This window comes from Aquirufa sp. ROCK2-A2, assembly GCF_054558485.1.
Window position 1 is genome coordinate 1 of the sequence record NZ_JBPXKA010000003.1, and the last position, 230686, is coordinate 230686.

Annotated in this window: 205 protein-coding genes, 5 tRNA genes and 1 other RNA gene (1 of these 211 cut by a window edge); 117 read left to right on the forward strand and 94 right to left on the reverse strand. The window is 33.5% G+C overall.

Features of this window, described 5'->3' with window-relative positions:
* Positions 1-174: 174 nt before the first annotated feature.
* Positions 175-1245, reverse strand: a complete 1071-nt coding sequence (locus V7S76_RS05485; protein ID WP_459509055.1) for a M42 family metallopeptidase — start codon at positions 1243-1245, stop codon at positions 175-177.
* Positions 1246-1424: 179 nt separating this feature from the next.
* On the opposite strand from V7S76_RS05485, the gene pfkA reads away from it, so the two are divergent.
* Complete coding sequence (gene pfkA / locus V7S76_RS05490) at positions 1425-2399, forward strand: 6-phosphofructokinase (protein WP_459509056.1); 975 nt, start codon at positions 1425-1427, stop codon at positions 2397-2399.
* Here pfkA and V7S76_RS05495 read toward each other — a convergent pair whose 3' ends face one another.
* Complete coding sequence (locus V7S76_RS05495) at positions 2400-3116, reverse strand: YdcF family protein (protein WP_459509057.1); 717 nt, start codon at positions 3114-3116, stop codon at positions 2400-2402.
* A 103-nt stretch (positions 3117-3219) separates the two neighbouring features.
* On the opposite strand from V7S76_RS05495, the gene V7S76_RS05500 reads away from it, so the two are divergent.
* Positions 3220-4668: a DUF4369 domain-containing protein gene (locus tag V7S76_RS05500; RefSeq protein ID WP_459509058.1), complete on the forward strand. Its 1449-nt coding sequence runs from the start codon at positions 3220-3222 to the stop codon at positions 4666-4668.
* Here the strand turns inward: V7S76_RS05500 and V7S76_RS05505 are convergent.
* A complete protein-coding gene (locus tag V7S76_RS05505) occupies positions 4658-5542 on the reverse strand; it encodes a DUF58 domain-containing protein (protein WP_459509059.1) in 885 nt (294 codons plus the stop codon). The two genes, V7S76_RS05500 and V7S76_RS05505, sit on opposite strands and share 11 nt — an antisense overlap.
* Positions 5508-6089, reverse strand: coding sequence for a septal ring lytic transglycosylase RlpA family protein (locus tag V7S76_RS05510; protein WP_459509060.1), 582 nt, complete (start codon positions 6087-6089; stop codon positions 5508-5510). Before V7S76_RS05510 ends, V7S76_RS05505 begins: the two co-directional genes overlap by 35 nt.
* 174 nt (positions 6090-6263) lie before the next feature.
* On the opposite strand from V7S76_RS05510, the gene V7S76_RS05515 reads away from it, so the two are divergent.
* Together V7S76_RS05515 and ychF are read left to right on the forward strand one after the other, a co-directional pair.
* Positions 6264-6584, forward strand: coding sequence for a DUF3276 family protein (locus V7S76_RS05515; RefSeq protein WP_459509061.1), 321 nt, complete (start codon positions 6264-6266; stop codon positions 6582-6584).
* A gap of 93 nt (positions 6585-6677) precedes the next feature.
* On the forward strand, positions 6678-7781 hold the full coding sequence (gene ychF / locus V7S76_RS05520) for a redox-regulated ATPase YchF (protein ID WP_459509062.1): 1104 nt from the start codon (positions 6678-6680) through the stop codon (positions 7779-7781).
* Here ychF and V7S76_RS05525 read toward each other — a convergent pair whose 3' ends face one another.
* Genes V7S76_RS05525 through V7S76_RS05535 form a run of 3 tightly spaced genes read right to left on the reverse strand, consistent with a single transcriptional unit; the run spans position 7782 to position 12521 of the window.
* On the reverse strand, positions 7782-9029 hold the full coding sequence (locus V7S76_RS05525; RefSeq protein ID WP_459509063.1) for a type IX secretion system plug protein: 1248 nt from the start codon (positions 9027-9029) through the stop codon (positions 7782-7784).
* Entirely contained in the window at positions 9030-10916 is a 1887-nt protein-coding gene (locus tag V7S76_RS05530) for an ABC-F family ATP-binding cassette domain-containing protein (protein ID WP_459509064.1), read from the reverse strand.
* 42 nt (positions 10917-10958) lie between these two features.
* Positions 10959-12521, reverse strand: a complete 1563-nt coding sequence (locus tag V7S76_RS05535; RefSeq protein ID WP_459509065.1) for an FMN-binding glutamate synthase family protein — start codon at positions 12519-12521, stop codon at positions 10959-10961.
* Positions 12522-12637: 116 nt separating this feature from the next.
* On the opposite strand from V7S76_RS05535, the gene V7S76_RS05540 reads away from it, so the two are divergent.
* From V7S76_RS05540 to V7S76_RS05560, 5 genes are read left to right on the forward strand one after another with little or no spacing between them, the layout of a single operon-like run.
* The gene (locus V7S76_RS05540; RefSeq protein WP_459509066.1) at positions 12638-13714 is read left to right on the forward strand and encodes an Ldh family oxidoreductase; all 1077 of its coding nucleotides are present in this window, start codon (positions 12638-12640) and stop codon (positions 13712-13714) included.
* 2 nt (positions 13715-13716) lie between these two features.
* Positions 13717-14751 (forward strand): endolytic transglycosylase MltG, encoded by a 1035-nt coding sequence (gene mltG, locus V7S76_RS05545; RefSeq protein WP_459509067.1) that lies wholly within the window; start codon positions 13717-13719, stop codon positions 14749-14751.
* 2 nt (positions 14752-14753) lie between these two features.
* On the forward strand, positions 14754-15161 hold the full coding sequence (locus V7S76_RS05550; RefSeq protein WP_459509068.1) for an acyl-CoA thioesterase: 408 nt from the start codon (positions 14754-14756) through the stop codon (positions 15159-15161).
* A complete protein-coding gene (locus V7S76_RS05555; RefSeq protein ID WP_459509069.1) occupies positions 15158-16096 on the forward strand; it encodes a YihY/virulence factor BrkB family protein in 939 nt (312 codons plus the stop codon). Before V7S76_RS05550 ends, V7S76_RS05555 begins: the two co-directional genes overlap by 4 nt.
* Positions 16097-16108: 12 nt before the next feature.
* Positions 16109-16735, forward strand: coding sequence for an L-threonylcarbamoyladenylate synthase (locus V7S76_RS05560; protein ID WP_459509070.1), 627 nt, complete (start codon positions 16109-16111; stop codon positions 16733-16735).
* Here V7S76_RS05560 and V7S76_RS05565 read toward each other — a convergent pair.
* Entirely contained in the window at positions 16732-17601 is an 870-nt protein-coding gene (locus V7S76_RS05565; protein WP_459509071.1) for a lysophospholipid acyltransferase family protein, read from the reverse strand. The genes V7S76_RS05560 and V7S76_RS05565 overlap by 4 nt on opposite strands.
* Before the next feature lie 40 nt (positions 17602-17641).
* Here V7S76_RS05565 and V7S76_RS05570 point away from each other — a divergent pair, with 40 nt between their 5' ends.
* The 11 genes from V7S76_RS05570 (at position 17642) to V7S76_RS05620 (ending at position 28888) form a co-directional block, all read left to right on the forward strand.
* The gene (locus V7S76_RS05570; RefSeq protein WP_459509072.1) at positions 17642-18292 is read left to right on the forward strand and encodes a WbqC family protein; all 651 of its coding nucleotides are present in this window, start codon (positions 17642-17644) and stop codon (positions 18290-18292) included.
* 36 nt (positions 18293-18328) lie between these two features.
* Positions 18329-20875, forward strand: a complete 2547-nt coding sequence (locus V7S76_RS05575) for an ATP-dependent Clp protease ATP-binding subunit (protein ID WP_459509073.1) — start codon at positions 18329-18331, stop codon at positions 20873-20875.
* Positions 20876-20895: 20 nt separating this feature from the next.
* Complete coding sequence (fabG, locus tag V7S76_RS05580) at positions 20896-21642, forward strand: 3-oxoacyl-[acyl-carrier-protein] reductase (RefSeq protein WP_459509074.1); 747 nt, start codon at positions 20896-20898, stop codon at positions 21640-21642.
* Between the two features lie 164 nt (positions 21643-21806).
* Positions 21807-23405: a hypothetical protein gene (locus tag V7S76_RS05585; protein WP_459509075.1), complete on the forward strand. Its 1599-nt coding sequence runs from the start codon at positions 21807-21809 to the stop codon at positions 23403-23405.
* Positions 23402-24679, forward strand: a complete 1278-nt coding sequence (locus tag V7S76_RS05590) for a DUF4403 family protein (protein ID WP_459509076.1) — start codon at positions 23402-23404, stop codon at positions 24677-24679. The genes V7S76_RS05585 and V7S76_RS05590 overlap by 4 nt, the downstream gene beginning before the upstream one ends.
* Before the next feature lie 18 nt (positions 24680-24697).
* An RNA gene (gene rnpB, locus V7S76_RS05595) (RNase P RNA component class A) lies at positions 24698-25050 on the forward strand.
* A 90-nt stretch (positions 25051-25140) separates the two neighbouring features.
* Complete coding sequence (locus V7S76_RS05600) at positions 25141-25791, forward strand: 30S ribosomal protein S16 (protein WP_459509078.1); 651 nt, start codon at positions 25141-25143, stop codon at positions 25789-25791.
* Positions 25792-25856: 65 nt separating this feature from the next.
* Complete coding sequence (gene rimM, locus V7S76_RS05605) at positions 25857-26390, forward strand: ribosome maturation factor RimM (RefSeq protein WP_459509079.1); 534 nt, start codon at positions 25857-25859, stop codon at positions 26388-26390.
* Positions 26380-27054, forward strand: coding sequence for a tRNA (guanosine(37)-N1)-methyltransferase TrmD (gene trmD / locus V7S76_RS05610; RefSeq protein ID WP_459509080.1), 675 nt, complete (start codon positions 26380-26382; stop codon positions 27052-27054). The genes rimM and trmD overlap by 11 nt, the downstream gene beginning before the upstream one ends.
* A 2-nt stretch (positions 27055-27056) precedes the next feature.
* On the forward strand, positions 27057-27977 hold the full coding sequence (locus V7S76_RS05615) for a DMT family transporter (RefSeq protein ID WP_459509081.1): 921 nt from the start codon (positions 27057-27059) through the stop codon (positions 27975-27977).
* Positions 27974-28888: an alpha/beta hydrolase gene (locus V7S76_RS05620; RefSeq protein ID WP_459509082.1), complete on the forward strand. Its 915-nt coding sequence runs from the start codon at positions 27974-27976 to the stop codon at positions 28886-28888. Before V7S76_RS05615 ends, V7S76_RS05620 begins: the two co-directional genes overlap by 4 nt.
* Here the strand turns inward: V7S76_RS05620 and V7S76_RS05625 are convergent.
* Positions 28878-30278 (reverse strand): APC family permease, encoded by a 1401-nt coding sequence (locus V7S76_RS05625; RefSeq protein WP_459509083.1) that lies wholly within the window; start codon positions 30276-30278, stop codon positions 28878-28880. The two genes, V7S76_RS05620 and V7S76_RS05625, sit on opposite strands and share 11 nt — an antisense overlap.
* 265 nt (positions 30279-30543) lie before the next feature.
* Here V7S76_RS05625 and V7S76_RS05630 point away from each other — a divergent pair, with 265 nt between their 5' ends.
* The 8 genes from V7S76_RS05630 to V7S76_RS05665 all read left to right on the forward strand — a co-directional run bounded on the left by V7S76_RS05630 (position 30544) and on the right by V7S76_RS05665 (position 40901).
* Positions 30544-31113 carry an RNA polymerase sigma factor gene (locus V7S76_RS05630; RefSeq protein ID WP_459509084.1) on the forward strand — a complete coding sequence of 190 codons (570 nt, stop codon included), beginning with the start codon at positions 30544-30546 and terminating at the stop codon, positions 31111-31113.
* 274 nt (positions 31114-31387) lie between these two features.
* Positions 31388-34426: a SusC/RagA family TonB-linked outer membrane protein gene (locus V7S76_RS05635; protein WP_459509085.1), complete on the forward strand. Its 3039-nt coding sequence runs from the start codon at positions 31388-31390 to the stop codon at positions 34424-34426.
* A gap of 11 nt (positions 34427-34437) precedes the next feature.
* Complete coding sequence (locus V7S76_RS05640; protein WP_459509086.1) at positions 34438-36105, forward strand: RagB/SusD family nutrient uptake outer membrane protein; 1668 nt, start codon at positions 34438-34440, stop codon at positions 36103-36105.
* Positions 36106-36179: 74 nt separating this feature from the next.
* The gene (locus V7S76_RS05645) at positions 36180-37226 is read left to right on the forward strand and encodes a DUF6807 domain-containing protein (RefSeq protein ID WP_459509087.1); all 1047 of its coding nucleotides are present in this window, start codon (positions 36180-36182) and stop codon (positions 37224-37226) included.
* Between the two features lie 75 nt (positions 37227-37301).
* Positions 37302-38723: an MBL fold metallo-hydrolase RNA specificity domain-containing protein gene (locus tag V7S76_RS05650; RefSeq protein WP_459509088.1), complete on the forward strand. Its 1422-nt coding sequence runs from the start codon at positions 37302-37304 to the stop codon at positions 38721-38723.
* A 31-nt stretch (positions 38724-38754) separates the two neighbouring features.
* Positions 38755-39711 carry an acetyl-CoA carboxylase carboxyltransferase subunit alpha gene (locus V7S76_RS05655; RefSeq protein ID WP_459509089.1) on the forward strand — a complete coding sequence of 319 codons (957 nt, stop codon included), beginning with the start codon at positions 38755-38757 and terminating at the stop codon, positions 39709-39711.
* Positions 39712-40347, forward strand: coding sequence for an HAD family hydrolase (locus tag V7S76_RS05660; protein ID WP_459509090.1), 636 nt, complete (start codon positions 39712-39714; stop codon positions 40345-40347).
* A complete protein-coding gene (locus V7S76_RS05665) occupies positions 40341-40901 on the forward strand; it encodes a 1-acyl-sn-glycerol-3-phosphate acyltransferase (protein WP_459509091.1) in 561 nt (186 codons plus the stop codon). The genes V7S76_RS05660 and V7S76_RS05665 overlap by 7 nt, the downstream gene beginning before the upstream one ends.
* Here the strand turns inward: V7S76_RS05665 and lpxB are convergent.
* Entirely contained in the window at positions 40889-41983 is a 1095-nt protein-coding gene (gene lpxB / locus V7S76_RS05670) for a lipid-A-disaccharide synthase (protein WP_459509092.1), read from the reverse strand. The two genes, V7S76_RS05665 and lpxB, sit on opposite strands and share 13 nt — an antisense overlap.
* Positions 41984-41988: 5 nt before the next feature.
* Complete coding sequence (locus V7S76_RS05675) at positions 41989-42408, reverse strand: 6-pyruvoyl trahydropterin synthase family protein (RefSeq protein ID WP_459509093.1); 420 nt, start codon at positions 42406-42408, stop codon at positions 41989-41991.
* A gap of 121 nt (positions 42409-42529) precedes the next feature.
* On the opposite strand from V7S76_RS05675, the gene rfaD reads away from it, so the two are divergent.
* Entirely contained in the window at positions 42530-43495 is a 966-nt protein-coding gene (rfaD, locus tag V7S76_RS05680; protein ID WP_459509094.1) for an ADP-glyceromanno-heptose 6-epimerase, read from the forward strand.
* On the opposite strand, the gene V7S76_RS05685 is transcribed toward rfaD, so the two are convergent.
* From V7S76_RS05685 to V7S76_RS05700, 4 genes are read right to left on the reverse strand one after another with little or no spacing between them, the layout of a single operon-like run.
* Positions 43476-44456, reverse strand: a complete 981-nt coding sequence (locus tag V7S76_RS05685) for a glycosyltransferase family 2 protein (RefSeq protein WP_459509095.1) — start codon at positions 44454-44456, stop codon at positions 43476-43478. The two genes, rfaD and V7S76_RS05685, sit on opposite strands and share 20 nt — an antisense overlap.
* A gap of 5 nt (positions 44457-44461) precedes the next feature.
* Positions 44462-45751 carry a glutamate-1-semialdehyde 2,1-aminomutase gene (gene hemL / locus V7S76_RS05690; protein ID WP_459509096.1) on the reverse strand — a complete coding sequence of 430 codons (1290 nt, stop codon included), beginning with the start codon at positions 45749-45751 and terminating at the stop codon, positions 44462-44464.
* A gap of 8 nt (positions 45752-45759) precedes the next feature.
* Positions 45760-47580: a membrane protein insertase YidC gene (yidC, locus tag V7S76_RS05695; RefSeq protein ID WP_459509097.1), complete on the reverse strand. Its 1821-nt coding sequence runs from the start codon at positions 47578-47580 to the stop codon at positions 45760-45762.
* Between the two features lie 11 nt (positions 47581-47591).
* On the reverse strand, positions 47592-49241 hold the full coding sequence (locus tag V7S76_RS05700) for a CTP synthase (RefSeq protein WP_459509098.1): 1650 nt from the start codon (positions 49239-49241) through the stop codon (positions 47592-47594).
* 99 nt (positions 49242-49340) lie between these two features.
* Between V7S76_RS05700 and V7S76_RS05705 the strand changes: the two genes are divergently transcribed.
* The 4 genes from V7S76_RS05705 to nspC are packed head-to-tail and all read left to right on the forward strand — an operon-like array spanning position 49341 to position 55615.
* Entirely contained in the window at positions 49341-52682 is a 3342-nt protein-coding gene (locus V7S76_RS05705; RefSeq protein ID WP_459509099.1) for a UvrD-helicase domain-containing protein, read from the forward strand.
* On the forward strand, positions 52675-53208 hold the full coding sequence (locus V7S76_RS05710) for a C40 family peptidase (protein WP_459509100.1): 534 nt from the start codon (positions 52675-52677) through the stop codon (positions 53206-53208). Before V7S76_RS05705 ends, V7S76_RS05710 begins: the two co-directional genes overlap by 8 nt.
* A gap of 57 nt (positions 53209-53265) precedes the next feature.
* Entirely contained in the window at positions 53266-54480 is a 1215-nt protein-coding gene (locus V7S76_RS05715; protein ID WP_459509101.1) for a saccharopine dehydrogenase family protein, read from the forward strand.
* Between the two features lies 1 nt (position 54481).
* The gene (gene nspC, locus V7S76_RS05720; RefSeq protein WP_459509102.1) at positions 54482-55615 is read left to right on the forward strand and encodes a carboxynorspermidine decarboxylase; all 1134 of its coding nucleotides are present in this window, start codon (positions 54482-54484) and stop codon (positions 55613-55615) included.
* 30 nt (positions 55616-55645) lie between these two features.
* Here the strand turns inward: nspC and V7S76_RS05725 are convergent.
* The 12 genes from V7S76_RS05725 to V7S76_RS05780 form a co-directional block, all read right to left on the reverse strand.
* Positions 55646-55719, reverse strand: a tRNA-Ala gene (locus tag V7S76_RS05725).
* On the reverse strand, positions 55719-56243 hold the full coding sequence (locus tag V7S76_RS05730) for a hypothetical protein (RefSeq protein WP_459509103.1): 525 nt from the start codon (positions 56241-56243) through the stop codon (positions 55719-55721). Before V7S76_RS05730 ends, V7S76_RS05725 begins: the two co-directional genes overlap by 1 nt.
* 4 nt (positions 56244-56247) lie before the next feature.
* On the reverse strand, positions 56248-57297 hold the full coding sequence (gene hisC / locus V7S76_RS05735) for a histidinol-phosphate transaminase (protein WP_459509104.1): 1050 nt from the start codon (positions 57295-57297) through the stop codon (positions 56248-56250).
* A 5-nt stretch (positions 57298-57302) separates the two neighbouring features.
* Positions 57303-58562 (reverse strand): histidinol dehydrogenase, encoded by a 1260-nt coding sequence (hisD, locus tag V7S76_RS05740; RefSeq protein ID WP_459509432.1) that lies wholly within the window; start codon positions 58560-58562, stop codon positions 57303-57305.
* Between the two features lie 4 nt (positions 58563-58566).
* A complete protein-coding gene (gene hisG / locus V7S76_RS05745; RefSeq protein ID WP_459509105.1) occupies positions 58567-59430 on the reverse strand; it encodes an ATP phosphoribosyltransferase in 864 nt (287 codons plus the stop codon).
* Between the two features lie 57 nt (positions 59431-59487).
* A complete protein-coding gene (locus tag V7S76_RS05750; protein WP_459509106.1) occupies positions 59488-61098 on the reverse strand; it encodes a 2-oxo acid dehydrogenase subunit E2 in 1611 nt (536 codons plus the stop codon).
* Positions 61099-61171: 73 nt separating this feature from the next.
* On the reverse strand, positions 61172-62959 hold the full coding sequence (gene lepA / locus V7S76_RS05755; RefSeq protein ID WP_459509107.1) for a translation elongation factor 4: 1788 nt from the start codon (positions 62957-62959) through the stop codon (positions 61172-61174).
* A 16-nt stretch (positions 62960-62975) separates the two neighbouring features.
* On the reverse strand, positions 62976-64193 hold the full coding sequence (locus V7S76_RS05760; protein ID WP_459509108.1) for a DUF819 family protein: 1218 nt from the start codon (positions 64191-64193) through the stop codon (positions 62976-62978).
* Positions 64194-64195: 2 nt separating this feature from the next.
* Positions 64196-65485, reverse strand: coding sequence for an aminopeptidase P family protein (locus V7S76_RS05765; RefSeq protein ID WP_459509109.1), 1290 nt, complete (start codon positions 65483-65485; stop codon positions 64196-64198).
* Positions 65486-65492: 7 nt separating this feature from the next.
* Positions 65493-66257: a class I SAM-dependent methyltransferase gene (locus V7S76_RS05770; RefSeq protein WP_459509111.1), complete on the reverse strand. Its 765-nt coding sequence runs from the start codon at positions 66255-66257 to the stop codon at positions 65493-65495.
* 62 nt (positions 66258-66319) lie between these two features.
* Positions 66320-67078 carry a 3-keto-disaccharide hydrolase gene (locus V7S76_RS05775; RefSeq protein ID WP_459509112.1) on the reverse strand — a complete coding sequence of 253 codons (759 nt, stop codon included), beginning with the start codon at positions 67076-67078 and terminating at the stop codon, positions 66320-66322.
* A gap of 91 nt (positions 67079-67169) precedes the next feature.
* Complete coding sequence (locus V7S76_RS05780) at positions 67170-67313, reverse strand: hypothetical protein (RefSeq protein WP_459488960.1); 144 nt, start codon at positions 67311-67313, stop codon at positions 67170-67172.
* Between the two features lie 89 nt (positions 67314-67402).
* Between V7S76_RS05780 and hisS the strand changes: the two genes are divergently transcribed.
* Positions 67403-68761 carry a histidine--tRNA ligase gene (gene hisS, locus V7S76_RS05785; RefSeq protein ID WP_459509113.1) on the forward strand — a complete coding sequence of 453 codons (1359 nt, stop codon included), beginning with the start codon at positions 67403-67405 and terminating at the stop codon, positions 68759-68761.
* A 2-nt stretch (positions 68762-68763) separates the two neighbouring features.
* Here hisS and pgi read toward each other — a convergent pair whose 3' ends face one another.
* The 3 genes from pgi to V7S76_RS05800 are packed head-to-tail and all read right to left on the reverse strand — an operon-like array spanning position 68764 to position 71839.
* A complete protein-coding gene (gene pgi / locus V7S76_RS05790) occupies positions 68764-70410 on the reverse strand; it encodes a glucose-6-phosphate isomerase (RefSeq protein ID WP_459509114.1) in 1647 nt (548 codons plus the stop codon).
* A gap of 4 nt (positions 70411-70414) precedes the next feature.
* Positions 70415-71179: a glycoside hydrolase family 25 protein gene (locus tag V7S76_RS05795; protein WP_459509115.1), complete on the reverse strand. Its 765-nt coding sequence runs from the start codon at positions 71177-71179 to the stop codon at positions 70415-70417.
* Between the two features lie 24 nt (positions 71180-71203).
* Positions 71204-71839: a peroxiredoxin gene (locus V7S76_RS05800; RefSeq protein WP_459509116.1), complete on the reverse strand. Its 636-nt coding sequence runs from the start codon at positions 71837-71839 to the stop codon at positions 71204-71206.
* A 443-nt stretch (positions 71840-72282) separates the two neighbouring features.
* Between V7S76_RS05800 and V7S76_RS05805 the strand changes: the two genes are divergently transcribed.
* A complete protein-coding gene (locus V7S76_RS05805; RefSeq protein ID WP_459509117.1) occupies positions 72283-72747 on the forward strand; it encodes an Lrp/AsnC ligand binding domain-containing protein in 465 nt (154 codons plus the stop codon).
* Positions 72748-72834: 87 nt separating this feature from the next.
* A complete protein-coding gene (gene sufB, locus V7S76_RS05810; protein WP_459509118.1) occupies positions 72835-74283 on the forward strand; it encodes a Fe-S cluster assembly protein SufB in 1449 nt (482 codons plus the stop codon).
* Here the strand turns inward: sufB and V7S76_RS05815 are convergent, their stop codons facing one another.
* Positions 74284-75156, reverse strand: a complete 873-nt coding sequence (locus V7S76_RS05815) for a 1-aminocyclopropane-1-carboxylate deaminase/D-cysteine desulfhydrase (protein ID WP_459509119.1) — start codon at positions 75154-75156, stop codon at positions 74284-74286. It abuts the gene before it with no gap.
* Between V7S76_RS05815 and V7S76_RS05820 the strand changes: the two genes are divergently transcribed.
* Both V7S76_RS05820 and V7S76_RS05825 read left to right on the forward strand, forming a co-directional pair.
* Positions 75149-76171 (forward strand): RluA family pseudouridine synthase, encoded by a 1023-nt coding sequence (locus V7S76_RS05820; RefSeq protein ID WP_459509120.1) that lies wholly within the window; start codon positions 75149-75151, stop codon positions 76169-76171. The two genes, V7S76_RS05815 and V7S76_RS05820, sit on opposite strands and share 8 nt — an antisense overlap.
* Before the next feature lies 1 nt (position 76172).
* Positions 76173-76625 carry an N-acetyltransferase family protein gene (locus V7S76_RS05825; RefSeq protein ID WP_459509121.1) on the forward strand — a complete coding sequence of 151 codons (453 nt, stop codon included), beginning with the start codon at positions 76173-76175 and terminating at the stop codon, positions 76623-76625.
* On the opposite strand, the gene V7S76_RS05830 is transcribed toward V7S76_RS05825, so the two are convergent.
* The 12 genes from V7S76_RS05830 to V7S76_RS05885 form a co-directional block, all read right to left on the reverse strand.
* Positions 76620-77624: a GntR family transcriptional regulator gene (locus V7S76_RS05830; RefSeq protein WP_459509122.1), complete on the reverse strand. Its 1005-nt coding sequence runs from the start codon at positions 77622-77624 to the stop codon at positions 76620-76622. The genes V7S76_RS05825 and V7S76_RS05830 overlap by 6 nt on opposite strands.
* A gap of 10 nt (positions 77625-77634) precedes the next feature.
* Positions 77635-78951 (reverse strand): sugar porter family MFS transporter, encoded by a 1317-nt coding sequence (locus V7S76_RS05835; RefSeq protein WP_459509433.1) that lies wholly within the window; start codon positions 78949-78951, stop codon positions 77635-77637.
* 28 nt (positions 78952-78979) lie between these two features.
* Entirely contained in the window at positions 78980-80131 is a 1152-nt protein-coding gene (locus V7S76_RS05840) for an MFS transporter (RefSeq protein WP_459509123.1), read from the reverse strand.
* 2 nt (positions 80132-80133) lie between these two features.
* Positions 80134-80658, reverse strand: coding sequence for a 5' nucleotidase, NT5C type (locus V7S76_RS05845; RefSeq protein ID WP_459509124.1), 525 nt, complete (start codon positions 80656-80658; stop codon positions 80134-80136).
* A 62-nt stretch (positions 80659-80720) separates the two neighbouring features.
* Complete coding sequence (groL, locus tag V7S76_RS05850; RefSeq protein WP_459509125.1) at positions 80721-82352, reverse strand: chaperonin GroEL; 1632 nt, start codon at positions 82350-82352, stop codon at positions 80721-80723.
* Positions 82353-82394: 42 nt separating this feature from the next.
* Positions 82395-82673 (reverse strand): co-chaperone GroES, encoded by a 279-nt coding sequence (locus V7S76_RS05855; RefSeq protein WP_459509126.1) that lies wholly within the window; start codon positions 82671-82673, stop codon positions 82395-82397.
* Between the two features lie 116 nt (positions 82674-82789).
* Positions 82790-83128: a preprotein translocase subunit SecG gene (gene secG, locus V7S76_RS05860; protein ID WP_459509127.1), complete on the reverse strand. Its 339-nt coding sequence runs from the start codon at positions 83126-83128 to the stop codon at positions 82790-82792.
* A gap of 5 nt (positions 83129-83133) precedes the next feature.
* Complete coding sequence (locus V7S76_RS05865; RefSeq protein WP_459509128.1) at positions 83134-83682, reverse strand: hypothetical protein; 549 nt, start codon at positions 83680-83682, stop codon at positions 83134-83136.
* A 1-nt stretch (position 83683) separates the two neighbouring features.
* On the reverse strand, positions 83684-84193 hold the full coding sequence (gene lptE / locus V7S76_RS05870) for an LPS assembly lipoprotein LptE (RefSeq protein ID WP_459509129.1): 510 nt from the start codon (positions 84191-84193) through the stop codon (positions 83684-83686).
* On the reverse strand, positions 84171-85478 hold the full coding sequence (locus tag V7S76_RS05875) for a sigma 54-interacting transcriptional regulator (RefSeq protein WP_459509130.1): 1308 nt from the start codon (positions 85476-85478) through the stop codon (positions 84171-84173). The genes lptE and V7S76_RS05875 overlap by 23 nt, the downstream gene beginning before the upstream one ends.
* A 2-nt stretch (positions 85479-85480) precedes the next feature.
* Complete coding sequence (gene miaB / locus V7S76_RS05880; protein WP_459509131.1) at positions 85481-86902, reverse strand: tRNA (N6-isopentenyl adenosine(37)-C2)-methylthiotransferase MiaB; 1422 nt, start codon at positions 86900-86902, stop codon at positions 85481-85483.
* A 55-nt stretch (positions 86903-86957) separates the two neighbouring features.
* Positions 86958-87611 carry an ABC transporter ATP-binding protein gene (locus V7S76_RS05885; RefSeq protein WP_459509132.1) on the reverse strand — a complete coding sequence of 218 codons (654 nt, stop codon included), beginning with the start codon at positions 87609-87611 and terminating at the stop codon, positions 86958-86960.
* 97 nt (positions 87612-87708) lie between these two features.
* Here V7S76_RS05885 and sucC point away from each other — a divergent pair, with 97 nt between their 5' ends.
* Genes sucC through V7S76_RS05910 form a run of 5 tightly spaced genes read left to right on the forward strand, consistent with a single transcriptional unit; the run spans position 87709 to position 91804 of the window.
* Positions 87709-88899 carry an ADP-forming succinate--CoA ligase subunit beta gene (gene sucC / locus V7S76_RS05890; RefSeq protein WP_459509133.1) on the forward strand — a complete coding sequence of 397 codons (1191 nt, stop codon included), beginning with the start codon at positions 87709-87711 and terminating at the stop codon, positions 88897-88899.
* A gap of 5 nt (positions 88900-88904) precedes the next feature.
* The gene (locus tag V7S76_RS05895) at positions 88905-89522 is read left to right on the forward strand and encodes a fumarylacetoacetate hydrolase family protein (RefSeq protein ID WP_459509134.1); all 618 of its coding nucleotides are present in this window, start codon (positions 88905-88907) and stop codon (positions 89520-89522) included.
* A 2-nt stretch (positions 89523-89524) separates the two neighbouring features.
* Positions 89525-89971: a thioredoxin-dependent thiol peroxidase gene (bcp, locus tag V7S76_RS05900; RefSeq protein ID WP_459509135.1), complete on the forward strand. Its 447-nt coding sequence runs from the start codon at positions 89525-89527 to the stop codon at positions 89969-89971.
* A gap of 8 nt (positions 89972-89979) precedes the next feature.
* Complete coding sequence (locus V7S76_RS05905; protein WP_459509136.1) at positions 89980-90837, forward strand: transketolase; 858 nt, start codon at positions 89980-89982, stop codon at positions 90835-90837.
* Between the two features lie 10 nt (positions 90838-90847).
* Complete coding sequence (locus V7S76_RS05910) at positions 90848-91804, forward strand: transketolase family protein (RefSeq protein ID WP_459509137.1); 957 nt, start codon at positions 90848-90850, stop codon at positions 91802-91804.
* Here V7S76_RS05910 and V7S76_RS05915 read toward each other — a convergent pair whose 3' ends face one another.
* On the reverse strand, positions 91805-93736 hold the full coding sequence (locus V7S76_RS05915) for a BamA/TamA family outer membrane protein (RefSeq protein ID WP_459509138.1): 1932 nt from the start codon (positions 93734-93736) through the stop codon (positions 91805-91807). It abuts the gene before it with no gap.
* Positions 93737-94096: 360 nt separating this feature from the next.
* Here V7S76_RS05915 and V7S76_RS05920 point away from each other — a divergent pair, with 360 nt between their 5' ends.
* Positions 94097-94840, forward strand: a complete 744-nt coding sequence (locus tag V7S76_RS05920; protein WP_459509139.1) for a TrmH family RNA methyltransferase — start codon at positions 94097-94099, stop codon at positions 94838-94840.
* On the opposite strand, the gene V7S76_RS05925 is transcribed toward V7S76_RS05920, so the two are convergent.
* Both V7S76_RS05925 and V7S76_RS05930 read right to left on the reverse strand, forming a co-directional pair.
* Positions 94837-95577, reverse strand: a complete 741-nt coding sequence (locus V7S76_RS05925; RefSeq protein ID WP_459509140.1) for a queuosine precursor transporter — start codon at positions 95575-95577, stop codon at positions 94837-94839. The two genes, V7S76_RS05920 and V7S76_RS05925, sit on opposite strands and share 4 nt — an antisense overlap.
* Complete coding sequence (locus V7S76_RS05930; RefSeq protein WP_459509141.1) at positions 95574-96785, reverse strand: pyridoxal phosphate-dependent aminotransferase; 1212 nt, start codon at positions 96783-96785, stop codon at positions 95574-95576. The genes V7S76_RS05925 and V7S76_RS05930 overlap by 4 nt, the downstream gene beginning before the upstream one ends.
* A gap of 67 nt (positions 96786-96852) precedes the next feature.
* Between V7S76_RS05930 and V7S76_RS05935 the strand changes: the two genes are divergently transcribed.
* The 11 genes from V7S76_RS05935 (at position 96853) to V7S76_RS05985 (ending at position 108597) form a co-directional block, all read left to right on the forward strand.
* Complete coding sequence (locus V7S76_RS05935) at positions 96853-97536, forward strand: hypothetical protein (RefSeq protein WP_459509142.1); 684 nt, start codon at positions 96853-96855, stop codon at positions 97534-97536.
* A 311-nt stretch (positions 97537-97847) separates the two neighbouring features.
* The gene (locus V7S76_RS05940) at positions 97848-98066 is read left to right on the forward strand and encodes a hypothetical protein (protein ID WP_459509143.1); all 219 of its coding nucleotides are present in this window, start codon (positions 97848-97850) and stop codon (positions 98064-98066) included.
* On the forward strand, positions 98053-99000 hold the full coding sequence (locus V7S76_RS05945) for a phosphoribosylaminoimidazolesuccinocarboxamide synthase (protein ID WP_459509144.1): 948 nt from the start codon (positions 98053-98055) through the stop codon (positions 98998-99000). The genes V7S76_RS05940 and V7S76_RS05945 overlap by 14 nt, the downstream gene beginning before the upstream one ends.
* Positions 98987-99424: an STAS domain-containing protein gene (locus V7S76_RS05950; RefSeq protein WP_459509145.1), complete on the forward strand. Its 438-nt coding sequence runs from the start codon at positions 98987-98989 to the stop codon at positions 99422-99424. The genes V7S76_RS05945 and V7S76_RS05950 overlap by 14 nt, the downstream gene beginning before the upstream one ends.
* A 206-nt stretch (positions 99425-99630) precedes the next feature.
* Complete coding sequence (gltB, locus tag V7S76_RS05955; protein ID WP_459509146.1) at positions 99631-104199, forward strand: glutamate synthase large subunit; 4569 nt, start codon at positions 99631-99633, stop codon at positions 104197-104199.
* A 7-nt stretch (positions 104200-104206) separates the two neighbouring features.
* Positions 104207-105700, forward strand: a complete 1494-nt coding sequence (locus V7S76_RS05960) for a glutamate synthase subunit beta (protein WP_459509147.1) — start codon at positions 104207-104209, stop codon at positions 105698-105700.
* Between the two features lie 67 nt (positions 105701-105767).
* Positions 105768-105854: transfer RNA gene (locus V7S76_RS05965), tRNA-Ser, on the forward strand.
* A gap of 10 nt (positions 105855-105864) precedes the next feature.
* A tRNA-Pro gene (locus V7S76_RS05970) sits at positions 105865-105938 on the forward strand.
* A gap of 60 nt (positions 105939-105998) precedes the next feature.
* Positions 105999-106072, forward strand: a tRNA-Arg gene (locus V7S76_RS05975).
* A 76-nt stretch (positions 106073-106148) separates the two neighbouring features.
* Positions 106149-107438, forward strand: coding sequence for a hypothetical protein (locus V7S76_RS05980; protein ID WP_459509148.1), 1290 nt, complete (start codon positions 106149-106151; stop codon positions 107436-107438).
* A gap of 22 nt (positions 107439-107460) precedes the next feature.
* Positions 107461-108597: a glycosyltransferase gene (locus tag V7S76_RS05985; RefSeq protein ID WP_459509149.1), complete on the forward strand. Its 1137-nt coding sequence runs from the start codon at positions 107461-107463 to the stop codon at positions 108595-108597.
* Here V7S76_RS05985 and V7S76_RS05990 read toward each other — a convergent pair.
* Entirely contained in the window at positions 108579-109925 is a 1347-nt protein-coding gene (locus tag V7S76_RS05990; protein ID WP_459509150.1) for a hypothetical protein, read from the reverse strand. The two genes, V7S76_RS05985 and V7S76_RS05990, sit on opposite strands and share 19 nt — an antisense overlap.
* A 175-nt stretch (positions 109926-110100) precedes the next feature.
* On the opposite strand from V7S76_RS05990, the gene V7S76_RS05995 reads away from it, so the two are divergent.
* The 3 genes from V7S76_RS05995 to pheA are packed head-to-tail and all read left to right on the forward strand — an operon-like array spanning position 110101 to position 112936.
* Entirely contained in the window at positions 110101-110652 is a 552-nt protein-coding gene (locus V7S76_RS05995) for a WcaF family extracellular polysaccharide biosynthesis acetyltransferase (protein WP_459509151.1), read from the forward strand.
* 3 nt (positions 110653-110655) lie between these two features.
* Positions 110656-111840, forward strand: coding sequence for a glycosyltransferase family 4 protein (locus tag V7S76_RS06000; protein WP_459509152.1), 1185 nt, complete (start codon positions 110656-110658; stop codon positions 111838-111840).
* Positions 111841-111853: 13 nt separating this feature from the next.
* Positions 111854-112936, forward strand: coding sequence for a prephenate dehydratase (gene pheA / locus V7S76_RS06005; RefSeq protein ID WP_459509153.1), 1083 nt, complete (start codon positions 111854-111856; stop codon positions 112934-112936).
* On the opposite strand, the gene V7S76_RS06010 is transcribed toward pheA, so the two are convergent.
* From V7S76_RS06010 to V7S76_RS06045, 8 genes are read right to left on the reverse strand one after another with little or no spacing between them, the layout of a single operon-like run.
* A complete protein-coding gene (locus V7S76_RS06010; protein WP_459509154.1) occupies positions 112910-113851 on the reverse strand; it encodes a bifunctional riboflavin kinase/FAD synthetase in 942 nt (313 codons plus the stop codon). The genes pheA and V7S76_RS06010 overlap by 27 nt on opposite strands.
* On the reverse strand, positions 113835-114524 hold the full coding sequence (gene truB, locus V7S76_RS06015) for a tRNA pseudouridine(55) synthase TruB (protein WP_459509155.1): 690 nt from the start codon (positions 114522-114524) through the stop codon (positions 113835-113837). The genes V7S76_RS06010 and truB overlap by 17 nt, the downstream gene beginning before the upstream one ends.
* On the reverse strand, positions 114515-115327 hold the full coding sequence (locus tag V7S76_RS06020) for an undecaprenyl-diphosphate phosphatase (RefSeq protein WP_459509156.1): 813 nt from the start codon (positions 115325-115327) through the stop codon (positions 114515-114517). Before V7S76_RS06020 ends, truB begins: the two co-directional genes overlap by 10 nt.
* The gene (locus tag V7S76_RS06025) at positions 115317-115523 is read right to left on the reverse strand and encodes a DUF3098 domain-containing protein (protein WP_459509157.1); all 207 of its coding nucleotides are present in this window, start codon (positions 115521-115523) and stop codon (positions 115317-115319) included. Before V7S76_RS06025 ends, V7S76_RS06020 begins: the two co-directional genes overlap by 11 nt.
* A gap of 1 nt (position 115524) precedes the next feature.
* Positions 115525-116412, reverse strand: coding sequence for a cell division protein FtsX (locus V7S76_RS06030; RefSeq protein ID WP_459509158.1), 888 nt, complete (start codon positions 116410-116412; stop codon positions 115525-115527).
* 4 nt (positions 116413-116416) lie between these two features.
* A complete protein-coding gene (locus V7S76_RS06035; protein ID WP_459509159.1) occupies positions 116417-117010 on the reverse strand; it encodes a bifunctional nuclease family protein in 594 nt (197 codons plus the stop codon).
* A 31-nt stretch (positions 117011-117041) separates the two neighbouring features.
* The gene (locus V7S76_RS06040; RefSeq protein ID WP_459509160.1) at positions 117042-117992 is read right to left on the reverse strand and encodes an electron transfer flavoprotein subunit alpha/FixB family protein; all 951 of its coding nucleotides are present in this window, start codon (positions 117990-117992) and stop codon (positions 117042-117044) included.
* Positions 117993-117998: 6 nt separating this feature from the next.
* A complete protein-coding gene (locus tag V7S76_RS06045) occupies positions 117999-118736 on the reverse strand; it encodes an electron transfer flavoprotein subunit beta/FixA family protein (protein ID WP_459509161.1) in 738 nt (245 codons plus the stop codon).
* Between the two features lie 47 nt (positions 118737-118783).
* On the opposite strand from V7S76_RS06045, the gene V7S76_RS06050 reads away from it, so the two are divergent.
* Positions 118784-119092, forward strand: a complete 309-nt coding sequence (locus V7S76_RS06050) for a tetratricopeptide repeat protein (RefSeq protein ID WP_459509162.1) — start codon at positions 118784-118786, stop codon at positions 119090-119092.
* On the opposite strand, the gene V7S76_RS06055 is transcribed toward V7S76_RS06050, so the two are convergent.
* On the reverse strand, positions 119089-120969 hold the full coding sequence (locus V7S76_RS06055) for a DNA topoisomerase IV subunit B (protein ID WP_459509163.1): 1881 nt from the start codon (positions 120967-120969) through the stop codon (positions 119089-119091). The genes V7S76_RS06050 and V7S76_RS06055 overlap by 4 nt on opposite strands.
* Positions 120970-121077: 108 nt before the next feature.
* On the opposite strand from V7S76_RS06055, the gene V7S76_RS06060 reads away from it, so the two are divergent.
* Genes V7S76_RS06060 through V7S76_RS06085 form a run of 6 tightly spaced genes read left to right on the forward strand, consistent with a single transcriptional unit; the run spans position 121078 to position 129831 of the window.
* A complete protein-coding gene (locus V7S76_RS06060; protein ID WP_459509164.1) occupies positions 121078-123645 on the forward strand; it encodes a polysaccharide biosynthesis/export family protein in 2568 nt (855 codons plus the stop codon).
* A gap of 3 nt (positions 123646-123648) precedes the next feature.
* Positions 123649-124710: a hypothetical protein gene (locus V7S76_RS06065; protein WP_459509165.1), complete on the forward strand. Its 1062-nt coding sequence runs from the start codon at positions 123649-123651 to the stop codon at positions 124708-124710.
* A 9-nt stretch (positions 124711-124719) separates the two neighbouring features.
* Positions 124720-125523 (forward strand): ABC transporter permease, encoded by an 804-nt coding sequence (locus V7S76_RS06070; protein WP_459509166.1) that lies wholly within the window; start codon positions 124720-124722, stop codon positions 125521-125523.
* Between the two features lie 6 nt (positions 125524-125529).
* On the forward strand, positions 125530-126750 hold the full coding sequence (locus V7S76_RS06075) for an ABC transporter ATP-binding protein (RefSeq protein ID WP_459509167.1): 1221 nt from the start codon (positions 125530-125532) through the stop codon (positions 126748-126750).
* A complete protein-coding gene (locus tag V7S76_RS06080) occupies positions 126750-127814 on the forward strand; it encodes a DegT/DnrJ/EryC1/StrS family aminotransferase (RefSeq protein WP_459509168.1) in 1065 nt (354 codons plus the stop codon). Before V7S76_RS06075 ends, V7S76_RS06080 begins: the two co-directional genes overlap by 1 nt.
* A 1-nt stretch (position 127815) precedes the next feature.
* Positions 127816-129831: a glycosyltransferase family 39 protein gene (locus tag V7S76_RS06085; RefSeq protein ID WP_459509169.1), complete on the forward strand. Its 2016-nt coding sequence runs from the start codon at positions 127816-127818 to the stop codon at positions 129829-129831.
* On the opposite strand, the gene V7S76_RS06090 is transcribed toward V7S76_RS06085, so the two are convergent.
* Positions 129832-131100 carry an asparagine synthetase B gene (locus V7S76_RS06090; protein WP_459509170.1) on the reverse strand — a complete coding sequence of 423 codons (1269 nt, stop codon included), beginning with the start codon at positions 131098-131100 and terminating at the stop codon, positions 129832-129834.
* Between the two features lie 65 nt (positions 131101-131165).
* Here V7S76_RS06090 and V7S76_RS06095 point away from each other — a divergent pair, with 65 nt between their 5' ends.
* A complete protein-coding gene (locus V7S76_RS06095; protein ID WP_459509171.1) occupies positions 131166-132404 on the forward strand; it encodes an ABC transporter permease in 1239 nt (412 codons plus the stop codon).
* Between the two features lie 71 nt (positions 132405-132475).
* A tRNA-Leu gene (locus tag V7S76_RS06100) sits at positions 132476-132559 on the forward strand.
* Between the two features lie 34 nt (positions 132560-132593).
* Here V7S76_RS06100 and V7S76_RS06105 read toward each other — a convergent pair.
* On the reverse strand, positions 132594-134069 hold the full coding sequence (locus tag V7S76_RS06105; protein ID WP_459509172.1) for a xylulokinase: 1476 nt from the start codon (positions 134067-134069) through the stop codon (positions 132594-132596).
* 15 nt (positions 134070-134084) lie between these two features.
* On the opposite strand from V7S76_RS06105, the gene V7S76_RS06110 reads away from it, so the two are divergent.
* The gene (locus V7S76_RS06110) at positions 134085-134846 is read left to right on the forward strand and encodes an ATP-binding cassette domain-containing protein (protein ID WP_459509173.1); all 762 of its coding nucleotides are present in this window, start codon (positions 134085-134087) and stop codon (positions 134844-134846) included.
* Here V7S76_RS06110 and V7S76_RS06115 read toward each other — a convergent pair.
* The gene (locus tag V7S76_RS06115; protein WP_459509174.1) at positions 134821-135594 is read right to left on the reverse strand and encodes a TatD family hydrolase; all 774 of its coding nucleotides are present in this window, start codon (positions 135592-135594) and stop codon (positions 134821-134823) included. The two genes, V7S76_RS06110 and V7S76_RS06115, sit on opposite strands and share 26 nt — an antisense overlap.
* Positions 135591-136223 (reverse strand): polysaccharide deacetylase family protein, encoded by a 633-nt coding sequence (locus V7S76_RS06120; protein ID WP_459509175.1) that lies wholly within the window; start codon positions 136221-136223, stop codon positions 135591-135593. The genes V7S76_RS06115 and V7S76_RS06120 overlap by 4 nt, the downstream gene beginning before the upstream one ends.
* 17 nt (positions 136224-136240) lie before the next feature.
* On the opposite strand from V7S76_RS06120, the gene ruvC reads away from it, so the two are divergent.
* Positions 136241-136813, forward strand: coding sequence for a crossover junction endodeoxyribonuclease RuvC (gene ruvC / locus V7S76_RS06125; protein ID WP_459509177.1), 573 nt, complete (start codon positions 136241-136243; stop codon positions 136811-136813).
* Here ruvC and V7S76_RS06130 read toward each other — a convergent pair.
* Positions 136806-138764, reverse strand: coding sequence for a thioredoxin domain-containing protein (locus tag V7S76_RS06130; RefSeq protein WP_459509178.1), 1959 nt, complete (start codon positions 138762-138764; stop codon positions 136806-136808). The genes ruvC and V7S76_RS06130 overlap by 8 nt on opposite strands.
* Before the next feature lie 41 nt (positions 138765-138805).
* Between V7S76_RS06130 and V7S76_RS06135 the strand changes: the two genes are divergently transcribed.
* Genes V7S76_RS06135 through V7S76_RS06150 form a run of 4 tightly spaced genes read left to right on the forward strand, consistent with a single transcriptional unit; the run spans position 138806 to position 145011 of the window.
* A complete protein-coding gene (locus V7S76_RS06135) occupies positions 138806-140380 on the forward strand; it encodes an NAD(P)/FAD-dependent oxidoreductase (protein WP_459509179.1) in 1575 nt (524 codons plus the stop codon).
* On the forward strand, positions 140377-140952 hold the full coding sequence (locus tag V7S76_RS06140; RefSeq protein WP_459509180.1) for an NUDIX hydrolase: 576 nt from the start codon (positions 140377-140379) through the stop codon (positions 140950-140952). Before V7S76_RS06135 ends, V7S76_RS06140 begins: the two co-directional genes overlap by 4 nt.
* A gap of 19 nt (positions 140953-140971) precedes the next feature.
* Entirely contained in the window at positions 140972-143698 is a 2727-nt protein-coding gene (locus V7S76_RS06145; RefSeq protein WP_459509181.1) for a DNA gyrase/topoisomerase IV subunit A, read from the forward strand.
* Positions 143698-145011: an MFS transporter gene (locus V7S76_RS06150; protein ID WP_459509182.1), complete on the forward strand. Its 1314-nt coding sequence runs from the start codon at positions 143698-143700 to the stop codon at positions 145009-145011. The genes V7S76_RS06145 and V7S76_RS06150 overlap by 1 nt, the downstream gene beginning before the upstream one ends.
* Here V7S76_RS06150 and V7S76_RS06155 read toward each other — a convergent pair.
* Positions 144998-145918, reverse strand: a complete 921-nt coding sequence (locus tag V7S76_RS06155; RefSeq protein ID WP_459509183.1) for a LysR substrate-binding domain-containing protein — start codon at positions 145916-145918, stop codon at positions 144998-145000. The two genes, V7S76_RS06150 and V7S76_RS06155, sit on opposite strands and share 14 nt — an antisense overlap.
* A gap of 103 nt (positions 145919-146021) precedes the next feature.
* Between V7S76_RS06155 and V7S76_RS06160 the strand changes: the two genes are divergently transcribed.
* A complete protein-coding gene (locus V7S76_RS06160; RefSeq protein ID WP_459509184.1) occupies positions 146022-146570 on the forward strand; it encodes a peroxiredoxin in 549 nt (182 codons plus the stop codon).
* A 47-nt stretch (positions 146571-146617) separates the two neighbouring features.
* On the forward strand, positions 146618-147190 hold the full coding sequence (locus V7S76_RS06165) for a carboxymuconolactone decarboxylase family protein (protein WP_459509185.1): 573 nt from the start codon (positions 146618-146620) through the stop codon (positions 147188-147190).
* Position 147191: 1 nt separating this feature from the next.
* On the opposite strand, the gene V7S76_RS06170 is transcribed toward V7S76_RS06165, so the two are convergent.
* The 5 genes from V7S76_RS06170 to rpe are packed head-to-tail and all read right to left on the reverse strand — an operon-like array spanning position 147192 to position 153141.
* Positions 147192-148583 (reverse strand): protoporphyrinogen/coproporphyrinogen oxidase, encoded by a 1392-nt coding sequence (locus tag V7S76_RS06170; RefSeq protein ID WP_459509186.1) that lies wholly within the window; start codon positions 148581-148583, stop codon positions 147192-147194.
* Positions 148573-149328 (reverse strand): glycosyltransferase family 2 protein, encoded by a 756-nt coding sequence (locus tag V7S76_RS06175; protein WP_459509187.1) that lies wholly within the window; start codon positions 149326-149328, stop codon positions 148573-148575. Before V7S76_RS06175 ends, V7S76_RS06170 begins: the two co-directional genes overlap by 11 nt.
* A gap of 1 nt (position 149329) precedes the next feature.
* Positions 149330-150442: an acyltransferase family protein gene (locus V7S76_RS06180; protein WP_459509188.1), complete on the reverse strand. Its 1113-nt coding sequence runs from the start codon at positions 150440-150442 to the stop codon at positions 149330-149332.
* On the reverse strand, positions 150442-152469 hold the full coding sequence (locus V7S76_RS06185) for an OmpA family protein (protein WP_459509189.1): 2028 nt from the start codon (positions 152467-152469) through the stop codon (positions 150442-150444). The genes V7S76_RS06180 and V7S76_RS06185 overlap by 1 nt, the downstream gene beginning before the upstream one ends.
* Before the next feature lie 9 nt (positions 152470-152478).
* A complete protein-coding gene (gene rpe, locus V7S76_RS06190; protein ID WP_459509190.1) occupies positions 152479-153141 on the reverse strand; it encodes a ribulose-phosphate 3-epimerase in 663 nt (220 codons plus the stop codon).
* Positions 153142-153220: 79 nt separating this feature from the next.
* On the opposite strand from rpe, the gene ligA reads away from it, so the two are divergent.
* Genes ligA through V7S76_RS06210 form a run of 4 tightly spaced genes read left to right on the forward strand, consistent with a single transcriptional unit; the run spans position 153221 to position 156861 of the window.
* Positions 153221-155236 carry an NAD-dependent DNA ligase LigA gene (gene ligA, locus V7S76_RS06195; protein WP_459509191.1) on the forward strand — a complete coding sequence of 672 codons (2016 nt, stop codon included), beginning with the start codon at positions 153221-153223 and terminating at the stop codon, positions 155234-155236.
* A complete protein-coding gene (dapA, locus tag V7S76_RS06200; RefSeq protein WP_459509192.1) occupies positions 155226-156125 on the forward strand; it encodes a 4-hydroxy-tetrahydrodipicolinate synthase in 900 nt (299 codons plus the stop codon). The genes ligA and dapA overlap by 11 nt, the downstream gene beginning before the upstream one ends.
* Before the next feature lie 3 nt (positions 156126-156128).
* Positions 156129-156431, forward strand: coding sequence for a Dabb family protein (locus V7S76_RS06205; protein WP_459509193.1), 303 nt, complete (start codon positions 156129-156131; stop codon positions 156429-156431).
* Positions 156412-156861 (forward strand): hypothetical protein, encoded by a 450-nt coding sequence (locus tag V7S76_RS06210; RefSeq protein WP_459509194.1) that lies wholly within the window; start codon positions 156412-156414, stop codon positions 156859-156861. The genes V7S76_RS06205 and V7S76_RS06210 overlap by 20 nt, the downstream gene beginning before the upstream one ends.
* Here V7S76_RS06210 and V7S76_RS06215 read toward each other — a convergent pair.
* Together V7S76_RS06215 and V7S76_RS06220 are read right to left on the reverse strand one after the other, a co-directional pair.
* Positions 156827-158257, reverse strand: coding sequence for an alpha-L-fucosidase (locus V7S76_RS06215; RefSeq protein WP_459509195.1), 1431 nt, complete (start codon positions 158255-158257; stop codon positions 156827-156829). The genes V7S76_RS06210 and V7S76_RS06215 overlap by 35 nt on opposite strands.
* An 11-nt stretch (positions 158258-158268) precedes the next feature.
* On the reverse strand, positions 158269-160755 hold the full coding sequence (locus V7S76_RS06220; protein ID WP_459509196.1) for a M14 family zinc carboxypeptidase: 2487 nt from the start codon (positions 160753-160755) through the stop codon (positions 158269-158271).
* A 91-nt stretch (positions 160756-160846) separates the two neighbouring features.
* Here V7S76_RS06220 and fucP point away from each other — a divergent pair, with 91 nt between their 5' ends.
* From fucP to V7S76_RS06280, 12 genes are all read left to right on the forward strand, one after another.
* Complete coding sequence (gene fucP / locus V7S76_RS06225) at positions 160847-162199, forward strand: L-fucose:H+ symporter permease (protein ID WP_459509197.1); 1353 nt, start codon at positions 160847-160849, stop codon at positions 162197-162199.
* The gene (locus V7S76_RS06230; RefSeq protein WP_459509198.1) at positions 162196-162528 is read left to right on the forward strand and encodes an L-rhamnose mutarotase; all 333 of its coding nucleotides are present in this window, start codon (positions 162196-162198) and stop codon (positions 162526-162528) included. The genes fucP and V7S76_RS06230 overlap by 4 nt, the downstream gene beginning before the upstream one ends.
* 5 nt (positions 162529-162533) lie before the next feature.
* Positions 162534-164189: a UxaA family hydrolase gene (locus V7S76_RS06235; protein WP_459509199.1), complete on the forward strand. Its 1656-nt coding sequence runs from the start codon at positions 162534-162536 to the stop codon at positions 164187-164189.
* A gap of 270 nt (positions 164190-164459) precedes the next feature.
* Entirely contained in the window at positions 164460-165224 is a 765-nt protein-coding gene (locus V7S76_RS06240; protein WP_459509200.1) for an SDR family NAD(P)-dependent oxidoreductase, read from the forward strand.
* 13 nt (positions 165225-165237) lie between these two features.
* Positions 165238-165912 carry an SGNH/GDSL hydrolase family protein gene (locus V7S76_RS06245; protein ID WP_459509201.1) on the forward strand — a complete coding sequence of 225 codons (675 nt, stop codon included), beginning with the start codon at positions 165238-165240 and terminating at the stop codon, positions 165910-165912.
* Positions 165913-165914: 2 nt separating this feature from the next.
* Complete coding sequence (locus V7S76_RS06250; RefSeq protein WP_459509202.1) at positions 165915-166763, forward strand: fumarylacetoacetate hydrolase family protein; 849 nt, start codon at positions 165915-165917, stop codon at positions 166761-166763.
* A 272-nt stretch (positions 166764-167035) separates the two neighbouring features.
* Positions 167036-167860: an amidohydrolase family protein gene (locus tag V7S76_RS06255; RefSeq protein WP_459509203.1), complete on the forward strand. Its 825-nt coding sequence runs from the start codon at positions 167036-167038 to the stop codon at positions 167858-167860.
* Between the two features lie 6 nt (positions 167861-167866).
* On the forward strand, positions 167867-168649 hold the full coding sequence (locus V7S76_RS06260; RefSeq protein WP_459509204.1) for an L-fucose dehydrogenase: 783 nt from the start codon (positions 167867-167869) through the stop codon (positions 168647-168649).
* Complete coding sequence (locus V7S76_RS06265; RefSeq protein WP_459509205.1) at positions 168649-169737, forward strand: D-TA family PLP-dependent enzyme; 1089 nt, start codon at positions 168649-168651, stop codon at positions 169735-169737. The genes V7S76_RS06260 and V7S76_RS06265 overlap by 1 nt, the downstream gene beginning before the upstream one ends.
* Positions 169738-170618: 881 nt before the next feature.
* Positions 170619-170957, forward strand: coding sequence for a helix-turn-helix domain-containing protein (locus V7S76_RS06270; RefSeq protein WP_459509206.1), 339 nt, complete (start codon positions 170619-170621; stop codon positions 170955-170957).
* On the forward strand, positions 170947-171687 hold the full coding sequence (locus tag V7S76_RS06275) for an ImmA/IrrE family metallo-endopeptidase (protein ID WP_459509207.1): 741 nt from the start codon (positions 170947-170949) through the stop codon (positions 171685-171687). The genes V7S76_RS06270 and V7S76_RS06275 overlap by 11 nt, the downstream gene beginning before the upstream one ends.
* Complete coding sequence (locus tag V7S76_RS06280) at positions 171674-172207, forward strand: hypothetical protein (RefSeq protein ID WP_459509208.1); 534 nt, start codon at positions 171674-171676, stop codon at positions 172205-172207. The genes V7S76_RS06275 and V7S76_RS06280 overlap by 14 nt, the downstream gene beginning before the upstream one ends.
* Positions 172208-172918: 711 nt before the next feature.
* Here V7S76_RS06280 and V7S76_RS06285 read toward each other — a convergent pair.
* From V7S76_RS06285 to V7S76_RS06295, 3 genes are read right to left on the reverse strand one after another with little or no spacing between them, the layout of a single operon-like run.
* Positions 172919-173446 carry a hypothetical protein gene (locus tag V7S76_RS06285; protein ID WP_459509209.1) on the reverse strand — a complete coding sequence of 176 codons (528 nt, stop codon included), beginning with the start codon at positions 173444-173446 and terminating at the stop codon, positions 172919-172921.
* A 20-nt stretch (positions 173447-173466) separates the two neighbouring features.
* The gene (gene yidD, locus V7S76_RS06290; protein ID WP_459509210.1) at positions 173467-174621 is read right to left on the reverse strand and encodes a membrane protein insertion efficiency factor YidD; all 1155 of its coding nucleotides are present in this window, start codon (positions 174619-174621) and stop codon (positions 173467-173469) included.
* A 1-nt stretch (position 174622) separates the two neighbouring features.
* Positions 174623-174937: a hypothetical protein gene (locus V7S76_RS06295; RefSeq protein WP_459509211.1), complete on the reverse strand. Its 315-nt coding sequence runs from the start codon at positions 174935-174937 to the stop codon at positions 174623-174625.
* A 747-nt stretch (positions 174938-175684) separates the two neighbouring features.
* Here V7S76_RS06295 and V7S76_RS06300 point away from each other — a divergent pair.
* The 15 genes from V7S76_RS06300 (at position 175685) to brxL (ending at position 194422) form a co-directional block, all read left to right on the forward strand.
* Positions 175685-176539 carry a helix-turn-helix transcriptional regulator gene (locus V7S76_RS06300; protein ID WP_459509212.1) on the forward strand — a complete coding sequence of 285 codons (855 nt, stop codon included), beginning with the start codon at positions 175685-175687 and terminating at the stop codon, positions 176537-176539.
* A 10-nt stretch (positions 176540-176549) separates the two neighbouring features.
* A complete protein-coding gene (locus V7S76_RS06305) occupies positions 176550-177359 on the forward strand; it encodes a hypothetical protein (protein WP_459509213.1) in 810 nt (269 codons plus the stop codon).
* A 46-nt stretch (positions 177360-177405) separates the two neighbouring features.
* Positions 177406-178074, forward strand: a complete 669-nt coding sequence (locus V7S76_RS06310; RefSeq protein ID WP_459509214.1) for a hypothetical protein — start codon at positions 177406-177408, stop codon at positions 178072-178074.
* A 98-nt stretch (positions 178075-178172) separates the two neighbouring features.
* Entirely contained in the window at positions 178173-178745 is a 573-nt protein-coding gene (locus V7S76_RS06315; RefSeq protein WP_459509215.1) for a fibrobacter succinogenes major paralogous domain-containing protein, read from the forward strand.
* Positions 178746-178764: 19 nt separating this feature from the next.
* Entirely contained in the window at positions 178765-179220 is a 456-nt protein-coding gene (locus tag V7S76_RS06320) for a hypothetical protein (RefSeq protein WP_459509216.1), read from the forward strand.
* Positions 179221-179230: 10 nt separating this feature from the next.
* Positions 179231-179800: a hypothetical protein gene (locus V7S76_RS06325; protein WP_459509217.1), complete on the forward strand. Its 570-nt coding sequence runs from the start codon at positions 179231-179233 to the stop codon at positions 179798-179800.
* Positions 179797-180219 carry a hypothetical protein gene (locus V7S76_RS06330; RefSeq protein ID WP_459509218.1) on the forward strand — a complete coding sequence of 141 codons (423 nt, stop codon included), beginning with the start codon at positions 179797-179799 and terminating at the stop codon, positions 180217-180219. Before V7S76_RS06325 ends, V7S76_RS06330 begins: the two co-directional genes overlap by 4 nt.
* Positions 180220-180261: 42 nt before the next feature.
* A complete protein-coding gene (locus tag V7S76_RS06335) occupies positions 180262-180780 on the forward strand; it encodes a hypothetical protein (RefSeq protein WP_459509219.1) in 519 nt (172 codons plus the stop codon).
* A gap of 7 nt (positions 180781-180787) precedes the next feature.
* Entirely contained in the window at positions 180788-181390 is a 603-nt protein-coding gene (locus V7S76_RS06340) for a hypothetical protein (RefSeq protein WP_459509220.1), read from the forward strand.
* A gap of 222 nt (positions 181391-181612) precedes the next feature.
* On the forward strand, positions 181613-182209 hold the full coding sequence (locus V7S76_RS06345; RefSeq protein WP_459509221.1) for a BrxA family protein: 597 nt from the start codon (positions 181613-181615) through the stop codon (positions 182207-182209).
* Between the two features lie 4 nt (positions 182210-182213).
* A complete protein-coding gene (locus V7S76_RS06350; protein ID WP_459509222.1) occupies positions 182214-182801 on the forward strand; it encodes a BREX protein BrxB domain-containing protein in 588 nt (195 codons plus the stop codon).
* A gap of 2 nt (positions 182802-182803) precedes the next feature.
* Positions 182804-186310 (forward strand): BREX system P-loop protein BrxC, encoded by a 3507-nt coding sequence (gene brxC / locus V7S76_RS06355; protein WP_459509223.1) that lies wholly within the window; start codon positions 182804-182806, stop codon positions 186308-186310.
* Positions 186311-189871 (forward strand): BREX-1 system adenine-specific DNA-methyltransferase PglX, encoded by a 3561-nt coding sequence (gene pglX, locus V7S76_RS06360; protein WP_459509224.1) that lies wholly within the window; start codon positions 186311-186313, stop codon positions 189869-189871. It begins immediately after the preceding gene.
* 1 nt (position 189872) lies between these two features.
* On the forward strand, positions 189873-192413 hold the full coding sequence (gene pglZ / locus V7S76_RS06365; protein WP_459509225.1) for a BREX-1 system phosphatase PglZ type A: 2541 nt from the start codon (positions 189873-189875) through the stop codon (positions 192411-192413).
* Entirely contained in the window at positions 192413-194422 is a 2010-nt protein-coding gene (gene brxL / locus V7S76_RS06370) for a BREX system Lon protease-like protein BrxL (protein ID WP_459509226.1), read from the forward strand. The genes pglZ and brxL overlap by 1 nt, the downstream gene beginning before the upstream one ends.
* Before the next feature lie 111 nt (positions 194423-194533).
* Here the strand turns inward: brxL and V7S76_RS06375 are convergent, their stop codons facing one another.
* The gene (locus V7S76_RS06375; RefSeq protein ID WP_459509227.1) at positions 194534-195028 is read right to left on the reverse strand and encodes a hypothetical protein; all 495 of its coding nucleotides are present in this window, start codon (positions 195026-195028) and stop codon (positions 194534-194536) included.
* Positions 195029-195342: 314 nt separating this feature from the next.
* Between V7S76_RS06375 and V7S76_RS06380 the strand changes: the two genes are divergently transcribed.
* The 4 genes from V7S76_RS06380 to V7S76_RS06395 all read left to right on the forward strand — a co-directional run bounded on the left by V7S76_RS06380 (position 195343) and on the right by V7S76_RS06395 (position 198840).
* The gene (locus V7S76_RS06380; RefSeq protein WP_459509228.1) at positions 195343-196260 is read left to right on the forward strand and encodes a PDDEXK nuclease domain-containing protein; all 918 of its coding nucleotides are present in this window, start codon (positions 195343-195345) and stop codon (positions 196258-196260) included.
* Positions 196261-196645: 385 nt separating this feature from the next.
* Positions 196646-197059, forward strand: a complete 414-nt coding sequence (locus V7S76_RS06385; protein WP_459509229.1) for an antitoxin Xre/MbcA/ParS toxin-binding domain-containing protein — start codon at positions 196646-196648, stop codon at positions 197057-197059.
* 5 nt (positions 197060-197064) lie between these two features.
* Positions 197065-197511: an RES family NAD+ phosphorylase gene (locus V7S76_RS06390; RefSeq protein WP_459509230.1), complete on the forward strand. Its 447-nt coding sequence runs from the start codon at positions 197065-197067 to the stop codon at positions 197509-197511.
* A 270-nt stretch (positions 197512-197781) separates the two neighbouring features.
* Entirely contained in the window at positions 197782-198840 is a 1059-nt protein-coding gene (locus V7S76_RS06395) for a PDDEXK nuclease domain-containing protein (RefSeq protein WP_459509231.1), read from the forward strand.
* Between the two features lie 144 nt (positions 198841-198984).
* Here V7S76_RS06395 and V7S76_RS06400 read toward each other — a convergent pair whose 3' ends face one another.
* From V7S76_RS06400 to V7S76_RS06435, 8 genes are read right to left on the reverse strand one after another with little or no spacing between them, the layout of a single operon-like run.
* Complete coding sequence (locus V7S76_RS06400) at positions 198985-200052, reverse strand: dipeptidase (RefSeq protein WP_459509232.1); 1068 nt, start codon at positions 200050-200052, stop codon at positions 198985-198987.
* An 11-nt stretch (positions 200053-200063) separates the two neighbouring features.
* Positions 200064-200813: an SDR family NAD(P)-dependent oxidoreductase gene (locus tag V7S76_RS06405; RefSeq protein ID WP_459509233.1), complete on the reverse strand. Its 750-nt coding sequence runs from the start codon at positions 200811-200813 to the stop codon at positions 200064-200066.
* An 11-nt stretch (positions 200814-200824) separates the two neighbouring features.
* Positions 200825-202531 (reverse strand): IlvD/Edd family dehydratase, encoded by a 1707-nt coding sequence (locus tag V7S76_RS06410; protein WP_459509234.1) that lies wholly within the window; start codon positions 202529-202531, stop codon positions 200825-200827.
* A 7-nt stretch (positions 202532-202538) separates the two neighbouring features.
* Positions 202539-203168, reverse strand: a complete 630-nt coding sequence (locus V7S76_RS06415) for a hypothetical protein (protein WP_459509235.1) — start codon at positions 203166-203168, stop codon at positions 202539-202541.
* Positions 203155-204303, reverse strand: a complete 1149-nt coding sequence (locus tag V7S76_RS06420) for a MalY/PatB family protein (RefSeq protein ID WP_459509236.1) — start codon at positions 204301-204303, stop codon at positions 203155-203157. Before V7S76_RS06420 ends, V7S76_RS06415 begins: the two co-directional genes overlap by 14 nt.
* Positions 204290-205099, reverse strand: coding sequence for an N-acetylmuramoyl-L-alanine amidase-like domain-containing protein (locus V7S76_RS06425; RefSeq protein ID WP_459509237.1), 810 nt, complete (start codon positions 205097-205099; stop codon positions 204290-204292). Before V7S76_RS06425 ends, V7S76_RS06420 begins: the two co-directional genes overlap by 14 nt.
* A complete protein-coding gene (locus V7S76_RS06430; protein ID WP_459509238.1) occupies positions 205096-206430 on the reverse strand; it encodes an MFS transporter in 1335 nt (444 codons plus the stop codon). The genes V7S76_RS06425 and V7S76_RS06430 overlap by 4 nt, the downstream gene beginning before the upstream one ends.
* The gene (locus V7S76_RS06435; protein ID WP_459509239.1) at positions 206427-208142 is read right to left on the reverse strand and encodes an alpha-amylase family glycosyl hydrolase; all 1716 of its coding nucleotides are present in this window, start codon (positions 208140-208142) and stop codon (positions 206427-206429) included. Before V7S76_RS06435 ends, V7S76_RS06430 begins: the two co-directional genes overlap by 4 nt.
* Before the next feature lie 184 nt (positions 208143-208326).
* On the opposite strand from V7S76_RS06435, the gene pgmB reads away from it, so the two are divergent.
* A complete protein-coding gene (gene pgmB / locus V7S76_RS06440) occupies positions 208327-208974 on the forward strand; it encodes a beta-phosphoglucomutase (protein ID WP_459509240.1) in 648 nt (215 codons plus the stop codon).
* An 85-nt stretch (positions 208975-209059) separates the two neighbouring features.
* Positions 209060-211363, forward strand: a complete 2304-nt coding sequence (locus V7S76_RS06445) for a family 65 glycosyl hydrolase domain-containing protein (RefSeq protein WP_459509241.1) — start codon at positions 209060-209062, stop codon at positions 211361-211363.
* Positions 211364-211677: 314 nt separating this feature from the next.
* Here V7S76_RS06445 and V7S76_RS06450 read toward each other — a convergent pair whose 3' ends face one another.
* Positions 211678-212676, reverse strand: a complete 999-nt coding sequence (locus tag V7S76_RS06450) for a fatty acid desaturase (protein ID WP_459509242.1) — start codon at positions 212674-212676, stop codon at positions 211678-211680.
* Positions 212677-212835: 159 nt separating this feature from the next.
* Here V7S76_RS06450 and dnaK point away from each other — a divergent pair, with 159 nt between their 5' ends.
* Positions 212836-214728, forward strand: a complete 1893-nt coding sequence (dnaK, locus tag V7S76_RS06455; RefSeq protein WP_459509243.1) for a molecular chaperone DnaK — start codon at positions 212836-212838, stop codon at positions 214726-214728.
* A gap of 61 nt (positions 214729-214789) precedes the next feature.
* Here dnaK and V7S76_RS06460 read toward each other — a convergent pair whose 3' ends face one another.
* The 12 genes from V7S76_RS06460 to V7S76_RS06515 all read right to left on the reverse strand — a co-directional run bounded on the left by V7S76_RS06460 (position 214790) and on the right by V7S76_RS06515 (position 228293).
* The gene (locus V7S76_RS06460) at positions 214790-215548 is read right to left on the reverse strand and encodes a DUF3050 domain-containing protein (protein ID WP_459509244.1); all 759 of its coding nucleotides are present in this window, start codon (positions 215546-215548) and stop codon (positions 214790-214792) included.
* Position 215549: 1 nt separating this feature from the next.
* Positions 215550-216560, reverse strand: coding sequence for an XdhC family protein (locus tag V7S76_RS06465; protein WP_459509245.1), 1011 nt, complete (start codon positions 216558-216560; stop codon positions 215550-215552).
* Between the two features lie 3 nt (positions 216561-216563).
* Complete coding sequence (locus V7S76_RS06470; RefSeq protein ID WP_459509246.1) at positions 216564-217694, reverse strand: cysteine desulfurase family protein; 1131 nt, start codon at positions 217692-217694, stop codon at positions 216564-216566.
* A 74-nt stretch (positions 217695-217768) separates the two neighbouring features.
* Positions 217769-218113, reverse strand: coding sequence for a 50S ribosomal protein L20 (gene rplT, locus V7S76_RS06475; protein WP_459509247.1), 345 nt, complete (start codon positions 218111-218113; stop codon positions 217769-217771).
* An 84-nt stretch (positions 218114-218197) separates the two neighbouring features.
* Positions 218198-218392, reverse strand: coding sequence for a 50S ribosomal protein L35 (gene rpmI / locus V7S76_RS06480; RefSeq protein ID WP_459488848.1), 195 nt, complete (start codon positions 218390-218392; stop codon positions 218198-218200).
* Between the two features lie 85 nt (positions 218393-218477).
* Complete coding sequence (gene infC / locus V7S76_RS06485; RefSeq protein WP_459509248.1) at positions 218478-219038, reverse strand: translation initiation factor IF-3; 561 nt, start codon at positions 219036-219038, stop codon at positions 218478-218480.
* Between the two features lie 93 nt (positions 219039-219131).
* Positions 219132-221081, reverse strand: a complete 1950-nt coding sequence (gene thrS / locus V7S76_RS06490) for a threonine--tRNA ligase (RefSeq protein ID WP_459509249.1) — start codon at positions 221079-221081, stop codon at positions 219132-219134.
* Between the two features lie 56 nt (positions 221082-221137).
* A complete protein-coding gene (locus V7S76_RS06495) occupies positions 221138-222220 on the reverse strand; it encodes a tetratricopeptide repeat protein (protein WP_459509250.1) in 1083 nt (360 codons plus the stop codon).
* On the reverse strand, positions 222220-224931 hold the full coding sequence (locus V7S76_RS06500; RefSeq protein ID WP_459509251.1) for a hypothetical protein: 2712 nt from the start codon (positions 224929-224931) through the stop codon (positions 222220-222222). Before V7S76_RS06500 ends, V7S76_RS06495 begins: the two co-directional genes overlap by 1 nt.
* A gap of 92 nt (positions 224932-225023) precedes the next feature.
* Positions 225024-226448, reverse strand: coding sequence for an aldehyde dehydrogenase family protein (locus tag V7S76_RS06505; protein WP_459509252.1), 1425 nt, complete (start codon positions 226446-226448; stop codon positions 225024-225026).
* An 8-nt stretch (positions 226449-226456) separates the two neighbouring features.
* Positions 226457-227224, reverse strand: coding sequence for a hypothetical protein (locus V7S76_RS06510; RefSeq protein ID WP_459509253.1), 768 nt, complete (start codon positions 227222-227224; stop codon positions 226457-226459).
* A complete protein-coding gene (locus tag V7S76_RS06515; RefSeq protein WP_459509254.1) occupies positions 227211-228293 on the reverse strand; it encodes an AMP-binding protein in 1083 nt (360 codons plus the stop codon). The genes V7S76_RS06510 and V7S76_RS06515 overlap by 14 nt, the downstream gene beginning before the upstream one ends.
* 88 nt (positions 228294-228381) lie before the next feature.
* Here V7S76_RS06515 and V7S76_RS06520 point away from each other — a divergent pair, with 88 nt between their 5' ends.
* The 4 genes in view from V7S76_RS06520 to V7S76_RS06535 are tightly spaced (at most 11 nt apart) and all read left to right on the forward strand, a layout consistent with a single transcriptional unit that may run on beyond the window.
* Complete coding sequence (locus V7S76_RS06520; RefSeq protein WP_459509255.1) at positions 228382-228828, forward strand: DUF2452 domain-containing protein; 447 nt, start codon at positions 228382-228384, stop codon at positions 228826-228828.
* Between the two features lie 11 nt (positions 228829-228839).
* Positions 228840-229664: a 1,4-dihydroxy-2-naphthoyl-CoA synthase gene (menB, locus tag V7S76_RS06525; protein ID WP_459509256.1), complete on the forward strand. Its 825-nt coding sequence runs from the start codon at positions 228840-228842 to the stop codon at positions 229662-229664.
* A 5-nt stretch (positions 229665-229669) separates the two neighbouring features.
* Complete coding sequence (locus tag V7S76_RS06530; RefSeq protein WP_459509257.1) at positions 229670-230074, forward strand: EVE domain-containing protein; 405 nt, start codon at positions 229670-229672, stop codon at positions 230072-230074.
* 10 nt (positions 230075-230084) lie between these two features.
* Positions 230085-230686 carry the beginning of a hypothetical protein gene (locus V7S76_RS06535; RefSeq protein WP_459509258.1) on the forward strand. 1015 nt of this gene lie beyond the right edge of the window, so the window shows 602 of its 1617 coding nt (coding positions 1-602); the start codon lies at positions 230085-230087; the stop codon falls past the right edge of the window.

The following is a 230686-nucleotide window of genomic DNA, read 5'->3' on the forward strand; positions in this document are numbered from 1 at the left end:
AAGAAAGCATCTGTTAATGAATCTTGTGTTTTCAATTCCATCTCATTAATGTTTAAATGTAAAAAAAAAATAGTGAAGGCCGAAACCAACACTATTTTTCACTTACACACTTTTTGAGATGGTGCCATTAAAATAGATGAAAAATCCCCAAGGTGTTTTCCTTGGGGATTTTTGCTAGTTAAAGTATCTCCAATCTTCGTTTCCCTTAATTCTTAACAAACACTCATAGATTAAATCTATAACCCCTTCCATATCCGATTTAGCTATGGTTTCAACAGTTGTGTGCATGTATTTCAAAGGCAAGGAAATAAGTGCTGATGCGACACCCTCTGTGGCATAAGCGAAAGAATCGGTGTCTGTTCCTGTCGATCGTGAAACCGCTTGTCTTTGGAATTCAATACTTTTTTCTTTGGCTACATCAATGATGAAATCTCTCACATTATTTTGAACAGCGGGGCCATAACAAATGACAGGACCTTTACCACAGGACATATCGCCTTGTGTTTTTTTGTTATACATAGGAGATTGCGTATCATGTGTCACATCTGTGATGATAGCTAAATCAGGTTTTAATCTACGTACAATCATTTCTGCTCCTCGTAAACCGATTTCTTCTTGAACTGCATTGACAACATACAACGTATAAGGCAATTCTATTTTGTTTTCCTTTAATCTTCTGGCAACCTCTGCAATCATATAACCTCCAATTCGGTTATCCAATGCTCTACCCACTAAGTATTTATTGTTTAATTCGGTTAATCCATCTTCAAAGGTCACCACTGTACCTACATGGATTCCCATTTCTTCAATTTCTTTTTTGTTGGATGCACCACAATCGATGAAAATATCTGAAATGGTTGGGGCTTTATCTTTGGTTGTATCTCTAACATGTATAGCTGGCCAACCAAAAATACCTTTGATAACTTTGTCTTTTGTATGAATATTTGCCCGCATAGAAGGAGCAATTAAGGCGTCAGAACCGCCATTTCTTCTTAAAAATAGGTATCCATTTTCATCGATGTAATTAACAAACCAAGATATTTCATCTGCATGTGCTTCAATGACTACTTTATATTTTTGACCTGGATTAATGACTGCCACAGCTGTACCGTAAACGTCAATAATTTTTTCGTCTAAATAAGGTTTTAAATAATCCAACCAAATTTGTTGTCCCGAGGATTCAAAACCTGTAGGTGAAGCATTGTTTAAATATTTGTATAAAAATTCGTTTGCCTTATCCGCCATATTTTTTTGATTTAATTTTAAATGCAAGTTAATAAGGTGGCATTGAATAATCTTTTTATTATCAAAAAAATAAATTAAAGTTTTTTGCTTCAATTTTCGACTAATTTTATGGAATAATACGATTAAGGTCGTATTTTTGAAGGCTTTTAAAAGCATGTGCTTAACAAATTGATATTTTGATGAAGAAAATAGCTGTATTTACATCAGGTGGTGATGCTCCAGGAATGAACTCATGTATTCGTGCAATTGTCAGAGGTGCATCCTATCACGGAATTGAGGTTTACGGAATTGTAAGAGGATATAATGGAATGATTAAGGGTGATATTATACCACTTAATTCACAATCAGTAAGTAATATTATTCAAAGAGGAGGTACAATCCTTAAATCGGCAAGATCCAAAGAATTTACCACAACGGAAGGTCGCGCTAAGGCTTATAAACAATTACAAGAGAGAGGAATTGAAGGCCTAATCGCCATTGGAGGAAATGGTACCTTTACAGGTGCTGAGATTTTTTACAATGAATATAAGATTCCAACTGTTGGAGCTCCTGGTACTATTGATAATGATTTATTTGGTACAGATTATACGATAGGTTTTGATACTGCTGTCAACACGGCTTTAGATGCCATTGATAAAATTAGAGACACTGCTGATTCGCATGATCGTGTATTCTTTATTGAGGTGATGGGAAGAGATTCAGGTTATATCGCCATTCAATGCGGTATTGCTGGTGGGGCTGAAGCAGTCATGATTCCTGAAAATTTAACTCCAGTTAGTGAAATTGTTAATATTTTAGAAAAAGGAATTGCCAAGGCAAAATCATCTTCGATTGTTGTAGTAGCGGAAGGAGATGAAGAAGGAAATGCACAGAAAGTAGCCCAAAAAATTAAAGGCTTAATGTCTACTGAAATGGATATTCGTGTAACAACCTTAGGTCACATTCAAAGAGGTGGAATTCCTACTGCTTATGACAGAATATTGGCCAGTAGACTTGGTTTAGGAGCTTTAGAGGGATTATTAAGAGGAGAGAAGAATGTAATGGCAGGTGTCGTTAATAACCAATTGGTTTACACACCGTTTCATGATACCATAACCAAGAAAAAACCTGTTTCGGAAGATTTAATCCGTATGGTTGAGATTCTATCTAGCTAATTAGCAATACCCCAAGATCTTATAAATATAAAAACCTGATATCTCTCTGATAATTTTAGAGCATAGATACAGGTTTTTTTCTTCTGGTATGATTTGATGAAGTAAACCTATGGAGCCAATCTTTCCAATGGGATCAACTGGATAGATGATAAATTTAAATCCTTGTTTTTCGAAACACGCTTTGGATCTTCTGCTATGATAAGCGGACGTAATCACAATCATAGAATCCGTTTTGAGATAATTACGTAAAAGTGTTCGGCAATTTTTAGCATTCTCAAAAGTATTTCTTGCTTTTGTTTCAATGAAAATGTCTTTTGCGGGTATTCCCATTTGAATCATAAATCGTTTAGATTTTTTGCTTTCTTCCGCAAAATCGTTGGTTAGGTGTTTTATACCTGTATTTCCTCCAGTAATGATGATTTTTTTGATAATACCTTTTTTATATAGTCGAAAAGTCTGTAATAATCGATCCGAAGATTCTGCAAAAACCATGTCATTGTTGATACTGCCTGTATTTTTAATGATTCCACCTCCTAAAATGATTCCCCAAGTGTAATGATTTTTGGGTAATGTTGGTGGTTGTTTTAACTCCCAACTTTGGTATAATATATTTATAATTAATCCGTTAGTAAATAATAATATGATGCTTAAACTTACAATGACAGCATTTCTCGATTTCCGTTTATCTTTTTGTAGGATTGCATAAATTAATGCCACAATTATCCAACAAATTGGTAAAAGAAGGAAATCAATTATTTTAGATAGCGAGAAAAACATTGTAATTTTAAATTTCGTTCGAAAACAAAAATATGCCTTTAATATGAGATTAGTTTTATTCAGTGTATTTATTTTAATTGCTACATTGACCACATTTGGACAAGCAAAAAAGTCATCTAATAAATTGGATGAGTATCAAATTTCAGGGACAATCAAAGGAATAGGGAAATCAGAAGTTTTATTGGCTTACTATTTTGGCGCTAATCAACAAGTGATTAGGGATACGGTAGTGGCTGATGAATCCGGTCATTTCGTATTTAAAGGTAAAGAGGACTTGCCAGAAGGATTGTATTTAATTTCTTTTTTGAAAAATAAGTATTTGGATTTTATCGTAGGAGAGAAGCAATTTTCATTTGAAACAGATACAACTGACATGATTGGTCATATGAAAATTACCAATTCAATAAATAATCAGCAGTTTTATTATTTTCAAAAAGAAATGTCTGATCGGATTGCCGCTTTGAAAAAGATGGATCCAAGTAAACTTTCTTCTTCTGAAGGTACTGCTCTTAGAAACTCTATCAAAGAATTTCAGGATCAATGGATTGATAAAAATAAGACGCTTTTAACAGCAAAGTTTATTAAAGCAACCGTAGATCCCGATATTCCTAAATATACGAAATCGTTGAAAACGGCCAAGGATACAGCTGATTTTAGAGCCTATCAATACAATTATTTCAAGGGCCATTTTTTTGATAATATTGATTTAAACGATGATCGTTTTTTAAGATCTCCTTTTTTACAAAAGAAAATTGAAAAGTACTTTGAAGATTTAGTCGTTCAAGAATCAGATTCGATCGTCAAAGAAGCAGATCATTTATTAACCAAAATTAAAGCAACGGACGTTCGAAGGTATGTTGTCTATAAAATTGCAAGTACCTATGAAAATAGTAATATCATTGGTACAGATGGCGCGTTTGTCTATTTAGCAGAAAAATATTACATCGGTGAGCCAACCTTATGGGATACATCTACTGTAAGAAGAATGAAAGAACGTATTAAAATTATCAAGCCTTTGGTGAATGGAAAACGTTTTCCTGAAATGTATTTGACCAATCCTGAAGGTAAAGAAATAAACACAACGAATTTAACAGGTAATTATAATATCGTTTTTATTTATGATCCAGAATGCAGCCATTGCAAAGAAGAAACGCCCAAATTAGTGGCATTGAATGATTATTTTAAATCAAAAAACATTCAAGTACATGCCGTATCCATGGAAAGAGATAAAAGCAAATGGTTGAAATTTATTTCAGAATTTAAAATTTCAGGATATTTAAACGGTATTGATATACACAAAAATCCACAAACAGGAAAAGAAGAATATTACACGGATTTTAGAAATACTTATGATGTGTATTCTACACCGATGGTTTACATACTTGATAAGTCAAAAAGAATTATTGGGAAGAGAATCCCGGTTGAAAAAATAAAAGAATTCTTGGAGTTCTACGAAAACAAACAAAAACAATTAGCTACCCTTAAAAAATAGTTCGAATATTTTCCAAAAGTGAGTTGTTGATGTTAATCCGACTCACTTTTGCGCCTTTTTCCATCAATGGAAGTAATATCTCATTTTCTTTGTAGCTATTCCATTCGCTCAAATAATTGTTCCATTTAATAGCATTGCTGACGGTAGTGGTATTGTTTTCAATATCAATGAATTCAATTTCTTCATTTTGTAAATCAGTAGATGGCAATTCCGTTTCGTCAAACATATGAAGCAAGTGAATCTTACTTTTCATCGATTGAAGTTCTGATAAATGCTGATAAAAAGAAGCAAATTCAGTTTTATCAAAAAATAAATCGCTGATAAAATACACATCACTTTTTCTTTTCAAACTAGGTATCAAACTTTCTATCAGAGGAATATAATTCGTCGTAATTTGAGATTTACTTTGTGTATAAAATAGTTCTAATTTATAAAATATATCTTTTAAGTGGGCTAGGGTAGAAGCCAACTGCGTTTGTACCTCTAAATGATCATTGATGATAATGATGGAAAAGGAATCTTTTTGTCGGTATAAAAGCTGACACATTACCGCTATAATTTCCAAAGCCCTTTTAAGTTTCGAATTGGCATCATTGGGATAATTCATGGACGATGATGCATCTAAGATGAAATACACTTTCATCGATGCCTCATTGTAAAATAATTTGGTGAATAGTTTGTCTGTTTTGCTGTATATTTTCCAATCTATTTGTCGACTATTTTCGCCATTTTGAAATGCTCGATATTCCTTGAAATCGGAGGAGAATCCTTTGTGTTTACTGGAATGCTTCCCCTGTAATAGACTGTCAACGACCTGATTAGCTGTTAATTCAAAAATATTATAATTTTCTTTTAGTATTTTTTCTTTTAACATTTTTCTTTTTTCGACTTGATTTTTTCTTGCCTTTTTTAAGGTACTTTCTGTTTTTGATTTTTCGTTTTAAGCGATATTTCTTTTTGTATTTTAACCTCGTTTTTTGATAGAATTTTTTGCTAAACTTAGGTGTGGTTTCCATTTCCAAATGTTGGTAAGGAATCAACATTTGTTCATTTTCAAATCCAATAATTTTCAATTTAACTTTACTCAATCCTACTTTTCGAATATTCAACTTTTTTGCACCAGCTTCTGTTAAATCGATTATTCTACCAGGTCGATAGGGGCCTCTATCATTAATGCGGACAATGATTGAATGTTTATTGTAAATATTAGTGACTTCCACCAATGTATTAAATGGTAAAACACGATGTGCCGCAGTAAATTCTTTCTTTTTTAAAAGTTCTTGGTTGGCCGTTTTTTTGTTGTAAAATGAATTGGAATAAAAGGATGCTATTCCATAACTTTCATCACCTAAATCTTGACTAAGACTCGTAAAGCTCAATAGAATCAAAAAGGCAAAAATAAGGTTTTTAATGGAATGCATTTAGAGTAAAATTAATTAGCTTCTAAAGTTCAAATAATATTATTAGAATTAAAAATTTTGAATAGATAATCCTATTTTAGATAAAAAAGTTTATGTAAAATTTAAGTATTTTTTTTGAGTGATTAAGATTATATAGTAGCTTTACGAAATTAATAACTTTAAATTTTAGTAAAAGTGGAAGATAGAGAAAGAGAAGAATTGTTTTCAAAACGAATCAGAGCTGGAAAACGCACTTATTTTTTTGATGTAAAATCAACCCGTTCCCAAGATTATTACATAACAATTACTGAAAGTCGTCGTCATCAAAAAGAAGATGGTTTTGTGTACGAAAAACACAAAATGTTTTTATACAAAGAGGACTTTGATAAATTCATGGAAGGATTGAAGGAAGCTGTAGACCACGTTAAAACGGAATTAATGCCAGATGTAGATTTTACTCAATTCAATCGTGATGACGAAGAATTTGGAAGTAGTTCAGATCTTAAATGGGAATAAAATCATAAATATTTGTGAAAAGCCTCTGTAAATACAGAGGCTTTTTCTTTTTATACGTACTTTTGTATTTAATTAAAATCATACTTATTAATAATGGGATTAACTTGTGGAATTGTGGGTTTACCAAATGTCGGTAAATCAACATTATTTAGTGCTATTTCTTCGAACAAAGCTGAGGCTGCCAATTATCCTTTCTGTACCATTGAACCCAATGTAGGAATTGTAACTGTTCCAGATGAGCGATTAAACATTTTGGCAGAATTCGTAAAGCCTCAAAGAATATTACCTACTGTTATTGAATTTACAGATATTGCAGGATTAGTCAAAGGTGCTTCACAAGGTGCAGGATTGGGTAATAAGTTTTTGGCCAACATTCGTGAAGTAGATGCCATTATACACGTGGTAAGATGTTTTGAAGATGAAAATATAATTCACGTAGAAGGTCGTGTAAATCCAATATCAGATAAAGAAATCATCGATATGGAATTACAATTGAAGGATTTAGAATCTGTTGATAAAAAAATATCGAAATTAGAAAGAGCCGCAAAAGCAGGTGATGCAAAAGCTAAGCAAGAATTAGCTGCATTGTTAATATTCAAATCTACTTTGGAGGAAGGAAAGTCGGCCAGAACAGTCGTAATGGATGCTGACTTGAGAGAAGCTGCTATCGGTGAATTATGTTTATTGACTGACAAGCCGGTTATTTATGTTGCTAATGTAGATGAAGGTTCTTTGGCAAATGGAGGGAATCAATTTGTCGATCAATTAAAAGAGAATGTGAAGATTGAAAATGCTGAAGTAGTGGTTGTTTGTGCAGCATTGGAAGCTCAAATTTCTGAAATTGAGGACCTTGATGAGCGAATGATGTTCTTAGAAGAGTACGGTTTGAAAGAATCCGGCTTAAGCAAATTAATCAGAAGCTCCTATTATTTATTGAACTTAATTACCTATTTCACTGCGGGTGTACAAGAAGTACGTGCTTGGACAATTCAAAAGGGATGGAAAGCTCCCCAAGCAGCAGGTGTTATTCATACCGATTTTGAAAGAGGATTTATACGAGCGGAAGTAATCAAATTTGCTGATTATCAGAATTATAAAAGCGAATTAGCTTGTAAAGAAGCTGGAAAAATGAATGTAGAAGGCAAGGATTATATGGTACACGACGGTGATATTATGCACTTTAGATTTAACGTTTAATTAAGGATAAATAATCCTTTGGAATCCAATCAACGAGTCAAAACGTTGACCAGGTTTTCTGAAATAGACCAAAATATCATACTGATTTTCAGTTTGTGAATAGTTTCCTTCTAGAGAATTATTTTGTAAATTATTGCTTAAATATTGGTAATTATAGATGCCTTGTTTAAGCAATAGTTTTTTATAATAAATACCCTTTGCCTCATCATACTCCATTAATTGATCCTGCCTTTTTTCAAATAATCGATCAGCTATTTGAATATAGATTTCTTCATCTTCCCATTTTCTAGATTTAAAAATGAATTGACACCATACATAATCTGCTAGTAGAATATTTTCCGGATTCTCATAGTTTTCCAAAACGATACCCCCATTCATATCCATTTTCTGAGTATAGGAATAATTCCCTTGTGGAGTTTCTGGATGTGTCGTAATTAGGGAATAAGATTCAAAAGCTTGAATATTCGACACAAAACTCAATTTTTGCTGAGTACTTCTGATATCCACCATTCTATATTCATTACCACCTGGAATGATGTTTTCATTGTCGAAAAATAAATAAGTTAATTTTCGCTCATATCCATTCACTTGAGGCTTTGGTAAATGAGTCAGTAAATTGGTTGTATTCGAATTCTTTCTAAGAACTATGGATAGATTATCTTCATCGGATAGAAGTAATTGATCTGGATAGGAGAGTGTAAGTTCAATGGATTGATGACTTAAACGGTATTCATTTCTTTTAGCAAAGGAAATTTTGGCTGCAATTTGTAATTCAGTTTGATAGACTGAAAATCGTTTTGTAAGTACGGTGTCTTTCTTATTTCTATTGACATATACCTGAGCGATGAAATTTCCGGATATTCGAGTTTGCGGTAAAGCAATTTGATAATGAATATAGGGTATTTTAGTACCCATGGAATTTTGACTTTCTCTCAAGGGAATATCGTTAAAATCCGATAAATACTCAATATCAGAAAGATTGGATGGTGTCCAATCAGCTTGACAATGAATAATTCTCAACGAATAATTCGTGTATTTTAATGAAAGATCATCAAAGGATAAAAAATAGTTATCTTGATTATTAAAATCAATCAATGGATTTTCAGCAATTATCTCTTTGGATTGATTTTTGGAAATAATAGCGGTTTTGATGTAATCTTTGTGAATACTATTATTTACTTGACCAAAGATGTTAATACTTGTCAAAATCCATAAACAAATAGTAATAATCTTTGGTCTTAAATCCATTTATTCAATTAAAGATTCCCATTCTAGTGTAATTGTATCTAATTCACCCTGAATAAGTTTTAGTTGCTGTTCCAATTTCTTCAAATCCTCGAACTGATTATTTTGTGCTTTTTCAGCCATTTCATTTTCAATTCCTTCTTTTTTACTTTCCAATTCAAAAATTTGAAGCTCAATTTTCTCAATTTGTTTTTGATGATTGATTGGCTTAGGCTCCGTTTTTTCCACGAAAGGCTTCACTTTTTCAGGTGTACTAAGTTTTTGACTTTCTTGAGGTTTTTGCGCTTGATTACCTTTTCTACTTTCTTGCCAAACTTCATATTCATCAAAAGAGCCATGGTATTCTTTAATTTCATAATCTTCGATGTACCAAATTTTATTAGCAATGTTAGAAACAAAATAACGATCATGGGAAACGACTACATACGTACCTTCATATTGCTGCAATGCTTGTATCAAAATATTGACAGATTGCATATCCAAGTGATTCGTAGGCTCATCAAGCAATAAAAAGTTGGCTTGCGAAATCAGAACTTTGGCTAAAGCTACCCTTGATTTTTCTCCCCCAGATAATACTTTGATTTTTTTGAAAACCTCTTCTCCGGAAAATAGAAAACAACCTAAAATACTTCTCAACTCCATTTCTGTTTTTGCAGTACCTGTAGCTTTTAATTCTTCTAATAAAGTATTCTCAACTTGTAAACTTTCTAATTGATGTTGAGCAAAAAAGGATTCGATAACATTATGCCCTGTTCTTCTTTCTCCTTCTATATTCTCAGTTCCTGAAATGATTCTCAACAAAGTTGATTTACCTTTTCCATTGGCACCAATTAATGCGATTTTATCTCCTCTATTGATCGTTGCTGAGGTGTTTTTTAATATTATTTTTTCGCCAAAAGCTTTCGAAATATGTTCCAAAAATAAAATGAATCGTCCAGGTTGAGTACCAAAGTTAAATTTGAAATTCACCTTCGCCTTTTCATCGATTACCTCATCCACAACATCCAATCGATCTAAAGCTTTTACCCTAGATTGTACTTGTCTCGCCTTAGATGCTTTGGCTTTAAAACGTTCAATAAATCTTTCTGTTTGTCGAATCTGTGCTTGCTGATTTTCATAAGCACCTTTTTGAATTTCATTTCTTAAAGCCTTTTCCTCAACGTAAAAAGAATAATTGCCAGGGTAAAGTGTTATTCTTTGATTGGATACTTCAGCAATATTATTGATGGTCCGATCTAAAAAATAACGATCATGGGAAACAACAACGATGGATCCTTCATAATCGTGAATGTATTTTTCCACCCATTCAATGGAGGGTAAATCCAAGTGGTTGGTTGGCTCATCCAATAATAATAAGGCAGGTTTCTGAAGAAGTAATTTAGCTAACATTACACGCATTCTCCAACCTCCAGAAAATAACCGAAGTGGTCTATTTAAATCCTCGGTAGTAAAACCTAAACCTTCTAATATCTCCTCCGTTCTCGATTGAATAGTATATCCGTCTAAACGCTCAAATTCTTCTTGGTATTTAGATAATTCATCAATATCCTTGTCTTCATAATTGGTTTCCATTTTATGAAGCACTTTATCGATTTGCTTTTGAAGTTCTAATTGCTTTTCAAATGCTTGCATAGCCACATGCAAAATGCTTTCATCGGTTTGATAGGATAATAAATCTTGATTTAAAAAACCTATTGTACATTCGCCTGATTTTGAAATGGTCCCGCCATCTGGACTGTACTCACCAGAAATTAATCTTAAAAGGGTTGATTTCCCTGTTCCATTAGCACCAACTAAACCAATTTTAGTCTTAGGCTTGATATGTAAATTGGCATTTTCGTAAAGTGCTCGACTTCCGAAGTAAAAATTTAAATTTGATATAGAAAGCATTTTGCAAAGATAATCTATAATTCAAAAAATCTCAATTTAAATTCATATTAAACGATTTCTTGCACCTGATCCTCCTAAATGTGGACATTCAATCAGTTCATTCATACTTTTGAAATTTATCGGACTTTTATGATATCCTAAAGATTTAGACAATGTAATTGTTCGATTATTGTCGCCCATGGAAAATTCTATATCTTCCATGGTTAGTTGGCAAGGATGTTCATATCCCACCGCATGTGTTATTTCTGCGATTTCTTTTACCAAAGTATAATGATATTTAAAATAACGTTCACTTTTTAAGGTCACATCAATTCCAGACTGTAACCATTTGTTAGAAGTGGCTATACCAGTAGGGCAGTGGTTGGTGTGGCATTTTTGTGCCTGTATACAACCTATTGACATCATAGCTTCTCTAGCGATGTTAATACTATCAGCACCCATCGCAAAAGCCATTAAAGCTTTTTCTGGAAATCCCAGTTTACCCGATGCGATAAAAAATAGTTTATCGCTTAATTCATATCGTTGAAAAATCTGATACACTTTGGCAAATGCAAATGTAAAAGGCATAGAAACATGGTCGGCAAAGGCATGTGGTGCAGCTCCTGTTCCACCTTCTCCTCCATCAATTGTGATAAAATCAGGACCCATGCCCGTTTTAGCCATGTAGGCGGCTAATTCTTCCCATTGTTCTAATTTACCGATGGCCGACTTTATTCCTGTAGGTAATCCAGTGGAGGTAGCAATTTTTTCAATAAATTGAACAAGTTCAGGAATAGTTTCAAATTCCGAATGAAAAGCTGGAGATATAGCATCCTTACCCAGCGGTATATTTCGAATTGCAGCAATTTCCTTATTGATTTTTGAAGCTGGTAACATACCTCCTTTTCCTGGCTTTGCGCCTTGCGACAATTTAACTTCTATGGCACGCAAGGTAGGATTTTGTTCAACTTTTTCCATTAATTTTTGCATGGAAAATTGGCCTTCTAAATCTCGCACGCCAAAATATGCAGTCCCAATATTCAAAACTATATCGGAACCATTTTGATGATAAGGTGATAAAGAACCTTCGCCGGTATTGTGATAGCAACCTGCCAAATAAGCCCCTTTATTTAAGGATTCGATTGCTTTGGCTGACAATGAACCGAAACTCATGCCAGAAATATTAACAATCGAATAAGGTCTAAAAGGTCTTTTTCTTTTATGGTATTCACCAATAATTTTGGCAGCAGGAAGTGCACCTTGATTTTGGTAAAAAGGATGATCCTTAGGTGGTTTAAATCCCATCATCGCGTTTTTTATAAAAATATAGGCTGGTGAATTAAAATCCTGGTCTGTCCCAAAGCCTTGAAGATTATTTTCGCTTTTGGATGATGCATAAATCCACGACCTTTCTTGTCTATTAAATGGTAATTCTTCGCGGTTATTTGCAACGATGTATTGTCTGAGTTCCGGCCCAATTTGTTCTAACCAATACCTGAAATGACCTATTAAGGGAAAATTGTGTGTAATGGTGTGCCTTTTTTGAATAAATACATCTCGAATAATAATTAGAACAATGATTAAAATGATCCAAAACCAAATCGATTGTATAAATAAGTAAGCCATGAGTGATTAAATTTTTATTTGAAGATGAAATAATCTCTATAACGATATTGCTTTAAATATGTTATAAATTTTATTCCTAAATCTAATGATTATCTTTGTAGTTCATTAAGTTAATTATGGTTAATTATTTAAAACTACAATCATTTGTTTGCTCTGTTTTTGAATCCATCGGCTGTAATTCGTCGGATGCTGAATTAGCCACCGATGTTTTGGTTTCAGCAGATTTAAGGGGAATAGATTCTCATGGAGTAGCTAGATTAGCGGGTTATGTTCGTTTGTATGATCATGGAAGGTTAAATCCGAATCCTAAAATAAAGATTTTGCATGAATCACCTTCAACAGCTTTAGTTGATGGCGATAAAGGTCTAGGATTGGTTGTCGCACCATTTGCGATGAATATAGCTAAAGAAAAAGCGGAAATAGCTGGAACTGGTTGGGTGGCAGTACAAAATTCCAATCATTTTGGTATTGCAGGCTATCATGCGATGAAGGCTTTGGATAAAAACATGATTGGTTGGGCCATGACCCATGCGGCTCCATTGGTGACACCCACTTTTTCAAAAGAAAAATTATTAGGAACCAACCCCATTGCATTAGCCATTCCAGCCTTGCATGAACCATCCTTTGTAGCGGATTTTGCTTCAACGGCAGTGGCATATGGAAAATTAGAAATATTACAAAGAAAGGGTTTGGATACACCAATAGGGTGGGTACAGGATAAAAATGGAGAACCTAGTCAAGATGCCTTTGCAATCAAAAATGGCGGGGCATTGCTTCCATTGGGTGGAGATAGAGAGCATGGATCTCATAAAGGTTATGCTTTGGGTGCCATTGTAGATATTCTATCTGGTGTTCTTTCTGGTGCAAATTTTGGTCCTTGGGTGCCACCATTTGCCACAGCTGGTTTTATGAATGCAACCGAATCTGTCGGAAATGGAACTGGCCATTTTTTAGGAGCAATGCGCATCGATGCATTTCGTCCAGCAGAGGATTTTCAAAGAGATATGGATAAATGGATCAATCGATTTAGAAATGCCGATGCTTTGGATGGACAAAAAGTCATAATTCCAGGAGATCCTGAAAGAGAATTGGAAATTATTCGAAAAAATGAAGGTATTCCTTTAATTGAGCCTGTCATTAATGATTTAAAATCATTGGCAGAAAGGTTTCATTTACCATTTGATATTAATTAATCATGATACAAAATAGACGTTTTAAAATATTCATATTGGTTTTTTCATTGGTTACTGCCATGTTTTCTTACTACGCCTGGCAAGTTTTCAAAACTCCTAACTTCAATGTAAAAGAAGGTGAACAGTTTGAATTATTGATTCCTGAAAATGCCAGTTTTAGCACAGTCTTAGATACCATCAAAAAACATGACTTAGTGCGAGACCAATTAAGTTTTCGTTTTTTGGCTAAAATTTTGAAATATCAGGAGAAAGTCAAAGCGGGTAGATACTTGATTTATCCCACTTCCGGAAACTGGGAGGTATTAAGAAAATTACGTAATGGGCGCCAAGATGCCATAAAAATTGTTATTAATAATTGGCGTCTAAAGGAAGATATAGCCGGTAAATTGAGTAAATCATTGCCATTTGATTCCGTTTATATCTATCGAATGCTTGATTCTAACGAATTTGTCAGTCAATTTTCGTTTAAGAAAGAAACTATCCCTGGTATATTTTTGCCTAATACATATGAAGTATTTTGGACGTCTTCTTTTGCTGATTTTATGAAAAAAATGAATAAGCAATATGTAAAATTTTGGACAGAAGATAGAAAAGCAAAAGCAGCTAAATTGAATTTGGAACCAATTCAAGTAGTCATATTATCTTCAATCGTTGAAGGAGAAAGTAAAAAATCAGACGAACAATCTAGAATTGCTGGAGTTTATTGGAATCGTTTACAAGTTAATATGCCTTTACAAGCTGATCCAACCATTGTTTTTGCTTGGAAAGATTTTACAATCAAACGCGTAACAGGCAAGTATACCATCATCGATAGCCCTTACAATACTTATCGTTTGAGTGGATTACCACCAGGGCCTATTTCCATTCCATCGACAAGCGTCATCGATAAAGTATTGAATTTAGAAAAACATGATTATATGTATTTCTGTGCCAAAGAAGATTTTTCAGGTTATCATTCCTTTGCTGTGACATATCCTGAACATTTGAAAAATGCTGCGAATTATCAAGCCGCTTTGAATAAATTGAATATCAAATAAGTATGTACACCTATTCAGTCACCTACCGAGTTTGTTATGCAGATACCGATCAAATGGGATATATGTATTACGGGAATTATGCTCGTTTGTATGAAATAGCAAGAGTTGAAACCTTACGTAATTTAGGTGTCAGTTATAAAAGTCTGGAAGATATCGGAATAGGATTACCCGTTTATGAAAATTATTCTAAATTCCATGCTCCAGCGTTATATGATGATTTATTAAGAATAGATTGTATTATTACTGAATTACCTTCGGCTAGAATCATTTTTAATTATAAAATCTATAATCAACATGAAGAGTTAATCAATGAAGGTAAAACAACATTGGTTTTTATGAAAATGGCTGAAAAGAAAATCATGAAAGTCCCTGCAGAAATTTTATCTGCTCTGAAAGCCGCGTTTCAATGAAAAGAAAACGAATTATAAAGGAATTGCACTTGTTTTGGAATGAACTAGAGGAACATTATGTTTTAGCTAGAATTTTACGCATTCTTTACAAAAAAATCTTTCTATTTGATATTGACGTAAGAGCTGCGGCTGTAGCGTACAACTTTACTTTAGCCGTATTTCCAACCATCATTTTCTTGTTTTCTCTTTTAGCCTATATTCCAATTGAGAATTTCGACATCAAAATGATCAATTTCTTAAAAGTCAACGTTCCAAAGAATCTACAAAAAGATCTCACCGAATTGTTACTTGAGATCATTCACAAAAAAAGGGGAGGTCTGCTTTCTTTTGGTTTTATTTTCGCCTTATATGCCAGTACAAGTGGAATAATGGCCTTGATTCGTTCATTTAATTTAACCTACAAAACCAATGAAAATAGAGGTTATATCAAGGAAAGGTTAATAGCAGTTGCTTTAAATATCTTATTGACTTTCGTCTTAATCATTGCATTTAGTGTATTTATTGTAGGGAATTTGGTCGTTTCTTATTTACAACAAAAGGGATTGCTAAATTATGATTTTACCTTTTATCTGATCAAAACCCTGACCTATTTAAGTACATTTTCAGTGTTCTTTTTTACTATTTCCATTATCTATTATTATGCACCTGCCATTCATAAAAGATGGAAATTTATTAATATAGGATCTATTACGGCCTCTATTTTGACTATACTTGTGTCTAACTTATTTTCCTATTATTTAGTCAATTTCGCAAATTACAATAAGGTTTATGGATCAATTGGCTCATTAATAGCCTTGATGGCTTGGTTATATTTCATTGCATTGATTTTGTTGGTAGGTTTTGAAATAAATGCAACAATTGATCAAGTAAAAACTGAGGATGAAAAAGACGAAGTAGAAGAAGATTTTTTTCAAATAAAAAATCAAATACAATAATCAAATACAATAATGGCAGCCAGATTACTGAAACTATATGATAAAAATAATTCATCTGCTTCCATTCAAGAGATTGTTCAGGTACTAAACAAAAATGGAGTTATTATCTATCGAACAGATACCATGTATGCGCTTGGTTGTTCAATTAACTCTACTCAGGCAATCAATCGAATTTGTGAAATCAAAGGTGTAAAGGTTGAAAAAAATCGCTTTTCGTTTATATGTCATGATTTGAGCGGTATTTCTAATTATGCTAAAGTAAGTGATTTGGCATTTAAAACCTTAAAGAAATATTTACCAGGCCCTTACACATTTATTTTACCTTCAAGTTCAAAAGTACCTTCCATTTTAGTTCAAGGAAAAAAAACAGTTGGAGTAAGGATTCCTGATTATAATCCTATTTTAGAAATTGTAAAAGAATTGGGGCATCCACTTTTAACTACTTCTTTACCTGTCGAGAATTTAGAAATTGAATATTACACAGACCCAAGTTTAATTTTTGATCAATACGAACTTCAAGTCGATTTGATCTTGGATGGTGGATACGGTGGTGCAATACCGTCAAGTATCATTCAGATATCAGATGACGAATTTGAAATTATTCGCGAAGGTGCTGGTGATTGTTCGGATTTTCTTTAATTCCAACGAATATTTGTTATTTCTGGTTTAGTATGTTTCCAGCGTTTATGTGACCAAAGATATTGGTCTGGATAGGTTTTAATGGCTTTTTCTAAATGATTGGAAAATTCTTCAATAATAGCTCCATTTTCTAAATCTGTGTAGGGAGTATTAGCAATGGTTGAATAGGTCATTTGATAGTACCCTCGTTTTGTTCGAATTAATTCGCAAAAAACAACTGGATAATTGTATTCCCTAGCAAACCTTTCCATGCCTGTAAAAAAGGCCGTTTCTTGATTCATAAAGGATGTCCAATAAGCTGATTCAGGTTTTTGTGGTGCTTGATCTGCTGCTAAACAAATGGTTCGCGGTATGTCTTTTCGTTCTTTTGTTAAGACAACTGATTCTCTTTTTTCCAATAAAACAACATTCCCAAAACGAGATCTGACATTTTTTGTAAATTCATTAAAAGATGGATTGTTTAATTTTTGGTAGACAATATCATTCGTGTTTCTTGTTAAGGCCAAACGATGAATAGCCCATTCCCAATTACCTTGATGTCCTGCGACTAGAACTACAGGAATATTTTGATTCAAAAAATCTTGAATAACCTCCGGATTTACAATATTGACCCGTTTCAATATTTCCTTTTCAGAAATACTAGATCCTTTAAAGAATTCCACCAATAAATCAGCCATATAACCATAAAATAGAAAATTTAAGTGGTTAATTTCTTTTTGACTTAATGTTGGAAAGGAATTTTTAAGATTTAATTGGATTACTTTTTTTCGATAGGATATGACATAATAAAAAAGGTATTGTACAAAAGTTGAAAACCCATAAAGTATAAATAATGGCAACTTTCCAATTAGTTGATAAAATCTCATTGCTTAAAATCTGATTAAAATTTCTAGTAATCCTTTAGTTTTGCAAATATCCTATTTATTTTTGGGAATGCACATTGAATTACATTATTTACCCTCGATTGAATATTTTGCTTTGATTCATTCAAGTTCATCGATTGATTTTGAGCTAGAAGAAAATTTTACTAAACAAACTTATCGAAATCGTACGCATATTTTAGGGGCTAATGGGATAGAGGTACTAACTGTACCCATTGAACACGTAAGCGGGCAAAAACAAATTATCAAGGATGTTAAAATTGATTATTCCCAAGATTGGATGCGACGACATATCGGAGGAATCAATGCTGCTTATGGAAAAGCTCCTTATTTCGAGTACTTTGAACCTTTAATTTTACATGTTTTTGCGAAAAAAAATAAATTTTTAGTAGATTTAAATATTGATTTCTTAAACCTAGTGATGAAAATAACAGGTAAGGCCTTGAACTTTTCATTTACACATTCGTTTAAAGACTCAGTATCAGATTCATATTATAACCTTATTAACTCCAAAATAGATTGGAAGCAAAGAGGTTTGTATGCTGAATATCCTTACAGACAATGTTTTGGAGATAATTTTGTTCCAAATTTGTCCGTATTGGATTTAGTAATGAATCATGGTAGGGAATCAAATGAAATTTTAATAAAAAGTTTGAATCAATTGAACATAAAGTAAAATTGTTGTGTTTTGAGACTAAATTAATAAAAAGATATGGAGGCGAAGTTTTCAAATAAAGTAAAAGATGTCATATCATTAGCTAGAGAAGAAGCTTTGAGATTGGGGCATGATTATATTGGAACAGAACATTTAATGTTGGGCATGATTCGTGATGGGGAAGGGCCTGGAATTAATTTATTAGTTCGTTCGGGTGTATCTTTAGACCAATTAAGACAAAGCATTGAGCATTCAACTTCTTCTACAAGCAAATCTAGTTTTGATCGGGATAGTTTATTAAATATTCCTTTGACTAAGCAAGCTGAAAAGGTTTTAAGATTAACCTATTTGGAAGCCAAATATTTCAAAACCAATTTAGTAGAAACAGATCACTTATTAATGGCTATTCTTCGTGATGAAGATAATGTAGCGACCCAAATTTTAGAAAAATACCAAGTTTACTACGATCTTATCAAAGAGATGGTAGAATTTCAAGCAGGTAACGGTCAAGATATTAGTCCAAAATCTTCTTCCGATACTGATGATAATGAGGATGATAATCGATTGTATTCTGCTGGTTCATCTGCCAACAATCCTTCAGGTTCTACTTCCAATGTCAAAGGGACTGAAAAAAGTAAAACACCTGTTTTAGACAATTTCGGTAGAGATTTAACTAAAATAGCAGAAAATGGTAAGTTAGACGCTATTGTAGGGAGAGAAAAAGAAATAGAAAGAGTTGCTCAAATTTTATCCAGACGTAAAAAGAATAATCCAATTTTGATTGGAGAACCGGGCGTTGGTAAAACAGCTATAGCAGAAGGATTGGCATTGCGTATTGTTCAAAAGAAGGTTTCTCGTGTATTGTTTGGGAAAAGAGTTGTGACCTTGGACATCGCATCCCTTGTAGCAGGTACTAAATACCGTGGTCAATTTGAAGAGCGAATGAAAGCTGTGATGAATGAATTGGAAAAATCTACAGACGTCATTTTATTTATTGATGAATTACATACTATCGTAGGGGCAGGTGGTGCATCTGGATCATTGGATGCTTCAAATATGTTCAAACCAGCTTTAGCTAGAGGAGATATTCAAGTTATTGGAGCTACCACATTAGATGAGTATCGCCAATATATTGAAAAAGACGGTGCTTTAGCTAGACGTTTTCAAACAGTTATGGTCGACGCAACAACAGTTGAAGAAACCATTGAAATATTAAATAATATCAAGGATAAGTACGAAGAACATCATCATGTGAATTATACTTCAGAATCTATCATTGCTGCTGTTAAATTATCGGATCGTTATATTTCTGACCGTTTTTTACCTGATAAAGCTATTGATGTAATGGATGAAGTAGGTGCTCGTGTTCATATTTCAAACATCAATGTTCCCGAGGATATTGTTGCCTTAGAAGGACAAATTGAAATCGTTAAGAAAGAAAAAAATCAAGTAGTTAAATCTCAAAAATACGAAGAAGCTGCTCAATTAAGAGATCGTGAAAAGCGTTTAATTGAAGAATTGGAACGAGCTAAAAACATTTGGGAAGAAGAGTCTAAAAAGCAAAAGTTTACAGTTAACGAAGAAAATGTCGCCGAGGTCATCGCGCAAATGACGGGTATTCCTGTAAATCGTGTGGCAGCCAAAGAAGGTGAGAAACTTTTGTTGATGGAACAAGAATTACAGAAAAGTGTCATTGGTCAAAATGATGCGATTAAAAAATTGGTTAAAGCCATTCAAAGAACGCGTGTTGGTCTGAAGGATCCACAAAAACCTATTGGTTCATTTATATTCCTTGGACCCACGGGTGTTGGAAAAACCGAAATGGCAAAAGTTCTAGCGACGTATTTATTTGATAAAGAAGATGCTTTGGTCAGAATCGATATGAGTGAATACATGGAGAAATTTAGCGTTTCTCGTTTGGTTGGAGCTCCTCCAGGATATGTTGGGTATGAAGAAGGTGGTCAATTGACAGAAAAAGTTCGAAGAAAACCTTATTCTGTTGTTTTATTAGATGAAATTGAAAAGGCCCATCCAGATGTTTTCAACTTGTTATTGCAAGTTTTAGATGATGGTATATTAACGGATGGCTTAGGAAGAAGGGTTGATTTTCGAAATACGATCATTATCATGACTTCGAACATTGGAGCCAGAGATCTGAAAGATTTTGGATCTGGAATTGGATTTTCGACAAAATCGAAAACAGACAATTTAGATGATCATGCCAAAACAACTATTCAAAATGCTTTAAAAAAGGCTTTTGCGCCTGAATTTATTAATAGATTGGATGATATTATTGTCTTTAATTCATTAGAAAGAGCTGATTTACACAAGATCATTGATTTAATGTTGATTAAGTTAAAATCACGTTTAACCAATTTAGGATACCATGTGGAACTAACTGAAAAAGCGAAAGATTTTATCGCCGATAAGGGTTATGATCCTCAATATGGTGCAAGACCTTTAAATAGAGCCATTCAAAAATATTTGGAAGATGCTTTGGCTGAAGAGATTTTGAGAGGTCCATTGCAAGAACATGAAATGATTGAAGCAGATTTCGCTGAGGGAGCGGAAGATTTATCCATCATTCGGAAAGTAGTAAATTAGTATAATCATAATATATAAACATGAATTTAGTTCAAAATCAAGTTGTTTTAGTTACTGGTGCCTCTCGTGGGATAGGTAGAGCTATTGTAACTTCTTTTGCGAAGGCCGGAGCCAACGTAGCTTTCACTTATTTATCCTCAGTTGAAAAAGGTCAAGCCTTAGAAAAGGAATTATCAGAATATGGAATTATAGCTAAAGGATATCGTTCAGATGCCTCCAAGTATGTGGAGTCGGAAGATTTAGTGAATGCTGTTTTGGCAGATTTTGGCAAAATTGATGTATTAATTAACAACGCCGGAATTACACGAGATGGTTTATTGATGAGAATGAGTGAGGAGCAATGGGATGAGGTCATTGAGGTGAATCTAAAGTCGGTTTTTAATTTAACCAAGGCTTGTTTGAAACCAATGATGAAAGCGAAATCAGGTTCCATTATTAATTTAACTTCGATCGTAGGAATTAAAGGAAATGCAGGTCAAGCTAATTATTCAGCTTCAAAAGCAGGTATCATTGGATTCACCAAATCAGTGGCTTTGGAATTAGGATCAAGAAATATTCGTTGTAATGCTGTTGCTCCAGGATTTATTGAAACAGAAATGACAGGCGAATTAAATGCTGCGACCGTGGATGAATGGAAAAAAGCAATTCCTTTAAAAAGGGGCGGTGAAGCGGATGAAGTAGCCAATGTTTGTTTATTTTTAGGATCAGCTTTATCTTCTTATGTAACAGGACAAGTTATTCAAGTAGATGGAGGCTTATTAACCTAATGCAATTCATTTCTTTCGTTTTTACAGAAAAAACCTCAATGATCGTCTTGCTTTCATTGGGGTTTCTTTTTATCCTTTTTACAGGATTTTATTTTCTAGTTTTAAAGAAAGTAAAGCCTAATATCTACAACTTCAAATGGATAGGCAAAATCGTATCAAATTCTTTGAAATTCATTCTATTCATTTGCTTTCTTTTAGCGATTTTTGATGTAAAATATGAGCAAGTTAATCCATTAGAAAAAAAGAAAGTAGTTCTGTTAATCGTGGATAATTCAACTTCTATGAAAACTGGTCAAGGCAATGAGGTTTTACAAAGTCTTAAGCACATCCTTTTCATCATAAAATTGAAACATCCTGAGGAAGAACTAAAAGTAATATCTCATACAACTCAACCCTTGGTTATTGATGATGTATCCTTTAAAGAGACTAATTCGAGTTTTCAGGCATTAGGATCCAAAATTGTACATTGGGGTTCCAAATTTGAAATAAGTGCTATTTATACTTTTTCAGATTTCCAAATAAGTCAGTTTGAAGAGGTATTTCAATTACCCTATATATTTAATCTGATTCCATGGGGTAAAATTACAAAATCGGAAAAATTCAGTATTTCAATTCCAAAACAACGTGTTATATCTGTATATAATGAAGAACTTTTATTTCCCATAAGCGTTTTTGGAGATTTGATTTCTAAGGATAAATCGTTAAACCTGGAGTTTTGGGTGGATAATCGTTTAAAGTTTAACAAGACTTTCACATTGAGTAAAGATTATTCTTTACAAGAATCCAGTTTTACCTTAAAAAATTCTCAAATAGGTAAGCACAAAATTGATGTAAAATTATATTCGGATCGTCTATTAGATCAGAAAACCATTGAATGGATGGTTGTGAAGGAACGAGCAAAAATCTTAGGACTTTCTGACTACCCACATCCTGATATGGGTGTAATTAATCGTGTGGCTAAAAATTTACACTTAAAAATAGATTGGGAATTTAATCGTTCTAAATCCGAAAATCTTAACATTTTGATTTTTGGAAACCCAATGGTTGAATTACCTCTTTTGAATAAAAAGCATCTATTAATTATTAATTCAGATTTAAAATTCCCTAAATCAGCTCGAAAGAACTTTAAATTGAAATTATGGGATTCTCAAATGGCAGAAGGAACACGAGCAAATTTGCGTAAAACCTTAGATTCAACGGTACAATCTTGGTTGTATCAAGTATTTTTACAAAATGATGAAAATCGAAATGTCTATTATTTGAAAAATACAAAAGTGAAACAAAATGAACCATTGCATTTAATTTGTGAGGTTTCGGATAGTTTAAAATTACCCAGTGTTGAATTCAATTTGACTAATATTAAGTATCCATTTAAAAAATATAGTTATCGCTTTTCTCCTCATTTTGGTATCAATGATTTTGTTATTCCTACAATAGAGCCTGGAAATTATAAGTATCATGTGAAAGATGATCAGGCTGAAAAGAAAGAAATCATAGGAGACTTAGTAGTAGAATTTGCTTCGCCAGAATCTGTTCAAGGCCGAAATAGTTCGATAATACAGTATTTGAAACAATTGAACAATATCAAAATTGTTGAACTAAAGGATCTGCAAAGTCTTGAATTAGAAGCACCGAAGGAACAAGTTTTATCTAAATCAATTCCCCAAGTAAATTCAATACATGAGAATAAATGGTTTTGGTTTTGGATAATTATGTTAATTTTTGTGGAATGGTTGGTAAGGAAAAAAACTGGTTTATTATGAAGTATCTGATAGTTTTTATAGTTGTTTTGATGATGATCGTTTCTTGCCGGAAGCCTGAGGTTTCATATAAATCAATGGCTCAATACCAAGCAAGATTGGATAAAAATAAGTCAAGTGTAGCTAAAGTAAACGTATTAATCAGCTATGATACATTATTTAAATGGTTGAAAACGGGGGAGGGACAAGTGTTATTTGATTCGAAAAATGAAAATTCAAACCTACCACTTCAAATTACGCAAGCAGGTAAAATCACCATACATCCAATTTCAAAAGATCAAATTGAAATCACACTTCCTGTTTCATGGATAGCAGAACCCAATTTATCTGGTTTTTCGGCAGGTAAAGTGACAGGTAAAATGCATTTGAAAATAAAAACAAAACTGGATATTTCAGATTTCAAGAAATTAAAATGCAATCAGCTAGATTTTGAATATGATTGGATGGAAAGACCATCTGTAAAAGTGATGGGATTTGGAGTTAATGTCACTGGTTTAATCGATCAATTAATAAAAAATCAGAAAAGTAGTATCCTTACTAGCTTATCCAATTATACCAATAGAATATTGCAATTCAATTATTGGGAATATAGATTAAAAAAAGAACTGAAGCCTATCGTTTTTCAAGATTTTGTATTTCACCATTATCAGACAAAAATTGATTTAGATAGGATTGCTTTTCAGTCCGAGGGGATTTCTGGTTTATTAAAAATTCAATCAAAAGTTGAATTATTGGATAAATATAATGTTCGCGCTTACGATGAAAACGCCAATTTTGAATTCGGACGTATTTCGAATGATTCGACTTCCAAGCTATCATTTAACGTTAATTTGAGTTATACTTATTTAGAGAACATTTTCACAGAGAGTTTGAGGTCAGAATTAAAACAAAACAATGTTAAATTAACATTTTTGAAGGCAGATAGTTCCCATATATCATTTGAATTAAAATCGTTTAAAGGTGTTCAATCAAGATTAACCTTGGATTTAATACCTGTCATTTATTCAGATGAACAAATAGGAATAAAAGTGAATGATTTAACTTTCAACCATTTACCCTTTTCGAGTTCCCTTTTTAAAAGGACTGCCCAGAAAAGAATCACAAATCAATTGAATGCTTATCGGTTTAATTTAAATGAACGAATTAAGGAGTTATTTGCCAATAATGAGTTGATACAATCGAAAAATGACCAATTGATTTTAGAAGATATTCAATGGAATGGACAAGCTGTGAATTTAAGGGGTTTTATTCAGGGTGAACATACTTTGAAAAAATAAATGTAGTTTTGTGGCGAGAAAATAAATCGTCTTATCGCTTTTTAAAGAGGAAAGTCCGAACAACATAGAGCATCGTGCTTCCTAACGGGAAGGAGGTTCGAAAGAATCGACAGAAAGTGCCACAGAAAATTACCGCCTTCGGGTAAGGGTGAAAAGGTGGGGTAAGAGCCCACCGCAAATTTGGCGACAAATTTGGCATAGGTAAACCTCACGAGTTGCAAGATCAAATAGGCTGACTGTCGTAAGACAAAAGGGTTGCTCGCCCGATGTCAGTGGGTAGATTGCTAGAAATTTGTAGTGATGCAAATTCAAGATAAATGATAAGAGGGTGTTTACACCTACAGAATTCGGCTTATAGATTTATTTTCTCATTTTTTTGTTTGCAATTTTACATCAATAATCGTATTTTTGCAGACATTTTTTAAACTCGAAGGACGAGATCCTTCATAAACCCATTTCAAATGGCTGTTAAAATCAGATTAGCGCGTCGTGGACGCAAGAAATTAGCAATTTTCGATGTAGTAGTATCAGACGCACGTGCTCCACGTGATGGTCGTTTTATTGAGAAAATTGGAACTTATAATCCAAATACCAATCCTGCTTCAATTGTTTTAAACGAAGTAAATGCATTGAAATGGGTTATGAATGGTGCTCAACCTACGGATACGGCAAAAGCAATTTTGTCTTATAAAGGTATTTTGTACAAAAAACACCTTCAAGTGGGTGTGATTAAAGGTGCTATCACGCAAGAACAAGCTGATGCTAAGTTTGAAGCTTGGAAAGCAGAGAAAGAAGTTAAGATTCAAACTAAGTCAACTGGCTTACAAAAATCGAAAGATGATTCTAGAGCTGCTGTATTAGCTGCTGAAGCAAAAGTTTCTGCTGCAAGAGCTGAAGCAATTGCTGCTAAAAACAAAGTAGAAGATGAGGCAATCGTTGCAAGTGTAGTTGATGCAATCAATGAAGCTGAAGAAGAAGCAACTGGCGTAGAGGTTGAAGAAACCACTGAGGAAGTTGTAGAAGCTCCTGCTGCTGAAGAAGCAACTCCAGAAGCTCCTGCTGCTGAAGAAGCAACTCCAGAAGCTCCTGCCGAAGAATCAGCTGCTGAATAATTTTTATTTTTATTGAAAATCATACAAATTTGTTAACCAGATTTGTATGATTTTTTTTTGTATATATGGCAAAGCAAGAATATTTTGAATTAGGTACACTTTCAAAACCTCACGGGATTAAAGGTGCTTTTCATGTTTACCTAGATGTAGATGATCCATACGAGTATGAAGGCCTAAGCTCAGTATTTGTACAAATAGGAAATGATTTAGTGCCCTATTTTATCGTTGATATCCAAGTTAAATCGAATTTAAATTTAATCTCTTTGGAAGGAATCGATACTATAGATGCCGCAAAAGATTTAGTTGGATCCAAGCTTTTTTTACCTCTTAGTTTTTTGCCAAAATTAAAAGACGACCAATACTATTATCATGAAGTAGTCGGTTATCAAGTAGTAGATCTAAATTTAGGTAATCTGGGAATCGTAAAGGAAATATATTCAACTGGAGCTCAAGATGTCATTGTGATGACTTATAAATTGAAAGAGGTTTTAATTCCTTTAACGGATGAGATAGTTCCTAAAGTTGATAAAAAGAATCAGATTGTTCAAACCAATTTGCCCGATGGTTTACTTGAAGTATATTTAGAAGATGAGAATTGATATAATTTCTGTTGTACCAGCATTGATGAATAGTTTTTTTGAACATTCCATCTGTAAAAGAGCTGCCAATGCAGGTTTAGTAGAAATCCATTTACATGATTTACATGATTTTTCTTCCAAAAAATTCAGACAAGTAGATGATTATCCTTTTGGAGGAGGAGCAGGTATGGTGATTGCCGTGGAACCTTTGCACAATTGTATTCAATCGCTGACCAAAGAACGTACCTATGATGAAATCATTTATTTTACTCCTGATGGTAAAGTATTGAACCAAGGCTTATCCAATCAATTAAGTTTAAGAAATAATTTGATATTTATTTGTGGTCATTACAAAGGGATCGATGAACGGATTAGAGAAAAATATGTTACGTTAGAAATTTCCATTGGCGATTATGTCCTATCAGGTGGAGAATTAGCTGCTGCTGTATGTGCAGATTCAATCATACGACTTATTCCTGGAGCGATAGGGGATGAAAGCTCCGCTTTAACAGATTCATTTCAAGATGGACTACTAGCGCCACCTGTTTATACTAGGCCAGCGAGTTACGATGGAATGGATGTACCTGAAATCTTACTATCAGGACATGAAAAAAAAATTGATGCATGGCGTTATGAGCAATCAGTTTTAAGAACCAAACAAAGAAGACCTGATTTATTAGACTAAAGATGAAAGCTAACCAAACAATCACCATTAGAATTCTTATTTCTTTAGGATTGTTGTATTTGGTTTGGAGTTCTACCTTTTTGAGTGTTCGAATTTTATTGGGTTATTTACCACCATTGTTTATCACATTTAGTCGTAACATAGTTGCGGGTTCCCTTTTATTTATTTGGTCTATTTTCGGAAAGCATTGGAGGAAAATGACTTCCAAAGACTTAAGGACTCATCTATTAGCCGGAGTTTTATTGATTTTTTTTGGAAATGGATTTATGTCACTTGCTGGCACCATCGTACCCAGTGGTTTTTCTTCTGTTTTCATGGCATTAGGACCTTTATTGTTGGTCATGTTTTTTTGGATGGCTGGCAAAAAGCCTTCTAAGAAAAAATTAATAGGTACTCTGATGGGTATGATCGGCATATTAATCTTAGCATCACAGAAATCGTTGGCTATACCTGGTCAAGAAATGGAATTTTGGAAGGGGATTGGATTTCTTAGTATCGCCGTTGTTGGTTGGAATCTAGGTGTTTTTTCTATACAACACAATGGTGCGAATACCTATCACTTTACCCAAGTTTGTTCCATTCAAATGATTACTGGAGCGATTTTCGCTTTCACTGCCAGTTATTTTCTTGAGGATCATTCTGCCATCATTTTCTCAAATTTACCCGTAAAAGTTTACGCGGTCTTTTTTTATTTAGCTTTAATTGGTAGTATGATGGGCTTTTCCATCTTTGGATATTTATCAAAGGTGTGTGATGCTACTCTGGTTGCGACTTATACATATGTCAATCCTGTATTAGCCTTAATTTTGGGTAATATTATTTTAGAGGAAAAATTGCATAATATTTTACTATTAGCCAGTTTTTTCATACTATTGGCAGTTGTTTTAATTACAACGGATAATACAAAACAATCTAAACTATGAAAAATCATTCAATTTTATTGACCATTTTATTTATGTCAATATGTTCTACTATTATGGCTCAAGAATTTTTACCTCTCTACGCAAAATCTATTCCTAATTACATCGAAACACCGAATGAACAAACTGGCCAGATTACTTCTGGTATTTTACGTATTTCAAAAGTCAGTAAACCTACCTATGCTTTTTATTCTTCCAATGTAGGAAGTAATCCAAATAAACCTGTAGTTGTTATCTGTCCAGGTGGAGGATATAGTATTTTGGCAGCCTCGCATGAAGGTTCGGATATTGCTAAAAAACTGAATGAATTGGGTATTCACGCTTTGGTTTTGTATTACCGCATTCCGAATTCAGCCAACCAAATAGATAAAAAAATAGCTCCTTTACAAGATGCACAGCAAGCTATTCGATTGGTAAGAAAGAATGCTATTCAATGGGGAGTAGATACTACCAAAGTAGGAATCATGGGTTTTTCAGCTGGGGGTCACTTAGCTTCTACGGCGGCAACCCATTTTAATAAAGATTACACAGGATTCAATGATGGCGTTAACCTAAGACCTGATTTTCAAATTTTATTGTACCCTGTTATTTCATTTAGAGATTTCACTCATTCAGGAAGTAAGAATAATTTGATAGGGCCTAACACTTCAGAGGAATTGCTTAATTTATTTTCAAATGAAGAACAAATTACAAACAAAACACCTCAAGCATTTATTGTTCATGCAGCAGATGACAAAGCCGTCCCATTAAAGAACTCACTTATTTATGCTGAAAATTTGGTTAAAAACAATGTAAAAGTAGATTTACATGTTTTTGCCAATGGTGGGCATGGTTTTGGTTTGAATAATAAAACAACCAAAGATGACTGGTTTGAAAGTTTATCGATTTGGTTTAAAAGTCAGGCTATACTTTAAGAGCATTATTTTTCATCCAATAGTAAATGGGTATTCCTATTAAAACAATGGCCAAACCAATGAGGGAAGACACTGGCTTTACGATCAATAAATTAAGTGCAATAAAACTTAGCAGGATTAGATAAATACTAAATAGAATTTTGTTATTCAATGTTAAGGTATTTTGCGATATTTTATTTTTAAATAAAGCCATTACGGTAAGGAAATAAAATAACAAAATCGCAAAGACAGTGAAATCCAATAATGCGCTGTAGGATCCTGTAAAGCAAAGCAGGATAGCCCAAATTCCTTGAATCAATAATGAATTGGCTGGTACACCTGCCTTATTAACGATGGCCGCTTTGGAAAAAAACAATTTGTCTAAGGCCATTGCTTCAAATAATCGTCCGCCGGCTAGTATAATTCCATTGTTACAACCAAACGTTGAAATCATGATTAATACGGCCATTACTATTCCTCCAATTCCGCCTATCATACTTTCCAAAGCTGCAGAACCCAAGCGATCTTGACTTGCGAACATAATGCCTTTATCATAAGCATTTAAACCATTCATATTTCCTTGGAGTGGGAGAATACCTAAGTAAGAAATATTGGTTAAAACATACAATAAGCAAACCAAAGCAGAACCCCATACTAAACCTCTTGCGATGGTTTTCTGCGGATCTTGAAAGTCTGTTGATGCGAAGGTCACATTGTTCCAAGCAGATGATGAAAAAAGAGGTCCGATCAAAGCAGCACCGAAGATGCTTATGAAAGTTAATGTATCGATGGATTCAAAACTGTTTGTGACTGAGTTAAAAGTAGTAGGAGCTTTGAAAAAATTCCCAAAATGAATCCATCCATTTGTTAAACCTGCATAAATACCAATAATAATTAATAATAGGATAGCAACTATTTTCGTGATAGTAAAAATATTTTGTACCAACGAAGCGAATTGAATTCCTTTTAGATTGATTAAGGTTAATCCCAAAATTAATCCTGCCGCTAAAATTTGTTGGGTATTAATCCAATTTCCAATCAATGGTGCTTCATTAATCATTTGAGGAAACAAAAGTCCTGTATATTTTGCGAACGCTACTGCTACTGCCGCTATGGTTCCGGTTTGTATGACAAGAAAAGTGGACCAACCAAATAAGAAACCAATCATGGGAGAATAGGCTTCTTTTAAATAGATGTATTGTCCACCTGTCTTAGGGAATATGGTTGATAATTTTCCATAGGCATAGGCACCTGTTATGGTTAAAAAACTAGTAAGTAGCCAAGTTGCTAACCACCAAAATCCACTATTGATTGAACGTCCAACTTCACTACTTACTAAAAATATTCCTGAGCCAATCATGGATCCCATAACCAACATGGTGGCATCCAAGGTGTTTAATTTTTTATTCATAAAGATTCATTTCTTGAAATTAGACAATTTTTCAATTTGTTGATTTTTAGTATAAACATTTAAAGATTACCTTATTTTTTAAGCATTTAATACTCTCTTTCAAAAAAATAAAAATTGTAAACGTTTCCGTAAACGTTTGCAGAAATAAATCTAAGAATTTCTTTGAATTTTAATATTATATGTTTCTATATTAGAAAGGTTATTTAATCATTATTTTGAAATGATATGTGACTAAAAACGAATAATACAATTTAGGTTAATACGTATGAAAAAGACATTTAATGAAATTTTGGCTTGGGAGAAATTTAGGGGAGGAGACGAAAAAGCATTTTCTGAGATTTATCAAAATTTTGTACAACCCCTTTATTCATATTCTTTGGGAGTTACGAGTGATAAAGAGTTGATCAAAGATTGCTTGCATGATTTATTTGTCGAATTATGGAAAAATCATTCCAATTTAGGACCCACTACGAGCGTTAAGTTTTATTTAATGGCATCGATCAAACGAAAATTGATTCGTCAGATGGAAGGTCAATTAAGATCGTTGAATCATTATTCCAATTATAGTATCGAAAACGTTGAAAATTTTCAAAGTCAAGAATATACGATGATTCGCTTTGAGGATGAATCTACTACTCAATTTTTATTAAAAAATAGCCTAAGTAAATTAAGTAAAAGACAAAAAGAGGCGATTTTGTTGAAATATTATCAAAATATGGATACTGAACAAATAAGCGAATCCATGAAAATCAACAATCAATCGGTCTACAATTTAATATTTGGAGCTTTAAGAATTTTGAAATCTAATTTATCAAAAGAGGCCCTTGTTGTTTAATGGTATTTTATTGTGAAAAATTTGAGTATAAAAGGAATCTGTACTGCTTTATAGGTTAATATAAAGTTTAGCACAAGATTAATGTTTGGAAATAAAGCTTTTAGCAATGGTAAATCATCTAAAAAGGATGTTTCCAAATGGATAGAAAAATTTTCTTTTAAGTACTGGTGTAAAAAGGAAATTGAAAATAACCAGTTATCCCATTTTGAAAGCGAGGAATTATGGGAAAAAATAAAAAATTCTTTGCAATCATTTAACTAATTATTAACACCCTATGAAAAAACAATTACTTTCAAAGGTTCTATCAAGTATATTTTTTATACTTATAGGCTTTCAGATTTTTGCTCAGGACCGTATGGTTACGGGACGAGTGACAGCCTCAGACGATGGGTCAGGAATTCCAGGTGCGACAGTTTCTGTTAAAGGAACTTCGAAAGGTACGTCCTCTGATGCAAACGGAAATTATAAAATTTCTGTTAGTTCAAATGCAGTTTTAGTTTTCTCATCTGTTGGTTACAACAACCAAGAAGTTACAGTTGGGTCAAAAACTCAAATTAACATTTCTTTGGCAGCCGATACCAAAGATTTAACTGAGGTTATCGTAGTAGGTTATGGTACTCAGAAAAAGAGTCAAACTACCGGTGCAATTTCATCAGTAACATCCAAAATGATTACTGAAATGCCAATTACCAACTTAGGTCAAGCGATGCAAGGTCGTGTAGCTGGGGTGGATGTGGCTCAATCAGGAAGTAAGCCGGGTACTGTTCCTAAGGTTTTGATTCGTGGACGTCGTTCATTTAATGCTGGAAATGATCCTTTATATGTAGTGGATGGTATTCCTTTATCAGGTGGTTATGAAGATATGAATCCGAATGATGTGGCATCTATGGAAATCCTAAAAGATGCAACCGCTACAGCTATCTATGGTGCTCGTGGTGCGAATGGTGTGGTTTTAATCACAACAAAGCGTGGTGCAAAAGATGGTAAAACAGTTATTTCTTACGATACATATGTAGGTTCTACTCAAACTTTAGATAAAATCAACTTATTTACAGGAGCAGAATATGCTGAAATGAAACGTGAATCTCGTCGTTCATTACCTAATGGTGGTACATATAGAGATGCCAATGGAAATCCCGTTCCAACTGGCGTGATTGATGCATATGCCGATTCTAAATTATTTACTGCTGTTGAATTAGAAGGTATTAAATTGAATAGAACAACCGACTATCAAGATATGATGGTTAAAAAAGGTATTCAACAAAATCATGCTTTGGGTATTCAAGGAGGAAATGACAAAACTCAATTCTCTATAAATGCTGGTTATTTCCAAGATAAAGGAATTATTGAAGGATTAGATTTTACTCGTTATTCCTTGCGTGCAAGCATTGATCATCAAGTAAATAAGAGATTGAAAATTGGAGCATCTACCTATTTTATGAATGCAATAACCAATGGTGCTAATTTAAATCCTTATGGTTATTTATTATCTCAAAACCCATTGGCAAGATCACATGATGATAGTGGTAATTTAATTTTCCAACAAACAGATGATGCATTATTAACCAACCCATTGAATGAAATTGTTCCTGGTGCAAAAATTGATGAAACAAAAAAATATCGTATTTTCAACAGTATTTATGCAGAATATCAAATCGCAGATGGATTGAAATATCGTGTTAATTTTGGACCAGATTTCACTATTTCTCGTAATGGACGTTTCAATGGTGCTTTAACCAATGATATCAAAGGGGGAAATCCAACAGCATCAACAGATAATCGTTTTGGTTTCAACTTTACGTTGGAAAATATTTTGACTTATAATAAGCAATTTAAAGACCATAATTTAGGTGTAACATTGTTACAATCTATGCAGCGTGATAACTTTGAACAATATACACAAAGTGTTTTAGGTGTTCCGGTGGAAACTCAAGCTTTTTATAACGTAGGTAATGCATCTTCTATTCAAGGAGTGGGTTCGAATTTAATTCAATGGACGATTGCTTCTTACATGGCACGTGTGAATTATGATTACAAAGGTAAGTACCTAATTACAGCAACGATGCGTCGTGATGGTTCATCTCGTTTCGGTGAAAACTCTAAATGGGGTAATTTTCCAGGGGTTGCTTTAGGATGGAATTTACACCAAGAGAATTTCATGAAAGATTTAACTTGGTTAGATGAGTTAAAATTACGTGCTTCCTTTGCTCAAGTTGGTAACCAAGGACTTTCACCTTATCAAACACAAGGTTTAGAAAGTAGAACTTCTTATGCTTGGAACACCAATGCAGCTTACGGATATCGTCCAAATACTTTGGGAAATGCAGATTTGAAATGGGAAACTTCTACATCTCAAAACTTAGGTGCTGACTTTTCTATCTTTAGAGGTAGAATTGCTGGATCGATCGAGTATTACCAAACAAATACAACTGATCTATTATTATCTGATCAATTACCAACTTCTACAGGTTTTGCAGCAGTTACACGTAACGTAGGTGAAACTCAAAATAAAGGGGTGGAAATTTCCTTGTCAACTGTAAACGTTGATTCTGAGAGTGGATTTAAATGGTCAACTGATTTCACTTTCTATAAAAATACAGAAGCAATTTTGTCTCTTTACAATGGAGCTAAAGATGACGTAGGAAACAAATGGTTTATTGGTCAACCATTATCAGCCTATTTTGATTATAAATATGCTGGTATATGGCAAGCATCTGAAGCTGCACAAGCAAAAGCACTTGGTTTTTCAGTAGGACAAATTAAAGTGGCTGATACCAATGTAGATGGTAAAATTTCAGCTGATGATCGTGTTTTGTTAGGTTCAGATGTTCCATCTTGGACAGGTGGTATCACCAATCGTTTCTCATACAAAGGATTTGATTTGTCTTTCTTTATCTTTACTCGTCAAGGACAACAAATTGTTTCTAGATTCCACCAAAATTCGAATTACTTACAAGGACGTTATAACCAAATCAAAGTAGATTATTATACACCTAATAATCCAAATGCATATTATCCTCGTCCAAACTTTAACCAAGAGTTCCCAGCCTATAATACTGCCATTATGTATTTTGATGGATCGTTTATCAAAGTTCGTAACATCAACATTGGTTATACGTTCCCAGGAAAGACAGCTGCAAAGTTAGGTTTGTCTTCTTTACGTGTTTATGCTAGTATCCAACAACCATTTATTTTCTCCGACTATCGTTCTAAGCAAAATGGTGTGGATCCTGAAACATCTAATGGTAATGTGGATAATAACGTAACGCCAGCAACAAGTGTTAGCACTTTTGGTTTAAATATTAAATTTTAATCCCTAGAATAATGAAAAGTTTATATATCAAAAATTCATTCAAAACATTAGGTCTTGCCTCAGCTTTATTGTTGGGTACTGCTTCTTGTAGCGACCTGCTAAAAGAAACGGTAATATCTAATATTAGTAATGATTATATCGCCACGACTCCAGGATTTGTGGCTGCGACTAACGCCGCTTATACTCCATTGCGTTCATTTTATGCTACGGAAAGAGGATTGACAATGTCTGAATATGGTACTGATATTTACAGTGCAGGAGCAGACGGTTCCTATAAAGGATTCCATTTTTACGATTCTCAATTGACATCTTCTGTGGATATTTTACAACAATTGTGGGATGAAACGTATAAAGGTATCAATACAATCAATGCTGTAATTGATCGTGCACCAAAAGTAACTGGAATTTCTGATGCTGTTAAAACTCAAAGAGTAGGAGAGATGAAGTATTTACGTGCTCATTACTACTTTATTTTGGTGCAACAGTTCGGTCCTTTAGATTTACGTTTGAAGGAAACGACTGGTCCAACTAAAACAGCAACCCGTGCTGCTGAGAAGGATGTATATGCTCAAATCGTAAAAGATTTATTAGAAGCTATTCCTGCCTTAGAAAATAAAAAGGCATCTTCTGATTATGGCCGTGCGACAAAAGCTGCTGCTGAAAATTTATTAGCAAAAGTATATTTGACTCGTGCATCCTCTAAATTTTCTGAGGCATCTGATTATTCAAATGCAGCAACACTTTGTAATAATGTAATTTCCAATTACGGATTTAAATTATTACCTGATTTTGCATCGGTATTTGATCAAGGAAACCAAATCAATGATGAGGTTATTTTTGCAGTTCAATACACAAATGATCCATTAACCAATGGATTTGTAGATAATCAAGGTAATAAATTACACTTGTATTTTGGGATGCAATATGATACACAACCTGGTATGCAACGTGATGTTAATAATGGCCGTCCTTTCAAACGTCTTAGACCAACACTTTATCTATTGAATACTGTTTTTGCAGATCGTGTGAATGATACTCGTTATAAAAAATCATTTAAAGATACATGGTTATCGAATAAGCCGGGTACGTACAATACTAGCTTTGATGGTTCTAAAAATACAGTTACTTATAAGGCAGGAGATACAACTATTTTTATCCCTGGTTATGAAATGCCATTGGCAGAAAGAGCTGCAAAGAAGTATCAGGTATTGGTACCTAGTTTATACAACCTTGCTTTATTTCCTACCTTGCAAAAATTCTTCGATCCACTTCGTCCGGATATGACTTATGAAAACGGATCTAGAGATTATTTTGTTCATCGTTTAGCAGATACTTATTTGATGTTAGCGGAAGCTCAATTCAAATTAGGTAAGCAAGCAGAAGCGGTAGCAGCTATCAATATGGTACGTGTACGTGCTGCTGCTAAAGGAAAGGAAGAAAACATGAAAGTGACGGAAGTAGACATGAATCTAATCATGGAAGAACGTGCTCGTGAGTTAGCAGGCGAACAAACCCGCTGGATGGACCTTAAGCGTTGGGGAAATTTATTGGAAAGAGTTAAACAATATAACACTGAAGCAGGTGCAAACATCGCTGAAAGACATTTAGTTCGTCCATTACCGCAAAAACAAGTAGATTTATCTGAGAATGGTGGTTTCCCACAAAACTCAGGATATTAATATTAAATTGATTTCTGTAATTTGTAAAATTCCGAGGGAGCTTTTCTTCGGAATTTTACTTTAAACCCATTTATATGAAAAAGATTCTTAGTATTATGTTGTTAACAAGTTCAGTGGCCTTTTCACAATATCAAAAGGTGGACTTGAAAAAAGTGGATGGAGAAAAGAAAATAGAAGTAATGGTAGGGGGTAAATATTTCACCTCTTATTATGCACCTGGAGAAGCTACATTAAAAAAGGCTTCATTATTTCCTATCAATTCTGCCCGAGGAACTACCATAACCAGAGGTTATCCCATTGCTCCTCGTGCTGGAGAAAGAGTAGATCACCCTCATCATGTGGGCATGTGGTTAAATTATGAAGATGTCAACGGTTTTGATTATTGGAATAATTCAAATAATATCGTTTCTTCCTTGCAAAATCATAAAATGGGTACCATCGTACATGAAAAGGTTCTAAGCATGAAAAGTGGTTCTAAATCAGGTGAATTGGTTGTATCAGCTAGTTGGATTGATAATGATGGCAAAGGTAGTAAGGTATTAGATGAAAAAACTAACTATGTTTTCTCAGGAATTTCGGACTTGAGAACAATTGATCGTATCACTACTCTAACAGCTATTGCAGATAATGTCTTATTTAAGGATGTAAAAGATGGAATGTTTGCTATTCGTGTAGCACGACAATTAGAAATACCATCCAATAAGCCAGATGTTTTTACGGATGCTCATGGAATTGAAACCAAAGTTCCAGTCATGGACAATACGGGTGTCACTGGAAATTATTTGAGTAGTGAAGGAATAAGCGGTGAAGCGGTTTGGAGCACAAGAGCTAAATGGATGAATTTGACAGGTGTAATGGATAATCATCCGATCAATATCGCCATTTTAGATCATCCATCTAATGTTAGCTATCCAAGTTATTGGCATGCAAGAGGGTATGGTTTATTTGCTGTGAATCCTCTAGGCGCTAAGGTATTTAGTAATGGAAAAGATGAGCGAAATTTAACTTTGAAAAAAGGGGAATCGGTTACATTTAGATATAGAACCATCATCGCGGATCGTAATTTAACAAAAGAAGAGTTAGATTCTTATCAATCTGAATTTTCTAAGAATGTCAAATAATTCGTAATTAAGGAAATATCTTGTATTTTTGTATACTTAAAGGGGGCTCGATTGAGCCCCTAATTATTTGCTTATATGAAATTACATTTTTTAGGTGCCGCCCGTCAAGTTACTGGAAGTATGTTTTTATTGGAACTTGATGAGTACAAAGTATTAATCGATTGTGGTACGGATATGGAGAGGGATATTGATTATTCTGAACCTATCGAAAATAAGTCATTTTTCCCATTTGATGCTTCCTTAATCAATCTTGTTGTTTTAACACATGCTCATATTGATCATTCAGGAAATATTCCAATGTTATATAGAGAAGGGTTTGAAGGGCAAGTCTTATGTACATCTCCAACAGCGGAGTTAGCAGAATTATTATTAATTGATTCTGCCCACTTGCATCTAAGAAGATTAAAAGCGGCACAAGGCGAAAGCAAGAAAAAACACAAACAAATGGATCGCTTATTGAAAAAGGGGAATCTTTATTTGGAAAAAGATGTTGAGAATGCAGTTAGTAATTTTGTCACCTTAGCATTTAATAGAAAATTCACCATAATTCCTGGGTTAGAACTTACATTTTACCCGGCAGGTCACTTGTTGGGTGCAGCTCATGTGTATTTTTCTGTTACGGAAAACGGTGAAACCAAAACGATTTGTTTCAGTGGTGATGTTGGTCGAAAGAATTATCCTTTGCACATCGATCCACAGCCAGTTCCCAATTGTGATTATTTGATTTGCGAAACTACCTATGGTAATCGTATTCACGAAGATAAAGAAGAACCAATCGATGCTTTGGCACGAATCATTCATGAAACTTGTATAGAAAAACCTGGTCGATTAATCATTCCTGCCTTTTCAGTTGGACGAACGCAAGCGGTTTTGTACACCTTGAATAAATTAATCGAAGAACGAAACTTTCCTGCTATTCGAGTATTTACAGATAGCCCTATGGGTAAAAGTTCAACAAAAATTTATTCTAAATTTTTGTCTTATTTAAATCCAGAGGCACGAGAATTTCAAAAAGAATACGATGATTTATTTGATTTTGAGAATCTAAAGTTTTTGCAATCGGATAAAGAAAGTAGAGCCATCAAAAATTATCATGAACCTTGTATTATCATATCTTCATCTGGTATGATTTCGGGTGGAAGGGTAGAGCAACATATAGCCGATAATATTAGTAATTCTTATTGCACCATTTTGTTAATTGGATATGCTGCTGAAGGTACTTTAGGTAGAGAATTATTAGCCGGTAATAATCTTATTCGCGTTCGAGATCGCGAATATCGTGTCAATGCAACCATTCGAAAAATAGATGTTTTTTCTGGCCATGCAGATAAAAATGGATTATTGGACTTTGTTAAACAGCAAAATCCTAAATCATTAAAAAAGATTTTTTTATCCCATGGAGAAGAAGAAAGTATGTTGGAATTTAGTGAATCTCTATACGATCTTGGTTACAACGAGGTAATTTTACCTACAAAAAATGAATCTTTTGTACTTTAATTTTATTTTTGCAAAGTAAATATCGAACTATATGAAAACATTATTAGAATTTGAAAAGCCAATAGCGGAATTAGAGGACAAGTTGATTGAAATGCGAAAATTGGCCATTGAAAATAATGTGGATGTAACTGAAGCTGTTAAATCATTGACAGAAAAAATTATTGAATTGAAACAGGAAACCTTTTCTAATTTAACTCGCTGGCAGCGTGTTCAATTATCTAGACACCCAGATCGTCCTTATACCTTTGATTACATCGAAAAAATATGTACCGAATTTATTGAAATTCATGGTGACAGATCTGTAGCTGATGACAAAGCAATGGTAGGTGGTTTTGGTAACATAGATGATGAATTTTCAGTTATGTTTATTGGACAACAAAAAGGTAGAAATACCAAACAAAGACAATATCGTAATTTTGGTATGCCAAATCCCGAAGGTTATCGCAAAGCGCTACGATTAATGAAAATGGCAGAAAAATTCAATAAACCTGTCATTTGCTTCATTGATACTCCAGGTGCATTTCCTGGCTTAGAAGCAGAAGAGAGAGGGCAGGGGGAAGCTATTGCTCGAAACATTCGGGATATGTTTATGTTGAAAGTTCCTGTTATTTGTATCATTATTGGAGAAGGTGCATCTGGTGGAGCCTTAGGAATTGCAGTAGGCGATAAGGTTTTGATGATGGAGAATACTTGGTATTCTGTCATTTCTCCTGAATCATGTTCTTCTATTTTATGGAGAAGTTGGAATTACAAAGAACAAGCTGCAGAAGCTTTAAAATTGACGGCCAATGATATGTTGAAAAATGGTTTGATTGATGGAATTGTTCCTGAACCATTGGGTGGCGCACATTTAGATGCGGATCAAGCGGCAGCTATCATTAAAGAAGTTGTTAAAAAAGAATTGGCGGACCTTGTTAAAATGGATCCTCAAACGAGAATTTTAAATAGAATTGAGAAGTTTGGTAACATGGGAGTAGTAGTCGAATAAATGAAAGCATCTAAATCTTTATTGTTTGATTTAGGTAATGTCTTATTACCCATCGATTTAGATAAAACATATCAAGCTTTTGCTGAATTATCTGTCAAGTACCACAAGGAAGAAATTAAGCAATTCATTACCCAAAAGTCGCTTTGGCAATCCTACGAATCAGGATTGCAAACCTCTTCCGAATTTAGAAAGTTTTTAATATCTGAGTTAGCATTGTCATGCGATGATCATCAATTTGACGCTGCATTTAATGCGTTGCTGTTAGATTTCCATGAAGGAGTTTATGATTGGTTGAAAAAATTAAAGTCCAAATTCTCCATTTACTTATTAAGTAATACAAGCGAAATTCATGCTGAAATCTTTACTCAAATACCATTAGGCCCCAATAAGGAATCCTTGTTTGGTTTATTCGATAAAGTATTTTTTTCGTATGAAATAGGTTTGGTTAAACCAGATGAAAAGATTTACCACTATGTATTAAATGAGATAAATATTCTTCCATCTGAATTATTATTTTTTGATGATAATGAGTCTAATATATTAGCTGCAATCCAAATAGGAATAGATGCAGTTCATATAAAAGAGCCATTAAATTCAATCAATGAAATAAATCAAAAACTGGCTAGCTTATGCTAATGTTTAATCCTGTATTTAATTTTATTTTCAAAATTACTGGTTGGAAATTACAAGGTAATATCCCTCTTGATCTACAAAAAAGCATTGTAATTGTATGTCCACATGCAAGTTGGGTAGATTTTCCCGTTGGATTAGGGGCAAGATCGTTGCTTCGGAAAAAAATATACTTTTGGGGAAAACAAGAATTATTTAACGGGGCATTTGGATGGTTATTTAAAAAATTAGGGGGCTATCCAGTTGATCGTTCCAAAAATACCAATTTGGTTTCCGCTATTGTGGATATTTACCATACTAAGTCCAGTTTTCATGCTGTTTTAGCACCAGAAGGAACTAGAAAAGATGTTCAAGAATTGAAAACAGGTTTTTATTACATAGCCGTTCAGGCTAAAGTTCCCATCATTATGGTAGGATTCGACTATGTCAATAAACTTATTGTGGTCAATGATGCTTTTTATCCCTGTGGAGATTTTGAAATAGATAAAAAAGTAATCGCAAGCTATTTTCAATCAATACCCGGCGTACAAAAATCTTGGATAAAAAATTATTTACAGTAATTACGAGCAAATTCACACATCAGTTCTGCCGCTTTCTGAGAGGCAGTATTGTCGCCAATGATTTGGTGTAAGTTAGAATAATGAATTAACTGATTGGTTCTAGTCGTTGAATCGGGGATTAAGGCGTCTAATTGATTTTTAATAGCAACAGAATTAAAGTCTGATTGAATTAATTCAGGGACAGCTGCTTTATCTAAAATAATATTAACCAATGAAATGTATTTTATTTTAATCAATAATTTAGCCAAGGTATAAAATAACCAATCCGTTTTATAAACTACCACTTGCGGAATTGAAAGTAAGGCTGTTTCTAGTGTCGCTGTGCCAGAGGTAACCACTGCACAACGCGAAAAATTCAGCACGTCATAGGTTTGATGATAGATAACCTTGAATCCATGATACAATGATTCATATTCATTAAGCCCCGCAACTACAAATTTCAAGTTTGGATTCTGATCTTGCAATGCTTTAAAAATGGGCATTGCAACATTTACTTCCTGTTTTCTACTTCCAGGAAGTAAAGCAATATAATTGGGATCTAAATCATTATCCAAAACAAAACCCCCATTGGGAACAAATTGTCGAATGGAATCATTTAATGGATTACCTACATAATGAGTTGATATTCCTGCATCTTGAAATAATTTCTCCTCAAATGGAAATATGACATATAATTCGTCGATCCATTTTTTGATCGTTTTTATTCGGCTTTTATTCCATGCCCAAACTTTTGGAGCAATATAGAATTGAGTGTGGAATCCATTTTCTTTAGCAATTTTAGCCGCTTTTAAATTAAAGCCACCATAATCAATAAAAATGATTGTATCCGGCTGAAACTCTTGAATATTTTGTGTGAATAAATGAAATAATCCTTTTAACCGCTTGATATTACGTAGCACACCAATAATACCCATAATGGATAATTCAGAATGATGAATAAGAATTTCAGCTCCTTCATCTTTCATTCCATCGCCTCCCCAAGCCTTTATGATAGCATTAGAATCAATTTTCTTAATCTGTTTGATTAAATTGCTTCCATGCAAATCGCCTGATTTTTCTCCAGCAAGAATGAAATATTTCATATTGATTATTCTCCGAAGTATTCGACTGAATTTTTATTGGTTTCAATTAAATGAATCTTGTGTAATATAGCCGTTTTTGAACTTTCTTGAATTCTAGGTGCTAAAATGTTCCAAAACTCCATGACAAGTATTTCACAACTAGCTAACTTACCTAGCATAAAGTCAACATCCAAATTCAAATTTTTGTGATCAACTTTTTCTATTATTTCTTTCTTGATTAAATCACCCAATTCTTTTAAATCATAAACAAATCCAGTGTCAGGATCGGGTACACCTTTTACAGTTACAATTAATTCGAAATTATGTCCATGCCAATTTTTATTTGCACAAGGGCCAAAAACCTGTTCGTTTTTTTCTTCAGACCAATTGGGATTATACAGTCGATGCGCTGCATTAAAATGTTCCTTTCGGATTACGTAAACCATTGTTTTCAGTTTAAAAGTGAAGGAATCTCTGGGAAAACATTAGCAGAGTTTCTATAATTTCACAAAGTTAGGTAAACCTATTGGTATTCTCATTAAATTTGTAACCTTAATCGAAAGAATCATGATAATTGTAACAGGCGCTGCTGGATTTATTGGAAGTTGTTTAATCCAAAAATTAAATGAACTGAATTTTAATTACATAATTGCTGTGGATGATTTCTCAAATGAAGCAAAGAATAAGAATTTGGTTGGTAAAAAGATGAAGGAGCAAGTTGCACGTGATTCGTTTTTTGATTGGTTAGATATTAATTATAGAGAGGTTGAATTTTTCTTTCACATAGGAGCAAGGACAGACACGACCGAATTTGATAAATCGATTTTTGATGATTTAAATGTTAATTATTCCAAAAAGGTTTGGGAAAAGTGTATTCAATATCAGATTCCATTGGTTTATGCATCGTCTGCTGCTACTTATGGTTTAGGTGAGTTGGGGTATGATGACAATGAAGCTACAATCCCCCAATTAAAACCTTTAAATCCATATGGCGACTCGAAAAATGATTTTGACATCTGGGCATTGGAACAAAAAGATAAGCCCTTCTTTTGGGCAGGATTAAAGTTCTTTAATGTATATGGTCCCAATGAATACCATAAAGGTAGAATGGCATCCGTAATTATTCATGCCTTTCGTCAAATTAAGGAAAAAGGCAGCATTAATTTATTCCGTTCTCACAATCCCAATTATTTAGATGGAGAACAATTGAGAGATTTTATTTATGTGAAAGACCTTATTGATGTTTGCATATTTTTGATGGAACACCGCAAGAATTCAGGAATCTATAATTTAGGTACAGGAAAAGCTCGATCATTCAATGATTTAGCCAAATCAACTTTTCATGCTTTGAATAAACCTGTTCAAATTGGATATATTGATACACCTTTAGACATTAGAGATAAATACCAGTATTATACACAAGCCAACATGGCTAAATTAAGATCAATAGGTTATACGAAAGAATTTTATACGTTGGAAGAAGGAGTGAAAGATTATGTACAAAATTATCTTGCTAAGGATTTGTATTGGTAAGTTTCTGTATACCTTCTTCTAGAAATCCCTTTCCATAGGCCAATAATTGAATATTGGCTGCAATTATACCCAAAAATGCTACAATGATATTTTTGGTTTGATATAATCCGTCTAAAAATAAGAGAATCCAATAAATCAATAATAATGAACTTAGGTACAGGCCTAAATTAACATCTATTATATTGATAAAAATGGTGTTCCAAAAGAAAAGAAAATAGGCAAGAGGAAAAAAGTGGACTATTTTTAGTTCAGAGGGGTAAAAACGGCTAATATTGATTCTAGCGCGGCCAAAAAAATGCAATTGTTTATAAAATTGACCGAAAGAAGTTCTTCTTTTATGATAAATAAAAGCTTCTGGCAATAATCCGGATTTAAATCCATTTGCGATACAACGAATACTAAATTCGATATCTTCACCCATTCGGGTTATCACAAAACCCTTGGTTTTTTCCCAAACAGATCTAGATAAACCCATATTAAAACTTCTTGGATGAAATTGTCCTCCTAAATTTTTGCTTTTGCCCCTAATTCCTCCAGTAGTAAAAAAACTAGTCATACTGAAACTAATAGCCTTTTGGATATAGGTGAAGGAAGGATGGTCTTTGTCAGGACCTCCAAACAGGTCCAAATGATCACGTTGTATACCAACATTAACAGAATGAAGATAATTAGATTCAATTAATGCATCTGAATCCAATACAATGAAAAAATCACCTTTTGCCAGTTTAAATGCATCATTTCTAGCAAAACCTTGTCCAGCATTTTCTTTTACGTAATATTGAATGGTTAAAAATGGAGTATATTTTTCAACGATTAATTTTGAATCAATAGTTGATCCATCTTCCACGATAACAACTTCAAAATTTGTATAATTTTGCTTGGCTAAGCATTCCAACAATTCATCTAATTCGTTAGGGCGATTATATACAGGAATAACGACGCTAAAGAAAAGATTCTTCATGAGGTCTAATTATGAATTGATTTCAATGCTACTCGACTAGCTTCTAATATTTGATCCAAGTGAATATCTTCTAAGGCAGTGGATAAGAACCAAGATTCATATTGGGAGGGAGGTAAATAAATTCCTTGCTTCAACATGGAATGGAAATATTTTCCAAATTTTGATGTATCTGAACTTTTGGCATCATCAAAATTTTGAACCTTCTTATCTGTAAAGAACAAAGTAAACATCGAACCAATTTGATTAATGGTAAAGTTTAAATTGAATTCTTTCAATTGCTTTTCCATTTCAATTTTAAGATAAGCTCCTTTTTTTTCTAATTCAGAATAAATTTGGGGATTTTCTGTGATCAGGTTTAACATGGCCAAACCAGCGGATGTTGCTAAAGGATTACCTGACAAGGTTCCAGCCTGATAAACTGGTCCGTTGGGAGCAATCATATTCATTATCTCTTCTCTCCCTCCATAAGCCCCCACAGGTAGTCCACCTCCAATAATTTTACCTAAGGTGGTAAGATCCGGTTGAACATTTGTTAGCCCTTGATATCCAGCAGGTGAAAGACGAAAACCTGTCATTACCTCATCAAAAATTAAAAGACTGTTGAATTTGCGACATAAATTCTGAATAGTTTCTAAATAGCCATCATTGGGTAAGACCAATCCCATATTACCTACAACAGGTTCAATGATCACCGCTGCAATTTGATTAGGGTTAGCTTCAAATAATCGTATTAAAGATTCTACATTATTGTAAATCGCGGTTAAGGTATCATTGGCAGTTGCTTTTGTTACACCTGGACTATCAGGAGTACCTAAAGTAGCCACACCAGAACCTGCAGCAATTAAAAACGAATCACCATGCCCATGATAACAACCTTCAAACTTAATGATTTTATCTTTTTTGGTATAAGCCCTAGCTAAACGAATAGCAGCCATGGTAGCCTCAGTTCCTGAATTAACGAGTCGAACCTTTTCAATAGAGGGTACCATTGAAATGATTTTTTCAGCAATTAATATTTCATTAAATGTAGGTGCTCCAAAAGAAAAACCATTTGGAATAGCTTCCTTTAAAGCATTTTCAATGATTGGATGTGCGTGCCCGAACAACATTGGACCCCAAGAACCTATCAAATCTAGATAGGTATTTCCATCTACATCATGTAAGTATGGACCTTTGGCAGATTTGATAAATACGGGAGAACCTCCAACGGATTTAAAAGCTCTAACAGGGGAATTTACTCCACCAGGAATGACCTTTTTAGCTCTTTCAAAATAGGAATTACTTAAATGACTCATGGAATGAATTATTTTTTCTTTTTATTCGAAGAATTAGCTGCATTTTTCTGATTCTCTTCCATGGCCTTCATCTGCGTTTGAAGATATTGAGAGAACTTGGATTTTTTAGCACCACCACCAGCAGCAATTTTCTTTCGATTGTCATCTAAAATCAATTTGATTTTGTCTTCATCTACAAATTTTCTAATTGCCAATTGTTGTCCGATAGTTACCAAATTGGAAATAAAATAATAGAAACTTAATCCAGCAGGGAAGGAGTTCATTACGAACATGAAAATCACAGGAGTGATATAAGCCATTTTTTTCATGTCAATAGGTTGACCTGGCTGGTCGGGTGTTATTTGATTATTATAATAACCATAAGCTAATTGAGAAACGGTCATTAATAAACAAAAAAGACTGACATGTGAACCATAAAAAGGAATCGTAAATGGCAGATTGATGAACGAATCATAGGTTGACAAATCGTTTGACCATAAAAAAGATTCTTGTCGTAGATTGATTAAATTAGGGAATAACAAGAATACGGCCATTAAAATGGGCATGGTAGCGAGAACAGGAATACATCCACTCAAAGGATTGACACCCACTTCACTGTAAAGTTTCATTGTCTCTTGTTGAACTTTCGCAGCATCATCACCTATTTTCTCTTTGATGGCCGCTATTTCAGGAGCTAAAATTCTCGTTTTAGCCATAGAAACATAAGACTTATAAGTAAGAGGTAATAAGGCAGATTTAATGATTAAAACTAATACAATAATCAATAAACCATAGTTGGAGAATAAACTCTCTAAAAAATCGAAAAGAGGAACATAAATATACTTTGTCAATGGTAAAAGGAAATCATAACTTAACTTAACATTTTTACCAAAGGCAGGCGCTACATGCTTAACGATGGAATAATCGTTAGGACCGAAATAGAATTTAAAATTAGCAACGCCTTGAATCAAATTTTGGTTGGGTAAAACCAATTGAGCATCCAATGTTTTGATGTTTACCGTATCATTCAGGTTAGGCGTACTAGTTAAATTTGCTTTTGAAATAGAAAAACCTTGAGGTATTAAACCACTCACAAAATATTTCTTTTTGAAACTAACCCAAGCTAATTTATTGGATAGATTTTCATTTTCAATGGAACTAGGATTCTCAGTTAAATTATCAAATTCTTCATCTTCTTGAATTAAATAATTAATTGTCGCTTTTCTTTCCTCTGCAATATCCTTCTCACTTTGAGTAATATTTTCTTTCCAATGTATGGTATATTCAGTGCCCGCCAATTTACCAGCCAATGATTTAGCATCCAAAGAATAAGTTAATTCGTAACCTGAATTACTAAGCGTATAAAATTGTTTGATGATTTCTCCACTTGGCAAAACGCTTTCAAAAGAAATTTGATTGGATTTAACACCTTGTGATGTATAATTTAATTCCCCTAACTTAACTTTTCGTTGAAGGGTAGGTATTTCAACTTCAAATGCATCTTTCTTCGAATCAAATAAAAATAAGCCTTGTTTAACCTTATTCGAATAATTTTGGTAACTGAAATAATTCTTTAATTGAACGGATACAATTTTACCACCTTTATTGGAAAAAATAATTTTAATATCATTGTTTTCAAGTGTGTATTGTTCCTCTTTAAAATTAAGTTGACTTGAATCGGCTGCAACTATATTGCTTGCTTGATTTGCAATTACTTTCGTTTTGCTAGTTTGTTCTACTTTTGCTTTAACATTTTCTTTTACCACAGGATCTTGAGAACCAAAAAAATATTGGTACCCTAAAAGCATTCCCATTATTAATACTATTCCTGTTACCGAATTCTTATCCATAAGAAGTATTATTATTTATTATTTTTTAAAATTGGCACTGCATGTTGATACGCAGCCTTAACAAATTGCACAAATAAAGGTGAAGGTGATTCTACCGTTGATTTATATTCTGGGTGGAATTGTACACCAATAAAAAATGGATGATTATTTAATTCAATGATCTCAATTAACTCCGAATCTGGATTAATTCCTGATAAGGTCATTCCAGCATTTTTATAATCGTTCAAATAATTATTATTGAATTCATAACGATGTCTATGTCTTTCCTGAATGGATGTTTTCCCATAAATTTTATGAGCTAAAGTACCTTTTTCAATTTTACAAGGATAAGCACCCAATCGCATTGTACCACCTTTTTCAGAAATAGCCTTTTGAGATTCCATAATATCAATGACGGGATGACTTGTTTCAGGATTCATTTCAAAGGAATGGGCATCTTCTAATCCAATTACATTTCTTGCAAATTCAATCACTGCGCATTGCATACCTAAACAAATTCCCAAAAATGGAATATTATTTTCTCTAGCGTATTTAACAGCATTAATTTTCCCTTGAATACCACGTTCTCCAAAACCTGGAGCAACTAAAATACCATCCAAACCTGAAAGTAATTCTTCAATATTTTGATCTTCAGCTGTTTCAGATGATATCCATTTGACATTAACTTTTATCTCATTTGCTACACCAGCGTGGATAAATGCTTCAGCAATCGATTTATAGGAATCTTTTAATTCAACATATTTTCCAATTAAACCCACTGTGATTTCAAATTTGGGATTTTTAAGTCGGGTTAAAAAGTTTTTCCAATTCGTCAAATTAGAATCCTTATCGTTATAAATATCTAATTTATATAAAACTCTACTATCCAAACGCTCTTCTTTCATTAAAAGAGGAACATCATAAATCGTTTCCGCATCTCTTGCTTCAATAACGTCTTGTTCAGTAACATTGCAAAAAAGGCCGATTTTACGACGCATTTCTTGAGGAAGAGGGTGCTCTGTGCGACAAACTAAAATATCCGGCTGAATTCCTGATTCTGATAAAGTTTTAACCGAATGTTGCGTAGGCTTGGTTTTTAATTCTCCTGCTGAAGCTAAATATGGAATTAATGTTAGGTGAATAAATAGAGTATTTTTTTCCCCTAAATCCCATTTCAATTGTCTAGCTGCTTCAATAAAAGGCAATGATTCAATATCACCCACACAACCACCAATTTCAGTAATAACAATATCAAACTTTCCGGTATCACCCAATAACAAAATATTACGTTTGATTTCATCCGTGATATGGGGTACAACTTGAACCGTTTTACCCAAATAATCACCTTTTCTTTCTTTCGTAATCACATTGTGGTAAATTCTTCCTGTTGTAATATTATTAGCCTGACTCGTTGGAGAATTTAAAAATCGCTCATAGTGACCAAGGTCTAAATCAGTTTCTGCACCATCATTGGTTACATAACATTCACCATGTTCATAAGGATTCAGAGTTCCTGGATCTATATTGATATAAGGGTCAAATTTTTGAATGGTACACGTCAAGCCACGTGCTTGAAGCAACTTGGCAAGTGATGAGGCGATGATACCTTTTCCTAGTGAACTTGTTACTCCTCCCGTAACAAAAATGTATTTGGCTTTTTTGGTCGTCCCTTTAGCAGACATCGAATTTTAGTTATTTGATTACGGGAAACAAAGATACGAATAAAAGCCATATCGAATTAATCCTATTTTTATTTTATCTTGCATTCTTATTAGAATTTCATGAATTCCAAAGCCCTCAAACTATTTTCTGCTTCAGCAGGATCTGGTAAAACCTACCGTCTGACATTAGAATATATTAAATTAGCTCTCCTCGAACTTGAGCCAAAAGGGTATTTTAGACGTATTTTAGCTGTTACCTTCACCATTAAGGCGGCGGAAGAGATGCGAACCAGAATTATTTATTTCTTAACAGGTATTTCATCTGGCCCTAATTTTAACACTTTTAATGAATCTGAAAAAAATGATTTTCTGCAAATTATTTCCAAAATAAAAGCAGAATTAGAAATAGAAGGTGTTGTTTTGACACAAAATGATATCATTTTAAGGGCACAAATAACTTTACAACAGATTCTTCAAGATTATGGATTGTTTTCTGTGATGACCATTGATTCATTTGTACAAAGACTCAGTTCAAGTTTTGTTGATGAATTAGATCTTCCAAATCAATTTGACGTCATTATTGATACAAAAATGTTGATCAATCAATTAATTGATCGCATTTTAGATAAAGTAAATGAAAACGGTGATGCTCAATTACGAGAATTAATATTATCCTTCGCTCAAAATGAAGTCGAAGAGGGTAAAAATTGGAATCAATTACGAAAATCATTACAAGACTTTTTTAGGATATGTTTTAGTGAGAGTTTCTTTCATGTAGAAAAGGATATCACAAAATTTTCGATATTCGATTTTAATCAAATCGAATCAAAGGTGGGTCAGACCTTGAAAGATCATTTAACCACACTTCTCAAACTTGCTGAAGAATTCAATCAAGAGATAAATAAAAGTCTTTTACCTGTTAATGTATTCACATACGGAGAACGTGGACCAGTTGCCTATTTTAAAAAATTTGTATTGGATCCCAAAATTGAATCAAACAAATTTGCCAATCTATTGAAAGCTTGTGAGAATAATAGCTGGGCTGGAGCTAAGGTAGATTCTTTGACAAAATCACAAATAGATTCCATTTCCAATTCTCTCAGTTCTATTGGACAACAATTTGTAGAAACTTACCAACAAGTTTCTTACCAACACCAATTGTTTGCTTTAATTAAAAAGGATTTGAAAAAAATGGCATTATTAAGTAGTGTCCAAAATGAGTTAAAAGAATATCAAAATGAAAATTCAAGTATTTCTATTTCTGAATTTTCTCGAAAAATATATGAAGTAATATCAAATGATCCTGTTCCATTTATTTATGAAAAATTAGGGGACCGATATTTTCATATTTTAATTGATGAATTTCAAGATACCTCTATTTTACAATGGCAAAATTTTATGCCTTTGATTGAAAATGCTGTTTCTATTCATAAAAAAAATCTTCTCGTTGGAGATGCAAAACAATCCATTTATAAATTCAGAAGTGGAGAGGTAGGCCTAATTGCTAGTTTGTCATCTCAAAACAAAGATTTAGTTTCGCATAAATTATCCAATAACGAACTAGATCAAGAACGATTTAGCTACTTGATTAACCAAACAGAAACCAATAACCTAGAAAGCAATTATCGTAGTTCGAAGGAAATTGTAGATTTTAATAATCAATTCTATTCTTGGATTTCTAACCAAGAAGAATTTATTGCTTGCAGTGACCTTCTAAAACCCGTTTATGGTCAAAATTTAATTCAAAAACCGGAAATACCTGAAGAAAAATTACCCGGTCAGGTGGATTTTCTTGTTTTAGAAAAGAACCTTTCAAGCATCGAAAATGCTCAAATAGAGTCAGATTGGATGCTTCAACAAGTATTGAATTTGATTCGCTTAAATGTTGAACAGAAAAATTTTCAATTTAAGGACATTGCTATTTTAACTCGAAAAAATAAAGATGCCAATTATTTAGCCTTGCAATTGAAAGAAAGAAATATTCCCGTTATTTCAGCAGATTCTTTGCTAGTTCACTATTCACCTATTGTGACATTTTTAATTTCTTTTTTAAAATTAATTAACCAACCCAATTCTGAATTGATTTTTCATGAACTGATGTTCATCAATGCTGACATTAACCAAATTTCTTTAAAATTTGAGCTATTGGAAGAGTTTAAGAAAGATTCCAATGTTAGTTATTTGCAAAAAGCTTTTCAATTTATTCAACAAGGTCAAACTGACCTTTCAAATATTGATTTTTCTTCCAATTCAATAGTTAATATTAGTTATGCTTTAATTGGAAAATTTAATCTTTTTCATAAATCAGAATCTCAAGATTATTTATTAAAATACTTAGATATCGTTAATGAATTTGCTTTAATGAAATCAGATACAATATCCGATTTCCTAGAGTTCTATGAAGAAAATAAATCCAACCTTAGTATTGCTAGTCCTGATGATCAAAATGCGATAACCATTTCAAGTATCCATAAATCGAAAGGTTTGGAATACCCCGTGGTAATTTTACCTTTTGCTTCTTGGACTCATCAAGCAAGTCAGGAAGAAATATGGTTTGATATTACTCAAGAAGGCCAGTTTGATGAATTATTCATCGAAGAAAAAGGACCATTAAATAAGTTTTACCTTAAAATTAGGAATAAGTTTTTTGAAGAATCGGAATATTTAACTAGTCAGAAGAAAATTGAGTTAAATGCGATTTTCTTGGACTCGCTAAATATGCTTTATGTGGCAACTACGCGACCTAAACAACAATTACATATTTTAGTGACAAAAGTTTCCGAAGAAATCACTACCACAACAAAGACATTTTATAAGAATTCAATAGGTAAAATATTAGTTGATTTTATTGAACAAAATGCCAATAAAAAGGAAGTCGATCAACATTTTCTAACAGATTATAATGAATATACTTCCTACTATTTGATGAATAAGGAGGTTAAAAAAGCCAACCATTTTACTCGAAAATCAAGCGCCCATCTAAAACTAATTTCATTGGAACCTAGATTAGAGAAAAAGCCTGGCTTAAGAATTAGTTCTACTAAAAATGAATTATTCTCCAAAGCAGCAAATAAACGTAAGAAAGGTGAATTGGCGCATTTAATTTTATCCAAAGTAGACTCCATGGAAACTATAGCAATTCCGACTTCCAATGATTTTATGGAATTTGAAAACACCATTATTTCTGCTTTAAAAAACCCGGAAATCAATAAATATTTTCAAAAGGGCGAATTATTATTTGCAGAGCAAGATATTCTTTGTCCTAATGGTGAAATTATTCGTCCAGATAGAGTGGTGAGATTCGATGAAGAGACCATTATTATTGACTTTAAAACGGGCAAGAAAAGCGATAATCATCATGTACAAGTCAAAAAATACGTTAGCGCTCTTCAATCGATGGGCTATGAAAATTCATTAGGTATTATCATCTACTTAGAAAGTCAGGAAATCGTCTATGTTTAGAAGTTATCTACCAAAAATCATCTTTTTAATTGGAGTGCTTTGTTTATTTAATTCCTGTCAGCTTTGGCAAAATGTTAAATATTCTTTGGGTTTACATGCCAAATTAGAAGATTCTTTTTATTCCTTGGATGAAGTCAATCAAATTGTCAAAAATGCGTTAAAATACACAGGGACACCTTATCGGGTTGGTGGAAGTGATCAAAAAGGGATGGACTGTTCTGGTTTATTATTTAGAATTTATCAAAATTCCAATTTTCTTATTCCTAGAATCGCTAATGAACAAGCAAACTATGGATTAACAATTCCAATCAATCAAGCACAAAAAGGAGATTGGATATTTTTTGCGACAGGATCTAATACAATCATTAATCATGCAGGTATTGTAAGTTCGTCAAAAGAAGGACTAAATATTCAATTTATACATGCTAGCACTTCGAAAGGTGTGAGAGAAGATAACATTATGAATAAATATTGGTTTAATAAGGTAATTAAAGTGATACGGCCCTATAAAAATAATTCAAAATAAGGTTGTGATATTGTTTAATACTTGTCGTATTTTTGCATTCGTTTTTTAAAATTAGATATGGGAAAAAAAATAATTATCATTGGAGCAGGTGGTGTAGGTAATGTTGTTGCAAAAAAATGCGCAATGAATCCTGAATTCTTTTCAGAAATCATATTAGCATCTAGAACATTATCAAAATGTGATGCTATCGCAAATGAAGCTAAGTCCATTGGCTTACCTACTGTTATACAAACTCGGAAAGTAGATGCAGACAATGTTCCAGAATTGGTTCAATTATTTAATACAGAAAAGCCATTTTTGGTGATAAATGTAGCTTTGCCTTACCAAGATTTAACCATCATGGATGCTTGTTTAGAATCAGGTGTTCATTATTTAGACACGGCAAATTACGAACCAAAGGATGTTGCTAAGTTTGAATATTCATGGCAATGGGCGTATCAAGAAAAATTCAAAAAAGCTGGTTTAATGGCTTTATTGGGTTGTGGATTTGACCCAGGAGTAACAGGGGTTTATACGGCATTTGCAAATAAGCATTATTTCGATGAAATGCATTATTTGGATATTATCGATTGTAATGCAGGAGATCATGGAAAAGCATTCGCTACTAACTTTAATCCTGAAATTAATATTCGTGAAATTACCCAAAAAGGAAAATATTGGGAAAATGGGGAGTGGATTGAAATTGAACCTATGTCCATTCATAAACCAATCAATTACCCAAATATCGGACCAAAAGAGTCCTATGTTTTATACCACGAAGAATTAGAATCCTTAACAAAAAACTTCCCAACTTTAAAAAGAGCTCGTTTTTGGATGACATTTGGTCAGGCTTATTTGACTCATTTAGAGGTTTTACAAAATGTTGGGATGACCTCCATTCAGCCTATTAAATTCAATGGCATGGACATTGTTCCTTTGGAATTTTTAAAAGCTGTATTGCCTGAGCCTGGTACTTTAGGTGAAAATTATTCTGGACAAACTTCTATTGGTTGTCAAATTAAAGGAATCAAAGATGGGGAAGAAGTAACTTATTACGTTTATAACAATTGTCACCACGCTGAATGCTATAAAGAAGTTCAAGCTCAAGGTGTTAGTTATACAACAGGTGTGCCAGCTATGATTGGAGCATCTTTGATGATTACAGGAGAATGGTTTCAATCAGGCGTTTACAATGTTGAAGAATTTAATCCAGATCCATTTATGGATTTATTAAATATTCATGGACTACCTTGGAATGAAGAAATCAATGGGGAATTACCTCATGAATATTAATATGGCAACGATATACTCTGAGATTCCTTCGCCATGTTATGTTTTAGAAGAATCATTATTAATCAAAAATCTTGAATTATTAAAATACGTTCAAGAGCAAGCTGGGATTGAAATTATTTGTGCTTTAAAAGGATTTTCTTTTTATCATGAATTTCCATTGGTAAAAAACTATTTGGCAGGTGCAACAGCTTCTTCTTTGAATGAAGCAAGATTGGCTTTTGAAGAAATGGGTGTAAAAGCTCATATTTATGCGCCCGCCTATTTAGAATCCGAATGGAGTGAACTTTGCACCTATGCAGGGCATATCACTTTCAATTCATTGAATCAATTTCATCAATTTAAAGATCGTGCATTAGAATCAGGTATTTCATGTGGTTTACGTATAAACCCCGAATATGCCGAGGTAGAAACAGATATGTATAATCCTTGCATCGCTGGTTCTCGACTAGGTATTCGTAGATCTGAATTAAAAGAATTACCGGAAGGTATTGAAGGTTTACACTCGCATACATTATGTGAAAATGATTCTTTTGTATTAGAACGAACTTTGGCAGTCATTGATGAAAAATTTGGTGATCTGTTACCCAAACTAAAATGGTTAAATTTAGGAGGTGGACATTTAATTACTCGAGCAGATTATGATGTTAATCACCTCATCGGATTATTAAAGAATTTTCGTTTTAAATACCCCAATTTACAAATCATTTTAGAACCAGGTTCAGCGGTAGGTTGGCAAACGGGTTTTTTAAAATCGACCGTTTTAGATATCGTTCATTCAGCAGGAATTGATGTAGCCATTTTAGATGTATCATTTGCAGCTCATATGCCTGATACCTTAGAAATGCCTTACAAACCAAGAATTAGGAATGCTGGAATGGAACCTGAAAAAGGAAGTTTTAATTATCGTTTTGGTGGGATGACTTGTTTAGCAGGAGATTATTACGGTGATTATTCTTTCAAAAAACCATTAATTATTGGCGATGAAATCATTTTTGAGGATATGATTCATTATACAATGGTCAAAACAACTACTTTTAATGGTGTTAATTTACCATCAATTGGTAAATTGGATGTAGATAATCACTTCCATTTATACAAGAAGTTTGGTTACGAATCTTTTAAAGATCGATTATAACAAAAAAGCACCCATCGGGTGCTTTTTTTGTGGAGAAGATGGGGCTCGAACCCACGACCTCTTGCATGCCATGCAAGCGCTCTAGCCAACTGAGCTACATCCCCTAAAAATTAACTCTTACACCAATTCCACCTTGTAAATGAAAAAAGAAGGGATTAGGAGCAATTTCTTCATAAAAACCGATTTCTCCAAAAAAAGATAAATTAGGAGCATCAATTGGGAAAAATTCAATACCTCCAATGGCAGCACCTCCAAAGGCTTTTTGATTACTTTCTGCTATTTTACTATTTTTTGGATAAAAATCTCTTGAGGTATACTGAGGTCCAAAACCATAATAGGTTTGGATGTTGGGATTGATAATCGTTGGATGATGCCATAGATAAAGAGCGTTGATGGAATAACCAATATTTTGAAACGTTCCATCTTTGTAATTTCGATCCGTCCCCCAAATACCACCATATGTCCCTATGTTGACCTCTATGGCATTTACCCCATTTGGTAGATATTTACGCACCATAAAACCACCTGGTTCTCCAATTCTAAATCCTGATCCCCAGTCTTTTAATTGACTGAAGGCCAAACTACTTAAACTCACGAATAAAAATGTTAAAAAAACCTTTTTAAGCATAATACTAGTTATAAAATTCAATTATTTTATCAAGTAATGTTTTGTTTTCATCTGGTAAGCCAATCGTTATTCGAATAGAATCCTGACATAATTCAACTTTTGACCTATTTCTAGTGATGATTTTTTGATTTATCAAATAATCAAACAAATGGTCAGCATTTTCAAATTTAACTAAAATAAAATTGGAATGTGAAGGAACAATATTTTTCACAAAATTAAATTTAGCAAGACTTGAAATTAATTCATTTTTAGAAGAAATAATACTTTCTACCGATTTACTTAAAAATTTATCGTTATTTAAAGCTTCAAGAACAATTGCTTGTGTAGCCCCTCCAATATTATAGGGTGGTTTAATTTTATTCAGTATTTGAATAATTTTCATATTTGCAAATGCCATTCCTAAGCGTAATGAGGCTAAACCATATGCTTTAGATAAGGTTTGTAAAACAATTAATTGAGGATATTTTGCTAATTCAGAAATAAAACTTGGTTCATCTGAAAAATCTATATATGCCTCATCCACAATAACAAAGCCATGGTTGAATTTATCTAAAATGGTATAAATATCATTTCGATTAATTTTATTGCCTGTTGGATTGTTAGGAGAACAGATAAATACCAATTTTGTATGATTATTAATATTCCTCAAAATATTCTCTGTATCTAATTGATAATCAGCAGTAAGTGGAACTTTTAAAATGGAAATATTATTGATGGAGGCAGAAACCTCATACATACCATAGGTGGGGGGACAAATAATAACATTATGTACATGACTTGAACAAGTCATTCTGATTAATAAGTCAATTGCCTCATCAGAACCATTTCCTAAAAAAATCTGATTTAACTCACATTTTTTTATTTTAGCCAATTTCTCTTTAATCTCAATTTGCAAGGGATCGGGATATCTATTCCAATTCTCTTTTGTTGCTGATCCAATTGGATTTTCATTAGCATCCAAAAATATACCTTCACTACCTTTAAATTCATCCCTAGCAGATGAATAAGGTTTTAAATTGAAAATGTGAGGTAGTATGATTGACTGATAATCCATAATATTTATTGTAAACGTATTAAAACTGCATTAGCATGTGCATCCAACGATTCTGCTTTTGCCATTTCGACAATACTAGAACTTAAATTCTCTAATCCCTCTCTTGTAATGCTTTGTAAAGTAATTTTTTTGATGAAACTATCTAAATTGACACCTGAATATGCCTTGGCAAAACCATTAGTAGGTAATGTATGATTGGTTCCTGAGGAATAATCACCAGCAGCTTCTGGAGTATAATTACCTAAAAATATAGATCCTGCATTGATAATATGATCACTAAATTCTTCAGCATTTTCACAGGCCAATATTAAGTGCTCAGCACCATATTCATTCAATAAATCAATCGCCTCTTCTCGATTATTTACCAAAATAGATTTTGAATTCAAAAGAGATTTATTTGCAAATTCTTTACGATCCAGTTGTATTAACTGTTTTTCAAGTTCCTTATTAGTTGAATTTAAGGTTTCTTCATTATTTGAAACCAAAAAAACCTGTGAATCTATTCCGTGTTCAGCCTGAGAAAGTAAATCAGAAGCAATATAAGCAGGTATAGCGTATTCATCAGCATAAATGGCAACTTCCGATGGTCCTGCCGGCATATCTATAGCAACGCCCTTACTGTTAGCAAACATTTTAGCAGCTGTAACATATTGATTGCCTGGACCAAATATTTTGTAAACTGCAGGAATAGATTCAGTTCCTAATGCCATAGCTGCAATTGCTTGAGCTCCACCAACTTTACAAATTTGTGTAACACCGCACAATTTCGCTGCAAAAAAGATTGCAGGATGTTGGGCTGGAGTACAAAGTATTATTTGCTTACAACCCGCTATTTTAGCTGGAATGGCAAGCATTAAAATTGTTGAAAATAGGGGAGCAGTACCACCTGGAATATAAATTCCTACTTTTTCAATAGGCGTAGCTTTTTGCCAACAAGTTACTCCTGGACTTGTCTCTATTCTTTTTTCTTCTAATATTTGAGATGTATGAAATTTGGAAATATTAGCATATGCTTTTTCAATAGCTAATTGTAATTCTGTAGAAACACCTTTTGCTAATTCATCAATTTCTCTTTTACTATAGATAATTGAATCAATTGTTCTATTATCAAATTTTAGCGTTAAATCTCTAAGTCCTTCATCTTTTCTATTCTCAACTATCTCAAAAATTTCTTCAATTAAATGATCTAATGATTTAGACTCTAATTGAGGCCTTTTGCAAATAGTTGAATATGAATCTTTAGGAGGAAATTTTATTAGACTCAGCATATTATAAAATCATTTTTTCAATAGGTAATACCAAAATACCTTCAGCACCCGCATTTCTTAATAAATCAATGATTTCCCAAAAATCATTTTCGGTAATCACAGAATGCATAGAAACCCAACCTTTTTCCGCTAAAGGTAAAATAGAAGGGGATTTTATACCTGGTAATAAGGATATAATTGTTGAAACATTCTCCTCTTTGGTATTTAAAACAACATATTTGGCATTTTGTCCTCTTTGTACAGAGTCGATTCTGAACAATAATTTTGCTAAAATTGCTTGCTTCTCTTTTGATAATTTTTGGTTGGAAATTAAGGCTGCTTGACTTTGATAAACTTCTGCCACTTCCTTCAATCCGTTGCTCAATAGGGTACCACCGGTAGAAACAATATCGCAAATTCCTTCCGCTAGACCAATACTTGGTGCAATTTCAACTGAACCAGAAATTTCATGCGTCTCAGCTTTTACTCCATGAGATAATAAAAATTCGTTGGTAAGATTTGGATAAGAAGTAGCTATGCTTTTTCCTTGGAAATATTCCAATCCCGTATAAACTTCATTTCTTGGGATAGCTAAAGATAAACGGCATTTTGAAAAACCTAATTCTTTAACAATATCGACGTTTTTCTTATTTTCCATCAACACGTTTAGGCCTATAACACCTAAATCAGCTACTCCATCTTCTACATATCCTGGAATATCATCATCTCTTAAAAAAAGAAATTCAATTGGAAAATTACTCGAAACGGTTCTTAATTTAGAACTTCCAGATTCAAATTTTATGCCACACTCCTTAAATAGTTTTAAAGAGTCATCACTTAATCTACCTGATTTTTGAACAGCAATTCTGATATTTTCTGTACTCATAATTCTTAAAATAAAAATCAAGCCTCGAAATTACTTCCGAGGCTTGCTGAAAAAATGTTAGATAAACATTTTTAGAGGATCCTCTAAATATTGTTTCAATGTCTGAAGAAATGCTGCCCCAGTTGCTCCATCTACCACACGATGATCGCAAGTTAAGGTTAACTTCATAATATTGGTGGCATAAAATTGGCCATTTTTTACGCCAACCGTTTCTTTAATACCACCAACAGCTAAAATACATGATTCTGGGGAGTTAATAATTGAAGTAAATTGATCAATACCAAACATACCTAAATTACTAACCGTAAACGTATTTCCTTCCCAATCCTTAGGTTGCAATTGCTTTGACTTTGCTTTTCCACCTAAGTCTTTCGCTTCTGCTGAAATTTGAGCAATCGATTTTTCATTAGCAAATCGAATTACTGGGACTAATAATCCATCTTCCACAGCCACCGCCATACCAATGTGAACATGTTTATTTACCCGTATGCGATCTTCCATCCAATAGGAATTAACTTTTGGATGTTTGGCCAATGACAAAGCAGTTGCTTTTATCACCATATCATTGAATGATATTTTTACAGGTAAAGCTTCAACCAATGTTTTTCTTGCCTCTATAGCTTTATCCATGTTAATTTCCATGGTTAAATAAAACTCAGGAGCACTAAATTTAGACTCAGATAATCTACGTGCAATTGTCTTGCGCATTTGACTATTTGGAATGTCCTCGAAACTTTCTGTACCTGAAACAAAATTTCCAGTAGCTCCACCACCAGAATTTGGATTGTATTCTTCTATATCTGATTTTGTGATTCTACCACCTTCTCCGGTACCTGTAATCCAATTTAAATTATATCCTTTTTCTTTGGCCAGAGCACGGGCTAAAGGTGATGCTTTTATCTCAGTACCTGGTTTTGATGCTTCTTTAGTCGGAGCAGCAACAGATTTTTCTTCTTTTACGGCTACAATAGGAGCTGGGTCCGAATTAACAACTACACTTGCTACAGGAGCAGCAGGTTTTGGTGCTACAACTTGTAATAAAGGTTGAAAATCGGTACCTGGTTCACCAACTATTGCGATGATACCATCAACAATAACTCCTTCTCCTTCTTTAGCCCCAATATATAATAATGTACCATCTTCATAGTTTTCTAATTCCATGGTAGCTTTATCTGTTTCAACTTCAGCAATAATATCTCCGGATTTAACAACATCCCCCACTTTTTTCAACCACTTGGCAATCACACCTTCCACCATAGTATCGCTCATCTTTGGCATTCTAACCACTTTGGCTGTTATACTACTTAAATCTACTGATGGTGTATTATCAACGATAGGAGCAGGTTCTGTTGCGGTCATGGAAACTTCTGCCACGGATGTCACGATATTACTTGAAGCACTTGGATTTAATAATGCTGAATAATCCTCACCAGGCGTGCCAACAATTGCAATAATACCATCTACAGGTACTGCTTCGCCTTGCTTAATACCAATATATAACAAGGTTCCATCCTCATAATTTTCCAATTCCATTGTCGCTTTGTCCGTTTCTACTTCTGCGATAATGTCACCAGATTTAATCACATCTCCTTCTTTTTTCAACCAATTAGCAATAACACCTTCAACCATGGTGTCACTCATCTTGGGCATTCTAATTACTTCAGCCATCTTTTGTTTTTTAAAAATTCAAAATTACGGTTTAAACGCTTGTTATTAAAATATTTTCACTAAAATATTTGACTTAATCTAATTTTAATACTGCCATAAATGCCTCTTGTGGTATTTCTACATTACCTACTTGACGCATCCGCTTTTTCCCTTTTTTCTGTTTCTCCAATAATTTACGTTTTCTGGAAATATCTCCACCATAACATTTGGCCAAAACATCTTTTCTCAAAGCTTTAACAGTCTCTCTAGCTATTATTTTCTGACCAATAGCAGCTTGAATAGCAATTTCAAATTGTTGCCTTGGTAATAATTCCCTCAATTTCTCACATAATCTTTTACCCCACTCATAGGCTTTATCTCTATGTACAATCGCTGAAAGTGCATCTACTTTTTCACCATTTAACATGATATCCAACTTAACCATTTCCCCTTCTTCGTATCCTTTAAATTCATAATCCAGAGACGCATAACCTCTAGATATAGTTTTTAATTTGTCAAAGAAGTCAAACACCACCTCGGATAAGGGCATATCAAACTGTAATTCTACCCGATCAGTTGTTAGATAAATTTGATTTTTTAAAATACCTCTTTTATCCATACAAAGGTTCATGATATTACCTGTATACTCGGATTTTGTGATTATTTGAGCTTTAATATAAGGTTCTTCAATGTAATTGATAAAATTTGCTTCCGGTAACTCACTTGGGGCAGATACCCAAATTTCTTCATCAGAGGTAGTTAACACCTTAAATTTTACAGACGGAACTGTTGTAATAACAGTCATATCAAATTCTCTCTCCAATCTCTCCTGCACAATTTCCATGTGCAACATACCTAAAAACCCACATCTAAATCCAAATCCAAGAGCCATAGATGTTTCCGGTTCCCAAACCAAAGAAGCATCATTTAGCTGTAATTTTTCCATGGCATCTCGTAAATCTTCAAATTCTGTTGTATCCACCGGGTAGATACCTGCAAAAACCATCGGTTTTACTTCCTCAAAGCCTTGAATAGCTGATTTGCAAGGTGATGCAACATGCGTTATCGTATCTCCAACTTTAACTTCTTTTGCTTCCTTTATTCCAGAAATCAAATAACCCACATCTCCAGATTTGATTAATTGTTTGGGAATTTGTTCCAAACCAAGTGTTCCAATCTCATCGGCAAAATATTCTTTACCAGTGTTCATGAATTTGACTTTATCTCCCTTTTTAATTTGTCCATTATACACACGAAATATTACTTCAATACCTCGGTATGAATTAAATGTAGAATCAAAAATCAAAGCTTGTAATTCACCATCTGGATTTCCTTTAGGTGCGGGTATACGCTCTACAACTGCATCTAAAATATCTTGAATACCAATTCCTTCTTTACCCGAAGCATGTATAATATCCTCTTTTTTACAGCCAATCAAATCTATAATTTGGTCCGAAACCTCCTCAGGCATAGCACCAGGCAAATCGATTTTATTTAATACTGGAATAATTTCTAAATCATGGTTGATAGCCAAATATAAATTCGAGATTGTTTGGGCCTCAATACCTTGTGATGCATCGACTATCAATAAGGCACCTTCACAAGCTGCTATGGAACGAGAAACTTCATAAGAAAAATCTACGTGACCAGGAGTATCAATTAGATTAAAGGTGTAATCTATTCCATCCTTTGGATAAGTCATTTGAATCGCATGCGACTTTATCGTAATTCCTCTTTCGCGTTCCAAATCCATATCGTCCAATAATTGATTCATCATATCACGTTTTTGAACCGTGTTGGTAAATTCAATTAATCGATCCGCTAAGGTACTTTTACCGTGATCAATGTGTGCTATTATACAAAAGTTCCTAAGATGTTTCATTCAATAATTATAAATACTAATAATTTACGCTAATTAATTTCATTATTATGGCAGACAAATAACCACCATATGTGCCAATAGCATATCCTAATAAAGCCAATATAACTCCAAAGGGCGTCAATTTGGGTGATATAGCTGTAGAAATAACTGAGGCTGATGCGATTCCTCCAACATTAGCTTGAGATGCAATAGCCATATAATGATATGGTGCCTTAGTTAATTTCCCAACTACAAAGATAGCTAATCCATGTATGCTTATCCATAAAAATCCTGTGAATAATAAGATTGGTGTAGAAAATAAATGACCTAATGATATTTTTAGACCAATGGAAGCAATAATGATATACAGAAAAATGCTAGAAATGACGTCTCCTCCTGAATCATAAGATTTACTAATTTTAGTTAATCCTAGACTTATACCCATTATTGTACTAAATAAAAATGTCCAAAAACTCTTATTTAAAAATTCAAAGACAGTTAATTTTCCGTAGTGTTCTGTGGTAAAATTGAAAAAATATTCAGCTAACAAAATGCATAATTGAGAAACAAAAAAACCTAAACCCAAAATATAAATTACTTGGTTAAATTGAAAAACTTTGGAAGAGGTATTAGAAGGTAAATCCATAAATTCATGATCCAGATTTACATTGGACTTCATGAAACGGTTTATTTGGTACTGAAATGGAATTAACACCAATAACATCGTTAACCAAAGTTCGCCAAAAAACACATCCACCGTTACAGCTTTAGCAAATTCATTGGAAGTCGGCGAGAAAATGCTATTTAGAGCCATCTGATTAGCAGTTCCACCAATCCATGAACCTGCTATCGTGCTCATTGATTTATAACTTTCCGAATTAAATGATTCAGGAAAAAATAAATGACTAACTATTAACGAAATTGGCCCACCAATAATTACTCCAAATGCACCTGCTAAAAAAACGATCAAAAATTTATTTCCTACTGATTTTAATTGTTTGATAGGTAAACCAAGTGTAAAATAAAAGATACAAAAAGGTAATAATATTTTCGAAAGACTATTATTCAAATCTGACTTTGAAACATCAATTAAACCAATTTCAACTAAAAATGAAGGTAAAAAATAGCAAAACAATAGGGGAGGTATTGCTTTAAATATAAATTTAAATATTCGTAATGAGCTATTTGCTAGATAAAAAATACCAGCAATTAAGACAATCAAAAATAGTAAAATGGAAAGTTCGCTTTGAATCATTCTTATGAATTCATTAAGTCTTCAATTTCATCAATTTCCAATGGAATGTCTTTCATTAAATTTATCGTACCATTATCCGTTATTAATAGGTTATTTTCCAATCTAATTCCCAGCCCTTCTTCCCGAATATATATTCCAGGTTCACAAGTTAAAACCATACCTGAAGCAAATGGTTGATATTTGTCCCAAACATCATGAACATCTAAACCCAAATGATGCGCCACTCCATGCATAAAGTATTTTTTGAACAATGGACTGTTAACATCTTGACTATCAACATCTTGTCTAGTAAACAATCCTAAATCAATTAATTTACCTTCCATAAACCTTTCAACCTCTTTTTGATAATCTACCCAAAAAATCCCAGGTCTCATTAAATCAGATGCAAAATTTAATACATCTAATACAGCTGAATAAACTTGTCTCTGTCTATTTGAAAATCTACCGTTTACAGGAATAGTCCGAGTCATATCAGCATTATAATTACCATAACTAGCTCCTACATCTAACAATAAAACATCTCCAGATTTACATTCTCGTTCGTTTTCGATATAATGTAAAACACATGAATTAGCCCCGGAAGCAATGATAGGGGTATAAGCAAATCCACCCGACTTATTGGATATAAATTCATGTATAAATTCCGCCTCAATTTCATATTCAAATACACCGGGTTTCACAAAATCCAATACTCTTCTGAATCCTTGATTAGTTATTTGAACCGCTTTATTTAATGCATTTAACTCCTCATGCTCTTTAATCATTCTAATTCGATTCATGATAGGAGCTAATCTTTCAATTGAATGCAGTGGATATTGTTGTTTGATTTGTTTTATGAATCGATCATTTTGTGTTTCTACATCTGAGCTATTTCTTATATGCTCATTATTCAACATAAAAATATGATCCGCAGAATAGATTAATGTTTTTAAAACCGCATCGAGGTTTTGTGTCCATTGAATATTCTTGATTCCAGAAATTTGAGATGATTGTGATTTGGTCAATTTATGACCTTCCCAAACAGCAATTAATTCAGATGTTTCACGAACAAAAGCTATTTCCTTCAAATGTGATTCCGGAGCATCGGGATATAATATTAGAAATGTTTCTTCTTGATCTAAACCAGATAGATAAAATAAGTCACTATTTTGTTTAAAACCCATTGTACCATCAGCATTAGTTGGCATTATGTCATTTGAACTAATGAGCACAATTGATTTCGGTGGAAGCTGTTGATAAAGTTTGTTCCGGTTGGATATAAATAATTGGGAATCAAATGAATCGTATCTCATGTTAGTGTTATTTGGTAGCTAAATAAATTATTTCATCTAATGGTAAACCCATTTTTTTACTTTCCTCTACTCCAATTTTCTCAATCATATTTACTTCTGTAATCGTAAATCCAGATTTCTCCAATTGTTTACCGTAGTCTCTTCCATAAATTCTTACATGATCATCTTGTAAAAAATGGATTTCTCTTTGCTTAGGATCAGTAATCGAGCGATCCTCATAGGTAGTTGCTAAATCATATCTTTGTGGACTTTGTAACAAGGCATACCCCGTAGGTTTTAAAACTCGTCTGATTTCTCGCATACATTGAAAGTCATCATCGACATGTTCTAAAACGTGGTTACAAAATACAACATCAAACGTATTATCCTCAAATGGAATATGATGTAAATCCATTTTGACCTTGGCCAAAGGAGATTCAATATCAGCTGTTATGTAATTTTCCCCTAATAATTTCTCAAATCGATTAATGAAACAATACTCAGGCGCTACATGCAGTAATTTTGGACTTGATGTGAAAAAGTCTGTCTCCTTTTTCAAAAATAAAAACATTAAACGGTGTCGTTCCAATGTTAGGCAAGAGGGGCAAAGTGCATTTTCCCTTGGATTTAATCTTCCATAAGGTAGGAATTTTGTGAAATGATTATTGCAAACCGGACAATTAACTTTATTACCCCTCAAAAAAAGCGAATAGGTTTTCAAGAATTGATGTGCAACTAATTGAATATATTTTCTAGGGATATTTCGTAAAACCCAACTTATTAGATATTTCATAAACAAAAAAAAGGAAGGTTTTTCAGTAAAAAAAACCTTCCTCTAAAATAATTTAAAAAGAATTACATTTCACGAATCCAAATATTACGGAAGCTTACAGGATTTCCGTGGTCTTGTAAACTAATTGGACCTGGTCCATGAACTGGATTTTTCGGTTGACCAATATATTCAGTCGTACCTTGAATTTTTGTATGATTTTGAACAACAATTCCGTTATGAATAACTGTCACATAGGCAGGTGTTTCGATACCACCATTGATTGTAAAACGTGGCGCTGTATAAATGATATCATAAACATTCCAATCGCCCATTTTAGAAGTAGCATTGACCAATGGTGCCGATTGCTTGTAAATACTACCTGCTTGACCGTTTCTATAGGATCTATTTTGATAGGAATTCAATACTTGAACCTCGTACATTCCTTGCATGAAAATACCAGAATTTCCTTTACCTTGACTTTTCAAATTATCACCTTCTATAGGAGATTGCCATTCAATGTGTAATTGATAATCAGTGAATTTTTGTTTGGTAGATATATTGCCAGCTCCTTTAACGACTGTCATTTTGCCATCTTCCACTTTCCATTTAGCTGCGCTGCCATCCTTTACAGTTTCCCAATTGTCTAGACTTTTTCCATCAAATAAGATAATAGCATCTGATGGAATAGAACCAGGAGATACAACTCTAACTTCAGGATCCCAAAACTCTGTGACATCAGGTTTTGTAGGATTTTCAACAATATTACGATGGTCTTGAGCAAATAAAGGTGCTGAAATGGTAGCAATTACAGAGATTGCAAATAATTGTAGGTAGTTTTTCATATGAAAATAAAATATTTAGATAACAATTTTACTTAATTTTTGGCAATAAAAAAACCGGTCAATGCCGGTTTTTTACAAAATAGAAGTAAAATTATTTAGCAAAACTTGCTTTAATTTCTTCAACATCTACCAATTTAATAATTGGACGTTGTTTTAAAATTTTGATAGCAGCTACTTTATTATTTGCTACTGCTTTATTTCTTCTGTCTTTACGTTTTAATCTTGTTACAGCCATGTCTTTAATAATTTGGTCTGCGAAATTACAATTTTTCGCCTATAATTCAAAAAATCTTCTTTAATTAATTAATTTTGTCTTTTAAAATTATGCAAAAGCCAAGCAACGCAAGAGGTACAAGAGATTTTGGTCCACAAGAAATGGCCAAAAGAAAGTACGTATTTTCAACGATTCAGAATCATTTTGAAAATTTCGGATTTCAAGCTATTGAGACACCAGCCATCGAAAATTTATCAGTTCTGACAGGTAAATATGGTGACGAAGGGGATCAATTACTATTTAAAATACTTAATTCAGGTGATTATTTAAGTAATTTAAGTGAATTAGACATGAATCAAGGTAGTAAATCCTTTACCTTCAAAATTTCAGAAAAAGGATTACGCTATGACTTAACAGTTCCATTTGCTCGCTTTGTAGCAATGAATCGAAATGATTTAGCATTTCCTTTCAGAAGGTACCAAATTCAGCCTGTTTGGCGTGCCGATCGACCGCAAAAGGGTAGATATAGAGAGTTTTATCAATGCGATGCAGATATTATTGGATCTAATTCATTAATTAATGAAAGTGAATTAATTTCCTTGTTCCAATCAATATTTTCAAGTTTAAACTTGAAATCAAATTTATACATTAACTCTAGAAAAATTCTTTCAGGTATAGCCGATAAATTGGGTAAGTTAGACCAGTTTACTGATTTCGCTGTAGCCTTAGATAAATTAGATAAAATAGGGTGGGAGAAAGTTGCTGAAGAATTAATCAATAAAGGATTTTCAAAATCTCAAATAAACGAATTAGAACCATTAATAAATTTTAGTGGATCTAATCAGGAAACAATTAAGAAGCTTTACGATTTTTTTAATGGAAACGCACTTGGATTATCTGGTTTAGATGAAATTAAAGAGGTTTTTGGGTTTATTCAAAACAATGGTTTCGATAATTCAAATATCGTATTCGATTTCAAATTAGCCAGGGGTTTAAGTTATTATACCGGTTTAATTTATGAAGGCAAATCCGTTGATGTTCCCTTTGGCTCAATTGTGGGTGGCGGTAGATATGATAATTTAACTTCTTCGTTTGGTTTGCCTAATATGTCTGGGGTTGGTATATCCTTTGGCATTGAACGAATTATGGATGTAATGGAAATATTAGGCTTATTTCCTGAAATTAATTCCAGTGGAAGTAAAGTGTTGTTTACTTATTTTAATGAAATTGGCCAATCTGAAGCGTTGAAATATGTTTCTATATTACGAAAAAATCAGATAGCCTCTGAAATTTATCCGGATCTTTCCAAGGTAAAAAAAGCATTCGAATTTGCTGATAAAAAACAAATTCCTTACGTTGCTGTTATCGGAGATTCTGAAATTTCGGAACAAAAAGTCACCATTAAAAATATGAAAAATGGAGAACAACAATTGCTCTCCATCTCTGATCTTATCTCTTTATTGGGATAATTTTATCTCCAATTTTTAAATTGATTGATTAATCCATTGGTAGAGCTATCATGTGAATCGATTACATCCGAATTTTCCAATTCCGGTAAAATCGAATTGGCTAATTGTTTTCCGAGTTCAACACCCCATTGATCATAGCTGTATATATTCCAAATAACTCCTTGAACAAATATTTTATGTTCATACATTGCGATTAAAGAACCTAGAACTCGAGGTGTAAGTTTTTTAATTAAAATGGAGTTGGTTGGTTTATTTCCTTCAAATACTTTGAAGGGCGCTAATGTTGAAATGGAATCTTCATTTAAACCACTTTTAATTAATTCATTTTTTACTTGGTCTAGTGTTTTACCATTCATCAATGCTTCGGTTTGAGCAAAGAAATTCGACATCAATAGAGTATGGTGATTACCTAAAGGATTGTGACTTTGTGCAGGTGCAATAAAATCAGCAGGAATCATTTGTGTTCCTTGATGAATTAATTGGTAAAACGCATGTTGACCATTGGTCCCAGGTTCACCCCAAATGATTGGACCTGTTTGATAAGATACTCTATTCCCTGAGCGATCAATCGTTTTACCATTGGATTCCATATCACCTTGTTGAAAATAAGCAGCAAAACGATGCATGTATTGATCATAAGGCAAAATAGCATGAGAAGCAGCATTCCAAAAATTGACATACCATATACCTAATAATGCTAAAATTACAGGTAAATTATTTTCAAAACCTTCCGCTAGGAAATGTTCATCCATCTCATTCGCTCCAGCTAACAATTCCTCGAAATTTTCGTAACCTATTCCCAAACAGATGGATAAACCTATAGCAGACCAAAGCGAATAACGACCACCAACCCAATCCCAAAAAACAAACATATTAGCTGAATCAATTCCAAATTTTTCAACTTGTTCTTTATTGGTTGATAGAGCAACAAAATGTTTTGAAACAGCGCTATCGTCTTTAGCAACACGTAAAAACCATTCTCTAGCTGAGAAGGCATTTGCCATAGTTTCTTGAGTGGTAAAAGTTTTAGAAGCAATTAAAAATAAGGTCGTTTCAGGATTAAGATTTTTAATAGTTTCAGCGATATGAGTTCCATCGACATTACTAACAAAATGAATATTTAGATGGTTTTTATACGCTTTGAGAGATTCTGTTACCATAACAGGACCTAAATCAGAGCCACCAATACCAATATTCACAACATCTGTTATTGCTTTACCGGTGTAACCTTTCCATTCACCTGATATAACTTTCGATGAAAAATCCTTCATATGTGCCTTCACCTGATTTATACCAATCATGATATCAATATCATCTAAGAACAATGATGAACCTAACGGTTTTCTTAATGCTGTGTGTAAAACAGCTCTATTTTCTGTGGAGTTTATTTTTTTACCAGAAAATTGAGCTACAATTGAGTCTGCTAATTTACATTCATTGGCTAATTCTATTAAATCAGAAAGAACTTCATTGTCTATTATATTTTTAGAAAAATCTAAGAATATGTCATTAAATAAAATACTAAAATCTTTTTGGCGGTTGGAATTATCAACAAATAATTCTTTTAAATGGGATTTTTGCAAACGTATAAAATCTGCTTCCAACTTTTTAAATGAATTAGTTTGCGTAAAATTAATTGATGATAACATGTATTTATTTTATTAAAATTGAATTAAAATCGTTCTCAGAGCCCAAAAATACATTATAATCAACAGATTTTGAACTCTCAGGTAATTTACCTGATTTATTATGTTGCCAAATAAGCAGGTTTTTGTGTTTTTCGATCATTTTATTACCATAATGGGCAATCCACAATTTATAGTCTTCAAATGACTCATCATCTTTGAATATTTTTTCAAATAATTTAGGATTGGTATAAATGATAGGAGTAACCTGATAATTATCTTCAATATATTTTAAAAATAATTTAAGATCTTTTTTGATTTTTTTAGTAGGAACTCCAAATTGACCCTCAAAATCACAAACGGGAGGTAAGTCTCCCTTTTGTAGTTGAACAATACGACAAAAATTTTCTGCTTGTTTTATTGGATCTCTACTAGCAATATAAAAATGATATGCGCCACGTGTAAGACCATATTTTTTAGATTCTCGCCAATTGTGATTGAATTTTGGATCCTTTAAAGTTTTACCTTCTGTAGCTTTTATAAAAACAAATTTGATAGATACTGTGTCAAATAAATCTACACTATGGATGCTTTTCCAAAAAAGATCACCATTATGATGAGAGATATCTATACCGTGGATTGTATAATTATGAGGAAGTTCAATATCGGCTATTTCACTATACTTAAATTCAAAATCAGCGGTTTTTTTTGGAAAAAAAAACAAAACAAGAACCAAAGCAACAACCGCTAAAATAATTTTTAGAAGGTGAGATTTGATTCTTGTTTTAGGCATAAGAATAGTGTATAAAAAATCCTCTTATAAATTAGGCTGAGGAGTTTTTCTTAAATAAGGTTTAATTATGGTATAGCCTTTCGGGAATTTTTTATCAGCTTCCTCGTTAGAAACTGCTGGCGTAATGATAACATCTTCGCCTAAAGTCCAATCGGCTGGTGTTGCTACCTGATAATTAGCTGTTAATTGTAATGAATCAATGACACGCAAAATTTCAGTAAAATTTCTACCTGTAGAAGCAGGGTAGGTTAATGTTAATTTGATTTTTTTATCGGGTCCAATAATAAATACAGAACGAACGGTAGCTTTTTCGGAAGCATTCGGATGAATCATATCATATAATAAAGCTACCTTTTTCTCAGGATCAGCGATAATAGGAAAATTCATGGTTGTGTGATTAACCTCTTCAATATCAGGAACCCATTTGTTATGTGATTCTAAACTATCCACGGAAATCGCAATTGCTTTTACTCCACGCTTTGCAAATTCTCCATTTAACAAAGCCGTTTTACCTAATTCTGTTGTGCATACAGGGGTGAAATCAGCCGGATGACTGAAAAACAAAACCCAAGAATTACCAATCCATTCATGAAAATTGATGTGACCCATCGTTGTATCTGCGCTAAAATCTGGCGCGATATCTCCTAATCTTAAAGACATAATGAAATTAATTAAAGGTGAAACTTAAAACATTATAAATATAAGCGTTTATTCTAATCTATCAAAATTGTAGAGTACTAATTAAACAAAAAAGCGATACTAAAAATTAGAATCGCTTTTATAATTACACTTCATCAACAAACTAAAAACCTTTTAATTAAAATGCTGTAGGAGAAGGATTCGAACCTCCAAGATGCGGTTAGCCGCGACACAGAACTAACTTTAGTGGTCAACCCATTATGCCGCGTTTATCCCGAACTCACCACCCCCGAGACAGGAGGGCATGTCTGCCAATTTCATCACCCTACATTAAAAACTATTACCTTTGTAATAATTACGACACAAATATAACTTAGTATTTATATATTTTCAAAATTTTTTAAAAAAAATATCAGTTTCTTGATTTTTTTTTAATTATTTGTGATGTTTATTAAAAATATTGCATGGAAAAGAAAATTGATTTAGATCCTTTGGATTATAAAATTCTTGAAATTTTAGTAAAAGACGCCAATTTACCTTACACAGAAATAGGTCAACGTTTAGATGTTTCTGGGGGGACTGTTCATGTAAGGATGAAAAAAATGGAATCTCTAGGAATTGTAAAAGGGGCCCAGTTATTAATTGATTATTCCAAAATAGGATGGGACATCACAGCATTTTTGGGCATTTACCTTGATAAAAGTTCTTTATACGAAGATGTGGCTAAACAATTAAATGACATTCCTGAAGTTGTTAATATTCACTACACAACTGGTATTTATTCCATATTTGCCAAAATTATTTGCCGAGATACCCAACATTTACGTGAAGTATTGCATGATAAAATTCAACGCGTGAAAGGTATTCAAAGAACAGAAACCTTTATATCGCTAGAAGAAAGTCTTATTCGAAACAGCCCATTGATATAAATATTATCCCTATTTAGAATCATTCTCATTTAATTGTATTTTCTATCAATTTCCTTTGTAATTTTGTAGACTTTTTAAATAACAATTATGGCAGGTAAGGAAGAAGAACTTTTATTAGAAGTTACAAATACAGAATACAAATATGGATTTGAAAGTCATTTTGAGACAGATGAAGCACCTATTGGGTTAGATGAATCAATCATTAGATTTATATCTGCCAAAAAAAATGAGCCTGAATGGATGTTTGAATGGAGATTAGCAGCATTTAGACATTGGAAAACATTGGTTGAACCAACGTGGCCAAATTTGAAATACAAACCAACTGATTACCAATCTTTAAAATATTATTCAGCTCCCGTTCAAAAAAAGACGTTAAATTCTTTGGATGAAATTGATCCAGAATTACGTAAAACCTTTGAAAAATTAGGCATATCATTGGATGAACAAAAAAGATTATCCAATGTGGCTGTCGATGCAGTTATTGATTCTGTATCTGTAGCAACTACTTTTAAAGAAACCTTAGCTGAAAAAGGAATTATTTTTTCGTCAATTTCCGAAGCTATTAAGGAACATCCTGAATTGATTAAAAAATATTTAGGAAGTGTCGTTCCTGTTAAAGATAATTTTTATTCTGCTTTAAATTCTGCTGTTTTTTCAGATGGATCATTTTGCTATATCCCTAAAGGGGTGAGATGTCCAATGGAGCTTTCTACCTATTTTCGAATAAATGCTTCAGGTACAGGTCAGTTTGAACGAACTTTGATTATTGCAGAAGAGGATTCCTATGTAAGTTATTTAGAGGGTTGTACGGCTCCAATGCGGGATGAAAATCAATTGCATGCAGCAGTAGTTGAAATTTTTGTTCATAAAAATGCAGAAGTAAAATATTCAACGGTACAAAATTGGTACCCTGGTGACAAGGAAGGTAAAGGTGGAATCTACAATTTTGTAACTAAGAGAGGAATTTGTGATGGCGCTAATTCAAAATTATCTTGGACTCAAGTAGAAACAGGTTCAGCTGTCACTTGGAAATATCCATCTGTGATATTAAAAGGAGATTATTCGATTGGTGAATTTTATTCAGTTGCTGTAACGAATAATTACCAACAAGCAGATACGGGAACAAAAATGATTCACTTAGGAAAACATACTAAATCCCGAATTGTTTCCAAAGGTATATCGGCTGGTTTTTCACAAAATTCATATCGCGGATTGGTTCAAATTGCCAAAAGAGCAGATTCAGCCAAGAACTTCTCTCAATGTGATTCATTATTGTTGGGTGATAAATGTGGTGCTCATACTTTTCCGTATTTAGAAGTTAAAAATAGTACAGCCTCAGTCGAACATGAAGCAACAACATCTAAAATTGGTGAAGACCAAATTTTTTACTGCAATCAGAGAGGTTTATCTACCGAAACTGCCATTGCTTTAATTGTTAATGGATATGCGAAAGAGGTATTGAATCAATTGCCAATGGAATTTGCCGTAGAAGCTCAAAAATTATTAGCTATTTCTTTGGAAGGATCAGTTGGATAATTATTTCAATCCACCAGTATGTATCGCTAAAATCTTAGAATTTACAGGGAAATAATCTTCAGAAATTAATTGATAGAGTCTATAAAACATTTTACCAGTGTATATAGGCTCTATTTTTATTTGATTTTCTTGATAAAAATCCGCACAAAATTGTTCCAATTCTTCATTTTTTCGGCCATATTTTTTCTTTTCTAATTGATCCATAAAAATAAGGTTGGGAGAGAAGTGATTTAATTCTGATTGATGACTTTGAATTTCTTCTAAATTATTTAGAGACAAAATTCCCAAAATCTGAGTATCTGAAAATTTAGATAATCCAATAGCTGTTGTCCCAGTACCAACTGCTAATGAAATATAATTAAAATTGCCTTGACATTGAATTTCTTCGCTTAATGATTCGACACTATTAATTCCCACTTCAGAATAACCACCTTCTGGAATAATTAGATATTGATCATGATTGAATATATTTGAAGGTATTTCTTTTCTTTTATAAGTATCTCGATCTAAAAATATCATTTTCATTCCCCATAAATCCATTTGTTGAAGAAATGGATTGCTATTTATAGTCAATTCATCACCTCTAACTAAACCAATGGTTGAAAAATTTAATTGATAACCTAAATAAGCTAAAGCATATAAATGATTGGAGTAAGCCCCTCCAAAACTTATAAATCCTCTCTTATTATTTATTTGGGCGATTTCAATATAATCCCTTAATTTGCGCCATTTATTACCTGATATAAAAGGATTGATTAAATCATCTCTTTTTATAAAAAGTTTTATATTTTTCTTTTCACATAAATCATTTGTTATTTCTTCAATAGGAGATGGTAAATTGAGATTTAATAAATTTAACGTTTGTATGTCCATAGAAAATGAAATAGATCCAATAGAATCCGAAGATGATTTATTTGAGCATTTTAACTTTATTGTGGACAAAGGTCAACAATTAGTTAGAATAGATAAATATTTACAATTAAAAATTTCAAATTCTAGTCGATCTAAAATTCAAGCGGGTATAGAATCGGGTTCTGTTAAAATCAATGGATCGTTGGTGAAATCAAATTACCGAGTAAAACCATTTGATGAAATTAGTGTTTCTTTTGCCCATCCTCCTCGAGATACGGATGTTTTACCTGAAAATATACCTTTGGATATTTTATTTGAAGATAATGAAATCATTATAATCAATAAAAAAGCCGGAATGGTTGTTCATCCCGCTCATGGTAATTGGTCGGGTACACTAGTCAATGGTCTTTTGTATCATTGTCAAAACTTGCCTGGTAACAATAACATTAGACCGGGCTTAGTTCATCGAATCGATAAAGATACTTCCGGGATTCTGGTAGTGGCAAAATCAGAGTATGCTCTAACTTATCTAGCCAAACAATTCTTCGATCATACCATTGATAGAACGTACTACGCTATATGCTGGGGAACTCCCAAAGAAAGCAAAGGAACATTAATTGGTAAAATAGGGAGAAGTCCAAAGGATAGAAAAATAATGGCAATTTTCCCCGAAGATCACGAAGATGGCAAAATAGCCATTACTCATTACGAAGTGATTGAATCATTTGGTTTTTGTTCATTGGTAAAATTTAAATTAGAAACAGGGCGAACACATCAAATTAGAGCACACTCGATGTCCATGCACCATCCATTATTTTCAGATGCAACCTATGGTGGAGACAAAATTAGATACATGAGTAGTATAGCTAATTTTAAAACTTTGGTAGATAATCTTTTTAAAAGTTGTCCAAGACAAGCTCTACATGCTTATTCACTTGAAATTGAACATCCAATAACAAAAAAAAGAATGTATTTCGAAAAAAGCTTTCCAGAAGACATGACTGAATTACTTGAAAAGCTAAGAAAATTAATTTAAAATGAACGATATAGTAATTAGAAAGGCGCTAAAAGAGGATGCAAAAGAAATTTTTTCTTTAGTAATGAAATTAGCCATTTTTGAAAAAGCACCTCAAGAGGTCACTGCCAAATTAGAAGATTATTACGAGAATGGATTTAATGAAAATCCACTTTTCGAATGTAATCTAATTTATTATAAAGGATCATTGGCTGGTTTTTCACTTTGGTATTTTCGATTTTCTACATGGAAGGGCAAAAGGTTCTATTTAGAAGATTTATACATCAATGAAGAATTCAGAAATTTGGGTTTAGGAAAACTATTATTAGAGGAATGTATCAAAGAGGCTAAACGAACAAATTGCTCAGGAATGATGTGGCAAGTATTAGAATGGAATAAATCAGCAATTGATTTCTACAATAAATATGGTGTAAAAATGGATGAAGAATGGCTTAATGTACATCTAGATTTATAAAGAATTTCGATCTTCGAAATAACATTCATTTGCTATTCTACCTTTTTCTTTGTTCAGAATCATTTCTGCAGCCTTTTTACCCATGGCACTAAAGTTATTAGAAATGACGGAAATTCCTTCAGAAATAATTTCTTTTAAGGGAGTATCATCATAGGAAATAACGCCAATTTCTTTTCCAAATTTCCAATTGTTTTTTGAACACCAATTAATCATCTTTATCAGGTCAAATTCTCTAAAAACAATGTATGCTTGATTTTTTTGAATATCAATGGCTTCCTCTAAATCAGGAATAATATCAAAAACGATGTCATTTTCTTCACAAAATTGGGTAAAACCCTTGATAATTCCATTTGGTGTGTATTGGAAACTTTTCTGACTTAAAACAAGATTTAGACTTTCATATTTTTTAACCTTATCTCGGCATTTTAGAAGCCCAGTGTACATATTTAGTTCAAAATTTTGATACAAAATAGCATAATCATCACTAAATTCTTTAACATCAATGTCCAAAACTAGTAATTTTTCTTTGGGTATTTTAGACACAATTTTTGAGACACTTATATTAAAATGGGGCAATATGATATAGTGATTGTATTTACCTACATTGTCAGAAATAAGGTTTTCGAATAGTTTAATATCATGATAATGAAAAAATAAATTATAACTAACGGTACCTAGATTGGTTAAAATACTATCCAATAAAATTTCTTTATAGGGAGTTAATGAATCCATTAATATAAAGACATGTAAATTGCTCCTTGTATCTGTACTGGTCACAAAGAATCCCTTACCATGATGTGAAGTAATTAATCCTCTTTCTCGTAATTCATCATAAGCCTTAGTGACAGTCATTCGGGCCATACCAAATTCGTTTGCTACTACGTTGATAGAAGGTAATTGTTCACCACGTTCTAACTTACCTGAATCAATAGCGTCTACAATACCATCAATCAATTGAAGGTATTTAGGTTTATTACTAGAAGCATCAAAATGAATCATAAAATCTTAATTAATGTGCCATTATTTGTTTTTCTATATCTTCTAAATTACTTCCCTTAGTTTCTGGCATTAAAAACATCACATACAATAATTGACCGACCATCATAATACCAAAAAAACTAAATATGGCAGTTCCACCAAACTTGTCCGTAAAGATTGGGAAAAAATTAGCTACAAATGCGGCCAATAACCAATGAACCAATGATCCAAATGCCATACCCGATGCACGAACTGAATTAGGGAAAATTTCAGAAATAAAAACCCAAATTACGGATCCTTGACCGATCGCATGTGAGGCAATAAAAACAAAAATATAAATGGGTACTAAATCAAAAACCTCTGTTTTAAAAGAGTAAGCAATGAGTGAAAGTGATAAAATATATCCAATTGAACCTATGTACATAAGTATTCTTCTTCCAACTTTATCAATCAAATACCAACCTAATATGGTAAACAATAAATTGGCAACACCAATTCCTGCAGTTGATAATAAGGCTCCCTCTTTACCTAAACCTGTTAATTCATAAATTCTAGGTGCGTAATAAATAACTGCATTTATTCCTGACATTTGATTAAAAAACGAAAAAAGAAAAGCTAATAAAAGAGGAGTGAAGAATTTGATTGAAAATAATTTGTCTGCCTTTTTATTATTTGCTTCAGCATTTTTAAGAATACGATTCAATGTTTCTTCGGGTTCAGGATCTGCTAAACGAAGAACCTTTAAGGCTGCTTCTGGATCATTTCTTTTTAATAATAAAAATTGAGGCGTTTCAGGAGTAAATAAAATTAAAAAAGAAAATATCAAACTGGGTATCCCAACTACTCCTAACATTAATCTCCAATCATTTTCTCCACCTTGTAAAAGATAATTTGAAACATAGGCGATTAAAATACCCAATACGACATTCAATTGAAAGGAAATAACTAGCTTTCCTCGATGTTTAGCAGGTGCAATTTCTGAAATATAGATGGGTGCTACAACCGATGAGGCTCCAATTCCTAATCCACCCAAAAAGCGAAATAACATAAAATAATTGACATCTGTCGCCAATGCTGCACCAATAGAGGAAACAAAAAAACTGATTCCAATCCATAATAAGGTGCTTTTTCGACCATATTTGTCCGCTGGAATCCCTCCTAAGGCTGCACCTACAACGGTACCATACAATGCAGTCGCTACTGCCAAGCCATGTGTCCAACTATCCAAATTCCATAATTTTTGAATCGCTAATTCAGCACCCGAAATAACTGCCACATCTAAACCAAACAACATACCACCAAGTCCGACAGTGATTGACCAAAATATTACATGCTTATTCATAGAGATTTTTTATTTTAATATTAGTTATAATAATTTATTTTTCAATTTTTGAAAGTGATAATTCAGTGATAAAACTGCCAAGAAGGCCCAAAAAAATCAATAGAATCAATGAGTATCTTAACGTAAACATATCAGACAAATAACCAATTAAAACTGGACCAAACAAAAAACCGACATAAGATATGGTTGAAACGCCAGCAATGGCAATTGAAGGAGGCGTATCTTTTGATTTACCAGCAGCCGAATATACTAAAGGTACGATTGTTGATATCCCAATACCTGTAATAAAACAGCCTAAAATCATACTATACAAATAATTGAAGGATAAAGTTAAACTCATCCCTAAGGCTATAAGTAAGCCACTAAATAACAGCACTTTTTTAATACCCCATTTATTTGAAATCACATCTCCTATTAATCTACCTATGACCATTGCAAATGCAAAAGATGAAAATCCTATGGAATTAGGAAAATCAGAATCTTTAATAGTCTCTTTAAAGTAGATCGTTATCCAATCTGCCATGGCCCCCTCACAAAGCATACCGCAAAATGCTATAAGCGATAGCGTAAGTAAAAATTTACCTAAATGAAGTATAGATAATTTACGATTATCGTTGATATTTTTCTTCGTTTTTTGAGGATTATCGTTCAATAAATTCTTTTGAAATAATATGATTGAAACAACATTGATCAAGGATATAATAACAAAATGGTGGAAAGGATTAAGAGAGATTTTTGTAAGAAAACCGCCTATTATTGCTCCAAGCATTAAACCAATTGAAAAAATAGCATGGAAACTCGACATGATTGTCTTTTCTAACTTTTCTTCGATGGAAACAACTTGTGTATTCATGGCAATATTCAGTAAATCACCAGCCATTCCAAAGGCGAATAACCCAAAAAACAATTGATAAGAAGAACTTATTAATCCGAGTAAAGGCATTATTAAGATGTAAAGAATTATCGCTATTACACAAATAGCTTTGGATTTATACTTCGTTAATAAATAACCTGCAATAGGTAAAGAAACCATGGAACCTATGGGTAAACCCATTAATAAACTACCAAGTTTTGCGTCAGATAAATTAAGTGAATCTTTAAAATCAGGAATTCGTGTTGCCCAACTTGCAAAGTTTAAACCACATATAAAAAATAACACTCCAATTGAAATTCTATTTTTTATCATTGTTATAGAAACAAGGATTTAACTTCATTCCAATTATTTACTCTTTCATAACCCGTTAACATTGTATTATGAGGTGCTGTAAATAGGATAGGGGTTCCGGTGAACGTTTTTAAATTCTTTTCATGGTCGTCTATCAAATAATCGGCTTGTATCATATGTTTGTGGCCACAAAAAACGATGTTTGTCCAACTGATAAATGGAAAATGAATTGCCATCCAATCTATTTTCTCTTTCATAGAGTTCGGAAATTCTGTGGCTGCAGAAACAATAAATATTTCATAATGATTGTGAAGTGATTCAATTACCTCAACTGCATTTTCTTTTACAGGAATATCTAAGAAAAAACCTGGATTTTTTAAAAAAGAATTATTAGCCAAATAATCTTGATAAAATTGAAATTTAAGTGGGCTATCTTCAAATAAATCAAAATAGTTATAAGATTTATCTAATCGAACATTAATTTCATTGACAATTTTCACGGATGTGTCGGCCATTACATCATCCATATCGATAGCTATTCTTTTCATATTTTAAAAATAAAAAAAACTCCCCATATTTGAGGAGTTTTCAATAAAATAAGCGAAAATAATTACATCATACCGCCCATTCCTCCGCCACCTGGACCATGTCCATGAGCTGGTTCAGAGGCAGGTTTATCAGCAATTACACATTCTGTAGTTAATAATAATCCAGCAATCGAAGCAGCATTTTCCAATGCTAAACGAGTAACTTTAGTTGGATCAATAATACCTGCAGCAATCATATTTTCATATTTATCTTCACGTGCATTGTAACCAAAATCATCTTTTCCTGCTTTTACAGCATTAATTACAACAGATCCTTCTCCGCCTGCGTTAGCTACAATTGTACGCAATGGAGATTCAACTGCTTGACGAATGATATTGATACCTGTAGTTTGATCTTCATTTTCACCTTTTAAATTTTCTAATGAAGAAATTGCACGAATAAGAGCAACACCACCGCCAGCGATGATTCCTTCTTCTACAGCAGCTCTAGTAGCATGCAATGCATCATCTACACGATCTTTCTTTTCCTTCATTTCCACTTCTGTAGCAGCACCGATATATAAAATAGCAACTCCACCAGATAATTTAGCTAAACGCTCTTGCAATTTCTCACGATCGTAATCAGAAGTTGTATTTTCAATTTGTGCTTTAATTTGATTTACACGATTGGTAATATCATCTTTTGATCCAGCACCATTTACAACTGTCGTATTATCTTTATCAATAATTACTTTTTCTGCTTGTCCTAAATACTCAATTGTTGCATTTTCTAATTTAAATCCTCTTTCTTCTGCAATAACAGTACCACCAGTTAAAATAGCAATATCTTCTAACATTGCTTTTCTACGGTCTCCAAAACCAGGTGCTTTAACAGCAGCTACTTTAAGAGCTCCTCTGATTTTGTTAACAACTAAAGTTGCTAACGCTTCACCATCTACATCTTCAGAAATAATTAACAAGGGTCTTCCTGTTTGAGCTACTGCTTCTAATACCGGTAATAACTCCTTCATTGAAGAAACTTTTTTCTCCGAAATCAAAATGAAAGGCTTTTCTAGTTCAACCTCCATTTTATCAGTATTTGTAACAAAATAGGCAGATAAATATCCACGGTCAAATTGCATTCCTTCTACCGTTTTTACTTCTGTTTCAGTTCCTCTAGCTTCTTCTACAGTAATAACACCTTCACGACCGACTTTGTCCATAGCGGAAGAAATCATTTGGCCAATTTCTGAATCATTATTAGCTGAAATAGTAGCTACTTGAGCAATTTCTGTAGATGTTGTAATCGGACGAGATTGTTGCTTTAGATTGGTAACAATTGCATCAACTGCTTTTTCAATACCTTTTTTCAAATCCATTGGATTTGCTCCAGCAGCCACATTTTTAGAACCAATTGTATAAATAGATTGTGCTAATACAGTTGCAGTAGTTGTACCATCTCCAGCTTGATCAGCTGTCTTTGATGCTACTTCTTTAACTAATTGAGCTCCCATGTTTTCTACAGGATCCTCTAATTCTATTTCTTTAGCAACAGATACACCATCTTTTGTAATAGATGGTGAACCAAATTTCTTATCAATAATTACATTACGACCTTTAGGTCCTAATGTAACTTTAACAGCATTTGCAAGGGTGTCAACCCCTCTTTTCATTTTTTCTCTAGCTTCGCTATCAAAATATAATTCCTTTGCCATGATTGTCAATTATTATTTACGGATTAATCAAATAGTTAAATATTATAAAACTGCGAAAAGGTCTGATTCACGCATAATTAAATAATCTTTACCTTCAATAGAAATTTCAGTTCCAGAATATTTACCATACAAAACCAAATCGCCAACTTTAACAGTAATTGGCTCATCTTTCTTTCCACTTCCAACTGCTACGACAACACCTTTTTGTGGTTTTTCTTTAGCTGTATCTGGTATAATTATACCAAATGCTGTTTTTTCTTCAGCTACAGCAGGTTCAACTACAACACGATCTGCTAAGGGTTTGATACTTAAATTTGACATGTTAATTATTTTTAGGTTTTTAATATAAAATAATACTATCTAATTATTAGATAATTAATCATAGCTTATACACAGACTATGCCAACAATATTTTTACTGCAATTTTGTCAGATTAATTATTTGACTGGTGCAATTGGACTTGCTGGTTGAGTAGGAGCAGGTGCCGCCGGAACTGTTTTGGTTGCAGCTTTTTCTACATTAATTGATTGTATCGCATCAGTTGTACCAGTTGATATAGTAAAATTAGTAACCAATACTAAAATCAAAATTGCAACTGAAAATCCCCAAGTTAGTTGTTCAACTAAATCACCTGTTTTTTGAACCCCAAACATTTGAGTTGCACCCGATGAAGAAAATTCACCACTAATTCCACCACCTTTAGGGTTTTGTACCAATATTAAAACAATTAGTAAAGCAGAAAATAATACGATAAGTGAAATAAGTAATGTAAACATGATTGTTATTTTGTTAATTTATTTTTTAGTTCTAAAATTTGAGTTGCAAAGTAAAGGCTTTTTTCAGGTTTAATCAAACTTAATTCTTCATAAATACGAATTGCTAAGTCAAATTTTTCTTGTTTTATTAATATAGAGGCAAATGTCTCTGAAATCGGTAAACTATTAGCTAAATCGTTTATTAGTATATCATCCGTGATTTCTTCCTGATAAACATCAGGACTTTTTTTAGATTTTGAAATACTAGGTAAATTTTGCAAAAAGTTATTAATTATATCATTTTGTGAATTATTAGAAGATTTCAGATTATCCATCTTTAAATAATTAGTATACGGAGAATATTCTGTGGCGTCAACAATGGAAAAATAATAATTGGTTCTATCCATAGATTGTAAAGCAACCTTTTTCAAAATAGAATCATGGTATTTTTCATTCCAATTTAACAGATAAAAAAATGGATATTTGTCTTTATCTAAATCTAATTCCCTTAATAGAACGGTGTTTTTACGATCTATTTTATTTAATAAAAACCAAAGTGCTTGTGCTTTTTTCATATTACCAATCTCCTGCAATTTTATTAAACAAATCTAAAATTATTTGATCCACCATCTTTGGAATTAATGCCTTTTCTACTTGGGATAAAGTCTGATTTTGAGGGAAATCTTGGTAAAAAGAAAATTCTTGTTCAAAATTCTTATCCTCATTGAATTTATTGGTCAATTTAAACATAATCTTTAAACTAATTCGATTTAGACCTGCCTTATCGTCAGAGGTTGGAGCTTGTGGACTTAATTCATAACCTACAATAGTCCCTTCCAAAAGTAAATCCGGATTTTGAGAACTCAACTTTAATGATGTATTTCTTTGGAAATATTCTTTAAGTCGTTCATTTACCTCTAAGCTTAGATTGGTAGGTCCTCCAGCTGTTTCAATCCTTATATTACTAATTTGTATAGTTTTCAAATTGGGATCCAAACTAGCCCCTTTAAAACTGTAACAAGAATATAATCCAATTGTCACAACTAAAACAAGTAGAAATGATTTATGATAATTCCTCCAGATCATATTGTTTAATTTTTCTATATAAAGTACGTTCAGAAATACCTAAATCTTTGGCCGCATATTTACGTTTCAATTTATTTTTCTTCAGAGCTTTAATGATAATTTCTTTTTCTTGCTTTTCAAGCGACAAAGTATTTTCACCATTATTTAAGTTGATTTCATCCAAAATTTCAACATCCTCAACACCTTCATTTTTATTAAAATTATTGGAAACGATAATAGCGTCTGGTGAATGTTTCTGAAGCGGGGGTAAACTTATGTTTCTATTTAAATCTTCAAATTTCGGTTTAATATCCTCGAAAATAGACATATTCTCATTAATAATGTCATACGCATTTGTATTTCCAGATTCAATGACTTTAAGCAAAATCTTTTTTAACTCTGTTACATCCCTTTTCAAATCAAATAAAATCTTATAAAGAATCTCTCTTTCATTAATTCCTTCATTGGGGTTAAAGAAATCTGATTTAGTTACTTTGGAGGATACTTTGGGCTCATTGAATTCTAAATAATAAGTCAATTTAACATCATCGACAATTCGATCTCCAACTTCTAAAATTGATATTTGTTCTGCTAAATTCTTTAATTGACGAATATTCCCGGGAAAACGTTGTTTTTGAAGTAATTCTTTTGCCTCATGAGTTAGCATGATAGGTTTTACTCGATGGAGTTCAGAAAAATCAGTCGTAAATTTTCTAAACAACAACTCAATATCGTCTCCACGTTCTCTCAAAGGAGGAACGTAGATAGGTACTGTTGACAAACGATAAAATAAATCTTCTCTAAATTTACCCTTTTCAATAGCATCTTGTAAATTTAAATTGGTCGCTGCAACAACACGCACATTGGTTTTTTGAACCTTTGAAGAACCTACACGATAAAATTCCCCATTTTCAAGAATTCTTAATAACCTTGCTTGAGTACCTAAAGGCATCTCCGCGATTTCATCTAAAAAAATGGTTCCACCGTCTGTTACCTCAAAATAGCCTTTTCTACTATCAATTGCGCCCGTAAAAGACCCTTTTTCATGACCAAATAATTCAGAGTCGATCGTTCCTTCAGGTATGGCTCCGCAATTGACCGCGATGAATTGACCATGCTTACGCTTTGATAATTGGTGTATAATTTTTGAAAATGACTCCTTACCTGAACCGCTTTCTCCTGTAATTAATACAGTCATATCGGTGGGAGCGACTTGTTCTGCCACTGAAATAGCTCGCATTAAATTTGGAGAATTTCCAATTATGCCAAAGCGCGCTTTAATAGCAGAAAATTGGTTTAAATCCATATTTATTGATTAACAATGTGACCTAATAATGTTCCAGATGTACAATCATCAATTTTAACCATTACATAATCTCCGATTTTTTCATTTTGTTTTTCAAAGACTACCACTTTATTAGAATCAATTTTGCCAAAGTGTTGTGATTTGGACTTTTTAGAATCACCTTCAACGAGTACTTTTTCGATTTTTCCAATAAACTGTTGATTACGATATTCCGAATGTTTTCTTTGTAAATCTATGATTTCAGCCAACCTACGTTTTTTAACTTGCTCATCGATGTCATCAGTTAATTTCTTTTCCGCTGGAGTACCTGGCCGCTCAGAATAGGTAAACATATAACCAAAATCATACTTAACCTCTTCTAACAATGACAAGGTATCTTGGTGCTCTTCTTCCGTTTCAGTACAAAATCCAGCAATTAAATCATGGGATATACCACATGATTCTCCTAAAATTCGACGAATCGAATGAATCCTTTCTAAGTACCATTCTCTCGTATAATTCCGATTCATTAATTCTAAAATGCGATTATTCCCACTTTGGGCAGGTAAATGTATATTCTTACAAATATTATCATTTCGAGCCATTACGTGAAGAACTTCATCCGTAATGTCTTTTGGATGGGAGGTTGAAAATCGAATACGTAAATTCTTATCAACTTGAGCTACATTTTCTAGTAAATTGGCAAAATTGATTAATTCACTTGTTAACGGGTTATTCCATTTGTAAGAATCTACATTTTGACCAAGGAGGGTAACTTCACGGTAACCCTGATTAAATAAATTTGTACATTCTTGAATAATAGATGGCAAATCCCTTGATCTTTCTCTACCTCTCGTGTAAGGAACGACACAAAATGAACACATGTTGTCGCAGCCACGCATGATGCTAACCAAAGCTGTAACACCGTTTGAATGTAATCGGACTGGTTCAATATTTCCGTAGGTTTCTTCTCTAGAAAGAAAAACATTGATCGCTTTTTGTCCATTTTCAGTTTCACTCAGTAAACGAGGTAAATCTCTATAAGAATCAGGCCCAGCTACTAAATCGACGACTTTTTCTTCTTCGATCAATTTAGTTTTTAATCTTTCCGCCATACAACCTAAAATCCCAATAGTCACTTCAGGTTTTTTCTTTTTTAATAAATGAAAGGTTTGTAATCTATGTCGAATTTTATGCTCGGCATTATCTCTAATTGCACACGTATTCAAAAGTATTGTGTCAGCTTCACTCAATTCGGAAGTTGTAGCATAACCATTTTCTAACAATATAGATGTTACTACCTCTGAATCAGCAAAATTCATTTGGCAGCCATAGCTTTCTATATAAACTTTGTTTTGTAAATCCGAGGAAATAAAATTTGTTGATATTTTTGGTGAATCTAATCCTTCAATTTCTTGTTTTGACAGAACCTTTAAATCTTGCATACTTGAATAACTCTTAAACTTTTGGATTACAAATTTATGACATTTTGTCAGAAAATTATTTTATTTGTCCAGATTCAAGAAATATAATTTTATCCGATTTAGTTGTAAGCTTTTCGTTATGGGTCACCATAATGATACTTTGGTTCAATTCACTTTTTAGTTCCACGAATAGATCATACAAATTTTCGGCATTTTGATTGTCCAAATTACCAGTAGGTTCATCAGCAAGAAGTAGGCTAGGCCTATTTATGAGAGCCCTCGCAACTGCTATTCTTTGTTGTTCTCCACCTGAAATTTGACTGGGATGTTTTTTTACTAAATTTTCTATACCCAATTTGTTACAAAGAAATTTGAAATAATTCTCTTCATCTGCCGAAATTTTGTTACCCCGAATTAACAAGGGAAATTTAATATTTTCCTCGCAAGTAAATTCACCTAATAAATTGTGAAATTGAAAAACAAAGCCTAGTTTTTTATTTCGAATGAACACTCGATCTGATTCGAATAAATTATTGTAATCAACATTTTCCAATGATATAGAACCGGATTGAAAATCAGTCAATAAACCGATGATTTGTAATAAAGTACTTTTTCCAGAACCAGAGGGACCTAGAATAGAAACAAGTTGATTTTCAAAAACTTCCAAAGAAATATCAGAAAGGATTTTTTGAGTCCCAATAGTTTTAGAAATGTTTTTTAATTCCAACATTTTTTTGTCTTATTTTTAGAATTTAATAATGATTTGCAAAGTTTTTAAAATTTTAGCAAATAAGTAGTAATTTCACGAACTTAAAAATTTTATACAGATGAATATTCACGAATACCAAGCAAAAGAAATTTTAAAAGGCTACGGAGTAAGAATTCAAGAAGGTATAGTTGTAGATAAAGTGGAAGATGCAATAGGAGCAGCTGAAGCATTAAAAGCACAGACTGGAACAGGATGGTTTGTAGTTAAAGCTCAAATTCATGCAGGAGGAAGAGGAAAAGGTGGTGGAGTTAAATTAGCTAAGAGTTTAGAAGAAGTTAAAGAAAGAGCTTCTCAAATCTTAGGTATGCAATTAATCACCCATCAAACAGGACCAGAAGGCAAGAAAGTAAACAAAATCTTGATTAGTGAAGATGTTTATTATCCTGGTGAATCAGAGACTAAAGAATATTACCTTTCAATTTTATTGGATCGTGGAAAAGCTTGTAATGTAATTATGGCATCTACGGAAGGTGGAATGGATATCGAGGAGGTGGCAGAACATAGTCCTGAAAAAATTATTAAAGAATGGATTGACCCTAGAGTCGGTTTACAAGATTTTCAAGCAAGAAAAGTTGCTTTTCTTTTAGGATTGTCAGGGCAGGCTTTTAAAGAAATGGTGAAATTCATCCAATCTTTATATACTGCTTATGTTCAAACAGATTCATCCATGTTTGAAATTAATCCTGTACTTAAAACTTCAGATAATAAAATTTTAGCAGTAGATGCTAAAGTTAATTTAGATGATAATGCTTTATATCGTCACAAAGACTTAGCTGTACTTAGGGATATTGAAGAAGAAGATCCTTTAGAAGTTGAAGCGAGCGCCAATGATCTTAATTATGTAAAACTTGATGGTAATGTTGGTTGCATGGTTAATGGTGCTGGTTTAGCAATGGCAACTATGGACATAATTAAATTGTCTGGTGGTGAGCCCGCTAACTTTTTAGATGTGGGGGGAGGGGCTAATGCAAAAACGGTAGAAGCTGGATTCAGAATCATATTACAAGATCCAAACGTCAAAGCAATCCTTATCAATATTTTTGGTGGTATTGTACGTTGCGATCGTGTTGCGAATGGAGTAGTTGAGGCATATAAAAATATTGGAGAAATAAAGGTTCCAATTATTGTTCGTTTACAAGGTACAAACGCCGAAGAAGGAGCAGCTATTATCAACAATTCTGGTTTGAAAGTATTTTCTGCGGTATTATTGAAAGATGCTGCTAAATTAGTTTCTGAGGTATTAGCGTAATAGTTATGAAAATTATTTGCGTTGGTAGAAATTACGTAGATCATATTAAGGAACTATCGAATGAAAAGCCAACATCGCCTGTTGTATTTATTAAACCTGATTCAGCATATTTAGAAAATGGGAAAGATTTTTATTACCCCAAATTTTCGAATGATGTTCATTATGAAGTAGAGTTGGTTTTTAGAATTTCCAAAATTGGGAAAAACATAGAATCAAAATTTGCTTATAAGTACATCGATGCCATTGGATTAGGAATTGATTTTACAGCAAGAGATATTCAAGCAAAATTGAAGGATAAAGGACTTCCATGGGAAAAAGCAAAAGCATTTGATTCATCTGCTTTTGTTTCATCCATGAAACTGAATAACAATATAGAAGAATTATTAAGTCAAGGAATTGATTTTTCTTTAGTTAAAAATTCGGAAGTCGTTCAAGATGGAAATTCTAATTTAATGATTTGGAAGGTTTCTGAATTAATAGAAGATATTTCTAAATATTTTACCTTAAAAACAGGTGATTTGATTTTTACAGGTACTCCAGCAGGTGTAGGCCCCGTACAAATAGGTGATAAATTAGAAGGATTTTTAAATAAAGAAAAGGTTTTTGAACTTATAATTAAGTAGATATGAAACTTCAAATTGGAGACAAAGCGCCCTTAATATCAATGAACGATTCAGACGGTCAATCCATTGATTTTAATAATTTATTAGGCACAAAAATAGTCTTGTATTTTTATCCGAAAGATGATACTCCAGGATGCACAGCTCAAGCTTGTAACTTGAATGAAAACCTTGAAAATTTACATAATCAAGGATTTAAGGTTATTGGAGTAAGTATTGATTCAAATGAAAAACATCAAAAATTTAAGAAAAAATATCAGTTAGGATTTTCTTTACTTGCTGATGTAGATCAAAAAATAGTAAATGATTATGGGGTCTGGGTTGAAAAATCGATGTACGGAAAAACCTATATGGGCATAGCTAGGACAACATTTATTATTGACGAAAAAGGTTTTATTACAAATATTATAGATAAAGTGGATACGAAAAATCATACTTCACAAATCCATTAATCAAATTTATGCAAACACAAGAATTAGAAAAAATCGCATCTCAAGTACGTAGAGATATCCTAAGAATGGTGCATGGTTGCCAATCTGGTCATCCAGGTGGATCATTAGGTTGTACTGACCTATTAGTTGGATTGTATTTTAGTGAAATGAAACTTAATACATCATCGGACGATAAAGTTAAATTTTCTTTGGATGGAAAAGGAGAAGATTTATTCTATTTATCTAATGGCCATATATCGCCTTTATTATATAGCGTTTTAGCTAGAACAGGATATTTTAAGATTGAAGAACTTGCTACTTTTAGAAAAATAAATTCTAGATTGCAAGGACACCCGACACCTCATGAACATCTAGAAGGAATTAGAATTGCATCTGGTTCATTAGGACAAGGTTTGAGTGTATCCATTGGATCGGCTCAAGCAAAAAAACTATTGAACGACGATTCAATCGTTTATTGCTTAATGGGAGACGGTGAACAAAATGAAGGTCAAGTTTGGGAAGCCGCCATGTATGCTCCGCATCACAAGGTTGATAATTTAATTGCCTTCATCGATGAAAATGGGCAACAAATTGATGGTCCGACCGAAAAAGTCATGAACAATCGTAGCCTTGAAGCCAAATATTTAGCTTTCGGATGGGAAGTATTGAAAATGGATGGTAATAATATGCAAAATGTTGTAGAGACCATCCAACTCGCAAAAAGCAAACTTGGAAAAGGTTCTCCTGTTATTGTTATGATGAAAACTGAAATGGGAGCAGGTGTGGATTTTATGATGGGAAGTCATAAATGGCATGGTGTTGCACCAAATGATCAGCAATTAACTGATGCATTAAATCAATTAGAAGAAACATTAGGAGACTATTAATCATATAAGAATGGCTTTGTTTACATACGAAACGAAAAAAGATACAAGATCAGGATTTGGGGCTGGAATGGAATATTTAAGTCAACATAATCCTAAAGTTGTTGCACTCTGTGCTGATTTAATTGGCTCATTAAAATTAGAAGCTTTTATAAAAAATAGTCCTGAAAGATTTTTTCAAACAGGGATTGCGGAAGCCAATATGATTGGAATTTCAGCTGGTTTGGCAGTTAGTGGTTTAATTCCATATGCTACCACATTTGCCAATTTTGGAACAGGCCGTGTTTATGATCAAATTCGCCAATCTGTTGCTTATTCTGGGACAAATGTAAAAATTTGTTGCTCACATGCAGGTTTAACTTTAGGTGAAGATGGTGCTACTCATCAAATTTTAGAAGATCTAGGTTTAATGAAAATGTTACCAGGAATGGTAGTCATCAATCCATGTGATTATAACCAAACTAAAGCTGCTACCATTGCAATTGCAGATTACGAAGGACCGGTTTACCTTAGATTTGGTAGACCTGTAGTCCCGGTATTTACTCCAGAAAATCAAGTTTTTGAAATTGGAAAAGCTATCCATTTAGTAGAAGGTTCAGATGTTAGTATTTTTGCAACTGGGCATTTGGTTTGGGAGGCTATTCAAGCGGTAGAAATTTTACAAGAAAAAGGAATAAACGCTGAATTGATAAACATTCATACAATTAAACCTTTGGATAATGAGTCTGTTTTGAAATCAGTGGCTAAAACAGGTTGCGTGGTAAGTGCTGAGGAACATCAAATTAATGGTGGTTTAGGTGACTCAATTGCTCAATTATTAGCTTTAAATAATCCTACACCTATTGAATTTGTAGGTGTAAATGATTCATTTGGTGAGTCAGGAAAACCAGCAGATTTAATGGAGAAATATGGTTTAAATGCAAATAGCATCGTAGAAAAAGCATTAAAAGCCATTTCTAGAAAGAAATAATCAGAATGGGTAACCAATCCCAATGTTAAATTCTAATGGGTTCTCGCCACTACTTAAGGTAGTTTTATCGAGAACCCATTTTTCATTTTTAGGTTTCGAAGGATTTAAGACTTTAGTAGCCACATCTAATCTCAATAAGAAAAAAGAAAAATCCCATCTCAATCCAAAACCTGTTCCAACAGCAATTTGATTATAAAATTCATCGAATTTAAACGCCGAATTAGATATATTCTGATCATTGGCAAAAGTCCAAATATTACCAGCATCGATAAAAAATGCACCGTTTAATTTTCCTAGAAAATAAAGGATAGGATAGCGATATTCCAATGATGTTTCTAATAAGATACTTCCTGGTTGTTCGATTAAATTATTCCCTGCATTATATGAACCTGGACCTAGACGCCTTGGTTTCCAAGCCCTAATACTACTTGGACCACCTATAAAGAAATTCTTTTCATACGGTAATTGATATCCATTCTCCTCACCATAAGCATAGGCTAAACCGCCACTAATTTTAAAAGCTATTTGCGCTTGGTTAGATTCACCAATAAGTCGATAAATTCGATAATCAGTCGTTAAACGTAAAAACCGATAAAATTGCAAATCTTGATTACTTTGAAGAAGATCTCCGATAAAATCGAGCCGTCTATTTGGGGTGAAATTCAAAATAGTGCCACCTGATTCTAAACCTAGAGAAATTACTTTTCCATTGACTAAAGAGTTACTAGGTAGAAATGATCGATAAGAATAATTGAAATGTATACTAGATACAAAACTTGGATTAAAACTTCGATATAAATTATTTCCTTGAAGTCTTAATTCTTCCAAATAGGTTTGAAATGATTTAGAAGTAGGTGAGTCTGGATAATTCGTATTAATGACATTTAAATCAAGAAAAGATATAGAGAAATATTTATTGGGTGATTTACGCCAAAATAATCGATTATAAAGATTAACATTTGTTCGAATATATTCAGGACGATCAATATAATCATAACTTAATCCTAATTGAGTTTGAGGAGCAAAAATAACACCTAGCTTACTTTTGATCGTTTTGGGTAAAAATAGTGTAGGAAAGTTGATCGAAGTCCCAATATTCACTTCTAAATTCCTTCTTGTTTCAGAGGTATTAATAAAACCAGTTTGTGCTTCAAAACCAATTCGGCTAGTAAAATCAATGTAATCCAAAGAATTGAATATTCGTCGAATTTTAAATGAATTAGCTAAAAACGGACCGGGAATTCCTCTAAAAATGCTGCCACCAAATTCAGATGAGAAATTATATTTGTCATTTGTAATTAATTCGAATTGTGGAAAAATCTTGGTCTTGGTAGTATCGAAATTAACAGAAACAGCTTTAAATTGATCTGTTAAATATATATTTTGAAGACTTTGATTTACCTTATCAATGGAATAAAGTTCTCCCTCTTTGATATTGATCAAACGTAGCAATTCATTAGTTTGAATTTGATTAGCGCTAAAATTAAGATTATTTTGAAGGTTTTTATTGATCGAAAAAGAAGGTTTTTCAAAGCGGAATAATCGATCAAAGTTTCGATTATTATAAGTTCCTTTAAAATCAGGTATCTTATATATTAAACTAATTGTTTCCAATGTAGTATCCTTCAAATCATTAATTTGCAAACCTATAGCTTCATTGGTAAAAAAGTAATACCCTTTATTTCTAAAATAATTGGTTAATTTTTCTTTTTCATTTTTTAAAATATCATAGGTTAAACCGTGGTTTTTAAGAATGACACTTTGATTCTTTAAATATTCATTGGCATTTTCTGCTAGGACTGGATTATCTATTAATAATGAATCCACTTTAGTAAAAGTGCTCAAATTACCTTCCTCAATTATAAATTCCGAATTGATTAATTTATTGTTTGATTTTAACGAATCAATCTTTGTATGGATCTTAACTTTCAAAAATCCGGATTTACGGTAGTATTTAATTAAACTGCTCTGAGTCGAGCTAATAAATTCACGAGTGAATGTTGGATTATAATTAGTGAAAAAGGTGAAAAACTTTTTTTTGTTTGGTAATGAATCATTAAGATTTCTTTTTGATTTTAGAAATAAATAATATTTAGCAGGCAATATTCTGTTAAAAGAATATTTTAAACTTGGTATATTTGCTTTAATATCTCCACTTGCCAGTTTGTTATTTCCAGTTATTGAGATTTTATTGATAACTGTTTCAGTTTGAATATAGTTTTTATAGCCTGTACATGAGATATTCAGGATAAAAACAGAAATAATAACAAGTAGATTTTTATAATTCAAAAGATGCTATCAAATAATCAAATAAAGTTAATCAATTCTCTACACTCAAAAAAAGGACGAGTGGAGAATAAACTATTTTTAATTGAAGGTGAAAAAGGAATTAGTGAATTAATGGATTCAGATTTCTTAGTATCGATGATCCTAATTAACGAGAATTGTGAGTTTAAAGAATTAAGTCAAGCTCAAAGTAAAAACATTCCTATCTATTTTATAGATGACAAATTACTTCAAAAATTATCAAGTTTAACTACGAATACATTCGGAATTGCTGTAGCTAAATTCTCAGATAATAATCAATATAGGGAAGAAAAATCTGGATATACTTTAGTTTTAGACGGAATAAGAGATCCAGGTAATTTAGGAACAATCATTCGGATTTGCGATTGGTATGGCATTCAACAAATTGTGCTTTCAAATGATTCTACTGAGTTTTATAATCCAAAAGTGATCTCAGCCACCATGGGATCATTTAAAAGAGTTCGATTTTTTTATACAGATTTATCCGATTTCTTCAAAAAAAATAAACATATACCTGTTTTAGGTGCCTATTTAGATGGAAAAAATATTCATCAGTTTGATTTTCCGGCCCATGGTTTTATTTTGATGGGTAATGAATCCTTGGGTATTCGTGATGAGAATCTACCATTCGTTACCCACAAATTAACTATTCCTCGTTTTGGAAATGCTGAGTCACTAAATGTTGCCATTTCAACAGGAATTATTTTAGATAACTTAAAACGAAGTTAAATTGATTCTTTTTCCAAATACTTTTCAATTAAGAAGTGGGCAAGGTATAAGAGAGGCGTGAAAAGAATAGCAATCAAAAATTTATAGAGATAATTATTGAAGGAAACATTCATCCACTCACTTAGTGTCCAATTTCCAAATACATAAAAAGCTATCCCAATAACTAAAATACTATCTATTAATTGTGAAATTAATGTTGATCCTGTTGCTCTAAGCCAGATATATTTTTTCCCCGTTCTATTTTTGATATTTTCAAAAACATATGCATCAATTAATTGGCTTACTAAAAAGGCAGAAATAGATCCCGCTATGATCCCTAAACCTTGACGAAAAATTTTACTATAAGCAAAATCAATATTAAATCCTTTGCCATCCGAATTTACATTTAACCAAAAATCTGCTGGTACTAATAAAGTTGAAATGTAGATAATGAAAAAAGAAAACGCTACAAATACGGCTGTCGTGTAAGAAATAAATTTTACACCTTTTTTTCCGAAATAATCATTTATAATATCAGATGTAATAAATACCAAAGGCCAATTTAGTGCACCCGCTGTTTGATTAAAATCCCATTTATCGCCCCAAGGAGTTAATAGACCTAAAGGTTGAAAGCCTAGTGATTTTTCTATACTAACAATTTTCACTCCTATAATTTCAGCTATAATTGCATTAGTTAGAAAAATTCCAAATAAGAAAATAAATAACTTTTGCTTCCGCGAAAATTGTTGAAAAATCATTTTCTGTAATTATTAAAATGTGTCGCTATTTTATCCAAAGCAAGATTCAATTGTTCTACATGCGGTAGAAATACAATCCGAAAATGATGATTCCCTTTAAAATTAAAGCCTGAGCCAGCCACAACTAATATTTTTTGTTCCTCTAAAAGAGACATGACAAAATGATTATCATCTTCGAAGTTAAATTTATTTAAATCGAATGAAGGAAATAAATACAAAGCTCCTTTGGGTTTAACACAACTTACACCGTCAATAGAATTAAGTTTTTCCCAAGCAAGATTCATTTGTTTGAATAACCTTCCGTCTTTTGCCACCAAATCATTAATCGATTGATATCCACCCAAGGCTGTTTGAATACCAAATTGAGTAATTACATTAGCACATAAACGAGTACTGAATAAGAAATTTAAGCCTTCAATATATGATTTTGCTTTATGTTTAGCTCCAGTCATGATCATCCAACCGCCTCTAAATCCTGCTGCCCGATAATTTTTCGAAAGACCGCCCATCGTAATAATCAAACAATCATCATTCAATCCGGCGGCAGTATAGTGTTTCGTATGATCAAAAAGTATTTTATCATAGATTTCATCTGAAAATAAAATCAATTTATACTTATTTGCTAAGTCAACTAGTTTTTCAACAACTTCTTTAGAGTATACGGCTCCTGTTGGATTATTTGGATTAATGATTACCAAAGCTCTTGTCTTTTCCGTAATTTTTGATTCGATATCTTCTAAATCTGGAGCCCAATCTTTTTGCTCATCACAAATATAGTGAACCGCTTTACCTCCTGACAAACCAACAACAGTTGTCCATAATGGATAATCAGGAGAAGGGATTAATACCTCATCATCTGTATTTAATAATGCATTTAAACCCAAAGATATTAATTCACTTACACCATTTCCGATGTATATATCTTCGATCATGATGTTTTTCACACCTAGATTTTGATAATATTGCATGACAGCCTTTCTTGCGGCAAAAAGGCCTCTAGAATCTACATAGCCTTGAGCATTACGAATGTTAACGATAATATCATGGACAATCTCGTCAGGCGTTTCAAATCCAAAAGCGGCTGGATTACCTATGTTTAAAGATGTGATTTTATATCCTTGATTTTGAAGAGCTAGAGCTTTCTCATAAACAGGCCCACGTATTTCATATTTTAGGTGTTCTAGTCTCCGACTTTTTAATATTTCCATTAAATATTTTTTTAAAGAACTGTAAAAATAGTAATTTACTTTTAAATTGACTTAATAAGAAGAATTAATGGAAGATTTGAATTCAATCATTTTAATAATTTCAGGCATCATTTTTTCTTTTTTAATAAATTATGGACAATTCTTTAAGATAACTAAATCAATATTTAATTTATCTGGATTTCTCTTTTTTAAATACTTATTTAGACTTTTAATTTCTGTTGTTTTTATTTATCTGTTAATTTACTCAGATACTCAATTCTATAAGCCCGAAATAAATAATAATTCAATATTGTATGTGTTTAAAAAAAGTCAATTTGATTCAAATTTGACTTCTCTCAATTTTAAAAATTATGTTTTAACTGATTTAAAAAATCTAAAGTCTCAAAGCAATAATTTTTCAATTGCAGTTTTCGATGAAAAAACCAAAATAGCGGCTAAAATTACTCCCAATTTGAATGCTGATCAAATGGTATTTTTTTTAGAAAATAATGCCTCAGGTTATTTAAACGGATATGCTAAAAGATTAACAATTAATTCAAGAATATTTCCATTGATCAGTAATGAAAATTTTCAAAAATTTGAATTAATAGGGGATGAGTTAATTATAGAACAGAAAGAAAATTTGATTCGAGAAATTTTCCTTATCAATAAATTGGATTTTATATTTAATTTGAAGGTTTATTTATTAATTTTGCTTATTGTATTAATGTCTGTGGACATTTTAATAAGTATTAAAATAATTAAGATCTAAAATTGTTTTCAACCTATTTTTACATATTTATTTTAGTTTATCAATTATTTATTTCAGATAATTCTGGCCTATATAATAACAATATTGGAAAGGTTAATCAATTAATTACAAATCAAGAATATAAAAAAGCATACCTACTTATTTCTAAATTACATCAGTCGGCCATTTTCGAAAATTCTAATCTCACAAATTGTAAAATTCTATTGGGCATTAAATTAAATTTACAATTAGAAGAGATTTTGACTGAAACCGAGCTGGAAAACTACCAAAAAGCTATAATTTGGTCGAAATTGAAACAAAATAATAGGTCTTTGAATATTCTAAGAAGGGAAATTATTTTGAATAGTAATGACTCGATAATTAAACTATATGAAATTTATTCTGCGAAGATTAAAAATAAATATGCTACAAAAGGATCAATTAGTCCTATTCAAAATAGTAAAATAGATGAAAATGCAGATGCCATGGCCATCTTAAATTTAATGAAGAAAAAAGAAAAATATTTACTTTATACGAATGGAATTAAATAAAATAAGTAATTACAACTTCCCCAATCAAAAATCATTTTATCAAGGGAAAGTAAGAGATGTTTATAGCTTAGGAGATCATTTATTAATGGTCACTTCTGATCGTATTTCTGCGTTTGATGTAGTATTGCCGAAATTAATACCATTTAAGGGTCAAGTTTTAAATCAAATAGCTAAGTATTTTCTTGATGCTACAAGAGAAATCGTTCCAAATTGGTTGCTAGCTACTCCTGACCCCAATGTCGCTTTCGGAAGAAAATGTGAGCCAATTGCTATCGAAATGGTTGTTAGAGGTTATGTGGTCGGACATTTAGCTCGAGAATATAAATTAGGTAAAAGAGAAATTTGTGGTGTTCCATTACCAGACGGTTTAAGAGAAAATGAAAAATTAGAAAAACCAATTATTACACCAACCACCAAAGCACATGCAGGCCATGATGAAGATATCTCTGTAAAAGATATTCTTGATAGAAATATTGTCACAAAAGAAATCATGGATCAGTTAATAACTTATTCATTGGCTTTATTTCAAAAAGGACAAGAAATGGCGAATGATAAAAATTTAATATTAGTAGATACAAAATATGAATTTGGATTGATAAATGGGGAAGTTGTTTTAATGGATGAAATTCACACTCCTGATTCATCCCGTTATTTTTACAAAGAACCATATCAAGATTTATTTGAAAAAGGATTACCACAAAAACAATTGTCGAAAGAATTTGTGAGAGAATGGTTAATTGCAAATAATTTTAGGGGATTAGAGGGGCAGACTATACCGGATATCAGTGATGAATTTGTACAAGAAATTTCAGATAGGTATATCTTACTATATGAAGAAATCACAGGGTTGAAATTTGAAAAAGCACCCCAGGAAGACTTAATTAATCGAATTTATAACAATACTATCCATTTTTTAAACCATGTCAACAAGTAAACCATTTGATTTAGAACAAAATGAAAGTTATGCTCTTATTGATTGGAAGGATACCAATTTAGGGCAAGAAAATTTTGATGAATTAGAGCAATTAATTCGTTTATTATTTAAAAAAGAGTATTCAAATATTATTTTAAATATTTCCAAAATTGCTGAAATAGATGGCTATGGAGTTGCTACTATTCGAAAAGGAACTAAAATTTGCACCAATGAAAATGGGTTGTTTGTTATAGTTTCAAAAGTAGAGCCCGTTCTTGAGCGATTAGAAGTTGCCAACATCGAAAACATTACGATTTTTAATACCGTACAAGAGGGAATTGATGCAATTTATTTAAATGAATTGGAGAATGATTTTTCGGATAATGAAGAGGAAGACGACTTTGGAGGAGGGGAAAACTTCTCTGACTATTCAGATGATTATTAATAAAATTGCATTATATTAAGATTGCTTTTACTTGTTTAGTGATATTTGTCTATTCCATAGATTATTTTGTATAAATAATGATTTGCCAAATATTTTTTTGATTAAATTTGATTTAACTGATTTTTTATACCTAAAAATTAAATAAATCATTGATTAAATATTGTTTAAATTTTCAAGTTTATTATTAGAATATTAATAGTTTTATAATGAAAACAGTAGCTGAGGAGGGATTATACAGAAAAGAATTCGAGCATGATGCTTGTGGAATTGGTTTTGTAGCTAGTTTGAAAGGGATTAAATCTCATCGAATTGTTCAAGATTCCATTAAAATGTTAATTCGAATGGATCATCGTGGAGCGTGTGGATGTGATCCAAATTCTGGTGACGGGGCTGGTGTATTATTGCAATTACCACATGAATTTTTCTTGGAGGAAACACCTAAGTCAGGTTTTCAAATTCCTGCATTAGGCCAATATGGAGTAGGTATGGTATTTTTCCCAAAAGATGAAGTACTCATTAAAGAATCCAAAGAAGTTATAGATAGAAAAGCAAAAAAATTAGGTTTAAAAGTATTAGGTTATCGAATTGTTCCGGTAGATAACTCTGAAATAAGCGGTGCAGATTCAGGAAATTCTGAACCATCTATTCAACAATTATTTTTAGAACGACCTGATAATTGCGCTACAGAAATCGATTTTGAACGAAAACTATATGTATTTAGACAGTTTGTTTCTAAATTATTAAATGACACGATACCAGGTTTAAATAATAAATTCTATTTTGCTTCATTATCTTGTAGAACCATTATCTACAAGGGTATGTTAACTACCATGCAGGTACCTGGTTATTTCAAAGATTTATTTGAAGATAACTTTACATCTGCTCTTGCTATTGTCCACTCAAGATTTTCAACGAATACATTTCCAGAATGGAAATTAGCTCAACCATTTAGATTTATTGCCCACAATGGTGAAATCAATACAGTAAAGGGTAATTCATCCTGGATGCAAGCTCAATCTGCTTTATTTTCTAGTAAATATTTTACGCAAGAAGAGTTGGATATGATTTTGCCCGTTTGCAGTCTTGGTCAGTCCGATTCAGCTATTTTAGATAATGCTATTGAATTATTGTATCTAAGTGGTCGCTCTTTACCACATGTTATGATGATGCTTATTCCAGAAGCTTGGGATGGCAATGAATCAATGGAAGATTATAAAAAAGACTTTTATGAGTACCATGCTGGCTTAATGGAACCTTGGGATGGGCCCGCTTCGATATCATTTACTGATGGTAAAATGATAGGAGCAACTTTAGATCGTAACGGATTGCGTCCTTCTAGATATTGGGTTACTAAAGATGACCACGTAATTATGGCATCTGAAGCAGGTGTTTTGGATTTAGATCCAAGTACAATAGTATCAAAGGGTAGATTACAACCTGGTAAGATGTTTGTTGTTGACATGGAACAAGGACGTATTATACCAGATAAAGAACTAAAAGATAAAATTTGTCAGCAACAACCTTATGGTAAGTGGCTTAAAGAAAATAAAATTAGAGTAGAAGATTTACCAGAAGCTGGTAGTGAATATCGTCAGCCAAAAGGGACAGAATTAATTTCTCGTCAACAAATTTTTGGATTTACGACTGAAGATATCCGAATAGTTTTGGCACAAATGGCTGAAACTGGAAAAGAAGCCTTAGGCTCTATGGGTATAGATACTCCATTGGCTGTTTTATCGGAAAAGGCTCAACATTTATCCAGCTACTTTAAGCAATTGTTTGCTCAAGTAACTAATCCGCCAATTGACCCGATTAGGGAACGTATGGTTATGTCTCTTTTGACAGACATTGGAGGCCTTTCCAATTTATTAGATGAAACTCCAGGTCACTGCAGACAAATTGAAATGCAGCAGCCTGTATTAAGAAATAAAGAAGTTGAGAAAATTAGGTGGATTGACCATGAAAATTTTCAAACCAAATCAATACACATGACTTTCAAGGCATCAGAGGAATCTGGTACCTTAAAAAAAGCATTAGAAAGAATTTGTAATTATGCAGAAGATGCAGTGGATGATGGATATTCTATCATTTTACTTACTGACAGAGGAATAGATTCTTCCCATGCACCGATTCCTTCATTATTGGCCTTAGGAGCTGTTCATAATCATTTAATTAGAACTAAGAAAAGAGCGAAAGTTGGAATTATCATTGAGGCAGGGGATGTATGGGAAACCCATCATTTTGCAACCCTTATTGGTTATGGGGCCTCTGCTGTAAATCCTTATATGGCATTCGAAACGATTCGTGAAATGAAAGAAAAAGGTTGGGTAGACTCAAATCTTTCTAATGAAAAGTTAGAATATAATTACATCAAGGCAGTTAATGGAGAATTATTGAAAATATTCTCAAAAATGGGAATTTCTACTTTACAATCTTACCAAGGAGCTCAAATATTCGAAATATTAGGATTGGGTAAAGAAGTAGTAGATAGTTATTTTACAGGATCTATTTCTAGAATTTCTGGTATTGATTTAGATACCATAGCTAAAGAGGCATTAATTAAACATTCTTCTGGATTTAGCTTATTGAAAGTTGATCATCCAAAATTAGAAGTTGGTGGAATTTATCAATGGAAACAAAGAGGAGAGGAGCACCTATTCAATCCACAAACCATCCATTTGTTGCAACTAGCTACTAAAAACAATGATTTTAATACCTTCAAAAGGTATTCCAAATTAATTGATGATCAATCCAATAAATCTATAACTCTTAGAGGTTTGATGAAATTCAAAAATTCAACATCAATTCCATTAAGTGAAGTAGAACCTGCTGAAAATATTTTGAAGAGATTTGCTACTGGTGCTATGTCATTTGGTTCTATATCATACGAGGCCCATACAACATTGGCAATGGCCATGAATCGAATTGGAGGAAAGTCAAATACAGGTGAAGGAGGCGAAGATCCTATACGTTTTGAACCGATGGCAAATGGAGATTCCATGAACTCCGCTATTAAACAAGTTGCATCAGGCCGTTTTGGTGTTACAGCCAATTACTTAACCAATGCAAAAGAATTGCAAATTAAAATGGCTCAAGGAGCAAAACCTGGTGAAGGCGGTCAATTACCAGGGCATAAAGTAGATGATTGGATAGGTAAAACAAGACATTCTACTCCTGGTGTTGGTTTAATTTCACCTCCGCCTCACCATGATATCTATTCGATTGAAGATTTAGCTCAATTGATATTTGATTTAAAAAATGCAAATAGAGCGGCTAGAATTTCCGTAAAATTAGTGTCGGAAGCTGGAGTCGGTACCATTGCTGCAGGGGTTGCAAAAGCACATGCGGATCATATTTTAATTGCTGGATATGATGGAGGTACAGGTGCTTCACCACTTTCATCCATCCGACACGCTGGTTTACCATGGGAGCTTGGATTAGCTGAAACGCATCAAACTTTAGTTAAAAATAAATTAAGAGGTCGAGTTACGATTCAAACGGATGGACAAATCAAAACAGGTAAGGACATTGCTATCGCAGCTTTATTGGGTGCGGAAGAATTTGGAGTTGCAACTGCTGCTTTAGTAACCGCTGGATGTATCATGATGCGTAAATGTCATTTGAATACATGTCCAGTAGGTGTAGCAACACAAAATCCAGAATTAAGAGCTTTGTACACTGGCCAAGTAGACCATGTGGTGAATTTATTTCATTTCTTAGCTGAAGAATTAAGAGAGATAATGGCAGATTTAGGCTTCAAAACTATTGAGGAAATGGTTGGAAGAGTTGATTTGTTAGAAATGAACAATTTGGAAAACCATTGGAAATTTAAACATGTAGACCTTTCTCCTATATTATCACCAGCAAATGCTGAATCAGGTGTTTCTGTAGTGAAAAATGAAGATCAAGATCACGGTTTAGAAAATCAGTTGGATTGGGAATTATTAAAACTAGCAGAATCAAGTTTGAAAAATCAAACAATTGTAACTGGAGAATATCCAATCATCAATGTTAATAGATCTGTAGGAACTATTCTTTCGAATGAAATAACCAAGATTTATGGAGAAAAAGGCTTACCAAAAAATACGATTAATATCAAGTTTAAAGGTACAGCTGGTCAATCTTTCGGTGCATTTTCTGTTAAGGGCATAAAATTCGAAATTGAAGGTGATGCCAATGATTACATTGGTAAAGGTATGTGTGGATCAACCATTGTCGTCTATCCATCAAAAGATGCCACTTTTGTTGCGGCAGAAAATTCAATCGTAGGCAATGTGTCCTTTTATGGAGCAACATCAGGAGAAGCTTATTTAGCTGGGATGGCAGGAGAAAGATTCTGTGTTAGAAATTCTGGTGCGAAAGTAGTTGTAGAAGGAATAGGAGATCACGGTTGTGAATATATGACTGGAGGTTTAGTAATCATAATTGGTGATACGGGAAGGAATTTTGCTGCCGGTATGTCGGGAGGAGTTGCCTACGTATTTGATGAAAAAAATGACTTTGAATCAAAAGTGAATAGAGAAATGGTTGAAATTTCAGATTTAAACCAGGAGGATTCCAATATCGTATTAATGTATCTAAATAATCATGTTGAATTAACCAATTCTGTAAAGGGAAAATCGATATTAGATAATTTCAGTTCAGCTATTACTAGATTCAAAAAAGTTCTTCCAGTAGATTTCAAAAATGCGTTAAGTAGTAGAAATTTAAATATTTCTGAAGTTTTGGAAGATAAAAATAAAGTTTACAAAGACATTCAAATTGATTTAAAATAATTACAAAATGGGTAAGCCAACAGGATTTTTAGAAAAAGATAGAAAAACTGCTAGCAAGAGGTCAGTTTCAGAGAGGATAAATGATTATAAAGAAATCGAACTTTTATCTCCGGAACAAGATACTTTAGAACAGGCAAGTAGATGTATGGATTGCGGTACACCGTTTTGTCACAGTGGATGTCCACTTGGTAATATTATACCGGAATTTAACGATGCAGTATACGAAGGGAATTGGAAATATGCGTATGAAATTTTAAGTTCTACCAACAATTTTCCAGAATTTACTGGACGAATTTGTCCAGCTCCATGCGAATCATCTTGCGTTTTAGGAATTAATAAGCCTCCTGTTACTATTGAATTAATTGAAAAATCAATTATAGAGAAAGCGTATTCTGAAGGCTGGGTACAACCTTTTACCCCTTCCAAAAGAACAGGTAAAAAAATCGCAGTAGTTGGTTCAGGCCCAGCGGGTCTTGCTGCAGCTGCACAATTAAATAAAGCTGGTCATTTAGTAACTGTATTTGAAAGAGCTGATCAAATCGGTGGATTATTAAGATATGGAATTCCTGATTTCAAATTGGATAAATCTGTAATTGACAGAAGGATTGCAGTAATGGAGCAGGAGGGAGTGGTATTTAAAACCAATTCCAAAATAGGGTCAGATATTAAATTGTCAAAATTAGAGTCTGAATTTGATGTAATATTAGTAGCAGCTGGATCAACAACACCAAGATTAATCCATGTAGAAGGATTTGATGCAAAAGGAATCTATCCAGCGATGGAGTTTTTATCTCAGCAAAACAAACGAAATGCAAATATTGAATTAAATGTCAACCACAAAGGTGAATCTTACATCAATGCTAATATTTTAGCAACTAATAAAAATGTTGTTGTAATCGGCGGTGGAGATACTGGATCTGATTGTGTTGGAACATCGAATAGACATAAAGCAAAATCGATTACTCAAATAGAAGTAATGCCAAAGCCTCCTGTTGGAAGAGCTGAAAATACACCATGGCCTAATTGGCCGAATATGTTACGTACTTCTACTTCGCATGAAGAAGGAGCGGAGCGTTTTTGGTCCATTAGTCTACAAGAATTTATCAAAGATGATGCTGGAAATTTAACTGCCTTAAAAATAGGTGATATTTCAATGGTCAATAAAAATGGTAAATTAGAACAAGAAATTATTAATATTAGAGAAATTCCATGCGAATTAGCACTAATTGCAGCAGGATTTTTACACACGGATCATAGTGAGTTATTTGGAGAGCTTCAATCCAAAAATATTAAAGCTGATGAGAGGGGTAATATTATAACTAAATCTAATTATCAAACTGATAATGAGAGAGTTTTCGTAGCTGGCGATGCAAGACGTGGCCAATCTTTAGTCGTATGGGCAATATCAGAAGGTAGAGAAGCAGCAAGAGAAATTGATAAATATCTAATGGGTAAAACAAATTTAGAAGGTAAATCGATTTCATCTTTTGATATTTTTTAAAATTATTTTGCCTTAAAACGTGGCATTTTAAAATAATTTTATTATTTTTGTACTCTCTTAAATGCTAGGAGAGATGCCTGAGAGGCCGAAAGGAACAGTTTGCTAAACTGTCGTACTGGTAACGGTACCGAGGGTTCGAATCCCTCTCTCTCCGCAGTGTTTTTCGGGGTGTAGCGTAGCCCGGTATCGCGCTTGGTTTGGGACCAAGAGGTCGTAGGTTCGAATCCTGCCACCCCGACAAAAGTCAATTTATTGAAAGGTGTTCATTCAACTTGAAATAAATTGACTTTTTATTTAAGGTTCCGTAGCTCAGTTGGATAGAGCAACTGCCTTCTAAGCAGTAGGTCTTTGGTTCGAATCCAAACGGAATCACATAAATAATATCTATAATAAATCTCGGTTTACTATAGATATTTTTTTTTGTTCATTCAATCCTCTAAAATTGTTAATGGAAGATAAAAAATACATATTGTCAAAAAATGCAATAGGTATTGTATTGTTATGGCTAGGTCCTCCATTTTTCTATTTCATACGTTCACAGTTTCATTTAGGGGGTGGTAGCGTCACTAGTGGAATATTCTATGTCCTAAGTTTATTTTTAATACGAAATCCATTAAATACACAACTTGGTTATAAACCTAATTTACATTTACTGTGGTTTGGAGGGACCTATTATTTAATTGGACTATTCTATTTCTTTGTTCACAATTATAATACCGCTAGCTGGGTTACTGATACCATTAACATTATTACCACCTTACTATTTTTTATATTGGTTCTAAGAGTAAACAATGATGTTCAAAAATATTTACCCTTTTGGATAATTGTTCTTACTTTCATTTTAAATATTGCATTAATTTATAGCGTAATTACCAATCCGAACTATATGATTGGCCAAAGAGCCACGGTGCAATTTGGAGATGAGGGATTTACGGGTAATCCTGGTACTTATGCTAGAAATGGTCTTTTTGGAATTATTATTTCCTTATTATTTTTGCACAAAAATGAGGAAAATCTCTTTAAGCAAAATTCTTTTTTACCCATTTGCATTTCAGTTCTAAATTTATTGTTAAGCCTTGTTACCATCATTATTACACAAACAAGAATGATCTTGTTATCCTTAATTGTTATTCTTACCATTTATGTCATATTTATTCGTAATAAAGGTGTAGTAGTGAAAGAAAAGAAACAATATACAAGGATCATCATTGGTTTAATCATTGGTTTAATCATTTATATTAATTATCAATATGATCTTTTTTCCATTTTGGGATACTATATAAATAATTATTGGAGTATGTTTCAAAGCGCTTTGGAAACAGGCCTCTCATTAGGTAAAAATTCGAGTACAGCTGTGGATGATTCAGCCATGGGAAGGGTTGAAAATATCAATAAATTCAAATATATATTTAATCACGAAATTTATAATTTAATTTTTGGAAAGGGTTTCAATTATAGATACATGGATATTCCTATATTAGAGGTATTGGTGAATTTTGGTATAGTGGGATTGATTTTTTATATCTTATTTATTTTAACCTCTTTATATTATACATTAAATGCTTTAAAATCGAATTTGGTCTTTCAAAATTTCTTAGGTTTAACATTTATTCAAGTATTTATTGGTATGTGTACAAGCGGTAGACCTATGGATCTAGCTTATTGTATCATGTATATTATCTATATTCGCTTTTTAGCGGTGAAGCCTAGTTCAGAGTTGAACCAATCATTGAATTAAATAGTATATGTAAATCCCATTTATGAGAATTTTAATCTTTCATAACTTATTGTGGAGTCAATACAAGTCTGTCATTTTTGAGAAATTGAATGAAGAAATTTGCGCCAAAAATGATTCTGAATTACTAGTTATACAAACATCCATAACAGAAAAATCTAGAACTGATTTAGTTGATTTTAAGCTTTCTGACTTTCCTTTCAAATATCCGTTTAAATTAATTAGCAACAAACCTTTAGAAAGTGTCAGTCATTTAAAAATTTTTATTTCAAAAATAAAATATATTATAACATTTAAACCGGATGTTGTCAATTTTACGGGTTATAATGAACCAAGTACAATTATTTTGTTAATCCTTTGTAAGATACTTGGTATTAAATCTATCATAACCAATGAATCAATAGATAAAAAACATCCAGTGGAAGGCATTTCTAAGCGAATAAAATCTTTTTATAAAGTAATCTTATTCAAACTTACGGATGGATTTTTTTCTTACGGAATGCAATCGAATGAATATTTATTTAAACATGGGGTTCCTAAATCAAAAATACTTTCCTTCTTAAATACCTTTGACAAGAAGAAATTTATAGCATCAAATGATAAAATTACCTTAAGTGACAAATATCTTCTTTTTGTCGGTAGGTTATCATCCGAAAAAAACCTGATTGAGTTAATTCGATGTTTCAAAAATGTACACAATTGTGTTAAGGACTTAAAACTACTAATTATTGGTAATGGGCCTGAAAAGGAATTCTTATTAAATGAAATATCGAAATTGAATTTAAACAATGAAGTATTATTGTTAGGAACTATTCAATGGAATTTATTATCCCAATATTATGAAAATGCTGAATGTTTAATTCTACCCTCCATTTCTGAAACCTGGGGAATGGTGGCCAATGAGGCGCAAGAATTAAATTTACCTGTCATATCAACCGATAATTGTGGTTGTAGCAATGATTTGATTTTGAATAATTATTCTGGACTTGTACTTAATGGGGATCTAGCTTCAGATATTAACGTTAATTTGATTATTGATTATGTCATCAATGATAAAAAGCAAAAACTTCAAAAATTCATTTCTAAAAATAAATCAATATTTGATCTAGAACGTTTGTCTTTTGAAATGATTAAAGGGTTTCATTATTTGCTCAAAAAATAACGATTAAAAATACTATTTTTATTTGAATAATATTGACTATTCACTTCTGGGTCATTTACCAAATCAGAGAAGGTTTTGTCTTTAAAAGAATTAATTACTTCATAATTTTCATTTCCTTTAAATGGCAAGTTCAAGCATAATTTGATGCTCGAAAGCGAAAATATCAATATAAATGAAGAATAGATCCATATTTTTTTATTAGGAATATGTTGAATTATAATCAGAAAATATACTAATAATACAGGCACGGAAACTTTTGTCATTAAGTCATTATATTTTCCAAAATTTACCATTGATAGCAACACCAAAATTCCAATGATATAAATTATTTGTCTCTTTTTATCAGCAGTAAAGTTTTTCCAGAGAATCAATGGAAAAATAACTAAATCGATCAACCAAAAAAACATATATCTATCCCAACTGATATTTTTTGATAGTACAGAAAAATGGTAATTAATCTGTTTATCAGAATAGAATAAAATAATAATTATACCAAAAAACAAGGACGAGAAATTCAAAAGAGTAAAGATATTCGATTGGGTAATATTAGGTAGTATGTAAATTAATACGATTCCTAAGGTTACGAATGGTGACCAAAAAAAAGATAGGGCAGAGATAAAAAACATCCACGTGAAATCATTGTTTTTTTTCATCCATTGAAAAAATACGATTAAGATTAGAGCACTTAAAACTTGTTGTGGACCATGGGCTAAATTTGTAAAGAATGAAAAAAAACGCAGTGGAACCAAATGATGAAAAACAAATTTATCTATTAGCCAGTAAAAACCATTGGGGAGTAAAATTAATAACACTTTAAAATTCAGTTTTTCCTTAACAAACAAAACTAAGGTGGTTATTTGCAGAATTAGTAATACCCAAAAAAACTCTATGATTCCTATACTTTTGGTCAGTCCAAATATTTTTACAATTAAACTTACCGGTAAAAAATATCCAAGGTAATAGGAAAAATGATTGTAATTGGAGTGGTTTTGTGGGATGACAACCGGCCAATCATATGAAATTAAATGACTCCAAACTAAATTTGATCGTAAGTGTAAATCAAACTTTTGCTCAGTAAAACCACCAATTCCACAACAATATACTATAAAGCAATTGACTAGAAATAGTAAAAGAAAATTTAGACGACTTATTTCTACTAATTCAATATTATTCCTTTGTTTCAAAAAAATAATCAAAAAATAGATGAGTAATGATCCAATTAGGACTGAGGCATAAGTATTAAGCCAAAATATTATAAAAATAAAAAAAGGAACAAATAATACACTAAATAATATAGTTAAGAGTAAATCTAACTTTAATTTAATCATTTGAGGAATATAATTGATTACAAAGATATAGTATTTAATTATCCTTGGTAAGTAAAATAGGAAAAACACAAAATATTCTAAAGAGTTTAAAGATTGTTTTCACCAATTGGCTGAATATAATTTCTTTATTTGTAATTTCGTAAAATTATGTGAATTCTCTTTGTATAGATTCCAAATGAACAAAATTGATTTATCAAAATTTTCAAAAAGTGTATATTCTAATAAGTTTTTAGAATTGAAATATTTAGGTTGGTTAATCATCTCTAATATATTTTTTCTAACCAATATTCCTTATCCAAATTCATTTAAAGTCTTTCTATTAAAACTATTTGGTGCAAAAATTGGAACTAATGTTGTTATTAAACCTTGGGTAAAAATCAAATTTCCTTGGAAGTTAATATTAGAGGATTATATTTGGTTAGGCGAGAATTGTTGGATAGATAATATATCAGAGGTTTCAATAGGCTCTAATTCATGTATTTCACAGGGAGCAATGTTACAAACAGGAAATCACGATTACTCGAAAATATCATTTGATTTAATTACAAAATCTATTATTATTGAAGATGGTTGTTGGATAGGCGCAAAATCGATCGTTACTGGTGGTGTTACTGTAAAAAGTCATGCAGTTCTAACAGTTGGATCAATAACATCCAAAGATTTAGAGGAATATACAATTTACAAGGGGAGTCCAGCAATGGAAATTAAAAAAAGAGTGATATCTTAATTTATGGAAAACATCATTAATCTTTTTTCTTTAAAAGAAGTTCAAATTATAATTTCATTTATAGTTTCCTTGGTAATATCAATCACAGCTATTCCAGTCATTATCAATATTTCAAAATTGAAAGATTTGATGGCAGAGATTGAACTTAGGAGCTCACATGAAGAACTTACTCCAACGTTAGGAGGAGTTGCGATTTTCGCATCAACATTAATTAGTTATTTTATTTGGGATAATCCTAATGAGGGACATGAGGTACATTTAGCGATTGCTTCGATTATCATTTTATTCTTTTTAGGGATTAAAGATGATATATTAATTTTATCTCCAAAGAAAAAATTATTGATCCAGATTGCGGCCTCCGTTTTGTTAATCATATTTGGTGAAATGCGAATATCTCATTTTTACGGACTTTTTGGGATTTCAGAAATACCTTATGTAATAAGTGTACTCTTTACTACATTCATTTTCATATCTGTTATTAATGCAATTAATTTAATTGATGGAATAGACGGTTTAGCAGGAACAGTGGGTTTATTGGCTTCTATAACGTTTGGGATATTATTTTTTCAACATCAACTATATGCTCTTTCAACCTTATCATTTTCTTTAGGTGGATCACTTATTGGTTTTCTTAGATTTAATTGGTCAACCAAGAATAAAATTTTTATGGGAGATACAGGTTCTTTAATATTAGGTTTCTTACTATCATTTTTTGCAGTTAAATACATTATTTTTAACAGTTCTTACAAATACAATCCTCAACTTGGAGCTGATGCCCCCATATTGATGATCATATTACTTATTCTGCCTCTTTTTGATACGTTAAGAATGTTTTCAATAAGATTACTTGCAGGTAAATCTCCATTCAAGGGCGACCGAAATCATTTACATCATTTATTAATTGACTCTGGTTTCTCACATTTTATTTCAACATGTATCTTAATTGGTTTTAATCTGATCGTTTTAATATCCTATTTATTAATTAGACAAAAATTCAGCAATAATCAGGTAATTCTAGGCTTATTCATTATATTTTTATTATACTGTATTTCAGCCTATTTAGTAAGTGAAAAAATTAATTCTGCCAAAATTGAACGTCTTCAATTTACTAAAATTGATAAATTAAAAAGATTGCAAATAGTTGAAGAAAAGAAAAATCAAGGTATTTTAAAACAGGATAAAGCCTAATATTTAACGAAATATGTTAGAAAACATAAACGAACTTAGAAGTAAAATCGATAAAATAGATGATTCAATTTTAGATCTTCTCGTTAGTAGAATGGAAATTGTGGAGGAGATAGGGGCTTTAAAGCGTGACTCTAATTCTTTAATTTATCATCCCGATCGTGAAAAAGCAATTGTAGAACGTTTAGCATCTAGGTATACTGGTAGATTATCTAAAAAAGCAATAGAGGCTATATTTTTAGAAATATTTGGTGTATCTAGGAATTTAGAGTTACCAGAGATAATTAGTTTTCTTGGTCCAGAGGGAAGTTTTACACACCAAGCTGCAGAAACTCGATTTGGTGCAGTAGCTGAATATATTTCATTACCCTCCATAAAATCTGTATTTGATTCTGTAGAAACAGGTAGAGCTAAATATGGTGTTGTTCCAATTGAAAACAATCAAGAGGGGATGGTCAAAGAAACGATGGATCTTTTATTCGAGAAGAAACTTCATATTATTTCTGAGATAATTATTCCTGTAAATTTTTGTATTGCTTCTAAGCAGAATAATCTCAAAGAAATCAATAAAATATTTTCCAAGGATATCGCATTTCATCAATGTAAAACATTTTTACAGGACTATTTTGCCAATAAGGAAGATTCATTTTTTGTTCAAGTCGACTCTACATCAAAAGCAGCAAAATTGGCATTAAATGACGACAATGCGGCGGCCCTTTGCTCTCATATTGCAGCTAAATCCTATAATTTGCCAATTTTATTTGATAATATTCAAGATAGTGAAACCAATCAAACAAGATTTTTCATCATTTCTAAATTACCAAATTTAAAGAAAACGGAAAAAGATAAGACTAGTTTAGCTATCAAATTGAAAAATGATGATAAACCAGGTGCGTTACTTACCTTATTACAAGATTTTGATACTAGAAAAATCAATTTATTGAAAATAGAATCAAGACCCATTAAAGAAACCCATGAATTTAAATTCTGGTTTTTTATTGATATTGAAGGAAATAAATTGGATTCGAAAATTGAAGAAATATTGATAAATAGAGCGGATGAAATTACTTTTCTAGGAAGTTACATGAATCTTTGTTAATTCATTTTTTGCCCATTCAACATCTTGAGATATTTGATATTTTAAGGATTCTAAATTACTGAATTTGATTTCATTTCGACATTTTGAAATGAAATTTAATTTTATTTTAGTTCCATAAATGTCTTCATTAAAGTCGAAAATAAAGGTTTCAATTTTTATCTCATTTAATTCCGATACCGTTGGTCGTATTCCAACATTGGTAAGACCATAGTACTTGTTTGTTTGTACTATAACCTCGGTCAAATAAACACCCAAAGAAGGTAGAAATTGTTCATTATTTGCCAATTCTATATTGGCCGTCGGAAAATCAATTGTTCTTCCCAATTGATTCCCTTTAACAACTTTTCCATCTACAGAAAAATTCCTTCCTAACATTTTATTTGCTATTTCAATTTGTCCTTGAGCTATATATTCTTTTATAGTTGTTGAACTAATCACAATTTCATCTAACTTTTCAGCTTCAACTTCAAAGGCTTGAATTTGTGTTTTAAAATTATTCTGAATAAACTGAATTGATCCTTCTCTTTTAAATCCAAAGCGATTATCATACCCTAATACAAAAGATGTGCAATTCAATTTGTCAATTAAAATATCCTCGACAAATTTTATCGCAGAAATTGTGGCGATAAATTCATCAAATGGAATTAAAAATAACACATCCACATTTAGATCCTTAATTAATTCTATTTTAGTGAAAGCAGAAGTCAATAAATTATTTTCAAAATTTTGGGTAAAATAGGAGGAAGGATGGTTTGAAAATGAAATTATAATGGACTGAATATCATTTTCTTTTGCCAAATCAACACAATGTTGAATAACCTTTCTATGACCAATATGTACGCCATCAAACATTCCGATTGAAACAACACTTTCGGATTGTTCATTATATGCAGAGAAACTATGATATACTTTCATGCTTATCTGGATTAAATGTTGCTACATCTTGTGCGTCTATTAAAGAATAGGAACCGATTTTATCTCTCACTAATTTGGACAAATAAGCGCCTGAGTTCAATGAAATTCCAAAATCTCTAACAATACTTCGAATATATGTTCCTTTGGAACATTCAATTCTGAATGATATCATTGGAAATTGATCTGAATTGATTTCAAATTGGTAAACATGTGCCTTTCGAATTTTAATCTCTAGATCACCTTCAACTAGACCATTTCGTGCATGATTATACAAGCGTTCTCCATTGAGTTTAATTGCGGAGTATATGGGAGGTAATTGATCTATATCACCTAACAATCCGTTACGTGCATTTTCTATTAAAGTAGGAGTAATATGGTCAACTGAATATTCAATGGGATCGAATTCTGTTTCAAGGTCTATGGAGGGAGTTGTTTTGCCTAAGACAAATTCTCCAGAATAGACCTTAGGAAGCGATTGGAAATATTCAATTTTTTTCGTGTATTTACCCACACAAATAATCAATAAACCAGTAGCTAAGGGATCTAATGTACCTGCATGGCCAATTTTTTTAAATTTACCAATGTTACGAATTTTCTTAACTACATCGAAAGAAGTCCATTCTTTAGGCTTATTTATTAAATAAAATTTATCTTCTAATATTTCTAGCTCCACAATAAATATATAATTAATAAAACACTAATAAGGATCCGATAAATGCCAAAAATTTTAAAGCCATTTTTCTGAACAAATCCAACCATCAATTTTATTGTTACAAGTGCAACAACTAAACTGATGATAAAACCAATTACCAGAGAAATACAATTTTGATAATTCAATAAGGAGGGAAGATCTTCACGATAATCAAGCATTTTTTTTGAACATGCTCCTAAAATAGTCGGGATGCCGAGTAAGAACGAATATTCAACGGCCGACTTATGATTTAATCCTACCAATCGGCCGCCAATGATGGTTGCTCCGGACCTTGAAATACCTGGAATCATCGCAATACACTGATACAATCCTATTTTTATGGCTTTAACGATGTTTAAATCTTCTGTTAAATTAGAATTATCGTGTTCGATAGAACCTGATGTTGTTGAATCATTTTTAAGCCAACCATCAATAAAATATAAAATAACACCACCAATAAACCAGGAAATGGCAATGAACCAATATCCTTCAAACATTGATTCTAATAAATCATCCAATAAAACCCCGAAAATGGCAGCAGGAATAAAACTGAAAATAATGTATTTATAAATCAATAAATCGGAAGTTAATCTTTTAAAATACAAAAGTGGAACTGCTGAAATAGCGCCTAGTTGAATGAATATGGTGAAAAAATTAAGAAATTTATCTGAATGCAAATTCAATAATTTCTCCGTTACTATTAGATGTGCTGTAGAAGAAATGGGTAAAAATTCTGTTAAACCTTCGACAATTCCCAAGAATATACTTTCCCAATTACTTACCATTCTTTAATACATTAAACAATGAAAAGATGGGCAAAATAACTCCAATCAAAACTAAAATAGGACCTAAGGTAATACCCAAAAATCCAAATCCAAATTCAGATTTATCTAATGTCATGATAAAAAATCCGATGATCATTGTTAAAATTCCAATGACCAAATAAATGATTCTTTTGTTATCTAAAGGGAAATTTTGCATGTTAGTGAATATTAGATTGTTGAATATTGAAATATTTATTTAAAGCAATAAATGTCGAAATAAAACAGAAAAACAAACAAGAAATGGAAGAAATACCAATCAAATACAATTGATTTTTCAAATTGAATAAATCCATGGTTAACGATGGAAAATAATATTGAATGCCATAAAACAATATATTGGTAAATATATATCCAAAAACACTACCCAAAATGCCTAATTTTAGTGCATTAAATAAATAGGGCTTTTGAATAAATGTATTTGTTGATCCTAGTAACTGCATTGTTTTAATAAGTACCCGATTAGCATGTATAGCAATTCTTATATAATTGGAAATTTGAACATAGATAAATATGATGAGTAATAGGCCTAAAACTAAAATAATATAAGAAATAGACTTTATTTTTTCCATTAACATATCTAAATAATTGTTTGGAAAGGTAACTTCATAAACTCCATTAATACTAGAAATTTCTTTGGAAATCTGTTGAAACGATTTTGTATTCTTGAAAGGTTCTGAAATACTTAAAATAAACATATTTTTAAAAGGATTTTCATCTCCTAATAATTCTTGATAATTCTCATGAGAAGATTTCAAAAAGTCCTCGGCAATTTTATTTTTTGAAACAAATTCAATTCCGCTAGAATTACCTGATTGGAAATCAATGTAATTTTTTGATTTCAATGCCATTTTAGTTTTAAGTAAATCAGTAGTACTTAAACTATCTTCCATGTAAACGTAAACCTTCATTTGAGATTTTACATCCAAGGAAAAATCATTTAAACCAATGACAAATTGAGTGAAAAGACTAAAAATGAAACCTAAAATAGATATTGATAGAATCAATAGTACAGGTACAGATGTAGGTTTTGATTTTGAATACTTCATTCTTCTATTTTATTTTATTGATTGAATCTCTAATTTGGGCTGCTAACTCGTAATTTTCCTCCAAAAGTGCTTTCTCTAGGGATTTTTGTAAATCTTCGATAGAGGGCGATTGATTAATTTCAATGATATCAATTTCATCCTCTTCGTCTAAATCATCAACATGACTCTCAACTGGAATGCTGATTGAATTTAAAAGTTTTTCATTGATATAGATTGTTGAATTCGTTCTTAAAGCAATGGCAATAGCATCGGATGGGCGAGCATCCAAAATAAACTCAGAACTTTGATTAGTAAAATACATATTTGAATAAAATATGCCTTCTTTGAAATCAACAATAACAATTTTCTCTAATTTAAAATTGGTATTGACTAACAAATCGGTGAATAATTGATGCGTTAATGGTCTACTGATGGCAATTTCATCTCTTACGATAGAGATAGCCTGCGCCTCATTACTTCCTATAACAATTGGAAACATTCTTGTTGCTTCATTTACATCTTGTAATAGAAGTATAAAAGAATTTGAACCAAATGAACTTGGTGTCAATGAAAGAATATTTAGTTTAACCAGTTTTTCCAAAGGAATATAAATATTCACAAAGGTATCAAAAAAAGGCCTAAGAAAGTATTTAATTAAGTTTTTTTAACAATCTTGGGATTACATCAAAAACGTCACCAACTATACCATAATCAGCATTTTTAAAAAAAGGAGCTTCTGGGTCATTGTTAATTACTACAATTTTTCCGGAATTGTTTACACCTGCTAAATGTTGAATTGCTCCCGAAATTCCACAAGCTATGTACAATTTGGGACTAATCTTGACCCCCGTTTGGCCAACATGTTCATGATGAGGGCGCCAATCTAAATCAGAAACTGGCTTTGAACAAGCAGTCGCTGCACCAATTTTATTTGCCAAATCCTCAATGATTCCCCAATTAGAAGGATCTTTCAAGCCTCTACCAGCTCCAACAACTATTTGCGCTTCTGGAAGGGGAATAGAATTACCCAATTTTGATATACTTTCTAAATGATAGATAGATGAAGCTCCTACATGTAAACTTTGGTCAGAATTTCCAAGGCTGGAAGAAATGGAAGAAGTATTAACTTTTAATGATTTGGCAAAAATAACAACCCAGCTAGCAACATGAATAGATAAATCGACCACAGCTTTTCCAGAAAATATTTCTTTTTTAAACAATCCATTTTGAACGCTTAGAATATTGGATAACACAGGCAAATTATATTCATTCGCTATAAATGAAGCTATTGATTCTAATTTCATCGATTTTGCAAATAAATACTTAGAATCGGAAGCATGATTCAAGGATTCTAATAAAGCCTCGAATTCTGATTTATCTGCAAACAGATTATTTTCGTTATAAATCACATTGCTGATAGAACTAATTCCATCCATTTCTATTTGAGATATAGCTTGTGATTTATCTGATATAAAGTGATGGACCTTTATAGAATAATCCAAAAATTGACCTTTGATTTCCTTAAAATAATTAAGCACCTTTTGAGAAGAATCAGATAAGGAATTATTTCGTGATTCGATAAATATATGGATATTTTTCATTGTAGACTAAATTAAAGATTCTGCTTTTAATAAATCAATTAGACTTTCAGCATTTTCGGCTGAGATCATTATTTGTTTTCTGGTATTTTCAATGACATGGCATTTGTCAATTTGAACTTCAGAACCTGCTGATAGTTCAACAATTGATATTTCTTTAGTTCTTGCCATCATAATGCCTCTCATAGAAGGAATCTTCCATTCGGCTATTGGCTCCTGGCAGCCCAAAACAGCCGGTAAATGAGCAGAAATTTGAGCTTTACCATCGTCTGTTTCAATCAACATTGAAATTTCATTTTCTCCTTTAAGATCCAATTTCATGACAGGTGAAAAATGCGAGATCCCTAATTTACTTGCTACCAAGTTATGTACCAAGGCGCTATTATAGTCAATGGATTCTTTACCCATTAAGATTAAATCCATAGGATTATCTTGAACATACCTAGCAATTTCATTAGCAATTTGAATGGAATCTGTAGGTTTTCCATTAATTCGAACGGCTTTGTCAGCACCTAATGCTAAACATTTACGAATTAAGGGCTCTGATTCTGCAGTTCCTACATGCAATACTACAACCTCTGCTTGATTTAATTCTTTGATTTCCAAGGCTCTTGAAAGGGCATAATCATCATATGGGCCTACTATAAAAGTTAATCCTTCCAAATTAATTAGGGAGGAAGAAGGATCTATTGTAATTTTGGAAGTTGTATCAGGTACAACAGATATACAGACTAATATTTTCATCATATTATAAATTGTTATGCAAGCATACTAATTTGTTTTTAAAATTAAAAATGAACAGGACAGAAATTATACAAAATGAAATAAAAATCAATCCGAAGGATCCCTTTAATTATTACCTATTGGCTTTAGAGTTTGTCAAAATAGGAAGAAAGGAAGAGGCAATTTTTTATTTTAATAAATTGAAAAATGATTTCGAAGATTATCTTCCCAATTATTATACCTATGCCAATTTTTTAATTGAAATAGCCATGGATGCACAGGCAGAAATCCTAATCCACCAAGGAATTAGGCTCAGTCAGCAACAAAATAATACGAAAGCGGAGAAAGAATTAAAGCAATTATTAGAACTGAATTTCTAGGCTAAAAGTGCTTCTTCCAAATCTTTTTCAATAATCAGATTTTCGATAATGAATTTTTGACGTTCAGGCGTGTTTTTACCCATGTAATAATTAAGAAGCTGAGGAATCGTGAAATCTTTTTCTAAGATAACTGGTTCTAATTTAATATCCTCTCCAATAAAATTCCCAAACTCTTCAGGGGAAATCTCACCTAAACCCTTAAATCGAGTTATTTCAGGTTTTGGACTTAATTTTTCAATGGCATTACGTCTTTCTTCGTCTGAATAACAATAAATGGTTTCTTTTTTATTTCGTACCCTAAATAAAGGGGTTTCTAATATATATAGATGTCCATTTCTTACCAAATCTGGGAAAAACTGAAGAAAAAATGTTAAAATAAGTAAGCGAATATGCATACCATCTACGTCAGCATCCGTCGCAATGACTATTTTATTGTAACGCAGATTATCTAAAGAGTCCTCAATATCCAATGCATGTTGAAGTAAATTAAATTCCTCATTCTCGTAAACAATTTTTTTGGTTAGTCCATAACAATTCAAAGGTTTACCTCTTAAGCTAAAAACAGCTTGAAGTTGCACATCTCTCGATTTTGTTATGCTACCACTCGCAGAATCTCCTTCGGTAATAAATAAGGTTGTATCATGTCTAACCTCTGATTTCTCATCCGATAAATGAATACGACAATCGCGTAATTTTTTATTGTGAAGGTTGGCTTTTTTGGCTCTTTCATTGGCCAATTTTTTAATTCCAGCAATATCTTTTCTTTCTCGTTCGGATTGTAAAATTCTTTTTAATAAAGCATCCGCTGAGGCTGGATTTTGATGCAAAAAGTTATCTAATTCATTTTTAACAAAATCTCCTATAAAAGAACGTATAGATGTGGAATTAGAATCAGGTGAAATATTGGTGGAACCTAATTTTGTTTTGGTTTGTGATTCAAAAACGGGTTCTTGAACGCGTATGGCAATTGCACCGACTATACTTGCGCGAACATCAGATGGATCAAAATCTTTTTTAAAGAATTCACGAACGGTACGAACCAAAGCTTCTCGAAAGGCCGCTAAATGAGTTCCGCCTTGAGTTGTATTTTGTCCATTGACAAAGGAATAATATTCTTCCCCGTATTGGTTATTATGAGTAATCGCCATCTCAATATCATTTCCTTTCAAATGAATAATAGGGTAACGATTTTCTTCCACATTGGTTTTTTTAGATAATAAATCCAATAAACCATTTTGAGAAAAATATTTTTGACCATTAAAATTTATTGTAAGCCCTGCATTTAGGTAGGCATAATTCCAAAAAAGTGAATCTAGGTATTGTGGAATGAAATGATAATTTTTAAAAATGGTATTATCAGGTTCAAAATTGACGAAAGTTCCGCTTTTGGAATTAGAAGATTCAAATCCTGAGGATTCAGCCGTTAATTCTCCTTTGCAAAACTCAGCCCATTTAGTTTGGCCGTCCCGATAAGATTGAACTTTAAAATAACTCGACAAAGCATTGGTTGCTTTGGTACCAACGCCATTCAAGCCTACTGATTTTTGAAATGCACCCGAATCGTATTTTCCTCCGGTATTGATTTTAGAAACACAGTCAATTACTTTACCTAATGGAATTCCACGACCAAAATCACGAATTTCAACACGATGATCTGAAATTTTAACTTCAATAACTTTTCCGTTACCCATCATGTGCTCATCAATTGAGTTATCCATGATTTCTTTTACCAAAACATAAATACCGTCATCCACCGAAGAACCATCACCGAGCTTCCCAATATACATACCAGGCCTAAGTCTAATATGCTCTTTCCAGTCCAAAGACTTTATACTATCATCATTATAAATAGGGGGCGTGTTTAAAATATCTTCCACAGAAATATGAACAATTAATAAAAGTGAATTTTCTAAATTTAGTTTAAAGTTAATATTAAATGATGTTTTTTCCTTTAATTTGTATTCTAATTTTAAATTTTGACATATATGTTAAAGAAGTTTATACTAAGTATATTCTCATTTACGATTTTAGCAACAAACTTGTTAGCTCAAAATTATAATCTTCCGATTCAAGCACAATTTTTAGGTGGACAATTAGGAGCAACAAGAAGTTCAAGTACTAATACCTCAACAACTTCTCCAAACGTAACGAAAAGAACGACTGTTTCTAACAGTGCATTACAGAAAAAAATCTCAGATAGTATTGAAATTCAAAGAAAATCCATCATTGCTAAAGTTGATACCAGTAGCAAATTAGTTCGTTCAAAAATATTTGGAACAAGTATTTTCAATAATAAAACATTGAATTTTGAACCCAATTTAAACATTGCTTCTCCTCAATCGTATGTCATTGGACCAGAGGATGAACTAATAGTTGACATAAATGGATATTCAGAGGAGCATTATACATTAAGTGTAAATGCGGACGGCTACATAAAAATTCCAAGAGTTGGAAATGTTTTCGTTTCTGGATTAACATTAGAAGAAGCAAAAAAGAGATTGATATATAAGTTATCGACCATTTATTATGGATTAAAAAAGTCAAGTAATTCCGATAATAATATAAATGGTGTTTATGCAACTATTTCATTGGGAAATATCAAAACGGTTAGTGTTTCTATTCAAGGTGAGGTTTTATACCCAGGAACTTATTCTTTATCAAGTCTTTCTACAGTGATGAATGCCCTATATCTTTCAGGTGGACCGAATGAAAATGGCACATTTCGTCAGATTCAATTAATTAGAAATAAGAAGGTTATTGCAACACTTGATTTGTATGATTATTTATTGAATGGTATTTTAAAAAATGACTATAACTTACACGATCAAGACATTATTAAAGTAGGTTTATACAAAAGTAGAGTTGAATTAAAAGGTAAGGTAAAGCGTAATTATTTATTTGAGATATTGCCAAATGAAACCTTAGAAAAAGTAATCAATGATTTCGGTGGAGGATATTCTGATGATGCATTTAAGGAACAAATCAAGATAACCCGTTTTACTAGAAAAGAAAAGAAAATTATTGATTTAAATGCTGAATTAGCGAATTCATTTGTACCACAATCAGGAGATATTATTCAAATTGAATCCATTAATACAGATCGATTTGAAAATAAAATTAATATAGTAGGAGAAGTTTTCCGTCCTGGCAATTACTCTTTGGATAATTCTACAAGTTTGTTAAAATTGATTGAAAGGGCAGGAGGTTTAAAAGAGAATGCCTTCTCTGAAAGAGTCCAAATACAGCGTTTGAATGCAGATTTAAGTTTATCCAACATTGCTGTCAATTTGAAGGACATATTACAAAATTCTAGTAAAGACATTTTACTAAAAAGAGAGGATTTAATAACTGTATATTCTGTTTTAGATTTAAAAGAATTTTATACGGTAACTATTCACGGAGAAATTAATTACAAAAACGAAAATTCTTCTAGTAAAATTGCCTCGATGGATAATGTTTCCAATGAGGATAAAATTAGATCTAGCCAGGATGATATTTCTTTAAGTGAAAATCAGAGTGAAATTCAAGAAGAAAATAAATCCAATGATGCAAATAATAAATTAATCAATCGACAATTAAAATTAACCCTTCCGTATATTGATAAGATGACGGTAGAGGATTTGATTTTAAAAGCTGGTGGATTACGTGAATCAGCGGCAACAGGATTTATTGAAATTGTTCGGAGAAAAAAAATATCAGGATCAGAAAATGTAGAATCTTTGGATTCCAAAATAGCTGAAATCATCAAATTCCCAATTAGTAATAAATTGCAATTAGACAATTCCGCATCCAGATTTGAATTAATGCCATTTGATGATGTATTTATTAGGTCATCACCTAATTATCAAATTCAACAATTTGTCACTTTAAAAGGTCAAATGTCTTATCCAGGGGTTTATGGAATAGAGAAGAAAGACGAGAGACTTAGTGATATCGTTAAAAGGGCTGGAGGAGTTAATCTTCAAGGATATTTAAAAGGCGCAAAACTATTAAGAAAATTCACCATTACGGAAAAAGAAAAAACCAGAAAATTAGAGCAGATAGAAGAACTTCAAGATAATTTTGAAGGATCTACGGTAAAATCTACGGCTCTATTATCTGAGAAACAAGAAGTTATAGCTATCAATTTAGAAAATGCATTAGCCAATCCTTACGGAGAAGATGATTTAATCATCATTGATGGTGATGTGCTTGAGATTCCTATTGAACCTCAAACAATCAAAATTTCTGGAGAAGTATTATATCCAACTAATGTAAAATATAATCACAATTTTAATTTCAATGATTATATAACTCAAGCTGGAGGAATCACATCTAATTCGGTAAAACGAAGATCGTATGTTATTTATTCCAACGGTTCGATTGATCGTACTAGACAATTTTTATTTTTCAGAACCTATCCAAAAATTGAAAAGGGAGCTGAAATCATTATTCCCAATAAGGTAAAATCAACAAGTAATTTCCAACAAATCGCGTCTATTGTGGCAATTTTCACAGGAAGTATTACAAGTATAATTGGAGTGGTTACATTAATTAAGGCATCGGCTAATTAAGATATGGTAGAGGTAAAATCAGATCAATTTTCATTCAAAAGCTTAATTTTAAAAGGATTACTTATTATTCCATATTTAAAGAATAATTATAAGAAATTAATTTTTGGGGCACTTATTGGATTGTCAATTGGAGTTTCTATTGAGATTTATAGAAGTAGGGACAAGAAATTTAAGGCTGAAGTGGTTTTCTTATTGGATAACGATAAGGTAAGTGGAGGAGGTTTATCTGGCCTTGCAAGTTCTTTAGGTTTAGGGGATTTAAACGGATCAAATACTAGCTTATTTAGCGGAGAAAATTTTAAAGAATTATTTAAAACAAAAACGCTTTTACGAAAAGCTATTTTGAGCCAGGTTAAAATAGGGAATAGAGAAGATTTATATGGAAATATCTTTTTAGAAAAATGTGATTTATTCGAACATGAATGGAGTGATTTTCCAGATCATATTGAAACATTTAAATTCAAAAATTCAGATTTAAAAACGCTCTCTTTAGATGACAAAGCTATACTTGATTTGATAGCTGCTTATCTTAAAAATAGTAGCGATCTTAAAAATGAAAATCTAAAATCAACCTTCCAAACATTAACCATTGAAACAAGAAATGATACACTTTCTTATTTATGGTCAAAGTTGTACCTAAATACATTAGCTGATTTTTACATTACGAATAAGAATAAAAAGTCGAATGAATTACTTGATATATTGGATAAAAGAAAAGATTCATTAAAAACGGCTTTATATTTCACTCAAGGTAAATTAGCGAATTATACTGATCAAAATCAGCAAATTGTTTTCCAAAGGGCAAGGATAATTGCTGATAGATTACAAATGAATACAACTCAGTTACAAACGATGTATTTAGAGGCCGTCCGAAATTATGATAATTTGAAATTCTCTTTGGTTAAAGAAACACCTCTTTTTACTGTCATTTCAGAACCCGAATTACCCGGCGAAGGTTTTAAATATAAATGGGGGCCCATTAGCATAATCGCAATGTTAGCAGGGGTGGTTTTAACCGTTTTGATCCAATATATTATTTCAGTATACAAAGAATTAATGGCTTAATTATATTGAATGTTAGAGATAATACTTAAAATAAAGGAAGTTTATTCAGAAAGAGAATTATTGTTAATTCTTGCTAAAAGGGATATTTCCGTTCGGTATAAACAAACCATATTAGGTTTAGCATGGGCAGTGGTTAGGCCCGTAGCAACGATGTTAGTCTTTGTATTTGCATTCAAGCAAGTCGCCAAATTAAATTCATTTTCAGGATATCCGATTCAATTAATAGTTTTTTCAGGTATATTATTTTGGAATTATTTCGCAAATAGTTTTCAAGCGATTTGTAACTCTATTTTAGTCAATAGTAATTTAGTATCTAAGGTCTATTTTCCTAGACTAGTTATTTGCCTATCGTCCATTGCCGTCCCATTGGTAGATTTTTTTGTTGGATTGATTGTTTACTTCATATTAAATTTTGCGTTGGATCAAAGTTTGTCAACTTTCATATTCTTGATACCATTGGCATTAATTTTAATAACAATTTTCAGTTTGGGTCTTGGATTGATCTTTGTTTCTTATTCAGTTAAGTTTAGAGACATACAGCAAATTACCCCATTGATTGTTCAATATGGTTTCTTTATAACACCAATTGTATATACAACCAATGAATTTATGACCAAAAATTGGTTCATTTATTATAATCTAGTAAATCCGCTTTCAGCGATGGTGGAATTTTTCAGATTTACATTAATCAATCATTATTCATTGTTTAATTTGAATAACTTAATTGTTGCAATGGCAACAAGTCTTATTATTCTATTTCTTGGAATTGGGATTTTTAATAAAAGAGAAAGTTCATTTGTTGATCATTTATAGTCTAATATGAATATTATAGAGGTTGAATCCATTTCAAAAAAATATAATCTTTCGACTCAAAAAGGGCCAGCAAGTATTAAAGAGGGGATAATTGATTTCTTTAAAAAGGAACAAAAAGAAGAATTTTGGGCGGTTAACAATGTTTCATTTAACCTAGAAAAAGGGGATAAATTAGGAATTATTGGTAATAATGGAGCCGGAAAGTCAACTTTACTCAAAATTCTAAGTAAAATAACGAAACCTACTTCAGGCAAAATTCACGTTCATGGAAAAGTGGCTAGTTTATTGGAAGTGGGAACAGGTTTTCATCCTGAATTAACTGGGCGAGAGAATATCTATTTAAATGGGGCTATTTTAGGTATGTCCAAAAAAGACATTAGTTCTCAATTTGATGAAATTGTAGATTTTGCGGGTGGACAAATTACCAAATTTTTAGATACTCCTGTTAAACGATATTCCTCGGGAATGTATGTGAGACTAGGATTTGCTATTTCGGCTCACCTCAATCCAGATATTTTAATCGTGGATGAAGTTCTGGCTGTTGGAGATGCTGACTTCCAAAAGAAATCACTTGGAAAAATGAGAGAGGTAGCCTCAAAAGACAAAACTATTTTATTTGTTAGTCATAATTTAACTGCTGTAGGGAATTTATGCAATAAAACCTTACACATGGAAAAAGGTTCAGTAAAAGAATTTGGTGAAACAGGAACTGTGTTAACTAATTATCTTTCTACCTTACAACACAATATTTTAAGCAAGAAATTTGATCAAATCCAAGAATCCATTGGAAATGATTTAGTAAGATTAAAATCCGCTGAATTAAAACCTAATTTATTTGAGGACCAGGGGTTTTTAGACATCCGAAATTCATTTGATATCGATATTGAATTTTGGAATTTAGAAGATGGTCAAAACTTGAATATTAGTTTACACCTTTATGCCAGCACAGGGGAATGCATTTTTAATATTGGAACAGAACCTGAACTAGTTAATAAAGGAATTATTAAGGCTAGCACTAAGATTCCTGGTAATTTTTTAAATGATGGTAATTATTATATCTCATTTATGATTGTCAAAGATAAATCAATCATTCTTTATAATTTCGAAGAGGTATTTAACTTTGAAATTGCGGATTACAGAGAAGATACAACTTGGTATGGAAAATGGCCTGGCTATGTTCGACCAAATTTCGATTTTAGACTATTTCAACAAACAGAAGAAATTTAATGCTTCACGTAACCAAATCATTTCTTCCTGATATATCCATTTACTCTAAATATCTACAGAGAATTTGGGAGACGTCTCATTTAACGAATGATGGACCCTTATTGAAAGAATTAGAGGCCAAATTGGCGGAATTTCTTGAAGTTGAAAATTTTATATTCGTTACGAATGGCACAATAGCTTTACAATTAGCTATCAAGGCTTTGAACTTAACAGGCGAAATAATTACAACCCCTTTTTCTTACTGTGCTACTAGTAATTCCATTATTTGGGAAAATTGTCAACCCATCTTTGCTGATGTAAATCCACAATCGCTGACGGTTGAAAGTTCCAATATAAAATCCATTATCTCCCCAAAAACGGAAGCAATTTTAACCACACATGTTTACGGAAATGCAGGCGATTTAGAATTACAAGAGGAAATTGCACATGAATATCAAATCCCATTAATTTTTGATGGAGCTCATGCATTTGGTGTTAAGTACAAAGGTAAATCCATTTTCAATTATGGAGATGTAAGTACTTGTAGTTTTCATGCGACCAAAATATTTCATACAGTAGAGGGAGGGGCCGTTATGACGAATAATTCAAAGTTAGCCGCCAAAATCAAAGAATTACGAAGTTTTGGGCACAAAGGTGATGAATATTTCTCAGCAGGAATAAACGGAAAGAATTCAGAATTTCATGCAGCCATGGGATTAGCGAATTTAGAGGAATTTGAAAAAATTAAAAGTCATAGAAAATGGGCTAGTAGTGTATATGACCAACATTTAGTAAGTCCAATTTTTAAATACGATTATAACCCAAACATCGATCGAAATTACAGTTACTATCCAATTTTACTGCCAAGCGAAGACTATTTATTTAAAATTGTTGCCGAATTAAACCAACATCAAATATTTCCAAGAAGGTATTTCTATCCTTCTTTGAATACATTGTCATTCATTAATTACCAGGCATGTCCTATATCTGAAGATTTTTCTAAACGAATTTTATGTCTTCCTTTATCTGCAGCAATCACTGAGTCGGAAATTTTAAAGGTGTGTCAGGTTCTAAATAATTCATAAGATGTATTTACTGATTTTCATTTCTTTTATTCTTTTGAATTTTAAAATTTCTTCTAAAATTTCAAATAAGAATTTTGAGGAGATAGTGATTATTGCTTTCATTTCTTATTCGAGTAGCATCATTATTTCAGGTTATTTGCTTTCCTTTATTCATCAATGGAGTTCTATTTTCTTTTGGTGTATTTTACCTTTTTTTATTAGTTTTTTATTTTACTCTTTCTTTAAATTAAAATATTTTGAAAAAGAATTAAACGAAAAATCAGCATTTAAAATAACTGGATCAACCATTCAAGAATTACATATAGTTTTCAAACAATCATCAGGATTACAAAAATTCACCTTTTTCTGTATTTTTTGGACCTTGGTTTTAATTACAATGCTACAATTTTCTGTTATGTTATTTTGTCCTCCTAATGAGTGGGATAGCATGACAGGGCATTTAAATCGAATTCTCTATTTTTTACAAGAAGGGTCATCTTTAACACATTTTATCGGTACTAATTGGAATATTGATACCTATCCAAGAAGTTTTAGTTCGATACAAGTTTATCCTTTTTTAATGAATGATAAACAAGAACTATGGTTTAGAATGCCCAATTATATCTCCTATTGGATCTTAAGTTTTTCCATTTATGGTATTTTAAAACGCTTAGAGATTGAGTTTAAAATTAGATTATTAATAAGTTCCTTCATTCTATTATTACCTATTACAATCATGCAAAGTTTAACAACCGATACAGATATCGTGTTGGGAGCATATTTAGGTAGTTTATTGTATTTCATTATATCTTTTAAAACTAGCCAAAAACTGATTTATCTATATTTATCAGGTTTAACTTTTGGAATAGCTTTGTCTCACAAAATTACTTTTGCATTTTCCCTTATTCCATTAGCAATCATTTACCTTACTTCCTTAAATTTCCAATCTTCAAAAAGGTTTTTTTACCAAATAAAACATTTATTATTATCGCATTCTTTAGGCGTTATTCTATTTGTTTTATGTACGGGATATATTAGTAATTACATCCACTATGGACATCCTATAGGCCCCAAAACGGCCACCATGCACCAATCAGTGGAACGAGCTGGAAATCTTGAGAATTTATTGAAACAAGGATCTAGGAACGTATTTAGATATACCTTCGACTTATTAAATCCCGATGGCTTGAGAAATATACCATGGGTTGAAGAATTCAATGCCAAATGGAAATTTATTCCTCGAGCAATTGATCAGAAACTTCAATTAGGATTAGAATCAAAAACGGAATTTACCATCATACCTTTTTCGTTTGATCGACAATTTGAATTTTACAACGGAACACCGATTTATGGGTTACTATTTTTATTGGTACTCATTCCAAGTATTTTAATTGCGGTAGTTAGGTTTGAAAAAAAATACCTCTTTTTTCTTTGTGCTTTTGTGATTCACTTTCTTTTTTTATGTTACACAGCCGCTTATGATCCTTGGAAAGGACGATATATGATCAGTTCAAGTTTATATTTGTTTCCATTAGGGATATATTTTGGAGAATTTTACTTGAGAAGGAATCATTATGGATTCACTAAATTTCTTTTAGGAACGGTAACTGTATTTATTTGTGTCTCTAGTTTAAGCACCTTACTATTCAATATTCGTGCTCTACCATTTGATGCCTATGGAAAACAATCATTCTTTCAATTGAATAGAATGGAGTCGTTAACCATTTCAAGACCTGATATAACCAAAGCCTATTATAATTTTGACCAAATGGTTCCAAGTCATGCCACCGTCGCTCTGGGCACTATTAACGATGATTATGAATATCCACTTTGGGGAGCAGAATTTACTAGAAAATTAATTCCCATTAACCGTTTTGAACAAGGAATTGAGCAAATACCGACAGAAGCAGATTATCTATTTTTTGCCAAAAGCGTAATTCCTGTTAAAAAAGGAGATATCAGATTAGGAAGTGAACTAGCACTCAAAAAAGGAATTATCGTTCCTGGAGAGGATTATTATTTAAGAAAACTTAAATAATTAGGTCTTTTGATTTTTCTTTTTTGCAGAAGGAAATAAGATATTATTCAGAATCAATCTATATCCAGGACTATTTTTGTGAAGGCTTAAATCCGTATGTTCTTCATTAACAAAATGCTGATAATCTTCAGGGTCATGACCTCCCAAAAAGGTAAAAAAACCTTTCCCTTTTTGTCCATAAAGATATTTCACTTCATTCAACGACTGATTTTCAGCTAAAACAGTAATGTCCGATTTTATGAATTTTGATGAATAGGCAGTCGTTTGTCCCATAAAACCATGAATAACCTTCTCATGATTTTGAGTCAACATACTTGGAATCAAATCAATGGAAGCCGAAAATTCATTTAATTCAAAAAAATCGAGTTCTTCCGAAACTACCCTTGGGGAATAATTAGGAGATGAATCTATTTCAGAAAATTCATTTATACGGTAATTAGGAATGATCTTAAAATCTCGAAAGGCAAAGCAATTTTCAAAATTCAACTTGTCTTGAAATTGCTTATCGATTGGATCTCCATCATAAAACGAATCACTCGCATCTAATCCATTTAGTGCTAAAGCAATATCAAAAGTATCCGTGGCTGTGCACATGGCAAATAAATATCCACCACCGAGAACATAATTTTTAATCGACTTGACAATTTCCAATTTCAATTCGGACGCTTTGGAAAAACCAAATTGTTTGGCCAAAATCATGTCTTCTTTTAATTGATTTTGGTACCAAAATTGATCTTTTTGAGAATACATTTTACCCATTTGTCCTGTAAAGTCTTCATGGTGAAGATGCACCCAATCGTATTCAGGTAATTTTCCTTCTAAAATTTCTTTATCGTAGATAATATCGAATGGTATTTCGGCGTAAGTCAAAGCCAAGGAAACTGCATCGTCCCATGGACTAGCTGTTTTGGGCGAGTATAAGGCAATTTTAGGAACTTTATTTAATGTACCAATGGCGGTATTTTGAGATGAGTTACTCAACAATTGAGTTAGTTCACTAGCTTTTGAATCAGAAATGACTTGATATAAAATAGATTTAGCTATTAAACTTTTCACATATTGAGGGTCGTAATCCATTAAAAAGGCACCACCTTGGTAATTCAATAACCATTGAACCTCTTTTTGTTCATTTTTTAGCACCTGATAAACAAAACCATAGGCTTTTAAGTGGTCTGTTTGGTATTCACCCATTTCAATCAACAGCTTATTGGCATGGGAAGAGCCAATGTTAGTAAGAAATATGATTAATGGAAGAATTAGCCGCTTCATTGGTTTTTAATGCTGTAAATAAACTAATAAATTGCAAGCTAAAATTAATTTATACAGCATCCAACATGAATTTAAAGGAAAATGTATTTGAGGGTCTTCGATCTATTAAAGGTAATTTATTAAGAACAGTTCTGACGGCTTTAATCATTTCATTAGGTATAACTGCATTAGTAGGAATATTAACTGCCATTGATGGAATTCAGAGTTCGGTAGATAATTCATTTTCAGGTTTAGGTGCTAATTCCTTTGACATACGCAATAGACCTGCCATGCAAATTAGGAGGGAAGGACAAAAAGAAAAGCGATTTAAGAATATCGATTATAGGCAAGCCGTTCAATACAAAAAATTATTTTCGGTCAAAGGAAAGGTTTCGTTAAAAACCAACGTTACGTTCAATGCAATTGCTAAATATTCTTCTAAAAAATCAAACCCGAATGTTCGTTTACTTGGAATAGACGACAATTTCATGGAATTAAAAGGTTATAAAGTGGGAATGGGTAGAAATTTCAATCCAAATGAATACACCAATTCAATTAACGTGTGTATTCTAGGTGTTGATATTGTTGATCAATTATTTTTAAAAGAAAATCCCATGGATAAAGAAATAATTGTCAATGGAATTAAATTGAAAGTCATTGGATTACTAGACAAGAAAGGAAATATGATGGGAGGAGGAGATGACCGGGTAGTTATGGTTCCTTTAGAAACGGGTAGGAAAATGGCTGTCGGTAGGAATTTAACATTTGATATCACAACATCTTCTTCAAAAATTTTGAATATTGATGATTTTATGGAAGAGGCTAGGGGCATAATGAGAAAAGTAAGACAAGATCCCATCGGCATGAACGATTCTTTCTCTTTGGATCGATCAGATTCCATGGCAAAGAGTTTCGAAGGTATAACTTCCAGTTTAAGAATAGGAGGATTTGTTATCGGTTTTATTACATTATTAGGTGCAGCTATCGCCTTGATGAATATTATGATGGTCTCAGTTAGTGAAAGAACCCGAGAAATCGGTATCCGTAAATCTTTGGGTGCAACTCCTAATCGTATTCTTCAGCAATTCCTTATTGAAGCCATTGTCATTTGTTTATTAGGTGGTGTTGGAGGTATAGTGCTAGCCATTCCCATCGGTAATTTAATTGCACAAGGGATCAGTTCAGGCAGTGCAAGTTTTATTATTCCATGGTTATGGATGTTTACCGGAATCGTAGTTTGTGTTTTAGTAGGCTTATTTTCAGGTATTTACCCAGCATTCAAGGCTTCACAAATGGATCCTGTAGAATCTTTGAGATACGAATAAATAAATTTTATCGAATACAAATTTGCGATTTCGATGAAGAAAGGCTATTTTTGTATCGCAATTTAATAATTGCCCAGATGGCGGAATTGGTAGACGCGCTGGTCTCAAACACCCGTGGGTGCAAGCCCGTGCCGGTTCGACTCCGGCTCTGGGTACAAGCCTCTCTAGAAATAGAGAGGCTTTCCCTTTTTATATACTCATGGATTCTTTCCAATTTTGATAAGCATCTGAATATTGTGATTTCAACTGATTATCTGGATGTAAACTTTTGATTACTTTAATATTATCCACAGCTTCCTTTGAGTTCCGATAAATCTCTAATCCAATTCCAGCACCAATGGCAGCTCCGAATGAACCATCTCCTTCACAAAAATCAACCGTTACTTGGGAGGCATTAACAATGGCAGAAGAAAAAATATCACTTAAATACATATTGGCCATACCAGCTTTTAATCGCTTAGGCTGAATACCCACGTTCCCTAATAATTCAATACCATATACCATAGAAAATGCAATTCCTTCTTGGGCAGCACGAATTATTTCTTTACTTCCGTGTTGATTAAAATCTAAATTTGTAAAACTTCCTCCAACTTTTTTATTTTGAAAAATTCGTTCAGCACCATTTCCAAAAGGCATACAAACAAGTCCTTTTGAACCAATTTCTGCTTTTGAAGCCAATTGATTCATTTCATTATAAGACAAATTAGAAAAGAAGTTATCTCTCATCCATCTATTTAAAATTCCCGTTCCGTTGATACACATTAATACACCAATCCGATCTAAATTTTTGGTATAATTAACATGAGCAAATGAATTCACTCTGTTCTCTTTATCAAATTTCAATTCATCACTCACTCCATAAACTACTCCGGAGGTTCCGGCAGTAGTAGCGATTTCCCCTGGTTCTAGGACGCCTAAGGACAATGCATTGTTCGGTTGATCTCCTGCTTTATAAGTCACTTTAACAGAGGAGTTTAAACCCAATTCATTGGATATTTCCTTTGAGATTTGACCATGTTCACAAAATACATCTCTAACCTCCGGAAAAAGTGCATCTGCAAAGCCAAAATATTCTTTTACTTCTTTTGAAACAGATTTTGTTTGAAAATCCCAAAATATCCCTTCTGATAATGCGGATGGACTTGTTGTGTAATTTCCACAAAGTTTACCTGCTATAAAATCGCCCGGTAACATGACATATTTAATCTTCTGGTATATTTCGGGCTGATTTTGTTTAACCCAACCTAATTTAGAAGCAGTAAAATTACCTGGAGAATTTAATAAATGGGAGTGACAAAATTCTTGACCAATTGACTTATAGGCCTCATTTCCGATAGTACTAGCTCTTGAATCACACCATATGATGGAAGGTCGTAAAACTTGATTTGATTCGTCAATTACCACCAAACCATGCATTTGATAACTTATACCAATAGCAACAATATCTTTGGGATTATACGTATTTGAGCGATTACAAGCTAAAATTGCTTGTTTTACACAATACCACCAATGATCAGGTTCTTGTTCTGCAAAACCAACTTCTGGCGATGAAATTGTATTTTCAACTTCTGGATATGAAACCGTTTGAATAACTTTTTGGTTTGCTGAGTCAACAATACTAACTTTAATGGATGATGTACCAACATCAATACCGCATAAAAGCATAATAAATAAGATTAAATGTTAGAAATTTTCATAAAGAGTCATCAAATATCCAATCAATTTGAATTATCTCAAATCAAATTTAAGGTAAAATCAGGAGAGATTTTCGCTTTAATTGGGAAAAGTGGTTCAGGAAAAAGTAGTATTGCCAATATTGTTGTTGGAAATCACAGCATTGAGAACTCTTCCATTCAAATAAATGCCAGAGAATTAAATAATGGAATAGATCGATTGATTAAACAATTTCCTGAAATTGGTTATGTACCTCAAAATTTACATTTAAAACCCAATCACACCGTCGATAACTTCCTTGATATGCTTTATCAACGATTAAGCGATAAAGAATTATCAAAAATAAAAAATACCATTTTAAAAAAGTATCATTTAGAAAAAGTCGTAAAAAGTAAAATCGTCAATTTATCTGGTGGTGAAAGACAAAAATTGGCCTTAATTCAAGCGTTCAGTTTACCTATTCAAGCACTTGTTTTGGATGAACCTTTTAGTCAATTGGATACTGAACAAAAAATGGAATTTTCCAGCATCGTCAAACAAGAAGTATTAGAAAAAAATATACCATGTTTACTCATTAGTCATGATATCACAGACATTCTTAAACTAAGTGAAAAAGTTGGCTTGATTGAAAAAGGAAAAATAATCTTTCAAGGCGATTGGGGAAAATTTGGATCATCCAAAAATAAATTGATCTTGCGTTTAAAAAACGCCATGGTTGAATGGAAAAATCAAACAGATTTACTTATTGAAAACTTGAAAATTCTTTAAGTTTTAATGCATTTCGGTTGGTTTTTTCAATTAATAAATCCATACCAATTCCATGTAAATCAGCCAATTTTTGGGCAATTAATGGTATGTAAGCGGGAGTATTAGGTGTTCCTCTATGCGGAACAGGGGTTAAATAGGGTGCATCTGTTTCAAGTACAATGCTTTCTAAAGGGATATTTTTAATGTCATTAAATAGATTAGCATTTTTATAGGTGATTACCCCTCCAATTCCAAGTTTAAAACCTAAATCCACCAAATGCATTGCTTCTTTTTCATCGCCGGAAAAACAATGAATAATTCCTGTCAAATTTTTAAATTCTTTCTTTTTTAATGTACTAAGTAAATCTGCATAGGCTTTTCGACAATGAATATCAACCCATACATGATTTTCTAAAGCCCAATGGCATTGCGTTTCAAAAGCGTCCATTTGTTGAACTTTAAAACTTGTATCCCAATAATAATCCAATCCAATTTCACCTATAGCTAATACTTTTTGCTCCTTAAGTATATCTTCAACAAATTTCAATTCAATTAAATAATCCTCTTTAACGTAGGTCGGGTGTAAACCAACCATAGGTTTACAAAATTCGGGAAATGCTTTTGCTATTTGATTCAATGAACCCCAGGATTCCGAATCACAGTTGGGTAACCAAACTTCCTGAACACCTTTTGATTTAATATCTAAGATATGTTGGTCAATCGTTGGCAAAAATAGTTCATCATATAAATGAGCATGAGTATCAATCATAAGGCAGAAGGGTGTAAATTATTTTCAGAACAATAATTTAAGAATTCAGGTAATAATATTTTTAAATTTTTAACTGCTTTTATGCTATCATGAAAAACGATTATATCTCCAGGTTTAACTTGTTGTAAGCATTTTTTAAGAACAGTTTGTGGGTCTAAATCCTTGTTGTAATCGCCTGTTAAAATCGTCCACATGAAAATATCAGCAGATTTTCGAATGGCCACAGAGGCACTTTTTGTCATCCGTCCATAAGGTGGACGAAAACCAATGGAATGAACTCCCATTTCTTCAAAAACATTTTCGCACAAATGAATATTTTCCAAATACATATCATTGGTATATTTCCATGCATTTGCATGGTTCATGGTATGATTTCCAATGGCATGGCCATTCGATTGAATCAATTGTATCAATTCAGGATTTTCAACCATATTCTTGCCAATGCAAAAAAATGTAGCCTTTGCATTAAATTTATCTAACTGTTCTAAAACAAAATTGGTAATTTCAGGAGTTGGTCCATCATCGAAAGTGAAATAAACCCGTCTATCATCTTCGCCTATAACGGGCATTCTCCAAATTAGTTGGGGAAAAATTTGGGTGATAAACGTTGGAATTCGATGAATAAACATTGATAAATTCGATTTATATGCAAATTACGAGTTCGCAAGGAGAAAAAATAATTTTAGGGATAGATCCAGGAACAAGTATTTTGGGATACGGATTAATTAAAGTGCAAAAAGAAAAGGTAGTCATTTTACAATATGGCGTTTTAAATTTGAGCAAATACACCACTCAAGGAGCTAAATTCTTAAAAATTCATGAGCGAATTTTAGGAATTTTAGAAGAATTTTTACCCGATGAAATAGCTATTGAATCTCCTTTTTTTGGAAAAAATGTGCAATCCATGTTAAAACTTGGTCGGGTACAAGGAATGGTTATGTCGCTAGCCTTTTCCAAAAATATACCCATTACCGAATATGAACCGAAAAAAGTAAAGCAGTCGGTTACTGGAAATGGAAATGCCTCTAAAGAACAATTAGCCAAAATGGTGGAAGTGATTGTCAAACAAAAGCTTGATGCCAAATTATTGGATGCCACCGATGCTGTCGGCATTGCCATTTGCCATCATTTTCATGCCAATAATCTTACGTCGTCATTAAAAGGAACAAAAAAAGGCTGGGGTGCATTTGTTAATGAAAACCCAGACCGAATTAAATAATTTCTTCCAATTGTTGATGCAATTCTGCCATTGTTTTTGTTGGAGCCAAACAATGAGATCCAATACACATCATAAATTTGAAATTCTGAGGTAATGACGTACTTGGAATAAAAACCATCTCTTTATAATTTATGGACCAATTTTCCAGCTGTAAATCAGATAAACTCGTATTAGCAGGGCTATACTTTAACATCACTTTTGGATATTCAAACCACTCTGAATATAGTCTAAGCCAATTAGCAAAATAACTAGGATTATTGACGGCCTTATCCAAAACCGTTTCGATCATTTTTTTTCCTTTGATTGTATAATTGACCTCATTTTTGATTATTCCCATCCAAAAGAGCCATTCACAAAGGATAGAATTAGAAGAGGGGATAACTGAATCTGTAAATTCAATTTTATCCGCAATTAACTTTTCTGATTGATTGGAACAATAATTAAATAAATCAAAATCTATTTCAGCAGATTGAAAATTTTGAAGAACAAATTCCAATAATTGAGATGACTTATCCAACATTTGTTCATTTCCTGTCCTCAAATATAATTTTGTGATAGCTAAACCAAAGGTTGCATAATCATCTAAAAATCCTTGAATAGGTTGATCAGCAAAATCTACTTGATGTAATAAAAAGTTTGGACTTGATTCAAAATATTGGAGCATGGATTCATAAAAATGTTCGCATTTTGCAAGCAATGAATCATTATTCAAAGCTATTGCTGCATCAATTAAGCCCAATAATGTTAAAGCATTCCAAGATAAAATTTGTTTTTGATCTCTGGCTGGTTTAATTCGATTCTCTATGATTTTAGATAAAATGGTGAATTCATCATTAAAATAGGTATTGAGGATGGACTTATTTTTAAACAAAATATTTAGTCCATCTTCCCAATTACCATTTTTCGTGATCGAAAAGGTTTGATAAAATTCAACATGCTTTTCATAGGGCAACAATTTGTTTAATTCATCAAATGTCCAGGTATAATAAAGTCCTTCAACTCCCTCACTATCAGCATCCAAAGAAGAATAGTATAAATTATTTTCTCCTAGTAATTCTTGATCTAAAAAAGTAATAATTTGCCTAACGACTTCCTTGTAAATCAAAGAATTCGTTCGTTCAAATGCTTTACTATAAACGGATAATAATTGACCATTGTCGTAAAGCATTTTTTCAAAGTGTGGACAAAACCACTCTGAATCAACTGAATAGCGAGAAAATCCTCCTGAAATGTGATCAAAAATACCCCCTTGAGACATTTTGCTCAATTGAAGATTGGCTAAAGGATAGACTTCAATTTCAAAACCTATCGCAATGGGAATAGATTCCAATAAATTCATCAAAGAGGGAAGGGGGAATTTGGGTGCTTTATTGATTCCGCCAAAGACTGGATCCAAGGACCGAAGTATATTCGTAATACTTGCTTGTACAATTTCTGGTTGTTCATCGATGGAGACAACAGAAAATAAATTCTTTTGGTCATTGATACTTTCAGCAAAACCATCTGCGGATGCTTGTAATTCTGTTTTGTGATTTTGGTAGGCCTTATTTATTGATTCCAATAACTCCATCCATTTATTTTTGGGGAAATAAGTACCACCATAAAAAGGTTTTTGATCAGGCATTAAAAAAACATTCAATGGCCAACCACCACCCAAACCCATTTGTTGTATGGCATCCATATAAATCATATCAATATCCGGGCGCTCTTCTCTATCCACTTTGATAGGAATAAAATATTGGTTCATCAAATCCGCAACTTCCTGATTTTCAAATGATTCTTTTTCCATTACATGACACCAATGGCAGGCTGCATAACCAATGCTAATTAAAATAGGTTTATTTTCTGTGACTGCACGTTGTAAAGCTTCATCCCCCCAAGGTTCCCAAAAAACCGGATTATCTTGATGTTGGAGTAAATAAGGACTTACTTGATTTTTTAGCTTATTCATTGGTTTGAAATAGAATTCGTAAATTTGTGCAAATATTAATTATGGTAGAATTTAAAGACTTCATCACAAGCCCTGAAATAGCTCATTCGTCTGAGTTGTTACATTCATACCTTTCTACTGAATTAGGTTCCACTTTCGTTGACCAAACCACTTACCGAATCGAGCGGAAATCCATCGATGCTAGAAGTAGACAAATCAAAGTTAACTTACGAATTGGTTTTTATCCCAAAGATTTTGATTTTACTTTTCAACAAAAATCAAAATTACCTAAATTAACTGCGCATGCTCCACAAGTTGTTGTTATTGGGAGTGGCCCTGCTGGTTTATTTGGCGCTTTAGAGCTGATACAATTAGGCATCAAACCCATTATCCTAGAACGAGGGAAAGATGTTCGTGATCGAAGAAGAGATTTAGCAGCGATCAATCGTTTTAATATCGTTGATTCAAATAGTAATTATTGTTTTGGAGAAGGAGGAGCAGGAACTTATTCTGATGGGAAATTATATACAAGAAGCACCAAAAGAGGAGATATCAAAAAGGTCCTAGAAACGTTTGTTGAACATGGAGCTAATCAAAATATACTTTTTGAGTCGCATCCACACATTGGAACAAATAAATTACCCGGAATCATCGCCTCCATTCGCAATTCAATTATAGAAGCAGGCGGAGAAGTGCATTTTAATGAAAGAGTTATCGATTTTCAAATTGAACATAAGCAAATTAAACAGGTACATTGCGAATCAGGTTTAACAATCGATTGCGAAAATGTATTGTTGGCTACAGGCCATTCTGCACGAGATATTTTTGAATTGTTGCATAAAAAACAAATCAAAATTGAATACAAACCCTTTGCCATAGGAGTTCGAATTGAGCACAGACAATCATTGATAGATACATGTCAATATAAGTTAAACAAACGTCCTGAATATTTACCACCAGCTAGTTTTAGTTTGGTTACACAAACCAAATTCAAAGGTTTGCAAAGAGGAGTATTTTCTTTTTGTATGTGTCCAGGCGGATTCATTGTTCCTTCTGCTACGGCTCAAAATCAGGTTGTGGTAAATGGAATGTCACCATCCAGAAGAGATTCCGTTTATGCCAATTCAGGTATCGTTGTGAGCATTTTACCTGAAGATTTGAGCGAATACAAAGATTATGGACCCTTAGCTGGAATGTATTTACAAGAAAGCTTAGAAAGAAAATCCAACGAATATTCCCAAGAGACCCAAAAAGCTATATCACAATTGACTGGAGATTTTATTCAAAAAAAGTCCAGTAAAAGTGCGCACGAAACATCCTACATTCCTGGATTGATCCCAGGCGAAATGAGAGAAGTATTACCGGAGTTTATATCTGAGCCGTTGGCATTGGGCTTGCAAGATTTCAATCGAAAAATTTCCAATTTTTCGACCAATATTGGTCAAATAATAGGCTTAGAAAGTCGAACATCCTCGCCGGTTAAAATCCCAAGAGATTCAGAAAGTTTAGAACATATTGAAATTAAAGGATTATTTCCTTGTGGAGAGGGTGCTGGTTTTGCAGGTGGAATTATGTCTGCAGCATTGGATGGGATTAAAGTAGCGCAAGGAATTTACCAAAAAATTCACCGCTCATGATTCACGAAAAATTCAAAGAATTACGTGACTTACATGATGAGCACATTTCGAACAATGATATTCGAAATAATGCCAAAGAAGCAGCTGTTTTGATAATTCTAAAAAGTATTTTGGATGAAGAGGACAAAGTTATTGTCATTAAGCGAAATGAATACGATGGAGCTCATAGTGGACAAATGGCATTCCCAGGTGGGAAGAAAGATGAAATAGATCAAAATTTAGAAGAAACAGCTTTAAGAGAAGTAGAAGAGGAAATCGGCATTAAATTAATCAATCCTGAATTAATACCGATTCAACCCTTGTGGGTTAAAGTCTCCAATTTTTGGGTTCAAGCCTATTTCACGAAAGTAAATAAAAACCTTAATTTCCATATTAATAAACGAGAAATTAATCGTATTTTTGAAATACCTGTATCATTCTTCAGCGATGAAGAAAATATTCAAGCTCATCAATTGGAAATTAATAATAAAAGCTATTGGGCACCTGTTTTCAAATATGAAAATGAGATCATATGGGGAGCAACAGCCATGTTTTTGTATGAATTATTTCATTTGAGGAGTGATTATAAATAAAATTAGTAGTTTTTAAATTATGGAAGAATCAACTGGAGGAGCTTTACAAGAACAAATTGCCGTTGCAGGCATGTATGAAAATTGGTTTTTAGAATATGCCTCATATGTAATTCTTGAACGTGCGGTTCCTGCAGTAGAAGACGGTCTTAAGCCTGTACAAAGACGTATCTTGCATGCATTGAATGAAATGGATGATGGCCGTTTTAATAAAGTGGCCAACGTAATTGGACAAACCATGCAATATCACCCTCATGGTGATGCTTCCATCAATGATGCAATTGTTAATTTAGGACAAAAAGAATTACTATTTGATTGCCAAGGTAACTGGGGAGATGTAAGAACAGGGGATAGTGCAGCGGCAGCAAGATATATTGAAGTTAGACTATCGAAATTTGCTAATGAAGTAGTATTCAATCCGCAAACGACCGATTGGCAAATGTCTTATGATGGTAGAAAGAAAGAGCCCGTTACTTTACCTATTAAATTCCCATTACTACTAACTCAAGGAGTTGAAGGAATTGCGGTTGGTTTGGCTACCAAAATTATGCCTCATAACTTTTGCGAAATTATTCAGGCATCCATTGATATTTTAAATAACAAAAAAGTCGAACTGTACCCAGATTTTTTAACGGGTGGTATGATTGATGTTTCCAATTACAATGATGGATTGAGAGGTTCAAGAATTAGAGTTAGAGCAAAAATTGAAGAATTAGACAAAAAGACACTGATTGTCAAGGATATACCTTACACCACCACCACCACATCGCTCATTGATTCCATCATTAAAGCGAATGATACAGGTAAGATAAAAATCAAAAAAGTAATTGATAATACAGCCAAAGATGTTGAAATTCAGATACAATTGGCACCAGGGATTTCACCAGATGTAACCATTGATGCATTGTATGCCTTTACAGATTGTGAGGTTTCCATTTCTCCGAATGCTTGCGTAATTATTCAAGACAAACCTCATTTTGTGGGCATTGCTGAAATTTTACGAGTAAGTACAAATCAAACGGTCGATTTACTCAAGCAAGAATTAGAGATCCGAAAAGGGGAATTAATGGAAAAATTACTTTTCAGTTCGTTGGAAAGGATTTTCATTGAGAATAGAATTTATCGTGACATTGAAGAATGTGAAACATTTGAATTGGTTATTAGTACGGTGGATCAAGGTTTAGAACCTTATAAAAAAGATTTTTACCGAGAAATTACGGAAGAGGATATCTTAAGATTATTGGAGATTCGAATTAAGCGTATTTCAAAATTTGATTCATTCAAAGCCGATGAATTAATGCGTCGATTGGAAGAGGAATTAGCAGAGGTTGAACATCATTTAGCGAATCTAATTAAATATGCCATTGATTATTTCAAAAATCTACTGAGCAAATACGGCAAAGGGAGAGAACGGAAAACTGAAATTCAAAACTTTAATACCATTTCTGCAACGGTCGTGGCAGCTGCCAATCAAAAGCTTTATGTTAATCGTGAAGATGGATTTATAGGCTATGGTTTGAAGAAAGATGAATTTATCATGGATTGTTCTGATATAGATGATATCATTGTTTTCAGACAAAATGGAACGTGTGTAGTAACCAAAGTTCAAGATAAAGTTTTCGTTGGAAAAGACATTTTGTATTGTACCGTTTTCAAAAAGAATGATGACCGTAAAGTTTATAATTTGGTTTATTTTGATGGAAAATCTGGTTCTTCATTTGTGAAACGATTTAAAGTAACCTCGGTTACTCGTGATAGAGAATATAAATTAGTAAGTGATAATAATAAATCGAAAATCACTTATTTTTCTGCCAATGAAAACGGAGAAGCTGAAATCATTCAAATTAACTTAACAGCCAGTTGTACGGCTAAAAATAAGCAATTTGATTACGATTTTGCCAAACTGGCCATCAAAGGAAGGGAATCGATGGGGAATGTTTTAACCAAATATCCAGTTAGAAAAGTAATTCAAAAATCTGCTGGAGTATCTACCTTGGGAGGGCTAAATATTTGGTTTGATTCAACCATTGGCCGATTGAATAGAGATGAACATGGAACTTTCATTGGAAATTTTGAACCCAAAGATTTAATATTATCGATCTATAAATCAGGAAATTACGAATTAACCAACTTTGAATTAACCAACCGTTATCCAGCTGAAGAAATTCTATTTTTGAAAAAATTCAACCCAAATGGAATTATTTCTGCTGTTTATTTCGATGGTCAAGGCAAAAATAATTTAATCAAACGATTTAAATTAGAAACTTCGACCATTGACAAAAAGTTTTTGTTTATTACCGATCATAAAGCATCAAAGTTGCTTAACGTAACGGATAATTATTTGCCCAATGTGCAAATCAAACACAAACCGGATGGAAAAACGACGGAAATCGAAATTTTACCGATAGGTGAATTGGTAGATGTAAGAGGCTGGAAAGCGATAGGTAATAAATTGAATTATCAAAAATTATTGGAGGTTGAGTTTATAGATACGGAAGAAAAATACCCTGAACTTTCCGAAGAAGTGGAAACGGTGGAAGAAATAACCGACTCCTCAGAATCAAATGAAAATCAGATTATTGAAACAAATTCGACCTCAGAAAGTGAACCCGAATTTGTCATTAAAAATTTACCGGAAGAACCCATTATTTCTAAAAATGAAATAGATGACATTCCATTTGAAATAAAAAACTTACCCAGTGAATCATCTGAAAAAAGTGGTTCAGGAGAACAATTAGGCCTATTTTAATGGAAGCAAAACTCAACAATCCAAAAACCTTAAATGCTTGGGCATTTTATGATTGGGCCAATTCGGTGCATTCTTTGACGATAACATCGGCTATTTTCCCTATCTATTTTCCCATTGCAGCTATTACATTGAATAGTTTAAAACCGGATTGGATTAGTTTTTTTGGCATTTCCATTCAAAATACTGTGGTTTATTCGTACACCATCTCGATAGCCTTTTTAATTCTTGCCATTTGTATGCCTTTCCTTTCTGGAATAGCGGATTATTTAGGCAACCGAAAAGCATTTATGCGCTTCTTTTGTTACTTAGGGGCTTTTTCTTGTATTTTCTTGTATTTTTTCACCAAAGGAAGTTACATCATTGGTACGCTTTGTTTTTTATTTTCCATCATCGGTTGGGGTGGTAGTTTAGTGTTTTATAATTCCTTTTTGCCAGAAATCGCATCGCCTGACAAGTTCGATCAACTGAGTGCAAAAGGATTCACCTATGGTTATATAGGTAGCGTTATTCTACTCATACAGAATTTAACCATGTTATTAATGCCTCAATGGTACGGTAATATTGGTGGTGAAATGGCTTCAAGAGTTTCATTTCTAACTGTCGGAATTTGGTGGATCCTATTTTCTCAAATTCCATTTAAATACTTGCCCAAATCAACCAAAAAAGTAAGTTCACACGCAAAATGGTGGCTAGGTGGGTACCATGAATTAAGTAAAGTATACCAGGAGATTAAGCATATTTCTGCCATTAAAAACTTCCTTTCTAGTTTTTTCCTATTCAATTTAGGCGCTCAAACCGTCATGTATTTAGGTGCTTTATTTGGTAGTCAAGAATTAAAACTACCATCCGATTCTTTGATAATCACCATTTTACTGATTCAATTAGTGGCTATTCCAGGCGCCTATACATGCGCCATTTTATCCCAAAGATTAGGAAATGTTAAGGCATTAGTAACCATTGTATTCATTTGGATTGCCGTTTGCATCTTTGCCTATTTTGTAAAAGATGAAATGAATTTTTACTTATTAGCCACCGCCATTGGATTTGTGATGGGCGGTATTCAATCAAATAGTCGAGCAACATATGCTAAATTATGTCCATCCGGAGAAAATGATACTGCCTCTTACTTTAGTTTTTATGAGGTATGTGATCGTCTATCTACCGTTTTAGGTACGTTTATTTTCGGACTTGTCATTCAATTGACTGGAAGTATGCGAATTGGCATATTAATTCTAGCAATGATTTTTGCATTAAGTTTAATTTTTCTATTCAGATTACACAAAAATTCATCAGAGAAGCTTATATCGGTATAATATTCCGATTTTGGGAACTTTGCCATTCAATTGGAATTACTGATAAAATTTCTTCTTGTAAAGCCTTAATAATAGCTTTTCTTGCGTAGCTGGGTGAATAGACCAAGGATACTTCTCTGACTGGTATTGGATCGATAATAGGGAACACTTTCGACTTGAAATTATCGTCTAGATAATCAATCAACATTTGAGGAATAATTGTTTGTCCCTCAGAATCTTCCACTAAACGTACAATTGTTTCTAAGCTACCTGTTTGATAAGATATTTTTGTTGACTGTGATGAATTGGATTTTAGATTACATATGGAAGCAACCTGATTGCTTAAACAATGTCCTTCCTCCAATAACCACAGTTTATCAGTCAATATTTCATCAATAACCTGATTATTTTCGTTCTTACAATTCGAATAAAGGTACAATTCCTCATAAAATAGAGGTTTCTCTACTAAATGATCATTCAAGGGAGTAACCAATATCCCGATGTGCAGTTTTCCTTCTTTAATATCTTTTTTAATGTTTTCAGTAGTTGTTTCAGAGATATTGATGGTAAGATCTGGATATTTTCGTTGAAATTTTGAAAGAAATTTTGGAACCAAATAGGGTGCGATGGTTGGAATAATTCCAATGGAAAGTACTCCCGAAACTTGATTTCCCCAACCTTTGGATAAAGCCATCAGGGTTTGCGTTTCTTTTAAGATAACTCTAGCTTGTTGAATGATTTCATCACCATAAATAGTAGGAGTAAGAGGTTTACTTTTACGATTAAAGAGAGAAACATTTAATTCATCCTCCAATTTTTGTATTTGCATACTTAAACTTGGCTGCGTTACACAACAAAAATCAGCGGCTTTGGAGAAACTTTTCAAATCGGCTAAAGCCACAATGTACTCTAATTGTGTTATTGTCATACTATAGTTTTATCTTATACAAATATAGTAAATATAGATTTGTCTGATATTATAAATTATCGGATATTTGCATCACAAAATTTAAGAACAAAAAAATAACACTATGGCAAATCACATGTTAGGATTAGGAAGTTTATTTCCTGCATTTTCAAAAACAGCGGTTGTTTCTTTAGATAAAGGAAACGAATTCGCAACAATCACTTCAGAAGATCACAAAAATGATGGTAAATGGTTAGTAATGTTTTGGTGGCCAAAAGATTTCACTTTCGTTTGTCCAACTGAAATTGCTGAATTTAATCGTCGTGCAGGAGATTTTGCAGATAGAGATGCTTCGTTAATTGGTGCTTCAACGGATTCAGAGTTTGTTCACGCTGCTTGGAGAAGAGATCACGATGATTTAAGAGGATTAAAATTCCCTATGTTAGCTGATACTTCAAAATCTTTAGCAGAAGAATTAGGGATTTTAACAGAAGGAGAAAAAGTTGCCTACCGTGTAACATATATTGCTGATACCAATGGCGTAATTCGTTGGGTTTCTGCAAATGATTTATCAGTAGGTAGAAATGTAGATGAAGTTTTACGTGTACTTGATGCATTACAAACAGATGAGCTTTGTCCATGTAATTGGAAAGCTGGAGATGCTACCTTATAATTTCAATCCTAATGCCCCGTTCATCGGGGCATTTAAATTTAAGAGTCATGAGTGAAACAAGAGATAATTTATTAGCGGAAATTAACATTCCTGCAAGCGAGCAATTTGCCTTATTAGATCAATTAGATTTAGCGGAGACTAGATACATAAAAGATTTAAAAATTAATGTTTCAAATGCATTGAAATATGCAACTTTAACTGAAAAAGAGGCTTTACTATTGGCTTTGGCTGTATCTGTTAATCAAAAGCATACAAGAACAATTCAATCTATTTCTGAATTAGCTATTCAAAAAGGAGTGACAGAAGCTGAAATAAATGAAATTCACGCTCTAGTATCTCTTTTAAATGCTAATAACGTTTTTTATCGTTTCAAACACTTTGTCGATAAAGAATTTTATAATTCAGCACCTGCAGGAATCAGAATGTCAATTATGATGAATCCGGTATTGGGAAAAGAGTTTTTTGAACTGGCTAGCTTAACGGTATCAGCCATTAACGGTTGTGAAATGTGTGTAACCTCACATGAGCAATCAGTTAAAAATCACGGTGCAACAGAAGCAAGAATTTTGGATGCTATCCGTTTAACCGCGATTTTTAAAAGTTTGATCGTACTGTTATAAATTACTTGCCATACATGGCATTGGCAGTATTAGGGAAAGGAAGGGTCAATTCAGGAATATTTAGAACCATCAAATTGGCCCATTCTACTCCTTGCATCATCGAGTGATCTTGGTTGGCAACTTCATACTTCCAAGCACCAAATCTTCCTCTACTATAAATATCATTTTTCTGTAATTCAGGCAATACCTGGTTGACAATTTTGTCGCGGTCAATCGATGGTGTTGGATAACCATAGTCAGTAGAAAAGTAAAACTCAGATATAACCTGATCTTCATTTTCGATTAAATTATCCTCAATCATAGCCTTAATAGTATCTTTCATAAGATTTTCTATATCAACCACTTTATGCGTTGAAGCACTCACTTCTGCCATCAATGACCATTGATTATTAATATCTGGTACATTATCAGGACTATAGTTTGAAAATACTGTAATTCGATAATAAGGACTATTGGATTCAGGAAAATACATCCAACATTTTTTCTTCAAATGTGCTGGAGGTGCGCCTTTAAGTCCAATTCCAATAACATGGGTTGAACTATGTAATAAATCTTGAGCTACTTCAGTCGTACTTGCATCCAATCCATCACATTTTGTTGTGAAAATATCCAGAGGCATCGTATTTAATAAATAGTCATATTCAACCGATTCGCCGTTGGTTAATTTTACCGATTTTGCATCGATATCCACTGAAGAAACAATTGAATTTAATTTAAAATATTTTTCCCCAATCAATTTTCCAACAGCTCGCCAAATTGCGCCAGTTCCACCTTTTTTAGGGAATTGAAATAGATTATTGGGACCCCATGAATAATCATCTTTTTCGAGAAGGACGTTCTCAATAATTTTAGATAAGTCACTTACTGCAACACGTTCACCTACCCATTGACTATTCATCATTTCTGCAGGGTATGCCCAAACTTTGTAGTTATAAGGGATCATGAATACTTCAGCTAATCCTTCTCCAAACGTATTCAAGATCCATTCTTTGAAATTAGCAGATTTAGTAGAAACACCATTTCGGTATAATTCAACTAATCCTTTGATACATTTCAATTGGTCCTCTAAAGGCAAATGACGAATATTATTTTGAAAAGGGTAGGGAACGAAAGTATTTTTTATCCAGACCCATGATTCTCTTTGATGCGTCAGCCAACCTTCATTTCCCAATGCTTTGATCATTAAATCATCAAAATACTTATAATGAGAAAATTGAACGTGACCACCTACATCCCATGTAAAACCTTTTTCATCAACAAATGATGTTGCTAAACCTCCAACATAATTCTCTTTTTCTAAAACAATAAAGTCGGTGATCCCTAATTCTAACAATCGATAAGCAGCACCTAAACCTGTAGGACCACCACCTACAATTACATATTTATATTTCATTGGAAGTAGTAATATCTTTTACAATTGAATTCAATTTGATTCTGAAATCTAATAACTCTTTGAAACTTTGCCAGCAAACTTTTAACAGTTTGAAATGACGAATAGAAACCACACCTGTTTCTCTTTCCCTATGGATAACTGGAATATTGAAAATTTCTTGATTGGCTTTTTTAGCCATAACAGAAATAAAAATATTCGGTGCAAAAGGAGTGATGGCGGGTAAAGATTTAATTAATTTATCCAAAAAGGAAGTCTTAATTAAACGGAAAGGAATGTTCGCGTCTTTTATATAAACCCCGTAAATAAAAAACAACGAAAACTTAAGTATTCTGGTAATGACCAATCGGAATGGATCATCATGTCTTACCTCTCTAAAACCTAATATAAATTTTGATTGCTCTCTTTTTTCCCAAAATTTAATGAAATCATTTACTTCAAATTGGTCATCTGAATCCGTTTGAAAAACATATTGAGGATTCATTTCGATGGCTAATTTATAACCATTTACCACTGCATTTCCATGACCACCGTTTAATTGGTGTTTGACTATTAAATTAGGGTAATCACCCGTCAATTCATCTAATAATTTACCTGTATTATCTTTGGATCCATCATTGACAACTAATAATTTAAATTTATCAACATCCACAAATTTAGAAATACCATTGATCCAATGCGGTATAACATCTTTGATACATGCTTCTTCGTTGTAGGCTGGAATTACTATTACCAAGTCTAAATTCATATTAGTCAAATTTATTTTTTAAATTATTGAGAGGTTTTTCAATAAAAAACCAAGATACACTCGCTACCAAAACGAGTAGAATGAAATTCAAAATAAATCTCAAAGGTACAAAATTAATGAATTCCTGATAATTAATAGGTAATTTTCTTACCAAAAACCACCAGAATGTATTGTGTTCTAAATGATAAAAATTAAATAGAAAATTATGATAAACATACATACCATATGATATTTGTCCTAAATACAGGATAGGGCGCCATTTTAATATTTTCCCAAAAATTCCGGTCGATTCCAAGGCAATTTTTGACACTAAAAAAAAGGATAAATAGGCGAATAAACTAATTTCCATTACTGTTGAAAATAGATTATTGTGTTTAAATTCTGATGATTCATCTAGATAAAACGAAACAAATGATAACAGTACAAAAATCCAAATGAAAATTGGGTTTCTAGCAATTTTATCAAATCGATCTTTTTTGAAAATATGTAGATAAGCCAATAATCCACCTAAACCAAATGAATCGAGTGCACTTATCGGATTCACATAATTAATAAACCAATAATCCTCAATAAATGACCCTGAACAAAATAAGTAAAATGATAATCGAGACAAAAAGCCAATGACAATCATGGCGATAAATAATCTCAAATAGCTAGAGAAAGGGAGAAAAAAGATGAAAAATGGAAAGAATAGATAATACTGCTCTTCTACCGCCAATGTCCAAAAATGATCCCAAACACCTATCCATGTTTTATGAAAAATTATGTAAAAATTGGGTGTGTAGGAAAAAAACCAAGGGTAAACCTTTCGAATGGGTTCAATTTCCCAAATAATTCCCAAAAATAAAATCAAAAAATAGATTGGGAAAATCCTCAATGCTCTACGAATAATAAAATTTTTAATGCTCTTAAACTTTGAAAAAGACTTATGGGCATTTATTATCAATATTCTTGTGATTAAAAAACCACTAATGACAAAAAATATAACAACGCCAAGGTGTCCAGTAGGAAAACTAATATTATTTGGCAACCAATGTTCCAATAATACCAATAAAATAGCTAGAAATCGTAAGCCATTCAATTGTTTGAAATAAACGGGTTGAACATTTTGCATTATTCTGAAAATAAAGTGAATTCCACTCTTCGATTAAGTTTACGTCTTTCTTCGGTTAAATTACTAGCCAAAGGCTTCGAGCCTCCCCATCCTTTAGTCCGAATTCTAGATTCATTGATACCTTTTAACATGAGATAACTTTTAACAGTTACTACCCGGTCATTTGATAATTTTAAATTTTCAGTCCAATCGCCTTGATTATCTGTATGTCCTTCCAATAATATTTTAAATCCAGGATTCTCCTTCAACAGATTGACGATTTTATCTAATTCTGCAAAAGATTCAGGTAGTAAATCAGATTCACTTTGAGTGAAAATGATATTCGCCAATTGATATTGTTTATTTAGCTGAATTTCAATTAAAGTTAGGTTTCTTTTAAAGGCTTTAAACTTATTTTCTGCCGTAAAATCTATTTTTTCTACTTTTGAAAAATAACCTTTTTTGATAGCCTGCATGGTAAAAGGTTTTTTTGCCGGCCACATAAAACTAAAATCACCTAAATAGGGGTCATAGTCTAATAATAATGAATCCGAACTATTCATAGATTTAATCAATACTTGGGATGCCAAACCTTCTTTTGTATCGAAATTTTGTACTAAACCTGAAATTTGAACCAATGTTAAAGGTTTTGCTTTTTCAGGAATTTTGATTCGAAAAATATCCTCGGCACCAAGAGAATTTTCTACTGAACTAAAATAGGCATAATCACCTTGTGCCGAAACAGAAAAATATCCATCCCATTGGGGAGTATTAACAATTGGACCTAAATTCTCTGGTTCTGTCCATTTGGTCCAAGAATCATCCAATCTGCGTGTTAGAAAAATATCATTATTTCCGTAACCTAAGTGTCCGCTAGATGAAAAATACATCGTAACTCCATCCGGAGCTATAAATGGTGTACTTTCTGATTCCCCTGAATTGACGACTGGTCCTATATTTAAGGGTTCCGTCCAAGTATCATCATTTTTCCAAAAGGAAACGTAAATATCTTTCTCGCCAAAAGAATCTTTCATTTCCGTCGTCATCAATAGTATTTTCCCATTCGGCGCTAAGGTATATTCTGAATATTTCGATTTATTCTTAAAATTCCGAATTTTTAAGGCTTTTGGAAAACTCCAATCACCCGTTCGTAACAAATAAGACATCGAAACACCTTTTTCCATTTGACCATCCATACCATAAATATTATTGAGCAAGATGGATTTCCCATTCAAAGAAATACCACAAATGGCATTATTTTCCACATTGTTGATTGGCTCAGGAAAAATCAATGCTTTTGACCAGGTTTTATCATCATTTAAAGTAGAAAACCAAATATCTTGATTTTTCAACTTTCCTATGTTGTTTGGGTCATTGGCTCTGGTAAAATATATTTTTTTACCGTCTGGACTAATTACCGGACAAATTTCATTGTAAATGGTATTGATGGATTTGCCCAAATTTTCACGAAAAAATGTTGCGTTGGGTTCAACTGGCAATTTCAAGCTTTCTTCAATGGGAGTTGAAACGTCTGAAATTCCGATAGCATCAATTTGAGAATAACCCTTAATTCGTTCAGAATTCATGGTAATCTTAATACCACGTACTTTATAAGTTGTCAAATCAGCTAATTGAATAGATGTTACCTGAGCAGGTGATGATTGATAATTAGGGACAAATTCCTTCAATAAATACAATTGATTATTTGCATCTAAGGCATCAACTCTAGTGATTGATCCAGCTCCAAAATTTTCAAAAATGGCTACTTGTTTGATGGGCATTAATGTATCAAACTCAACGATAATATATTCTCCATTCGGATTATCCTCAGTTAAGGAATGCCAGGCAGCTGGAGAATAGGCGAATTTAGGGTATTTGTTAGGTTTACCTAAAATATGAATAGCTCGAAAATCTTTGCCTAAAAGTGCGTCTGTGTATTCACTGGAAAAAGATACCGTTTTAGAAGCCCATTTAATTTTTTGCGCGGATAAACTTACTGTATTAAAAACACAGCAAATACCAATAATGAAGTATTTAATCCACTTCATATAAAAAAATCAGTTAGCAAGATGAAGTAAATCACTGATGGTTTGAATGGGATTCTCAGAAGAAAACACAAAACTACCCGCCACCAATACATTAGCGCCTGCATCCACTAAATCTTTAGCATTCGCAGAAGTAACGCCACCGTCAATTTCAATTTTCAAAGAATGATGTTGAACCAAATCCGCCATTAATTTCACCTCTTTAGTCTTTTGAATAGCATTCGGAATAAATTTTTGACCACCAAATCCTGGATTTACCGACATAATTAAAACCAAATCTAAGTCGGCTATAATATCTTTTAACACCGAAGTAGGAGTACCCGGATTAATTGCCACACCTGCTAAACATCCAGCGTCTTTTATTTGTTGGATTGTACGATGAACATGTGGGCAAGCTTCATAATGAACTGTAATGACATTTGCACCTAATTTGGCAAACTGACTGACATATTGTTCTGGTTTTTCAATCATTAAATGAACATCCAACACCTTCTTGCTGACTTTTTGAATCGCATCTAACACCGGAAATCCGAAAGAAATATTAGGTACAAAAACACCATCCATTACATCAATATGAATCCAATCTGCTTGAGACTCATTTAACATCTTTATTTCAGAACCTAAATTGGCGAAATCTGCAGCTAATACAGAAGGGGCAATGATCAATTTTTCCATTTTACAAAGTTATGAAAATTATCTTCTAAGCTGAATATCTTGTAAGTTTCATTTAACTTTATTTAAAATTTTGAATGATATGGATATTCGCAAAAGAATGGATGAATTAATTGATCAAATCAATCGATTTAACCAGGCCTATTACCAAGAAAATATAAGCTTGATTTCAGATGAAGCATTTGATCAATTATTAGCAGAATTAATACAGTTGGAGAATCAAAATCCACTTTTTGCTTACCCTGATAGCCCCACCCAAAAAGTAGGCGGTACCATTACTAAAAATTTCAAAAGCGTTACACATCGTTTTCCGATGCTTTCTTTGGGAAATACCTACAATGAAAATGAATTAACGGAATTTGATGAACGAATCAAAAAAACCTTGTTGGAAGAACCTTATGAATACATTTGCGAATTAAAGTTTGATGGGGTGGCCTTATCATTTTGGTACGAAAATGGCAAATTAATCAAAGGTGTAACTAGGGGAGATGGTACGAGAGGAGATGACATTACCGCCAATGTAAAAACCATTCAATCCTTACCGCAAAGAATTAATTCAAGTATTTTTCCAAAGGAATTTGAGATAAGAGGAGAAGGTTATATGCCTTTAAGCTCCTTCGAAAAGATCAATCAAGAAAAAATAGCGAGAGGTGAAAATACCTTGGCCAATCCGCGAAATGCAGCCTCAGGAACATTCAAAATGCAAAATTCGGCGGAAGTGGCTAAACGCAACATGGAGTGTTTCATTTATTCCTATTTAGGTTTCGAAAATCCATTTCAAACCCATGAGGAAAGTTTAAATTATTTAACTCAACAAGGTTTTTCTGTTTCACCCTCTTGGAAAAAATGTCATAATATTCAAGAGGTGATGGAGTACATTGAATTTTGGTCAGAAAAAAGAAATGATTTACCACTAAATACGGATGGGATTGTCATAAAAATCAATGATTATGGCCAACAAGAACGATTGGGTTATACGGCGAAATCTCCAAGATGGGCCATCGCATTCAAATATCCTTCTGAAATTGCCCAAACTACAATTGAAAGTATCACCTATCAAGTGGGTAGGACGGGCAATATCACGCCTGTGGCCAATTTAAAACCTGTTTATTTGGCAGGAACCGTTATCAAAAGAGCATCTGTCCACAATTCCAATGAAATGGAACGTCTAGATTTACATGAAGGGGATGTCGTGTTTGTCGAAAAAGGGGGAGAAATTATTCCTAAAATAACAGGCGTTAATTTGGACTTAAGAAAATCAGAAGCCCAATTATTTGCTTTTCCAACGCACTGCCCTGATTGTAACACCGAATTATATAGAAACGAAGGTGAAGCCAATCATTATTGTTCCAATGAGTTAGGTTGCCCTACGCAAATCAAGGGTAAAATTGAGCATTTCATTCAACGAAAGGCCATGAATATTGAGAATTTGGGTGTGGAAACAATTGATTTATTGTTTGAAAGAAAGATAATTTCCAACATCGCTGACATTTATGATTTACGAGAAAACAGTTTTTTAGGATTAGAAGGCTTTCAAGCCAAATCCATTTCCAATATTTTAAATTCAATTGAAAAGTCGAAAAACACCCCATTTAGGCAAGTCTTGTTTGGATTGGGCATCCGACATGTTGGAGCAACGATCGCTGAAAAATTAGTGGTCAGTTTCAACTCGATCGATAACTTAAAAAATGCTTCTTATGAATCTTTGATTGAAGTTCCGGAAATTGGAGATCGAATCGCACAAAGTTTAATTGAATATTTTTCAAAAACAGAAAACCTAGAAACCATTGAAAGATTAAAACAAGCGAATATCCAATTTTCTGAAGAAATTTCTCAAATTGTTTTAGAGAGCGCGGTTTTAGAAGGAAAAAGTTTTGTAATTTCGGGGGTATTTGAAAATTTCGAAAGAGAAGAATTAAAAGAAAAAATTATTTCGAATGGGGGCAAAGTTGTCTCAAGCATTTCTTCCAAATTAGATTTTTTAGTTGCTGGCAATAATATGGGGCCCGCAAAACTTGAAAAAGCAAATCAACTCAATATTCAAATTTTAAGTGAAGAGGAGTTCATCAAACTCTTAGAAGCCAATTATGAAGTATAAAATATTTCCCAAATTTCATGGTGTTGCACCAGCCTTGGTTACCCCTTTTAATGAAGATAAAACCATCAATTTTCAAAAATTAGAAAATTTGGTTGATTATGTTTCCAAAGGTGGTATCGATTATATGGTTGTTCAAGGTACGACAGGTGAATCTGTGACAACAACAGCCGATGAAAAAAAGCAAATTGTTGCAAGTGTTCAAAAAGCTAATTTTAGAAATTTACCAATCGTATATGGTCTTGGTGGAAACAACACCGAAAACCTAGTTGCTCAAATAAAAAACACCTCATTTGATGGAATTGATGCCATTTTATCGGTTTGCCCTTATTACAACAAGCCAAGTGCTAGAGGAGTAATTGCCCATTATCAAGCAGTTGCTGATGCAAGTCCTGTACCTGTCATTTTGTACAACATTCCAGGAAGAACGGGTATCAACATGTCGGCTGAAACAGTTTTAACCTTAGCCGAACATCCGAATATCATTGGAGTAAAAGAAGCATCTTGCATCATTGAACAATGCATGGAAATTGCTCATCACAAACCAAATGATTTTTTGCTTATTTCTGGTGATGATGTTCAAGCTTTACCTATTATTTCGATTGGAGGAGTTGGTGTCATGTCGGTGATTGCCAATGCGTTCCCTTCACAATTCACTGACATGATTCATTTAGCATTGGAGGGCAATTTTGCAGATGCTCGAAAAACGCTAGGTAATTTTTTAGCCATTGATCCGTTTTTATACGAAGAAGGTAATCCTGTGGGAGTGAAGAAAATCCTAGAAATTAAGGGTATTATTAGTTCTCAGGTTCGTATGCCATTGGTATCGGCTTCGGAACAACTAGGTGAAAAATTAGCAAAAATGATTATTCAAGAAAATTTAAACAATTAATTTATGTTTGTACACGTTGTCAATTTTTGGTTAAAAAAAGGTCTAAGTCAAGAAGATGTAGCCTTGTTTGAAGCAGGAGTTAAATCGTTAGGTACGATTGATACTGTAACTCAATTTAATGTTGGTAAACCGGCAGGAACAGATCGACCGGTAATTGATCGTTCATATGATTATTGTTTATTAACGGTATTTAATGATGAAGCTGGACATGATGTTTACCAAATTGCGCCTATCCACTTAGAATTCATCAAAAATTGTGCTCATTTATGGGACAAAGTTTTAATATATGACTCAGAAACTATTTAGTATTTGCCTGTTGGTAGGAATTACAGGCTTATTTTCTTGTTCCAAACACGTAAAACCTACATCTTATTACAGTCCCAACTTTAAAGATGGGTCCACTGAGGTAAAATCAGGCTTGGGTTTTGAGATTCCATATAAATTCCAAATTGATGTGTTATATGGGAATGAAGCCCCTAAACAATCGTTTGAAGTTATTGAAACCATCACCATGTCAGGAGAAGAACCTTTAACTGCCGACCAGACCTATAAAGGTAAAATGTTAAATCGCGGTAACCACCAAAACAAAAAGAAGGAAATTCTCGATGAAATGGTGGCTAAAGCTGTTGATGTAGGCGCTAGTGCCTTAATGGAAGTGAACTACAAAGTATATAGTACAACAAACGCTAATGGATACATTTTTACTGGAAAAGCGATTCGTTACGTGCTGAAATAATTCGAAGCAATTCCACATTGGAAATCAAAACTTGTCCTCTAGCATCCAAGAACTTCACTTGGATGCTTTTTATTTTTCGTTCCTTGAACGTCAATATCCGTTTATTCCCAATCGTTTTCCCATGAATAACCTCCGTTTGACCATTTGAATCAACAATTTCGACACTAAATTGGATGATTCTTTGTCCTAAAGCGATAGGTTCTTGCAATAATAAGGCATTTGCCAAGCGATCTGTTTTGAATTTGATTGTCAAAGAAGCTTGCTTATCCGTTAAATTGGCAGCCCAAAATGATTTTTTGTCCAAATCTCGCAATTTAGCCACTGAATGGTAGGTTTGATGTGAAGAAGTTATCATTCGGTCATCAAATTTGATCAAATTAACCAAACTCTTATCTCGAATTTGTTTAAATCCCATCATAGAAGCTGAATCATTTGGATGAATTAATCCACGTGTGTCTACGGGAATATTCAACAATAAATTTGCGTTTCTACCTACAGAAGCTACATAAATTTTCATCAAGGAATCGGGAGTTTTTACCTTATTATCTTGTTCTGGATGATAATACCAACCGGGACGAATCGATACATCTACTTCGGGAGCTACCCAATGAGTACCATCTTGTTGTCCATTTCGGTAATCATCAAATTTAGGATATCCTGGGTAAATTTCATCTCGATTGATCGGACTCCAAGTCATATCGTAGGCATATCCACGTTCATTTCCCACCCAACGAATATCTGGGCCAGAATCCGAAAATTGAACAGCATTTGGTTGATATTTAAGTACCATGGAATGAAATAATTTCCAATCGTACACTTGTTTTTTCCCATTTGGACCTTCGCCATTTGCACCATCGTACCAAAATTCAAAAATGGGACCATATTTGGTTAATAATTCTTCTTGCATCAACGAATAAATTTTATTGTATTCAACCGTTCCATAAGCCGGGTGGAAACGATCCCATGGTGATAAGTAGATGCCTAATTTTAAACCATATTTTTTACAAGCTTGAGAAAGTTCCATCACAACATCACCCGTTCCATTTTTCCATGGAGATTTCGCTACCGAATGGGTGGTGTATTGGGAAGGATACAAAGCAAATCCATCATGGTGTTTAGCCGTCAGAATCAAACCTTTCATTCCTGCGTTTTTGGCAATTCTAGCCCATTGATTACAATCTAAGGCAGTTGGATTAAATAATTGAGGACTTTCTTTTCCTTCACCCCATTCCACATTGGTGAAAGTATTCATATTGAAATGAATGAATCCATAATATTCCAAACTTTGCCAATTCAATTGTTTAGGACTTGGAACAGGTAGAACGGGAGTAACAATTTGAGCTTGCATCTTGAAAAAGATGGACAATATGGTTAGCACAAGAAAGATTTTTTTCATATTTAAAAAGGTTAAAAATTATAATAGATAAAACAATTGGAAAAGGCCTTTGAGGCTTCTGTTTCAATCGCTCTAAAAAGTGGATTAAAACCAAACCAAATCACTTTTCCTTGACCAGATTCTTGGAAAGACATCCATTGCGTTTTGTTCAACTTTTTTTTACTCTTGTTCCCAAGAAAACCTTTAACGCGTACATTATCCGTTGTTTCTAAAAGGGGATGCCAATCCTTGGAAGGTTTATAAAGTTCATATGTATTATTAATCAAATAAATTTGACTTTGATCTATTCCATACATTAATGGATTTGAATTTTCCACATTTACTTTCACTAAATTACCGGTATAACCTCTTCCAATTTCGTTTCTATCTTTCTCCTGATATTTGTCATGAATAACCGTTGTATCCAAATCCAAAGCCATGGAATAATGCGAAGAATTACTTTTGCTATCAAATAGTTGAATCGCATTTTCTAAAACTACACAATTTCCTCCTTTGTAAATCCAATCGTTTAACAAAACAAATTGATCATTCGTAAATGATTTATGCGACCCAGCAGGAAAAATGATATGGGAATATTGGAATAAATTAGCCTCAAAAAAATGATTCAAGGGTAAAAAAGTCACATTAATATGGTTTTTCTGCGTAAAATAATGGGCTAATTCTCCTTGTTGATTGGTGTCAAAATTTGGATTAACTATAACAGCAATTTTAGGAGATTGATAATTGATCAAATGCTTGGAACCTAAATCCACTGAATTATCCGATTTGAATGAAAAAACAGGCTGCATATATAAGTTAAAATGATTCGATAATTTGACAATTTCCTGAAAATTCAACTCTTTTTTCAATTTTAAAATAAAAAATTGACCCGATTTAAACACTTTTGAGTCCAAGGATACATCTTTATCATTATAAACCACCTTGAATCCAGATTTAAGCACTTTATCTAAAAATTCAAACTGATGTTCATTTTGATTGGGAGCTAACGTATAGGCAACAGCATCGGATTTTAGGCTTGAAAGTGCTCGATTAGACTCAAAATTTACGGCAGAAACTATTTTTTCGCTTAGACCGTAAGCGTTGATTTGATGTAAATCAAATAAATTCCAAGCAGTGATGTCATAGGTTAAGGAATCCTCCAATGCAATAACTGGATCCAACATCACTTTAATGATAGGGGATGAACTTTGGTAAGCCGATATAATTAGGTCTTTACTGCTAATCTTTAAGGTTGAATTTGTTTCATTTCTAAACGAATAAGCATTTTTGACAATTATATCCTTTCCAGCTAAATTCATTTCTACACGATTACTTTTTAATAAATTAATTAGAGCCGTAGATTTTTCAATTTGGTCTTCAGGAATCAGATAGGTTTTAAATTGATTAGCTGGGTTGTTCCTAGCATTATCATGATTTTTATAAAAAGACTCTTTCACGCTTGATTCATTGGCAATCGACCATCGAATTAAATCTCCAGCCAAAGCTCTGTGATGTTTAACACGTTCGACAAATGTGATGGTGTCTCCATCTAATTTCTGTGCTCGCAGGCCACCTCTAATTCCACCTTGCTCCAAAGTCATGGCCAAAGCACCATTTAAAATAGGATAGGTATCTCCATAACCTGGATAGTATAAATCATAAACTTCTCTCGTGAAATAATTCCAATTATTCGAATCAAATAATTTGGCAAAAGATTTTCCTACACTTTCTTGTAATTCTTTGGTTGAATTTGAAATGAAATTCAAATAAGGTTTAGCGGCAGGTGGAAAATAATAGGAATGTTGAAAACTTTGCTCATGAAAATCCGCATGAACCATGGGCAACCAACTTGTAAAAAAATTCATTCTTTGCTTAGTTTCAAGTTGGGTTTGCCAAATCCAATCCCGGTTTAAGTCAAAAAGATAATGATTATATCGTCCTGAAATACTTCCTTCAAAATGCTCTTGATCAAATGGATCAGGATTTCCACCCAAATTGAAATTTCTCATGTTAAATTGATTCACATAAGCATCTCGACCATCTGGATTGATACATGGATCGATTAAAATAACATAAGAAAATTTTGTTTGAAATAAAGTATCATTTGTCATTAAATCATAAAGTAGCCCAATGGCGGCTTCGCTACCAGCTGATTCATTCCCGTGTACATTGAATGATAAATTGATAATTAAAGGCAAATCCTTCCATTTATCCAATGAACTAGTTTCACCTCGTAATTGAGCTTGATGTTTCAATCGAATGGATTCCAACTTTGAAATATTTCCATGATTCGCAAGGATAAATTCACCAAGTTCACGTTTTTCATTTGTGGTTCCATAAGATGTCCATTGGGCATATTCAGGCTTACTTTGAGCCAAGTATTTGCAATATTCAATAAGCTTGTGGTGGTAGGTAAAACGAGTGCCTAATGGGTAGCCTAAAAATTCTTCCGGACTTTTAATTTGAGAGTAAAGTAGGTTAGGGATGGTAATTAGTACTATTAAAAGAATTTTTTTCATAAAAAATATAATATTTTTTTGGTTAAATTTAAATTTAATAAAAATAAGGTAAATTATTTAAATATATTGCTTTATAAATAAATCGAATTTTATGGCTATATCGAATTTAGAACAAGACAAAATCACCTTAAAAGAATCCAATAATAAAAATTACATCATCCCATTTATACTTGTCACCAGTTTATTTTTCCTTTGGGGCTTAGCCAATAGTTTGAATGGAACATTGGTTAAACAGTTCCAAGTTGCTTTAGACCTTCAAAGATGGCAAGCCAACATTGTTGAAACGGCCTTTTATATGGGCTATTTTGTCATGGCGCTTCCAGCTGGATTTGTGATGAAAAAATATGGATATAAAATGGGAATCATTTTTGGCCTTTTACTTTATGCATTCGGGGCCTTTTTATTTTATCCTGCGGCATCTGTTAGAGAATATTCCTTTTTCCTTTTTGCCCTTTTTATGATTGCGAGTGGTATTGCGTTTCTAGAAACAGCCGCTAATTTGTATGTAACAGTTTTAGGGGATCCTAAAAAAGGCGATTTTAGATTAAATTTAGCACAATCTTTTAATGGTTTGAGTACCATTTTAGGACCAGTCATCGGTGGTTTTTTCATCTTTTCTGAAAAAGAATATTCCAAAGATTTACTGAATAGCATGCCTTTGGCAGAAGCAGAGGCCATTCGGGTTTCACATGCGAATTCAGTTCAATTGCCCTATATAATCATCGGAGCGATTGTTTTGTTTATTGCTATTCTATTTATGTTGACCAAAATGCCGGAAGTTAGCACCTCAGAAGAAAGTTCCAAATTGGAAAAGTCTGCAGATGTGAGTATATCCGATATCATTAAAAACAAACATTTAGTCCTAGGAATCATTGCTCAATTTTTAAACATTGGTGCTCAAGTATCTATTTGGGGGAATTTCGTGGATATCAAATTGGATTTAGCTAAAAATTCCAATTTATGGATTGTCAATGAAATATATCAGGTCACAGAATCCATGAGCGCCACACAAATCGCTAGTTTTCATGCTTCATTTGCCTTCTTGTTGTTCATGGTTGGAAGATTCGTTGGAACCTATTTTATGGGAAAATTTGCTTCGAATAAAGTTTTGGGTTACTATTCCATTGGTGCAGTCATTTCCATGTTAATAGCGATTTTTGGTGGTGGTATTTTTGCAGTTGTTGCATTGATGATGGTGTATTTTTTCCAATCCATCATGTTTCCTACCATTTTTGCCTTGGCTTGTAAAGATTTAGGAGAAGGCTCAAAATTAGCATCCTCTTTAATTATTATGTCCATTGTAGGAGGGGCGATTGTTCCACCTATCACGGCCTTTTTATTTAAATCGGGGACTGCTTTGGCACTTTGTGTACCTTTAGTATGCTTTGTTTTTATTGTTTACTATGCGTTTAAAGGATTTGAAATTCAAAAACTAGCCAAATGAAAAAATTCGTTCTCTTACTAGATTTGAAGGATGATCCGACATTGATTCAGGAATATGAACAACATCATCAAAATATTCCCGAAGCGATCAAAGAAAGTATTTTAGAAGCTGATATCATAGAAATGAACTTGTTCCGATTCAATGATCGCCTAGTGATGGAGATTATCGCAGAGGATGAATTTAGTTTTGAAAAGAAATCACAAATTGATCAAAATAACCTTGAAGTACAGAAGTGGGAAACACTTATGTTGAATTACCAAAAATTAATTCCCAATACTCCTGAAGGGACTAAATGGGTTTTAGCAAATCAAATTTTCAGTTTACAATAATTATAATGAAGTCGACTTATTTACAAATTAACCCTGAAGACAACTTATTAGTTGCTTTACAAGATTTAACAAAAGGCACCGTTATTCACCATAAAGGGAATGAAATTGTCTTGCAAGATGATGTCAAAGCGAAACACAAGTTTACGACAGAGGAAATAAAAAAAGATGATAATGCCATCATGTACGGGGTTTTGGTTGGTCATGCTTCTCAAAACATTCCAAAAGGTGGGCTCATTCATACCTTTAATCTTCATCATGCGTCTCAAGATTTCCAAGGCAAGCAAAAGGATTTTTCTTGGACGGCTCCCAATGTAGATAAGTTCAAAAATAGAACATTCAATGGCTACCATAGAGCCGATGGACAAGTTGGAACCGAAAATTATTGGTTGGTTATTCCTTTGGTTTTTTGTGAAAATCGAAACATTGAAATTTTAAAAAATGCGTTTATCAAAGGTTTAGGATTTCAAAAAAATGATCCTTACACAGATAAAGTTATTTCGATCAAGGAACAATTTGAAGCAGGTGTTGCCTTGGAAAATATGGTTATTCCTTTTGAGAATAATGTTCAATTGACTCAGAAAAGCCCTTTGTTTCCTAACATTGATGGTATCAAGTTCTTAACCCATGAAAGTGGTTGCGGAGAAAACAAAGATGATTCACTTCATTTATGTGCCTTATTAGCGGGTTATTGTTTGAATCCGAATGTCGGTGGAATCACCGTTTTGAGTTTGGGTTGCCAACATTCACAAATCGATGTATTCAAAAATATTTTAAAAGAAAAAGATCCTAATTTTTCTAAGCCTATTTTGTTTTTCGAACAACAACAAGACGAGGGAAGTGGCGTGGAAAGTTTATTGAATGAGGTAATTGTGAAAACCTTTGCTGGTTTAACCGAAATAAACAAAGTGGAGCGTCAACCTGCCCCTTTATCGGCCTTACGCCTTGGCGTTAAATGTGGTGGATCAGATGGATTTTCAGGTATTTCAGCCAACCCAGCCATTGGACATACAGCCGATTTATTGGTTGCTTTAGGTGGAACGGTCATGATTGCGGAATTCCCTGAATTGTGTGGGGTTGAACAAGAAATGCAAAATAGATCGGTCAATGCAGAAGTTGCAGATAATTTTGGCAAATTAATGCGGGAATATGCTAAAAGAGCAGCCGCCATTGGCGCTGGTTTTGATATGAATCCATCTCCAGGCAATATCAAAGATGGTTTAATCACCGATGCCATCAAATCAGCTGGTGCAGCCAAAAAAGCGGGGACTTCACCCATTGTTGATGCCTTAGGCTATGGTCAATATGCCACCAAAAAAGGGTTAAACTTGGTTTGTACGCCTGGAAATGATGTCTTAGCCACAACAGGTATGGCAGGAGCAGGTGCAACAGTCCAATTATTCACAACCGGTTTAGGCACTCCAACAGGGAATCCCATTTCACCGATGGTAAAATTATCTACCAATACACGTTTGGCAGAAAAATTGCCTGAAATCATTGATATCGATTGTGGCCCGATTATTTCTGGAGAAAAATCCGTAGAAGAAATGGGTGAGGAGGTTTTGGAGTACGTCATTCAATTAGCGTCTGGTGAAATCAATACCAAAGCAATGATTTTGGGACAAGATGATTTTATGTTTTGGAGAAGAGGGGTTTCCCTTTGATATATGATTTATAATGTAGGGTCGACCCTTGCGGTCGACATATATAAAAGTAAATCGACCCTTGCGGTCGACATATATAAAAGTAAATCCGACCCTTGCGGTCGACACATATAAAAGTAAATCCGTCCCTTGCGGTCGACATATATAAAAGTAAATCCGACCCTTGCGGTCGACATATATAAAAGTAAATCCGACCCTTGCGGTCGACATATATAAAAGTAAATCCGACCCTTGCGGTCGACCATTACCTCCATTAAAATTAAAAAAATCATGTTTAATTATACCGGAAAAAAAGTAGTTGTTACAGGTGGTGGATCAGGAATAGGTCGTGCGATTTCATTGCTTTTTGCTCAACAAGGTGCTGAAGTACACATGTTCGATTTAGAAAACCCAACCAGCCTTGGGACTTTGAATGAATTAAAAGCCATTTCGAAAGAATCACAATTACATATCGTGAATATTACTCAATTAGGAGCTGTGGAAGAAACTGCTGCTAAAATAGGATCCGTAGATATTTTAATCAATAATGCGGGAATAGCACAAATTGGAAATTTGGGCAATACAAGTCCTGAAGCCTTTCAACAAATTTTTGATGTCAATGTAAAAGGTGCTTTTCATTGCATGCAAGCATTCATCAAAGGCATGGTTACTAAACATAAAGGTGTTATTTTAAACATGGCTTCCGTGGCATCCACAGTGGGAATTCCGGATCGATTTGGATATAGCATGTCGAAAGGCGCCATCGTTTCCATGACTCAATCAGTGGCTAAAGATTATTTACTTCAAGGAATTCGCTGCAATTGTATTTCTCCAGCCCGAGTGCATACGCCATTTGTGGATGGATTCATTGCCAAAAATTATCCAGACAATCAGGAAGAAATGTTCCAAAAACTTTCTGCTACTCAGCCGATAGGTCGGATGGCAAAACCAGAAGAAATTGCTACTTTGGCACTTTATTTATGTTCCGACGAAGCTTCTTTTGTTACGGGTTGCGATTACCCCATCGATGGAGGATTTATTTATTTAAACAACTAACAATATTTTATCTATGAAAACGAAATTAACAAGCCTTATTATTTTATTAACTCTTTTTATGAGTTCTTTCAAAGCTGAAAATCCCATCAGAATCGTATTTTTCGGTGATTCCATTACGCAAGCTGGTGTAAATCCAACAGGTTACATTACTCAAATGACTAAAATGATATCCGACAAAGGTTTGGGTGGTAAATACGAATTAATTGGCGCAGGAATAGGCGGAAATAAAATCTATGATCTTTACCTTCGTCATGAAGATGATGTCATTGCGAAAAAACCGCAAATTGTGATCATTTACATCGGTATCAATGATGTTTGGCATAAAACTTCCTCCAGAACAGGAACCGATGCCGACAAGTTTGAAAGATTCTACAATGCTTTAATCAAGAAGATTCAAAACTCTGGCAGTCAAGTACTTATATGCACTCCAACGGTAATAGGCGAGAAGTTTGACAACAGCAATGAGAACGATGGAGATTTGAATGCATATTCCGCGATTATCAAAAGAATAGCCGAAACAAATGCGTGCAAATTAATCGATTTGAGAAAAGCTTTCATGGATTATGAAGTGAAAAATAATGTGGAAAATAAGGCCTCTGGCATATTAACAACCGACAGAGTGCATTTAAATGAGGCTGGAAATAAATTTCTTGCTGAAACCATGTGGGAGACAATTAAAAATTTATAAGAATGAAATTAGTTAGAATTGGCCAAGTAAATCAAGAAAAACCTGCTGTATTAATTGAAGGTAAATATTTCGATGTCTCTCCGTATTTCACGGATTTCAATGAGTCATTTTTTGAACAAAATGGCCTTGAAAAATTGGCAAATATTGTTTCTACAGAGACATTAAAAGAAATTACGAACATCGATAGAATGGGTTCTTGTGTGGCTAGACCTTCCAAAATCATCTGTGTTGGATTGAATTATGCTGACCATGCCAAAGAAACAGGAGCTGCGATTCCAACAGAACCCATCTTGTTTTTCAAAAGCACGAGTGCATTGAGTGGGCCTTATGATGAGGTTATCATTCCTAAAAATTCAGTAAAAACCGACTGGGAAGTAGAATTAGCGATAGTAATTGGTAAAAAAGCATCTTACGTAGAAGAAAAAGATGCCTACGATTATGTGGCTGGATATTGTTTACACAATGACTATTCGGAAAGAGAATTCCAGTTGGAACGTGGTGGAAATTGGTCAAAAGGTAAAGGTTGCGACTCATTTGCACCCTTAGGACCCTTTTTAGCTACCAAAGAAGAGATTTCCAATGTTCATGATTTAAACATGTGGTTGGATGTGAATGGTAAAAGATTCCAAACAAGTAATACCGATCAACTTATTTTCAACATCCCACAAGTCGTTTCTTACATTTCACAATTCATGACTTTATTGCCAGGTGATGTCATTTCCACAGGAACTCCACACGGAGTAGGTCTTGGATTTAATCCACCCATCTTCTTGAAAGCCGGAGATGTGGTTACCTTGGGCATGGATGGATTGGGAGAGCAGAAGCAATTCGCCAAAATGTATGATGTATGATATATGATGTAAACTCGTAGGGTCGACCCTTGCGGTCGACATACGTAAAAGAGACGACCCTTGCGGTCGACATACGTAAAAGAGACGACCCTTGCGGTCGACATACGTAAAAGAGACGACCCTTGCGGTCGACATACGTAAAAAAGACGACCCTTGCGGTCGACATACGTAAAAAAGACGACCCTTGCGGTCGACAAACGTAAAAGAAACGACCTTTGCGGTCGACATACGTAAAAGAGACGACCCTTGCGGTCGAAATAAGTAATTAAATTATGATCGATTCCCACCAACATTTTTGGAATTATCAACCGGAGCGTGATACATGGATTACGCCCAAGATGATTAAAATTCGGAAGGATTTTTATCCGAATGAATCTGCTGAACTATTCAGAAAGGCTGGAATAGATGGCTGTGTGGCGGTTCAAGCAGATTCATCTGAAGAAGAAACTTTGTTTTTATTGGCCTTGGCTGAACAAAATGATTTTATTCAGGGTGTTGTTGGATGGGTGGATTTACAAGCGGATAATATTGAGGAACGATTGGAATATTTTTCTCAATTTGAAGCATTAAGAGGTTTTAGACACGTGGTACAAGGTGAAAAAGATCCTGCATTTTTTGAAAGACCTGCTTTTTTGAACGGTGTAAAACAATTGGATGCATTTGATTTCACGTATGATATCTTGATTTATCCCCATCAATTGGCCTCTAGTGTGAAATTTGCCCAAAAATTCCCTAACCAAAAAATGGTCTTGGATCATTTGGCAAAACCGCCATTTGTTTCTGGAGATTTATCCGATTGGAAAAAACATATTAAAGAGTTTAAGAACCTGGAACATGTTTCAGCCAAAATTTCTGGTTTAATTACCGAGGCCAATTGGAAAACATGGACTAGTGATGAAATCAATGTTTCCATCGATATCGCTTTAGAGGTTTTTGGTCCCGAACGATTGATGTTTGGAAGCGATTACCCGGTCGTATTGGTCGCAGGTGCCTTGGAAAAATGGGTACAAACTTTTGAAAACTGCATTGAAGCTTTGTCGAATGACGAAAAACGATTGATCAAAGAACAAAATTGTAAGCAATTTTATCAAATTTAACGCATTATGAACTTAGGATTGAAGGAAAAGGTCATCATCGTTACCGGTGGTGCCAAAGGAATTGGAGAAGGAATTAGCCAAGCATTGGCTTTGGAATCTGCTATGGTGGCCATTGTGGGTAGAAACCAAGCCGATAATGAAAAGTGCATTGAGAAAATACACGCCACGGGCGGACAAGCCTTTTCTTTTGTGGCTGAACTTTCGAATCCAGAAGAATGCCAAAAGGTAGTGGAAGAAATTGCGAAATTTTTTGGCAAAATTGATGGCTTGGTGAACAATGCAGGAATCAATGATGGGGTAGGACTCGCCAAAGGCAATTACGAACTATTTATGAAATCCTTGCATTCCAACTTGGTTCATTATTACATGATGGCGCAGGCTTGTTTGCCGTATTTGATCAAATCCAAAGGTGCGATTGTGAATATTGGTTCCAAAACCGCTGAAACGGGACAAGGTGGAACGTCGGCCTACGCGGCAGCCAATGGAGGAAGAAGCGCTTTAACACGTGAATGGGCCGTGGAATTACTTCCTTTTGAAATCCGTGTCAATTCCGTGATTGTAGCAGAATGTTACACCCCATTGTACGATCGTTGGATCAAAACATTGCCGGATCCCGACAAAACTTTGGCAGAAATCAAAGAAAAAATACCTTTAGGAAAGCGCATGACCACTCCGGAAGAATTGGGCAGCATGGTTACGTTTTTAATGTCGCCAAAATCCAGTCATACCACTGGACAATTGATTCATGTAGATGGCGGTTATGTGCATTTGGATAGAGCTTTATTGTAATGAAAATAGATGTTAGTCAAATTGAGACCCCTGGGGTCATTGTTTTTCCGGATATTATTCAGAAAAACATTGATTGGGTGATTCAAAAAGTAGGAGATGTGAAGCGATTACGTCCACACATCAAAACCCACAAGACCAAGGAAGTCAATGAGATGTTGTTGGCTTCTGGTGTCACCAAATTCAAAGCCGCCACCATTGCCGAAGCAGAGTTGCTGGCCTTGTCAAATGCACCAGATGTCTTAATTTCCATGCAGCTGACAGGTCCAAATGTCGCGAGATTCATTCAATTAATTAACAAATACCCCAATACCAACTTTTCATCCCTTTGTGATGATTCCCAAGCGCTTCAAAATTATCAAGATGCTGCTGTGCAGGCAGGCATTCGATTAAATCTTTATGTTGATTTGAATGTAGGAATGAATCGGACAGGTATCGTGCCTGAAAAAGCCTTGGCATTGATTGAAGAATTAAAAAATTGCTTTAACATTCATTTAAAAGGCATTCATGCGTATGACGGACACATCAGAGATAATGATATAGCAGAGCGAAAAGAGCATGTAAACAAGGATTTTGTCGAATTTTGGGAATTGAAAAAAGCCTTGGATACACCATTTCCCAATTTGGAATATGTGGTAGGAGGTACACCCAGTTTTTTGGTGCATTATGGGGAACAACAATTTACCTGTAGTCCAGGAACCTTCGTTTTCACCGATGCCGGTTACCAAGCCTTGTATCCCGAGCACAGTTTAGAACAAGCAGCATACCTTGTAAGTAGAATCGTATCCAAACCAACGGATCACACCATTTGCTTGGACATGGGGCATAAAGCAGTAGCGCCTGAAAACCCAATTGATAACCGCGTCCGTTTTCTGTTTAATCCCGATTTCAAGCTATTGAGTCAATCCGAAGAACACGGCATTGTCGAAGTAGGAGATTCTACCCAATACTTTGTTGGAGACGTGATCATCATGCAACCCTATCACGTTTGTCCAACGATTAACCTAACTCAGAACTTGCAGGTGATGGAGAACGGCAAGAAAGTAGGAGAGTGGGCGGTGATGGGAAGGAATAGGCGGATTGATGTATGACGTAAACTCGTAGGGTCGACCCTTGCGGTCGACCCGTTGCGGTCGACCCGTTGCGGTTGAAATATATAAAACGGTCGACCCTTGCAGTCAATATAATTTATAAGTAAAAATTATTTTTTATAAAAACGAACATGTGATTTAACACAAAGGCATCAAGAATTTTCTCTTTTGTCTCTTCCAGCTTTTTGGGGTGTGTTTGAATCCTCCGTGACCTTAGTGATAACACAAAGGCATCAAGAATTTTCTCTTTTGTCTCTTCCAGCTTTTTGGGGTGTGTTTGAATCCTCCGTGACCTTAGTGATAACACAAAGGCACCAAGAATTTTCTCTTTTGTCTCTTCCAGCTTTTTGTGGTTTATTTGAATCCTCCGTGACCTTAGTGTTAACACAAAGACACCAAGCTTTTCTCTTTTCCTGCTTTTTGTGGTTTATTTGAATCCTCCGTGACCTTAGTATTAACACAAAGACACCAAGTTTTTCTCTTTTCCAGCTTTTGGGGGTGTGTTTGAATCCTCCGTGACCTTAGTGTTAACACAAAGACACCAAGTTTTTCTCTTTTCTCTTTTTTCTCCTCCCGCTTTTCGGGGAGTGTTTGAATCCTCCGTGACCTTAGTGTTAACACAAAGACACCAAGTTTTTCTCTTTTCTCTTTTCTCTTTTCTCTTTTCCTATTACCTTTTACCTATTACCTATTACTGTACTTCTCTAATTAAAGTTGACCACTTTCTACTAAATTTTCATCGTTCAAAATAGAAAACCTTGTTTGATAAAAAAACTGATTTTCTATCAAACAATTTGTACAATAATTTACAATTAAATAAAATTGATTAATTTTGTACAAAAAATTAATAACACAAACCTTTCAAAATAAACATCGAAATCATGGAAACTACCACTGGTTTAGTCATTAAAGGACTTCGCGAAAAATATGGCTACACGCAAGAAAAACTAGCGAGTTTTCTGAAAGTACCAAGAGAAATGATTAGTTTTTATGAAAACAACGAAAGGGAAGCCCCATTAGATATTTTAGAAAAATTATCCAATTTATTTGGAGTAGAGTTGTCCATTTTTTTGAGTGAAACAATGGAAGATGCGATGGCAGAATTAGCCTTCGCTTTTAGAAAAGATTCTGTTTCTGTAAATGATATGCAACAGCTTTCAGATTTTGGTAAGATTGTAAAAAATTACCTCAAAATTAATCGTTTGTACAATGGCCAATAACGATAAAGTTTTAGAAGCAAAAGCCTATAAATTCCGAAGTGAATTAGGTTTGGGAACTGAGAGTTCGCTGGATTTTGAAAAACTTTTAATGACTTTAGGGGTACTGACGGTTTATAAACCATTGGAAAGCGAATTTTCAGGTATGGCGCTTAAGACAAATAAAAATTTGTTTATGCTTATTAATTCTGCCATCCCTGTTGGCAGGCAAAACTTTACCATTGGACATGAATTGTACCATTTGTTCATTCAAAATGATTTCCAATCCCAACAATGTATAGTAGGAAAATTTGACAAGAAAGACAAAGAAGAATACAATGCGGATGTGTTTAGTTCTTATTTTTTGATGCCTGATGCGGCTTTAATTAAGCAAATACCAGAAAAAGAGTTAGGATGGGGGGAAACAATTTCCTTGGCTACGCTCATTAAAATGGAGCAGTATTTTGGCGTTTCTAGAGCAGCTCTTTTGGTTCGATTAAGTAAAGCGAAATATATCAATTATGACGATTACCTACCTTATTTAAAAGGTGTCATAAAAAGCGCTGTAGAACATGGTTATTCACCTGATTTATACCAAAGAACCGATATAAATAAGGTAATTGGTGATTATGGCACAAAAGCAAAGGCTTTGTATGATATGGAAAAAATTTCAGAGAGTCATTATCATTCCCTCATGCTAGATATTGGAATAGACATTGATGATCCAAAATTCAATGACGATGAGCAAGAATAATCCAACCGAACCACTAATACTTCTTGATTGCGATGTAATCATACATTTTACAAAAGCTGGACAGCAATTGCTTTTGCCCAAGATATTTCCCAAGCGACTTGTTATTTTAGACAAAGTGAAAGCCGAATTGGATAAGCGAAAGAAAAGTATTGTAGCCTTAGAGAATTTTATTGAATGGTCAAAAATACCCGTCATTCCATTTCCCAAAGAGAAAGAAATTCACATTGAATATGCCCGACTAACCTCTAGAATGGGAGATGGTGAAGCAGCCTGTATGGCAATGGCCAAGCATACCAAAGATTTTATTGCCAGTAGTAATTTAAAAGATATTAAAACATATTGTGATTTAAACGGAATTACCTATTTAACCACCATGGATATTCTTTTAGAAGCTTTTCAAAAGGGGATAATGTCAGAAGCTCAATGTGATGCATTTATTTCAGAGGTTAAATCCAAAGATAGCAAGTTGATTGATGCGATAAATACCATTAAACAGTATCAAGAAATAGTCAAAAAATAAGTAACTGACAGCTATTTCACAGGGCACAAAGATTTCATCTTTCATAAGCCATCATACCTTTTGCCTCTCAATACCTAGAATAAATATTCTCAAAATCTATACAGGTGCCATTGCTTATGTATAGATTTTTTGATTTTCTATACATTATAAATAAGCTTTTAAATGATTGGTATTTCTGAATTATGATTATTTCTCCGTGCACTTGTGTGTTAAAATGAATGGTTTAAAACACAAGTAGCGGCGGTTTGTTCGAATCTTCCGTGTTCTTTAGTGTTAACACAAAGACACCAAGTTTTTCTCTTTTCTCTCTTCCCGCTTTTGGGGGTTTATTTGAATCCTCCGTGACCTTAGTGTTAACACAAAGACACCAAGAATTTTCTCTTATCTCTTTTCTCTCTTCCTGCTTTTGGGGGTTTATTTGAATCCTCCGTGACCTTAGTGTTAACACAAAGACACCAAGTTTTTCTCTTTTCTCTTTTCCCGCTTTTGGGGGTTTGTTTGAATCCTCCGTGACCTTAGTGTTAACACAAAGACACCAAGTTTTTCTCTTTTCTCTTTTCCAGCTTTTGGCTTCGACTCCGCTCAGCCAACGCTTCTCTCTTTGAACTTGAAAAACACTAAAATAAAATTTGACAGATTTTCCCACTCGGGCGTGCCGAGTAGGAGTTTGAAACGATCTGCCAATCCATTAAAAAACCTACAAAGGGGAATTTACGCGGATATTTTTACATTAGAAGCAACAATGGCATCCAGTGATGTGCCTGATGGAATGACTCCATTTTTACCTTTGATTAATAAAAACAATAGGCATACCAAAACGCCTAAAATAATGGAAAGTGTAGCATTGTTTTCACCTTTTCTAGCTATAGGATTACTTGAAAGTGGCAATAATGTTCCGTCTACTGCCTGCACATTTTTTACTTGAATTTCGACATTTCCTTCTTTTCCTACACCTTTGGCATGATCTGCAGTAACAACAATACCTTTAGCAATTGTACCTGCCTTTATGACAATTGTATTATTGACTGAAACGTCGGAACGTACTTTGAAATCTACCGTTTCACCCGGTTGAATGGTTTCTGAAGAAATGTTTTGAACTGTTTCCAATTCAATTCTTGTACCAGCAGGAATGACTAATTCTCCTGATGCTTGAGCATGGAATGAAAAGGATGATAAGCAAACCAACAAAAAGGCCGCTGTCGTTTTTTTAATACCTGTTTTTTTGAAAAATTGTAACATGATTTTTGAGTTTAAATGGACTAATAGGAAAATTGTAGGTTTATTTTATTGGAAATTCTTTCTTGATTTATTTGATTGTACCGTTTGACACTATTGACCGATCCCTGAATATTTCCTGTGTAAAATCCAAATCCCATAACGGAGGTTAGAATACCCATTCCTGTATTCCCGGATTGAAAGGAAGTAAAGGTTGCATAAGCCAGTAAACCATTGATGAGAAATGCAGACAATGCAGACGATGGGTGTTTGGTATACAAGTATCCACCACCAGGGACAATGCTTAAAACCCCTGCAATCCACGTTTTCTTTGGCTTGAATTGAAGACCAAGGTCAATATGCTGATTGATTTCAGTGACATTTGAATGGTATTTGCTTTTGGGTGTTATCGATGTCAATGCCTTTTGTGCTTCTTTCCAATTAAATTCTCTCGAGTAACAAATAGACGCAACTATTGAAGCTTCCTCTCGAATAATTGGAGGGCAATTTTTTAGGGTGTGTATTTCCTCGATAACTTCCAATGTTTTGGTGTAATTCCTTAATGCCAACCAAGTTCTTGCCACTTCCATTAAAATCAATGGAGTTTTTTGATACCTCCTTGGTACGATTGTTTGATAATCAAGTATCAAGTGATCATATTTCTCCAAGGATCTTCTACACCTTAAATAATTAACAAAAATGTCGACGGGTAATTCACTCTCCTTATGTTCAAAAATCACCCGATTGATTTCCATTAATGCCTCAGAATATTGTTCATGGTTCATTAAATAAGAAATAAATGAATTGGATGTTTTGATTAGTTCCAATGAATCTGCATAGGCAAAATTAATTTCTGACCATTTAGGTTTGGCTTTGTCATTTTCCTCTTTGGTAGGGTAATCAATCATCCGGTAACTATCCTTCGTCATGGTTAACGTATAATTGGACATATCGTGTGAACATCTTAGTAATCGATCACTGGTAAGGATGAATGCTGAAATGGGGTTATTGGATTTAAATTGGAGCATGCCATAGTTGGAACAGGAGGGCGTCATACGACAATTTCCACCAACATGTTTGCTTCCAATTTTTTGGTACAAGGCAATATAGTCTGACCAAGCATTATCCTCTGATTGAGAAACAGCTTGATAGAATGAGATTGAAAGGAGAAAAAAGAGGATTTGTTTTTTAAGGATCATTTTACTTAATCAATAATAACGGAATTAATGATGCTGCACTGGCCAAAAGAAGGATCACCCAATAGGTATTCATTGTTTTTTTGGTGGTATTCAGGGTTTCAATTTTGACTTCCTCTTGCATCAGAGCTTTTCGAAACTCGGCGCAATCTTTTTCTTTCTGATTAAAATAAGCGAATTCTCTGTCACTCATTTGAGCGATTGGTTTGGTTTTTAAACTTACGTAAAGACTATCCTGACAGGGAGATTCGATGGTAGATTGACTGAAGCTGCTGAAACTACTTAGGCCAATGGCGAGTGTAATGATGATTTTTTTCATGTGAAAATTTATTGTGGTTCAAAGGTGAGTGTATTCAGCGCCAAGTAGAGTCACTACTGGATTAGTGACTTCATTTGTCTGAATAATATTCCGTGATCTTTGAGTTTAATCATTTTTAAAAATCAAAAGGCTTCTTTTTCTTTCTTTTTATCCTTTTCTTATACCAATGCAATTTTCTGGTTAATTCATTTTCCATAGTATTTCTTTTTTTGAAAAAAAAGAAACAAAAAAACTTATTTGTCGCAAGTTAATCCAAGACGAATCAGCAAGCTGACCGATTTCCACTACGCTATCGGCTATTTTCTTTGACCCTGACGCACATCGCCCATGCGCATTGTCAAAGCTCCGCCTATCGCTTCGTTCAAATCTTTCGTCGGATTAACCGCAAGTTCATTTGTAAATTCCCAAAAGATTAATTTGTGTTGGTTAGTTTGGCTTCGAGAGCCTCAGCCAACGATTCTCACTTCCCAATTTGCTGAGCTTGTCGAAGCATCCCGTTTTCTCTTTTCTCTTTTACCTATTACCTTACCTTTTACCTATTACCCTTTACCTATTACCATTTACCTATTACCCTTTACCTATTACCTTTTACCTATTACCTTTTACCTATTACCTAAAAAATCTCTTTTCCATTGATTTAACGGTACCGCAATTGATTTTAATCACATTTTTGTGACAAATACAGTCAGAAACATAGAGTAAGAGTAATAAAATTATTAAGTTTAGGCTTTACACTTGTTTGAAACTATGTACAACCAAAATCGAATTCTTAGAGTATTTCGATTAATTACGCTCTTAAAAACTTTTCCAGCTAAGACCATCAAGCGCTTATCTCAATCTTTGGAGATTTCTGAGCGTAGCTGTTACCGGTATTTGGATTTGTTGGAGGAGTTGGGATTTGAGGTGGAAAAAGATGAGCACAGTAAATTTTTTCTGGCATCCGACCAGGTGGTAGAACCATTCACCAAAGAGGAGAGTCATTTGATCCAAGAAGTATTGTCCATTTCGGTTAAAAACAATCCCTTGGTTCAATCGATTATTGCCAAATTACCTAGTTTAGAGGAATCCCATATTTTTGCCAAAACCATTGTGAATGGGCATATGGCCAAATTAGTTGCTCAAATTCACGAGGCCATTCAACAAAAAAAGCAGATGCTCATTCATAAATACCAATCTGCAAGTTCAGAAAATGTTTCTGACCGATTGGTTGAGCCCATCGGTTTTACAGCCAATTACCAGTATTTATGTGCTTTTGAGGTGGAGTCCCAACAAAATAAATATTTCAAATTGGAAAGGATGGGGGATGTGGAGAATTTAAGCGATTCATTTCAGAATTCCAGTTCACATCGCTTTTTGCAAGCCGATGTTTTTGGGTTTAATGAAGAAGGTGCCAACATCCCTATCAAATTAGCTTTGAGCATGCGTGCGATGTTGTGGTTAAAAGATGATTACCCCGAAACCGCTGGATTTTTAAAAGAAGATGCCAATGGCAAATGGATATTGGACGTGGAAGTATATAGCATGGAGCCGGTACACCGAATTGTGAGGAGTATGCCGGGGGAGGTAGAGTTGATTCATGGTGAAGAAATTAAATCAAATTAATCTTACTATTATGTCAAAGAAACAATCCGATTTATTTGATTTAAAAGCTAAAATGAAAGATTTTGGCTTTTTTCCTGAGTTTTCAAATAAATCAAAATACTTAGCAAAAATGAGATCTAAATTAGGGGTTTATGAAGCTAATAAACTGCTTAATAACATAGATTACATTCTTGAATCTTCCGAGAATGCAGAAGATGAAATAGCAAAGTTAATTGGTACTAATTCTGATTTATTAAAAATTGTTTATAGTACAGGTATTGAAATAAGTATGCTTATTTTCAATGAAATGCTTGAAATTTTAGATAGTGTAGAAATCGAACCTAATATTATAACTGACTTAGGTGGAGCCAATGGATGGTCACTCCAGTTACTTAATGACTATTTTGATTTAGACAGCGAACTTATTTTGATTGATAGTAATCCAAATTGGGGCAAAGTAAATGAAAAGATTATTTCCATCAATGATGATTACAACAGTATTTCTAAAAAATTAAAAGCAGATTTAGTGATTTCCATATTTGGAATCTTAGCTTCCTATTCTGAGGTACTTCTAACTTGTGCATCGGAGGTGATTTCAGAAAAAGGATATTTTTTGGTAGCTCTTCGTATACCTAATGATTTAATATTTAGACAATTTCAAACTAATGCAAAAAAACTAGGTTTCGGAATAATTTTAGGAAATTCTAGGATGGTTGAATATTTTAATGAATTCAATTATTCTAAAGAATATTTCCCTGTTTTATTACTTTCTAAATCCGTAACTCAAATTGAAAATTATGATTTAGATCAACTTAAATTAGTAAAATATAAAATAAAGTAATGACTTTTTGCTTGCTATCGTATTAAATGACTGAAATAAATAAAATATGAAAATTGATTTGTCTGCTGAAAAATATGCTCTTATTCATAATTGTCATTCTAACTTTAAATTAAAAAGTATCGAAGCCCTTTGGGATGGACATGGAGGTTTGGAGTTTGAATTTAACCCCCAAATTAGTGACCGTGACATTCGAAATGACTTAGAAGAAGTACTTTCTGAAATTATCGAGGATGCTGGATTTTTTTGGAATTTGAATATTGAAATGGTTTCGTCAACTGATTCTGAGACATTATTAGAATTGACAGAAACACGAAATCTTTCAGAAATTGGAGATGTCTCTTTTGATAATTCTGATTTCCTATCAGCGGATGTTTGTAGTTATATTTTAATAAATTACGATTTAAACATAGATGAGTGTGAATGCGTAATTAGTTATTCTCTCGATGGTTGTTATGATGCAGAAAAGCCTTCTGAGATGTCTTATTCATCCAATGGTGATTTTTCTTTTATTTTAATTAATGATGAAGATGAAATTGATGTAGCTGATGATGAATTAGAAAAAATTATAGCAAGAGTTGTTCATAATTACATGGTTAATTTTTGCTCAATGGGTTTAAGTTATTTTGATTATAATTTTGAATTTATGGATGGGGAATTAAACGATATTTCTCTGATTTTGAATCCAATAACGATATCATTAAGGAGATTGGATTGATTTGAAATTTAGTTAAATAGATTTTTAACGCTCTATTTTATCAATAGTTTAGATTTATGCATTCAATAAACAATCGTTTTTAAATATAGTATTCCAAAATGAAAGAAATTAAAATTGGAGGCCAAATATGGTCAGCTGAAAATTTAAGTATTGACACATTTCAAAATGGCGATTTAGTTCCGCAAGCATTGGATGAGGAGGATTGGATTAATGCAGGAATAAATAAGGAACCCTGTTGGTGTTATTATGAAGTTGATTCAAATAATGGTGAAGAGTTCGGTAAATTATATAATTGGTTTGCAGTAACTGATAGTCGAAAATTGGCACCAGTTGGATGGGAAATTGCTTCAGATTTAGATTTTATTGAACTATCCGATTTTTTAGGAGGTGATGAATTGACGGGAATTAAATTAAAAAGTGCTGAATATTGGTCTGAAACGGATGATTCGTATGAAGATATTGGCTTTAATGCTTTGCCTGGTGGGTGCGTGAATGATGAATTTGATTTTTTTGATATTTGTGTATGGGGATGCTGGTGGACATCAAGTGAGTATGATGAAAATTGTGGACGTGCCTACAATCTAAGTAATGAATTTGAGGAATTGGGTAGTAATGATGACGACAAAAGATATGGCCTTTCGGTAAGGTGTATAAAAAGTTTAGAAAATTAATTCAATTAGCATAAATAAAATGGAAGACCTTTGGCAAACGCTTGAACAAATTGAGGATATCAATGATAGAATCAGATTAATATATGATGATGTACAGTCAGGAAGGAACAAATTCAAAGATATAACAATTGAAAATCCATTTAAATTATTTACACTTTTAGGGGGAGATACTTCCGATGTTGAGGTGACAGATAATTGGGCTTTTGAGTACACATATGAAGAATATATTGATGAAAATGGCATAGAATATGATGCTAAAGAAGCGGCAAAGTGGGATTTAGAAGAAATGAGTATTGAAAGAGCGGATGAAACAGGATATTATTATCAAACAGGACTTTGTCACTTAATTGGACCTGACAATATAAAATTACCTTTTGAATTTGAGTTTTGTGAAGGAGATGTTGATGTTTTAATTGGAAATCCATATGATACCGACGAAGATGGTAATACTCATGGAATCTATTATTATAATTAATAATTAAGTTATGAGAGTTGTAAAATTTAAAAGTAAGGAAGCCCAAAATTTTGAAAATTACGTTGATATTGGTTTTTGCGAACGGGATTACTATGCTTTAAACATTTACACCCAAAATGGTGAATTTGAAAGCTACCAAAGCTGGTTTCATTTATTTCAAAATGAACTTCCTGGAGTTCAAATGATATCAATTAATTATTATTTAATGGAGTACAATGGATGGAATCGAGCAGTAATTAAACCAGATTTGGAAACCTTTTCGAAATGCTTTGGCGATAAAATTACTAAAGTCATAACGGAAAATTTTGAGTTGATTAAACATTTTCACGACCAATGGTTGGCTCATCAATCCAATTTTTTCTTGGGCTTGGACCTTGGATGGCCTGATGGCATAAATGATGAAATATCAAATAGAAAAGAATCAGAAGATGGTGAAGTTTTACAAGAAGTAACCTTCAATGATGGAAGTTGCTTAAAATTCTTAGATAACGACGATACCATTTGTTCATTTTATGTAAAGGAAATTGAATATCCGCACTTAATTGAGGCTTTAAATTGGGTATTAAGTAAATTCCGATGATAGCAGAATTTGAAAATCCTGATGTTGAATTTCTAATAATTGATGGCGATTATTTAGAGGTAGGTACTGATATATTGTTTGAATCCGAATTTATGACCACTATTGAATTAATAGAGTGGGCTAATGACAATGAAAATGATAATGATAATGATAATATAGAAGAAATTATAAAGTTCAAAAATCGAATTGATTTAGAAAATGGAGATTTTCTGAGTTCACCAAGTAGTAGAGCATATGATTTCTTTCAGGAATTAGACTTTGAGGTTTCCGAGAGTTTAGGTGTTGAACTTATCGATGGTACTCAACCAGGTAGTGATTTAGGCTTGGTAAAATTATTAAACAAGGAGTTTTTACCTCAAATACAAAATATACTTCTTGAAAATCATATTAAAGCTAACTTCAAAATACTAACAAATTAATATACCTGAAAAGAAAAATATTGATTTTTATTTGAATGGAAAATGGAAAAAAACTTAAGTAATATAGAGGATGCCAACTACTTAGGAATTCTTATTGATTATCTTAATAATGATGAAATATTGGAGATTCTTTATTTTGTTTATTTAGAAATGATTGATAAGAAAGAAGACGTAAGTAGTCTATTCAAAGAAAAAATGGTCAATTTCTTTCTAACAAACCATCAACTTTTTTTTGAAATCATAGCAAAAACCATGTCAAACAATAATTTAGATCGAAATGATTTTTATCATTTAACTACCTACAATTATTATTTTAAAGATTGGAAGATTGATAACAACATTCTTACAAATGATGATAAAAGAGTAGATGATTTTTTTGATAAGGAACCGTATGCTTTTCTTAGTAATGTTGACGTTTATGTATTACGTTCCGCAAATTCCTTTTGTTTAGCTCATGTCTGCACAGAGTATAATTCTTTGGAATATTATCCAATTGAATTGAATAATATAGAATCTCAACTAAATTTATTGAAGCAAAAAATTAACAGCGAATTCGATTAGTTTAAAAATGGAAAAAGTAATTGTCAATCACGGAAAGTATAAAATCGAACTTGAACCTTTCGTATGGAGAAAAATTAAGCGAGGTGAAAAATATGATATTTATCGAAGAAAGAGTCGATGGGAATTTAATCAAGTGACTAAAGGATCTTGTAACATAGAAATAGATGCAAAACTCATTGAAACTAGCATTGATGCTTGTAAAATCGAATTTATTGAGTCACGCAATCACCTTGAAATAAGAAAATTCCAAGATCTATTTATACCCTTTATTTTAATTCCAACTTGGACAAAAGAAAAGCACCATGCATACAAAATACTTAGAAATTATATGGGTGACTGCCGTTCCAAGTTAATAATATCGTCAAGAGATAACAAAACAACGAAAGTCCATTTCGTGAATCATTTTACAATATTTAAAGTTGAAAATCTTCAACGTGGAATCATGAAGCCATACCGCAATCAATATGTATTGATGTATGAGATTGCTAAATATAATTTCCAACACTATTTGGAAATTTATCCACTAAATGAAACTATTACTGAAGAAATACTTTCAATTGTGGCTCTTAAATCCCAAAACTATTACGTAAATACACACATAAATAAGTAACTATCTTACATGGGTATGTCAATTGTTTCTTATGACTGAAAAAGGTGGGTGCTTACAGATGATTAGTTTCTTTTAATGTTCATTTGTCCTAATAAACTTAATTTAGATCAAAGAAGTGAAAATATCTCTTTAATTTGTGGTTATATTATTCTTATTTTTTTTAGAAAAATATAATATTTATAAAATCAGAGAATTGTAATTCAAAAAATATCAATCTTTAATATGGGCAGAAATTCTAATAATTATGATGCAAATTTTACAGCTGGCGGCTTACTTTTAAGTGAGTTTATAGCTCTTGAGTCTATTTTATTAGGTAATGATTTTGAACTTAACATTCAAGAAGAACAGGAGCAAAACAAGATAATTGGAATTGCTACATTATCAGCCCGCAAACGAATTATTTCAGAGATTAAACGTAGAAATTCTTGTGCTCCTGCCGGTTTCTGGGATCATTTCTTTAGTTGGAATCAAAATGAAATGAAGTTTGGCTTATTGTTTTTGTGTTTTAAAACTTACCCCTTAATATTGGATATTCATATTGAAGTTGCCTTCAAAAAATTCAAAACAGGTAATAATATGAACGCATATGATATTCAAATGAGATTAGATGAAATTGCATCTTCAAACGAAATTGTTTCTAAATGGTCAGAAAGTACTTTGGAGAAATTAAATGTCCAATATAGAAAAGCAATAAAAGATACTGGTTTATATGATGGAAGTCATTTAATACGACCAGTTACTATTTCACACTCATTTTGGAGCTATTTTTCAAGTATTAATGAGGAATGGTTTCTAAATGCTTGTTTTATAAATATTTAACGGAATGACAATAACCGAATTATACAATCAATTGTGCGACAAAGGTTTTCAGAATCATGAAACAGGGAACTTGTTTTTCCCCGCTTACATGTACATGTACAATCCCGAGCAGGAGTATGAAATTGAAAAAGAAATTTTAGATATCAAAAACCGATTACATAGGCCAAATAATTATTTGGATGTTATGGTGCTCGATATTTTTGAAGAGTTTGTGGTTTTTTTAAAGAATGAAAAATTTGGAAACTCAACAAAGTACAAATATTATCTAGAACATGAATCAAACAAAAAAGAAGCTGTAGATAAAGCATTAAAACAAGATGCGTATTCTGAAAAATTCTTAATCAATCTAAGGGATAAAATTGCTTCTCATCAAAACAACACAGATTATGAAGTTGCATATGTTTTTATAAAAGGATTCGGAAATTCATATCCCTATCTTAGGGCAAGTCGATTCATGAGTAATTTCGAAAAGTATATTAAGGGTTACAAGTTAATAATGTTCTATCCGGGAGTTGCCAAAGGTTATTATAGCTTATTTGGAATACTACAAGATGAAAACCTATACAGAGCTATTAAACTAATAAACGAATAAAAATGAAGTTAAAAGAAATTTTCGCAAGAGATATAAACAGAGATATAAATCCAGCGGTTGTAGTAAGTGCGAAGGATCCTAAAACAATTGAAGCTGAAATTAAGGAGTATGTATTTACTCCGGAGATTATAGAAAAGTTATTTACAATCATTGATACTGTAATAAACAAAAAGTCAGGGAAAAGCGGAATTTGGATCAATGGTTACTATGGTTCTGGTAAATCGCATTTTATCAAATTCGTTCATTACTTGATGAACAGAAATACCTCTGCTGATGCTTTTGAAGCATTGGAAAATGGTGTTAATGAAAATTACGATACCACAAAGCCAAATACAAACGATAAAATCACAATTAGTAATTTGAGACTCTTGAAAAAGAAAATTACTGATGCCCAATGTGACGATATCATGTTTAATGTGGAAGATGAAACTGATGACGGAAGTCAGGAACGTCTAACGCGTATTTTCCTCAACATGTTTAATAAGTTCAGAGGGTATAATTCAAACGATATCCCTTTAGCAATTTTGTTAGAAAAAACAATTGATCAAAAAGGCAAGTTTGATGAATTTAAGAGACTGATAGATTCTGAACTCGGTTTTAATTGGGAAACAGATTCGGCGCAGGTAGCATCGTTTCAATTGGAAAGCGTATTGGAGATTGCTAAAAAAGTTTGCCCAGATTTAGATATCGTTTCCCTTCATTCTAAACTTTCAAATCCCGAAAGTTATAAAGTTGGTATCAATGCTGTTTTAATTCCGGAGTTCAAAGAATATCTCAAAGGCAAGGATAAAGATTATCGTTTATTGTTTTTAGTGGATGAAGTATCACAATACGTAGGTTCAAACAAAGAAATTCTTCTTAATTTTCAAAACATTATTGAAAGAATTAGTGAAGATTGCAACAACCAAGTTTGGATTGCATGTACAGCTCAGCAAACGTTGGATGATGTTTCATTAGGAGCCGATGGCGTTCAAGATGTTCAAGATGAATTTGGAAAGATTTTAGGTCGCTTTGACACACGTATTTCACTTCAGAGTAATGACGCCTCCTACATCACCCAGCGTAGGGTTTTAGACAAGAATAGTACTGGTATTGCTGAGTTAACGAAAATTTATTCAGCGAATAAAGATTATATCGAAAATCAGTTCAAAATAAGTCATGAATTGTATAAAGGATATAAAAACGAGGAAGAGTTTCTTTTTGGATATCCATTTGTGCCTTATCAGTTCAAATTAGTAGCTCACGTTTTTGAAGCGTTTCAACAACTAAAATTTGTCATTAAAGAAGTTAAAGATAACGAACGTTCTGTGCTTGGAATTACTCATTTTACTGCTAAGCAACATGCTGATGATCAAGTTGGAGGATTTATACCTTTTGATGGCTTTTATAATCAACAATTTCATGCAAACCTGACAAATAGAGGAGCAAAAGCGATTGAAAACGGTTTAGAATTAGCCTATGTAAAAAGTAATCCATTTGCGGCTCGAGTTGTAAAGGTGTTGTTTATGATTTCAAATCTTCTAGAAAACAGAAGACAAACATTCCCTTCAACCGTTGACAATTTAACGGTGCTATTAATGGACAAACTGGATCAAAATAAGATGCAGTTGCAAAAGGAAATTACAGATGTTCTAACCAAGTTAATTGAAGGTAGTATAATCCGCGAAGAAAAAGGAAGCTACTTCTTCTTTAATGAGGATGAGATGGATGTGCAGAACATTATCAAGAATCAAACCATAGGATTGGACGATCGATTAACAGCTTTTGATGAATTTTTAAGACCACTCATTAAATTAAAGCCAAAGGTTGCTTTTGGTCAGAATGATTTTAATTTAAGCTATAACATTGAATCAAAAGAATTTTTAAGAGGGGGCGATTTTAATCTGGTGATTCTACTAACCGATAAAACACCGCTTACTCAAAAAATGCTCGATGTAAACACCAAAGATTTAGTTATTTGTATAAACGAATGGTATAACAATGATTCAGTTCTGAGACAAGATTTTGAATGGTACTGCAAAACAAACAAATACTTGATTAACGGATCAGGAGGTGCAACTGGTGAAAGGGCTAAAACAAATGAAAATTTTAAAATACGCAATAAACAACTAAGCGAGTCTATATCTCGAGTAATTGAATTGAAATTTATTGAAAGCCGATTTATTAGCCAGAATACAATTTTAGAGGCCGATCAAATAAATGGTAACAACCCTTCAGAAAGAGTAAAGAATCTAATAGAACATCATTTAAATAATATTTATAAATACCATAAGTTGTCCTATGGTTATGCTCGGAATCAAATTGAATTGAAAGCTTCCGCTGCTAGTACACAAATAGAAATGGCTCAACTTTCACCTGCTGAGCAATCTGTGAACGATTTTATTACAAGTAACAACAATCAAATAACAATTACCGATTTAATCAAGCAATATGGTGATGCCCCATTTGGCTGGCGCTTTGAAGCAGTTTTAGAAGTAGCTCTTAAATTGGTGAAAAAGAAAAAAAGAGAATTCAAATACAAAGGTGCACCTAGATATCCAATTGTTGATTTTATTAATAAGGCAGTATCCACAGCAGAAAGAATGTCATGTGAGATTGTAACTGGCGAAGATATTGATCAGGTTTTGTTAGACGATGTCGTTTCTGCTTTCAAATATATTTTTAACGAAACCATTTCCACTTCGTCTGATGGAAATGAAATGTTTGAAACACTTTCAAAATTACTTTCAACAAAAATTCAACAGATTCAGCCATTTGAAAAAGAGTATTTTGGTAAATATCCTTTTGGCGGAAGTTTTCAAAAATCGAAACAACAATTAACTACATGGACCGATGTTAGAGATCCTAAAAGATTATTTCAAGATTTTATTGCTTCCAAAGATTCCGCTAAAGAATTATTTGATACAGAAAAAGGAATTGAAGATTTTATCAATAATAACTTTAAGGATTATACGGCATTAAGTTCATTTTGTGAGAATAACAAAGAGAACTTTAAAGAATTTTCTGCCGAAAATCAAACTAAAGCAAAAACAATAACTGACTTCCTTTTACTTGAAGACCCAAGAAAAGATTTTAGACATGCGAAGAAAGCCTATGAAGAGTTAAACCAAGCACTGAAAGATTTAACTGCAGAATTGAAAAAGGAAGTGAAGTCAATTTACATTTCAATTTTCGATGAACTTGAACAAGAAGCAATTAAATTGAATGTTAGCGCTGCTGTTTTTGAAAGTCGTGATACTGTTTTGAATGCCATTGATTCAATAAATTCAATTGCACAGTTAAAAAACAAAAAATTAAATGCCTCCAATTTTAAAAGTGATCAATTAGAAAAAATAATTGCATCAATTCCAGTACCACCTGGAGGAAGTGGATCAATTTCTGCTCCGTATCATATTTCTAAAGGCGTTTCTACGATATCTAACGAGGCGGAAATGGAAGATTTTCTACAAAAAGTTAAATCTGATATGCTAAAACTCTTAAAGGATAACAAGACCATAATACTTAAATAAATGAATACAAAAACATTTGCCCAACAATCACGTGCCTTGTTAATGGAAGGTGTCGCCAATAAATTATTGTATTGGGGCTTTAATAAAGATGGTTCTGTTAGCGAAGAACCCAACCCTGTGGCTGGTGGTTATGTTTTCAGAGGCAAAGTGTTTGATGACGAAAACGTTCCGAAATTATGGAAATCTTTACAAAATGCTATTGAAAAAAAGGGGGGTGAGGTAGTAAAAGAAGAAGCTGCTTACACTTGGTTCAACAGGATGATGGCGCTTCAGATCATGGCTAAAAATGACTACCTAGATTCGCAATTAGTTTATGTGCCAGGAATGGCAAATACACCTCAGATTCTTCAAAAAGCAAGACAAGGTCAATATGCATTCTTGAACAGTGAAGAACAGGAACGTTTGAAAAGAATTATAACTGATTTTAGTAAAGAACAGGAAGCCTTTGCCTTATTATTGGTAGGTTATTGCCACAGCAATAAAATGCTAAACAACGTTTTTGGAAAGCTGGATGATTACACAGAGTTACTTTTACCAGACAACATGCTTCAGGACAGTGGTTTTTTGCATTTGCTCAATACAACTGATGCCATTACAGATGAACAATACAAAGAGGTAGAATTAATTGGGTGGTTATATCAGTTTTATATTTCTGAACGAAAAGACGAAGTATTTGCGTCCTTTAAGAAAAAGAAAAAAGCCGAAGCAAAGGATATACCTGCGGCTACCCAAATTTTTACACCCAATTGGATTGTAAAATACATGGTGCAAAATACCGTAGGCAAAATCTGGTTAGATAAAAATCCGAATAGTAAAATTAAATCAAGTTTGAAATACTTGGTGGAAAGTGACACTTCGATTGAGCTCATTGCAGGTTCTGATTCAACATCTGAACCAATTATATCAGAGGTGAGCCAATTGACATTGATAGACCCAGCTGTTGGCTCAGGGCACATCTTAGTTGAAGGATTTGACCTGCTTTACCAAATGTATATGGAAGAATACTACACGCCCGAAGAGGCTGTTGAATCCATTCTTACAAACAATTTGTTTGGTTTAGATCTAGATGACCGTGCTGCGCAACTTGCAACTTTTGCCATACTACTAAAAGCAGCCAAACAATATCGTGATGTATTTATCAAAGGATGGTTGCCGAATGTTTATGCCATGCCTGAGTATGCTGCATTTAATGACCAAGAAATAAAAGACTTTTTAGGTTCTGAAGGAATTGCCTATGAAAAAGAACTGAAGTTAGCTTTAAGTTTAATGGAACAATCCAAAAACTTAGGCTCAACAATGAAACTGAGTTTAAATGAAGATTCCAGAGCTTTTATTGAGAAACGATTTGATGAAATCAAGAATACAGATTTTAGAGATATTAATACGGAAATCGTCTACCAAAAGATTAAAATATTTATTCCTGTATTATTGATATTGTCGAAGAAATTCGCTTCAGTCGTAGCAAATCCTCCTTACATGGGGCAAGGAACTATGAATGCTAGGTTGAAAGATTATGTTAATTTAAATTATCCAATATCTAAATCAGACCTATTCGCCATTTTTATGGAAGTTGGATTAGATATGACGGTCAAAAAAGGATTAATGGGTATGATTAATCAGCACTCATGGATGTTTCTTTCGACTTATGAAAAATTAAGAGAACATATATTAAACAACTATGGAATTGTCAACATGCTCCATTTAGGGCCACGAACTTTTGAAGAATTAAGTGGTGAAGTTGTTCAGTCGACGGCGTTTGTTCTTGAAAACTGTGATAAAATAACTCATGCAACCTTTTATCGTCTCGTTGATTATAGAAATGTCAAAGACAAAGAAATTGCTTTTCTAAATAGAAAAAATGAATATTTGAATATCCCTCAAAAAAACTTTATTTCAATACCTGGGGGGCCTATTGCATATTGGACTAGTGTCAAAGTAATAGATCTTTTTAACCGACAAAAACTTGGAGATGTTTCACCGACTAAAAAAGGAATGGTTACCCTAAATGATAAAATGTTCATTAGATTCTGGTGGGAACCCGAAGTGTCTTTTATCGATATGAAGGGATTATCGAGAGACCAAGCAATAAATTCTGATTACAAGTGGTTTACGGTAAACAAAGGAGGCGGCAATAGAAAGTGGTATGGTTTTGACTATTATCTAATTAATTGGAAGAACAATGGGTTTGATTTGAAAAAATACATTACTGAAACTAGTGGCGACCATTATAGTAGGCAGATTTTTAACGAGAAATATAATTTCATTGAATCTATAACTTGGTCAAATATTTCATCTGGCGTACCTAATTTTAGATTTTCAGAATCTGGTAGAATGTTTTGTTCATCAGGTCCTTCTGCTTTTCCAGAACAAAATTTAGAATATATTCTTGCTTTATTGAATTCTAAAGTTGCTGTGACATTGTTAAGTTTCCTTTCTCCAACTTTAAGTATTCTTCCTACACAGATTCGAGAAATCCCATATTTATTTGAGCCAAGCCATATAACTCGCATTAAATTTTTATGTTTAGAAAATATAAACATTTCAAAAAATGATTGGAAAAAAAATGAAATTTCAAAACACTTCGAAAAAACAAAATTAACTTTTAACAGTAAAAACATAAAAGATGAATACAATAGTTGGCAGAATTCTGTAAAAAATGATTTTTTTCAATTACAAGCCAATGAAGAAGAACTTAATCGCTTATTTATCAAAATTTATGGTTTGCAAAATGAATTAACTCCTGAAGTAGCTTTAAAAGACATTACTATTCTGCAAGACGAATTAAAGAAAAATGATCTTGATGCATTAGAGGAAAAATTCAGAGCTAATGGTAAAGATGCCATTATACTACCTATTGATAGAGGAGAAGTTATTAGTCAATTCATAAGTTATGCCATTGGTTTATTCATGGGTCGTTATCGATTGGATAAACCAGGTTTAAACATTGCACATCCAAATCCTAGTAAAGAAGAATTAGCAAGCTACAATTACAATCAAGGTGAAGTTATTATAGATCAGGATGCCATCTTACCTATCATGGGCAAGAATTGTAATTTCAATGACGATGTCGTTAAGCAATTCACGCAATTACTCGATACCATTTGGGGACATGAACAACGCACTGAAAATATCAACTTTATCCAGGAATGTTTAGATAAAGAATTGGAGAAATTCCTAGTGAATGATTTCTGGAGCTACCACTGTGGTATGTATAAAAAAACACCTATTTATTGGTTGTTTAGTTCTAAGAAAGGAGCATTCCAGGTATTGGTGTATATGCACCGTATGAATGAATTTACGGTTGAAAAAATAAGAGCCAATTACTTATTGGAACATTTAAAATACCTTAAATCTGAAATAACACAAAAGGAAGCCAATGCTAGTAGTTTAAGTACAGTTGAAGCAAAGCAATTGGATAAGCTAAGAGCTGATCTCATTGAATGTGAGCAATACGATATGGCTTTAAAAAATGTGGCAGATCAGCAAATCAAATTTGATTTAGATGATGGAGTCGCTAAAAATTATGAATTATTTGAAACAGTAGTTGCAAAAATAAAATAGAATGATTGAAGAAAAAGTAAATAGTTATTTTTATCGTTATCCTGATTTAAAGATTCTTTTCTTCTTTGATGAAAACCAAGAATTTTTAGAAGAGGTAAAGTCGTTGGCTATTCCTAACATACATGTAGAGTTCTACACCGAAAGTGCTTTTACCATTAAATGTAAATTGCTCAACGAATTGATAGATACTAAAGTGCTATTGTACATACCAATGGCACATCCAAATACCCAGGATGAATACCATCAATTTCCATTGTTAGGATTATTGCTTGCCAATAAAGAATTGAAATTGGATCATGTTGGCGAATTTATGGAGAATTATGGTTTGCAAAGGCATCAAAAAGCCTTAGTCACCAAATATATGAAGGAACTGAAGTATTCGGGTGTTCAATTGGTATGCGAGCCCATTTTGAATTCTTATGGATTTGAAGAAGAAGCCTTACAAAAAGCGCTTGTTTCATATTTTTTAAAATTCAAAACAATTGAGAATTGGTCACTGATCATTTCAAAATTATTAACCCTACTTGTTGCAAAAGATGGATTAGAATTAAATAAAGTACTTACTAAAATTGCTGATTTGAGAATGGATGATATTATCATTCAGCAGATTAATGAAAATACCAGCTATGAAATGAAATCCCTGAATCGTGAAGAGTTGATTCAAGTAGTTAGGTGTATTTTTTACAATAAAATAACACAAACCATTTCTAGTGTTTCCAATGGTGATCCTTATGGATCATTCAAAATTAAGGATCAAGTCAAAATTGTACGACTGAATCAATTATTAAACGAAGCTGAAACGAATACCCAATTAAGCAGTTCGTTTAATGAGGTTATGCAATTGGTTAGAAATGATATCAAAGGCGATAAGTTGATTGATATATACGGCTTAGATGCCAATTTTGCTGAATTTAGTCCATCAATGATTTGGGCCGTTATAAACATTTTACAGAACCAAATCAAGGACGCACCTGAAGCAGTTATCAAAAAATTGGATAACATTAGCATGCAGCAAACATTGGATGAAGGAATACAGAATTTCTTGAAGTATTTGACATATATGGCGAAACTTCATCAAATGGTTAATGGAATTTCAAGCTATATTTTAAATAAACCAGAGGATTACCTAAAAGCCTATTCAGAAGAATTATACTTTATTGATTCATTTTACCGTAAAGCTATAAAAGCTTATAAATTGATTGATTACTCTGAATTGCCTGTAACTATTCCATTGGATGATTTGCACCTGGCTTTGAATAATTGTTATGAAGAGCATACAGATAAATTAAACAGAGAGTGGCTAAAATGTTTGAACCAGTTTGATTTTGATTATACTAAAATTCCAGTTGCCAAGCAATTTGATTTTTTCAAAACCGAAATAGAACCATTAAATCAAAAAGTAGTTGTTTTTATTTCAGATGCGCTGCGTTATGAAGTTGCTCATGAATTACTATCAGAACTCCACAGTGATGCTAATAATACTGCTAAAATGAAATATATGATTGCCTCTATTCCGTCAAAAACAAATATCGGAATGGCTCAATTATTACCTCTTGGCGATCTTGTTTATAATAATGGCGATATCAGTATTTCAACAATCTCAACAGAAGGTTTACCTAATAGAAATCAAATCCTAAGAAGGTTTAAGTCAGATTCTTTGGCGGTTCAATTTTCCGAAATAAGTAGTAACTCACAAGAAAAAAACAGAGAAATATTTAAAAACTCAATTGTCTATTTATATCATGATATTATTGACTCTACAGGAGATAAAAGAGCTTCTGAAAGAAGAACATTTGATGTAGTAATTGATGCTATAGATGAAATAAAACGGTTAGTAAAAAAATTACATGGAAGTTACAATGTAGCAAAAGTTATCATCACCGCAGATCACGGTTTTTTGTATAATGATAGAGAAATTGAAGATAAAGATCTTGAATCCATATCAGATCCAAATCCGATGACTTCTCACAATAGATACTTCATTACCTCATCCAAATCTCAACAATCATTAGGATATTCTGTACCACTTTCTAAAACAACTGCGTTTAATGACGATGTATTTGTCACAATTCCTTATTCCGTAAATAGATACAGAAAACAAGGCGTTGGGCATCAGTTTGTGCATGGTGGAGGAAGTTTACAAGAGGTCGTTGTTCCAGTCATTGAAAGTTCCAGAAAAAGGGAAGAAGTAGTCACTAAAGTGAAACCATCTTTAATTAACAAAGGTGATTTAAAAGTGGTTTCTAATATATTACGATTAAATCTTTTACAAGAAACCAAAGTGTCTAGGATGGAAAAAGAGGTCAACATTTCCACTGGATTGTACAACAATAATATTTTGGTAAGTAATGAAATAATTTCAACTCTTAATTCAACTTCGGATTCACCAAGTGAAAGAGCCTTAAGAATTGAATTGACCTTAGCTTCAGACACTCCAAAAAATGCTTTCCTAAAACTTAAAGTATTCGATTTGGAAGATAGATTAAATCCAATTATTGAAGAACGAGTTCAAAACAATACACTTATTCAATCCGATTTCTAATGACATTAAAAGAGAAAATAATTCATCATTTTGAAGGAAAAGTAGTTAGGAAAGATTTAACTGCTTTAGTTAAAGGTAGTAATCCCGTGCCAATGTACGTTTTAGAGTATCTACTAGGGCAGTACTGTGCGATAGATGATGAAGCTGTAATTCAAGCAGGCATCGAAAAAGTCAGGAATGTAATTCGTGATAATTATGTTCATCGTTCAGATTCTGAAATTGTAAAAAACAAAATTAGAAGTACAGGAAGTTATAAAATCATTGATAAGATTAATGTTTCGCTGAATGACAGAGCAAATATTTACGAGGCAGAATTTGCCAACATGGGACTAACAAAAGTTCCAATTTCAGATGCTATTGTTAACGCTAACAAAAAGTTATTAAGCGGTGGTGGAGTTTGGTCAATTATTGAAATGGGATTTTCCCATGAGGATGGGATTGCTGTTAGATGGGTAATTACTGATTTAAAGCCTATTCAAGTATCTAATGTTGATTTAGAGGAATATATCGAACTACGTAAGGAATTTACATCAGATGAATGGATTGATTTATTGATGCACAGTATTGGATTAAACCCTGAGTACTTCAGTAAGCGTGACAAATTCATTCAACTTTCAAGACTGATTCCGCATGTAGAAAACAATTATAATTTCATCGAACTTGGGCCAAAAGGAACGGGAAAATCGCACATATTTTCAGAATTATCTCCGCACGGAGTTTTGGTGTCTGGTGGTGATGTCTCTAAAGCAAGGTTATTCGTTAATAATACAGGAAACAAGATAGGTTTGGTAGGTTATTGGGATGTTGTTGCGTTAGATGAATTTGAGCAAGAGAAAGGCGGTAAAAAAACGGACGGCGACTTGGTAAAGATCATGCAAAACTTCATGGCTAACCAAAGTTTCAATAGAGGGAAAGAAACTTATCAAGCAACAGCTTCAATGGCATTTGTAGGGAACACAAAACACAATGTGCCCTATATGCTTAAAAATTCACACCTTTTTGAATCAATTCCTGAAGGATACATAAAAGGTGCTTTCTTAGATCGGATACACATGTATATTCCTGGATGGGAAGTGCGTATTTTGAAAAGTGCTGTATTCTCAAAAGAGTATGGTTTTATTGTCGATTACCTTGCTGAATTATTGCGAGAATTAAGAAAGTCTGATTTCTCTCCAATCCTTGACAGTAAAATATCATTAGACGGATCTTTGACATCCAGAGATAGAGTTGCCATTAGAAAATCATTTTCAGGAATGGTTAAATTGATATACCCTCATCAAGAATTATCAGAAGCTGAAATAATTGAGCTCCTTGATTTTTGTATTGAAGGTAGAAAAAGAGTAAAGGATCAATTATATATTATTGATGAAACATTTAGGTCTGAACCAGTAGAATTTAAATATCGTGTATTGTCTAGTGGTCAGGAATTTGCACCTGAAACCTTGGAAAAGCAAAATTATTTTGCGGCTGTTGAAAATACAAAAGAATTAGAAGAAACAGATGTTCATTCATCTGAAATGAAAAAATCAGTATTGGATTTAAAACCTCATCAAGTTATTTTAAAAGATAACCAAACAGGTATTTCCTATAAAAAGCTTTTTGGTGACTACTTAAAAGGTGCGACAAAAATAACGTTACAAGATCCATATATTCGCCTTCCTTATCAATTTAAAAACTTATTGGAATTTTGCTTAATGGTTGCGAATAACAAAGAGCCAGAACATGAAATAGATTTAGAAATTATTACCTGGAATTCCGAAGAATTTATTACAGAATCAGGGGCGTATTTTGAAGAATTGCAAGAAAATTTGATAGACCTAGGCATTAACTTATTTTTTAAGTTTGAAAATAATCATGACCGGTTTATAGCATCAAATAATGGTTGGAAAATTACTTTGGGTAGAGGGTTAGATATATATGAGAAAATTGAAGGTAGATTTAATGTGGCAGCACTTGAACAGGTAAGAAGAAAATGTAAATCGTGTGAGGTTACCTATTTGAAAATTTAGATTTAAATGAATATTCTTTCAATTTTGAAGTCAATAAAATTCAATTTTCGCAAAATAGTTTTCATTAATTTTTATAATACTTAATTTACTTAAGTGTGAAAAATCAGCCCACTACATAAACGCCTCCAAATCCTTCAAGTCCTCATAGGTTTCTTTGATGGATTCTCCACGTTCTGCGGCTTTTTGAAGGGTTGGTCGCCAGTAATCTGGGTAGGTCATTATCTCTTGGCGTTGCTCAAGCGTTAATCTGATTTTTTGGGGTTCCACTTTTTGGATTAATTCACTTTCTGCATAATCCACTACGGCCAAAAGGAATTCGCTAAGATGCTCATACTTGGTTAGTTTTTCATTCATGCATTTTCCCAATTCAGGGTAGAAAACATATTTGTTCAAGTAATTGATGTGCTGATCGAAAATTTTAGCCAATTCCATGGTTAACCAACTCAATGCTCCCGCATGTTCGCTGAAAACGATGGTGTCTCCCGGATGGCCTTTTCTGGCAATATCATCCGTGATAATTAATTCCGCACCGCCAAAATGCTCAAAGTCACTTGGGAAATTACCTTCTTGAATGGCTGTTTTTAATTGATTGATTTGCTCTTTCATGTTGTCTAAAAGTTGGAAGCCACAAAGGAAGAGAATTGTTGTGTCAAATAGGGTCAGAGAGGAATTAATTATGAATTATGAATTATGAGTTATGGATTATGAATATCTCTCCGTGTCCTTAGTGTTAAAAACTTTTATTTAACAAGAAGATCACCAAGGTTTCGCTCTCTTCTCTTTTACCTAGTACCTTTTAACTAATACCTTTTCCCGTAAATGCCTAAAAAATCGATTATCAGTTTTAAATTTTGCGGATAATTTTAATTTTTTTAAATCGAATAAGATTTAAATTTTAATCACCCACTAATAGAAAGAAAATGAACTTAAGTGATGCCACGTATAAGAAATGGCTTATCGAATTGAAAAGTAAAATACGTTCGGTTCAGATAAAAGCTGCTATGGCTGTTAATTCGGCTTTGATAGAATTTTATTGGGAACTTGGAGGAATGATATGTGAACGCCAAACAGCTTATGGAACAGGTTTTATTCCTCAGCTTTCAAAAGATTTGCAGGAAGAATTCAAAGAGATGAAAGGTTTATCTGTTCGAAATTTGGCATTTTGTAGGCAATTTTATCAATTCTATTCTTTTTCAAATTTGCAACAACCTGTTGCAAATTCTCTTCACTTAGCCCATATAAATGGTACAATTAGTGATTTAGGTTCGGGTTTTCAGTCCATTTTGCAGATCCCTTGGGGACATAATATTCTTATTTTTACTAAATCTAAAAATCTAGAGGAAGCTCATTTTTATATTCAAAAAACAATTGAAAATAATTGGAGTAGAGATAGTTTAGCCTTACAAATAAAAAACGATTTATATAAAAGAAACGGCAAAGCTATTTCAAATTTCAAAAATACATTACCCGAGCCATTATCTGATTTAGCTCAGCAAACACTTAAAGATCCATATATCTTTGATTTTATGACGTTTGCAGCAGATTTTCGAGAAAGAGACATTGAGAAACAATTGGTAGAACACATTACTAAATTTTTGTTAGAACTAGGGAAAGGTTTTGCTTTTGTCGGTCAGCAATATCATTTAGGAATAGCCGGCAATGACTATTATATTGATTTGCTCTTCTATCACATTAAACTAAAATGTTATGTGGTAATCGAATTGAAAAACACCAAGTTTATACCTGAATATGCAGGTAAGCTCAATTTTTACTTATCGGCTGTGGATACTTTGCTCAAACAATCCGATGATAAGGCTACCATTGGAATTTTGCTTTGAAGAGACAAAAATAATATTGAAGCAGAATTTGCATTGAGAGATATAGATAAGCCGATGGGAGTGAGTGAATTTCAAATTACTGAAAATCTTCCAGAAAACTTAAAAAGTAGTTTACCTACTATTGAAGAAATTGAAAACGAATTTAAAAATTTGGAAAATGAAATAATGTAATCCCTCCGTGTCCTTTGTGTTAAATGAGAAAAGAAGAGAGAGAAGATAGAAGAGAGAAGAGAGAGGAGCGTTGGAGGAGCGGAGTCGAAGCCAAAACGGTAACAGATTTTTTTTCTAAAATCGTATTTTTTAAAATTATCAATTTACTGATAAAATTTCCTGTTATTGAAAGTAAAATTTCCTATTTTTGTGGAATAACTAATCAATTATAACCATGGGAAAGGCCTTCAATCATCCAGCTCCTTATGCCAATTCTGAGGTAGAAGTCTTGCAATTTTTGGAAGATGTGGATATGAATTCTAGCTATGTGAATGTACTGAAAGAATCTTCCTTGCTAACAGATGAATTGTTGTCTGATTGCCTAGATGTAAGTGTGAAGACTTTTCGGACCTATAAAAACACGCAACAATCCATCAGCTTTTCGCTCAAAGAACATATCGTGATGCTCATTTCTCTCTTTCAGCACGGTAATGCGGTTTTTGGTTCAAGCCAATCGTTTGAAAATTGGCTGTTCAAAGAAAATCTTTTGCTCTTCAATAAAAAACCCAGCCATTTTTTGAAATCGGTCAGCGGTATTCGCTTGATAGATGACCGCTTAACTGGGATGGAGTACGGTGATAATGTCTAAGCCAAATGATAGTCTACCGTATTTGTGCTGAAAGGTTTTCTGGTCAATTAATGGCTTCGGGTCGCCAAAATCGTTGGAATGAAGCCAATCAATGGGTGTTATACACGAGTATGTCTAGGTCTTTGGCCGTTTTGGAATTGTTAGCTCACCGAAATATGGAAATGCCCAAAGAGCGCTATAAATGTATGGTGATTGAATTGCCTGATGAATACTTTTCTGTCGAAATAGTACCAAGCAATATTGCCCTTAAAAACAACTTCGAAAATTACCTGCAACATCAAAAATTGGGTAGCACGTGGTATCAATCCAAAAAAACGTTATGCCTTCAAGTTCCTTCCATCCTGGTGCCTAAAGAATCTAATATGGTCATTCATACCTTGCACCCTAACTTTTCCGCGCTTCGGATTCTGGATGTGGAAGATTTTACATTGGATGAAAGATTAGACGAATAGGTCTTTTTTCTCTTCTCCGTGACCTTTGTGTTAAAAACTTTTATTCTAACACAAAGATCACCAAGTTTTCTCTCTCTTCTCCTTTCTCTTTTACCTATTACCTTTTACCTAATACCTTTTTACGAAAATGCCTAAAAAATCGATTATCAGTTTTAAATTTTGAAAATATTTAAAAATATTTTAAATCGAATAAGATTTAAATTTTAATTATCCACTAATAGAAAAACCATGAATCTAAGTGATGCCACGTATAAGAAATGGCTTATCGAATTGAAAAGCAAAATTCGTTCGGTTCAGATAAAAGCTGCTATGGCTGTTAATACCGAACTTATCCTGTTTTATTGGGAATTGGGGAAAATTATTTCAGAGAAACAAACAGCTTGGGGGACAAAATTTTTAGAAACACTTTCTAAGGATTTAAAAGATGAATTTCCAGATATGAAAGGATTTTCTGTTTCAAATTTAAAAACCTGCAAACTATTCTTTGAATATTTTAGTTCACAAGCTGTGAACGAAATAGAAGGATATACAATTGGTTCACAAAATGTGAACTATTTATTAGTTCATCCCCAAATAGGGGACGCAATAAAGCAACACCCCGTATTTAAAATGCCATGGGGCCATATTAAAATACTTATTACTAAAATAAAAGATATAAAAGAAGCTTATTTTTATATCAATCAAACTTTAGAAAATAACTGGAGTAGAGATAGTTTAGCCTTACAAATAAAAACCGATTTGTATAAAAGAAACGGCAAAGCTATTTCAAATTTCAAAAATACATTACCCGAGCCTTTATCTGATTTAGCTCAGCAAACACTCAAGGATCCATACATCTTTGATTTTATGACGTTTGCAGCAGATTTTCGAGAAAGAGACATTGAGAAACAATTGGTTGAACACATCACTAAATTTTTATTAGAACTAGGGAAAGGTTTTGCTTTTGTCGGTCAGCAATATCATTTGGCAATAGCCGGCAATGATTATTATATTGATTTGCTTTTCTATCACATTAAACTAAAATGTTATGTGGTAATCGAATTGAAAAATACCAAGTTTATACCTGAATATGCAGGTAAGCTCAATTTTTACTTATCGGCTGTGGATACTTTGCTCAAACAATCCGATGATAAGGCTACCATTGGAATTTTGCTTTGCAGAGACAAAAATAATATTGAAGCAGAATTTGCATTGAGAGATATTGATAAACCGATGGGAGTGAGTGAATTTCAAATTACTGAAAATCTTCCAGAAAACTTAAAAAGTAGTTTACCTACTATTGAGGAAATTGAAAACGAATTTAAAAATTTGGAAAATGATATAATGTAATCCCTCCGTGTCCTTTGTGTTAAATGAGAAAAGAGGAGAGAGAAAAGAGAAAAGAGAAAATATAAAATATTTAGATTTTTCTTCAAATGAGTAACCTAGAGAGCCTCGGTCAACAATATCTATAAATTCTTAATTTTTAATCTTCTACTTCCAAACCCTCCTCAAAAACCCCAAAAAATTCCCATGACAAATTCCTTCAATATCCGTATCTGAATATCCTCTATCGGACAATAAATCAGGGATTTTCTGCAAATCAGCAATGGTTTTGAGGTCTTGGGGACATTGTTCTGTTCCAAAACCGCCGTCTAAATCGGTTCCAAGGCCTACGTGCTGGGCGTTGCCGGCCAATTGGCAAATGTGATCCAAGTGGTCAATCATGGTATTTAGACTTACGTTCATGCTTACTGGAGTAGATTTACCTCTTTCCCAATTGGGTACCATCATCCAGGCGTCTAAAGGCATGCCTATCACGGCTTTGCGCTCTATGAGGACTTTGAATTGCTCGTCGGAAAATTGGCGGTTGTGGTTGACCAAGGCTCTTGCATTTTGGTGACTCGCCCAAACTGGCCCATGGTTGTGTTCCAAGGCTTCCCAAAAGCTTTCATCACACAAATGCGTAGCATCCAATATGATGTTCAATTGCTCCATTTTTTGCACCAATTCCCTGCCCATCATTCCCAATCCACCACTGGCATTCGTGCCTTGCGCATACCTGCCTGGTCCATAATGCGCTGGTCCCACAGCCCTTAAGCCATTGGCATAAGCCATTTCCAAATGCTCCATGCTCAAAATAGAATCCGCACCTTCTAAACTCAATACATAGCCAATTTTCTTTTTGACATCTGTGGTCTGTTTCCAATAATCCAAATGCGCCTCTAATTCCACCGTATTTCGGATAGGAGATAGGTCGCCCCAATATTCCAAACTTTTGTAATAGGCCAACTGCGCTTGGGTTTGTGCCCACGCTTGCTCTGGAGAATGCCATCCGGGTAAATCGGATCCTTTGGCGACATAACGGGCTATTTGCGTGGCAACGACCATGCCTATATTGCCTTTGCGCAATTCGTCCAAAGAAATGGTCGCATTGCCACGGTCAGGTTTGTCGGTCATTCCTTTTTCTCGTTCATTGATTTCTTCCAAAGAAGATCTCAAATCTCGGTTCCACTCCATCGCATTCATGCTCAGGTCCAAATGTGCATCAAATAAAAACATGGCTTATTACATTAATAGGGAGGAATACCCACCGAGGTCCAACCGCCATCGATGACTAAAAATTGGCCGGTGATGTGTTTGGATTGATCAGATAGGAAAAACATGGCAGCTTGGGCAATGTCCTCCACGCTGGCTGGTTTACCCATGGGAGTGATGTTGGACCAAACTTGGTGGTAATTTTGATCAGAAAGGGTTCTTTCTGTCAAGGTAGCACCTGGTGAAATCGTATTGATACGGATTTGTGCAGGCGATAAATCGATGACTAAATTTTTGGCTAATTGATTCAAAGCTGCCTTCGTCATTCCATAAACGGCCAAATCAGGATGAGCGATGTGTCCCGTGACGGAGGAAGTTAATACGATACTTCCGGGCAATTGTTGCTCTTTTAATTTTTTCGCCAGCAATTGAATCAAGAAAAAAGTTCCTTTGATATTGATTCGCAGAATTTCATCCATGGATGCTCGGGAATACGTCCAGAAATCGCCAAAAGTGGTGATTCCCGCATTGCATACGCCGCCTGCCAAGGTGCCAGGAGTTTGTTCTATCAAGGTTTCCAACTGAGAAAGAAAACTTTCAGAAGCAGAATCTTCTACCAAGCTCACATAATTTGTGTAGCCCAATGCGTCCAAGGTCTGCTCGGCTTTACTAGTTTGTTCAGGGTCAATGTCATTGAATATAACAAAATCGCCTTTGGCTAAAATAGATTTAACTATCTCAAAACCAATACCTTGTGATGCACCTGTTACAATAAACTTGAACATTTAGCTTGGGATTAATGTGAATCTCTGGTAACCACAGAACCTGAACCACCTTTTAAGAAATCGAAATCAGCGCCTTGATCTGCTTGCTCCACATGTTCGATGAATAAACTCACATACCCACGGTCCATGGTTGGTTTCACCAAAGGATGATTCGCTTTTCTTGCTGCTAATTCTTCCTCGCTCACTTCCCAGTTGATGCTTCTATTTTCCAAATCAAGCGCAATGTAATCGCCATTTTGAACCCAGTTCAATGGTCCGCCAGCAGCTGATTCGGGAGAAACGTGTAAAATAACGGTTCCAAATCCTGTTCCGCTCATACGGCCATCGGAAATACGCACCATGTCTTTGACGCCTTTTTCCAAGAGTTTTTTCGGAATTCCCATATTGCCCACTTCGGCCATGCCTGGGTATCCTTTTGGACCGACATTTTTCAATACCATGACTGAATTTTCATCAATGTCCAATTCAGGCGTATCAATTCTTGCGTGATAATCTTCAATATTTTCAAAAACCACCGCTTTTCCTCGGTGATTGAATAATTCTGGAGAAGCTGCAGATGGTTTCACCACCGCACCGTTCGGCGCTAAATTTCCTTTGACTACTGAAATTCCGGAATCCTTTTTAAAAGGTGCATCAATGGTGGAAATGATGTTGGAATCGTAAATTGGCGTATTGTCAATATTTTCTCCCACGGTTTTACCATTCACGGTAATAATGGAAGTATGAAGATGTTCCTTCATTTGATTCATCAAAGCCGGCAAACCACCTGCATAGTACAAATCTTCCATGAAATGCTCGCCAGATGGCTGAATATTGGCCAATAAAGGAATATTTTTAGAAAATTTATCAAAATCATCCAAATGCAAATCCACTCCAATTCGACCAGCAATGGCCAATAAATGGATCACGAAATTGGTGGAACCTCCTGTGGCTGCATTAACACGTATCGCATTTTCAAAAGCTTCGCGTTTCAACACTTGCGACAATTTCATATCCTCTTGGACCATTTCCACAATTCTTCTACCGGAATGTTGAGCCAATACTTTTCTTCTTACATCCGCTGCTGGAATGGCCGCATTTTGAGGTAAACTTAATCCCAATGCTTCCACCATGGTCGCCATGGTAGAGGCGGTGCCCATTACGGCACAGTGACCCGGAGTACGAGCCATACACGCTTCTGCTTCAATGAATTCCGATTGCGTCAATTCGCCCAATTTATAGGCTTCCGCAAAACGCCAAACGTCTGAGGTTCCAATTTCTTTGCCTTTGAATTTCCCTTTCATCATCGGGCCGCCAGAAATCACCAAAGTAGGTAAATCCACGCTGCAAGCACCCATCACTAGGGAAGGAGTTGTTTTATCGCATCCGCACATCAACACCACACCATCGATAGGATTGGCACGAATGGATTCTTCTACGTCCATACTCGCCAAGTTACGGTACAACATCGCGGTAGGTTTAATCAAGGTTTCTCCCAACGACATCACCGGAAATTCCACTGGAAAACCGCCCGCTTCAATGATTCCTTTTTTCACAAATTCGGCTAATTCTCTAAAATGACCGTTGCAAGGAGTTAATTCGGACCAAGTATTGCAAATCCCAATGACAGGTTTTCCCTGAAAGTAATCATCGGGAATTCCTTGGTTTTTCATCCAAGCTCGGTAAATAAATCCATCTTTTCCTGTTTTACCAAACCATTGTTGTGAACGTAATTTCATATCTGTATTATTTTTCATAGTCTAAAGTTCTTAGTAATGTAAAGCTCTGGTCTTTCCCAAATGTATAAAAACATGACCTTTTCCCATTAAAAATATCAGAAAAAGAATCATGATGAAAGCTAAATTTTCTAACCAAATAGTTTTTCTCCAAAAATAGGGAATCATTTCCGGCATAACCGAAAGATTGCCGTCCCATTAACCGTGGGAAACGCAATGCTTTCATTTGAGCTTTCACGTATTCAAAAGCATATATTTGGACTTTTTTACCCAAATGTACACTCAGCCAAAATTCCGGAAATTCATCTCCATTCAAATCAGAACTCATGATTTGACGAATTTGAGCCTTTGGTATGATTTTTTCAAACAATTTGACATTGTTTCGTTCCAAACGAAAGACCACATTTTCCTTTTCTTGCCTCATGGATGCTTCCAAATCGGTGTACACCGTTTTTAGGACTTGAAATGAATCCAAAGGCTCTTTTTCACGCATGGGTTGGGTTTGACCCATGATTTTCTGAAAATCATTCTCGTTAATCGGATTTTCGCCTTCTGTTTTTTCCCATTGGAATACCCAAAAAAGGATTCCAGACAGAAAGATTAAAATCGCAAAAAAAGAGATGGTTTTAAGAATTTTCATCTACGGTTTGCTGAATGATTTGAATGGCATTTTCCAAAATGGATTGTGGACAAGCAAAATTCAATCGGATAAAATTCTTTCCTTTGAATTGTTCGCCTCTTAACACATGTAAACCCTTTTGAAATAATTTGGTTTGAAAATCGCCTAAAAGCTCATCGTCGTATTCAATCCAAGCCAAATAAGTGGCTTCCAAAGGCAACATTTTCAAACCCTTCATCGAATTCACTCGATTACAAAGTACATCATGGTTTTGAGTTAAATAAGGCAATAATTGATTCAACCAATTTTGGCCGTGTTGGAGTGTGGTGATCATCACATCGATGCTGTGCCTAGAAAGCATGGGAAAAAATCCAAACGTTTGTTTAACAAAAGCGTTTCGTGTTGCGGCATCTGGAATAATAGCCACAGCACCACCTAAACCAGCTGTATTAAAAGCCTTGCTGGTGGCAAAAAAACTAATGGCAGGAGTGGAGCTGGAAAGGGATTTCCCGATGCAAATGTGGTCAGATTGAGGATGGATACGTAAATCAGCATGAATTTCATCTGAAATAATCGTGCAATTGTATTGTTGACACAATTCCACAATTCGATCGATTTCAGCTTGATTAAATACCGTTCCGCCTGGATTATGTGGATTACAAAATAAAAAGACGCCTGGATTTTTCTTCAATTCGTTTTCAAAGGCCTCAAAATCATAGGTCCAACGGCCAGCTTGTTCCACCATCGGGAAAGTCAACAAAGGTTTATTGACCCAACCTGACACCAAATGAAAAGGATGATACACCGGAACAGCTGTTAGTATACCTTGATTCTCTTCACAAAAAGCCGCACAAGCAGCCGTGATGCCCGGAACGATACCCGGAATCCACACCTGCCATTCTAATTCTGTTTCCCATTGGTAATCAGATTTCAACTTCTTTTGTGCTTCTATTTTTAAAATTTCGGGGACAATGGAATAACCTAAAACTCCATGCTGAGTGATGGAATCCAATACTTCTAAAATTTCATCGGCAACTTGAAAATCCATGTCAGCGACTGGCATGGGAATCATTTGTTCTGGATAAGTGGTATTATCCCATTTAAAACTATGTGTATTTTTACGATCAATGACTTGATCAAAATTATATTTTTTCATGGTTAAAATTAGGTCTAAAAACTTGAATACCGAGAAAATTGGGATGCGTTTTCAGATAATGGACCAAAGATTTTTCTGAAACGATGACTTTTTTACTTTCTTGAGAAGCATGCAGGATATGGATTTCTCCTCGGATTAGGCTTAGAAATCCAACATGCTGACAATCCAAGTTATTTTTTTTGCTAACAAAAACGACCAAATCGCCTGATTGAAATTGTTTTTTCACGTTAGCGACTGCTTGGCTAGGAATGTATTGTAGGCTATCTCTGGATAATTGTAATTCTGTCTGACGAATGGTTTCCACATCGATTTTTTTGCCTTTGCCGCTAAGAAATTGAGAAAGCAAAGAAAAATTCTTTTTAACAGCCCGACTTTCTTGGGTCGAAATCTCGGTTAAAAATTGTTGTTGTTTGAGCTTCTTGACGGCTGAGGTAAAATAATGGTTTCGTGATTCATAGCTGATCGTGTCGGCATTTGCATAGCGTAAATTCCTCAAAGAATGCAAGAAAAGCTCATCTTTACCTTGGGAAATATACAAGGAAATGACATTTTCCAAAAAAGTAACGCAATCGAAACCCGTAAAATCCACCACCAATTTCTCAGGATTTTCGGTAGACAAAGCAAAAGCCTTGTAAGGTCTTTGAAGAAACGATTCCGCAATGATTAAATGATTGTTTTGTTGATGCGCCAAACGAATGGTTTCGCTCAAATCCTTATTAATCAAAGATTGAGCCTTCAGTCCAACAGAAACGGAAATCAACAAGCCAACGAAAATGATACGCAAGCTTATGTTCATTGAATGGATTTACTTTCTTTGATACCTAAAACGCTGATGGCACCTAAGATAAAGAAGACACCCGCTACAACGATGGCATAAATGGCTTGTCCATCATAAAAATGTTTGACAATCGGTCCACCAATGATACCATTGACAATTTGAGGGAAGGTGATGAAGAAATTGAAAATTCCCATGTAAACACCCATTTTATTCAAAGGAATAGAACCTGCCAAAATCGCATAAGGCATGGCCAAAATACTTGCCCAAGCCATTCCGACACCCACCATGCTCGCAATTAACCAATTGGGATCTGAAATGAAATAAATGGAAATTAATCCCAAACCACCAGCTACCAATGAAAATGCATGGGTTTGTTTGTTGCCCAATTTAGCAGCAATTTTCGGCAAGAAAATGGCATAAATGGCTGAAACGCCATTGTAAACCCCAAAAATAATTCCCACCCAGTTTCCAGCTTGTTGATAAACGGTGGAACTATGATCTTCTTGAGATAAACCGTACACATGGCTAGCAATAGCCGGTGTACTAAAAACCCACATGGAAAATAGGGCAAACCAAGAGAAAAATTGCACCAAACCCAATTGACGCATGGTGCTTGGCATTTCTTTGATATAAGTAAATACGGAAAGTAAGGTATCAGAAGAATTGTCTTCCACAAAACCCATCTCATGACGTTCGCTAGGCGAATATTCTTTGGTGGTTAAAATCGTCCATAAAATAGCGATGATAAACACCGCAGCACCTACATAAAAGGAATACTTAACATTTTCAGGGATTTCACCAGCTGCGGCTTCAATCGACAATCCAAAATAATTACCTAAAATATAGGGCAACCAAGAACCCAAAACCGCACCAATTCCTATTAGAAAGGTTTGGATTGAAAAGCCCAATGTATTTTGTTCTTCGGGTAAATTATCTGCCACCAAAGCTCTGAAAGGCTCCATGGCGACATTGAAAGAAGCATCCATCATCATAAGAATTCCAGCACCGACGAAAATCGGAGGCAGAAAACTAGCTAAAGCACCGGAATGAGGAAAAAACAAAAGGGCAGAAGCCGCTAAAATGGCACCTGACAAGAAAAAAGGTTTTCTTCTACCAATAAAATTCCAAGTTCGATCGGAATAAAAACCGATGATCGGTTGAATGATCATACCTGTTAAAGGCGCGGCTAACCAAAACCACGATAATTGTTCCAGATCGGCTCCAAAACTTTGTAGGATACGAGAGGCGTTCCCGTTTTGCAAAGCAAAGCCAAATTGAATGCCCAAAAATCCTAGGCTCATGTTGAATATTTGACCTAGTGATAAATGAGGTTTTTGAAATTTTTTCATGGTTTTGTTAATTTAAAAATTAAGGCACTGTTGGCAGGAATGGTAATGCTATGTTGGTTCACTGAAGCTTGATCTGGGGCATCTGGCGAAACAAAATATTTCGTTTCGCTTAATTGGTAGGAGGAAATCCCCATCATGTCCAAAGCTAAACTTGGAATTTGGATATCCAATTGTCGGGTTTCTTTGGGTTCAAAGCTACAAACAATTAAATATTGCTCCTTTTCGGTATATCTTAAAAAAGAATAGATTTTATTTTCCGGGTAGGAAGGATTTTGAGCGTATTGTAAATCAAAAAAACGTCCAGAACTAATCGCTTTATTTTTTTGGACAAAAGTCATTAAATCTGTGTAAAATTGATCAATCGTTTTTTCATTGTTCGTCAATTGACCACCATCAAATTTTCCCTCATTAAACCAGCGTTGATGCGTATTCACCGCCCAAAAATCGAACATGGAAGTACGGTCATCGGCTTGATTAAAGCCTTCCTTGTCTTGTGCTTTTTCACCAAATTCTTGTCCAAAATACAACATCATGGGTCCATCGTGCATGGCTGCAGTTACCACCATGGCTGGAATAGTTGACCAAAAATTATGTCCCGCGAAGGCAGGAGTATTCAAACGATGTTCATCGTGATTTTCTAGAAAACGCAACATATGATTAGCAAAATCGCCTGATTCTTTTTGCCAAACTCGGGTAATATCCTTGGTTGTAGATTCCGGTTTAAGTTCCATTAAACGGCGTAAACCGTCGTATAGGCCCACTTTATCATATAAATAATCGAAGCCACCTTTGAAAATATAATCTTTGTACAAATTGGGTTGATAAATTTCAGCGATGAAAATAACCTTGGAATTTTGGGCCTTGATTTTAGGAATGGCATACGCCCAAAATTCGACTGGAACCATTTCAGCCATATCACAACGGAAACCATCTACACCTTTGGAAGTCCAGTAACTAAGTACCTCCAACATTTTTTTCCACGTATCAGGAACGGATTCAAAATGACTTTGTTGGTGATTTTGGAAATCGATGCCGTAATTTAATTTCACCGTCTCAAACCAATCATTGATGGAAGGCTGAGCAGAAAAGACATTGTTTCCACTTACTTTGGCTGGTATTTCGGTGTATGCTATAGTCGATTTAACTGGAGAATCGACACCATTCGGTATGCTAAATTGAGTCCCAGGCAAATAATAAAAATTATTATTCACATCGAATGCCTGATCTTTTTTGTCATTGGCACCAAAATCACTTACTCCAGCAGGCATTTTATCCGAATGATACTGGCGAGCCAAATGGTTGGGTACAAAATCGATGACCAATTGCAATTTTTCTTGGTGAATGCGTTGCAACATTTGATCAAATTCTTCCAAACGATTATTGGGTTGATCGGCAAAAAACGGATTAACATCATAATAATCCTTGATGGCAAAAGGCGATCCACAACGGCCTTTCACAACATCAGGATGATCCAACGGAGAACCATAGGCACTCATATCCTCCATCGTGGCATGTTCCAATAAACCCGTAGCATATATATGTGTAATGCCTTTCTTTTTTAAGGCTTTTAAACCTTTGGTAGAAATGTCTTTGAATTTGGTAACCCCATTTTCAGCGGCGGAACCATTCATTTTGAGTTGCGTATTTTTATTTCCCCACAAATGAAACATCATTTGATACAGAACAAATTTATCGGTGTTATGCTTTGACATAGGTTGGGCGGATTTTAACGAATGGATTGGTAAACCCAAAAGGAACAAACTAATAAAGAGACTTACTTTTTTTACAATCATGTTAGAAATGCAAAATAAACAGTTTAGCACTGTGTATTTTACTTTTTTGCGAAGCGTAAAAATAATAATTTTGCTGAATCAAACGAATTTTAATTAAATCATTATGAAATATAAAGCATGTTTATTCGATTTGGATGGCGTATTAGTGGACACGGCCATCTATCATTTTCAAGCATGGAAAACCTTGGGTAAGAAATTTAATTTTGAATTAAGTGAGGAACAAAATGAACAATTAAAAGGCGTTTCACGAGTTGAATCATTGGAGAAAATTTTATTGTGGGCTAATCATGAAGCCAATCAATCAGACAAAGATGCTTGGCTAATCGAAAAAAACGAGAATTATTTAGATCTGATTTCCAACATGAATCCGGAAGAAATTCTTCCCGGCGTTTTGGATTTTTTGGAACAAATCAAAGCATTGGGTTTAAAAATTGCCTTGGGATCAGCCAGCAAAAATGCGGTAATCATTTTAGAAAAAACGCAGTTAATTCATTGGTTTGATGCCATTATCGATGGTAATAAAGTCACCAAGAGCAAACCAGATCCAGAAGTGTTTTTAAAAGGAGCGGAGGAGTTGGAATTAAAGCCTGAAGATTGTGTGGTTTTTGAGGATGCTCAAGCGGGGATAGATGCAGCCATTTCTGGCAGAATGAAGACCATCGGAATTGGTCAAAGGGAAAATTTAATAGGTGCAGATAAGGTTATTGCCAGTTTCCTAGGCATAGATGCCAAAGAATTGCTGGATTTGTAAAAAACAGCTTAGCACTGAATCAGTTAAATATATTATTCTAATAATTTTGTAAGCTTAACGTAGAACCCATTTTTATCAACCAATAATGAAACAATACCTTAAACATGATGAGTGGAAAATTATTGAAGATCAATTTCATCCAGCTTACAACGAAATAACAGAATCTGTTTTTTCGTTGGGAAATGGTCGAATGGGTCAAAGAGGAGGATTTGAGGAAACATTTACAGGAAAAAGTTTACAAGGAAATTATGTAGCAGGTGTTTACTATCCTGACAAAACACGTGTAGGTTGGTGGAAAAATGGTTATCCTGAATATTTTGCTAAAGTATTGAATGCGGCCAATTGGGTAGGATTAGAAATTGTGATTGATGGGGAAGTTGTTGATTTAAACACTTCTAAGGTGGAGCAATTTTACCGCGAGTTGAATATGAAAGAAGGTCATATCAAACGTACCTGCCGAATTTCATTGAACAGTGGCAAATCCATTTCCATTGAATCCATTCGCTTGAATAGCTTAGCTGATGATGAATCAGGTGCTTATTCATATTCGATTACAGCTTTGAATTTTTCTGGAAAAGTGGAATTAAACGCTTTTGTGGATGGAGATATCAAAAATAAAGATTCCAATTACGATGAAAAGTTTTGGGAAGAAGTAAAGGTGGGTGCTCAAGGAAACAGCTCTTTTGTTTGGTCAAAAACCAAGAAAACAGGATTTGATGTCATCACAGGCCAACAAATTGAGATTTTTGTTAATGATCAAAAACAAGCATTTTTTGCTAAAACACAAACCAAAGAAAAATATTCGTCCTTACAATACGAAGTTGAAATCCAGCAAAATCAAACCTTAACATTCGTTAAGTATGCAGTCAATTTAAGCTCGGAAAACCATCCAGTTGCTGAATTAGAAACTAGATTATCGGCTTATTTAGCAAAAATTTCTTCCAAAGGCTTCGCAACGATGTTAACTGAACAAGCGGAAGCTTGGGCAGAACGTTGGGCGATTAATGATATCGTCATTAAAGGCGATGTAGCTGCACAACAAGGCATTCGTTTCAATATTTTCCAACTGAATCAAACCTACACAGGAGAAGATGAGCGCTTAAACATTGGGCCTAAAGGATTTACAGGTGAAAAATATGGTGGTTCAACCTATTGGGACACGGAAGCTTATTGTGTACCTTTTTACCTTTCTACCGCACCTAGTAAAGTAGCCAAAAATTTATTGATATACCGTTGGAAACAATTGGGCCGTGCGATTGAAAATGCGGGTAAATTGGGTTTTAAAAACGGTGCAGCGCTTTATCCGATGGTCACCATGAACGGAGAGGAGTGTCACAACGAATGGGAAATTACCTTTGAAGAAATTCACCGAAATGGAGCGATTGCCTATGCCATCAAGGATTATGTCGATTACACAGGTGATCGAAAACATTTGTTGGAATATGGTTGGGAGGTATTGCTTGGCATTGCTCGTTTTTGGGCTCAGCGAGTCAACTGGTCTGAAGACAAACAACAATATGTGATGTTGGGAGTGACAGGTCCGAACGAATACGAAAACAATGTTAACAACAATTGGTACACGAATTATTTGGCGGTTTGGTGTTTGAAATATACCATGGAAGTTTACCAAGAAATCCAAGAAAATTATTCATCTGAATTTCAAGCCAAATTACAATCCACACAATTTGCCGAATCTGAATTAAGTCAATTTCAACAAATCATCGATTTAATGTATTTTCCGAAAGATGAGAAATTGGGAATTTACTTACAGCAAGATGGATTTTTGGATAAAGTCATAGCACCAGTGGATTCAATTGCCAAAGGTGAAAGACCGATCAATCAAAACTGGTCCTGGGATCGAATTTTACGTTCATGCTACATCAAACAAGCGGATGTTTTGCAAGGCATGTATTTCTTTGAAAATGATTTTTCGATAGAAGAATTGGAAAGAAATTATAATTTTTATGAGCCCATCACGGTACATGAATCTTCCTTGAGTCCTTGCGTACATAGTATTTTAGCTGCGAAATTGGGTAAAGAAGATAAATCATATGAATTCTACACGAGAGCAGCCAGACTAGATTTAGATGATTACAACAATGATACAGAAGATGGTTGTCATATTACCAGCATGGCGGGTACGTGGATGTCTATTGTGAAAGGATTTGGGGGAATGACAGTACAAAATAATCAATTGCATTTCAAACCATTTTTGCCACAGCAATGGAATGAATATTCATTTAAGATTAACTTCCGAGAGAATCATTTAGAAGTAATTGTTAATAGGGAAGGTGTTCAAATCAACAATTTATCCATTCCTGAATTAACAGTTAACATTCACGACAAGTCTTATTCTGTGAATGGAAATAGCGAGATTATTGTCAAATAAAATAAATGGAAAAATATGAATTTAGCGTTCGATAGTGTATTCGATAATAGATAAATCAATTAGCAACAATGTAAAGCCGGCTTTGAAAACCTCATTTAATGAGGGAGTTGAAGCCAGTTTTGAAATTAATCAATTAGTAGATTAAAAAAATAAGTTTTATTCTGGTTTATTTTATTAGATTTTTTTAGGGGAACCAAGTCCCCTTACCCCCTGCAATTTACGGGTAAATAAGTTCAGTTATTTGATAATTTTATTTACCATAAAAAAGGCTGCCCATACGGAGCAGCCTTTTTTTAAGTATAATGAGTTACAACTTATTTCAATAAATCTAAATCAGGAGTTGAAACATCTTTCAAAGTTACACCACCACGATCCTTTCTAGCAATTCGTGAATAAAGTCCGACTTCTTGAGAAAACAAGAAAGTGAAAAATAATTTCACGAATGAACTGTGGTATTTCAAATTATCATAAAATTCAGGAGCCATTGCCTTTAATTTAGGAAGGTTATTCCAAGGAATAGAAGGCATATCGTGGTGTTCATTGTGGTAACCCACATTCATGTTGATACCATTCAATCCACCATAATAGCTATACGTTTCTTGATTTTTATCTAAAACTAAAAAATGCTCTTGAATCCATCTAGCACCTAGCGGATGAAGACCCACCGAAAATAAGAAACTTAATCCCATATAAGCCAATGCTGGCCATCCCCAAAAATAAACCACCAAAGCATCAAATGCGAATTGTGCAACAATGTTCATGATCACATAACGGTCAAAAACGGCTAATTCAATGCAACGAATAGTACGGATTCCTTGAAAAAAGGGAAATAAAAACAACCAAACCATTTTCCCAATAAAATAATTATTGATCAATTTAGCTTCCCAATAATCTGGTAAATCGGCATCCAATTCATGAACACCTTGGAAAGCATGGTGTTTTAAATGATAATTTTTGAACGAAATAGCTGTTGGCATCAAAGAAGGAAAATTAGCCACGATACCTGCTAAGACATTCCAGGAGGTTTTCTTAAATACTAAATTATGGGCCGTTTCATGTATGCAAACGAATAAGGTATGTGTAGGAAATGCACCAACAAACCAAGCTACCGCGACAATTAACCACCAAGAAGAATCTTTCAAGAAATAGGCCAATCCCAATTGAAGGCCCACACATGCTATAATCCAAATCATGGTAGCAGGATTTTTTCCAATTAACTTCTTAACCTCTGGATATTTTTTGATAATCTCCCTTGTTCTTGCTCTGTGAGGCTCCGGGTCATTAACCCAAGTAAAATCTTGTGAATTAGACATTTGTTTCATTTTTATGACGCACAAAGATAACCATATATGCACTTTTGATAGTAAAATAAGTCAAAAATATTTTTCCTATGACAATATGGCAGAAATCAATTCTGACAAATGTATTGGCACTATCCTTGTAAGAATAATGCAAAATTTAAAAAAATAATCATGGGAAAAATTATTGGAATCGACTTAGGAACCACCAACTCTTGTGTGGCGGTAATGGAAGGAAATGAGGCAGTTGTTATTGCCAACTCGGAAGGTAGAAGAACAACTCCATCTATTGTAGCATTTTTAGAGAATGGAGAACGTAAAGTGGGAGATCCAGCAAAAAGACAAGCGATAACTAATCCACAAAATACCATCTCGTCTGTCAAAAGATTCATGGGTAAAAAATACTCAGAGGTAAGTTCAGAATTAAAAACCATCTCATACAACATCGAACAAGGAAACAATGATACTCCACGTGTTCGTATTGGTGACAGATTATATACTCCACAAGAAATCTCAGCTCAAATCTTAACCAAGATGAAACAAACAGCTGAAGATTATTTGGGTCAAACAGTTACTGAAGCAGTTATCACTGTTCCAGCTTATTTTAATGATGCAGAACGTCAAGCAACGAAAGAAGCGGGTCAAATCGCTGGCTTAGAAGTAAAACGTATCATCAATGAACCTACTGCAGCTGCTTTGGCATATGGAGTAGACAAAGGTGGCAAAGATATGAAAATTGCTGTTTTCGACTTAGGTGGTGGAACGTTTGACGTATCTATTTTAGAGTTAGGAGATGGCGTTTTTGAAGTAAAATCAACCGATGGTGATACGCACCTAGGTGGTGACGATTTTGATCAAGTAATCATTGATTGGTTAGCACAAGAGTTTATCAATGATGAAAACATTGATTTACGTAAAGACCCAATGGCTTTACAACGTTTGAAAGAAGCAGCAGAAAAAGCAAAAATCGAATTAAGTTCGGGAGCATCTACGGAAATCAATTTGCCCTATATTATGCCAGTTGATGGAATTCCTAAACACTTAGTTAGATCATTGACACGTGCAAAATTTGAGCAAATTGCGGATAGTTTAATTCAACGTACCTTAGAGCCTTGCAAAAGAGCAATGAAGAACGCGGGTTATACCAACTCTGATATTGATGAAGTAATCTTGGTAGGAGGTTCGACTCGTATTCCACGTATTCAAGAAGAAGTAGAAAAATTCTTTGGCAAAAAACCTTCCAAAGGTGTAAATCCAGATGAGGTAGTTGCTATCGGAGCAGCGATTCAAGGTGGTGTATTAACGGGTGAGGTGAAAGATGTCTTATTATTGGATGTAACTCCACTTTCTTTGGGTATTGAAACCATGGGCGGTGTATTTACTAAATTAATTGAGTCGAATACAACCATCCCAACAAGAAAATCAGAAGTATTCTCAACGGCAGCAGACAATCAGCCTTCGGTAGAATTGAATGTATTGCAAGGAGAAAGACCGATGGCAAAAGATAACCGCTCTTTAGGCCGTTTCCACCTAGATGGTTTACCACCAGCACAACGTGGTGTACCACAAATTGAGGTAACATTTGATATCGATGCAAACGGTATTTTGAACGTTTCCGCAAAAGACAAGGGAACAGGTAAAGAACAAAAAATTCGTATTGAAGCATCTAGCGGATTAACGGATGCTGAAATTGAAAAAATGCGCAATGAAGCAAAAGCAAATGAAGCTTCAGATAAAATAGAAAAAGAAAAAGTAGAAAAAATCAATCAAGCAGATGCTTTGATTTTCCAATCAGACAAGCAATTGAAAGAATACGGAGAAAAATTATCGGAAGGTAATAAATCAGCGATTGAGTCTGCTTTGACTGAATTAAAAGCGGCACATGCTTCTCAAGATTTAGCTTCGATTGATGCTGGTTTAGAAAAATTAAATGCTGCTTGGACAGCTGCTTCGCAAGAAATGTATGCAGCAGGTGAAAATCCAAGTGCAGATGCGAATCCTAGTCAAGACGGAAATGCAGATTCCAATGGAGGTGCAGAAGATGTTGCTTTTGAAGAAGTGAAATAAGATTTATTCACTCGGTAAGGTAAAAAAGGTGAGTAGATGGAAACATCGACTCACCTTTTTTTTATGCCTGAACGATGGAATCCCAAAGAGAAATTCGTAATTCCAAGGATTGAATAGCCGCTGCTTGTGCTAATTCCCATTTAGCTGAATCATTGCCACATAGAGATTCCAGCATTTCATAGGCTAAATGACTATGATGATCACCGTCTACTTCAATGTGCCGATCTAAGTAATAGACCAAGGTTTCAATTTTCTCAGGAGCTTCTTTTCGTAAATTATCCACGATTTGCTGAAACATTCCCGGAATTAAATCTTCTCTTCCAAAGGTGAAAATTGCAGCAATTTCAGCTATCGATTTTTGTTGAATACTTTGAAAAGTAAATTGTAAAAATTGACGAATCCCTTGAGGAAGACTAGATTGATGGATATAGGTCAAAACCTCGTCCAATGATTGACAATTGACTAATTCATCCAACTCCTTCATCGGATTGGCACCAACCTCAGCCATTGCTTTTAAGTATAACTCAAAATGGCTAGTAATATTTCCATATTGGTCCACATCCGATTCTTCACCTAAGACAATTTCATTGATTAGAAACCTCGTTTTTGGTGAACCTACTGGTTTCCATGGAGTACTCACACTGGTAAGATCTTGTTGGAGTTTTTTCACCAAGGACATAAAATCCCAAACAACGAAAACGTGAAAAGACATAAATCTTTGTAATTGATCAGTCGTTTTAATGTAGCTATTGATCGGGTGATGATAAAGTTGATTTTGTAAAGGGAGAATTGATTTTTTTAATTCGTCAATTGGTTTCATCTTATTCGGTGTGAATTGGATTAATTCGATTTTTTAAAGGTTGGGCGGATCGATTATTCTTTAATGCTAAAATTTCTGACACAATGGAAATAGCAATTTCCTCAGGGCCTTCAGCACCTAAATCCAGTCCAATCGGAGAGGAAATAGGTTGATCATCTATTTTAACCCCCATTTCATTCAATTGTTTTAGTAATTTTTGTTTTCGGGTTTTAGGGCCTAAAATTCCCCAATAAGCAAAAGGTGATTGAGCATAGATTCGACTAATCATCTCGACATCTCGGTCAAAGTCATGCGTCATAAAAACGATGAAATCACTGGAAAATAGATGTATTTCATCTGACCAATCAAATACCTGTTCACAAAGAGCTTTGCCTGCAGCCTTCATTTTGCTCAGATTGCCAACCCAAAAAATTTTCCAACCCAATTGATGACAAATTTGAATGAGACTCAATGAATCAAATTGATTGCCGACAATCCAGATACGCGGTTGTGGGGATATCACTTCAGTTAATTGGTATAAGTCCTTTTCGATCCTCAGACTTGGGGAATCCGTTGGATTAGGTAGAGATGGTAGAATTGAAACTTCGGATAGGGAAGAATTAGTCAAATTCCAGCTAGATTGAATGATGCTAGGTTTTTCAGCGTGTAGAGCCTCTTTGAGAATTTGAGCAAAAGCTTGAATTTCATTCTTAAATGGGTTAATCAAAATATCAATCTTTCCATTACAACCCAAACCGATACCTAATTCAAAAGGATCTTCTTCGCGAGTATCATAGGTGACGATTTTATAAGTTTGAGAATCCATGGCTAATTGGGCTTTTTTAAGCATATCGCCCTCCAAACAACCTCCACTAATACTTCCCAACCAATTTCCATTTTCAAGCACCAACATCCGTGCACCAACCCGACGATAAGCAGAACCTTCTACTTGAATAACGGTAGCGAGAGCCATTTTTTCAGAATGGTTGATATGATTCTCTATTTGCTCAACGATTTGAACCCATTCCTTCATCTTCTATGACATTTGTTTAATTTGTTCAACCAAATATTGACAAGCAAAATCTATTTCATCTTGGGTGGTATCTAGACCGAAAGATAATCGAATACTCGCTAAAGCCGTCGATGAATGGTGTCCAAGGGCCATCATCACATGGCTAGGAAGTTGGGATTTTACATTACAGGCAGAACCGTTGGATAATGCCAATTTAGATAAAGACCTAAACAATTCCTCCCAGTCAACATGAGGGACAGAAAAGTGTATAATTTGAGGCAGGCAAGTAGCAATTTCCGCATTAATCACTATTCGATCCTCTAATTCCTTTTTGAGTCGTTCAAGAATTTGTACTCTCCAACTCGCATATTGCGCTTGTTTAGCTAAAAAAGAAGGAATTAATTGAAATGACTTAGCGAATGCCACGATTAAATAGGTAGGTAGTGTACCTGGACGTAAACCTCGTTCTTGTTTTCCTCCAAAAACCAATGGAGATAATTTTATGGACTGATTTTTAACGACAAGTGCGCCAATTCCTTTGGGAGCATACATTTTATGCCCTGAAAAAGACATTAAATCAGGCAAAAATTGAGTTTTAAGTTCTAATTTACCTAGGCCTTGGGTCATATCAGAATGAAAAACAATGGAGTTTTCAACACTAAGTTTAGCGACAGCCTCTATATCTAATACAGTTCCAATTTCATTATTTACCCACATCAATGAAATGAGACGAGTATTAGGACGTATGAAAGATTGAATATTGGCTACAGGAATTTCACCATTTGGATCAGGATCTAGATAAGTAACTTCCCAACCCAATTGTTCATACCTATGAAATACATCCAAAACGGCCTTGTGTTCAATCTTAGAAGTGATCAAATGACCTTTTTCACTGTTGTCTAAAAATCCTTGAATAGCTAAATTGGTTGATTCAGTAGCACCCGAAGTAAAAATCAAGGAAGAAGGAGTGAGGCCAAAGTATGAAGCAATGATTTTTCTAGCCTCATCGATTGCTTCTGACGCTTTCCAGCCATAGAGATGGTGTGATGACCCAGAATTACCGAAATTCTCCTTTAAATAAGGCAACAACGCTTCCAATACATCAGGATGTACAGGAGTTGTTGCAGCATAATCGAAATAAAGGGGGAATTTCAAAGCCTCAATGAATTATTAGGCAAAGATAGGTATAAAAAAAAAGTCCCGAAATTAATTCGGGACTTTCAGAGATATTAACTCAATTTTTTCAAAACTGCTTTGAAAGCTTCTGGATGATTCATCGCTAAGTCGGCTAAAACCTTACGATTTAACGTCATTCCTGACTTGTTGAATTTACCCATAAAAGCTGAGTAAGATAAACCTTCTTGGCGTGCAGCAGCGTTAATACGTTGGATCCACAATCCGCGAAAATCTCTTTTCTTTACTTTACGATCACGGTATGCATATTGCAAACCTTTCTCTACTTTGTTTTTGGCAACGGTCCAAACATTTTTCCCGCGACCATAAAAGCCTTTGGCTAATTTTAAGATTTTTTTTCTTCTAGCTCTTGAAGCTACATGGTTGACACTACGTGGCATACGATTTTTGTTTTTTGAAATGAGGCGTTTCTTTCGAAAACTTTTTTTGCCCTACTTCTGGTTGAACAATAACTTAACTGATAATTAAAGACCTAATAATAAATTTACGCGGTCCATATCAGAAGGAGAAACTAAAGTTGCGTGAACTAAATTACGCTTTTGTTTAGTTGTTTTTTTTGTTAGGATATGGCTATGAAAAGCGTGTTTACGCTTGATTTTGCCTGTTCCTGTTACTTTGAAACGTTTTTTCGCTCCAGAGTTTGTTTTAATTTTTGGCATTCTAGTAAAAATTAAATGTAAAATTGGAACGCAAAAGTACATAAAATACCTTGAATTCCATATGAATTAAATAAAAAATACGAAATTATTTCTTCAATGCCTTTGGAGAGAAAATGATACTCATTCTCTTACCTTCTAACTTAGGCATATCATCTGGCTTACCCACATCTTCTAATCCTTTGGCAAAATTCAATAATAACATTTCACCTCTTTCTTTGAAAACAATGGTTCTACCCACAAAATGCACATAGGCTTTCACTTTTGCACCTTCTTTTAAGAAATTGACAGCATGTTTTAACTTAAAGTTAAAATCATGTTCATCGGTATTAGGGCCAAAACGAATTTCTTTAATAACCGTCTTTGTTGCATTTGCTTTGATTTCCTTTTGTTTTTTCTTTTGATCATACTTGAACTTAGCATAATCAATCACTTTACAAACAGGAGGGGCAGCATTGGGGGATATCTCCACTAAATCTAAACCTTGAGATTCGGCAATGGCGATGGCTTTTGAGAACTCAAAAACACCTTGTTCCACATTTTCTCCTACTAATCTCACTTCAGCAACCCCACGTATTAATTGATTAATACGATAAGGCTCTTCTTCTCTTTTGTTTCCTCTGTAATTATTATTCGGGCGTAAAGCCATAGAAAAAATTTAGTTTAATGTTATAATTAATTCGAAAGCTAAATCAAATTTAACGGATTTGCAAACTTATGACTAACAACAAGTTGATAATCTTTATTTATTAAAGGATTCATAGGTTAATTGCTGAATTTCTTCTTGTGCAACAGCTATGAAGGCATCAATTGACATCGAGCCTAAATCGCCTTGTCCTTTTTTACGTATACTCACTAATCCTTCTGCTTGTTCTTTTTCTCCAACAATAATCATGAAAGGAACTTTATTCACTTCTGCATCTCGGATTTTGCGACCAATTTTTTCATCTCGATGATCGACATATCCTCTCAAATCTTTTTCTTGAAGACGCAAATAAATCTCATTCGCATAATCTTCATATTTCTCTGAAATAGGCAAAACTGCCAATTGATCAGGCGATAACCATAAAGGGAAATTCCCTGCCGTATTTTCAATTAAAATAGCCACAAATCGCTCCAATGAACCAAATGGTGCCCGGTGAATCATGACTGGACGATGTTTTTGATTATCAGAACCCGTATATTCTAATTCAAAACGTTGAGGTAATTGATAATCGACTTGAATGGTTCCTAATTGCCATTTTCTGCCCAAAGCATCACGCACCATGAAATCCAACTTTGGACCATAAAATGCAGCTTCGCCATATTCAACAACCGTTGGCAAACCTTTCGCTTCAGCAGAACGAATGATGGAAGCTTCCGCTTTGTCCCAATCTTCATCACGTCCAATGTATTTATCTCGATTTTCTTTGTCTCTCAGTGAAATTTGAGCAGAATATTCGCTAAAACCTAAAGCCTTGAAAACATAAAGAACCAAATCAATTACTTTCATAAATTCGCTTTCCACTTGATCTGGGCGGCAAAAAATATGCGCATCATCTTGTGTAAATCCTCTTACACGAGTTAAACCATGTAATTCACCTGATTGCTCATAACGGTAAACGGTACCAAATTCTGCTAAACGAAGTGGCAAATCTTTGTAAGAACGCGGTTTCGTTTTGTAAATCTCACAGTGGTGAGGGCAATTCATAGGTTTTAAGAAAAACTCTTCCCCTTCATCCGGAGTATGGATGGGTTGAAATGAATCTTTACCATATTTGGCATAATGGCCAGAAGTAACATATAATTCTTTACTGGCAATATGAGGAGTAATGACAGGAGAGTAGCCGGCACGAACTTGAGCACGACGTAAAAAATTCTCCAATCTTTCTCTCAATAAAGTTCCTTTCGGCAACCACAAAGGCAAACCTAAGCCAACTTTTTCTGAAAAAGCGAAAAGCTCTAGTTCTTTTCCCAATTTTCGATGATCTCTTCTTTTGGCTTCTTCTAAAAGAAACAAATATTCTTCTAATTCTTTCGCTTTCGGGAATGTAATGGCGTAAATACGAGTCATTTGCTTACGCTTCTCGTCGCCCCTCCAATAGGCTCCCGCAACGCTCAATAATTTAACTGATTTGATAAAACCAGTTTGGGGAATATGTGGTCCACGACATAAATCCGTAAAATTACCTTGGGTATAAAAAGTAATCGAACCATCGTCCAAACCTTCTAATAATTCCAATTTGTATTCATCACCTTTTTCCTCAAAATAAGCGATGGCGTCTGATTTGGAAACCGATTTGCGCAAATATTCGTTCTTTTGCTTAGCCAATTCAGTCATTTTATCCTCAATCAATTTAAATTGATCAGAACCAAATTCTTGTTCACCTAAATCGATATCATAATAAAAACCATGTTCAATGGAAGGTCCAATTCCAAATTTGGTTCCTGGAAACAATTCCTCAATCGCTTCTGCCATTAAGTGAGCAGATGAATGCCAAAAAGTTTTTTTCCCTTCTGTATCATTCCATGTAAGTAATTGCAAATCAGCATCTTGATCAATAGGAGTGGAAGCATCCACAACTTGACCATTTAATTTGGCAGCTAAAACATTTCTGGCTAAACCTTCTGAGATCTGTAAAGCGATATCCATAGGGCTTGTGCCTATTTGATAATTACGGATTTGACCGTCTGGAAAAGTGATTTTGATCATTACTTAAAAATTTGTGCAAAGGTACAAAATATTGATGCAATTTATATGTAATCGAGTTATTTTTGAATCTCCGGCGATGGAATTGAATCTACGGGACTAGAAACTTCTTTAACACCATATTGCCCATATTTGTGCATCAATTGTTGAGCGTCTAAATCCGCCGCGTAAAACTTTTTAACCGAATCCATTAATGCATAACTTTCCATTTTTTTCCCAGCATACAGCATACAAACCGAACGCATAGCTAAAGATTTAGGATAAGTAGACTCCTTAGCCGATATCTGGGAAAAATAAGTCAAAGCTTTCGGATAATTTCGAGCCTTAAAATAAAAATCTCCTATTTCGTAATCAATCATTGAATGGGTAAGAAATAACTTTTCTACTTGCAAATAAACCTTTTCAGCTCGATTTACCTGTTTTAAAGATGTTAAAAATCTAGCCCAAAAACGCATCAAATGTGGATCCGATGGATATAATTTCAAACACGTTAAGAGTTTATCCTGGTAAGCAAAATTGGACCTATTGGGCTGAAAATGAGTAAAATATGCTCTTATTACGATTGGATCTTGCTGTTGGATTTTTGGAATTTTATCTAAATCCATCCCCAAAGGAAAATTCTCCGCTTTTACAAGTCGGTGAATGACAACATTTGAAAGTGAATCTTTAAACCCTCCATTGATGCCATCCAATTTGGCCAAAAAATAATTGGCATTTCGTAAATCATTTTTAGACAAATAAATTTGGGTCAATAATTCATTCAAGGCAACTGGATCAAAATCCGAGTTCGAAATCAATTTGGCATATTCCAACGATTCATCGAAACGTTCTAAATGAAAGCAAATCAGGGCTTTTAAATATAAATAATCTTGATCTTCGGAATTTCCTTTGATCGCCTTATTGATATCCAAATCGGCTTTCAAATATTCGTGTAATTCCAAATACGTTTTTGCTCTTAAATAATATAAATTGGAACTCTCATTTTCTTCCAATAAACCTGTTAAATATTTAAGGGTTTTAAGGGAATTGATGGGATTTTGAATAATCTTGGAAGGAGGAATAATATCGCCTTTCTTTTCAGGTGTGGTTTCACAAGAAAATAGAATTGACACAACAAGAAAAAAAAGTACTGTCTTTTTCACTAAAAACCGATTTCCATGATCAAAGGATACACCTCAACATTTTGTGTTTGAGGCTTGTACAAACATCTCACTCCTAATTCAACCGTTTGAGAAAAACGCATAAAACTAATTTGAGAAGACAAATCTACACCGAAAGATTGGAAATTCACTTGGGATTTTTGAGCGTTTGAATAATTGCTGCCAAAGCCTTGATCAAAAAACACATTTCCCTTGAATCGTTTAAAATACGCCCATTTACCCAAATTTAAATCCGAATTAGCAATCGGAAATTTATAATCAATGGAATACACATGGTATTGCTCATAATTACGGTAGACATCCCCTCGAGGTATTTGGATGGGACTCGCATAGTAATAATTGCCTTTCATTTGTTGCTGATACGAATATCGGAATGAAAGACCGTCATGTGGACCCATACCCGGTAAATATATACGTGCTTGAATTGCCCACAATTCTGCTTTTATGGATTGTGCTTTAGGCATCGATTGCCAATACAAACTCATGGAATATCCTTTTCGACTTTGAACATCCAAAGCTGATTTACCTAATAATTTGTAATAATTTATTTGATGGATAGTAGAAAAATACGTCCCGTCAAATGCTTCTGTGGTGTAACGAGCTGGCAATTGATAACCTTCCACATTCATGAAAGAATAATTTTGAATGAGCGTCAGATTCTCTTGATAAGCCGAATGTGTCAAATTAAAAGGCAAACGGATGCCAAAATCTAATTTATTTTGCTTCCAATTATCTGTCCTCAAACTATCCAAAGGTAAATTTTTGTCAAGATATAAACTTGTTGATCGGTTAGTCCGCACAAAAGAAAAATCAAAAACGGGATACCATTTTTGAACAGAAAATTTCAAAAATTGCCCCCAACTTCTTTCGTTCGCATTGTATAAAAGTCCCGCACCGAATTGAAACGTATTCAACACATTTTTAGAAGAGATGGAAATGTCCAAAGAATTATTTTGGTTCATAGCAAGCGGCCCCCAATTATAAAAATTGAACAATTGACGAAATTGAGTGCTCGAATAGGTCAGCATTTCCTTCTGACTTTTTTCAACCTCAAGCTTTGGAGTTTCAAGTTGAAAAGAAGTTAAACTATCCATTTTCTTTTCTACCACCTGCAAACCTTTGGCGGTATAATTTGAATACAAAATATTTTGTCCACTTTCATCTGGACTAGCGTGATAAGCACCCCAAATAGAATTTGTTAATTGATTTATTTTTTGGGTTCGAATATCCCAGTAAGCTAATTGATCCACACCGTTTTGTGGAAGATTAAAAAACACCTTGTTATCTTTTAAATAAGGATATGCGCCATTGTTTTGACCTAAATTTAGCTCCGCAGATACGGCATTGTTCTTCCAATCCCACACGATTATTTTTTTTCGATTTTCCTTCAATTCGATAAAAACCAATTGTTGATGATCGGATATTCTAGGTTGAATAGCCATGGTGTTCAATCCAAGCGGATAGGAATTAATGATTTCTTGCGTATTAAAATCAAAAATGATAATCTCTGAACTTCCATTTGCATTTTGTTGAAGCAAGGACAAATATTTTGAATCTGAACTTATGGAAGGACTCATCCATTTCAGCCCAATATCCCAATAACTTTTCTGTTCTTTTTTTAAATCATAAAAGACAATTCGCGATCCTTGTTTTTGAGCCCAGCGGGGATGAAATTGTAATTCAGAAAACACCACCCAATCCTTATTGGCCGATAACATTCCATCATCCACTTTGGGGCCTAAATTGACTAATTTAACTTCCTTATTTTTCGTCATTTTTACGATTTGAGGAATTTCGCCTAAGCCTGTTTTTAAAGAGATAAAAGTTTCATGATCAATCCATTGCGGAAAATCATATTGGGTAAATCCATTTTTAATTTTGGGAGTTCGTATATGTATAGAATCCGCAGACCTTTTAGCAAAAGCACTTGCAGAATCTTTCAATTTAGAAAATAATTCAAAACTATAATCATCGATTTTTTTACCCGATAATTTTTTGACTGAATTCGAAAACGAAAAAAGTTTCATTTTTGAAAAAGTATTTGTCCACAACTGACCGATGGATTCTTGACCGAATTGCCTAATAAAAGATTGGCTCAATGCTTGGCCAAAAACGTAATGATTAGGAACCAGCTCCCGATAAGATTTGGCCATCAATTTTGCATAGGAGGGAACCCCGTATTCATTCAAATATGCGTATAAAGGCATATAAAATTGGGGAATTTTGCTTCTTCCTGTCGGATTTAACCGAGTCTCCGTTTCAACGGCATCACCTTCGAATAACCAATTAGGAATGTATAAAGTGGATGCGGCAGAAAGTAACGAATTACCAAATAACCAGCTACTCAACTTGCCTAATCCTTTTCTTGACATCTCATTCTGATAAACATGTCTCAGTTCGTGGGATGTCAACAATTCCTGCCAATTATTGATGGAAAGCAAGGAGCTATTTTGGGGTTTTGTTGAATAAAACTCTATCCTGGGGGCATTCAATGATACAAATCCATTGGAAACTAATCCTTGATTTTGGATAATAATAGGCCAAGAACGCATGTTGGAAACATGCAATCCTTTACCAATGTCCAAATAATTTTGGTGAATATAATTGGCCGTAATTTGAGCCAAAGAATCCGAATTTTGATTAAAAACGAGGGTATAGGGGGTATTAGTAATCTGTATTTTCCTCCATTTCAAGCTACTTGGATTTTGCTCCAAAATCGGAAAGTAACTTTGAGAAAAAAGAAAATACGGTAAATTAATGAAAAGAAAAGTGGTTAATATCCGTTTTAAAACCATTTTAAGATAAAATCTATGATCCAACGTACTTTGATTGAGTAAGGCGGATATAACATTTTTAACATATTTGTTTTTTGAACCAAGACCGCTTTTTGATTGGAAAATTCAATAAAACCAAAATGCCCCCCTGATTTACCAATTCCAGAGTGGTTAACTCCACCGAAAGGCAAACCAGAATGACCAAATTGAATTAAGCAATCGTTGATTACGCTACTTCCAGAACTCGTATTTTGTAAAATATAGTCAGAAAATTCTCGATCATTGGAGAAAACGTACAAAGCTAAAGGCTTTTCCTCTTGCTGTAAATAATCAATAATTTCTTCGTTTTGCTTGAAAGAAATCACTGGCAAAATAGGCCCAAATATTTCCTCTTTCATGATTTGCATGTCGAAGGTACAATTGGTAAGCACCGTTGGAGAGATGTAACAATCTGCTTCATTTAATTCTCCACCAAAAAGCACTTTAGCTCCTTTTTCGAGCGCATCTTCCAATAGTCGACTGATTCGATCAAAATGTCTTTTATTGACTATTCTAGCAAAATCGGGAGATTTTTCAATTCCTTTTCCTTCTGGATTATAAAATTCATTAACTGATTGTTCTAAATTTTCTAAAAAAGAAAAATAGACTTTTTCATGAACAAATAAATAATCTGGCGCTATGCAGGTTTGACCATTGTTCAAAAACTTGCCCCAAGCAATTTTTCGAGCACTTGCCAATGAATCAACTTCACTGCCAATAATTCCGGGTGATTTTCCGCCTAATTCTAAAGTTACACTCGTTAAGAATTGGGAAGCAGCTTTCATGACTAACTTACCAATAGCAGGACTACCTGTAAAAAATATATGATCAAATTTTTGTTCCAATAAAAAAGTAGAAACATTGGCATCTCCTTCAAAAACAGCTACTTCGCTTTTATCATACAAAACACTAATCATTTTTTGAATGAACGATGATGTATGGGGTGTCAATTCAGAAGGCTTCAGAATAACTGCATTTCCAGCAGCGATAGCTTGGATTAAAGGACAAATAGCCAAATTCAAAGGGTAATTCCATGGAGAAATAATCAAGCAAAGTCCTTTAGACTCGTATTGAATATGTCCTTTTGTTCCTAATAATATCAGAGGGGTTGAAACCGATTGAGGTTTCATCCAAGATGATAAATTTGAAATGGTATGATCTATTTCTCGATTAATTCCCATCAATTCGGCTAAAATCACCTCCGAAGCGGGTTTTTTGAAATCATTGTACATGGCAGAACATATTTCATCTTTGTGTGATAAAATATACTGCTTCAGAAGTTTCAATTTTTGAATTCGTTCGGCGGTTGTTGATTTTTTTAGCCTTAAAACAGATTTCCTTTGTAAAAGGATTGTTTCTTTGATTTGATCTTCCAATTGAATTGATAATTCTTCCATTTGTATTGTTAATTAAATAGATCTTGTAATTTATTCTCCAAGTTATCAAAATATCGATTATTTCCTGAAGGTTTTCTTAATGAATCACCTGCAACATACCAAAAACCATCTCCAGGGTAAACAGCAAGGGATTGTGTATTTTTAAATTCTTCTTTTGCTTTTTCAATTTGGAAATCGGCAATATAAACCAGGTTCATTAAATCTTGAATTTTATCCCAATCTGTGATAAATAATTCTTGATCCAAAAATGAATCTTTGTAATGGAAATTCAAATTTGAAAAGGACAAAATTCCTTCTATTCGTGTCCAATCGCCATTTTCTTTTTTGAATTGAAATCCTAAATACAAAGGCAATTCTTTTTCTGCTTTTTCGAAAATAGCCTGCATAAATTCCTGTATTAGATTTTCTTCCATTTCTAGGAATCTCGGAACAGCGGTATTATTATGTTCTAATTCTAAAGTGATAAAAGGTTCTGAATCTTTCGGATTACAAGAGCCAGATTTGTACTTGGAAAAATTTAAACTTAATCGCTCTTTCCATGCTTCGGATAATGGCCCTTTCCAAGTCCAATTATGTTCTGGCATTAAACCCTCTTCTAACAATTCTTCCTTGGTGAAATCTTCACGATCTAAGTACTGAATGGAAATTTCTACGGTTGAATTATTCGTACCAAAATCAGCAAATGAAAAAACTGCCTCCAAATGGTAGGGAGCAGGTACGTCATTTGGACTTTCATAAAATAACTGAAATGATTCTGGAAATTTATTTATTGACATTATTTGAATGGTTTAAATACAAATTTACGGTTTTAATTGGATCAATTTTACCATTGGAAGTAAATTGAAATTCAGGTACATAGATCCATTCTTTGGGCAATTCCTTTTTATCTAATTGGCTGAGTAAAAAGACTTTTAATTCATCAAAATACTTGGCCTCAAGGTCACAATTACTAAATATCACCATTTTTTGTCCATACACTGCATCTTTCATGCCAAACACAAAAAGTTGCACCATACGATTATATTGCTCGAAAAATTCCTGACAAGCTCTTTCCACTTTTGGAGGAAAGATTTTAAAACCTGCCGAATTAATGACAAAATCATTTCTTCCCAACAAACGAAAGGATGAAGAATTTATCATTTCAACGATATCATTGGTTTCAATCCACTGATTACCAGTTAAATAAGACTTAATTTTCAAGCAATTTTGAACATTCCTATCGATATCAATGTCAGGTAAAACGGAATAAATAGTTTCCCAATTGGATGCTTTAATTTGTCGGTAAGCAATGTGCGAAACTGTTTCCGTCATTGCATAGGTATGAAAAATAGGAAATAATAATTCAGCAGATTTTTTCTCCAATTGTACATCCAAGGGAGCCCCACCTAATAAAACACCTTTGCAAGATTCAAAAACTCTATTTAGTGTCATTTTATCTTCGATCAATTTGGCCCATTGATTGGGAACAAATGATGCCAAATCAATTTTGAAAGTCAAGGCTTTTAAAGAATCAGAAAGGTTTTCTTGAGGATCTACGAGAATTATTTGTAAATCAAGGACCAAAGCCCTTACCAAGGTCATGGCACCAGCTATATATTGTATAGGAAGGCATAATAAAGCCACATCGTTAGGCTCTAATTTCAACCAATTTGAGGTTAATTGTGCCGAATAAATCATTTTTTCACGATCAATAAGGATCTTTTTGGGAGTACCAGTCGAGCCTGAAGTTTGAAAGGAAAATGTGTGTTGTCCAGCATTCCAAGAACGACAAAAATCGAAGACTTCTTGCTGAAAATGAGATTCGGCAATCGGAAAAGAATTCGAACTTGGAGAAAATACTAGCATAATTCATTGATTCATTCCAAAATTAACCAAACATTCTCTAATTTCGTGGGTTAATAAAGGAATGATCCAATAATTATTCCATTGATTTATGTCTAAAGACCCTTTTTTAAATCCAATTAATCCAGATAAAGTTGCTGAAAACCCAGGATTATTGCCCTATGCGCATACATCTGGTTCGGCTGTCATTAAACCGGAAGATATGGGTAAAACGAAAGGTCGGGCTGTGTTAGCCATGCGCCAACAAACTGATCGGCAAATGAATCAATTGTATGAACAAATGGAGATTCTCGCCAAGCAGGCTAAATTAATTTCAGAAAGAAAAGAAATTTCAGAAAGAATTTATGATGCCGCCATGGGATTTGAGCCGATCATCAATGAAACTTATTATGTTTATGAGAAAGAAGATGGCACAGATTTATTATCTTTAGTTGCCCCGGAAGAATGGGGTAGATCGTTTAAATACAGTCGTTTTTTAGCCAAAGCAACACTTTTAGCAGACCATACTTGGGATGTTACATACAACGAAGAAAATTAATACTACACAATATGATTTCACAATTTCCTTGGAAACCCATTAAAGAATATCAAGAAATTCTATTTCAACAATACAATGGAATAGCTAAAATTTCGATCAATAGACCACATAAACACAATGCTTTCACGCCACTAACGGTACAAGAAATGTCAGAAGCAATGGAAATTGCTCGTCAAGATACCACCATTGGAGTGATCATTTTAACGGGAGAAGGCGGTAAAGCCTTTTGCTCAGGTGGAGATCAGAGTGTTCGTGGCGAAGGTGGTTATGTAGGAAAAGATATGGTTCCTAGATTAAACGTGTTAGATTTTCAAAAACAAATTCGTTCAATTCCTAAGCCGGTTGTTGCCATGGTAGCAGGTTGGGCCATTGGAGGAGGACATGTTTTACATGTTATTTGTGATTTATCGATTGCGGCAGATAACGCTAAATTTGGTCAAACAGGTCCAAACGTTGGTTCATTCGACGGAGGATTTGGAGCTTCGTATTTAGCACGTGTGGTTGGACAGAAAAAAGCGAGAGAAATTTGGTTATTATGCGATCAATACAATGCGCAAGAGGCCTTGGATATGGGATTAGTCAACAAAGTTGTGCCATTAGATGAATTAGAATCGACAACCGTGGCATGGTGTGAAAAAATTCTAGAGAAAAGTCCAATCGCTTTAAGAATGTTAAAATCTGCCTTTAATGCCGAATTAGATGGACAAGCAGGAATTCAAGAATTGGCAGGAAATGCCACTTTGTTGTATTATTTGTCGGAAGAAGCCAAAGAAGGTAAAAACGCATTTTTAGAAAAAAGAAAACCCGATTTTTCCAAATTTCCTAAATTCCCTTAATACATATGAATTATTGGTTAGTTAAATCGGAACCCTTCAAATATTCTTGGGATAATTTCGTTAAAGAAGGGAAATCGGTTTGGGATGGAGTCCGAAATTACCAGGCTAGAAATAATATGAAGGCCATGAAAAAGGGCGATTGGGTATTTTTTTATCATTCCAATGAGGGAATGGAAGTAATTGGATTAGCAGAAGTCAGTAAAGAATTTTATCAAGATCCAACCACAGAAGATGAACGTTGGGTGGTCGTGGAATTAATTCCAATTAAGAAATTTGATAAAACGGTTACTTTAAAACAGATGAAAAGCGATGAAAGATTAAGTAATCTGGCATTAATTAAGCAATCAAGACTTTCAGTAACTCCCGTAGATAAACCAGAATTTGATATTATTTTAAGTTTAACCGAATAATTTTAAAATTATGAAATCAATCTGCCTTTCTATTATCATTGCTCTAATAAGTATTTCTCAAATCACTTTTGCTCAGGTAGCTACTCGCTTAGAAATACCTTCTGATAATTTAGAGTCATTTACCATTCCATGTGGAAATAAAGGTGTAATTGTATTAACCCAATTAAGTAAATCGGAATTCAATGTTCGTTCATTTTCAACCAATTTGGAACAAAAATGGACGAAGAATGGTACGGTAGAAAACAGTTTAGATTTTGTTACACATAGCTTTGATGGCGAATTTGTTAGCTTATTGTTTAGTCGCTTCAAAAGCAACTCTTATTTAGTATTCAAAATAAATGTGTCCACAGGTAAAATGGATAAATACCAAATTTATTCCGTTGGACGAATGGAAATTTCCAATTTCAAAGTTTTAAATCAATCAATCTTCATCGCTGGAATCGTTGATAGTCAACCGCTGATTTTATTTACCAATTTGAGAGCCAAACAAACCAAAATCTTACCATCGGTTGTAAAAGGTCAAGCTGAGATTCAATCCATGGATTTAGATACGGTTCAACAACAAATAAATATCACCTATACCATTGGAAATAAAGCCAAAAACTATCAATT

Excerpts from the sequence above, each read along its gene's own strand:
- V7S76_RS05485 (WP_459509055.1), bottom strand. The coding sequence starts at position 1,245 with ATGGCGGATAAGGCAAACGAATTTTTATACAAATATTTAAACAATGCT.
- pfkA (WP_459509056.1), top strand. The coding sequence starts at position 1,425 with ATGAAGAAAATAGCTGTATTTACATCAGGTGGTGATGCTCCAGGAATG.
- V7S76_RS05500 (WP_459509058.1), top strand. The coding sequence starts at position 3,220 with ATGAGATTAGTTTTATTCAGTGTATTTATTTTAATTGCTACATTGACC.
- V7S76_RS05505 (WP_459509059.1), bottom strand. The coding sequence starts at position 5,542 with ATGTTAAAAGAAAAAATACTAAAAGAAAATTATAATATTTTTGAATTA.
- V7S76_RS05510 (WP_459509060.1), bottom strand. The coding sequence starts at position 6,089 with ATGCATTCCATTAAAAACCTTATTTTTGCCTTTTTGATTCTATTGAGC.
- ychF (WP_459509062.1), top strand. The coding sequence starts at position 6,678 with ATGGGATTAACTTGTGGAATTGTGGGTTTACCAAATGTCGGTAAATCA.
- V7S76_RS05525 (WP_459509063.1), bottom strand. The coding sequence starts at position 9,029 with ATGGATTTAAGACCAAAGATTATTACTATTTGTTTATGGATTTTGACA.
- V7S76_RS05530 (WP_459509064.1), bottom strand. The coding sequence starts at position 10,916 with ATGCTTTCTATATCAAATTTAAATTTTTACTTCGGAAGTCGAGCACTT.
- V7S76_RS05535 (WP_459509065.1), bottom strand. The coding sequence starts at position 12,521 with ATGGCTTACTTATTTATACAATCGATTTGGTTTTGGATCATTTTAATC.
- V7S76_RS05540 (WP_459509066.1), top strand. The coding sequence starts at position 12,638 with ATGGTTAATTATTTAAAACTACAATCATTTGTTTGCTCTGTTTTTGAA.
- mltG (WP_459509067.1), top strand. The coding sequence starts at position 13,717 with ATGATACAAAATAGACGTTTTAAAATATTCATATTGGTTTTTTCATTG.
- V7S76_RS05550 (WP_459509068.1), top strand. The coding sequence starts at position 14,754 with ATGTACACCTATTCAGTCACCTACCGAGTTTGTTATGCAGATACCGAT.
- V7S76_RS05555 (WP_459509069.1), top strand. The coding sequence starts at position 15,158 with ATGAAAAGAAAACGAATTATAAAGGAATTGCACTTGTTTTGGAATGAA.
- V7S76_RS05560 (WP_459509070.1), top strand. The coding sequence starts at position 16,109 with ATGGCAGCCAGATTACTGAAACTATATGATAAAAATAATTCATCTGCT.
- V7S76_RS05565 (WP_459509071.1), bottom strand. The coding sequence starts at position 17,601 with ATGAGATTTTATCAACTAATTGGAAAGTTGCCATTATTTATACTTTAT.
- V7S76_RS05575 (WP_459509073.1), top strand. The coding sequence starts at position 18,329 with ATGGAGGCGAAGTTTTCAAATAAAGTAAAAGATGTCATATCATTAGCT.
- fabG (WP_459509074.1), top strand. The coding sequence starts at position 20,896 with ATGAATTTAGTTCAAAATCAAGTTGTTTTAGTTACTGGTGCCTCTCGT.
- V7S76_RS05590 (WP_459509076.1), top strand. The coding sequence starts at position 23,402 with ATGAAGTATCTGATAGTTTTTATAGTTGTTTTGATGATGATCGTTTCT.
- V7S76_RS05600 (WP_459509078.1), top strand. The coding sequence starts at position 25,141 with ATGGCTGTTAAAATCAGATTAGCGCGTCGTGGACGCAAGAAATTAGCA.
- rimM (WP_459509079.1), top strand. The coding sequence starts at position 25,857 with ATGGCAAAGCAAGAATATTTTGAATTAGGTACACTTTCAAAACCTCAC.
- trmD (WP_459509080.1), top strand. The coding sequence starts at position 26,380 with ATGAGAATTGATATAATTTCTGTTGTACCAGCATTGATGAATAGTTTT.
- V7S76_RS05615 (WP_459509081.1), top strand. The coding sequence starts at position 27,057 with ATGAAAGCTAACCAAACAATCACCATTAGAATTCTTATTTCTTTAGGA.
- V7S76_RS05620 (WP_459509082.1), top strand. The coding sequence starts at position 27,974 with ATGAAAAATCATTCAATTTTATTGACCATTTTATTTATGTCAATATGT.
- V7S76_RS05625 (WP_459509083.1), bottom strand. The coding sequence starts at position 30,278 with ATGAATAAAAAATTAAACACCTTGGATGCCACCATGTTGGTTATGGGA.
- V7S76_RS05630 (WP_459509084.1), top strand. The coding sequence starts at position 30,544 with ATGAAAAAGACATTTAATGAAATTTTGGCTTGGGAGAAATTTAGGGGA.
- V7S76_RS05635 (WP_459509085.1), top strand. The coding sequence starts at position 31,388 with ATGAAAAAACAATTACTTTCAAAGGTTCTATCAAGTATATTTTTTATA.
- V7S76_RS05640 (WP_459509086.1), top strand. The coding sequence starts at position 34,438 with ATGAAAAGTTTATATATCAAAAATTCATTCAAAACATTAGGTCTTGCC.
- V7S76_RS05645 (WP_459509087.1), top strand. The coding sequence starts at position 36,180 with ATGAAAAAGATTCTTAGTATTATGTTGTTAACAAGTTCAGTGGCCTTT.
- V7S76_RS05650 (WP_459509088.1), top strand. The coding sequence starts at position 37,302 with ATGAAATTACATTTTTTAGGTGCCGCCCGTCAAGTTACTGGAAGTATG.
- V7S76_RS05655 (WP_459509089.1), top strand. The coding sequence starts at position 38,755 with ATGAAAACATTATTAGAATTTGAAAAGCCAATAGCGGAATTAGAGGAC.
- V7S76_RS05660 (WP_459509090.1), top strand. The coding sequence starts at position 39,712 with ATGAAAGCATCTAAATCTTTATTGTTTGATTTAGGTAATGTCTTATTA.
- V7S76_RS05665 (WP_459509091.1), top strand. The coding sequence starts at position 40,341 with ATGCTAATGTTTAATCCTGTATTTAATTTTATTTTCAAAATTACTGGT.
- lpxB (WP_459509092.1), bottom strand. The coding sequence starts at position 41,983 with ATGAAATATTTCATTCTTGCTGGAGAAAAATCAGGCGATTTGCATGGA.
- V7S76_RS05675 (WP_459509093.1), bottom strand. The coding sequence starts at position 42,408 with ATGGTTTACGTAATCCGAAAGGAACATTTTAATGCAGCGCATCGACTG.
- rfaD (WP_459509094.1), top strand. The coding sequence starts at position 42,530 with ATGATAATTGTAACAGGCGCTGCTGGATTTATTGGAAGTTGTTTAATC.
- V7S76_RS05685 (WP_459509095.1), bottom strand. The coding sequence starts at position 44,456 with ATGAAGAATCTTTTCTTTAGCGTCGTTATTCCTGTATATAATCGCCCT.
- hemL (WP_459509096.1), bottom strand. The coding sequence starts at position 45,751 with ATGAGTCATTTAAGTAATTCCTATTTTGAAAGAGCTAAAAAGGTCATT.
- yidC (WP_459509097.1), bottom strand. The coding sequence starts at position 47,580 with ATGGATAAGAATTCGGTAACAGGAATAGTATTAATAATGGGAATGCTT.
- V7S76_RS05700 (WP_459509098.1), bottom strand. The coding sequence starts at position 49,241 with ATGTCTGCTAAAGGGACGACCAAAAAAGCCAAATACATTTTTGTTACG.
- V7S76_RS05705 (WP_459509099.1), top strand. The coding sequence starts at position 49,341 with ATGAATTCCAAAGCCCTCAAACTATTTTCTGCTTCAGCAGGATCTGGT.
- V7S76_RS05710 (WP_459509100.1), top strand. The coding sequence starts at position 52,675 with ATGTTTAGAAGTTATCTACCAAAAATCATCTTTTTAATTGGAGTGCTT.
- V7S76_RS05715 (WP_459509101.1), top strand. The coding sequence starts at position 53,266 with ATGGGAAAAAAAATAATTATCATTGGAGCAGGTGGTGTAGGTAATGTT.
- nspC (WP_459509102.1), top strand. The coding sequence starts at position 54,482 with ATGGCAACGATATACTCTGAGATTCCTTCGCCATGTTATGTTTTAGAA.
- V7S76_RS05730 (WP_459509103.1), bottom strand. The coding sequence starts at position 56,243 with ATGCTTAAAAAGGTTTTTTTAACATTTTTATTCGTGAGTTTAAGTAGT.
- hisC (WP_459509104.1), bottom strand. The coding sequence starts at position 57,297 with ATGGATTATCAGTCAATCATACTACCTCACATTTTCAATTTAAAACCT.
- hisG (WP_459509105.1), bottom strand. The coding sequence starts at position 59,430 with ATGAGTACAGAAAATATCAGAATTGCTGTTCAAAAATCAGGTAGATTA.
- V7S76_RS05750 (WP_459509106.1), bottom strand. The coding sequence starts at position 61,098 with ATGGCTGAAGTAATTAGAATGCCCAAGATGAGTGACACCATGGTTGAA.
- lepA (WP_459509107.1), bottom strand. The coding sequence starts at position 62,959 with ATGAAACATCTTAGGAACTTTTGTATAATAGCACACATTGATCACGGT.
- V7S76_RS05760 (WP_459509108.1), bottom strand. The coding sequence starts at position 64,193 with ATGATTCAAAGCGAACTTTCCATTTTACTATTTTTGATTGTCTTAATT.
- V7S76_RS05765 (WP_459509109.1), bottom strand. The coding sequence starts at position 65,485 with ATGAGATACGATTCATTTGATTCCCAATTATTTATATCCAACCGGAAC.
- V7S76_RS05770 (WP_459509111.1), bottom strand. The coding sequence starts at position 66,257 with ATGAAATATCTAATAAGTTGGGTTTTACGAAATATCCCTAGAAAATAT.
- V7S76_RS05775 (WP_459509112.1), bottom strand. The coding sequence starts at position 67,078 with ATGAAAAACTACCTACAATTATTTGCAATCTCTGTAATTGCTACCATT.
- V7S76_RS05780 (WP_459488960.1), bottom strand. The coding sequence starts at position 67,313 with ATGGCTGTAACAAGATTAAAACGTAAAGACAGAAGAAATAAAGCAGTA.
- hisS (WP_459509113.1), top strand. The coding sequence starts at position 67,403 with ATGCAAAAGCCAAGCAACGCAAGAGGTACAAGAGATTTTGGTCCACAA.
- pgi (WP_459509114.1), bottom strand. The coding sequence starts at position 70,410 with ATGTTATCATCAATTAATTTTACGCAAACTAATTCATTTAAAAAGTTG.
- V7S76_RS05795 (WP_459509115.1), bottom strand. The coding sequence starts at position 71,179 with ATGCCTAAAACAAGAATCAAATCTCACCTTCTAAAAATTATTTTAGCG.
- V7S76_RS05800 (WP_459509116.1), bottom strand. The coding sequence starts at position 71,839 with ATGTCTTTAAGATTAGGAGATATCGCGCCAGATTTTAGCGCAGATACA.
- V7S76_RS05805 (WP_459509117.1), top strand. The coding sequence starts at position 72,283 with ATGGAAAAGAAAATTGATTTAGATCCTTTGGATTATAAAATTCTTGAA.
- sufB (WP_459509118.1), top strand. The coding sequence starts at position 72,835 with ATGGCAGGTAAGGAAGAAGAACTTTTATTAGAAGTTACAAATACAGAA.
- V7S76_RS05820 (WP_459509120.1), top strand. The coding sequence starts at position 75,149 with ATGTCCATAGAAAATGAAATAGATCCAATAGAATCCGAAGATGATTTA.
- V7S76_RS05815 (WP_459509119.1), bottom strand. The coding sequence starts at position 75,156 with ATGGACATACAAACGTTAAATTTATTAAATCTCAATTTACCATCTCCT.
- V7S76_RS05825 (WP_459509121.1), top strand. The coding sequence starts at position 76,173 with ATGAACGATATAGTAATTAGAAAGGCGCTAAAAGAGGATGCAAAAGAA.
- V7S76_RS05830 (WP_459509122.1), bottom strand. The coding sequence starts at position 77,624 with ATGATTCATTTTGATGCTTCTAGTAATAAACCTAAATACCTTCAATTG.
- V7S76_RS05840 (WP_459509123.1), bottom strand. The coding sequence starts at position 80,131 with ATGATAAAAAATAGAATTTCAATTGGAGTGTTATTTTTTATATGTGGT.
- V7S76_RS05845 (WP_459509124.1), bottom strand. The coding sequence starts at position 80,658 with ATGAAAAGAATAGCTATCGATATGGATGATGTAATGGCCGACACATCC.
- groL (WP_459509125.1), bottom strand. The coding sequence starts at position 82,352 with ATGGCAAAGGAATTATATTTTGATAGCGAAGCTAGAGAAAAAATGAAA.
- V7S76_RS05855 (WP_459509126.1), bottom strand. The coding sequence starts at position 82,673 with ATGTCAAATTTAAGTATCAAACCCTTAGCAGATCGTGTTGTAGTTGAA.
- secG (WP_459509127.1), bottom strand. The coding sequence starts at position 83,128 with ATGTTTACATTACTTATTTCACTTATCGTATTATTTTCTGCTTTACTA.
- V7S76_RS05865 (WP_459509128.1), bottom strand. The coding sequence starts at position 83,682 with ATGAAAAAAGCACAAGCACTTTGGTTTTTATTAAATAAAATAGATCGT.
- lptE (WP_459509129.1), bottom strand. The coding sequence starts at position 84,193 with ATGATCTGGAGGAATTATCATAAATCATTTCTACTTGTTTTAGTTGTG.
- V7S76_RS05875 (WP_459509130.1), bottom strand. The coding sequence starts at position 85,478 with ATGGATTTAAACCAATTTTCTGCTATTAAAGCGCGCTTTGGCATAATT.
- miaB (WP_459509131.1), bottom strand. The coding sequence starts at position 86,902 with ATGCAAGATTTAAAGGTTCTGTCAAAACAAGAAATTGAAGGATTAGAT.
- V7S76_RS05885 (WP_459509132.1), bottom strand. The coding sequence starts at position 87,611 with ATGTTGGAATTAAAAAACATTTCTAAAACTATTGGGACTCAAAAAATC.
- sucC (WP_459509133.1), top strand. The coding sequence starts at position 87,709 with ATGAATATTCACGAATACCAAGCAAAAGAAATTTTAAAAGGCTACGGA.
- V7S76_RS05895 (WP_459509134.1), top strand. The coding sequence starts at position 88,905 with ATGAAAATTATTTGCGTTGGTAGAAATTACGTAGATCATATTAAGGAA.
- bcp (WP_459509135.1), top strand. The coding sequence starts at position 89,525 with ATGAAACTTCAAATTGGAGACAAAGCGCCCTTAATATCAATGAACGAT.
- V7S76_RS05905 (WP_459509136.1), top strand. The coding sequence starts at position 89,980 with ATGCAAACACAAGAATTAGAAAAAATCGCATCTCAAGTACGTAGAGAT.
- V7S76_RS05910 (WP_459509137.1), top strand. The coding sequence starts at position 90,848 with ATGGCTTTGTTTACATACGAAACGAAAAAAGATACAAGATCAGGATTT.
- V7S76_RS05920 (WP_459509139.1), top strand. The coding sequence starts at position 94,097 with ATGCTATCAAATAATCAAATAAAGTTAATCAATTCTCTACACTCAAAA.
- V7S76_RS05925 (WP_459509140.1), bottom strand. The coding sequence starts at position 95,577 with ATGATTTTTCAACAATTTTCGCGGAAGCAAAAGTTATTTATTTTCTTA.
- V7S76_RS05930 (WP_459509141.1), bottom strand. The coding sequence starts at position 96,785 with ATGGAAATATTAAAAAGTCGGAGACTAGAACACCTAAAATATGAAATA.
- V7S76_RS05935 (WP_459509142.1), top strand. The coding sequence starts at position 96,853 with ATGGAAGATTTGAATTCAATCATTTTAATAATTTCAGGCATCATTTTT.
- V7S76_RS05945 (WP_459509144.1), top strand. The coding sequence starts at position 98,053 with ATGGAATTAAATAAAATAAGTAATTACAACTTCCCCAATCAAAAATCA.
- V7S76_RS05950 (WP_459509145.1), top strand. The coding sequence starts at position 98,987 with ATGTCAACAAGTAAACCATTTGATTTAGAACAAAATGAAAGTTATGCT.
- gltB (WP_459509146.1), top strand. The coding sequence starts at position 99,631 with ATGAAAACAGTAGCTGAGGAGGGATTATACAGAAAAGAATTCGAGCAT.
- V7S76_RS05960 (WP_459509147.1), top strand. The coding sequence starts at position 104,207 with ATGGGTAAGCCAACAGGATTTTTAGAAAAAGATAGAAAAACTGCTAGC.
- V7S76_RS05980 (WP_459509148.1), top strand. The coding sequence starts at position 106,149 with ATGGAAGATAAAAAATACATATTGTCAAAAAATGCAATAGGTATTGTA.
- V7S76_RS05985 (WP_459509149.1), top strand. The coding sequence starts at position 107,461 with ATGAGAATTTTAATCTTTCATAACTTATTGTGGAGTCAATACAAGTCT.
- V7S76_RS05990 (WP_459509150.1), bottom strand. The coding sequence starts at position 109,925 with ATGATTAAATTAAAGTTAGATTTACTCTTAACTATATTATTTAGTGTA.
- V7S76_RS05995 (WP_459509151.1), top strand. The coding sequence starts at position 110,101 with ATGAACAAAATTGATTTATCAAAATTTTCAAAAAGTGTATATTCTAAT.
- V7S76_RS06000 (WP_459509152.1), top strand. The coding sequence starts at position 110,656 with ATGGAAAACATCATTAATCTTTTTTCTTTAAAAGAAGTTCAAATTATA.
- pheA (WP_459509153.1), top strand. The coding sequence starts at position 111,854 with ATGTTAGAAAACATAAACGAACTTAGAAGTAAAATCGATAAAATAGAT.
- V7S76_RS06010 (WP_459509154.1), bottom strand. The coding sequence starts at position 113,851 with ATGAAAGTATATCATAGTTTCTCTGCATATAATGAACAATCCGAAAGT.
- V7S76_RS06020 (WP_459509156.1), bottom strand. The coding sequence starts at position 115,327 with ATGGTAAGTAATTGGGAAAGTATATTCTTGGGAATTGTCGAAGGTTTA.
- V7S76_RS06025 (WP_459509157.1), bottom strand. The coding sequence starts at position 115,523 with ATGCAAAATTTCCCTTTAGATAACAAAAGAATCATTTATTTGGTCATT.
- V7S76_RS06030 (WP_459509158.1), bottom strand. The coding sequence starts at position 116,412 with ATGAAGTATTCAAAATCAAAACCTACATCTGTACCTGTACTATTGATT.
- V7S76_RS06040 (WP_459509160.1), bottom strand. The coding sequence starts at position 117,992 with ATGAAAAATATCCATATATTTATCGAATCACGAAATAATTCCTTATCT.
- V7S76_RS06045 (WP_459509161.1), bottom strand. The coding sequence starts at position 118,736 with ATGATGAAAATATTAGTCTGTATATCTGTTGTACCTGATACAACTTCC.
- V7S76_RS06050 (WP_459509162.1), top strand. The coding sequence starts at position 118,784 with ATGAACAGGACAGAAATTATACAAAATGAAATAAAAATCAATCCGAAG.
- V7S76_RS06060 (WP_459509164.1), top strand. The coding sequence starts at position 121,078 with ATGTTAAAGAAGTTTATACTAAGTATATTCTCATTTACGATTTTAGCA.
- V7S76_RS06065 (WP_459509165.1), top strand. The coding sequence starts at position 123,649 with ATGGTAGAGGTAAAATCAGATCAATTTTCATTCAAAAGCTTAATTTTA.
- V7S76_RS06070 (WP_459509166.1), top strand. The coding sequence starts at position 124,720 with ATGTTAGAGATAATACTTAAAATAAAGGAAGTTTATTCAGAAAGAGAA.
- V7S76_RS06075 (WP_459509167.1), top strand. The coding sequence starts at position 125,530 with ATGAATATTATAGAGGTTGAATCCATTTCAAAAAAATATAATCTTTCG.
- V7S76_RS06080 (WP_459509168.1), top strand. The coding sequence starts at position 126,750 with ATGCTTCACGTAACCAAATCATTTCTTCCTGATATATCCATTTACTCT.
- V7S76_RS06085 (WP_459509169.1), top strand. The coding sequence starts at position 127,816 with ATGTATTTACTGATTTTCATTTCTTTTATTCTTTTGAATTTTAAAATT.
- V7S76_RS06090 (WP_459509170.1), bottom strand. The coding sequence starts at position 131,100 with ATGAAGCGGCTAATTCTTCCATTAATCATATTTCTTACTAACATTGGC.
- V7S76_RS06095 (WP_459509171.1), top strand. The coding sequence starts at position 131,166 with ATGAATTTAAAGGAAAATGTATTTGAGGGTCTTCGATCTATTAAAGGT.
- V7S76_RS06105 (WP_459509172.1), bottom strand. The coding sequence starts at position 134,069 with ATGCTTTTATGCGGTATTGATGTTGGTACATCATCCATTAAAGTTAGT.
- V7S76_RS06110 (WP_459509173.1), top strand. The coding sequence starts at position 134,085 with ATGTTAGAAATTTTCATAAAGAGTCATCAAATATCCAATCAATTTGAA.
- V7S76_RS06115 (WP_459509174.1), bottom strand. The coding sequence starts at position 135,594 with ATGATTGATACTCATGCTCATTTATATGATGAACTATTTTTGCCAACG.
- V7S76_RS06120 (WP_459509175.1), bottom strand. The coding sequence starts at position 136,223 with ATGTTTATTCATCGAATTCCAACGTTTATCACCCAAATTTTTCCCCAA.
- ruvC (WP_459509177.1), top strand. The coding sequence starts at position 136,241 with ATGCAAATTACGAGTTCGCAAGGAGAAAAAATAATTTTAGGGATAGAT.
- V7S76_RS06130 (WP_459509178.1), bottom strand. The coding sequence starts at position 138,764 with ATGAATAAGCTAAAAAATCAAGTAAGTCCTTATTTACTCCAACATCAA.
- V7S76_RS06135 (WP_459509179.1), top strand. The coding sequence starts at position 138,806 with ATGGTAGAATTTAAAGACTTCATCACAAGCCCTGAAATAGCTCATTCG.
- V7S76_RS06140 (WP_459509180.1), top strand. The coding sequence starts at position 140,377 with ATGATTCACGAAAAATTCAAAGAATTACGTGACTTACATGATGAGCAC.
- V7S76_RS06145 (WP_459509181.1), top strand. The coding sequence starts at position 140,972 with ATGGAAGAATCAACTGGAGGAGCTTTACAAGAACAAATTGCCGTTGCA.
- V7S76_RS06150 (WP_459509182.1), top strand. The coding sequence starts at position 143,698 with ATGGAAGCAAAACTCAACAATCCAAAAACCTTAAATGCTTGGGCATTT.
- V7S76_RS06155 (WP_459509183.1), bottom strand. The coding sequence starts at position 145,918 with ATGACAATAACACAATTAGAGTACATTGTGGCTTTAGCCGATTTGAAA.
- V7S76_RS06160 (WP_459509184.1), top strand. The coding sequence starts at position 146,022 with ATGGCAAATCACATGTTAGGATTAGGAAGTTTATTTCCTGCATTTTCA.
- V7S76_RS06165 (WP_459509185.1), top strand. The coding sequence starts at position 146,618 with ATGAGTGAAACAAGAGATAATTTATTAGCGGAAATTAACATTCCTGCA.
- V7S76_RS06170 (WP_459509186.1), bottom strand. The coding sequence starts at position 148,583 with ATGAAATATAAATATGTAATTGTAGGTGGTGGTCCTACAGGTTTAGGT.
- V7S76_RS06175 (WP_459509187.1), bottom strand. The coding sequence starts at position 149,328 with ATGAATTTAGACTTGGTAATAGTAATTCCAGCCTACAACGAAGAAGCA.
- V7S76_RS06180 (WP_459509188.1), bottom strand. The coding sequence starts at position 150,442 with ATGCAAAATGTTCAACCCGTTTATTTCAAACAATTGAATGGCTTACGA.
- V7S76_RS06185 (WP_459509189.1), bottom strand. The coding sequence starts at position 152,469 with ATGAAGTGGATTAAATACTTCATTATTGGTATTTGCTGTGTTTTTAAT.
- rpe (WP_459509190.1), bottom strand. The coding sequence starts at position 153,141 with ATGGAAAAATTGATCATTGCCCCTTCTGTATTAGCTGCAGATTTCGCC.
- ligA (WP_459509191.1), top strand. The coding sequence starts at position 153,221 with ATGGATATTCGCAAAAGAATGGATGAATTAATTGATCAAATCAATCGA.
- dapA (WP_459509192.1), top strand. The coding sequence starts at position 155,226 with ATGAAGTATAAAATATTTCCCAAATTTCATGGTGTTGCACCAGCCTTG.
- V7S76_RS06205 (WP_459509193.1), top strand. The coding sequence starts at position 156,129 with ATGTTTGTACACGTTGTCAATTTTTGGTTAAAAAAAGGTCTAAGTCAA.
- V7S76_RS06210 (WP_459509194.1), top strand. The coding sequence starts at position 156,412 with ATGACTCAGAAACTATTTAGTATTTGCCTGTTGGTAGGAATTACAGGC.
- V7S76_RS06215 (WP_459509195.1), bottom strand. The coding sequence starts at position 158,257 with ATGAAAAAAATCTTTCTTGTGCTAACCATATTGTCCATCTTTTTCAAG.
- V7S76_RS06220 (WP_459509196.1), bottom strand. The coding sequence starts at position 160,755 with ATGAAAAAAATTCTTTTAATAGTACTAATTACCATCCCTAACCTACTT.
- fucP (WP_459509197.1), top strand. The coding sequence starts at position 160,847 with ATGGCTATATCGAATTTAGAACAAGACAAAATCACCTTAAAAGAATCC.
- V7S76_RS06230 (WP_459509198.1), top strand. The coding sequence starts at position 162,196 with ATGAAAAAATTCGTTCTCTTACTAGATTTGAAGGATGATCCGACATTG.
- V7S76_RS06235 (WP_459509199.1), top strand. The coding sequence starts at position 162,534 with ATGAAGTCGACTTATTTACAAATTAACCCTGAAGACAACTTATTAGTT.
- V7S76_RS06240 (WP_459509200.1), top strand. The coding sequence starts at position 164,460 with ATGTTTAATTATACCGGAAAAAAAGTAGTTGTTACAGGTGGTGGATCA.
- V7S76_RS06245 (WP_459509201.1), top strand. The coding sequence starts at position 165,238 with ATGAAAACGAAATTAACAAGCCTTATTATTTTATTAACTCTTTTTATG.
- V7S76_RS06250 (WP_459509202.1), top strand. The coding sequence starts at position 165,915 with ATGAAATTAGTTAGAATTGGCCAAGTAAATCAAGAAAAACCTGCTGTA.
- V7S76_RS06255 (WP_459509203.1), top strand. The coding sequence starts at position 167,036 with ATGATCGATTCCCACCAACATTTTTGGAATTATCAACCGGAGCGTGAT.
- V7S76_RS06260 (WP_459509204.1), top strand. The coding sequence starts at position 167,867 with ATGAACTTAGGATTGAAGGAAAAGGTCATCATCGTTACCGGTGGTGCC.
- V7S76_RS06265 (WP_459509205.1), top strand. The coding sequence starts at position 168,649 with ATGAAAATAGATGTTAGTCAAATTGAGACCCCTGGGGTCATTGTTTTT.
- V7S76_RS06270 (WP_459509206.1), top strand. The coding sequence starts at position 170,619 with ATGGAAACTACCACTGGTTTAGTCATTAAAGGACTTCGCGAAAAATAT.
- V7S76_RS06275 (WP_459509207.1), top strand. The coding sequence starts at position 170,947 with ATGGCCAATAACGATAAAGTTTTAGAAGCAAAAGCCTATAAATTCCGA.
- V7S76_RS06280 (WP_459509208.1), top strand. The coding sequence starts at position 171,674 with ATGAGCAAGAATAATCCAACCGAACCACTAATACTTCTTGATTGCGAT.
- V7S76_RS06285 (WP_459509209.1), bottom strand. The coding sequence starts at position 173,446 with ATGTTACAATTTTTCAAAAAAACAGGTATTAAAAAAACGACAGCGGCC.
- yidD (WP_459509210.1), bottom strand. The coding sequence starts at position 174,621 with ATGATCCTTAAAAAACAAATCCTCTTTTTTCTCCTTTCAATCTCATTC.
- V7S76_RS06295 (WP_459509211.1), bottom strand. The coding sequence starts at position 174,937 with ATGAAAAAAATCATCATTACACTCGCCATTGGCCTAAGTAGTTTCAGC.
- V7S76_RS06300 (WP_459509212.1), top strand. The coding sequence starts at position 175,685 with ATGTACAACCAAAATCGAATTCTTAGAGTATTTCGATTAATTACGCTC.
- V7S76_RS06305 (WP_459509213.1), top strand. The coding sequence starts at position 176,550 with ATGTCAAAGAAACAATCCGATTTATTTGATTTAAAAGCTAAAATGAAA.
- V7S76_RS06310 (WP_459509214.1), top strand. The coding sequence starts at position 177,406 with ATGAAAATTGATTTGTCTGCTGAAAAATATGCTCTTATTCATAATTGT.
- V7S76_RS06315 (WP_459509215.1), top strand. The coding sequence starts at position 178,173 with ATGAAAGAAATTAAAATTGGAGGCCAAATATGGTCAGCTGAAAATTTA.
- V7S76_RS06320 (WP_459509216.1), top strand. The coding sequence starts at position 178,765 with ATGGAAGACCTTTGGCAAACGCTTGAACAAATTGAGGATATCAATGAT.
- V7S76_RS06325 (WP_459509217.1), top strand. The coding sequence starts at position 179,231 with ATGAGAGTTGTAAAATTTAAAAGTAAGGAAGCCCAAAATTTTGAAAAT.
- V7S76_RS06330 (WP_459509218.1), top strand. The coding sequence starts at position 179,797 with ATGATAGCAGAATTTGAAAATCCTGATGTTGAATTTCTAATAATTGAT.
- V7S76_RS06335 (WP_459509219.1), top strand. The coding sequence starts at position 180,262 with ATGGAAAAAAACTTAAGTAATATAGAGGATGCCAACTACTTAGGAATT.
- V7S76_RS06340 (WP_459509220.1), top strand. The coding sequence starts at position 180,788 with ATGGAAAAAGTAATTGTCAATCACGGAAAGTATAAAATCGAACTTGAA.
- V7S76_RS06345 (WP_459509221.1), top strand. The coding sequence starts at position 181,613 with ATGGGCAGAAATTCTAATAATTATGATGCAAATTTTACAGCTGGCGGC.
- V7S76_RS06350 (WP_459509222.1), top strand. The coding sequence starts at position 182,214 with ATGACAATAACCGAATTATACAATCAATTGTGCGACAAAGGTTTTCAG.
- brxC (WP_459509223.1), top strand. The coding sequence starts at position 182,804 with ATGAAGTTAAAAGAAATTTTCGCAAGAGATATAAACAGAGATATAAAT.
- pglX (WP_459509224.1), top strand. The coding sequence starts at position 186,311 with ATGAATACAAAAACATTTGCCCAACAATCACGTGCCTTGTTAATGGAA.
- pglZ (WP_459509225.1), top strand. The coding sequence starts at position 189,873 with ATGATTGAAGAAAAAGTAAATAGTTATTTTTATCGTTATCCTGATTTA.
- brxL (WP_459509226.1), top strand. The coding sequence starts at position 192,413 with ATGACATTAAAAGAGAAAATAATTCATCATTTTGAAGGAAAAGTAGTT.
- V7S76_RS06375 (WP_459509227.1), bottom strand. The coding sequence starts at position 195,028 with ATGAAAGAGCAAATCAATCAATTAAAAACAGCCATTCAAGAAGGTAAT.
- V7S76_RS06380 (WP_459509228.1), top strand. The coding sequence starts at position 195,343 with ATGAACTTAAGTGATGCCACGTATAAGAAATGGCTTATCGAATTGAAA.
- V7S76_RS06385 (WP_459509229.1), top strand. The coding sequence starts at position 196,646 with ATGGGAAAGGCCTTCAATCATCCAGCTCCTTATGCCAATTCTGAGGTA.
- V7S76_RS06390 (WP_459509230.1), top strand. The coding sequence starts at position 197,065 with ATGATAGTCTACCGTATTTGTGCTGAAAGGTTTTCTGGTCAATTAATG.
- V7S76_RS06400 (WP_459509232.1), bottom strand. The coding sequence starts at position 200,052 with ATGTTTTTATTTGATGCACATTTGGACCTGAGCATGAATGCGATGGAG.
- V7S76_RS06405 (WP_459509233.1), bottom strand. The coding sequence starts at position 200,813 with ATGTTCAAGTTTATTGTAACAGGTGCATCACAAGGTATTGGTTTTGAG.
- V7S76_RS06410 (WP_459509234.1), bottom strand. The coding sequence starts at position 202,531 with ATGAAATTACGTTCACAACAATGGTTTGGTAAAACAGGAAAAGATGGA.
- V7S76_RS06415 (WP_459509235.1), bottom strand. The coding sequence starts at position 203,168 with ATGAAAATTCTTAAAACCATCTCTTTTTTTGCGATTTTAATCTTTCTG.
- V7S76_RS06420 (WP_459509236.1), bottom strand. The coding sequence starts at position 204,303 with ATGAAAAAATATAATTTTGATCAAGTCATTGATCGTAAAAATACACAT.
- V7S76_RS06425 (WP_459509237.1), bottom strand. The coding sequence starts at position 205,099 with ATGAACATAAGCTTGCGTATCATTTTCGTTGGCTTGTTGATTTCCGTT.
- V7S76_RS06430 (WP_459509238.1), bottom strand. The coding sequence starts at position 206,430 with ATGAAAAAATTTCAAAAACCTCATTTATCACTAGGTCAAATATTCAAC.
- V7S76_RS06435 (WP_459509239.1), bottom strand. The coding sequence starts at position 208,142 with ATGTCAAAGCATAACACCGATAAATTTGTTCTGTATCAAATGATGTTT.
- pgmB (WP_459509240.1), top strand. The coding sequence starts at position 208,327 with ATGAAATATAAAGCATGTTTATTCGATTTGGATGGCGTATTAGTGGAC.
- V7S76_RS06445 (WP_459509241.1), top strand. The coding sequence starts at position 209,060 with ATGAAACAATACCTTAAACATGATGAGTGGAAAATTATTGAAGATCAA.
- V7S76_RS06450 (WP_459509242.1), bottom strand. The coding sequence starts at position 212,676 with ATGTCTAATTCACAAGATTTTACTTGGGTTAATGACCCGGAGCCTCAC.
- dnaK (WP_459509243.1), top strand. The coding sequence starts at position 212,836 with ATGGGAAAAATTATTGGAATCGACTTAGGAACCACCAACTCTTGTGTG.
- V7S76_RS06460 (WP_459509244.1), bottom strand. The coding sequence starts at position 215,548 with ATGAAACCAATTGACGAATTAAAAAAATCAATTCTCCCTTTACAAAAT.
- V7S76_RS06465 (WP_459509245.1), bottom strand. The coding sequence starts at position 216,560 with ATGAAGGAATGGGTTCAAATCGTTGAGCAAATAGAGAATCATATCAAC.
- rplT (WP_459509247.1), bottom strand. The coding sequence starts at position 218,113 with ATGCCACGTAGTGTCAACCATGTAGCTTCAAGAGCTAGAAGAAAAAAA.
- rpmI (WP_459488848.1), bottom strand. The coding sequence starts at position 218,392 with ATGCCAAAAATTAAAACAAACTCTGGAGCGAAAAAACGTTTCAAAGTA.
- infC (WP_459509248.1), bottom strand. The coding sequence starts at position 219,038 with ATGGCTTTACGCCCGAATAATAATTACAGAGGAAACAAAAGAGAAGAA.
- thrS (WP_459509249.1), bottom strand. The coding sequence starts at position 221,081 with ATGATCAAAATCACTTTTCCAGACGGTCAAATCCGTAATTATCAAATA.
- V7S76_RS06505 (WP_459509252.1), bottom strand. The coding sequence starts at position 226,448 with ATGGAAGAATTATCAATTCAATTGGAAGATCAAATCAAAGAAACAATC.
- V7S76_RS06510 (WP_459509253.1), bottom strand. The coding sequence starts at position 227,224 with ATGTCAATAAATAAATTTCCAGAATCATTTCAGTTATTTTATGAAAGT.
- V7S76_RS06515 (WP_459509254.1), bottom strand. The coding sequence starts at position 228,293 with ATGCTAGTATTTTCTCCAAGTTCGAATTCTTTTCCGATTGCCGAATCT.
- V7S76_RS06520 (WP_459509255.1), top strand. The coding sequence starts at position 228,382 with ATGTCTAAAGACCCTTTTTTAAATCCAATTAATCCAGATAAAGTTGCT.
- menB (WP_459509256.1), top strand. The coding sequence starts at position 228,840 with ATGATTTCACAATTTCCTTGGAAACCCATTAAAGAATATCAAGAAATT.
- V7S76_RS06530 (WP_459509257.1), top strand. The coding sequence starts at position 229,670 with ATGAATTATTGGTTAGTTAAATCGGAACCCTTCAAATATTCTTGGGAT.